The organism is Rhodophyticola sp., assembly GCF_965284195.1.
GTDB lineage: Bacteria > Pseudomonadota > Alphaproteobacteria > Rhodobacterales > Rhodobacteraceae > Rhodophyticola.
Map to the genome: position 1 here is coordinate 2,017,707 of NZ_CBDIRM010000001.1, position 226,484 is coordinate 2,244,190.

218 protein-coding genes, 4 tRNA genes, 1 other RNA gene and 3 pseudogenes (2 of these 226 cut by a window edge) are annotated in these 226,484 nt (G+C 65.0%); 88 read left to right on the forward strand and 138 right to left on the reverse strand.

All coding sequences use genetic code 11. The annotated features are described in order from the left end of the window. The 3 genes in view from ACQ651_RS10055 to ACQ651_RS10065 are tightly spaced (at most 37 nt apart) and all read right to left on the reverse strand, a layout consistent with a single transcriptional unit that may run on beyond the window. Positions 1–521, reverse strand: partial view of an AEC family transporter gene (locus ACQ651_RS10055; protein WP_227284809.1) — the 5' portion only. Its footprint begins 409 nt before the window's first position; 521 of the gene's 930 nt are visible here — the first part of the coding sequence; the start codon lies at positions 519–521; its stop codon lies off the left edge, out of view. Between the two features lies 1 nt (position 522). Continuing rightward, on the reverse strand, positions 523–1,434 hold the full coding sequence (locus ACQ651_RS10060) for a DMT family transporter (RefSeq protein ID WP_430449188.1): 912 nt from the start codon (positions 1,432–1,434) through the stop codon (positions 523–525). Between the two features lie 37 nt (positions 1,435–1,471). Next, the gene (locus ACQ651_RS10065) at positions 1,472–2,353 is read right to left on the reverse strand and encodes a fatty acid desaturase (RefSeq protein ID WP_430449189.1); all 882 of its coding nucleotides are present in this window, start codon (positions 2,351–2,353) and stop codon (positions 1,472–1,474) included. Between the two features lie 123 nt (positions 2,354–2,476). Here ACQ651_RS10065 and ACQ651_RS10070 point away from each other — a divergent pair, with 123 nt between their 5' ends. Beyond that, complete coding sequence (locus tag ACQ651_RS10070) at positions 2,477–3,343, forward strand: helix-turn-helix domain-containing protein (RefSeq protein ID WP_430449190.1); 867 nt, start codon at positions 2,477–2,479, stop codon at positions 3,341–3,343. On the opposite strand, the gene ACQ651_RS10075 is transcribed toward ACQ651_RS10070, so the two are convergent. Both ACQ651_RS10075 and ACQ651_RS10080 read right to left on the reverse strand, forming a co-directional pair. After that, positions 3,340–4,473, reverse strand: coding sequence for a thioesterase family protein (locus ACQ651_RS10075; protein WP_227284815.1), 1,134 nt, complete (start codon positions 4,471–4,473; stop codon positions 3,340–3,342). The two genes, ACQ651_RS10070 and ACQ651_RS10075, sit on opposite strands and share 4 nt — an antisense overlap. Positions 4,474–4,526: 53 nt before the next feature. Continuing rightward, positions 4,527–5,573: an aldo/keto reductase gene (locus tag ACQ651_RS10080; RefSeq protein WP_430449191.1), complete on the reverse strand. Its 1,047-nt coding sequence runs from the start codon at positions 5,571–5,573 to the stop codon at positions 4,527–4,529. 257 nt (positions 5,574–5,830) lie between these two features. Between ACQ651_RS10080 and ACQ651_RS10085 the strand changes: the two genes are divergently transcribed. The 3 genes from ACQ651_RS10085 to metG all read left to right on the forward strand — a co-directional run bounded on the left by ACQ651_RS10085 (position 5,831) and on the right by metG (position 9,472). Continuing rightward, positions 5,831–7,045: an MFS transporter gene (locus ACQ651_RS10085; protein WP_227284817.1), complete on the forward strand. Its 1,215-nt coding sequence runs from the start codon at positions 5,831–5,833 to the stop codon at positions 7,043–7,045. A 71-nt stretch (positions 7,046–7,116) separates the two neighbouring features. Then, positions 7,117–7,686, forward strand: coding sequence for a YceI family protein (locus tag ACQ651_RS10090; RefSeq protein WP_227284818.1), 570 nt, complete (start codon positions 7,117–7,119; stop codon positions 7,684–7,686). Between the two features lie 64 nt (positions 7,687–7,750). Further along, positions 7,751–9,472 carry a methionine--tRNA ligase gene (gene metG / locus ACQ651_RS10095; RefSeq protein WP_375551884.1) on the forward strand — a complete coding sequence of 574 codons (1,722 nt, stop codon included), beginning with the start codon at positions 7,751–7,753 and terminating at the stop codon, positions 9,470–9,472. Positions 9,473–9,635: 163 nt separating this feature from the next. Here metG and ACQ651_RS10100 read toward each other — a convergent pair whose 3' ends face one another. From ACQ651_RS10100 to coxB, 10 genes are all read right to left on the reverse strand, one after another. After that, entirely contained in the window at positions 9,636–11,036 is a 1,401-nt protein-coding gene (locus tag ACQ651_RS10100) for an FAD-binding oxidoreductase (protein ID WP_227284820.1), read from the reverse strand. Between the two features lie 64 nt (positions 11,037–11,100). Beyond that, entirely contained in the window at positions 11,101–11,685 is a 585-nt protein-coding gene (locus tag ACQ651_RS10105) for a GNAT family N-acetyltransferase (protein ID WP_375551883.1), read from the reverse strand. Then, positions 11,685–12,947, reverse strand: coding sequence for a M16 family metallopeptidase (locus ACQ651_RS10110; protein ID WP_227284822.1), 1,263 nt, complete (start codon positions 12,945–12,947; stop codon positions 11,685–11,687). Before ACQ651_RS10110 ends, ACQ651_RS10105 begins: the two co-directional genes overlap by 1 nt. After that, complete coding sequence (thrC, locus tag ACQ651_RS10115; RefSeq protein WP_430449192.1) at positions 12,944–14,332, reverse strand: threonine synthase; 1,389 nt, start codon at positions 14,330–14,332, stop codon at positions 12,944–12,946. The genes ACQ651_RS10110 and thrC overlap by 4 nt, the downstream gene beginning before the upstream one ends. A gap of 10 nt (positions 14,333–14,342) precedes the next feature. Next, positions 14,343–15,017: an SURF1 family protein gene (locus ACQ651_RS10120; protein WP_227285199.1), complete on the reverse strand. Its 675-nt coding sequence runs from the start codon at positions 15,015–15,017 to the stop codon at positions 14,343–14,345. 184 nt (positions 15,018–15,201) lie between these two features. Next, positions 15,202–16,008, reverse strand: a complete 807-nt coding sequence (locus tag ACQ651_RS10125) for a cytochrome c oxidase subunit 3 (protein ID WP_227284825.1) — start codon at positions 16,006–16,008, stop codon at positions 15,202–15,204. Positions 16,009–16,029: 21 nt separating this feature from the next. Then, complete coding sequence (locus tag ACQ651_RS10130) at positions 16,030–16,593, reverse strand: cytochrome c oxidase assembly protein (protein WP_227284826.1); 564 nt, start codon at positions 16,591–16,593, stop codon at positions 16,030–16,032. Further along, positions 16,590–16,784 (reverse strand): hypothetical protein, encoded by a 195-nt coding sequence (locus ACQ651_RS10135; protein WP_121896960.1) that lies wholly within the window; start codon positions 16,782–16,784, stop codon positions 16,590–16,592. Before ACQ651_RS10135 ends, ACQ651_RS10130 begins: the two co-directional genes overlap by 4 nt. A 1-nt stretch (position 16,785) precedes the next feature. Next, complete coding sequence (gene cyoE, locus ACQ651_RS10140) at positions 16,786–17,727, reverse strand: heme o synthase (protein WP_227284827.1); 942 nt, start codon at positions 17,725–17,727, stop codon at positions 16,786–16,788. Positions 17,728–17,733: 6 nt separating this feature from the next. Then, positions 17,734–18,615: a cytochrome c oxidase subunit II gene (gene coxB, locus ACQ651_RS10145; protein ID WP_430449193.1), complete on the reverse strand. Its 882-nt coding sequence runs from the start codon at positions 18,613–18,615 to the stop codon at positions 17,734–17,736. 159 nt (positions 18,616–18,774) lie between these two features. On the opposite strand from coxB, the gene tldD reads away from it, so the two are divergent. From tldD to dprA, 3 genes are all read left to right on the forward strand, one after another. Next, positions 18,775–20,199, forward strand: coding sequence for a metalloprotease TldD (tldD, locus tag ACQ651_RS10150; protein ID WP_430449194.1), 1,425 nt, complete (start codon positions 18,775–18,777; stop codon positions 20,197–20,199). Then, positions 20,196–20,684: a GNAT family N-acetyltransferase gene (locus ACQ651_RS10155; protein ID WP_227284831.1), complete on the forward strand. Its 489-nt coding sequence runs from the start codon at positions 20,196–20,198 to the stop codon at positions 20,682–20,684. The genes tldD and ACQ651_RS10155 overlap by 4 nt, the downstream gene beginning before the upstream one ends. 92 nt (positions 20,685–20,776) lie before the next feature. Next, positions 20,777–21,967 (forward strand): DNA-processing protein DprA, encoded by a 1,191-nt coding sequence (gene dprA / locus ACQ651_RS10160; protein WP_430449195.1) that lies wholly within the window; start codon positions 20,777–20,779, stop codon positions 21,965–21,967. Between the two features lie 3 nt (positions 21,968–21,970). Here dprA and ACQ651_RS10165 read toward each other — a convergent pair whose 3' ends face one another. Beyond that, positions 21,971–22,399, reverse strand: a complete 429-nt coding sequence (locus tag ACQ651_RS10165; protein WP_227284834.1) for a hypothetical protein — start codon at positions 22,397–22,399, stop codon at positions 21,971–21,973. Between the two features lie 125 nt (positions 22,400–22,524). Between ACQ651_RS10165 and topA the strand changes: the two genes are divergently transcribed. Next, positions 22,525–25,164 carry a type I DNA topoisomerase gene (topA, locus tag ACQ651_RS10170; RefSeq protein ID WP_430449196.1) on the forward strand — a complete coding sequence of 880 codons (2,640 nt, stop codon included), beginning with the start codon at positions 22,525–22,527 and terminating at the stop codon, positions 25,162–25,164. A gap of 155 nt (positions 25,165–25,319) precedes the next feature. Beyond that, positions 25,320–26,024, forward strand: a complete 705-nt coding sequence (locus ACQ651_RS10175; RefSeq protein WP_227284836.1) for an EI24 domain-containing protein — start codon at positions 25,320–25,322, stop codon at positions 26,022–26,024. Here the strand turns inward: ACQ651_RS10175 and ACQ651_RS10180 are convergent. Further along, positions 25,996–26,274 (reverse strand): DUF1467 family protein, encoded by a 279-nt coding sequence (locus ACQ651_RS10180; RefSeq protein WP_121896951.1) that lies wholly within the window; start codon positions 26,272–26,274, stop codon positions 25,996–25,998. The genes ACQ651_RS10175 and ACQ651_RS10180 overlap by 29 nt on opposite strands. Beyond that, entirely contained in the window at positions 26,274–26,678 is a 405-nt protein-coding gene (mce, locus tag ACQ651_RS10185) for a methylmalonyl-CoA epimerase (RefSeq protein ID WP_430449197.1), read from the reverse strand. Before mce ends, ACQ651_RS10180 begins: the two co-directional genes overlap by 1 nt. Before the next feature lie 152 nt (positions 26,679–26,830). Between mce and ACQ651_RS10190 the strand changes: the two genes are divergently transcribed. Continuing rightward, positions 26,831–27,535 carry a response regulator gene (locus ACQ651_RS10190; RefSeq protein WP_430449198.1) on the forward strand — a complete coding sequence of 235 codons (705 nt, stop codon included), beginning with the start codon at positions 26,831–26,833 and terminating at the stop codon, positions 27,533–27,535. On the opposite strand, the gene ACQ651_RS10195 is transcribed toward ACQ651_RS10190, so the two are convergent. Further along, positions 27,532–28,263: a GNAT family N-acetyltransferase gene (locus ACQ651_RS10195; RefSeq protein WP_430449199.1), complete on the reverse strand. Its 732-nt coding sequence runs from the start codon at positions 28,261–28,263 to the stop codon at positions 27,532–27,534. The genes ACQ651_RS10190 and ACQ651_RS10195 overlap by 4 nt on opposite strands. Positions 28,264–28,333: 70 nt before the next feature. After that, complete coding sequence (bhcR, locus tag ACQ651_RS10200) at positions 28,334–29,185, reverse strand: HTH-type transcriptional regulator BhcR (protein ID WP_430449200.1); 852 nt, start codon at positions 29,183–29,185, stop codon at positions 28,334–28,336. 214 nt (positions 29,186–29,399) lie between these two features. On the opposite strand from bhcR, the gene bhcA reads away from it, so the two are divergent. The 5 genes from bhcA (at position 29,400) to ACQ651_RS10225 (ending at position 34,379) form a co-directional block, all read left to right on the forward strand. Then, complete coding sequence (gene bhcA, locus ACQ651_RS10205; RefSeq protein WP_430449201.1) at positions 29,400–30,590, forward strand: L-aspartate--glyoxylate aminotransferase BhcA; 1,191 nt, start codon at positions 29,400–29,402, stop codon at positions 30,588–30,590. Positions 30,591–30,603: 13 nt separating this feature from the next. After that, on the forward strand, positions 30,604–31,575 hold the full coding sequence (gene bhcB, locus ACQ651_RS10210; protein ID WP_430449202.1) for a beta-hydroxyaspartate dehydratase BhcB: 972 nt from the start codon (positions 30,604–30,606) through the stop codon (positions 31,573–31,575). A gap of 13 nt (positions 31,576–31,588) precedes the next feature. Beyond that, positions 31,589–32,752: a 3-hydroxy-D-aspartate aldolase BhcC gene (gene bhcC, locus ACQ651_RS10215; protein ID WP_375551871.1), complete on the forward strand. Its 1,164-nt coding sequence runs from the start codon at positions 31,589–31,591 to the stop codon at positions 32,750–32,752. Positions 32,753–32,827: 75 nt separating this feature from the next. Then, entirely contained in the window at positions 32,828–33,823 is a 996-nt protein-coding gene (gene bhcD / locus ACQ651_RS10220; RefSeq protein WP_227284843.1) for an iminosuccinate reductase BhcD, read from the forward strand. A 79-nt stretch (positions 33,824–33,902) separates the two neighbouring features. Then, positions 33,903–34,379, forward strand: a complete 477-nt coding sequence (locus ACQ651_RS10225; RefSeq protein ID WP_227284844.1) for a hemerythrin domain-containing protein — start codon at positions 33,903–33,905, stop codon at positions 34,377–34,379. Between the two features lie 57 nt (positions 34,380–34,436). On the opposite strand, the gene aspS is transcribed toward ACQ651_RS10225, so the two are convergent. The 3 genes from aspS to ACQ651_RS10240 form a co-directional block, all read right to left on the reverse strand. Further along, entirely contained in the window at positions 34,437–36,215 is a 1,779-nt protein-coding gene (gene aspS / locus ACQ651_RS10230; protein WP_227284845.1) for an aspartate--tRNA ligase, read from the reverse strand. Between the two features lie 78 nt (positions 36,216–36,293). Next, a complete protein-coding gene (locus tag ACQ651_RS10235) occupies positions 36,294–37,088 on the reverse strand; it encodes an FG-GAP repeat domain-containing protein (protein WP_227284846.1) in 795 nt (264 codons plus the stop codon). Continuing rightward, on the reverse strand, positions 37,088–37,411 hold the full coding sequence (locus ACQ651_RS10240; protein WP_121896941.1) for a 2Fe-2S iron-sulfur cluster-binding protein: 324 nt from the start codon (positions 37,409–37,411) through the stop codon (positions 37,088–37,090). Before ACQ651_RS10240 ends, ACQ651_RS10235 begins: the two co-directional genes overlap by 1 nt. 188 nt (positions 37,412–37,599) lie before the next feature. Between ACQ651_RS10240 and ACQ651_RS10245 the strand changes: the two genes are divergently transcribed. Further along, positions 37,600–38,151, forward strand: a complete 552-nt coding sequence (locus ACQ651_RS10245; RefSeq protein WP_430449203.1) for a peptidoglycan-binding domain-containing protein — start codon at positions 37,600–37,602, stop codon at positions 38,149–38,151. Positions 38,152–38,154: 3 nt separating this feature from the next. On the opposite strand, the gene ACQ651_RS10250 is transcribed toward ACQ651_RS10245, so the two are convergent. Then, positions 38,155–39,009 (reverse strand): LysR family transcriptional regulator, encoded by an 855-nt coding sequence (locus tag ACQ651_RS10250; protein WP_430449204.1) that lies wholly within the window; start codon positions 39,007–39,009, stop codon positions 38,155–38,157. A 120-nt stretch (positions 39,010–39,129) separates the two neighbouring features. Between ACQ651_RS10250 and ACQ651_RS10255 the strand changes: the two genes are divergently transcribed. Then, positions 39,130–39,342: a DUF1127 domain-containing protein gene (locus ACQ651_RS10255; protein WP_227284849.1), complete on the forward strand. Its 213-nt coding sequence runs from the start codon at positions 39,130–39,132 to the stop codon at positions 39,340–39,342. A 135-nt stretch (positions 39,343–39,477) separates the two neighbouring features. Continuing rightward, positions 39,478–40,260: a Bax inhibitor-1/YccA family protein gene (locus ACQ651_RS10260; RefSeq protein WP_375551866.1), complete on the forward strand. Its 783-nt coding sequence runs from the start codon at positions 39,478–39,480 to the stop codon at positions 40,258–40,260. Positions 40,261–40,399: 139 nt separating this feature from the next. Here ACQ651_RS10260 and ACQ651_RS10265 read toward each other — a convergent pair whose 3' ends face one another. The 4 genes from ACQ651_RS10265 to ACQ651_RS10280 all read right to left on the reverse strand — a co-directional run bounded on the left by ACQ651_RS10265 (position 40,400) and on the right by ACQ651_RS10280 (position 43,408). Further along, positions 40,400–40,906: a GNAT family N-acetyltransferase gene (locus tag ACQ651_RS10265; protein ID WP_430449205.1), complete on the reverse strand. Its 507-nt coding sequence runs from the start codon at positions 40,904–40,906 to the stop codon at positions 40,400–40,402. An 81-nt stretch (positions 40,907–40,987) separates the two neighbouring features. Further along, positions 40,988–41,155: a 50S ribosomal protein L33 gene (gene rpmG / locus ACQ651_RS10270; protein WP_011454349.1), complete on the reverse strand. Its 168-nt coding sequence runs from the start codon at positions 41,153–41,155 to the stop codon at positions 40,988–40,990. A gap of 96 nt (positions 41,156–41,251) precedes the next feature. After that, on the reverse strand, positions 41,252–42,550 hold the full coding sequence (gene chrA, locus ACQ651_RS10275) for a chromate efflux transporter (RefSeq protein WP_430449206.1): 1,299 nt from the start codon (positions 42,548–42,550) through the stop codon (positions 41,252–41,254). Between the two features lie 165 nt (positions 42,551–42,715). Further along, positions 42,716–43,408, reverse strand: a complete 693-nt coding sequence (locus ACQ651_RS10280; protein WP_227285201.1) for a metal-dependent hydrolase — start codon at positions 43,406–43,408, stop codon at positions 42,716–42,718. 328 nt (positions 43,409–43,736) lie between these two features. On the opposite strand from ACQ651_RS10280, the gene ACQ651_RS10285 reads away from it, so the two are divergent. The 6 genes from ACQ651_RS10285 (at position 43,737) to rnpB (ending at position 48,020) form a co-directional block, all read left to right on the forward strand. Then, positions 43,737–44,399, forward strand: a complete 663-nt coding sequence (locus ACQ651_RS10285; protein WP_430449207.1) for a ceramidase domain-containing protein — start codon at positions 43,737–43,739, stop codon at positions 44,397–44,399. A gap of 31 nt (positions 44,400–44,430) precedes the next feature. After that, a complete protein-coding gene (gatC, locus tag ACQ651_RS10290; RefSeq protein ID WP_430449208.1) occupies positions 44,431–44,718 on the forward strand; it encodes an Asp-tRNA(Asn)/Glu-tRNA(Gln) amidotransferase subunit GatC in 288 nt (95 codons plus the stop codon). Continuing rightward, complete coding sequence (gene gatA / locus ACQ651_RS10295; RefSeq protein ID WP_430449209.1) at positions 44,718–46,202, forward strand: Asp-tRNA(Asn)/Glu-tRNA(Gln) amidotransferase subunit GatA; 1,485 nt, start codon at positions 44,718–44,720, stop codon at positions 46,200–46,202. Before gatC ends, gatA begins: the two co-directional genes overlap by 1 nt. A gap of 34 nt (positions 46,203–46,236) precedes the next feature. Continuing rightward, entirely contained in the window at positions 46,237–46,956 is a 720-nt protein-coding gene (locus tag ACQ651_RS10300; RefSeq protein ID WP_375551861.1) for a hypothetical protein, read from the forward strand. Then, a complete protein-coding gene (locus ACQ651_RS10305) occupies positions 46,953–47,627 on the forward strand; it encodes an N-acetylmuramoyl-L-alanine amidase (protein WP_227285202.1) in 675 nt (224 codons plus the stop codon). The genes ACQ651_RS10300 and ACQ651_RS10305 overlap by 4 nt, the downstream gene beginning before the upstream one ends. Before the next feature lie 12 nt (positions 47,628–47,639). Further along, positions 47,640–48,020, forward strand: an RNA gene (rnpB, locus tag ACQ651_RS10310) — RNase P RNA component class A. Positions 48,021–48,154: 134 nt separating this feature from the next. Here the strand turns inward: rnpB and ACQ651_RS10315 are convergent. After that, positions 48,155–48,616, reverse strand: coding sequence for a nucleoside deaminase (locus ACQ651_RS10315; RefSeq protein ID WP_430449210.1), 462 nt, complete (start codon positions 48,614–48,616; stop codon positions 48,155–48,157). A gap of 53 nt (positions 48,617–48,669) precedes the next feature. On the opposite strand from ACQ651_RS10315, the gene ACQ651_RS10320 reads away from it, so the two are divergent. Further along, on the forward strand, positions 48,670–49,524 hold the full coding sequence (locus ACQ651_RS10320; RefSeq protein ID WP_375551859.1) for a pseudouridine synthase: 855 nt from the start codon (positions 48,670–48,672) through the stop codon (positions 49,522–49,524). Here the strand turns inward: ACQ651_RS10320 and ACQ651_RS10325 are convergent. From ACQ651_RS10325 to ACQ651_RS10350, 6 genes are all read right to left on the reverse strand, one after another. Further along, positions 49,478–50,101 (reverse strand): inner membrane-spanning protein YciB, encoded by a 624-nt coding sequence (locus tag ACQ651_RS10325; protein WP_227284858.1) that lies wholly within the window; start codon positions 50,099–50,101, stop codon positions 49,478–49,480. The two genes, ACQ651_RS10320 and ACQ651_RS10325, sit on opposite strands and share 47 nt — an antisense overlap. Before the next feature lie 11 nt (positions 50,102–50,112). Further along, positions 50,113–51,030 carry an EamA family transporter gene (locus tag ACQ651_RS10330; protein WP_430449211.1) on the reverse strand — a complete coding sequence of 306 codons (918 nt, stop codon included), beginning with the start codon at positions 51,028–51,030 and terminating at the stop codon, positions 50,113–50,115. Positions 51,031–51,109: 79 nt separating this feature from the next. Further along, positions 51,110–51,454 (reverse strand): GNAT family N-acetyltransferase, encoded by a 345-nt coding sequence (locus ACQ651_RS10335; RefSeq protein WP_430449212.1) that lies wholly within the window; start codon positions 51,452–51,454, stop codon positions 51,110–51,112. 44 nt (positions 51,455–51,498) lie between these two features. Continuing rightward, positions 51,499–52,740 carry a signal recognition particle-docking protein FtsY gene (ftsY, locus tag ACQ651_RS10340; protein WP_430449213.1) on the reverse strand — a complete coding sequence of 414 codons (1,242 nt, stop codon included), beginning with the start codon at positions 52,738–52,740 and terminating at the stop codon, positions 51,499–51,501. A 107-nt stretch (positions 52,741–52,847) separates the two neighbouring features. Then, positions 52,848–53,477 (reverse strand): lysoplasmalogenase family protein, encoded by a 630-nt coding sequence (locus tag ACQ651_RS10345; protein WP_430449214.1) that lies wholly within the window; start codon positions 53,475–53,477, stop codon positions 52,848–52,850. A gap of 7 nt (positions 53,478–53,484) precedes the next feature. Beyond that, positions 53,485–55,182, reverse strand: a complete 1,698-nt coding sequence (locus tag ACQ651_RS10350; protein WP_430449215.1) for an NAD(P)H-dependent oxidoreductase subunit E — start codon at positions 55,180–55,182, stop codon at positions 53,485–53,487. Between the two features lie 146 nt (positions 55,183–55,328). Here ACQ651_RS10350 and ACQ651_RS10355 point away from each other — a divergent pair, with 146 nt between their 5' ends. Then, positions 55,329–56,510 carry an alkane 1-monooxygenase gene (locus ACQ651_RS10355; protein WP_430449216.1) on the forward strand — a complete coding sequence of 394 codons (1,182 nt, stop codon included), beginning with the start codon at positions 55,329–55,331 and terminating at the stop codon, positions 56,508–56,510. A gap of 205 nt (positions 56,511–56,715) precedes the next feature. Here the strand turns inward: ACQ651_RS10355 and ACQ651_RS10360 are convergent, their stop codons facing one another. The 7 genes from ACQ651_RS10360 to ACQ651_RS10390 all read right to left on the reverse strand — a co-directional run bounded on the left by ACQ651_RS10360 (position 56,716) and on the right by ACQ651_RS10390 (position 62,439). Beyond that, entirely contained in the window at positions 56,716–57,555 is an 840-nt protein-coding gene (locus ACQ651_RS10360; RefSeq protein ID WP_375551853.1) for an ATP-binding protein, read from the reverse strand. After that, positions 57,552–58,427 carry a twin-arginine translocase subunit TatC gene (gene tatC / locus ACQ651_RS10365; RefSeq protein WP_375551852.1) on the reverse strand — a complete coding sequence of 292 codons (876 nt, stop codon included), beginning with the start codon at positions 58,425–58,427 and terminating at the stop codon, positions 57,552–57,554. The genes ACQ651_RS10360 and tatC overlap by 4 nt, the downstream gene beginning before the upstream one ends. After that, positions 58,424–58,942, reverse strand: coding sequence for a Sec-independent protein translocase protein TatB (tatB, locus tag ACQ651_RS10370; RefSeq protein ID WP_227284866.1), 519 nt, complete (start codon positions 58,940–58,942; stop codon positions 58,424–58,426). The genes tatC and tatB overlap by 4 nt, the downstream gene beginning before the upstream one ends. Before the next feature lie 33 nt (positions 58,943–58,975). Then, positions 58,976–59,215 (reverse strand): twin-arginine translocase TatA/TatE family subunit, encoded by a 240-nt coding sequence (gene tatA, locus ACQ651_RS10375; RefSeq protein WP_227284867.1) that lies wholly within the window; start codon positions 59,213–59,215, stop codon positions 58,976–58,978. A gap of 162 nt (positions 59,216–59,377) precedes the next feature. After that, the gene (locus ACQ651_RS10380) at positions 59,378–60,466 is read right to left on the reverse strand and encodes an ABC transporter ATP-binding protein (RefSeq protein WP_375551850.1); all 1,089 of its coding nucleotides are present in this window, start codon (positions 60,464–60,466) and stop codon (positions 59,378–59,380) included. Between the two features lie 54 nt (positions 60,467–60,520). Further along, a complete protein-coding gene (locus ACQ651_RS10385) occupies positions 60,521–61,663 on the reverse strand; it encodes a hypothetical protein (RefSeq protein ID WP_430449217.1) in 1,143 nt (380 codons plus the stop codon). Continuing rightward, entirely contained in the window at positions 61,660–62,439 is a 780-nt protein-coding gene (locus ACQ651_RS10390) for an SDR family oxidoreductase (RefSeq protein ID WP_430449218.1), read from the reverse strand. Before ACQ651_RS10390 ends, ACQ651_RS10385 begins: the two co-directional genes overlap by 4 nt. 110 nt (positions 62,440–62,549) lie before the next feature. On the opposite strand from ACQ651_RS10390, the gene ACQ651_RS10395 reads away from it, so the two are divergent. Beyond that, a complete protein-coding gene (locus ACQ651_RS10395) occupies positions 62,550–63,554 on the forward strand; it encodes a Hint domain-containing protein (RefSeq protein WP_430449219.1) in 1,005 nt (334 codons plus the stop codon). A gap of 62 nt (positions 63,555–63,616) precedes the next feature. On the opposite strand, the gene ACQ651_RS10400 is transcribed toward ACQ651_RS10395, so the two are convergent. Then, on the reverse strand, positions 63,617–63,985 hold the full coding sequence (locus ACQ651_RS10400; protein WP_227284871.1) for a nuclear transport factor 2 family protein: 369 nt from the start codon (positions 63,983–63,985) through the stop codon (positions 63,617–63,619). 256 nt (positions 63,986–64,241) lie between these two features. Between ACQ651_RS10400 and ACQ651_RS10405 the strand changes: the two genes are divergently transcribed. The 4 genes from ACQ651_RS10405 (at position 64,242) to ACQ651_RS10420 (ending at position 68,843) form a co-directional block, all read left to right on the forward strand. After that, a complete protein-coding gene (locus ACQ651_RS10405) occupies positions 64,242–65,852 on the forward strand; it encodes a peptide chain release factor 3 (protein WP_430449220.1) in 1,611 nt (536 codons plus the stop codon). Further along, on the forward strand, positions 65,849–66,463 hold the full coding sequence (locus tag ACQ651_RS10410) for a hypothetical protein (protein WP_227284873.1): 615 nt from the start codon (positions 65,849–65,851) through the stop codon (positions 66,461–66,463). Before ACQ651_RS10405 ends, ACQ651_RS10410 begins: the two co-directional genes overlap by 4 nt. A 46-nt stretch (positions 66,464–66,509) precedes the next feature. Continuing rightward, the gene (locus ACQ651_RS10415) at positions 66,510–66,998 is read left to right on the forward strand and encodes a hypothetical protein (RefSeq protein ID WP_227284874.1); all 489 of its coding nucleotides are present in this window, start codon (positions 66,510–66,512) and stop codon (positions 66,996–66,998) included. Between the two features lie 156 nt (positions 66,999–67,154). After that, positions 67,155–68,843 carry a DEAD/DEAH box helicase gene (locus ACQ651_RS10420; RefSeq protein ID WP_430449221.1) on the forward strand — a complete coding sequence of 563 codons (1,689 nt, stop codon included), beginning with the start codon at positions 67,155–67,157 and terminating at the stop codon, positions 68,841–68,843. Between the two features lie 201 nt (positions 68,844–69,044). On the opposite strand, the gene ACQ651_RS10425 is transcribed toward ACQ651_RS10420, so the two are convergent. The 36 genes and pseudogenes from ACQ651_RS10425 to ACQ651_RS10600 all read right to left on the reverse strand — a co-directional run bounded on the left by ACQ651_RS10425 (position 69,045) and on the right by ACQ651_RS10600 (position 103,233). Continuing rightward, the gene (locus ACQ651_RS10425) at positions 69,045–70,721 is read right to left on the reverse strand and encodes a ribonuclease J (RefSeq protein WP_430449222.1); all 1,677 of its coding nucleotides are present in this window, start codon (positions 70,719–70,721) and stop codon (positions 69,045–69,047) included. Next, positions 70,718–71,497 (reverse strand): type III pantothenate kinase, encoded by a 780-nt coding sequence (locus ACQ651_RS10430; protein ID WP_430449223.1) that lies wholly within the window; start codon positions 71,495–71,497, stop codon positions 70,718–70,720. The genes ACQ651_RS10425 and ACQ651_RS10430 overlap by 4 nt, the downstream gene beginning before the upstream one ends. Positions 71,498–71,510: 13 nt before the next feature. Next, complete coding sequence (locus ACQ651_RS10435) at positions 71,511–72,260, reverse strand: biotin--[acetyl-CoA-carboxylase] ligase (protein WP_430449224.1); 750 nt, start codon at positions 72,258–72,260, stop codon at positions 71,511–71,513. Between the two features lies 1 nt (position 72,261). After that, positions 72,262–73,704: pseudogene (gene nuoN / locus ACQ651_RS10440) on the reverse strand (NADH-quinone oxidoreductase subunit NuoN). 9 nt (positions 73,705–73,713) lie between these two features. Then, entirely contained in the window at positions 73,714–75,261 is a 1,548-nt protein-coding gene (locus ACQ651_RS10445; RefSeq protein ID WP_430449225.1) for an NADH-quinone oxidoreductase subunit M, read from the reverse strand. Positions 75,262–75,270: 9 nt separating this feature from the next. Next, positions 75,271–77,427, reverse strand: a complete 2,157-nt coding sequence (nuoL, locus tag ACQ651_RS10450; RefSeq protein WP_430449226.1) for an NADH-quinone oxidoreductase subunit L — start codon at positions 77,425–77,427, stop codon at positions 75,271–75,273. Between the two features lie 4 nt (positions 77,428–77,431). After that, entirely contained in the window at positions 77,432–77,740 is a 309-nt protein-coding gene (nuoK, locus tag ACQ651_RS10455) for an NADH-quinone oxidoreductase subunit NuoK (RefSeq protein ID WP_121896906.1), read from the reverse strand. Positions 77,741–77,807: 67 nt separating this feature from the next. After that, positions 77,808–78,416 (reverse strand): NADH-quinone oxidoreductase subunit J, encoded by a 609-nt coding sequence (locus ACQ651_RS10460; protein WP_227285205.1) that lies wholly within the window; start codon positions 78,414–78,416, stop codon positions 77,808–77,810. Between the two features lie 13 nt (positions 78,417–78,429). Further along, on the reverse strand, positions 78,430–78,843 hold the full coding sequence (locus ACQ651_RS10465; protein WP_375551842.1) for a carboxymuconolactone decarboxylase family protein: 414 nt from the start codon (positions 78,841–78,843) through the stop codon (positions 78,430–78,432). Then, the gene (nuoI, locus tag ACQ651_RS10470) at positions 78,840–79,334 is read right to left on the reverse strand and encodes an NADH-quinone oxidoreductase subunit NuoI (protein ID WP_121896903.1); all 495 of its coding nucleotides are present in this window, start codon (positions 79,332–79,334) and stop codon (positions 78,840–78,842) included. The genes ACQ651_RS10465 and nuoI overlap by 4 nt, the downstream gene beginning before the upstream one ends. Positions 79,335–79,336: 2 nt before the next feature. Beyond that, on the reverse strand, positions 79,337–80,374 hold the full coding sequence (gene nuoH, locus ACQ651_RS10475) for an NADH-quinone oxidoreductase subunit NuoH (RefSeq protein ID WP_121896902.1): 1,038 nt from the start codon (positions 80,372–80,374) through the stop codon (positions 79,337–79,339). A gap of 6 nt (positions 80,375–80,380) precedes the next feature. Continuing rightward, positions 80,381–80,788 (reverse strand): hypothetical protein, encoded by a 408-nt coding sequence (locus ACQ651_RS10480; RefSeq protein ID WP_430449227.1) that lies wholly within the window; start codon positions 80,786–80,788, stop codon positions 80,381–80,383. Positions 80,789–80,796: 8 nt separating this feature from the next. Further along, positions 80,797–82,819: pseudogene (nuoG, locus tag ACQ651_RS10485) on the reverse strand (NADH-quinone oxidoreductase subunit NuoG). A gap of 65 nt (positions 82,820–82,884) precedes the next feature. After that, positions 82,885–83,316 (reverse strand): DUF5333 domain-containing protein, encoded by a 432-nt coding sequence (locus ACQ651_RS10490; RefSeq protein WP_227284885.1) that lies wholly within the window; start codon positions 83,314–83,316, stop codon positions 82,885–82,887. A gap of 107 nt (positions 83,317–83,423) precedes the next feature. Beyond that, entirely contained in the window at positions 83,424–83,798 is a 375-nt protein-coding gene (locus ACQ651_RS10495) for a hypothetical protein (protein WP_430449228.1), read from the reverse strand. Continuing rightward, positions 83,795–84,280, reverse strand: a complete 486-nt coding sequence (locus ACQ651_RS10500; RefSeq protein WP_375551838.1) for a DUF3291 domain-containing protein — start codon at positions 84,278–84,280, stop codon at positions 83,795–83,797. The genes ACQ651_RS10495 and ACQ651_RS10500 overlap by 4 nt, the downstream gene beginning before the upstream one ends. A 49-nt stretch (positions 84,281–84,329) precedes the next feature. Then, a complete protein-coding gene (locus ACQ651_RS10505; protein WP_227284888.1) occupies positions 84,330–85,046 on the reverse strand; it encodes a class I SAM-dependent methyltransferase in 717 nt (238 codons plus the stop codon). Between the two features lie 250 nt (positions 85,047–85,296). Further along, the gene (gene nuoF, locus ACQ651_RS10510) at positions 85,297–86,586 is read right to left on the reverse strand and encodes an NADH-quinone oxidoreductase subunit NuoF (RefSeq protein ID WP_227284889.1); all 1,290 of its coding nucleotides are present in this window, start codon (positions 86,584–86,586) and stop codon (positions 85,297–85,299) included. 32 nt (positions 86,587–86,618) lie between these two features. Further along, positions 86,619–86,840, reverse strand: a complete 222-nt coding sequence (locus ACQ651_RS10515; protein ID WP_121897255.1) for a DUF5337 domain-containing protein — start codon at positions 86,838–86,840, stop codon at positions 86,619–86,621. Between the two features lie 125 nt (positions 86,841–86,965). Next, complete coding sequence (locus ACQ651_RS10520; RefSeq protein ID WP_430449229.1) at positions 86,966–87,628, reverse strand: NADH:ubiquinone oxidoreductase; 663 nt, start codon at positions 87,626–87,628, stop codon at positions 86,966–86,968. A 73-nt stretch (positions 87,629–87,701) separates the two neighbouring features. After that, entirely contained in the window at positions 87,702–88,832 is a 1,131-nt protein-coding gene (locus tag ACQ651_RS10525) for an NADH-quinone oxidoreductase subunit E (RefSeq protein WP_227284891.1), read from the reverse strand. 96 nt (positions 88,833–88,928) lie between these two features. Continuing rightward, positions 88,929–90,155: an NADH-quinone oxidoreductase subunit D gene (locus ACQ651_RS10530; RefSeq protein WP_227285206.1), complete on the reverse strand. Its 1,227-nt coding sequence runs from the start codon at positions 90,153–90,155 to the stop codon at positions 88,929–88,931. After that, entirely contained in the window at positions 90,155–91,021 is an 867-nt protein-coding gene (locus ACQ651_RS10535) for a sulfotransferase family protein (RefSeq protein WP_430449230.1), read from the reverse strand. Before ACQ651_RS10535 ends, ACQ651_RS10530 begins: the two co-directional genes overlap by 1 nt. Before the next feature lie 3 nt (positions 91,022–91,024). Further along, positions 91,025–91,639 (reverse strand): NADH-quinone oxidoreductase subunit C, encoded by a 615-nt coding sequence (locus ACQ651_RS10540; RefSeq protein ID WP_430449231.1) that lies wholly within the window; start codon positions 91,637–91,639, stop codon positions 91,025–91,027. A 25-nt stretch (positions 91,640–91,664) separates the two neighbouring features. After that, a complete protein-coding gene (locus ACQ651_RS10545) occupies positions 91,665–92,189 on the reverse strand; it encodes a NuoB/complex I 20 kDa subunit family protein (RefSeq protein ID WP_199709277.1) in 525 nt (174 codons plus the stop codon). After that, positions 92,189–92,554 (reverse strand): NADH-quinone oxidoreductase subunit A, encoded by a 366-nt coding sequence (locus ACQ651_RS10550; protein ID WP_227284894.1) that lies wholly within the window; start codon positions 92,552–92,554, stop codon positions 92,189–92,191. Before ACQ651_RS10550 ends, ACQ651_RS10545 begins: the two co-directional genes overlap by 1 nt. 269 nt (positions 92,555–92,823) lie before the next feature. Continuing rightward, complete coding sequence (locus tag ACQ651_RS10555; protein ID WP_430449232.1) at positions 92,824–93,330, reverse strand: hypothetical protein; 507 nt, start codon at positions 93,328–93,330, stop codon at positions 92,824–92,826. Positions 93,331–93,425: 95 nt separating this feature from the next. Further along, positions 93,426–95,003 (reverse strand): AMP-binding protein, encoded by a 1,578-nt coding sequence (locus ACQ651_RS10560; RefSeq protein WP_375551831.1) that lies wholly within the window; start codon positions 95,001–95,003, stop codon positions 93,426–93,428. 79 nt (positions 95,004–95,082) lie between these two features. Further along, positions 95,083–96,060 (reverse strand): NADPH:quinone reductase, encoded by a 978-nt coding sequence (locus ACQ651_RS10565; protein WP_430449233.1) that lies wholly within the window; start codon positions 96,058–96,060, stop codon positions 95,083–95,085. Between the two features lie 102 nt (positions 96,061–96,162). Beyond that, entirely contained in the window at positions 96,163–96,945 is a 783-nt protein-coding gene (locus ACQ651_RS10570) for a crotonase/enoyl-CoA hydratase family protein (RefSeq protein WP_430449234.1), read from the reverse strand. Continuing rightward, on the reverse strand, positions 96,942–97,802 hold the full coding sequence (locus ACQ651_RS10575; RefSeq protein WP_430449235.1) for a hydroxymethylglutaryl-CoA lyase: 861 nt from the start codon (positions 97,800–97,802) through the stop codon (positions 96,942–96,944). The genes ACQ651_RS10570 and ACQ651_RS10575 overlap by 4 nt, the downstream gene beginning before the upstream one ends. 73 nt (positions 97,803–97,875) lie before the next feature. Further along, positions 97,876–98,550: a glutathione S-transferase family protein gene (locus tag ACQ651_RS10580; protein ID WP_227284900.1), complete on the reverse strand. Its 675-nt coding sequence runs from the start codon at positions 98,548–98,550 to the stop codon at positions 97,876–97,878. Then, positions 98,547–99,206 (reverse strand): glutathione S-transferase family protein, encoded by a 660-nt coding sequence (locus ACQ651_RS10585; RefSeq protein WP_430449236.1) that lies wholly within the window; start codon positions 99,204–99,206, stop codon positions 98,547–98,549. The genes ACQ651_RS10580 and ACQ651_RS10585 overlap by 4 nt, the downstream gene beginning before the upstream one ends. Further along, positions 99,203–101,149 carry a biotin carboxylase N-terminal domain-containing protein gene (locus ACQ651_RS10590; protein ID WP_430449237.1) on the reverse strand — a complete coding sequence of 649 codons (1,947 nt, stop codon included), beginning with the start codon at positions 101,147–101,149 and terminating at the stop codon, positions 99,203–99,205. The genes ACQ651_RS10585 and ACQ651_RS10590 overlap by 4 nt, the downstream gene beginning before the upstream one ends. Then, positions 101,142–101,564, reverse strand: a complete 423-nt coding sequence (locus ACQ651_RS10595) for an ASCH domain-containing protein (RefSeq protein WP_430449238.1) — start codon at positions 101,562–101,564, stop codon at positions 101,142–101,144. Before ACQ651_RS10595 ends, ACQ651_RS10590 begins: the two co-directional genes overlap by 8 nt. 64 nt (positions 101,565–101,628) lie before the next feature. After that, complete coding sequence (locus ACQ651_RS10600) at positions 101,629–103,233, reverse strand: carboxyl transferase domain-containing protein (protein WP_430449239.1); 1,605 nt, start codon at positions 103,231–103,233, stop codon at positions 101,629–101,631. A 161-nt stretch (positions 103,234–103,394) separates the two neighbouring features. On the opposite strand from ACQ651_RS10600, the gene ACQ651_RS10605 reads away from it, so the two are divergent. Continuing rightward, the gene (locus tag ACQ651_RS10605; protein ID WP_227284905.1) at positions 103,395–104,009 is read left to right on the forward strand and encodes an OmpW/AlkL family protein; all 615 of its coding nucleotides are present in this window, start codon (positions 103,395–103,397) and stop codon (positions 104,007–104,009) included. A 110-nt stretch (positions 104,010–104,119) separates the two neighbouring features. Here ACQ651_RS10605 and ACQ651_RS10610 read toward each other — a convergent pair whose 3' ends face one another. From ACQ651_RS10610 to ACQ651_RS10635, 6 genes are all read right to left on the reverse strand, one after another. Next, positions 104,120–104,839 (reverse strand): flavodoxin family protein, encoded by a 720-nt coding sequence (locus ACQ651_RS10610; RefSeq protein WP_286193309.1) that lies wholly within the window; start codon positions 104,837–104,839, stop codon positions 104,120–104,122. Continuing rightward, complete coding sequence (locus ACQ651_RS10615; protein ID WP_430449240.1) at positions 104,836–105,132, reverse strand: hypothetical protein; 297 nt, start codon at positions 105,130–105,132, stop codon at positions 104,836–104,838. Before ACQ651_RS10615 ends, ACQ651_RS10610 begins: the two co-directional genes overlap by 4 nt. Positions 105,133–105,140: 8 nt before the next feature. Continuing rightward, positions 105,141–105,539, reverse strand: coding sequence for a DUF1622 domain-containing protein (locus tag ACQ651_RS10620; RefSeq protein WP_121896878.1), 399 nt, complete (start codon positions 105,537–105,539; stop codon positions 105,141–105,143). 5 nt (positions 105,540–105,544) lie between these two features. Further along, on the reverse strand, positions 105,545–106,708 hold the full coding sequence (locus tag ACQ651_RS10625) for an isovaleryl-CoA dehydrogenase (RefSeq protein WP_227284907.1): 1,164 nt from the start codon (positions 106,706–106,708) through the stop codon (positions 105,545–105,547). 104 nt (positions 106,709–106,812) lie between these two features. After that, positions 106,813–108,006 carry a DegT/DnrJ/EryC1/StrS family aminotransferase gene (locus ACQ651_RS10630; protein ID WP_430449241.1) on the reverse strand — a complete coding sequence of 398 codons (1,194 nt, stop codon included), beginning with the start codon at positions 108,004–108,006 and terminating at the stop codon, positions 106,813–106,815. A 145-nt stretch (positions 108,007–108,151) separates the two neighbouring features. Then, positions 108,152–108,817, reverse strand: coding sequence for an HAD-IA family hydrolase (locus tag ACQ651_RS10635; RefSeq protein WP_430449242.1), 666 nt, complete (start codon positions 108,815–108,817; stop codon positions 108,152–108,154). 139 nt (positions 108,818–108,956) lie between these two features. Here ACQ651_RS10635 and glmU point away from each other — a divergent pair, with 139 nt between their 5' ends. Further along, positions 108,957–110,303, forward strand: a complete 1,347-nt coding sequence (gene glmU, locus ACQ651_RS10640) for a bifunctional UDP-N-acetylglucosamine diphosphorylase/glucosamine-1-phosphate N-acetyltransferase GlmU (RefSeq protein WP_430449243.1) — start codon at positions 108,957–108,959, stop codon at positions 110,301–110,303. A gap of 5 nt (positions 110,304–110,308) precedes the next feature. After that, entirely contained in the window at positions 110,309–112,120 is a 1,812-nt protein-coding gene (gene glmS / locus ACQ651_RS10645; RefSeq protein WP_430449244.1) for a glutamine--fructose-6-phosphate transaminase (isomerizing), read from the forward strand. Positions 112,121–112,342: 222 nt separating this feature from the next. Here the strand turns inward: glmS and ACQ651_RS10650 are convergent, their stop codons facing one another. Then, positions 112,343–113,314: a threonine dehydratase gene (locus tag ACQ651_RS10650; RefSeq protein ID WP_227284912.1), complete on the reverse strand. Its 972-nt coding sequence runs from the start codon at positions 113,312–113,314 to the stop codon at positions 112,343–112,345. Between the two features lie 114 nt (positions 113,315–113,428). Here ACQ651_RS10650 and ACQ651_RS10655 point away from each other — a divergent pair, with 114 nt between their 5' ends. Then, a complete protein-coding gene (locus ACQ651_RS10655; RefSeq protein WP_227284913.1) occupies positions 113,429–114,667 on the forward strand; it encodes an aspartate kinase in 1,239 nt (412 codons plus the stop codon). A 37-nt stretch (positions 114,668–114,704) separates the two neighbouring features. Here the strand turns inward: ACQ651_RS10655 and ACQ651_RS10660 are convergent, their stop codons facing one another. Together ACQ651_RS10660 and ACQ651_RS10665 are read right to left on the reverse strand one after the other, a co-directional pair. Further along, positions 114,705–115,199, reverse strand: a complete 495-nt coding sequence (locus ACQ651_RS10660; protein WP_430449245.1) for a DUF1772 domain-containing protein — start codon at positions 115,197–115,199, stop codon at positions 114,705–114,707. A 26-nt stretch (positions 115,200–115,225) separates the two neighbouring features. After that, entirely contained in the window at positions 115,226–115,855 is a 630-nt protein-coding gene (locus tag ACQ651_RS10665; protein ID WP_430449246.1) for an NAD(P)-dependent oxidoreductase, read from the reverse strand. Between the two features lie 75 nt (positions 115,856–115,930). Between ACQ651_RS10665 and ACQ651_RS10670 the strand changes: the two genes are divergently transcribed. Continuing rightward, positions 115,931–116,527 (forward strand): TetR/AcrR family transcriptional regulator, encoded by a 597-nt coding sequence (locus ACQ651_RS10670; protein ID WP_430449247.1) that lies wholly within the window; start codon positions 115,931–115,933, stop codon positions 116,525–116,527. A 77-nt stretch (positions 116,528–116,604) separates the two neighbouring features. Further along, complete coding sequence (gene ptsP, locus ACQ651_RS10675) at positions 116,605–118,851, forward strand: phosphoenolpyruvate--protein phosphotransferase (RefSeq protein ID WP_430449248.1); 2,247 nt, start codon at positions 116,605–116,607, stop codon at positions 118,849–118,851. A gap of 670 nt (positions 118,852–119,521) precedes the next feature. On the opposite strand, the gene ACQ651_RS10680 is transcribed toward ptsP, so the two are convergent. Next, positions 119,522–120,004 (reverse strand): GNAT family N-acetyltransferase, encoded by a 483-nt coding sequence (locus ACQ651_RS10680; protein ID WP_227284917.1) that lies wholly within the window; start codon positions 120,002–120,004, stop codon positions 119,522–119,524. 80 nt (positions 120,005–120,084) lie between these two features. Between ACQ651_RS10680 and ACQ651_RS10685 the strand changes: the two genes are divergently transcribed. After that, positions 120,085–120,690, forward strand: a complete 606-nt coding sequence (locus ACQ651_RS10685) for a flavin reductase family protein (protein WP_227284918.1) — start codon at positions 120,085–120,087, stop codon at positions 120,688–120,690. On the opposite strand, the gene ACQ651_RS10690 is transcribed toward ACQ651_RS10685, so the two are convergent. Further along, a complete protein-coding gene (locus ACQ651_RS10690; RefSeq protein ID WP_227284919.1) occupies positions 120,671–121,165 on the reverse strand; it encodes a hypothetical protein in 495 nt (164 codons plus the stop codon). The two genes, ACQ651_RS10685 and ACQ651_RS10690, sit on opposite strands and share 20 nt — an antisense overlap. Before the next feature lie 146 nt (positions 121,166–121,311). Between ACQ651_RS10690 and ACQ651_RS10695 the strand changes: the two genes are divergently transcribed. The 5 genes from ACQ651_RS10695 (at position 121,312) to ACQ651_RS10715 (ending at position 125,645) form a co-directional block, all read left to right on the forward strand. Next, the gene (locus tag ACQ651_RS10695) at positions 121,312–122,418 is read left to right on the forward strand and encodes an endonuclease/exonuclease/phosphatase family protein (protein ID WP_227284920.1); all 1,107 of its coding nucleotides are present in this window, start codon (positions 121,312–121,314) and stop codon (positions 122,416–122,418) included. A 237-nt stretch (positions 122,419–122,655) separates the two neighbouring features. Continuing rightward, entirely contained in the window at positions 122,656–123,528 is an 873-nt protein-coding gene (locus tag ACQ651_RS10700) for an S-methyl-5'-thioadenosine phosphorylase (RefSeq protein WP_430449249.1), read from the forward strand. 101 nt (positions 123,529–123,629) lie between these two features. Further along, complete coding sequence (locus ACQ651_RS10705) at positions 123,630–124,271, forward strand: LysE family translocator (RefSeq protein ID WP_430449250.1); 642 nt, start codon at positions 123,630–123,632, stop codon at positions 124,269–124,271. Positions 124,272–124,308: 37 nt separating this feature from the next. Next, entirely contained in the window at positions 124,309–125,019 is a 711-nt protein-coding gene (locus ACQ651_RS10710) for a DUF2927 domain-containing protein (protein WP_375551807.1), read from the forward strand. A gap of 86 nt (positions 125,020–125,105) precedes the next feature. After that, positions 125,106–125,645: an adenine phosphoribosyltransferase gene (locus ACQ651_RS10715; protein ID WP_121896860.1), complete on the forward strand. Its 540-nt coding sequence runs from the start codon at positions 125,106–125,108 to the stop codon at positions 125,643–125,645. 68 nt (positions 125,646–125,713) lie between these two features. Here the strand turns inward: ACQ651_RS10715 and ACQ651_RS10720 are convergent, their stop codons facing one another. Beyond that, positions 125,714–126,499: a hypothetical protein gene (locus ACQ651_RS10720; RefSeq protein ID WP_430449251.1), complete on the reverse strand. Its 786-nt coding sequence runs from the start codon at positions 126,497–126,499 to the stop codon at positions 125,714–125,716. Positions 126,500–126,795: 296 nt separating this feature from the next. Here ACQ651_RS10720 and ACQ651_RS10725 point away from each other — a divergent pair. Then, positions 126,796–126,880: transfer RNA gene (locus ACQ651_RS10725), tRNA-Leu, on the forward strand. 169 nt (positions 126,881–127,049) lie between these two features. On the opposite strand, the gene ACQ651_RS10730 is transcribed toward ACQ651_RS10725, so the two are convergent. Then, on the reverse strand, positions 127,050–129,494 hold the full coding sequence (locus ACQ651_RS10730; RefSeq protein WP_430449252.1) for a YbcC family protein: 2,445 nt from the start codon (positions 129,492–129,494) through the stop codon (positions 127,050–127,052). A 19-nt stretch (positions 129,495–129,513) separates the two neighbouring features. Beyond that, a complete protein-coding gene (locus ACQ651_RS10735; RefSeq protein WP_430449253.1) occupies positions 129,514–131,058 on the reverse strand; it encodes an NADH-quinone oxidoreductase subunit L in 1,545 nt (514 codons plus the stop codon). 108 nt (positions 131,059–131,166) lie between these two features. On the opposite strand from ACQ651_RS10735, the gene ACQ651_RS10740 reads away from it, so the two are divergent. Continuing rightward, the gene (locus tag ACQ651_RS10740; RefSeq protein WP_430449254.1) at positions 131,167–132,048 is read left to right on the forward strand and encodes a LysR family transcriptional regulator; all 882 of its coding nucleotides are present in this window, start codon (positions 131,167–131,169) and stop codon (positions 132,046–132,048) included. A 49-nt stretch (positions 132,049–132,097) separates the two neighbouring features. Here ACQ651_RS10740 and ACQ651_RS10745 read toward each other — a convergent pair whose 3' ends face one another. Continuing rightward, positions 132,098–132,409, reverse strand: coding sequence for a DUF6280 family protein (locus ACQ651_RS10745; protein ID WP_121899636.1), 312 nt, complete (start codon positions 132,407–132,409; stop codon positions 132,098–132,100). Between the two features lie 224 nt (positions 132,410–132,633). Here ACQ651_RS10745 and efp point away from each other — a divergent pair, with 224 nt between their 5' ends. Further along, positions 132,634–133,197, forward strand: a complete 564-nt coding sequence (gene efp / locus ACQ651_RS10750) for an elongation factor P (protein WP_121899637.1) — start codon at positions 132,634–132,636, stop codon at positions 133,195–133,197. A 128-nt stretch (positions 133,198–133,325) separates the two neighbouring features. Here the strand turns inward: efp and ACQ651_RS10755 are convergent, their stop codons facing one another. The 4 genes from ACQ651_RS10755 to ACQ651_RS10770 form a co-directional block, all read right to left on the reverse strand. Beyond that, positions 133,326–134,180 (reverse strand): rhomboid family intramembrane serine protease, encoded by an 855-nt coding sequence (locus ACQ651_RS10755; protein ID WP_227284928.1) that lies wholly within the window; start codon positions 134,178–134,180, stop codon positions 133,326–133,328. A gap of 69 nt (positions 134,181–134,249) precedes the next feature. Further along, positions 134,250–135,476: a hypothetical protein gene (locus ACQ651_RS10760; protein ID WP_430449255.1), complete on the reverse strand. Its 1,227-nt coding sequence runs from the start codon at positions 135,474–135,476 to the stop codon at positions 134,250–134,252. A gap of 136 nt (positions 135,477–135,612) precedes the next feature. Next, a complete protein-coding gene (locus tag ACQ651_RS10765; protein WP_430449256.1) occupies positions 135,613–136,986 on the reverse strand; it encodes a TolC family outer membrane protein in 1,374 nt (457 codons plus the stop codon). A 45-nt stretch (positions 136,987–137,031) separates the two neighbouring features. After that, positions 137,032–137,685 (reverse strand): protein-L-isoaspartate O-methyltransferase family protein, encoded by a 654-nt coding sequence (locus ACQ651_RS10770; RefSeq protein WP_227284931.1) that lies wholly within the window; start codon positions 137,683–137,685, stop codon positions 137,032–137,034. Positions 137,686–137,844: 159 nt separating this feature from the next. Between ACQ651_RS10770 and ACQ651_RS10775 the strand changes: the two genes are divergently transcribed. Both ACQ651_RS10775 and ACQ651_RS10780 read left to right on the forward strand, forming a co-directional pair. Beyond that, positions 137,845–137,918: transfer RNA gene (locus ACQ651_RS10775), tRNA-Cys, on the forward strand. A 292-nt stretch (positions 137,919–138,210) separates the two neighbouring features. Beyond that, positions 138,211–139,578, forward strand: coding sequence for a site-specific integrase (locus tag ACQ651_RS10780; RefSeq protein ID WP_430449257.1), 1,368 nt, complete (start codon positions 138,211–138,213; stop codon positions 139,576–139,578). On the opposite strand, the gene ACQ651_RS10785 is transcribed toward ACQ651_RS10780, so the two are convergent. Beyond that, complete coding sequence (locus ACQ651_RS10785) at positions 139,575–140,309, reverse strand: hypothetical protein (protein WP_430449258.1); 735 nt, start codon at positions 140,307–140,309, stop codon at positions 139,575–139,577. The two genes, ACQ651_RS10780 and ACQ651_RS10785, sit on opposite strands and share 4 nt — an antisense overlap. 137 nt (positions 140,310–140,446) lie before the next feature. Between ACQ651_RS10785 and ACQ651_RS10790 the strand changes: the two genes are divergently transcribed. Beyond that, complete coding sequence (locus tag ACQ651_RS10790; RefSeq protein WP_430449259.1) at positions 140,447–140,689, forward strand: helix-turn-helix domain-containing protein; 243 nt, start codon at positions 140,447–140,449, stop codon at positions 140,687–140,689. A 139-nt stretch (positions 140,690–140,828) separates the two neighbouring features. On the opposite strand, the gene ACQ651_RS10795 is transcribed toward ACQ651_RS10790, so the two are convergent. Beyond that, positions 140,829–142,229 (reverse strand): hypothetical protein, encoded by a 1,401-nt coding sequence (locus ACQ651_RS10795; RefSeq protein WP_430449260.1) that lies wholly within the window; start codon positions 142,227–142,229, stop codon positions 140,829–140,831. A gap of 103 nt (positions 142,230–142,332) precedes the next feature. On the opposite strand from ACQ651_RS10795, the gene ACQ651_RS10800 reads away from it, so the two are divergent. Next, a complete protein-coding gene (locus ACQ651_RS10800; RefSeq protein ID WP_430449261.1) occupies positions 142,333–144,150 on the forward strand; it encodes a site-specific DNA-methyltransferase in 1,818 nt (605 codons plus the stop codon). Beyond that, positions 144,147–146,675, forward strand: coding sequence for a DEAD/DEAH box helicase (locus ACQ651_RS10805; RefSeq protein WP_430449262.1), 2,529 nt, complete (start codon positions 144,147–144,149; stop codon positions 146,673–146,675). Before ACQ651_RS10800 ends, ACQ651_RS10805 begins: the two co-directional genes overlap by 4 nt. A gap of 425 nt (positions 146,676–147,100) precedes the next feature. On the opposite strand, the gene ACQ651_RS10810 is transcribed toward ACQ651_RS10805, so the two are convergent. Then, positions 147,101–148,141, reverse strand: coding sequence for a tyrosine-type recombinase/integrase (locus tag ACQ651_RS10810; protein WP_430449263.1), 1,041 nt, complete (start codon positions 148,139–148,141; stop codon positions 147,101–147,103). Positions 148,142–148,377: 236 nt separating this feature from the next. On the opposite strand from ACQ651_RS10810, the gene ACQ651_RS10815 reads away from it, so the two are divergent. Genes ACQ651_RS10815 through ACQ651_RS10825 form a run of 3 tightly spaced genes read left to right on the forward strand, consistent with a single transcriptional unit; the run spans position 148,378 to position 149,678 of the window. Then, positions 148,378–148,626 carry a helix-turn-helix domain-containing protein gene (locus ACQ651_RS10815; protein ID WP_430449264.1) on the forward strand — a complete coding sequence of 83 codons (249 nt, stop codon included), beginning with the start codon at positions 148,378–148,380 and terminating at the stop codon, positions 148,624–148,626. Positions 148,627–148,665: 39 nt separating this feature from the next. After that, positions 148,666–149,238 (forward strand): hypothetical protein, encoded by a 573-nt coding sequence (locus ACQ651_RS10820; RefSeq protein WP_430449265.1) that lies wholly within the window; start codon positions 148,666–148,668, stop codon positions 149,236–149,238. After that, entirely contained in the window at positions 149,235–149,678 is a 444-nt protein-coding gene (locus ACQ651_RS10825) for a hypothetical protein (protein ID WP_430449266.1), read from the forward strand. The genes ACQ651_RS10820 and ACQ651_RS10825 overlap by 4 nt, the downstream gene beginning before the upstream one ends. Before the next feature lie 95 nt (positions 149,679–149,773). Here the strand turns inward: ACQ651_RS10825 and ACQ651_RS10830 are convergent, their stop codons facing one another. Then, positions 149,774–150,112 (reverse strand): hypothetical protein, encoded by a 339-nt coding sequence (locus tag ACQ651_RS10830; protein WP_430449267.1) that lies wholly within the window; start codon positions 150,110–150,112, stop codon positions 149,774–149,776. A 101-nt stretch (positions 150,113–150,213) separates the two neighbouring features. Here ACQ651_RS10830 and ACQ651_RS10835 point away from each other — a divergent pair. The 6 genes and pseudogenes from ACQ651_RS10835 to ACQ651_RS10860 all read left to right on the forward strand — a co-directional run bounded on the left by ACQ651_RS10835 (position 150,214) and on the right by ACQ651_RS10860 (position 155,654). Then, positions 150,214–151,347 (forward strand): annotated as a pseudogene (locus ACQ651_RS10835) (IS3 family transposase). 525 nt (positions 151,348–151,872) lie between these two features. Then, the gene (locus tag ACQ651_RS10840) at positions 151,873–152,520 is read left to right on the forward strand and encodes a hypothetical protein (protein WP_430449268.1); all 648 of its coding nucleotides are present in this window, start codon (positions 151,873–151,875) and stop codon (positions 152,518–152,520) included. A gap of 596 nt (positions 152,521–153,116) precedes the next feature. Then, positions 153,117–153,278 carry a hypothetical protein gene (locus ACQ651_RS10845; protein WP_430449269.1) on the forward strand — a complete coding sequence of 54 codons (162 nt, stop codon included), beginning with the start codon at positions 153,117–153,119 and terminating at the stop codon, positions 153,276–153,278. After that, a complete protein-coding gene (locus ACQ651_RS10850) occupies positions 153,278–153,991 on the forward strand; it encodes a hypothetical protein (protein WP_430449270.1) in 714 nt (237 codons plus the stop codon). The genes ACQ651_RS10845 and ACQ651_RS10850 overlap by 1 nt, the downstream gene beginning before the upstream one ends. Before the next feature lie 74 nt (positions 153,992–154,065). Continuing rightward, a complete protein-coding gene (locus ACQ651_RS10855) occupies positions 154,066–154,434 on the forward strand; it encodes a hypothetical protein (RefSeq protein WP_430449271.1) in 369 nt (122 codons plus the stop codon). 48 nt (positions 154,435–154,482) lie between these two features. Beyond that, a protein-coding gene (locus ACQ651_RS10860; RefSeq protein WP_430448561.1) for an IS3 family transposase occupies positions 154,483–155,654 on the forward strand; the annotation gives its coding sequence in 2 pieces (ribosomal slippage) (positions 154,483–154,735 and positions 154,735–155,654; 1,173 coding nt in all). Between the two features lie 157 nt (positions 155,655–155,811). Here ACQ651_RS10860 and ACQ651_RS10865 read toward each other — a convergent pair. From ACQ651_RS10865 to ACQ651_RS10895, 7 genes are all read right to left on the reverse strand, one after another. Continuing rightward, positions 155,812–156,441, reverse strand: a complete 630-nt coding sequence (locus tag ACQ651_RS10865) for an NYN domain-containing protein (protein ID WP_430449272.1) — start codon at positions 156,439–156,441, stop codon at positions 155,812–155,814. 272 nt (positions 156,442–156,713) lie between these two features. After that, positions 156,714–156,788: transfer RNA gene (locus ACQ651_RS10870), tRNA-Glu, on the reverse strand. A 75-nt stretch (positions 156,789–156,863) separates the two neighbouring features. Next, positions 156,864–158,609, reverse strand: a complete 1,746-nt coding sequence (gene recJ / locus ACQ651_RS10875; RefSeq protein ID WP_430449273.1) for a single-stranded-DNA-specific exonuclease RecJ — start codon at positions 158,607–158,609, stop codon at positions 156,864–156,866. Beyond that, complete coding sequence (locus ACQ651_RS10880; protein WP_430449274.1) at positions 158,606–159,169, reverse strand: cysteine hydrolase family protein; 564 nt, start codon at positions 159,167–159,169, stop codon at positions 158,606–158,608. The genes recJ and ACQ651_RS10880 overlap by 4 nt, the downstream gene beginning before the upstream one ends. Next, positions 159,166–160,128 (reverse strand): class II fructose-bisphosphatase, encoded by a 963-nt coding sequence (gene glpX / locus ACQ651_RS10885; RefSeq protein ID WP_227284952.1) that lies wholly within the window; start codon positions 160,126–160,128, stop codon positions 159,166–159,168. The genes ACQ651_RS10880 and glpX overlap by 4 nt, the downstream gene beginning before the upstream one ends. 89 nt (positions 160,129–160,217) lie before the next feature. Further along, entirely contained in the window at positions 160,218–161,504 is a 1,287-nt protein-coding gene (locus tag ACQ651_RS10890; protein ID WP_227284953.1) for a homoserine dehydrogenase, read from the reverse strand. Between the two features lie 79 nt (positions 161,505–161,583). After that, positions 161,584–161,832, reverse strand: coding sequence for a hypothetical protein (locus tag ACQ651_RS10895; protein WP_430449275.1), 249 nt, complete (start codon positions 161,830–161,832; stop codon positions 161,584–161,586). Between the two features lie 78 nt (positions 161,833–161,910). Here ACQ651_RS10895 and ACQ651_RS10900 point away from each other — a divergent pair, with 78 nt between their 5' ends. After that, positions 161,911–162,495, forward strand: coding sequence for a TetR/AcrR family transcriptional regulator (locus ACQ651_RS10900; RefSeq protein WP_375551791.1), 585 nt, complete (start codon positions 161,911–161,913; stop codon positions 162,493–162,495). Between the two features lie 224 nt (positions 162,496–162,719). Then, complete coding sequence (locus tag ACQ651_RS10905) at positions 162,720–165,317, forward strand: cation-translocating P-type ATPase (RefSeq protein WP_430449276.1); 2,598 nt, start codon at positions 162,720–162,722, stop codon at positions 165,315–165,317. Here ACQ651_RS10905 and ACQ651_RS10910 read toward each other — a convergent pair whose 3' ends face one another. Genes ACQ651_RS10910 through ACQ651_RS10925 form a run of 4 tightly spaced genes read right to left on the reverse strand, consistent with a single transcriptional unit; the run spans position 165,318 to position 170,295 of the window. Then, on the reverse strand, positions 165,318–166,586 hold the full coding sequence (locus ACQ651_RS10910) for an ABC transporter permease (protein WP_430449277.1): 1,269 nt from the start codon (positions 166,584–166,586) through the stop codon (positions 165,318–165,320). Beyond that, positions 166,583–167,725 (reverse strand): ABC transporter permease, encoded by a 1,143-nt coding sequence (locus ACQ651_RS10915; protein WP_375551788.1) that lies wholly within the window; start codon positions 167,723–167,725, stop codon positions 166,583–166,585. Before ACQ651_RS10915 ends, ACQ651_RS10910 begins: the two co-directional genes overlap by 4 nt. Beyond that, entirely contained in the window at positions 167,722–169,233 is a 1,512-nt protein-coding gene (locus ACQ651_RS10920; RefSeq protein WP_430449278.1) for an ABC transporter ATP-binding protein, read from the reverse strand. The genes ACQ651_RS10915 and ACQ651_RS10920 overlap by 4 nt, the downstream gene beginning before the upstream one ends. Before the next feature lie 39 nt (positions 169,234–169,272). Continuing rightward, complete coding sequence (locus ACQ651_RS10925) at positions 169,273–170,295, reverse strand: BMP family lipoprotein (protein WP_430449279.1); 1,023 nt, start codon at positions 170,293–170,295, stop codon at positions 169,273–169,275. Between the two features lie 595 nt (positions 170,296–170,890). Between ACQ651_RS10925 and ACQ651_RS10930 the strand changes: the two genes are divergently transcribed. Beyond that, positions 170,891–171,619: a Crp/Fnr family transcriptional regulator gene (locus ACQ651_RS10930; protein WP_227284961.1), complete on the forward strand. Its 729-nt coding sequence runs from the start codon at positions 170,891–170,893 to the stop codon at positions 171,617–171,619. On the opposite strand, the gene ACQ651_RS10935 is transcribed toward ACQ651_RS10930, so the two are convergent. Together ACQ651_RS10935 and ACQ651_RS10940 are read right to left on the reverse strand one after the other, a co-directional pair. Continuing rightward, positions 171,616–172,032 (reverse strand): CBS domain-containing protein, encoded by a 417-nt coding sequence (locus ACQ651_RS10935; RefSeq protein ID WP_227284962.1) that lies wholly within the window; start codon positions 172,030–172,032, stop codon positions 171,616–171,618. The genes ACQ651_RS10930 and ACQ651_RS10935 overlap by 4 nt on opposite strands. Before the next feature lie 69 nt (positions 172,033–172,101). Continuing rightward, positions 172,102–172,641 carry an Hsp20/alpha crystallin family protein gene (locus ACQ651_RS10940; protein ID WP_375551783.1) on the reverse strand — a complete coding sequence of 180 codons (540 nt, stop codon included), beginning with the start codon at positions 172,639–172,641 and terminating at the stop codon, positions 172,102–172,104. A gap of 342 nt (positions 172,642–172,983) precedes the next feature. Between ACQ651_RS10940 and ACQ651_RS10945 the strand changes: the two genes are divergently transcribed. The 3 genes from ACQ651_RS10945 to ACQ651_RS10955 are packed head-to-tail and all read left to right on the forward strand — an operon-like array spanning position 172,984 to position 175,721. Then, complete coding sequence (locus tag ACQ651_RS10945; protein WP_375551782.1) at positions 172,984–173,841, forward strand: heme/hemin ABC transporter substrate-binding protein; 858 nt, start codon at positions 172,984–172,986, stop codon at positions 173,839–173,841. A gap of 6 nt (positions 173,842–173,847) precedes the next feature. Next, complete coding sequence (locus ACQ651_RS10950; RefSeq protein WP_430449280.1) at positions 173,848–174,927, forward strand: FecCD family ABC transporter permease; 1,080 nt, start codon at positions 173,848–173,850, stop codon at positions 174,925–174,927. Between the two features lie 5 nt (positions 174,928–174,932). Continuing rightward, the gene (locus ACQ651_RS10955) at positions 174,933–175,721 is read left to right on the forward strand and encodes a heme ABC transporter ATP-binding protein (protein WP_227284966.1); all 789 of its coding nucleotides are present in this window, start codon (positions 174,933–174,935) and stop codon (positions 175,719–175,721) included. Positions 175,722–175,762: 41 nt separating this feature from the next. On the opposite strand, the gene ACQ651_RS10960 is transcribed toward ACQ651_RS10955, so the two are convergent. The 10 genes from ACQ651_RS10960 to ACQ651_RS11005 all read right to left on the reverse strand — a co-directional run bounded on the left by ACQ651_RS10960 (position 175,763) and on the right by ACQ651_RS11005 (position 186,906). Then, positions 175,763–176,215 carry an SRPBCC family protein gene (locus ACQ651_RS10960; protein WP_430449281.1) on the reverse strand — a complete coding sequence of 151 codons (453 nt, stop codon included), beginning with the start codon at positions 176,213–176,215 and terminating at the stop codon, positions 175,763–175,765. Between the two features lie 116 nt (positions 176,216–176,331). Beyond that, a complete protein-coding gene (locus ACQ651_RS10965; RefSeq protein ID WP_430449282.1) occupies positions 176,332–177,165 on the reverse strand; it encodes an XdhC family protein in 834 nt (277 codons plus the stop codon). Continuing rightward, positions 177,162–178,349: a vWA domain-containing protein gene (locus ACQ651_RS10970; protein ID WP_430449283.1), complete on the reverse strand. Its 1,188-nt coding sequence runs from the start codon at positions 178,347–178,349 to the stop codon at positions 177,162–177,164. Before ACQ651_RS10970 ends, ACQ651_RS10965 begins: the two co-directional genes overlap by 4 nt. A 9-nt stretch (positions 178,350–178,358) precedes the next feature. Then, the gene (locus tag ACQ651_RS10975; protein WP_227284970.1) at positions 178,359–179,237 is read right to left on the reverse strand and encodes an AAA family ATPase; all 879 of its coding nucleotides are present in this window, start codon (positions 179,235–179,237) and stop codon (positions 178,359–178,361) included. Between the two features lie 45 nt (positions 179,238–179,282). Continuing rightward, positions 179,283–181,703, reverse strand: a complete 2,421-nt coding sequence (locus tag ACQ651_RS10980) for an aerobic carbon-monoxide dehydrogenase large subunit (protein ID WP_430449284.1) — start codon at positions 181,701–181,703, stop codon at positions 179,283–179,285. Beyond that, positions 181,700–182,191 (reverse strand): (2Fe-2S)-binding protein, encoded by a 492-nt coding sequence (locus ACQ651_RS10985; RefSeq protein ID WP_375551774.1) that lies wholly within the window; start codon positions 182,189–182,191, stop codon positions 181,700–181,702. Before ACQ651_RS10985 ends, ACQ651_RS10980 begins: the two co-directional genes overlap by 4 nt. Positions 182,192–182,203: 12 nt before the next feature. Next, entirely contained in the window at positions 182,204–183,058 is an 855-nt protein-coding gene (locus ACQ651_RS10990) for an FAD binding domain-containing protein (protein ID WP_227284973.1), read from the reverse strand. Positions 183,059–183,225: 167 nt separating this feature from the next. Continuing rightward, a complete protein-coding gene (locus ACQ651_RS10995; protein WP_430449285.1) occupies positions 183,226–184,377 on the reverse strand; it encodes an MHYT domain-containing protein in 1,152 nt (383 codons plus the stop codon). 296 nt (positions 184,378–184,673) lie between these two features. Further along, positions 184,674–186,263, reverse strand: coding sequence for an ABC transporter substrate-binding protein (locus ACQ651_RS11000; RefSeq protein ID WP_430449286.1), 1,590 nt, complete (start codon positions 186,261–186,263; stop codon positions 184,674–184,676). Between the two features lie 25 nt (positions 186,264–186,288). Continuing rightward, a complete protein-coding gene (locus ACQ651_RS11005) occupies positions 186,289–186,906 on the reverse strand; it encodes a helix-turn-helix domain-containing protein (protein WP_227284976.1) in 618 nt (205 codons plus the stop codon). 124 nt (positions 186,907–187,030) lie between these two features. Between ACQ651_RS11005 and ACQ651_RS11010 the strand changes: the two genes are divergently transcribed. From ACQ651_RS11010 to ACQ651_RS11050, 9 genes are all read left to right on the forward strand, one after another. Next, a complete protein-coding gene (locus tag ACQ651_RS11010) occupies positions 187,031–188,074 on the forward strand; it encodes an ABC transporter permease (protein ID WP_430449287.1) in 1,044 nt (347 codons plus the stop codon). Continuing rightward, entirely contained in the window at positions 188,074–188,976 is a 903-nt protein-coding gene (nikC, locus tag ACQ651_RS11015; RefSeq protein ID WP_227284978.1) for a nickel transporter permease, read from the forward strand. Before ACQ651_RS11010 ends, nikC begins: the two co-directional genes overlap by 1 nt. Continuing rightward, positions 188,973–189,800: an ABC transporter ATP-binding protein gene (locus tag ACQ651_RS11020; protein ID WP_227284979.1), complete on the forward strand. Its 828-nt coding sequence runs from the start codon at positions 188,973–188,975 to the stop codon at positions 189,798–189,800. Before nikC ends, ACQ651_RS11020 begins: the two co-directional genes overlap by 4 nt. Next, the gene (locus ACQ651_RS11025; protein ID WP_430449288.1) at positions 189,797–190,531 is read left to right on the forward strand and encodes an ABC transporter ATP-binding protein; all 735 of its coding nucleotides are present in this window, start codon (positions 189,797–189,799) and stop codon (positions 190,529–190,531) included. Before ACQ651_RS11020 ends, ACQ651_RS11025 begins: the two co-directional genes overlap by 4 nt. Positions 190,532–190,553: 22 nt before the next feature. Beyond that, positions 190,554–191,075, forward strand: a complete 522-nt coding sequence (locus tag ACQ651_RS11030; RefSeq protein WP_430449289.1) for a GAF domain-containing protein — start codon at positions 190,554–190,556, stop codon at positions 191,073–191,075. A 127-nt stretch (positions 191,076–191,202) separates the two neighbouring features. Continuing rightward, entirely contained in the window at positions 191,203–191,667 is a 465-nt protein-coding gene (locus ACQ651_RS11035; RefSeq protein ID WP_227284982.1) for a hypothetical protein, read from the forward strand. Further along, on the forward strand, positions 191,664–192,242 hold the full coding sequence (locus tag ACQ651_RS11040; RefSeq protein WP_430449290.1) for a hypothetical protein: 579 nt from the start codon (positions 191,664–191,666) through the stop codon (positions 192,240–192,242). Before ACQ651_RS11035 ends, ACQ651_RS11040 begins: the two co-directional genes overlap by 4 nt. Beyond that, positions 192,239–192,802 carry an SCO family protein gene (locus tag ACQ651_RS11045; RefSeq protein WP_430449291.1) on the forward strand — a complete coding sequence of 188 codons (564 nt, stop codon included), beginning with the start codon at positions 192,239–192,241 and terminating at the stop codon, positions 192,800–192,802. Before ACQ651_RS11040 ends, ACQ651_RS11045 begins: the two co-directional genes overlap by 4 nt. Continuing rightward, the gene (locus tag ACQ651_RS11050; protein ID WP_227284985.1) at positions 192,783–193,280 is read left to right on the forward strand and encodes a rhodanese-like domain-containing protein; all 498 of its coding nucleotides are present in this window, start codon (positions 192,783–192,785) and stop codon (positions 193,278–193,280) included. Before ACQ651_RS11045 ends, ACQ651_RS11050 begins: the two co-directional genes overlap by 20 nt. 18 nt (positions 193,281–193,298) lie before the next feature. On the opposite strand, the gene mdoH is transcribed toward ACQ651_RS11050, so the two are convergent. The 7 genes from mdoH to ACQ651_RS11085 all read right to left on the reverse strand — a co-directional run bounded on the left by mdoH (position 193,299) and on the right by ACQ651_RS11085 (position 202,771). Continuing rightward, the gene (gene mdoH / locus ACQ651_RS11055; RefSeq protein WP_430449292.1) at positions 193,299–195,194 is read right to left on the reverse strand and encodes a glucans biosynthesis glucosyltransferase MdoH; all 1,896 of its coding nucleotides are present in this window, start codon (positions 195,192–195,194) and stop codon (positions 193,299–193,301) included. Beyond that, positions 195,191–196,705, reverse strand: a complete 1,515-nt coding sequence (locus ACQ651_RS11060) for a glucan biosynthesis protein (RefSeq protein ID WP_430449293.1) — start codon at positions 196,703–196,705, stop codon at positions 195,191–195,193. The genes mdoH and ACQ651_RS11060 overlap by 4 nt, the downstream gene beginning before the upstream one ends. Next, positions 196,702–197,937 carry an OpgC family protein gene (locus ACQ651_RS11065; protein WP_430450322.1) on the reverse strand — a complete coding sequence of 412 codons (1,236 nt, stop codon included), beginning with the start codon at positions 197,935–197,937 and terminating at the stop codon, positions 196,702–196,704. Before ACQ651_RS11065 ends, ACQ651_RS11060 begins: the two co-directional genes overlap by 4 nt. A 27-nt stretch (positions 197,938–197,964) precedes the next feature. After that, complete coding sequence (locus tag ACQ651_RS11070; protein ID WP_430449294.1) at positions 197,965–199,338, reverse strand: tetratricopeptide repeat protein; 1,374 nt, start codon at positions 199,336–199,338, stop codon at positions 197,965–197,967. Positions 199,339–199,485: 147 nt separating this feature from the next. Next, on the reverse strand, positions 199,486–200,667 hold the full coding sequence (locus ACQ651_RS11075; RefSeq protein ID WP_430449295.1) for a CaiB/BaiF CoA transferase family protein: 1,182 nt from the start codon (positions 200,665–200,667) through the stop codon (positions 199,486–199,488). 1 nt (position 200,668) lies between these two features. After that, a complete protein-coding gene (locus ACQ651_RS11080) occupies positions 200,669–202,288 on the reverse strand; it encodes a thiamine pyrophosphate-binding protein (RefSeq protein ID WP_430449296.1) in 1,620 nt (539 codons plus the stop codon). 15 nt (positions 202,289–202,303) lie between these two features. After that, on the reverse strand, positions 202,304–202,771 hold the full coding sequence (locus ACQ651_RS11085) for a DUF302 domain-containing protein (protein ID WP_227284992.1): 468 nt from the start codon (positions 202,769–202,771) through the stop codon (positions 202,304–202,306). Positions 202,772–202,948: 177 nt separating this feature from the next. Between ACQ651_RS11085 and ACQ651_RS11090 the strand changes: the two genes are divergently transcribed. After that, complete coding sequence (locus tag ACQ651_RS11090; protein ID WP_430449297.1) at positions 202,949–203,980, forward strand: SIS domain-containing protein; 1,032 nt, start codon at positions 202,949–202,951, stop codon at positions 203,978–203,980. Positions 203,981–204,070: 90 nt separating this feature from the next. On the opposite strand, the gene ACQ651_RS11095 is transcribed toward ACQ651_RS11090, so the two are convergent. Further along, a complete protein-coding gene (locus ACQ651_RS11095; protein WP_227284994.1) occupies positions 204,071–204,580 on the reverse strand; it encodes a phage tail protein in 510 nt (169 codons plus the stop codon). Between the two features lie 258 nt (positions 204,581–204,838). Here ACQ651_RS11095 and ACQ651_RS11100 point away from each other — a divergent pair, with 258 nt between their 5' ends. The 6 genes from ACQ651_RS11100 (at position 204,839) to ACQ651_RS11125 (ending at position 217,924) form a co-directional block, all read left to right on the forward strand. After that, the gene (locus tag ACQ651_RS11100) at positions 204,839–207,961 is read left to right on the forward strand and encodes a PKD domain-containing protein (protein WP_430449298.1); all 3,123 of its coding nucleotides are present in this window, start codon (positions 204,839–204,841) and stop codon (positions 207,959–207,961) included. 333 nt (positions 207,962–208,294) lie between these two features. Next, a complete protein-coding gene (locus tag ACQ651_RS11105) occupies positions 208,295–209,740 on the forward strand; it encodes a hypothetical protein (RefSeq protein ID WP_227284996.1) in 1,446 nt (481 codons plus the stop codon). A gap of 90 nt (positions 209,741–209,830) precedes the next feature. Next, a complete protein-coding gene (locus ACQ651_RS11110) occupies positions 209,831–211,231 on the forward strand; it encodes a hypothetical protein (protein WP_430449299.1) in 1,401 nt (466 codons plus the stop codon). 50 nt (positions 211,232–211,281) lie between these two features. Continuing rightward, on the forward strand, positions 211,282–214,233 hold the full coding sequence (locus ACQ651_RS11115) for an acetoacetate decarboxylase family protein (protein WP_430449300.1): 2,952 nt from the start codon (positions 211,282–211,284) through the stop codon (positions 214,231–214,233). 29 nt (positions 214,234–214,262) lie between these two features. Further along, positions 214,263–217,250, forward strand: a complete 2,988-nt coding sequence (locus ACQ651_RS11120; protein WP_430449301.1) for an ATP-binding protein — start codon at positions 214,263–214,265, stop codon at positions 217,248–217,250. Further along, a complete protein-coding gene (locus ACQ651_RS11125) occupies positions 217,247–217,924 on the forward strand; it encodes a Crp/Fnr family transcriptional regulator (RefSeq protein WP_430449302.1) in 678 nt (225 codons plus the stop codon). The genes ACQ651_RS11120 and ACQ651_RS11125 overlap by 4 nt, the downstream gene beginning before the upstream one ends. Before the next feature lie 16 nt (positions 217,925–217,940). Here the strand turns inward: ACQ651_RS11125 and ACQ651_RS11130 are convergent, their stop codons facing one another. The 4 genes from ACQ651_RS11130 to ACQ651_RS11145 form a co-directional block, all read right to left on the reverse strand. Further along, a complete protein-coding gene (locus tag ACQ651_RS11130) occupies positions 217,941–219,185 on the reverse strand; it encodes a lytic murein transglycosylase (RefSeq protein WP_430450323.1) in 1,245 nt (414 codons plus the stop codon). 190 nt (positions 219,186–219,375) lie between these two features. Continuing rightward, entirely contained in the window at positions 219,376–220,089 is a 714-nt protein-coding gene (locus tag ACQ651_RS11135; RefSeq protein ID WP_430449303.1) for a GGDEF domain-containing protein, read from the reverse strand. Positions 220,090–220,365: 276 nt separating this feature from the next. Further along, positions 220,366–220,452: transfer RNA gene (locus ACQ651_RS11140), tRNA-Leu, on the reverse strand. Positions 220,453–220,525: 73 nt separating this feature from the next. Next, a complete protein-coding gene (locus ACQ651_RS11145) occupies positions 220,526–221,023 on the reverse strand; it encodes a DUF2306 domain-containing protein (RefSeq protein ID WP_430449304.1) in 498 nt (165 codons plus the stop codon). A 102-nt stretch (positions 221,024–221,125) separates the two neighbouring features. Here ACQ651_RS11145 and ACQ651_RS11150 point away from each other — a divergent pair, with 102 nt between their 5' ends. The 6 genes from ACQ651_RS11150 (at position 221,126) to ACQ651_RS11175 (ending at position 226,039) form a co-directional block, all read left to right on the forward strand. Further along, on the forward strand, positions 221,126–221,896 hold the full coding sequence (locus ACQ651_RS11150; RefSeq protein WP_227285003.1) for a LytTR family DNA-binding domain-containing protein: 771 nt from the start codon (positions 221,126–221,128) through the stop codon (positions 221,894–221,896). A 5-nt stretch (positions 221,897–221,901) separates the two neighbouring features. After that, on the forward strand, positions 221,902–222,561 hold the full coding sequence (lipB, locus tag ACQ651_RS11155; RefSeq protein ID WP_227285004.1) for a lipoyl(octanoyl) transferase LipB: 660 nt from the start codon (positions 221,902–221,904) through the stop codon (positions 222,559–222,561). A 227-nt stretch (positions 222,562–222,788) separates the two neighbouring features. After that, the gene (locus tag ACQ651_RS11160; RefSeq protein WP_227285005.1) at positions 222,789–222,998 is read left to right on the forward strand and encodes a hypothetical protein; all 210 of its coding nucleotides are present in this window, start codon (positions 222,789–222,791) and stop codon (positions 222,996–222,998) included. A 123-nt stretch (positions 222,999–223,121) separates the two neighbouring features. Next, positions 223,122–223,682, forward strand: coding sequence for an exopolysaccharide biosynthesis protein (locus ACQ651_RS11165; RefSeq protein WP_227285006.1), 561 nt, complete (start codon positions 223,122–223,124; stop codon positions 223,680–223,682). A 157-nt stretch (positions 223,683–223,839) separates the two neighbouring features. Continuing rightward, positions 223,840–225,504, forward strand: a complete 1,665-nt coding sequence (gene ctaD, locus ACQ651_RS11170; protein WP_227285007.1) for a cytochrome c oxidase subunit I — start codon at positions 223,840–223,842, stop codon at positions 225,502–225,504. Positions 225,505–225,508: 4 nt separating this feature from the next. Continuing rightward, positions 225,509–226,039, forward strand: a complete 531-nt coding sequence (locus tag ACQ651_RS11175; RefSeq protein ID WP_227285008.1) for a DUF2244 domain-containing protein — start codon at positions 225,509–225,511, stop codon at positions 226,037–226,039. 424 nt (positions 226,040–226,463) lie between these two features. Here ACQ651_RS11175 and ACQ651_RS11180 read toward each other — a convergent pair whose 3' ends face one another. Continuing rightward, positions 226,464–226,484: the end of a GatB/YqeY domain-containing protein gene (locus tag ACQ651_RS11180; protein ID WP_227285009.1), read on the reverse strand. It continues 438 nt past the right edge of the window; 21 of the gene's 459 nt are visible here — the last part of the coding sequence; its start codon lies beyond the right edge, outside the window; its stop codon occupies positions 226,464–226,466.

A 226,484-nucleotide genomic window follows, 5' to 3' on the forward strand; every position in this document is an offset into this window, starting at 1 on the left:
GCGGCCAGGATCGCAAGGATCAGCGGATTGGTTGCGAGCTGCCGGACCGCCGCCCGCGCCACGCCTCCGCCGGGCGGCCGCAACATCACCGCAAACAGGCTGATCGCGATCAGGTTCACGCCGGGGACCAGCACAGCCGCCCCCAGCACCGCCAATTGCAGTCCCGGCGCGCCGTAAAGCGCCTCTGCCACGGCGAGGGCCACGAAGGTGTTGAACCGGCAGGCCCCCTGCATCACCGATGTCCCGACCGCGCCGCCGCGGGCCAGCACCACCGCACCGATCAGGCCGATGACCACGCCGGCAAGGAAGCCCGCATAGAGCACGATGGCGAAACGGCCCAGCCCCGCCTCGCCCAGATCCGCAGTGGAGATACGGACGAAAAACAGGGCCGGCATCAGCACGAAATAGACCAGGCGATCGTTCAGATCCCAGAACTCATCGGATGGAATGCCACCCCGGCGGAGCGCGTAACCGGTGAGGATCAAAAGGAAAATCGGCGCGATGGAAAGGGCGATCATCATCTCAGAGACTGCCCAGGAAGATCAGCCCGATCGAGGCCACGATCAACGCGATCCCCCAGATTTCCTTGGGCGACGACCGTTCTTTCAACCAGAATACGGAAAACAGAAAGGTGAAGACCAGCTCGATCTGGCCCAGGGCCTTCACATAGGCCGCGGTTTGCAGGGTGAAGGCGGTGAACCAGCCCAGCGAGCCCAGCATGGAGGTGAGCCCGACCAGACCGGACACCCGCCAGCTTGCCAGCACCTTTGCGATTTGCCCCCGTTCCCGCCAGGCGAGCCAGAGGCCAAGGGTCACGGTCTGCACCGCAGTTGCGGCCGCCAGCGTGAACGCCGCCCGCAGAAATACATCCCCCTCGGGCAGGGACAGGGATGCGCCGCGATACCCCACCGCCGAAATTCCGAACAAGAGGCCCGAGGCCAGCCCGTAGCCCGACGCCACGTTGAAGAGCCGCGCCCGCCACGGCAGCGCGATCTCTCCCTTCGGCGGATCAGACAGTAGCAGGACACCGATGAAACCGACCCCGATCGCCGCCACGACCGGGGGCGACACCGCCTCCCTCAGAATGACGAGGCCCAGGAGCGCGGTCAGGATCACCTCGGTCTTTTTCAGCGTGATGCCGACGGCGAAGTTCCGATGCGCGAACAGCGCCACGACACACATCGTGGCCAGCATCTGCGCCATCGCGCCCGACACGACGAAAAGCCAGAACCGGGCGGCCGGCCCCGGCAGGTCCTGCCCCGACACGGACGCATAGACCGCCACGAGGCCCGCCACCAGCGGAGCGGAATACAAGAACCGTGCCCAGGTCGCGCCGCCCGTCGACAGGGTCGTGACCTTCAGGTGCCGTTGCAGCAGAAACCGCAGGTTCTGCATGAAAGCGGCGAAGATGGTGACGGGGATCCACACGGGCATGGGCGCAGTCTTCGCGCCTATCGCCCGGGTCTACAAGTCAGTTTCGCGGCCAGAGTGGATGCGGCACCGGGTCCTTGGCGCGGAACAGGTGGCGCCGGAAAATCTGGCCGTAGGACCGGTAGAGATACCCGTCATTGCGTTGCAGATACGTGTCCTTGTCGGCGAAATACGTCTCCGGAAGCCGATACCACGGCAGGCGCGGGTGCATGTGATGCACCACGTGGAAGTTGTTGTTGAGAAACAGGAAGGCCAGCACGCCCCGATCCTCGATGATCACGGTGCGCCCGCTGGCCCGGTCATGGGCGCGGTGTTCCAGAAAAGTGCGGATCTTCAGGGTGGCAAGCCCGATATAGCAGGCCAGAAGATACGCCCAGAGCGGCAGGGGCGACACCCAGACCAGCGCCAGAACCGGCAGGATCGTCAGCGCATGCAGCCCCCATGCCCGCAGCACGGTACGGTCGCCCCGCCGGATCTGCCGCCAGTCACCGGCCATGAAGGCGACCTGCGAGACAACGGGCCCCAGAAGCAGCCGCCCGATCAGCGTGTTGTTGGCAGACAGGATCGCGCGCACCGGGCCGGACAGCCGGTCCCAGACGGCGGGGTCCAGATAGTTGGTTTCCGGGTCGTCATAAGGATCGGTCAGATTGCTGTCCAGGTGATGCTCCAGATGCATGTCCCTAAACCGGATGAAGGGAATGCACAGGTTGAGCGACGTGAAAACCGCCGCCTCGCTCAGCCCGCGGTGGGCGAACGGATGGCCATGGGTCACTTCATGCTGAAGCGAGGATTGCAGCGCGATGGTGAAAGCGGCGGCCAGAACGGCCAGCGGCAGCCAGATCGTCGGCAGCCAGAACACCGCCCCAAGCCAGCCCAGATAGCAAAGCACGATCAGCAAAACGGTCGGCCATTCGACGCGCATTCAGTCTCCGATGTCATAAGTACGGCATCCCCAGCCGCATGAGATGTGCCTAACAGGCCTTGCGTTTTACCGACAGTCCGGGTTTTCTCAGCAGAAATCCAACAAAGGTGATAATATCAAACAATGATGGATGTATCCGACAAACGCCAACGCGCCTCCCTGTTCCGGGAGCGCCTTGCCGCGGCTCTGACGGCGTCCGGTCTGTCGCGCGCCGCGCTGTCGCGGGCAACCTCGGTCGACCGCTCCACCATCACGCAGCATCTGATGGCCGAGGATGCGCGGATGCCCGGCGGCCATCTGGTTGCCTCCGCGGCCCAGGCGCTTGGCGTGTCGGCGGACTGGCTTCTCGGCCTCACCGACCGGCCGGAACTCGCAGGCGACATCCTGGCCACCAGCATGTCGCTGACCGAAACCAACCGCTCCAGCGCCATCGACGACCAGATCTTCGCGTGGCACGAAGAGGCGGCGGGCTACAAAATCCGCCATGTCCCCGCAACCTTGCCGGACATGCTCAAGACCCATGGTCTCATGCGGTGGGAGTATACGCCGACCATGAACCGCCGTCCGGATCAGGCCATCGGCGCGGCCGAGGCGCGGCTGGACTGGATGCGCGGCAGCCAGAGCGATTACGAGATCGCACTTCCGATCCACGAGCTGGAATGCTTCGCCCTGGGTCAGGGCTATTACACCGGCCTCAGCGCCCAGTTGCGGCGGCAACAGATCGACTGGCTGATCGAGGTCTACGATCAGGTCTACCCACGCCTGCGCCTGTTCATCTTCGATGCCCATCGGGTGTTTTCCGCCCCCGTCACGGTCTTCGGGCCGAAGATGGCGGTGATCTACATGGGCCGCCATTACGTGGCCTTCCGCGACCGCGACCGGGTCCGTGGCGTGACCGAACATTTCGACTGGCTGATCCGTGAAAGCTTGGCCTCGGCCCGGCAGATCCCGAAAATCCTGATGGCGCTGCGGCACCGGGTGGAGGACTAGCGCGGGTCCCCCACCGCGCGGCCCATGCCCTCGGGCGCGGGCAGGCCGGCATGGGCCTGCGTCGCGCGTGCCAGAACGGCCCCCACATCCGCGCGCGGCGCGGCCGGGCGCCGGGTGGCAAGATCCACATGGAGCAGCATCTGTTCCCCCGTCGCGACCAGCGCGCCGCGGCTCCGCATCTCGTGCCAGACATGCAGGCGCTTGCCACCGCCGTCGATGACCCGGGTGGTCACCACGATCCGGGTGCCGATATCGACCTCGCCCAGATGGCGGATATGGGTCTCCACCGTGAAAACGCTGTGGCCCTGAGCCACGCAGTCCGCATCCATCCCGGCCCAGAGCAGCAGACGGTCGGTCGCGTGGGAAAAGGCCGTCAGGTAATGCGCCTCGTTCATGTGGCCGTTGTAATCCACCCAATCGGGCGGCACCTGCCGGTCCAGTGTCACGGGCGGCTGGCCCAGATCCGGCATGCTCGGGGCAAGGGCGCTTTCATGATCCGCAAGGGCCGCGCCCAAACCCGGGTCGTTGCGGGATTTCAACGCGCGCAGAACCGCCACCACCGTGCCCGGATCGCCATCGGGCAGAACCTCGGCCAGTCCATCCGCATCCAGAACCATCCCGATCCCGGCCAGCACGGCCTTGGCCTTGGCCAGCAGATCCGGGGCCACGACCGCCCCGCCCTCGACCCTGACCTGCGGGAACAGCCAGACCGGCGCCCGCCCGGAAACGGCGACGATCTGCGCCGGGCGCGGCGCGCAGCCCTGCAAATCCTCCACGCTCAGCGTCTCCGAAGTTCCGGCGATGACCACGTCGGGGCCGACGCCGGCCTGCACGGCCTGATACATCTTGCGTTTCAGCGAGACCCGGTCGGGCAGCCCGTCCTGCACCCAGTCGACCCCGCTGACCGCTTCGGCCAGACTGTCGTGATAGCTCACCTCTTCCACGGGCGGCAGCGCCACGTCGTAAAGCGCGGGCAGGCTCCCGGCGGCGGCGGACAGCGCATCGGCCATGCGCGCCGCGGCACCCGGTTCAGGGTCGAAAACGCGCACCTGCCATCCCATCAATGCAAACCGCGCCGCCCAGGCACAGCCGCTCGTCCCGGCGCCCAAAAGCGCCATTCGGCCTGTCATGCTTCCCCCCGTTCGCGTGACCTGCGGGCACAGTAACCCGCCCGGGGCGGGGCTCAATAGGGCATGGGAATCGCGCGGTGGGTGGTGTTGATTTCGGCCAACACTTCTTCGGAGAGTGTCACGTCCAGCCCGTTCAGAATATGCCGCAACTGATCGCTGTTCGTGGCGCCGAAAATCGACGAGACGGGAAACGGCCGGGACACGGTGAAGGCCAGCGCCATATGGATCGGGTCGAGCCCGTGGCGCGCCGCGATGTCCTGATAGGCGGCCACCGCCTCAAACGCGCGGTCGGTCTTCCGCCCGCCCAGATTTTCCACCAGCGACATGCGTGAGCCATCGGGCACCGCGCCATGCTGATACTTTCCGGTCAGAAGCCCCGCGCCAAGCGGCGAAAACGCCAGCAGGGTCACATTCTCGTTCACCGCCAGTTCCGCCAGGTCGGAGTCGTACTGTCGGCACAGCAGCGAATACTCGTTCTGGATCGACGCGATACGGGGCAGCCCCCGCTCCTCGCTCAGCCGCAGCCATTGGGCCGTGCCCCATGCGCTGTCATTGGACAGCGCCAGATGGCACAGCTTGCCGGCGGCCACCAGCCCGTCCGCGGCCTCCAGAATGTCGGCCATATGGGCCAGCGTTGCGGCCTTGTCCTGCCCTGACGGGTCATAGTCCCAGATCTGGCGGAAATGATAGCTGCCACGATTGGGCCAATGCATCTGATAAAGGTCGATCCGGTCGGTTTTCAGCCGTTTCAGCGAGGCTTCGAACGCCTCAAGAAACGTCTCGCCGGTAATGTCCTGCCCCATGCGCACGAAGCTGTCGTTGCGCCCGCTGATCTTGGTGGCGATCACCAGATCGGCGCGGCGGTGCGGGTGGGCGGCAAGCCAGTTGCCCAGTATCTCCTCCGTCCGGCCGACCGTCTCGGCGCGGGCCGGGTTCACCGGATACATCTCGGCGGTGTCGACGATGTTGATCCCGGCCTCCAGCGCCATGTCCATCTGCCGGTGGGCATCCTGTTCCGGGGTCTGGTTTCCCCATGTCATCGTGCCAAGGCAGTAATCGGTGATCCGGGTCTCGCTTTGGCCCAGGGCAATATGTTTCATCTTCCAGAAATCCTTTCGGCAATCCGGTGACAGAGGTAACCGGCCCGGCGCCGAGGGCAAGGCGAAACCCGGGTACCCGGCCCCGTGGGCTCGGGCAACAGGTTACGAAAAAACGGAAACCCGCGGTTTTTCGCAACCCATCCAGATCCGTCGGGTGACCGACCGAGAGGCCAATTGCGACATCGCAAAAGACGCAAACCCGCCAGATCGCCCCGGACCCCCGTGTGACGGTGCCCCAAAACCAAACCTCCGGTCTCATGCGCCTGATCCTGTCGTTCACCGCCCTCTTCCTTTCGGTCATCCTTCTGCAACTCAGCTCGGGCGGGGTCGGCCCGCTGGATGTGCTCTCGGGCAGTGCGCTCGGCTTCAGCAACGGACAGATCGGGCTTCTGGGGTCCGCCCATTTTCTCGGATTCTTCATCGGCTGCTGGTGGGCGCCGCGCCTGATGGGTTCGGTCGGGCATTCGCGGGCCTTCGCGGCCTTCACCGCGACCGGCGCCATCGGGCTGCTGGCGCATATGCTGGTGATCGACCCCTATGCCTGGGCGCTGATGCGGGTCGCCTCGGGGCTGTGCATCGCGGGCTGCTACACGGTGATCGAAGCATGGCTGCAATCCAAGGTGACCAATGACACGAGGGGCCGGGCCATGGGGGTCTACCGGATGGTGGATACTGGCGGCTCGCTCGTGGCCCAGCTTCTGATCGGCGTGCTCGCACCGGCCTCCTATGTCTCCTACAACATTCTGGCGATCCTGTGTTGTGCCGCGCTTCTGCCGCTGACCCTGACCACCATGTCGCAACCGAAAACGCCCGAGGCGCCCCGGCTGCGCCCGGGTCTGGCCTGGCGGCTCTCGCCCCTCGCTGTCGCGGGCGTGCTTGTCGCCGGTCTCAGCGGCGCCGGGTTTCGCATGATCGGCCCGCTATACGGGCAGGAGGTCGGCCTTGCCGCCAGCCAGATCGGCTATTTTCTGGCCGCGTTCGTTCTGGGCGGCGCACTGATGCAACTGCCCGCAGGCTGGCTGGCCGATCGCTATGACCGCCGGTGGGTGCTGATCTGGTTTTCCGCCGCGGCAATCCTCGCCAGCGGCATCACCGTGGCGCTCGCCGGTCAGGGCACGGTCGCGATATTTGCGGGCGCGCTTCTGTTTGGCGGGCTGACCTTTCCGATCTACTCGATCTCGGCGGCCCATGCCCATGACTGGGCCGACGATACGCAGAGGGTGGAATTGTCGGCCGCGCTCATGTTCTTCTATGCCACGGGCGCCATCGTGGCGCCGCTTGCCAGTTCGGCCCTGATCACCGTGTTCGGACCCTCGGCGCTCTTCACCTTCATCGCGGCGGGCCATGTGGTGCTGGTTGTCTTCGGGCTGATCCGCATGCGCCGGCGCACGGGCGCGGAAACCCGAAAACCCTATGTCTGGATTCCGCGCACCTCCTTTCAGGTGGGCCGCCTGTTCCGGCGCCCTCGCTAAGGCGTGACGCGACAGGGCCGCGATCGGTGCTATACTGCGGCGTCCACCACCCGGGGCGGAGCGACGGACCCATGACCTCCCTGATCGCGGCAATTGCCCTTGTTCTTCTGCCGCTGGCCGCGCTGGCCGATCCGGTCCGGTACCTGCTGGAGCCCGACCGCTCCACCGTGGGCTTCACCTACAGCTTCGGCGACGGCTCGGACGATGGCACGATGCCCGTACTGGGCGCCGATCTGCTGGTCGATCTGGACACACCCTCCCGGTCGCAGGTTGACGTGACCGTGAATGTGCGCGGCGCGCGCACCGGTTTCTTTCTCGCGACCGAGGCGCTGCGAAGCGCGCAGGTGCTGGACGCGGCCACCTATCCCACGATCCGGTTCCGCTCCACCCGCGTCACCGCCGAAGGGACCGGTGCGCGGATCGACGGGGAGTTCACCATCCGCGGCGTCACCCGGCCCGCCACGCTGACGGCGCAATTCTATCGCCAGCAGGGAACCGTGCCCGGAGATCGCGACAGGCTGTCGATCTATCTGACAGGTTCGGTCAGCCGCTCCGCATTCGGGGCATCGGGCTTTGCCGCAGAGGTGGGCGATCGGGTCGATCTGCGCATCCTGGCCCGCATTCGCCGCGAGGGCACCTAGCGCCGCTGGTCCTTGGCCCGACCTTGGGTTAAATGGGCTGCAAACGGCGGACAAGGTACACGGAATGACGCGCACGCTCATCACTTCGGCGATCCCCTACATCAACGGGATCAAACATCTGGGCAACCTGATCGGGAGCCAATTGCCCGCCGATCTCTACGCCCGCTACCTGCGCGCGCGTGGCCAGGAGGTCCTGTTTCTCTGCGCCACGGATGAACATGGCACGCCGGCCGAACTGGCGGCGGCCAAGGCAGGCAAACCGGTGGCGGAATACTGCGCCGAGATGTGGGAGGTGCAGGCCCGGATCGCCGAGGGCTTCCGGCTCAGCTTCGATCATTTCGGCCGCTCCTCCAGCCCGCAGAACCACGCCCTGACGCAGCATTTCGCCGGGCGTCTGGCCGATGCCGGGCTGATCGAGGAGGTGACGGAGAAGCAGGTTTACTCCAACGCCGACAGCCGGTTCCTGCCCGATCGCTATATCGAGGGCACCTGCCCCAATTGCGGGTATGACAAGGCGCGCGGCGACCAGTGCGAAAACTGCACCAAGCAGCTCGATCCGACCGACCTGATCGAGCCGCGCTCGGCCGTCTCGGGCTCCACCGATCTCGAAATCCGGGAGACCAAGCATCTCTATCTGCGCCAGTCCGCCCTGCGCGGGCAGTTGAGCGACTGGATCGACAGCAAGACCGACTGGCCGATCCTGACCACGTCCATTGCCAGGAAATGGCTGAATGACGGCGACGGGTTGCAGGATCGGGGCATCACCCGCGATCTCGACTGGGGCATTCCGGTCAAACGCGGCGATCAGGACTGGCCCGGCATGGAGGGCAAGGTCTTCTACGTCTGGTTCGATGCGCCGATCGAATACATCGCCTGTGCGGCCGAATGGGTCGAAGCGGGCACGGGCCCCGGTTCTGAAAAAGGCTGGGAACGCTGGTGGCGCACCGACAGGGGCGCCGAGGATGTGCGCTATGTCCAGTTCATGGGCAAGGACAACGTGCCCTTTCACACGCTGAGCTTTCCGGCGACGATCATCGGCTCGGGCGAGCCGTGGAAGCTGGTCGATTACATCAAGTCGTTCAACTATCTGAACTACGATGGCGGGCAGTTCAGCACCTCCCAGGGGCGCGGCGTGTTCATGGATCAGGCGCTAGAGATCCTGCCGCCGGATTACTGGCGCTGGTGGCTGCTCAGCCATGCGCCGGAAACCTCGGACAGCGAGTTCACATGGGAAGCCTTCCAGCAGGACGTGAACAAGGATCTGGCCGATGTGCTTGGCAATTTCGTCAGCCGGATCACCAAGTTCTGCCGCTCCAAATTCGGGGAAACCGTGCCCGAGGGCGGCGCCTATGGCCCGCAGGAAGAGGCGCTGATCGCCGAATTGCAGACCCGGCTGACCGCCTATCAGGCCCATATGGATGCCATCGAGATCCGCAAGGCAGCCGCGGAGCTGAGGGCGATCTGGGTGCTTGGAAACGAATACCTGCAATCGGCCGCCCCCTGGACCGCGTTCAAGGACGACCCCGACCGCGCCGCCGCGATCACCCGGCTGGCGCTGAACCTGATCCCGGTCTACGCAACCCTGTCGGCCCCGTTCATCCCCGATGCTGCGGCCACGATGCTTGAGGCCATGAACGCCGCGCCGGTCTGGCCCGAGGATATGGCAGATGCGTTGGCCACGCTGCCCGCAGGGCATGGTTTCACCGTGCCCGATGTGCTGTTCAGCAAGATCACCGACGAGGCGCGCGAGGACTGGCAAACCCGCTTCGCAGGCGTGCGTGTCTGACCCGACCGGAGCCCGGAGCGGCTGACGACCGGACGGCGCGCCGGCCCGTCGCGCGCGCCGTCAGGTTCCTCACGCGGGAAGAGCGCATGCCAAGCCTCGCCTGCTTCCCAGGTCGTGGGAGCGGGCGGACTTCCGGATCTCGGCTGTCGGATTGCGAGGCACTCTATGGCGCGCGCAGGACGGCCCCGGGGTTCATGATGCCCGCGGGGTCCAGCGCGGATTTGATCGCGCGCATCGCCGCCAGCTTCGCAGGGTCGCCATAGCGTTCCAGATCGTCGACTTTCAGCCTGCCGATCCCGTGTTCCGCCGAAACCGACCCCCCCATTTCATGAACAAGGTCATGGACGCAGGCCTTGATCGGGCCGCGCGCCTCCTCGTGATCCGCCCGGCTTTCGCCCGGCTGCGGAAAGACGTTGTAATGCAGGTTGCCATCGCCCAGATGGCCGAAACAGTTGATCCGGTAATCGCCGATTTTCGCCAGCCGCCCCGGGGCCTCTGCGATGAAGGCCGGGATGGCGGCGACGGGAACGGAAATGTCATGGCTGGAGATCGACCCGATCCGCCGGTTCGCCTCGGGGATGCTCTCGCGCAAGTTCCAGAATGCCTGCCGCTGGCCTTCGGAGCGCGCGATCACACCGTCGCTGACAAGCCCCGCCTCATGGGCCTCGGCAAAAACCGCCTCCAGCAGTTCCGAGGGGTCCTGCCCCTGCGCCAGCCCCAGATCAATGAGGCACATCCAGTCGGGCCGTCCCGCGAAAGGCTGTTTCAGGTCCGGCCCGACCTCGTCGAGAAAGGTGAGCCCCATCCCGCCGATCAGCTCGAAGGCCGACAAGCCGCCGCCCGCGCGCGCCTGCACACGGCGCAAAAGCGCCAGCGCCGCATCCGGGTCCGGCACCACCATCAGCGCCGCGCCGGTGGCGGCCGGCTCCGGGAAAAGCCGCAGGGTGGCCGCCGTGATCACGCCAAGCGTTCCTTCCGCCCCGATCAGCAGATGCCGCAGATCGTAACCGGTGTTGTTCTTGCGCAGCGATGACAGCCCATGCATCACCGTGCCGTCAGGGAACACGGCCTCCAGCCCCAGACACAGATCCCGGGCATTGCCGTAGCGGATCACGTTGACCCCGCCCGCATTGGTGGAAAGCAGGCCGCCGATCCGCGCCGAGCCCTGCGAGGCGAGGGTCAGCGGAAAGATCAATCCCTCCCCCGCGGCAGCGCTGTGGATATCGGCCAGAATCGCCCCGGCCTCGACGGTCATGGTCGCGCCCACCGGGTCCAGCTTGCGGATCTGGCGCATACGTTCCAGCGACAGGACCACCGGTCTCGTCCCCTCCCCCGCGATCTGCCCGCCGACCAGCCCGGTGCCACCGCCGTAGGGCACGACCGGCGTGGCGGTCTGCGCGCAGGCTTTGACGATCATTGCCACCTCCTCGGTGGAGGCCGGCGCCAGAACCGCCACGGCCTGACCTGCGTACCGTCCGCGCGGCTCCTCCAGATAGCGTGGCTCGGGCGGGCGGAAGCTTGCCGCCGGCAGGGATTGGCGCAGAATGGTTTCGATCTCGGTCATCAGCCACTCCTCATCGGCAAGGCGCATCGGCGGGAACCGCCGCATGAACCCTCAAGGGACGGCGCTAGCCGACGTCGGTGCGCCCGCGCCGGTCACTGCGCAGATTGGCGTAAAGCACGTGGTTCCGCCAGCGCCCGTTGATCTGCAGATAGCTTTGCGCCACGCCCTCGTATTTGAAGCCGGAGCGTTCGAGCACCCCGCGGGAGGCCACATTCTCGGGCAGGCAGGCGGCCTCCACCCGGCTCAGATCCAGCGAGCGAAAGGCGTGATGAACAACCGCAAGGATCGCTTCGCGCATATAGCCCTGCCGGGCATGGGCCTGCCCGATCCAGTAGCCGAGCGTGCCCGCCTGCGCCGGCCCACGGCGGATATTGTCCAGCGTGATCGCGCCCACCAGCACATCGTCGGATCTGCGGATCATGAAAAGCGGCATGGCCGAGCCCTGCCCCATCGCCCGCTGCGCCCAGTAGACGCGGTTGGTGAAACTCTTGCGCGTCAGGTGATCTCCGGCCCAGGACGGCTCCCAAGGTTGCAGGAACTGCGCCGAGCCTTTCCTGAGCGATGTCCAGGAGCGGAAATCGGAATGCTGCGGCAACCGCAGCGTCATCCGCTCCGTCTCGATCTTCGGTCTGCGTCTACGGGCGAGCATCAGGCGGCCAGACGCTCCGTCAATCTGATGAGATCGGGGGCTTTCGCCACGGGGCCGTAAAGCGCCATCGCGGCCCGTTCGGCGCCGGCAAGCCCGGCTCCGAAGTTGCGCAGACCGGACAGATCGACCGCATCGATCCGGGCGATGGTTTCCTCCAGCGGCGGCACCCGGTCCCAGATCGCCACCAGCCGTGCCAGCCGCTCGGCCCGGGCAGAGGGGCTTTCCAGCCCCATCAGCATACCGGCCTTCATCTGGGCGCGGGCCCGATCCAGCTCCGCCTGGCTCATGTCGCTGGCGGCGCGCTTGATCTCGTCCATGGTCAGCCGGGCAAGCTCGGGCAGGTCATCCGCGCCGGTGCCGGCATAGATCGTCATCATGCCGGTGTCGTCATAGCTGCCGACTTGCGCGTAGATGGTGTAGCAAAGCCCGCGCTTCTCGCGAATTTCCTGAAACAGGCGCGACGACATGCCCCCGCCCAGAGCGGTCGCATAGATCTGCGCGGTATAGATATCGTCGGAGCGATATCCCGGCGCCTCCAGCGCAAGGGTGAAATGCGCCTGTTCCAGCGGCTTTATCTCCCGGCGTTCGCCACCTGCGAACTGGCCCGGTTCGGGACGGGATTGCCCGCAGGGCGGCAGATGGCCGAAGGCCGCCTCCGCCAGGCGCAGGATCTCGTCGTGATCCACCGCACCCGCCGCCGACAGGATCAACTGCCCCGGTCCGTAATGCTCGGCCACGAACCCGGTCAGATCCGTATGGCCGAAACCGCGCACCCGTTCGGCGGGGCCGAGAATGGTGCGCCCAAGGGCCTGTGCCGGATAGGCGACCTCCTGCAACCAGTCGAAGATGATGTCGTCGGGCGTATCGGCGGCCTGGCCGATCTCCTGCAGGATCACGCTGCGCTCCACCTCGATCTCGCGCGGGTCGAAAGCCGGATTGAGCACGATATCGGCGATCAGGTCGAGCGCCAGCGGTACGTCATCCTTCAGCACCCGCGCATAATAGGCGGTCACCTCGCGGGAGGTGTAGGCGTTGATATAGCCGCCGACATCCTCGATCTCTTCGGCGATCTGCTGCGCGTTGCGCCGTGCGGTGCCCTTGAAGGCCATGTGTTCCAGAAAATGGGCGATGCCGTTCTGCTCCACCCGCTCGTGCCGCCCGCCGACATTGACCCAGAGGCCAAGCGCGGCCGATTGCAGGCCCGGCATGTGTTCGGTCACGATACGCAGACCGTTGGGCAGGGTGTGCAGCGCCACGCTCATGCCATGACCTCACCGCGGATCAGCGCCTGAAGATCCGCAAGGTCGTTGTCCACCCGCGTCATCCGCTCGGGCCGCTCGAACAGATCGGCCATGCGCGCCGGCAGCGGCGGGCGGATCCCGCAGGCCGCCTCCACCGCATCGGGGAACTTGGCGGGATGGGCCGTGGCGAGGGTGATCATCGGGGTCGCGCCCAGATGGTCCTGCGCGACCTTCACGCCAATCGCGGAATGCGGGCAAAGCATTTCGCCCATATCCCGCTTCGCCTCTGCGATCATGGCGGAGGTTTCGTCCTCCGACACCCGGCCCGAGGCGAAAAGATCGCGCAACCGGCCAAGCGCGCCCTGCGAGATGTGGAACCCCCCACCGGATTTCAGTTCATCCATCAGCTGCGCCACCGCATTGCCATCCCGATCATAGGCATCGAACAGCGCCCGTTCGAAATTGGAACTCACCTGAATGTCCATCGACGGGCTGATGGACGGTGTCACGCCCTGCGTCACGTAATCGCCGGAGGACAGGGCCCGGTGCAGGATATCGTTCTGATTGGTCGCCACCACCAGCTTTTCAATCGTCAGCCCCATGCGCCGGGCGATATGGCCTGCAAAGATATCGCCGAAATTCCCCGTGGGAACGGTGAAGCTCACCTTGCGGTGCGGCGCGCCCAGAGACACCGCCGCGGTGAAGTAATAGACCACCTGCGCCAGCACCCGTGCCCAGTTGATCGAGTTCACACCGGCCAGCTTCACCCCGTCCCGGAAGTCGAAATCGTTGAACATGTCCTTCAGGCGGGCCTGACAATCGTCGAAATCGCCCGCAAGGGCGAGCGCGTGAACATTGGCCTCGGCCACCGTGGTCATCTGGCGGCGCTGCACGTCGGAAACACGGCCATGGGGGTAGAGGATGAAGACCTCCACCGCGTCGAGCCCGCGAAACGCCTCCATCGCGGCCGATCCGGTATCGCCCGAGGTCGCGCCCACGATCGTCACCCGGTCGCCGCGGCGGCTGAGCGCGGTCTGGAACAGCTGCCCGATCAGCTGCATCGCGAAATCCTTGAAGGCCAGCGTCGGCCCGTGGAACAGCTCCAGAAGGAAATGGTTCGGCTGCATCTGCACCAGCGGGGCGCGGGCGGCATGGCCGAACCCGGCATAGGCCCGCGCGATGCAATCGGTGATCTCGGCATCGGTGAAACTGTCGCCCATGAAGGGGCGCATCACCCGATAGGCGACATCTTCGTAGCTGAGCCCGGCCAGCGCCGCGATATCCGCCGTCGCCATCACCGGCACCTCGGCGGGCACGTAAAGACCGCCGTCGCGCGCCAGCCCGGTCAGCATCGCCTCTTCGAATGTCAGCGCCGGGGCCTCGCCCCTCGTCGAGATATACTGCATGTGTCCGCCTTCAGATCGTCCGCTGCCTGATACGCCACAGAAGATAGAGTGTCATCCCCATCCAGATCAGCGCCAGCGAAAACCAGGTGATCGCATAGCTGAGGTGATCGTTGGGAATGCCGCTTGTGTCCACCGGCAGGGGCGTCAGGGCGCCTTCGTCTTCCGACATCTCGCGCGCAACCAGCAGGATCGGCTCGGTCCCGAAGGCGCGGGCAAGGGCGGGCACGTCGCGGGCGAACCAGATATTGGCCTCCGTGTCGGGTGCGGGCGTGGCGCCGGTCACCTCATCGGGCCAATGCAGGTTTCCGGTCACCCTGACCGCGCCGGCGGGCGCTGCCGGCACCGCATCCGCGACGCGGACGAACCCGCGGTCCAGAAGCAGCCTGCGCCCCTCCGTCTCGAACGGGGAAATCACCCGATATCCCGCCCCGATCCGCCGCTGGCTGACCAGAACCCGGATGAAGTCCTCGCCGACCTCTCCCGTGGCTTCGACCGGCAGGTAGCGGTCCGCGACCGGATCGGGCACGCCCGGCACGGCCACGGGCGGCGCGGCGATCCGGGTTTCGATATCGGCCAGCACACCCTCTTTCCAGGCGAGCCGCTGCATCTGCCAGACGCCAAGCGACACCAGAATGGCCACGCCGCAGATCCCGAAGACCAGGGGCCAGATCATCCGTGTCAACAGCGTCCCTCCAATTGGAAAGGCCCACCCCGATCGGCAGGCCCCGTGCCAGGTATCAAGATCGGTCCGGCCTGCCCGCCCGGTTCCGGCACGAACGGTTCGGGGGCCGATATGGCGCCCCCGGGCAGCAGAGCAGTGAGGCCGGCGCGATCCCGCAAGCGGGACCGCAAGAGGCCGCTGCGACGGGTCAGCCGATACCCCAGATGTAGACCGCCGCAAACAGGAACAGCCAGACCACATCGACGAAGTGCCAGTACCATGCCGCCGCTTCGAACCCGACATGCTTTTCGGCGGTGAAATGCCCGGCCCGCACGCGCAGATAGCACACGAAGAGGAAGATCGTGCCGATGATCACATGCACGCCATGGAACCCGGTGGCCATGAAGAAGGTGGAGAAGAACTTGTCCCCGCCGAAGCTCCAGTCCTGATGGTCCAGCAGGTACCAGTATTCATAGGCCTGCAGGCCGGTGAACACGATCCCCAGAACCACCCCGATGATCAGGCCCAGTTCCACGTCCTTGCGGCTTTCGTTATGCACCAGCGCATGGTGCGCCCAGGTGACCGCGCAGCCCGACAGCAAAAGGACGAGCGTGTTGATCAGCGGCAGGTGAAAGGCATCGACCTGATAGAACTCCGGCGGCACATAGGTGGAGGCCTCGTAGGTATTCATCGGGTAGATCGCGTGTTTGAAAAACGCCCAGAACCAGGCAACGAAGAACATCACCTCGGACATCACGAACATGATGAACCCGTATTTCAGGCCAAGCCGCACCACCGGCGTGTGATCGCCCGCATTGCTTTCGGCCACCACATCCGACCACCAGCCGAACATGACATAAAGAACCGCCACGAAGCCGATCAGGAACAGCCACGGCCCCGACCCGTGCATCCAGAGCACCGCCCCGGTCAACATCGCAAAGCCCGCGATCGCGCCCAGGAAGGGGTAAATCGACGGTGGCAGAATGTGGTAGTCGTGGTTTTTCACATGGGCCATGATGTCGGTCCTTCGTCTGGCTTAGTCTGTGGAGCCGCCAAGTGCGGCGTAATCTTCTGGAATGTCGGTCACGTGGAACGTGTAGGACAGCGTGATCGCGGGCGTGCCGTTGGCCTCGGGGTCGTCCACAAGCGCCGGGTCCACGTAGAACGTGACCGGCATTTCGACGCGCTGGCCGGGTTCCAGAACCTGCTGCTGAAAGCAGAAGCACTCGATCTTAGAGAAATAGAGCCCCGCATCGAAGGGCGCCACGTTGTAGCTGGCGGTCCCGGCAATCGGCTGGTCGGTCGGGTTATAGGCCTCGTAGAAGGCCAGACCGGTCTCGCCGATGCGCAGTTCCATCGAGGTCTGCATCGGTCGGAACTCCCAGGGCATGTCGCGGGCAAGGCTTGCGTCGAACCTGACCAGGATCGTCCGGTCGAGGATGACATCGCTTTCGGTCTCGGACACGTTGGTGGTTCCGCCATAGCCCGTGACCCGGCAGAACCAGTCGTAAAGCGGCACCGCCGCCCAGGCCAGCGAGCCCATGATCAGAACGACGCCCACGCATTGCGCCACGGTTTTCTGGTTACGATCAAGCGTCATTGGTCAGTCTCCACAGGAGGGGTGATCGACACGCGCGGCTGGTGGTCAAACGCCTCCATCTGCGAGCCCTGACGGATCTTCGCGATGGTCAGTCCGAAAACAATGGCGCAGAATCCGACAAGGCAGAGTGCCACGCCCAGATTGCGGCCAAAGCGGCGTTTGTGAAGTTCGTGGGTTTCGGTGATCGGCATCCTACCAACCTCCAAGGCCATAGGGGCGCAGCGCCGCCTCGGCCAGAAGCGCACCGAAATGCAGGAACAGATAGTAGAGAGAGAAGCGGAAGACCTTCTTCTCGGTCGCGTAGGCATCGGCCTCGGCCACCGTCTCGTCGCGCCGCCAGATATCCCACGCCCCTTTGAGGAAGATCGCGTTCAGAGCGACCGCGACGGCCAGATAGAGAGGCCCCCCGATGGAAGTGAAGGCCGCGCCGATGGCCACCGGAACCAGCAGGATCGTGTAGATCAGGATCTGACGTCGGGTTTCCTCGCGGCCGTGGGTCACGGTCAGCATCGGCACCTTCGCCTTGTGGTAGTCCGACTTCATGAACAGCGCCAGCGCCCAGAAATGCGGCGGCGTCCACATGAAGATCAGCCCGAACATCAGCGCGCTTTCCAGCGATACGCCGCCCGTGGCCACGGCCCAGCCGATCATCGGAGGGAAGGCACCCGCCGCGCCGCCGATCACGATGTTCTGGGGGGTCATGCGCTTCAGCCAGATCGTGTAGATCACGGCATAGAAGAAGATGGTGAAGGCCAGAAGCCCGGCGGCAAACCAGTTCGTCGCCAGCCCCAGCATGGCCACCGACATCGCGGAAAGCGCGATCCCGAGGCCAAGCGCCTCTCCGGGAGCGACCTTTCCGGACGGAACCGGCCGCCGGGCGGTGCGCTTCATCACCCCGTCGATATCGGCATCGTACCACATGTTCAGCGCACCCGAGGCCCCCGCCCCGATGGCGATGAACAGGATCGCGGTGAAGCCGATCATCGGGGGAACCGCGACCGGCGCCACCAGCAACCCCACCAGAGCGGTGAAGACCACCAGCGACATCACCCGTGGCTTCAGCAGCGCGACATAATCGCCGAACTGCGCCTCCCCCGGGCCGCTGGTCGTGCTATTTGCGGTGGCGTCGCTCATCAACCGTTACTCGACCGCGGCCAGTTCAAGATAGCGCGGAGCCCGTGTCCCGGTGGAGGCGAACTCCTGCGCCTCGCCCGCAAGCCAGGCCTCGTATTCCTCGGGCGTGACGGCAAAGACCGTGATCGGCATATAGGCGTGGTTGACACCGCAGAGTTCCGAACATTGGCCGAAATAGATGCCTTCCATGCCGGGATCGACTGCGAACCACAGCTCGGCCAGACGGCCGGGCACGCCATCCTGCTTCACGCCGAAGGCCGGCATCGCCCAGGAATGGATCACATCGGCCGCGGTCACCTGGATCACCACGTTCTGGCCGGTCGGCACCACAACGGCGGTGTTGGTGGCCAGCAGATATTCCTGCTGGCTGTAGCCGTATTCCTCAAGCTCGTCCCGCTCCAGCATGAAGCTTTCAAAGGCCAGCCCCTCTTCGGGATATTCATATCCCCAGTACCACTGGTAACCGGTTGCCTTGATCAGGACATCGGCTTCGGGGATCGTCTGCTGCTTGAACAGGACCGGCAGCGAAAAGCCCCCGATCACGAACAGGATGATCAGCGGCACCACCGTCCAGGTGATCTCGATCTTGGTGTTGTGGGTGAAGGTCGCCGGCGTCGGGTTGGCGCGCGCGTTGTGGCGCAGCACGACCCAGGCCAGCAGCCCGACAACGAACAGAACGATCGCCGTGATGATCACCAGCAGGAATGTATCCAGCGCCTGCAGGTCGCGCGCCAGATTGGTCGCGGGCGGCTGAAAGTTCACCCCGCCCGGCACCGGGGCCCCGCGGATCTCAAGCCCCTCGCCCACGCTTTGCGCATTGACGGCGCCGGCCAGAAGCATTGCGCCAAATCCGGCCCCGAGGCCGCTCATCTTCATACGAAGTGACATACCGATTGTCCTGTTCTTCGAAGGCCGGCCGGATCTTCGCCAGACCACCCTCCGTTGCGTTCCAAGCTGGATGAACCATATAGACGTTCAGGATACAAGAGAGTGGTCAAAATTGTCTCACTTTGACGATCTTCCGGCTGCCACCCGACAGGAGCTTCCATGACCCAGACCACACCATTCCGCCCGTTTGACACCCTGATCGACGAGGCCGCCGCCCTGCGCGTGCTGCGCGCAGCCACAGACGGCGCCGATGACGGGGAGCTTTTCCTCGAACGCCGGCGCTCGGAAATGCTGGTCTTCGATGACGGACGGGTGAAAACCGCCAGCTACGACGCGTCCGAAGGCTTTGGCCTGCGCGCCGTGAAAGGCGAAGTCGCGGGCTATGCCCATTCCACCGAGATTTCCGAATCCGCGCTGCTGCGCGCGTCGGAAACCGCGCGGCTGGCGGTGGGCGATGGTGGCGGCACGCTGGCCGACGGGCCGCAGGGCACAAACAGCAAGCTCTACACCGACGATGACCCGATGAGCGGCGCCGAGTTTTCGGTAAAACTCGACACATTGAAGGAAATCGACGCCTTCGCCCGCGCGCTCGACCCCCGGGTGGTGCAGGTGTCCGCGTCGATGGGCGCAAGCCTGCAGGAGGTGGAGATCCTGCGGCCCGAAGGCACCCGCGTGGCCGATATCCGCCCCATGGTGCGCCTGAATGTCAGCGTGATCGTCGAGGAAAACGGGCGTCGCGAATCCGGCTCCGCCGGGGGTGGCGGGCGCGTCGGACTGACCGGCCTTCTGGAACGGGCGAGCTGGGAGGCGACGGCGCGGGAAGCGCTGAGGATCGCGGTTGTCAACCTGTCGGCGGTGCCCGCCCCCGCGGGCGTGATGGATGTGGCCCTTGGCCCAGGCTGGCCCGGCATTCTGCTGCACGAGGCCGTGGGTCACGGGCTGGAGGGCGATTTCAACCGCAAGAAGACATCCGCCTTTGCCGGGCTGATGGGCCGACAGGTGGCCGCGCGCGGCGTAACCGTTCTGGACGATGGCACCATTCCAGACCGGCGCGGCAGCCTGACCGTCGATGACGAGGGAACGCCCTCGGGCAAGAATGTCCTGATCGAGGACGGTATTCTGGTGGGCTTCATGCAGGACCGCCAGAATGCACGCCTGATGGGCGTCGCACCGACCGGAAACGGCCGCCGGGAAAGCTATGCCCATATCCCGATGCCGCGGATGACCAACACCTACATGCTTGGCGGGCAGGCCGACCCCGGCGATATCGTTGCCGATGTGAAGGACGGGATCTATGCGGTGGGCTTCGGCGGTGGCCAGGTCGATATCACCAACGGGAAGTTCGTGTTCAGCTGTACCGAGGCCTACCGCGTCGAGGGCGGCAGGATCGGCGCGCCGGTCAAGGGCGCAACGCTGATCGGCGACGGAGCGACCGCGCTGACGCAGATCCGCGCCATTGGCAACGATATGGCGCTGGATCCTGGCATGGGCAATTGCGGCAAGAACGGCCAGTGGGTGCCGGTCGGCGTGGGGCAGCCCACGTTGCTGATCGGCGGGCTGACCGTGGGTGGTTCGGCGGCTTGACCGCAAGACCGGCGATCCGCAAGGCCCGCCCCGAAGACCTGGCCCCGCTTGCGCGGCTTTGGCACGATGCCTGGCATGAGGCGCATGGGCATCTCGTCCCGCCGGAGCTGGTCGATCTGCGCACGCTCGACGACTTTCGCGCCCGGCTGCCCGCGCTGCAGCCGATGATCCGCACCGCCGGACCTGTCGGTGCGCCGCTTGGGTTCTGCGCGACCCGCGCGGATGAGATGTATCAGCTGTTTCTGGCGCCCGACGCGCGCGGCACCGGGCTTGCCGCGCTGCTGCTGAGCGATGCCGAGGCGCGGATCGCAGCCAACGGCGCATCCGTCGCGTGGCTTGACATCGCTATCGGCAATGACCGGGCGGAGCGGTTCTATATCCGCCAAGGATGGGCGATCGCGCGCACCGAAACGGTGCAGCTTGATACCGCCACGGGCACCTTCCCGCTGCATGCAAAGGTTCTGACAAAGCGCGTGACGGCCTGATCTGCCCCGCCTTGGGCAGACGCGGCGGATCAACGGGTACCCGGGGCTCCGCGTAACGCTCGGTTAACCATTTGGCCGCTAGCGTGGCGGCGATGCATGTTGAGCTTGATCCGGGCTTTGCCGAGCCGCCTCTGGGCTTCGCGCCCGCGCCCAGCCGGGATGGCCCCGACCGGCTGGCGCGACTGCAACTCTTCCGCTCCCGCCGGGTCGGGCCGGTGACGTTCCAGCGGCTTCTGTCCGAACATGGCAGCGCGCAGGCGGCGCTTGAGGCCCTGCCGGAGGTCGCCCGCGCCGCGGGTGTCGAACGCTACGCGATCTGCCCCGAAGGCGTGGCACTTGCCGAGATGAAGGCCGCCAGGCGGGCGGGTGCCGCGATGCTGTGCCTTGGCGACGCATCCTACCCGCCGCTTCTGGCCCGCACGCCGGATGCGCCACCGGTTCTCTGGGCGATGGGCGATCTTGGCCTTCTGCACCGGCCCGCCATCGCGCTGGTGGGCACCCGGAATGCCTCTTCGCTTGGCGCGCGGATGGCCACACGTCTCGCCGCCGATCTGGGGGCTGCGGGCTATGTTGTGGTCTCGGGCCTCGCGCGCGGCATCGACACGCTGGCCCACCTGGCGGCGCTGAAAACTGGAACCGTCGGGGTTCACGCAGGCGGGCTAGACGTGATCTACCCGGCGGAAAACAGCAACCTTGCCAGCGACATGGCCAAATGCGGGCTGCGCCTGTCGGAACAGCCTTTCGGGCTTGATCCGCAGGCCCGGCATTTCCCCCGCCGGAACCGCATCGTCTCGGGGCTGGCCCGCGCCGTGGTCGTGGTGGAGGCCGCCGCGCGATCCGGGTCGCTCATCACCGCGCGTATCGCCCTCGATCAGGGGCGGGAGGTGCTGGCAGTCCCCGGGCACCCGATGGACACCCGCGCATCGGGCTGCAACATGCTGATCCGCGATGGGGCGACGCTGGTGCGCAATGCGCAGGACGTGCTGGAACAGATCGGCATGCCGAACGCCCCAGACGCGCGGCCCGATCCGCCGCCTGAGCCGCCGCATCTTTCGCCGCAGCAGGCGCGCGAGCCCGCCGAAGCGGCCGCGCGGGCGCCTGTTTCAAGTGACAGTCTCAGCAAACGCATCCTGACCCGGCTTGGCCCCTCCCCCACGGCGGAGGATCAGTTGATCCGCGATCTGGGCCTGCCCGCACCGGAGATCGCCCGTGCGCTGGCACAGATGGAGCTGGCCGGCAGCATCGAGCGCCGGCCGGGCGGGCTTCTGACGCGCTGCGTCTAGCGATCAGCAGCCCCATTCCCGCATGAAGGCGCCGTAATTGGCGCAATCATAGGCCAGGAACCATGTATCGGTGGTGCCGATTTCGTAGGTGACCACCTCCCAGCCCTCCGATGTCTTCCGGAAAAACGCCTCGACCCGAGGTCCGTCGATCCCCTCGGGCGAAACGCCGTCACGCTGCACCATCGGCGTCGTCGCGATATCGATCTGGCCGCCGCCGGGCCGTTGCGCCACCACCCGGCCGAAGGCGCGATCGTCCTCCCAGAGCAGTTGATCGACCATGAACTCCACCGGGGCGCCCAGATCGTTTTCCACCAATGGCCGAAGCGTGTTCAGCAACTCGCGCCGCTCGGGCACACCGGGCACCGGCTCCACCGGCGAGGCCAGCGCCGGCCAGGCCAGACAGGCCGCCATCAGGATCGCAACATATCGCATCTCAATACCCCCCACTTCAAAATCACCTTCGCCAGAGTGCCGCAGCGAAACGCGCATTGACAACCCCCGGCAAGGCCCCACATGTTCCGCCGCCACACCACTTCCCTGTTCAAAGGTGATCCCTGATGCCTGTTGTCGTTGTCGAATCCCCCGCTAAGGCCAAGACAATCAACAAGTATTTGGGAGACGACTATACGGTTCTCGCATCCTACGGCCATGTCCGCGACCTGCCGCCCAAGGATGGATCGGTGGACACGGACGCGGGATTCGAGATGTTGTGGGAGGTGGGCAGCGACAGCAAGAAGCATGTCAAAGCCATCGCCGACGCGCTGAAAGAGGACAACGCCCTGATCCTCGCCACCGACCCCGACCGCGAAGGGGAAGCAATCAGCTGGCATCTCGAAGAGGCGCTGCGGAAGCGCAAGGCGATCAAGAAGGACACACCGGTCAGCCGGGTTGTCTTCAATGCCATCACCAAGGCCGCGGTGACCGACGCGATGAAGAACCCGCGGCAGGTGGATATGGAGCTGGTGGAGGCCTATCTGGCCCGCCGCGCGCTGGATTATCTGGTGGGGTTCAACCTTTCGCCGGTGCTCTGGCGCAAACTGCCGGGGGCGAAATCGGCAGGGCGCGTGCAATCGGTCTGTCTGCGCCTGATCGTCGAGCGCGAGATGGAGATCGAGGCGTTCAAGCACCGCGAATACTGGTCGGTGCGCGCCGTGCTCGATACGCCGCGCGGCCAGAGTTTCGAGGCGCGTCTGACCGTGCTTGGCGGCAAGAAGCTCGACAAGTACGATCTGGACAACGCCGCCGCCGCGTCGATGGCGGTCAAGGCGGTCTCGTCCCGCGCGCTGAAGGTGCAGTCGGTCGAGGCGAAACCGGCCAACCGCAACCCCGCCGCCCCGTTCATGACCTCGACCCTGCAACAGGAGGCCAGCCGCAAGTTCGGCATGGGCGCCCGCCAGACGATGAGCGCCGCGCAGCGGCTCTATGAGGCCGGCCATATCACCTATATGCGAACCGACGGGATCGACATGGCCCCCGAAGCGGTCGCCGCCGCGCGGGATGCGATCAAGGATCGCTATGGTGCCGATTACGTTCCGAAATCCGCCCGCGTCTACAAGAACAAGGCCAAGAACGCACAGGAAGCCCATGAGTGTATCCGCCCCACGGATATGGCCAAGGCCCCCGACGATATCCGCCTGTCCGAAGACGACCAGAAAAAGCTGTACGACCTAATCTGGAAGCGCACGATCGCCAGCCAGATGGAGGGCGCGCGGCTGGAACGCACCACGGTGGATGTGGCCAGCGCCGACGGGGAGGTCGTGTTGCGCGCCACGGGCCAGGTGGTGTTGTTCGACGGATTCCTGAAGGTCTACGAAGAAGGCCGCGACGATGTGGAGGCCGATGACGACAAGCGCCTGCCGCAGATTTCCGAAGGCGATGACGTGACCCCTAGGGCCGCCGCCCTTGAGGCCGATTTCGCCAAGGCCGCCGGCGACGCCGATGCGGTGATCCAGGACGAGACCGCCAGCGATTTGCGCCGGAACGGCGGCGGCGTTCTCAGCGCCGACGGCGCGGTTCTGGGCCAGCAGCATTTCACCCAGCCCCCGCCGCGCTATACCGAGGCGACACTGGTCAAACGGATGGAGGAACTGGGGATCGGGCGCCCCTCCACCTATGCCTCGATCGTCACGACCATTCAGGATCGCGGCTATGTGGTGAAGGACAAGAACCGGCTGATCCCCGAAGACAAGGGGCGGCTGGTCACGGCGTTCCTGAGCAACTATTTCCGCCGCTACGTGGGCTATGACTTCACCGCCGATCTGGAAAACCAGCTTGACGAGGTCAGCGCCGGCGAACGGAACTACAAGGACGTGCTGGAGCGGTTCTGGCGCGATTTCAAGGCTGCAATCGACGAGACCGCCGAGCTTCGGATCACCGATGTGCTGGAAAAGATCAATGAGGTGCTGGAGCCGCATCTGTTCCCGGCGAAGGAAGACGGCTCGGACCCGAGGCTATGCCCCAATTGCGGGGAGGGGCGGCTCAGCATGCGCACGGCGCGTTCCGGCGGGGCCTTCATTGGCTGCTCCAACTACCCCGAATGCCGCTACACCCGCGCCTTCGCCCCGCCCGGAGACGGCGATGAGAACCAAACCGAGGAGCGGATGCTGGGCGTGGACCCCGACACCTCCCTGCCGGTGCATCTGAAAACCGGCCGCTTTGGCCCCTACGTGCAGTTGGGCGAGGTGACGGAGGAGGAAAAGAAACCGAAACGCGCCTCGCTTCCCAAGGGCTGGGACGCCATGGAGATGAATATCGACAAGGCGCTGATGCTGCTGAACCTGCCGCGCGAGGTGGGCAAGCACCCAGAGGACGGAGAGCCGGTGGAGGCCGGTATCGGTCGCTACGGGCCATTCGTGAAACACGGCCGGATCTACGCCAACCTGCCCGATGTGGAGGAAGTCTGGACCGTCGGGATGAACCGTGCGGTGGAACTGATTGCCGCAAAGGCCGCAAAGCGCGGCGGGCGCGGGGCGGCGGTGCCGCCGTTGCATGAACTGGGCGAGCATCCCGAACACGGCGGTCCGGTCAACGTGATGGAAGGCCGTTACGGCCCGTATGTGAAGTGGGACAAGGTGAATGCCACGATCCCGAAGGGGACCGATCCCGCCGATGTCACCATGGAGATGGCGGTGAAACTGATCGCCGAGCGTCAGGCCAAGGGCGGCAAGAAGCGGACAACGCGCAAGAAGGCAAGCTGAGCCCGCGCCCGGAACGAGAATAGGGCCGGCCGTACGGGCGACGCCGCCGCGACAAGGGCTTGCGCAGGGAATGACGCTGGCGGGGCTTGATCTCGCCCGCCGCACACCCGATGTTAAGACATGTAACATTCCGGATGCAGGGCCGAGGGGCGAAAATGATCCTTTCCGATTTCATCAAGGCCGTGGGCCAGTTATCCGACCGCCGGTTCCTGGGCGTTCTGGGTCTTGGCATTGGCCTCACCGTCGCCCTTCTTGTCGCCTTCTACGCGGCCTTCGTCATTCTGATCGGCTGGCTCCTGCCCGACAGCTTTTCGCTGCCCGTGATCGGGGAGATCACCTGGATAGACAACGCCCTGACCATCGCGGGCATCCCGCTGATGCTGCTTTTGTCGATTTTCCTGATGGTGCCCGTGGCCTCAGCCTTCACCGGCATCTTCCTCGACCGGATCGCCGACGCGGTCGAGGCGCAGCACTACCCGTATCTGCCGCCCGCCCGCCATATCGGCTTTGTCGAAGGTCTTGGCGACGGTCTGAAATTTCTGGGCGTCATCGTCGGCGTCAACCTCGTGGCGCTGATCGCCTATATCGCGATGCCGCCGCTGGCGCCCTTCCTTTTCTGGATCGTCAATGGCGTGCTTCTGGGCCGGGAATATGCGCAGATGGTGGCGCTCCGCCGCCGGGACGCGGGCGGGGCCGCTCAGTTCCGCAACACCCACAAGGCCACGATCTTCGCCGCCGGGGTGCTGATGGCCGTGCCGCTGACAATCCCGGTGGTGAACCTGCTGGTGCCCGTTCTGGGTGCGGCCACCTTCACCCATCTCTATCACCGGCTCAACGCTCACCCATCCCGAACCGGGTGAACAGGTCGATATCGTCGATCGTGATGAGGCCGCCAAGGATGATCCACGCGAAGATGGCCCAGATCACCGCCGCCACGCCGGAGGTTATCAGAAACCGCCGTTTCAGCTGCGGCCGGTGGGGCGCCGAGGCATGGGTGCCGCGCGCGATTTCCCCCGCCTCCCCCTGCGATGTCATCCGGATCGGCAGGATCACGAACAGCGTCATGAACCAGATGATCGCGTAAAGCACCAGACCGCTGACAACATTCATCAGACCTGCTCCAGTTCTACCAGCGTACCGGTGAAATCCTTGGGATGCAGGAACAGGACCGGCTTTCCATGCGCCCCGATCCTGGGCTCGCCCGTGCCCAGAACGCGGGCGCCCGTCGCCTGCAACCGGTCCCGCGCCGACAGGATGTCCTCCACCTCGTAGCAGATATGGTGGATCCCGCCGGCGGGGTTCTTTTCAAGGAAACCGGCAATCGGGCTGTTCTCGCCAAGCGGATACAGCAGCTCGATCTTGGTGTTCGGAAGCTCGATGAACACAACCGTCACGCCGTGATCCGGCTCGTCCTGCGGCGCGCCGACTTTGGCGCCCAGCGTGTCGCGATACTGGGCCGATGCGGCCTCCAGATCGGGCACGGCAATGGCGACATGGTTCAAACGGCCGATCATCGAAGCTCTCCTGCGCAGGACTGACTTGGGAGTGATATGGCGCGCGACGGTGGAAATGCCAAGCGTCCTGTCGCCGCGGCACCGTTTACAGCTTGTCAACCTTACAGGGCTCTAATCGTCCAGGGAATCAGCCGTAATGGGGGCATGACGAAATGGACGACTTTGTTGCAGATCTCGACTTTCGACCGAAACCGACGGCGGCGCGTCCCTTGCTGGGGCTGACCGTTCTGGTGGTAGAGGACAGCCGCTTCGCATCCGAAGCGCTGAGGCTGCTGTGCCTGCGCTCGGGCGCCCGCATCCGGCGCGCCGATTGCCTGACCTCCGCCCGGCGACATCTGGCCGTCTACCGCCCGTCCGTCGCCATCATCGATCTCGGCCTGCCGGACGGGTCCGGGCTTGACCTGATTGCCGAAATCCATGCCGGTCAGCCGCGGGTGCCCGTGATCCTCGGGACGTCCGGCGCCGATCCGGATGCGTCCGAAACCGCCGTGATGGCGGCCGGAGCAAATGGCTTCCTGCCCAAGCCGATGGAAACGCTGGCCTTTTTCCAGGCCGCGATCCTGCGCCATCTGCCGGAAGACCTGCAACCCAAGGGCCCGCGGCCCACGTCGGATGATCGGGTGGAGCCCGATACGCTCGCCTTTCGGGAGGATCTGACCCATGCGATGAAGCTGCTCGAACTGGACAGCCCGCCCATGGCGTATCTGAAGCCCTTTCTGCTTGGCGTCGCCCGCACGGCCCATGATGCCGGGCTGGAGGATATCATCGCGCGCGCCAGCGGCCCTCTGGCGCATTGCGATCGCGTCAGTCTTCGGGCGCTTCTGTCAGACCGGATCCGGCATGTCGCGGCGGTCTAGCCGCCCGACGGGCCCGGAAGCGCGGGATCCGAACTGACACGCACCAGCCGGGTCAGATCGCCCAGGCGTTCCTTCTGCCGCCCCTCGGCGTCGAAATTCTCGGGGGAAAGCCAGGCCCGGAACGCCTCCTTCAGGGCGGGCCATTCCGCGTCGATACAGGCAAACCAGGCCGTATCCCGGTTGCGCCCCTTGACCACGGCGGCCTGCCGAAAGACGCCCTCATAGGAAAAGCCCAAGCGCTCCGCCGCCCGGCGCGAGCCCAGATTGCGGGCATTGCATTTCCATTCGTAGCGCCGATATCCCGCCTCGAACGCCCATTCCATCATCAGGTACATGGCATCGGTCGCGGCGCGCGTGCGCTGCATTGCGGGGGCGAAATTGATATGGCCAACCTCGATCGTGCCCATCTCGGGTGTGATTCGAAGGTAACTGGCCACACCGCTCCACTGGCCGGTCTCCAGATTCTGGATTGCATAGAAGAGCGGGTCCGGACCGGCCTCCACCTCCCGCACCCAACGATGATAGGCCGCCGCGGAGGAAAACGGGCCGTAGGGCAGGAAATCCCAGATCGCATCGCTGGCCGAATTGGCCCGATGCAGATCGGCCGCGTGATCATCGGCGCTGAGCCGGACCAGCCGCGCATAGCGCCCGGCCAACGGCTCTCCGCCCGGCGCGGGCGGCGGTCGGAATCCCGGAACCGGCTCTCCGGCCCTGTCGTGATCTGCCATGAGCCCTCCCCCAATCGCGGCAACGGCGCCGGTTTCGACAAAAGGCGAAATTCATCGCACTGGCAAGCCTTTAGCCGACCGGGTCACCGCCTGCCTGTGCCAAGGCCGGCAGGCGCCCTCCGATCCCTTCGGTGATTTCGCGGGCCGCTTCGGCCACGCGGGCGCCGAAGGCCGTAACCCGGCGGTCGGCAAATCGCGTGCTGGGCCCCGAAATCGACACGCCCGCGACAATCTCCCCCCGCGCGTCATAGATGGCCGCACCGATGCAGGACATGCCGCGATGCCGCTCCTCCTGATCGAAAGACCAGCCGCGCGCGCGCGTCTCGTCCAGATCGGCGCGCAACTGCGCCTCCGTCGTCAGGGTCTGGTCGGTGAACTCCCGCAACTCGCCCCGGGACAGAAGCCGCGACAGATGCGCCTCCGGCATGCTGGCCAGAATCGCCTTGCCGGTGCCCGAGGCATGCATGGGCGTGCGCGTGCCCGCCGCAAAAAAGGCCCGGATCGGGTTCTGGGTTTCGATCTGGCCGATGAAGACCACTTCGGCGCCGTCGGGCACCGCAAGATTCGCGGTCTCGCCCGTGGCCTGCATCAGCGACCGCATCGCGGGGCGGGCCACATCCATCAGCGTCGTCCGGTTCAGATAGGCCGATCCGGTGCGATAGGCCTCCACCCCCACGGCCCAGGTCTGGCTGGCCTCGTCCAGTTCGGCATACCCGTTCTGCTGCAAGGTGGCGAGAATCCGGTGCGTCGTCGCGGTGGGAATGTTCAGACTGTCGGACAGGTCGGTCAGCGAGGCGTGATCCTGCCGCGCCAGCGCGCTCAGCACCGCCAGGGCACGGTCAAGCGCCTGTATGGTGCTTCCACCGCCTTCGGTGAAGGGCGATTTCGGCCGCCCGCGGGGTTTTCGCTGTATCTCCGCCATGACCAAATCTCCGCTTGCTGAGAATCTAACCACAGACCTATCATTCTGAAAAATATTTTCAATGAAATACTGAACGGCAGTTATGGAAAACACTTTCTTGCTTATATACAGAGGTATAGACTCATATTTCTAGAAATGAAAAACTCTTTCGAAAAAATTGCAACTGGTCGTCAGGCTGCTATAACAGCTTCAGCATCACGGAGGAGATCGTGCCATGTCCGACCAGAACCCTTTGTTCATCCCCGGCCCAACCAACATGCCGGATCGGCTGCGCCATGCGATGCAGCTGCAGACCCGCGACCATCGCGCACCGGATTTCGTGGACACGCTCCTGCCCGTGCTCGACGGCTGCAAGGAGATCTTCGGCACCGAAACCGGCCATGTCATCACCTTCCCCGCCTCCGGTACGGGCGGATGGGAAGCGGCGATCACCAATACGCTGAGCCCGGGCGACACGGTTCTGGTCGCGCGCTACGGCATGTTCAGTCACCGCTGGATCGACATGTGCCAGCGCCACGGGCTGGATGTTCGCATCATCGAATGCGACTGGGGTGCCGGCGCACCGGCCGACAGGTTCGAAGAGGCTCTGACGGCCGACAGCGTCCACGCGATCAAGGCGGTGCTTGTCACCCATAACGAGACGGCGACCGGCGTGAAATCCGACATCGGGGCGGTCCGCAGGGCGATGGATGCCGCCGATCACCCGGCCCTGCTGCTGGTGGATTGCGTCAGTTCGCTGGCCTCCATGCCGTTCGAAATGGATGCCTGGGGCGTGGATATCGCCGTCTCCGGCAGCCAGAAGGGCTTCATGCTGGCCACCGGCATGGCCATTCTGGCCGCAAGCCCCAAGGCTCTGGCGGCGATGGACGCTGCCGCCCTGCCCCGCACATTCTTCGATTTCCGCGACATGATGCAGTCGAACGCGACCGGCGGCTTCCCCTACACGCCGCCGCTGCAACTGATCTATGGCATGCGCGAAAGCCTGAAAATGCTCGCCGAAGAAGGTCTGGAGAACGTCTATGCCCGCCATCATCGCCTTGCCGAAGGTGTCCGCCGGGCAGTCCGCGGATGGGGCCTGCAGCTTGTGGCGCAATCGCCCGAGCTTTACTCCGACACGGTCAGCGCCATTTACGTGCCCAAGGGATTCAACAGCAACGCGCTGACCGATCACGCCTTCAAGGCCTATGGCGTCAGCTTCGGCGTCGGTCTGGGAGAGATGAACGGCAAGGCCTTCCGGATCGGGCATCTGGGCTCGCTGACCGATGTCATGGTGCTGTCCGGGCTGGCCACGATCGAGATGGCGATGGCCGATCTGAACTACCCCATCGAGTTGGGCGACGGCGTCTCCGCCGCCCAGGAGTATTTCCGCACATCGCGGGCCGCCACGCTGAAATCGGCCGCGTAAGAGGGAGGAGAGAATGAAAGACATGACAGAACGACCCTTGCCCACATTCGACGATGTGTTGCGGGCGCATGAGCGGATTGCGCCCCATATCCATCGCACGCCGGTCCTGACATCGAGCTATTTCAACGAGTTGACGGGCGCCGAGCTGTTCTTCAAATGCGAGAACTTCCAGAAGGCGGGCGCGTTCAAGGTGCGCGGCGCGTCGAACGCGGTCTTCGGGCTCTCCGAGGAGATGGCGGCAAAAGGTGTCGCGACGCATTCGTCCGGCAACCACGCGCTGTCGCTCAGCTACGCCGCGGGCCGGCGCGGCATTCCGTGCCATGTGGTCATGCCCCGCACTGCGCCCGAGGCGAAGAAGGCGGCGGTGCGCGGGTATGGCGGGATCATCACCGAATGCGAGCCGTCGACCAGCAGCCGCGAAGAGGTTTTCGCGAAGGTCCATGAAGAGACCGGCGCCGATTTCGTACATCCGTATAACGACCCGCGCGTGATCGCGGGCCAGGGAACATGCTCGCGCGAACTGGTGGAGCAGGTTTCGGATCTGGACGCGGTGATCGCCCCGATCGGCGGGGGCGGGATGATCTCGGGCTGCTGCCTGACCCTTTCGACCATCGCGCCGGACATGGAGATTTACGCCGCCGAACCGGAGCAGGCCGACGATGCCTATCGCAGCTTCAAGGCCGGTCACATCATCGCCGATGACGCGCCGGTGACCATCGCCGACGGGCTGAAGGTGCCGCTGAAGGAAAACACGTGGCATTTCGTGTCGAACCACGTGACCGACATCCTGACGGCCTCCGAGCAGGAGATCATCGACGCGATGAAGCTCACATGGCAGCGGATGAAGATCGTGATGGAGCCAAGCTGCGCCGTGCCGCTGGCCACGATCCTGAAGAACCCCGATGTGTTCCGGGGCAAGCGGGTCGGTGTGGTGATAACCGGCGGCAATGTGGATATGGACAAGCTGCCCTGGATGGCAGCGTAAGGAGGATAACCCCATGAATGCGAACGTGAAAATCGAAGACCTTGAAGTCGGCTACGACATCCCCGCCGCCATCGGCATGGACGAGGCGGATATCCAGACGCCGGCGCTGGTGCTGGATCTGGACGCGCTGGAACGCAACATCAAGAAGATGGGCGATTACGCCAAGGCCCACGGAATGCGCCACCGGGTGCATGGCAAGATGCACAAATCCGTCGATGTGGCGCAGTTGCAGGTCGATCTGGGCGGTGCCTGCGGCGTTTGCTGCCAGAAGGTGAGCGAGGCGGAGGTCTTCGCCCGCGGCGGCATCAAGGATGTGCTGGTCTCCAACCAGGTGCGCGACCCGGCCAAGATCGACCGTCTGGCCCGCCTGCCCAAGCTTGGCGCGCGGACGATCTGCTGTGTCGACGATCTTGCCAATGTGGCGGATCTCTCCGCGGCGGCCGTCCGGCACGGCACCGAGATCGAATGCCTGGTGGAAATCGACTGCGGCGCTGGCCGCTGCGGGGTCACCACGACCCCCGAGGTGGTCGAGATCGCCAAGGCCATCGACGCGGCCGACGGGCTGAGATTCGCCGGGATCCAGGCCTATCAGGGCGCGATGCAGCATATGGACAGCTATGATGACCGGAAGGCCAAGATCGACATCGCCGTGGCGCAGGTGAAGGACGCGGTAGACACGCTGAAGGCCGATGGCATCGCCTGCGATATCGTTGGCGGCGGCGGCACCGGATCCTATTATTTCGAAAGTAATTCAGGTGTTTACAATGAATTGCAGTGTGGCAGCTATGCGTTCATGGATGCCGATTACGGGCGTATTCTCGACGAGAACGGGCAGCGGATCGATCAGGGCGAATGGGAAAACGCGCTCTTTATCCTGACCTCGGTGATGAGCCACGCCAAGGCGGACAAGGCAATCGTGGATGCCGGTCTGAAGGCGCAATCCGTCGACAGCGGCCTGCCGGTGATCTTCGGGCGCACGGACGTGGAATACGTCAAATGCTCCGATGAGCATGGCGTGGTTGCCGACCCGAACGGCGTCCTGAAGGTCAATGACAAGCTGAAGCTCGTCCCCGGCCATTGCGACCCGACCTGCAATGTCCATGACTGGTATGTGGGCGTGCGCAACGGCAAGGTCGAAACGCTCTGGCCGGTATCGGCGCGCGGCAAGGCCTACTGACCTGCCCGATATGCGTGTTTTTGGAAAGCTTCGGGCGGGGGCGTGTGCGCCCCTGCCCGCCATGGAGGAATTGCGATGAATGCGATGGGTGATGTGACGGACGGCTTGGTGATCGTCTCCGAAGAGGTGTGCCAGCAGGTGGTGGGCCGTGGCGACGCCTTCACGGCGGTGGAGCAGGTGTTTGCCGCCATGGCGCGGGGGGATGCCTACAACTTCCCGGTGATCCGGGAGGCGATCGGCCATGCGGATGCGCTTTACGGCTTCAAATCCGGGTTCGACCGGGCCGGGCTGGCGCTCGGCCTGAAATCCGGCGGCTATTGGCCCGGCAATGCGGACAAGGGGCTGACCAACCACCAGTCCACCGTGTTCCTGTTCGATCCGGACACCGGCAAGCTGAAGGCGCTGGTGGGCGGCAATTATCTGACAGCGGTGCGCACCGCCGCGGCATCCTCGGTCTCCATCGCGCATCTGGCGCGCAAGGACGCCAGGGTGCTGGGCATGGTCGGGGCGGGCCACCAATCCTCCTTCCAGTTGCGGGCCGCCGCCGAGCAGCGCGCCTTCGAAAAGGTCGTGGCCTGGAACCCGCATCCCGAAATGCTGCCGAAACTGGGCGAGGTCGCCGCCGAGCTCGGGCTGGACTTCGAGGCGGTCGACCGCGACCGGTTGGGCGCCGAGGCCGATGTGATCATCACCATCACATCCGCGTTCGAACCGCTGCTGATGGCGGCACAGATCAAGCCGGGCACGCATATCGCCTGCATGGGCACGGACACCGTCGGCAAGCAGGAAGTGGACCCCGCAATCCTGGCCGCGGCCACCGTTTTCACCGACGAGATCGCGCAATCGATCAGCCTTGGCGAGGCGCAGCATGCGGTGAAATCCGGTCAGATCAGCGAAAGCGACATCACGCCCATCGGGGATGTCATCAACGGCGCCCATCCCGGGCGCTCCGACGCAGACGAGATCACGCTGTTCGATGGCACGGGCGTGGGCCTGCAGGATCTTGCCGTCGCTTCGGTCGCCGCCGATCTGGCCAGTAAAAGCGGGGCGGCGACGCGCGTGGCCCTTTAGACAGGGCGCCATCGGGGAACCCGCGCGGGCAAAACCGCGTTGGCCTTGCGACAGATGTCCAAGGCAAAGGAGTTCCCCGATGGCGTCCATCTATGAAGAGATCAAGAAAGATCACGATACCCACCGCGCCCTGATGGAGCGTATCGGCGAAACCACCGGCGACAGCGAGGAACGGCGCGCCGCGTGGACCCGGTTCTATTACGAGATCAAATCCCATTCCGCGGCCGAGGAAGAGACATTCTATTCCAAGCTGATCAGCAAGACCTGGGGTCAGGATGCGGCGCGCCATTCGGTGCATGAGCATGCCCAGATGGACGACCTGCTGGACGAGCTGAACGAGATGGACATGTCTTCGGGCGGCTGGCTCACCAAGTTCAAGACCCTCCGCGATGAATACGAACATCACATGGAAGAGGAAGAAAACGAAGTCTTCACCCGGGCCAAGAAGGTCATCGGCGCGGAGCAGGACGAGGAATTCGGCGAGCGTTTCCGCAAACGCAAGATCGAGGAGCGCGGGCTTGTCGAGGAGAAGCAGAAGGACAAGCTGGAGGATTGAGGCCCGACCGCCGCGAACGAGATGATCAGGCTGCCCCGGACCGGGGGCAGCCTTTTGTCAATCCTGCGGCAGAACCCGAAGGCCCAGTTCCATCAACTGGTCGCTTGTGGGGTCCGACGGGGCATTCATCATCAGGTCTTCGGCGCGCTGGTTCATCGGGAACAGGATCACCTCCCGGATGTTGGCCGTATCCGCCAGAAGCATCACGATCCGGTCGATCCCCGCCGCACAACCGCCATGGGGCGGCGCGCCGTATTGGAAGGCATTGACCATCCCGCCGAAGCGCTTGCGCACCTCCTCCTCGCCATATCCGGCAAGGGCGAATGCCTTGAACATGATCTCGGGAATATGGTTCCGGATCGCGCCCGAAACCAGCTCGTACCCGTTGCAGGCCAGATCGTACTGATACCCCAGCACCTCCAGCGGGTCGCCGTCGAGCGCCGCCATCCCGCCCTGCGGCATCGAGAACGGGTTGTGGGAGAAGTCGACCCGCCCGGTCTCCTCATCCGCCTCGTAAAGCGGGAAATCCACGATCCACGCGAAGGCGAAGCGGTTTTCCTCGGTGAGACCAAGCTCCGAGCCGATGACCACGCGGGCCCGGCCCGCCACGGCCTCGAACTGCGCGGGCCGCCCGGCGAGGAAGAAAGCCGCATCGCCGACGCCAAGACCAAGTTGCTGGCGGATCGCCTCGGTCCGCTCGGGGCCGATGTTCTTGGCAAGGGGGCCCGCGGCCTCCATGTCACCCTGATCCGCTTCACGCCAGAAGATGTATCCCATCCCCGGCAGGCCCTGTTCCTGTGCGAACTTGTTCATCCGGTCGCAGAACTTGCGGCTGCCGCCGCCGGGCGCGGGAATGGCGCGCACCTCGGTGCCCTCCTGCTCCAGCAGCTTGGCAAAAATCGCGAACCCCGAGCCACGGAAATGCTCGGAGACCACCTGCATCCTGATCGGATTGCGCAGGTCCGGCTTGTCGGTGCCGTACCAGAGCGCCGCATCCTTGTAGGAGATCTGCGGCCAGTCCTGATCGACCTTGGCGCCGTTTCCGAACTCCTCGAACACGCCCTTGATGACGGGTTGGATCGTGTCGAACACGTCTTGCTGCTCGACGAAGCTCATCTCCATGTCGAGCTGGTAGAAATCCGTGGGCGAGCGGTCGGCGCGCGGGTCTTCGTCACGGAAGCAGGGCGCGATCTGGAAATACTTGTCGAAACCGGACACCATGAGCAGCTGCTTGAACTGCTGCGGGGCCTGGGGCAGCGCGTAGAACTTGCCCGGATGCAGCCGCGAGGGCACCAGAAAGTCGCGCGCCCCTTCCGGCGAGGAGGCGGTGATGATCGGTGTCTGGAACTCGCGAAAGCCGATATCCCACATCCGCCGCCGCATGGAGGCCACCACGTCGGAGCGCAGCTTCATGTTCTCCTGCATGACCTCGCGCCGCAGGTCCAGATACCGGTAGCGAAGCCGCGTTTCCTCGGGATATTCCTGATCCCCGAAAACCATCAGCGGCAACTCCGCCGCTGCACCCAGAACCTCCATATCGCGCACGAAGACCTCGATTTCGCCGGTCGGGATCTTGGTGTTCACCAGATCGGCGTCGCGGGCCTTCACCTCTCCGTCGATCCGGATGCACCATTCCGAGCGCACGGCCTCCATCTGCGTGAAGACCGGGCTGTCGGGATCGCACAGAACCTGCGTCATGCCGTAGTGATCGCGCAGGTCGATGAACAGGATGCCCCCGTGGTCGCGCACCCGGTGCACCCACCCGGCCAGACGCACGGTCTGCCCTACATGGGAACTGTTCAGGTCGGCGCAGGTATGGCTGCGATAGGCGTGCATCTGGGGCGTCCTCGGATCGGAAAAGCGGTTCGCGCCGATACACCTTGGCAGACAGGCGAAGTCAACCCCGGGCGGCGGTCAGCGCCGGCAGGACAGGACATTCGCCATCGCCTGCGGGGTGAAATCGGCCACGGCCCGGGCGCTCAGGCTGCCGTCGCGCGCCAGCGTCGTCAGCACCACGCGACGCCAGTCCGCATCCGCGGTCACGATCTGGGGGCCCGCGCCGCAGTCGCGAATGCCGCCGGAGATGAAATCCTCGCCGATCCGGTGGTTGGTGAGGCCCGAGGCCGCCGCCACCTCGCGCAGCGTTCCCGCGTCGTAGCGCCAGATCCGCAGGGTTTTCGCCAGATGCGGGCGGTCGATATAGGCGATTTCCATCGCGCCGTCCCCGTCCAGATCCGCCACCCCGACCGGGGCCAGCCAGCGCCGGGTCTGCCCGATATAGGGTGTCGCGGCGATCAGGCGCAGGGTCTCGCCATCGCCCGCATCGCCATAAATCGCCAGTTGCGCCCCGCGATCCACATGGGTGCGCACCACGATCACCTCCGGCGCGCCGTCCCCGTCCAGATCGTGCAGACGCGGCGCCAGATCCTCGAAGACGTGATCGGCATCCAGCCGGGCGATCAGCACACCGCAGCCATGCGCCGATGTGGGGGAGGAGACCATAAGCCGGGTCGCCTCGATCCCGTCGCCCAGCACCGCATGGGCGTAGCGGGTGGTGGCCCCGTCGAACCAGGCGCGGGAAAAGCCCGGGCCGTCATGGGTGACGACGCTTTCGGGCATGTCCGTGACGGTGTGGGGCGCAACCGTGCAGGCCGCCGCGGCGCCGCCCGACAGGCAGAGCCACAGGGCCAGGCCCGCGCCCCGCAGCATCAGATCTGCTTTTCGGGCATCTGCACGACCAGACCGTCCAGCGCATCGGTCACCTTCAACTGGCAGGTCAGGCGGGAGCGTTCGGGGTTCGGCTCATAGGCGAATTCGAGCATATCCTCTTCCATCGGGTCGATCTCGGGCAGTTTCGAGACCCAGTCGGGATGCACATAGACATGGCAGGTGGAACACGCGCAGGCGCCGCCGCAATCGGCCTCGATGCCGGGGATGTTGTTGTCGCGCGCGCCTTCCATCACGGTCAGCCCGTCGGCCACATCCACCACATGTTCGGTGCCGTTATGTTCGATATAGGTGATCTTCGCCATGTCTCGCCTTTGCGGTTGAAGCCGGTTCGCGCCTTAAGTAGCGGGACGTGCGCGCCCTTTCCAGCCCCCAATCGACCTGCGGCATTCCGGCCCCACAGATCCGCGCCCTGCGCCGTACCGCTTTCGCAGGCGGGCGAAATCCTGTAATCTGCCGCGAAACCGGATCAACCGGGCAGGAAAATCGCGCAGTGTATCTTCGTATTCTCTTTCCGGGCCTGCTGGCGCTTTCCGCCTGCGGCCCCGTGGCCACACCCGATATCAGCGGGCTGATCGCGCCCAACACGGTCGAGGTCAGCCGCGGCATGGGCCCTCCGGGCGCCGATCCGAACGCCTGCTACGGTCGCGAAACGACGCCCGCGGTAATCGAAACCGTCACCGACCAGATCATGCTGCAACCGCCCCAGATCGGCAGCGCCGGCGAGGTGCGGGAACCCGCCATTTTCATCACCGAAACCCGCCAGCAGATTATCCGCGAACGTCGTGAGCTGTGGTTCGAAACCCCGTGTCAGGCGGAAATCGGCGATCCGGAATTCATCTCGACCCTGCAACGCGCGCTGGCCGCCCGCGATCTTTATCGCGGGCCGGCAAACGGTATCATGGATGCCCGCACCCGCCGTGCCATCCGTGCCTTTCAGGCGCCGCAGGGGCTGGACAGCCCGATCCTGTCTCTGGCGGCCGCCCGGCAACTGGGTCTCGCGGTATGGGATCCGGCCGCCGCCGCGGGCGGCGAGGCCGGGTAGCGTTCAGGCGGACTGAAAGGCCTGACGGACCAGATCGGTCAGCGCATGGGTCGGCTCATCGCCGGCCAGATCGGCGCGGTACATGTTGATCTTGACCATCGGGAGATCGGGCAGCACCCCGTTATGGGCGACCCGCTCCACATACGGCGGCTCCGTCCCTTCGATGCAGGCATGCACCGCCAGATCGGCACTGATCGAGGCTTCGACGGTCCGGGTGCTTTCGCTTTCGACGGCCATTTCCCAACTGATCCCGGCCGCATCCAGCGCCCCCTGCACCGATTTGCGGAAGATGCAGTTATGCTCGAAGGCCAGCCGCAGCGGGCGTTGCTTCCACACCTGCCCATCCTCGGCGCCCACCCAGATCAGCGACCGCTCGCGCAGGGTCTCCGCGCCCGGATCGGCACTGTTCTCGGTCGTGAGGATCACGTCGACCTCCCCCCGGCTGAACATCTCCTTCAGCCGCGACGTGTAGGAGGACAGCAGTTGCACCTTCATCCGCGGATAGGCGGCGTTGAACCGGTGCAGCACCTGCGGGATCGCCGGATAAACGATGTCATGCGGCACGCCAAGGGTCAGTTCGCCCTCGTATTCATTGGCGGTCAGACGGCCCAACACCTCGTCATTCAGCTCCAGCATGCGGCGGGCATAGCCCAGCATCTGTTCCCCCGCACCGGTCAGCGACAAGCGCCGCGCCGTGCGGTCCAGAAGCGAGACGCCGATCGATTCCTCCAACCGCTTAAGCTGCATCGAAACGGCCGATTGCGTCAGGTTCAGGAACCCGCTCGCCTTGGTCACGCCACCGGCATCGGCAACGGTCACAAAGGAGCGCAGCGCGGTCATGTCCAGATTTCTCGCCATATCAATCTCCGTGATGAAGAACTTCAGAAACATTCGTTTTTAAAATGGACCATTCCGCTCCATATATCAAGCATCGCAATATGACGCCGCCATTAGATCACGAAAACGAAAGGACTCGCCATGGCCCATACCGTTGCACATCACCACGTTGCCACCCCCCGCCGGACGGGCCTGTTTCGCCTTGTCTCCAAGGCCTTTTCCGTCTGGCGCGAACGCCGCGCCCTGACCGCTCTGGACGCGCATGCGCGCAAGGATCTGGGGTTGAGCGAGCAGGACATCAGCATCGAGGCCGCCCGCCCGATCTGGGATGTCCCGCAAACATGGCGCCTCTGATAGGTAAAAACTATTGGATTACTGTCGCCTCGCGGCCGGCAATCGCTTGAAAAGCTGCCCGTTCTCGCCATATTCAAAGGCAAGGACGGGCGTTTTGCGTTAAGATGTCCTCTTCAACGTATCTTGGAGGTATAAATGGCAGAATTTGACACGATCCGGACTCAGGGCGCAGCCATTGGCCGAGCCGAGATCGATCAGGGCCTCCGCGCCCACATGAACAAAGTCTACGGCACCATGTCCCTGGGCATGCTGATCACCGCGGCCGCGGCGTGGGCCATTTCGGTTCTGGCCGTCACCAGCGACCCGACCGGCGCCACCGTGGCGCTACGGGAAGGTCAGTACCTGACCGGCCTGGGCGAGGTGCTTTACACCACGCCGCTGCGGTGGGTGGTGATGTTCGCGCCGCTGGCCTTCATCCTCTTCGGATGGGGCACCCTGATGCGCCGTGGGTCCGCCGCTGCCGTCAGCCTCGGCTTCTTCGTCTTCGCCGCCGTCATGGGCGTGTCGATGTCCTCGATCTTCCTGGTCTTCACCAGCTACTCGATCGTGCAGACGTTCCTCGTGACCGCCATCGCCTTCGCCGGTCTGAGCCTTTACGGCTACACCACGAAGCGCGACCTCAGCGGGATGGGCACCTTCCTGATGATGGGCGTGATCGGCCTGATCGTGGCGATGGTCATCAACATCTTCCTGCAGTCGCCTGCAATGATGTTCGCGATCTCGGCGATCGGTATCCTGGTCTTCGCGGGGCTGACCGCCTTCTACACCCAGGCGATCAAGTCGGAATATGTGGCCCATGCGGCCCATGGCGATCAGGAATGGCTGGAAAAGGCGGCGATCGACGGCGCGCTTGGCCTCTACATCGCCTTCCTGAACATGTTCCAGTTCCTGCTGATGTTCATGGGACAACAGGAATAGCGCCGACGCCAGGCAGAGTTTCGGAACGGGCCGGTCCATGTGACCGGCCCTTCCTTTTTCGCGCATATGGCGGGCGCCCTGCGTCATCCGGGCAAGGCCCCGGGCCCGCATCCCCGGTACAGACCGCGCCGACGGCCTGTCAGAGAGTTCGCGTCATCTGCACCGCCGGAAAGGTGATGCCCGGGCGCAAGGCAATCTCGATCTCCCCCTGCACCTCGAACCCCATGGCGGCATAGAACGGCACGGCGGTCCGTGTGCTCTGGCAACTCAGCCGTCTGATGCCCGCGGCCCGTGCCCGGCCAAACGCATGGCTCAGGATCGCCCTTGCCAACCCGCGGCGCGTGGCACGCGGGTGGGTGACCACATGCCGGACATGCCCCAGGTCGCGCGGGCCGACGCCCCCTTGCGGCCCGGTATGGGTCCAGCCGCCTGCGGCCAGCGCACGGCCATAGCTGTCCTCGGCCACGTAGAACGTACCGGATCGCAACAGCCCGGGGTTCGCCCGGGAGATCAGGGGCAAGGCCGTGACCAGCACCGAAGGCGGGTAATCCGCTTTCAAGAGAACCGGATAGCTGGCCGCCAGCAGCGCATCGACCCCGGCCATGTCGGCCCCGGTCGTCGGGCGCAGGATGATCTGATCCGTCATGGTGCAACGTCCTTCTCAGGCAACAAAAAAAGGCCGCGTAGCTGATGCTGCGCGGCCCCGGTCAGTCGAATGGCGGAAAGCTTATTTGATCTTGCCTTCCTTGTATTCCACATGCTTGCGCGCAACGGGGTCGTACTTCCGTACGACCATCTTTTCGGTCATCGTGCGGGCGTTTTTCTTGGTCACATAGAAGTGGCCGGTGCCTGCGCTGGAATTCAGGCGGATCTTGATGGTGGTGGGCTTCGCCATGTCACAGGCTCCTTGAACGGTCGGGCCGGGGCGCGGGGCCTCGGTGAATCTCTAAGCTGAGCGGGCTTTTTATCCGTGGTGGCTCCCGTGTCAACCTCAAAACCCCGATGTCAGCAGATGGAGCGCAAGACCCGGGAGCAGCATCAGGAAAATCACCTTCAGCAGATCGAGCTTCAGCCACAAAAGCAGCACCGCCGCAAGCCCGGCAAGGCCAAGCGCCGATGCCGATACGCTGCCCGGGTCCGGCATCCAGATCTGAAGCGGGCCCAGGCTCTCGCGGGTCACCTCGGCGAAAAACACATTCAGCGCGAACCAGATCGACAGGTTCAGGATCACCCCCACGACGGCGGCGGTGATCGCGTTCAGTGCACCCGTCAGCCGCGGCTGATGGCTGATCCATTCGATGTAGGGAGCGCCTGCGAAGATCCACAGGAAACAGGGCGCAAACGTCATCCAGAGCGTCACGGCGGCCGCCGCGATGCCGTAACCGGTGCCCCCCGCCTGCGCGCCTGCCAGAAACCCCACGAACTCGGTGACCAGAATCAGGGGGCCGGGCGTCGTTTCGGCAAGACCCAGCGCATCCATCATCTGCCCCGTCGTCAGCCAGCCGAAATCGCCCACCACCTCCTGCACCATATAGGCCAGCACCGCATAGGCGCCGCCGAAGGTGACCACCGCCAGCTTGGAGAAGAAGAGACCCAGCTGCGTCAGGACGCTGTCGGGGGCGGCCAGCCACAGCGCCGCCAGCGGGGCCAGCCAGATCACCAGCCAGATGGCGACCGTCCGGACGGTCCGGCCCGTCTTCACCGGCGGCGGCGGGGCCGTTTGCGGCGCGTCGCCCGCCATGAAAACCGTCCCGATCAGGGCCGCGGCCAGAATGATGAACGGAAACGGGATCTGCAGGAAGAAGATCCCGACGAAGGCCGAGGCGGCGAGCCCATAGGCCAACCCCGAGGTCAACGCCTTCCGGCTGACCTTCAGCAGCGCCTGGATCACGATGATGATCACCGTCGCCTTGATGCCCAGAAACATCGCCTCGACCAGCGGCACCTGGCCGAAGGCCGCGTAGAGCATCGCCAGCACAAGGATCACGGCGGCGCCGGGCAGCACGAACAAAAGCCCCGCGATCAGCCCGCCGGGGACACCGGCAATCCGCCAGCCCGCATAGGTGGCGAGCTGCATCGCTTCGGGGCCGGGCAGCAGCATGCAGAAACTGAGCGCGTTCAGGAATTGCCGCTCGCTGAGCCAGGGGCGATCCTCGACCAGTTCCTTGTGCATCAGCGCGATCTGCGCCGCCGGGCCGCCGAAGGACAGAAGACCGATCCGGCCGAAGATCCGGGTCAGATCGGGCAGGTCGGGGCGGTTCCGGTCCATGGTCTCGTCGGCAAGGCTCATGCCGGATATCCTTCCGCTTCGGCCCGCCCCGCCGCGCAGGACGGAAGGAACGCAGACCCGATTGGGGGAGCTATGCCCGAGCCCCATGACCGTGGCGTGACAAACCCCGGAGCGGCGGCGCGCCGGAGCCGGGCCGCCGCCCTGCCCCACCCTGAAGCCCGGGGGCTAGAGCGCAATCGTCTCCATCACGTCCGGGTCGAGAACGCGCACGCCCGGCAGCGCGGATTTCAGCTCGCCGGCATCCTGCGCCAGCATCGGGAATGTCTTGTAATGATAGGGAATAACCGTCTTGAAGCTGAACAGTCGGGAGGCCGCATAGGCCGCACGCTTCATATCCATCGTGAAATGGCCGCCGGCGCAGAGAATGCCGATCTCCGGCGTATGCAGATCCTGCAAGACCGTCATATCCGCCATCACATCGGTATCGCCCGAGACATAGACCGTGCGCCCCTCGCCTGCGATCATGTAGCCCGCCTCGCCACCGGCATAGACCGGCCCCGCCTCCCCGCCCATGGAGGAGGAATGGGCCGCGTTGACCATGGTGACGGCCACCTCGCCGATCTGAACGGTGCCGCCCTTGTTGAAGCCCACCGTCTCGATCCCCTCGGCCTCGCCCCACCACGCCATCAGGTCATAGATGCCATAGACAGGAACATTCAGCTCCCGGGCAAGGGCGGGCACGCCGCCGGTATGGTCGAAATGCCCATGGGTGATCAGAATGGCGGTCACGCCCGCATTCGCCTCGTCCCGCCGATCCGCGGGAAACAGCGGGTTACCGTCCTCCCACGGGTCGATCAGCAGAACCTGATCGGCAATCTCAAGGCGGACTGCCGAATGCCCAAGCCATGTGTATTTCATCTCGCGCTCCCTCTGCCGGTCCGGCGCAGGATAGCGCCCGGACCCGGGCTTGCCAATCGGCCTCCGGGGACGCAGCCGGCGCCGCAGGCTTCCGACGCTCAGCGCCGCAAGGCCTCCGTCGGGCGGCGCCACGATCAGCGGCAGACGCGCGAATGGCAGCGGGATATGCCGCGGGATCCGCATCACCAGCACCGACATGCGAAGCGCCCAGACAAAGGGGGCAAAAGCGAGGACGGATGAAAGATCGGCGGGCGTTTGCAACATGGGCCATCTCCGAGTTGCGCGGCCGGGGGAAATCCGCCATCCAAGCCAAAAGCGAGGCAAGTCCATGGAACTGACGGCCCAGATCGACGCCTATTGCGAACGGCTCAGCCCGGATTTCTGGGCCGAGCCGGTCAATGCGCTGACCAATCTGGCCTTCATGCTGGCGGCCGTTGTCATGGCCGCGCGCCTCTGGGGCCACGGCCTGCCGGTCGCTCTGGCGCTGACCGGTATCCTCTTTGCCATCGGGCTTGGCTCGTTCCTGTTTCACGCCTATGCCACGGGCTGGTCGGCGATGGCCGATGTGGTGCCGATTGCCGGGTTCATCCTGCTCTATCTCTTCGCCCTCAACCGGCATGTCTGGCGCTGGCCGCTCTGGCTCGCGCTTCTCGGCACGCTCGCGTTTCTGCCCTATGCCGCGCTGACCACGCCGGTTTTCTCGGCTCTGCCCTTCTTCGACATCTCCGCCGCCTACTGGACCGTGCCGCTGGCGCTTGTGATCTATGCCGGGCTCCTGCGCCGCCGGGCGGGGGCCCTTGCCCGCGGCATGGTGATCGGGGCGGGGCTTCTGGCGCTGTCGCTGACCGCGCGCAGCCTCGACATGCCGCTCTGCGCGGCCCTGCCCCTGGGTACGCATTTCCTGTGGCATATCCTCAACGCGATCATGTTGGGCTGGATGATCGAGATTTACCGCCGCCACATGCTTGCGGCGCGCGCGGGCCGGGGCTAAACCCGCTGCGACTGAAAGGTATGGAGCACTCATGTCCATCGACAAAGACACCGCCGCCAAAGTTGCGAAACTGGCGCGCATCAAGGTTGAAGACAGCGAGCTGGACGCCCTGGCAGGGGAGTTCAACGCGATCCTCGGCTTCATCGAGCAACTGAACGAGCTGGATGTCGACGATGTGGAGCCGATGACGAGCGTCACGCCCATGCGGCTGAAGCGGCGCGACGACGTGGTGACCGATGGCAACCAGCAGGACAAGGTGCTGGCCAATGCGCCCGATGCCCGTGAAGGATTCTTTGCCGTGCCGAAGGTGGTGGAGTGATGTCCGATCTGACCCGACTGACCGTCGCCGAAGCGCGCGATGCCCTGCGCAAGGGTGAAACCACCAGCGTCGAACTGACCGAGGCCTGCCTTGCCACGATCGAGGCCGCCGGGGGGCTGGGGGCCGTTGTCCACAAGACGCCCGAGATCGCACTGGACAGAGCCCGCGCCGCCGATACCCGACTGGCCGCGGGAGAGGCGCCCTCGATGTGCGGCATCCCCGTGGGCATCAAGGATCTGTTCTGCACCGAAGGCGTCGCCAGCCAGGCGGGCTCGAAAATCCTCGAAGGGTTCCTGCCACCTTACGAATCCACCGTTTCGGGCCAGTTGAAAGACGCAGGCGCGGTGATGCTGGGCAAGCTGAACATGGATGAGTTCGCCATGGGAAGCAGCAACGAAACCTCGGTCTATGGCAATGCGGTCAACCCGTGGCGCGCGGGCAATTCCGAGGCGGCGCTGACGCCCGGGGGCTCCTCTGGCGGATCCGCCGCCGCCGTTGCCGCCGATCTTTGCCTTGCGGCCACCGGCACCGATACGGGCGGCTCGATCCGCCAGCCTGCCGCGCTGACCGGGATCGTCGGGCTGAAACCGACCTATGGGCGGTGTTCCCGGTGGGGCATCATCGCCTTCGCCTCCTCGCTCGATCAGGCGGGCCCGATGACCAAGACCGTGCGCGACGCGGCGATCATGGGGGCCGCGATGATGGGTCATGACCCGAAGGATTCCACCTCCGCCGATCTGCCGGTGCCCGATTTCGAGGCGATGCTGACAGGCGACATCAGGGGCAAGGTCATCGGTATTCCCAAGGAATACCGCATGGACGGGATGCCGCAGGAGATCGAAACGCTCTGGTCCGAAGGGGCCGAGATGCTGAAGGATGCCGGCGCCGAGCTGCGCGACATCTCGCTGCCGCATACCAGATACGCGCTACCTGCCTATTACGTGATCGCCCCGGCCGAGGCCTCGTCGAACCTCGCGCGGTACGATGGGGTGCGGTATGGTTACCGGGCCCCGTTGTCCCAGGGGGACGGCGTGACGGAGATGTACGAGAAGACCCGTGCGGAGGGGTTCGGCCCGGAGGTGAGGCGCCGGGTAATGGTCGGCACCTATGTGCTGTCGGCGGGGTTTTACGATGCCTATTACAACCGCGCCCGCAAGGTCCGCGCCTTGATCAAGCGCGATTTCGAGCAGGTGTTCGACGCCGGGATCGACGCGATCCTGACGCCCGCCACCCCATCGGCGGCCTTCGAGCTGGGCAGGGAGATTTCGGACCCGGTGGAGATGTATCTCAACGACGTCTTCACCGTGACTGTGAACCTTGCCGGATTGCCCGGCATCGCGGTGCCGACCGGGCTGGACCGTCAGGGTCTGCCGCTTGGGCTGCAACTGATCGGGCGGCCCTGGGAAGAGGGCGATCTGCTCAACACCGCCTATGCTCTGGAACAGGCGGCGGGTTTTGTGGCGAAACCGCCGAAATGGTGGTAAACACCCCTTTCAAGAGCAAAAACGAGGTTGAGCAATGGGTAAACTGAACCTGGCCATGGCTTGCCTGCTGGTCGTAGCCGCCTGTACCAGCACCCCGCCGAATGACGTGTCTTCGGGTGTCGGATTTGGCGATTACGACCGCTACGCCGCCGAACGCGCCACACGTCAGGCCCAGTTGCAGGGGCGCGCACCGCAAACCGTGCTTCCGCCGATCGTGACCTCCACCACGACCCCCACCGCGGCGGCGTCCACCGACAGCGTGACCGCACGCGCCGCCGCCGCAATCGCCGAAGCCGAGGGCACGGCCCCGACCGCCTCCGCGAGCGCCGCCGCGCGGGTCGACACGAACAACCCGACCATCTCCGACGAGCAGGATTTTCAGGCCGTCAGCGCCCGCGAGAGCATCGAAAGCGATGCCGAACGCCGCGCACGGATGCAGGAGCAACTGGTGATCGTCCAGCCCACCGCCGTGCCCGAACGGCCGGGCACGACCGGCCCGAATGTCATCGAATACGCGCTCGCCACATCCCATCCGATCGGTGAACAGCGCTATTCCCGCTCGCCTTTCCGGCAAGGCCGGCACGAGGCCAACTGCCTTGCCTATCGCTCCGACGACCTTGCGCAGGAGGCGTTTTTGTCCATGGGCGGCCCGGAACGCGACCGGCAGGCGCTGGACCCCGACGGCGACGGTTACGCCTGCGGCTGGAACCCCGCCGTCTATCGCAACGCCGCCCGGGCCGCGCGCGGCAACTGATGCGCTCGCCCAATTTCGGGGAGCGCCGGGACGGGCTGGCCCCTGAGCTTGTGGTGCTCCATTACACCGCGATGCAAAGCTGCGAGGCGGCGCTGCGCGCGCTTTGCGACCCGGCGCGGGAGGTGTCGGCCCATTACCTGATCTCGGAAACCGGGGAGGTTCTGCATCTGGTGGACGAAGACAGGCGCGCCTGGCATGCGGGCGCGGGCGCCTGGGCCGGCGCGGGCGATGTCAATTCGCGCTCCATCGGGATCGAACTCGCCAATGACGGCGCCAGCCCGTTTCCGGCCCCGCAGATGGACGCGCTGGAAAGGCTGCTCCACGGTATCCTGTCCCGCCACAGCATCCCGCCCCACGGCGTCATCGCCCATTCCGACATGACGCCCGGCCGCAAGATCGACCCCGGGCCGCGGTTCGACTGGCGGCGGCTTGCGCTTGGCGGTCTGTCGGTCTGGCCCGGGCAAGCCGCGCGGCCCGCCCCCGATGCGGGCCGGTTTGCGGCGGATGCCGGACGGTTCGGCTATCCCGATTGCGCATCCGATCAGCTTCTGGGGGCCTTTCGCCTGCGCTTCCGCCCCTGGGCGCGGGGCCCGCTGGATGCCACCGATATGGGGCTGATGGCCGAGCTTGCGGCGCGTTACGGCGTTGACCGGAGCGCCGCAAGCGCCTAGATGAGCCTTCGCGCGGAGGGTCGGATGGCCGCGGGGCCCGAGGCTCCGAGGAAAGTCCGGACTCCCTGAAGCAACGGTGCCGGGTAACGCCCGGGCGGAGCAATCCGACGGAAAGCGCCACAGAAAACAAACCGCCGGTCGTTCGACCGGTAAGGGTGAAACGGTGGGGTAAGAGCCCACCGCGGGACGGGCAACCGGACCGGCACGGCAAGCCCCACCGGGAGCAATGCCAAATAGGGATCTCGCGGGGCGGATAACCCCAGGGCCGCTTCAGCCCGAGAGATCCGGGTTGGCAGCTAAAGCCAGCGGGCGACCGCTGGCATAGAGGAATGGTCATCCATGGGCGGGGCAACCCGCCCTGGACAAAATCCGGCTTACAGACCCTCCGCGCGGTCATCTCTCAAGACCCAACGTGCCGAGCGCACGTAGACCTGGCCGTGCCGCGCGATCTGCGGGCCTGGGCGCGCCCCCCCAGACGGTATCGCCCTCTCCGGCCCGTCACGGCAGGTTGCCGCGCCACAGGGCCGTCAGTCGGGAACCCCGCGCCGCGCCGCGAAAAAGGCACGCAACAACGCGGCGGAGGCGTCTTCGCCGATCCCGCCATAGACCTCCGGCGTCCAATGGGCCTGCGGATGGTCGAAAATGCGCGGGCCCTGCGCCACGCCGCCCGATTTCGGGTCCGCCGCGCCATAGTAGAGCCGGGAAACCCGCGCTGCGGCGATGGCGCCCGCACAGGCCGGGCAGGGTTCCAGCGTCACGTACAGATCGCAGCCTGACAGACGCTCCGACCCGATTGCCGCGCAGGCCGCCCGGATCGCCAGCATCTCCGCGTGTGCGGTGGGGTCGGAAAGCTCGCGCATCCGGTTTCCCGCCCGCGCCAGTATCTCCTCCCCCCGCACCACCACGGCGCCCACGGGCACCTCGCCGCGGTCGCCCGCGGCGCGCGCCTCTGCCAGTGCGTGATCCATGAATGTGCGAAACCCGGTCATGTCCAACGGTCTTGCCGCTTTCCAACCGGCTGTCAAACCGCTAACCCGGCCCCATGACCGAAGACACCCCCAAAGGCGACCGCATCGCCAAGGTTCTGGCCCGCGCCGGCGTCGCGTCGCGCCGGGAGGCCGAACGCATGATCGCCGCCGGCCGCGTCGCTGTGAACGGCGAGACCATTGCGAGCCCCGCGCTCAACGTCACCGCAAGCCACAGGATCACCGTCGATGGCCAGCCTGTCGCGGCGGCAGAGCGCCCGCGCCTGTGGCTCTATCACAAGCCTCTGGGGCTGGTGACGACCAATGCGGACGAAAAGGGGCGCAAAACCGTTTTCGACGCGCTCCCGCCCGAAATGCCCCGGGTGATGAGCGTCGGCCGGCTGGATATCAACTCCGAGGGCCTCTTGCTGCTGACCAATGACGGAGAGCTCAAACGCCGGCTCGAACTGCCCTCCACCGGCTGGCTACGCAAGTATCGCGTCCGGGTGAAGGGCGCGCCGAAAGAGGATGATCTCGCGCCGCTTCGCCGGGGCCTGAGCATCGGCGCGGAACGGTTTCAGCCGATGGAGATCACGCTTGACCGGCAGCAGGGCGCCAATGCCTGGCTGACCATCGGCATCCGTGAGGGCAAGAACCGCGAGATCCGCCGGGCCATGGGCGAAATCGGCCTGGAGGTGAACCGTCTGATCCGCGTCAGCTATGGCCCGTTCCGGCTGAACCAGATGAAGCCCGGCACGGTGGAGGAGATCAAGCCCCGGGTCCTGCGGGATCAGCTTGGGCTTGAAGCCGCGACCGAAGGCCATGCGGAGCCCAAACCGCGTCCCAAACGCCCGGGCCTGCGAAAGGCCCCGGCCAAGGGCAAGGCTAGCGCGCGTCCTTCTCGTCGGCCTCCTCCTCCTCGGAAAGGCTGAACCGTTCGATCAGCCTCGCCTGGGACATGAAGACCGCAAACAGAAAGATTGGCAGGCCGAAGGTCTCGAATGTGACCCAGAATTCGGTCGATTGCGTCCGCCAGACCAGTTCATTCGCCACCGCCATCAGCGCGAATGCCCCCGCCAGACGCCTGGTCAGGATCATCCAGCCCTCCTCCCGCATGGGCAACAGGTCACCCATCACGAACTGTAGCCAGGACTGGCCGCGCAACAGCCCGATCCCCAGCACGACGGCGAAAAAACCGTAGACCAGCGTGGTCTTCATCTTGAAGAACCGCTCATCGTTGAACCACACGGTCAGCGCTCCGAAGACCACCACAAGAACGGCCGTAAATACCTGAATACGGGATATTTTCCGCGTCAGAACCCAAAGCGCCGCGATCGAGGCCAGAAGCAGCGGCACAAAAGCGGCGGTGACGATGATGAACCCGTCATAGTCCCGCCCGGCCACGGTCAGCGTGGTGTCCTGAAACCGCATATAGGCGATGAAGAACAAAAGCGGCGGGCCCAGTTCCAGTGCCGATTTCAGCCAGGGTTTGATCGATCGTTCGGCCATGCAGTCGCTCCTTATCCACCCGCCTCAACTATCACCGCACCCGCCGCAATCAACCCCATGAGTGCGGCCCGGCGGGGGCCGACCCGCTCCCCCAGAAGCAGCCAGCCGATGAGGGCGGCGAAAACCGTGGAGGTTTCGCGCAACACCGCGGCCTCCCCCACCTGATCCAGCCGGGTGGCTAGCATGATCGATCCGAAACTGCCGAATGCCACCAGCCCGCCGATCACCCCGCGCAGGGCCAGCGGGCCGAAGGCCGGCGGGTCCGCCATGCGGGCATAGGCACGCCCCGCGATGAAGGGGTAAAGCATCCCGTCGATAAAGAAGAACCATGCAAGGAAGGTGAAGGGGTCGGCCGCTGCGCGGATGCCGTAGGCGTCATAGGTGGTGTAAAGCGCGACGAAAAGCCCGGTCAGCACCGCCAGCCAAAGCGCCGGGACCAGCCTGTCGCGGTCCACAGTGATCGTGCGCATGTTGTAGATGGCCAGGCCGTAGATGCCGGCCAACAGCACCGCGACGCCCAGCCATTGCACACCGCTGAACGTCTCCCCGAAGAGGAGCCACGCCCCGATCACCGTGAACAGCGGTCCGGTCCCGCGCATCACCGGATAGACGACCGTGTAGGCGCCCCGGCGATAGCTCGCGAGCGCCGCCCATTTGTAAAGCGCGTGGATCACGAAGACGCCCGCGAAGATCGGCCACATATGTGGTTCCGGCCATGGCACCACGAAAAGCGCGAAGGGCGCCGCCATGAGCCCGTAAGACGCATCGATCGCCCCGCGTGCCAGAAGCGGGTCGTGCCGCCCCTTTTGCAGCGCGCCAAATACCGCATGCAGCAGGGCCGCCAGAAGCGCCAGCCAAAGCGCCAGCCATTCGCCCGCTGCCGTGCCTTCGAGAGAGACGATCAACTCGCCCAAGGCGGCCCCTCGCATCTTCGTTTCCGGGATATCCCCGCGGGCGGCGCCGCGGCCTCATCCCCGGCACGCCCCGCGAAATGGTATCCGGCTCTCACTAAACGGACCGGGCCATGCCGAAGCGCTCGGCAAAACCGAATCTGCGGTAAAGATGTTCCGCCCCCGGATCGGCGATCAGGCTGATGTAGCAACCTTCGGGCAGGCTCGCCTCCGCCCAGGACATCAGCCCTTCCATCACCTCCCGGCCCAGACCCTGCCGTTGCCGCTCGGGGTGCACCGCGATATCGGTGATCTGCGCGAAACAGCCGCCATCGCCGGTCAGCCGCCCCATCGCAACCAGTTGTCCCGTCTCGTCGCGCAGCCAGATCGCATGCAGCGTATTGGTCAATGCGATAGTCGATGCCGCCTCGGAAAACGCGCCCAGACCGGTAATCTCGCGCAAGGTGCGGAACTCCGCCACGGTTGCCGGCCGATCCGACCGCGAAATCACCCGTCCGCCCCGGTCAGCGCGCGGGCGAACTCCTTCGGGTCGAACGGGGCCAGATCGTCGATCTGCTCGCCCACGCCGATGGCATGGATCGGCAGGCCGAACTTGTCGGCCAGCGCCACCAGCACACCGCCCTTGGCGGTGCCGTCCAGCTTGGTCATCACAAGGCCGGTCACATCGGCCATCTTCTGGAATGTCTCCACCTGAGACAGCGCGTTCTGCCCGGTGGTCGCATCCAGCACCAGCAGCGTGTTGTGGGGGGCGTCGGGGTCTTTCTTGCGGATCACGCGGACGATCTTGGCCAGTTCCTCCATCAGGTCGGCCCGGTTCTGCAACCGCCCGGCCGTGTCGATCATCAGCAGATCGGCGCCTTCGGCCTCCGCCTTCGTCATCGCGTCGAAGGCGAGCGCGGCGGGGTCCGATCCTTCGGGCGCGGTCAGAACCGGCACCCCCGCCCGCTCTCCCCAGACCTGCAATTGCTCCACCGCGGCGGCGCGGAACGTGTCGCCCGCGGCGATCACCACCTGCTTGCCCGCCGCCTTGAACTGGCTGGCGAGCTTGCCGATGGTTGTGGTCTTGCCGGAGCCGTTCACGCCCACGACCAGCACGACCTGCGGTTTTTTGGGATAAATCGGCAGGGGCCGGGCCACGGGTTCCATCACGCGGGCGATCTCGGCGGCCAGCAGGCCCTTGATCTCCTCCGCGCTCAGCATCTTGCCATAGCGCCCCTCAGCCATGTTGGCGGTGACCCGCAATGCCGTGTCCACGCCCATATCGGCGGAGATAAGCAGCTCCTCCAGCCGCTCCAGCATGTCATCATCCAGCGCCCGGCGCGGCACGGCGCTGCGCCCGATGATGCGGTCCAGAAGGCCGGGTTTGGCCACCGGTTCCGAAATCGGCTCCGCCGTCAGATCCACGCGCAGCGGCTCCACAGCCGGCTCTGGCTCTGGCTCTGGCTCTGGCTCTGGCTCTGGCTCTGGCTCTGGCTCTGGCTCTGGCTCTGGCTCTGGCTCTGGCTCTGGCTCTGGCTCTGGCTCTGGCTCTGGCTCTGGCTCTGGCTCTGGCTCTGGCTCTGGCTCTGAAATCGCGTCCATTGCCGGTTGCGGCAAGACCTCTTCGACCGGGTCCACCGGGTCCTCGGGCGCGTCCGCGGCCCCGTCTTCGATGATCGCATCCAACCCTTCATCGATCTTCGACGAGGACTTGAACATCCGATCCTTAAGCTTCTTGAAAAACGACATCGCGCCCTGCCCAATTCACCCGGTCTTCCTCACCTAATACGCAAGCCGGGCGCTGAAAAGCCCAACTCCCCGGTGCGTCATGTCTCGCGGGGCGCGGGCCGTTGCGCTCAGACCTGCAGAAACCCGGCGGTCAGGCATGCCACGGCGGGCCAGTAGGTGGCCCAGACCGCATAGGCGAGCCCGCGCTTCACGCGCGCCGGGACCCGGTCGAAAAGCGACAGCGCGATCAGCGCATCGGAAAGGATGAACAGCGCCGCGCCCACACTCCACCAGATCACGCCGGAGGCCAGCGCCATCCAGCCCATGCCCAGGAGAAGCGGCACGTAGAGACCCACGAAGCCGCGTGTCAGGGCGCCGCCCGAGCCCAGTGCAAGCGCCACGATCCCGCCCAGCGCCAGGAGGATCAGAAGCGGCCAGGGCCGCCCCGTATCCACGCCCAGCGCCACGGAGACGTCCACGCCGAACCCCGCCACGAACAGGATCTGGGCGAGACAGAACCAGAGCACGCCGATCCGGAAGGCCCGCTCCCCGGCCCGCGACAGGGCCAGATCGCCCATGGCCGCCGCGCAAAGGCCCGCAACCGCGACACCCGGCGCGCCACCCAGGACCGCCGCAAGCGCCAGGGCCAGCACGCTGCCGGTTTTCGCCGCGCTTCGCAGCCGGTCAGGCGAGGCCGCGGCCATCCACAGATAGATCAGCGACAGCGCCGCCCCGAACAGACCCGCCGCACCCGTCACGACCGCCTCAAACCTCGTCCGGGAAATGCTTCATGGTCAGGCGGATCGGGTTCGGCGCCGCCTGACCCAGCCCGCAGATGGAGGCATCGGCCATAGCCACGCAGAGCTCCTCCAGCAGCGGCCGGTCCCATTTGTCGGCCTGCATCAGCTTCACCGCCTTCTCGCACCCGACCCGGCAGGGTGTGCATTGCCCGCAGCTTTCCGCCTCGAAAAACCGCAGCATGTTGAGCGCCGCCGCCTTCGCGCTGTCCTGATCGCTCAACACCACGACGGCGGCCGAACCGATGAACGAGCCCAGAGGCTGCAACGTGTCGAAATCCAGCGGTACATCGTCGATGGAGGCCGGCAACAGCCCCGACGACGGCCCGCCGGGCTGATAGGCCTTGAACACATGCCCCTCGGCCATGCCGCCCGCGACCTCGATGATGTCCCGGATGGTCGATCCGGCGGGCAGCAGATACACGCCCGGCATCGCGACCCGGCCGGAAACCGAATAGCTTCTGAGACCCGTCCGGCCATTCTTCTCGACCGCGTTCAGCACCGCAGGCCCCTCCCGGCAGACCCGCGCGACCCAGTGCAGAGTTTCGACATTGTGGACCAGTGTCGGGCGCCCGAAGACGCCCACCTGCGCCACGAAGGGCGGACGATGCCTTGGCAGGCCGCGCTTGCCCTCGATCGATTCGATCATCGCGCTTTCCTCGCCGCAGATATACGCACCCGCGCCGCGCCGCAGATCTATGAACCCCTTATCCACAAGAGCCGCGTCTTCCAGTGCCTTGATTTCACGCCGCAATATCTCAAGCACCGCCGGATATTCATCCCGCATGTAGATAAAGCAGGTCTCCGCCTCCACCGCCCAGGCGGCGATCAGCATACCTTCCAGAAAGAGATGAGGAACCCGCTCCAGATAGTAGCGGTCCTTGAAGGTTCCGGGCTCCCCCTCGTCTCCGTTCACGGCCAGATAGCGCGGCCCGTCATTGGCGCGCACAAATCCCCATTTCCGGCCCGAGGGGAAGCCCGCACCGCCCAGACCGCGCAGCCCGGACGCCAGCAGATCCTCCTGCACGGCTTCCCAGTCCCCGCTTTCGCGCAGGCGTTTCAGCACCTCGTAGCCGCCCGCGGCGACATACCCGTCAAGGCGCTCGTAATCGGGCAGATGGGCATGGGTGTCGCCCGCCGCGATCGCCGCCGCAACCTTGGCCGGATCGGCGTGGTCGATGTGATTATGGCCCAGCTCAAGCACCGGCGCCGTGTCGCAGCGCCCCATGCAGGGCGCGGTGACGACGCGGACCTGCGAGGCGTCCAGCCCGCGGTCCAGCGCCGCCTTCAGCGCATGCGCGCCCGCCAATTCGCAACTGAGCGAGTCGCAGACCCGGATCGTCAAGGCGGGCGGCGGGGTCTCCTCTTCCTTCACCAGATCGAAATGGGCGTAGAAACTGGCCACCTCCCAGATCTCCGCCATCGGCAATCGCATCTCTTCGGCAAGCGCCCTCAGATGCCGCGCGGACAGATGCCCGTATGCGTCCTGGATCAGATGCAGATGCTCGATCAGCAGATCGCGCCGCCGGGGCCGGTCGCCCAGCAAGGCGCGCACCTCCGCCAGCGCAGCATCCTCGTACTGGCGGCCCTTGGGCGTTTTCCGGCCCTTGCCGCCGCCCGATTTCCAGACCCCCTTGCCGGGGGTTTTCTTCTCATCCAGCGCCATGTGCCGGCCCTTCCGCGTTTGCCTGCCTCCGTTCTAACCGGCCTGACTTGCCAAAGCCCACCAAAACCGACATCGTTTTGCCCCAAAACGCAGGCATGCTACCTCCGCCATAGGGAATCGCCCTGCGCCAAGCCCAAGGAACGCCCATGCCTGTGATCGCCCGCTACGCCGTGGCCACGCTGACCCCGCTCCTGCTTCTGATCCTCGGCAGCTTTTTCGCCGCGCCCTTCGGGCTGGCCGCACTTGTCTGGCTGACGCTGCTGGCGGCCTTTCTGGACCAGGTGCTCGCCCCGCCACCCTATGACCCCGACGGTCACGAACCGTGGTCCGACCGGCTGTCGGCGGTTCTGGCCATCGGGCATCTGGCGCTGATCCCGCTGGTTCTGACCGCGCTGGCCGGATCGACGCTGGATTTCGGCCAGAAATGCGCGCTTCTTCTCGCCACGGCCTCGTTTTTCGGTCAGGTCAGCCACCCCAATGCGCATGAGCTGATCCATCGGCGCAAGCGCTGGCTCGCCAGTCTCGGGGCGCTGGTCTACACGACCGTGCTGTTCGGGCACCACGTCTCCGCCCATCGGCTGGTGCATCATCGCTATGTGGGCACCGATCAGGATCCCAACACACCGCTGCCCGGCGAAGGGTTCTGGGAATATGCGCCCCGCGCCTGGACCGGCAGTTTCGAAGCCGGGGTCGCGCAGGAGATCGACCGCCTCGACCGCAAGGGCAAACCCGCCCGGTCGGTCCGCAACCCCTATTACCTCTGGGTCGGCGGCGGCATCGTCATGCTGTTTCTGGCCATTGATCTCGCCGGCATCCTGGGTTTTCTGGCCTTCCTTGCGCTGGCCGTCCTCACGCATCTGCAAATTCTGCTCAGCGATTACATCCAGCATTACGGGCTGCAACGGCTGGAGCTTCCGGGCGGCCGTATCGAACCGGTCGCCGCCCATCACAGCTGGAACGCGCCCAAGGGGTTCTCCAGCTACCTGATGATGAACGCGCCCAGCCATTCAGAACATCACATGCATCCCGACCGGCATTACGACCAGCTCGACACGACGGCCCGCGTGCCCACCCTGCCCTATTCCGTCCCGATCATGGCCGCGCTCGCCACCATCCCGCCGGTCTGGCACCGGGTGATGGACCGACGCGCAATGAAGGTGATGGAACAGGCCGAAAAGCGCCTGCGGGAGACCCCTGCCCCGATCCGGCCCCGCCACCCCGATGTGCCGCCGCACAAGGCGCAGACGGCACCGCCCCGTGACCCGGTCACCGATGAGGATGAGGTTGACGCCCTGATCGCCCGCGTGACCGCGCAGCCAGGCGAATAGCGCCCCCGCATTGCCGGGCCGCCATGGAAACGGGATGGCCCCGCGGCGCAGTGCTGCGCCTGCCCAAGGGCGACAGACAAGCGGCTGCGAAACACTCGCGCAGCCGGTACGGGGAAGCTCGGGCGCGCATCTGCCCGCATCCGAACACCCGGCCGCTGCTTTGCGCCGCTGGTATTCCGGGCTTCGGCCCGCAGCGCCCGGCAGATCAGAGCTTCACACCCCGTCGCCCGGCCAGATCGGTGAAATACTGCCAGGCCACACGGCCCGAACGTGCGCCGCGCGTGGCCTGCCACTCGATCGCTTCGGCGGTCAGCGTCTCCTCGTCGATCTCCACCCCATGGGCCTCGCAATAGCCGCGGATCATCGCCAGATACTCGTCCTGACTGCACGGATGGAACCCCAGCCAGAGCCCGAACCGGTCGGAGAGAGAGACCTTCTCCTCCACCGCCTCGGACGGGTTGATCGCGCTGGAACGCTCGTTTTCGATCATGTCGCGGGGCATCAGATGCCGGCGGTTCGACGTCGCATAGAAAATCACGTTCTCGGGCCGGCCCTCCACGCCGCCATCCAGCACCGCCTTCAGCGATTTGTAATGGGTGTCGTCATGGGAAAAGGACAGATCGTCGCAAAACAGCAGAACCCGCACCGGGGCCGCGCGCAGCAAGGCCAGCAACCGCCCGATGGAGGGCAGATCCTCGCGCTGCACCTCGACCAGCTTCACGGCGGGACCCTGCGACAGCACCTCCGCATGCACCGCCTTGACGAGCGATGACTTCCCCATGCCGCGCGCACCCCAGAGCAACGCGTTGTTCGCGGGCAGCCCGCGGGCAAACTGCACCGTGTTTTCCAGAAGCGTATCCCGCGCCCGGTCGATCCCAAGCAGCAGCGGCAGGTCGATCCGGTTGACGCGCGCCACCGGCTCCAGACGGTCCGGCACCGTGTGCCAGACAAATGCCTCCGCCGCGTCCCAGTCCGGGGCAAGGGCGGGCACGGGGCTCAGCCGCTCCAGCGCCTCGGCAATCCGCGTCAGAACCGTTTCAGTCATACCTTGAGGTCTTCTTCATCCTCGTCATCCAGCAACCCCTCGGCCCGCAGCCGCGCATCGCGCCGCTTCTCGACCAGGCGCACAAGCTGGATGGAGATTTCATAAAGGCCATAGACCACGACAAACAGGATCAGCTGCGTGATCACATCGGGCGGGGTGACAAGGGCCGCCAGTGTCAGAATGGCGACCACGGCCCATTTGCGCATGTTGCCCAGCCCCTCGGCACTGACCAGCCCGGCCTTGCCCATCAGCGTCAGCAGCACGGGCAACTGGAAACAGAGGCCGAAGGCAAAGATGAACTTCAGCGCCAGATCGGTGGATTCCCGGATCGAGCCGAGGAAAACCGTGCGCAGCTCGGTCGTATCGTCCGACAGCGCCGGCACCTCGGACCCGGTGATATAGGCGGTCAGCAGCGGGATCGCGTCGGCAAAACCGATGAAGAAATTCATCGCCAGCGGCGTCACCACGAAATGCGCGAAGGATGCCCCCAGCAGGAACAGGAGGGGCGAGGCAATCAGGAACGGCAGAAAGGCATTCTGCTCCGAGCGGTAGAGACCCGGCGCCACGAAACGCCATAACTGATGGCCGATGATCGGAAAGGCCAGCGCGAACCCCCCGATGACCGAGATCCGCACCAACACGAAAAACTGTTCCTGCGGCGCGGTGAAAATCAGTTCCGGGCTTTGACCGCGCGCGATCAGAACGTCGATCAGGGGCTGCTGGATCAGGTTCAGAAGCGGTTGCGCCACCGTGAAACAGGCCACCATCGCCACCACGAAGGCCAGCACGGACCGGATGAGCCGGGTGCGCAACTCCGCCAGATGTTCGATCAGAGGGGCGGCACTGTCGTCGATTTTGTCGTCGTCGTTCATGCGGTGCCGGTTCCGGTCCGCGGTTCCGCCGGTTCGATCTGCGTCTCTTCGGATGGGGCAGCTCCGGCGTCAGGATCGGCCGCGGCTGCCGGGGGCGTCTCGCCGGGCGCGACGGCCGCAAGCTTGGCATTGCGGATCTCGTCCTCGCGGGCGCGGCGGACCGCATCGGCCTTCTCCCGCGCGGCCTTGGCCTCGGCGGCGCGTTTCTCGGCCATCGCGCGGGTCTCGCTGCCTTCTTCGAATTTCGTCGGGTCGATATCCTCGAACGCCTTGTTGACCGCATCCAGCCCCATCTTCTTGGGGTTGCTCATCGCGCGCAGATCCTTGCTCAGATCCTTCATGCCGGTCTCGCCCGCGGCATCATCCATCGCCCGGCTGAAATCCTTGGCCATGCCGCGAATGCGCCCGGTGATCTGGCCGAAGGTGCGGAACATCTTGGGCAGGTCCTTGGGACCGACGACGATCAACGCCACGATCCCGATCACCAACAACTCCATCATGCCTATATCTGGCATATCCCTGCCTTATGGTTCAGGCGACACGCCCGATCAGGCGTTGTCGCGCTCCCGCTCGGGCGTCACGTCGCGCGCGGCGGTGCCGGCGGTGCCGCTGTCCTCGGCGGTCTGCGTGTTCTCGATCTCCTCGGTGGAGTCCTTCACGCCGCGCTTGAACGCGGTAATGCCTTTGCCGACCTCACCCATCAGATTGGCGATCTTGCCGCGCCCGAACAGCACGAGCACCACAACGGCGATCAAAAGCAGACCGGCAGGTCCGATATTGTTGAGCATGGTTATCTCCCTTGGCGTCTGGCGGGCTGTATCTGCCCGCGCCGCGCAATCACATCCATGATCCATAGGTAAGTCATCTGGGGCGGGATCAAAGCCCCAATGGCTGCGTCAGGCCCGGTTTTGGGCCGAATCGCCCGCCGGAGCAAGGAGAAAGGCGGGTGTTCACCCCCGATGGGGGAACACGAAACACCTGTCCCGCCGTACGGTCAGCCAAAGCGGCGTCCCCGGTTTCGGCAGGAAGACCGCCGGCACGGTGGCCCGCAAAACTTCCTGATTGAAGTCCATCCGGAACTCCACAAGGCTTTCATGCCCCATGAACCGCGCCCGTTCCACGACCCCGCGCGCCGGCACGCCATCCACCGCTGTCGGGTTCGGGCCGCGCCCGCCCCGGTCAAAATCGATCTTCACGTGCTGCGGGCGAAAAATGATCTCCACATCCGACCCGTCGGGATACCCGGGGGCTAGAAACTGACCGAAGGCGGTATCGGTCAGCGCCCCCTCGACCCGCCCGCGGATCACGTTCACATCGCTGAAAAACGCGGCCGCCGCCTGATCGCAGGGCGCGTTGTAGATGTTGTAGGGCGCGCCCTGCTGCACGATCTGGCCGTCCCGCATGAGCGCAATCTGGTCGGCCATGCGCATCGCCTCCTCGGGCTCATGGGTGACCAGCAGCACGGCGGTGCCTTCTTCCTTCAGCAATTGCAGCGTTTCGTCGCGGATCCCGTCGCGCAGCCGGTTGTCCAGCCCCGAAAAGGGCTCGTCCATCAGCATCACCTTGGGGCGCGGGGCAAGCGCCCGGGCCAGCGCCACCCGCTGCTGCTCCCCGCCCGACAGCATATGCGGCGATTTCTGCCCGTAACCGGCCAGATCGACCCGCTCCAGCAACTCCGTGACGCGGGCGGATTTCTCGGCCTTCGGGCCGGTCAGACCAAAGCTCACATTCTGCGCCACGCTCAGATGCGGGAACAGTGCAAAATCCTGAAACATCAGGCCGATGCCCCGGGCTTCGGGTGGCCGGTGATCCCTGTCATCGGACATCACCTGCCCGTCGACGAGGATACGGCCGGCATTCTGGCGCTCCACCCCCGCGATCACCCGCAAGGTGGTGGACTTGCCGCAACCCGAGGGCCCGAGCAGGCACATGATCTCCCCCGGCGCGACCTGCAAGGAGACATCGCGCACGACCACGCGACCGTCGAAATCGCAGGAGACATGGTCAACCTGAAGGCGGGGAGTTTGAGGCACGGTCACGAAAACCCGATCAATTCCATCGGGTTTCGCAGGTAACAGGGGCCATCTGATGTTTCAAGTCCGCCCACGCCCGCTTTCTGTCAGCGAAAAAGCGACCTCTCCCAAAATCTTCCCGTTGACCTGCGCCGAAATCCGGTACGGCCCGGGATGGAGGGTGAATGTGGTCGCATTTTCCCGGAAGACATGGGTCTTGGCCACGCGAAGCGGCTGCTCCGGCGTCACCTCCGCCTGTTTCAGCTTGAAGACCTTGCATGTCTCCGCCCTGTCGGGTTTGTGAAACCAAAGCAGGTAATCCACCAGAACCGGCGTCCGTTCAGGCGCGGAAAGGACAATTTCCACCGTCGCGCGCCCGCCGATCGCCACCGGATCGGGCGTGACCGTTATCGCCTCCAGTCTCACCGGCGCGTCGGCATCGTAGCCCAGATGCGCCATCGCGCCCGGATGGCCAGCCTTGATCAGGGTGCGCAAGGCGTGGCGGGTCATCCAGGCCAATTCCGCGTCCTGTTGCCGGCCGGCCTCCCGCCAGGCGGTCAGCATGGCGAGCACCCGCTCCGGATCCAGCTTGCTGATGTCGTTGAGATGGTTCGCGACCGACCGCGTCACATACCGTGTCGGGTCCGCATGCAGCGCATCGAGGAACCGCAGCGGCACCATCGGGTCAAGCGTGATCGATTTCGCCCAGGGCAGCCTTGGGCGGGTCCCTTCGCTCACCAACCGGCGGACGTGGTAGTTGGAACTGGTGCACCACCGCTCCAGACGGCGCAGCGTTTCCTCGGGCCAGCGGTTCAGAAACGGCCGGATATAGAGCTCCATCGAAAACCGTTTCGTGGCCGCCTCCAGAAGGTCCAGCGCCCGCTCCGGATGGTGTTCCATCCCGTGCCGGACGGCCAGAATTCCGGGAACCGAATGAATGAACCGGCCGAAATCGTCATCGGTTCTGGCCGGGTCCAGTTCGGGCGGCATTGCGGCCTCCAGCGCATCGGCCATGGCGGGGAAATCGGGCGGTAGCCGCGTCTCGATGCAATCCGCGATCCAGTCGAGCCGCTCCAGCAGCTCGCGCCCTTCAAGACCGGGTAGCACCTCGGCCAGAAATCCCTCGGCATCGAAATCCTGCAATCCGGCGGCGTATTCCGCCGCCAGATCGCCCAGCGACTCCGCGTTGAACAGATGATCCTTTAGGGAAAACCGCTCGCTCATAGGGTTGCGTTCGTGGCGCCGCCATCCATCAGGATGTTCTGGCCTACGATGAATCCGGCTTGTTGCGAACACAGGTAGGCGCACATCTGGCCGAACTCCTCCGCCGTTCCGTAGCGGCGCGCGGGGATGGTGGCCGCGCGCCGCGCGCGGGCCTCTTCGATGCTGATCCCCTCGGCCTTGGCCACCCCGCCATCCAGCGCATCGGCCCGGTCCGTGGCATGGATGCCGGGCAGGAGATTGTTGATCACGACGCCCTGGGGCGCGACCTGCCGCGCCGTGCCCGCCACATAGCCGGTCAACCCGGTGCGCGCCGCGTTCGACAGGCCAAGCTGCGGGATCGGCGCCTTGACCGATTGCGAGGTGATGTTGACCACCCGGCCCCAGCCCCGGTCGATCATGCCCGGTATCAACGCGGTCATCAAGGCAATCGGGGTCAGCATGTTGGCGTCCAGCGCGGCAATGAAATCGTCCCGCCCCCACTCATGCCACATGCCCGGCGGAGGGCCGCCCGCATTGGTGACGAGGATATCGGTTTCACCCGCCATTTCAATCAGTTCGGCGCGCCCGCCTTCACTGGTGACGTCGGCCGCCACGGTCGTGACGGTCACCCCATAGGCGGACCGGATCGCCTCCGCCGCGGCCTCCAGCGCCTCGGCGCCGCGCGCGTTCATCACCAGATCGCATCCTGCCGCCGCCAAGGCCTCGGCACAGCCCCGACCCAGCCCCTTGGACGAGGCGCAGACCAGCGCCCGTTTTCCCGAAATTCCCAGATCCATCGCACCCTCCTCTGGCTTCCCCTCCGATCTAGCAGCCGGTGGCCGGCATCGCCAGTCTCGCTTGACCGGCTTCGCGCCGCGACTTACCCATGAACGTCCAAGGAGAGACCATGACACGGCGCACCGCTCAATTCACCTTTTCCACCTATCCCGCCGACGCCCTGACCGTGTCCACCGGGGCCAATGAGGGCGATCCGATCGGGTTGATGAAAGATGTCGTTCCGGGGGATTACTACCGCTTGTCGCGTCGGGCGAACATGGCCAGCCTCGCAATCTGCGATGGCCCCAAGGGGCAGGAGGTGGCCGACGCTTCGCAGCTTGGGCGTCCCGGTGACGGGGTTACGCTGGATCTGTGTCACACGCTGATGGCGCCCGACGGCAAGATGGTGGAGCTTCTGCTGCTGACGATCTGGTCGGATGCGAAAACCTCCCGGCATGTGCTGCCGCTCACCACCCTGCAGATCGCGACGGATTACGAGCTTGTGGCCTCCGAAGTCGAAAGCGCCCCGCGCCGGTTTGCCGATATCGCCAGCGTCAGTTTCCTTGCCGGCACCCATCTGACCATGGCCAACGGCGCGCAAAAACCGGTCGAGACGCTGGTTGTCGGTGATCGGGTGCTGACCCGCGACAACGGCCCGCAGGAGATTCGCTGGATCGGCCAGCAGACCATGCGCACGACCGGGGCGCTGGCCCCCATCCGCATCACCGAAGGCACGCTGAACACCGCCCGCGACCTGCGCCTGTCGCCGCATCACCGGCTGTTCATCTGGCAACGCACCGACGAGGTCGGGACCGGCCGGGCCGAAGTGATGGTCAAGGCGGGCTATCTTGTCGACGGCGCAACCGTCGTGCAGGAGGAAGGTGGCCATGAAGACACCTATCACATCCTCTTTGACGGCCACGAGATCATCTATGCCGAAGGGATCGCGGTCGAAAGCCTGCTGGTCACCAGTCAGACCCGCGCCGCCCTGCCCGACGATCTGGATATCGCGCCATCGGACGCGGACCGGCTGAACGCCTCCGAAATCGAGCTGTCGAAAACCGTTCTGGACAAGCAGGGCGACGTGATCGACCGGCTGACCCGCGCCAGCAAGGGCGTTTTCAAGGACGATTGAACCACTGGCCGCCCCGTCTGCCTGCCCGTTGCGGGACAGATGCAAGCGGGGCGAGGGTCGCGTCAGGCTGTTCCGAAAAACTCCTCGCGCACGATCTTGCCATCCGCGACGTGATAGATCGCCATTTCCTTCATCTGCGTCCGCTCGCCGCTTTCCTTGTGGGTCGCGTCGATCTCGAAAATCACGCCGAAGCGGTCGTCGCCATGCAGAAACGGCCCCTGCACGTCGCCGCCATGCACCTCGAAATTCCCGTTCCACCAGGCATGTTTGCCGCGAATGCCCTCAAGGCCCCTGGTCTCCCGCCCCATGCCGGAGACATCCGCGGCCTCGACGGACACCGCATCGGGCGCATAGAGCTTGTCCAGATTTTCGTCTTCGCGCTGTGTGCGGCACCCATCGACCAGCGCAGTCGCGATCTCTTCCAATGTCATCACGACCCTCCCTTTTGTTCACTTAGTGTTCCCATCTTACGCGAGTCGCCCCCGCGGGTCATCACATTTGGGCAGGCGAAACCGGCGGCGCGCAGATCGCCCGCCGACGCGAAAGCCAGACCCGGGCTGCGGACCCCGGATCATGTCGGGTTCGACCCTTCGGCATTCCGGGGTCCTGCAGGGGCCGGACCGTCATCCCACGGGGCGCCGCCGGCGTCGATTGCCAATGCCCCCGCCCCCGCCTATACCGGCGCCCATGTTGGACAATCGCCCCCCCTTGCCCCCTGAAATCGCCCGCCGCCGGACCTTTGCGATCATCTCGCACCCGGATGCGGGCAAGACCACGCTGACGGAGAAATTCCTGCTTTATGGCGGGGCGATCCAGATGGCCGGGCAGGTGCGCGCCAAGGGCGAGGCGCGGCGCACACGCTCCGATTTCATGCAGATGGAAAAGGATCGGGGGATTTCCGTCTCCGCCTCGGCCATGTCCTTCGATTATCAACGGCCCGAGGTCAATTACCGCTTCAACCTGGTCGACACACCCGGGCACAGCGATTTCTCGGAGGATACCTATCGCACGCTGACCGCCGTGGATGCCGCCATCATGGTCATCGACGGCGCGAAGGGCGTGGAAAGCCAGACCCAGAAGCTGTTCGAGGTCTGCCGCTTGCGCGACCTACCGATCCTGACCTTCTGCAACAAGATGGACCGCGAAAGCCGCGACACCTTCGATATCATCGACGAGATTCAGGAAAACCTCGCCATCGACGTGACACCGGCAAGCTGGCCCATCGGCTCCGGGCGCGATTTCCTGGGCTGTTACGACCTGATCCACGACCGGCTGGACCTGATGGACCGGGCGGACCGCAACGTGGTCGCCGAAAGCATCCGCATCGAAGGGCTCGACGACCCGAAACTTGCCGAACATGTGCCCGCGGACCTGCTGGAAAAGCTCCGCGAGGAGGTGGAGATGGCGCGCGAGTTGCTGCCGCCGTTGGACCGCAAGGCGTTTCTCGACGGGACGCTGACCCCGATCTGGTTCGGCTCCGCGATCAACTCCTTCGGTGTGAAGGAACTGATGGACGGCATCGCCGAATACGGGCCCGAGCCGCAGGTGCAGAATGCCGAACCCCGCGAAGTCGCGCCGGAGGAACGGAAAGTTTCGGGCTTCGTCTTCAAGGTGCAGGCCAATATGGACCCCAAGCACCGCGACCGGGTGGCCTTCGTGCGCATGGTTTCGGGCCATTTCGAACGCGGCATGAAGCTGACCCATGTGCGGTCGAAGAAACCCATGGCGATCAGCAACCCGGTCATGTTTCTCGCCAGTGACCGCGAACTGGCCGAAGAGGCCTGGGCCGGCGACATCATCGGCATTCCGAACCATGGCCAGCTTCGCATCGGCGACGCCCTGACCGAGGGCGAAAGCTTGCGTTTCACCGGCATCCCCAGTTTCGCGCCGGAGCTTCTGCAGACCTGCCGCGCGGGCGACCCGATGAAGGCAAAGCATCTCGACAAGGCGTTGATGCAATTCGCCGAGGAAGGGGCCGCCAAGGTCTTCAAACCCAGCTTCGGCTCCGGCTTCATCGTCGGCGTGGTCGGCGCGCTGCAATTCGAGGTGCTGGCCAGCCGGATCGAGCTGGAGTACGGCCTGCCGGTGCGGTTCGAGCCGTCGCAATTCACCTCCGCCAGATGGGTGCACGGCCCCAGAGACAAGGTCGACGCCTTCGCCAACGCCAACAAACAGCATATCGCCACCGACAATGACGGCGATCCGGTCTATCTGACACGTCTGCAATGGGACATCGACCGGGTGGAGCGGGATTATCCCGACATCCGGCTTTCGGCGACCAAGGAACTGATGGTGTGACCCTTCAAAACCGGGTTCTGCCCACGGGCGAGATCGTCGCGGACCCGGCGCGGGGGCTTTTCACCGGCAATCGCGGGATCATCCATCGGCCCGATGGCACGCTCGGCACCGCGCGCTGGTCCCACAAGCACTGGCTGGTCTGCACGCTCACCCATCCGAGGGGCATCTATCACGGCCCCATGCCCGATCGCGGCTGGTCGGCCCTGTTCTTTCTGGATGAGGCCGTGGCGCTTACGGCGGGGCACCGGCCCTGCCATTACTGCCGGCGGGAGGCCTATCTGCGCTGGACCGCCGCCTGGCAACGGGCGACCGGCGCGCCGCCGGAGCGGATGGCGATGGATGGGGCGCTGCACAAGGCCCGGGTGACGCGCAACCGCGCACAGATCCGCCACGAGGCCGAGAGCGCCGATCTGCCGGATTTCGCCTTCATCCTGTGGAAGGATCGCGCCCATCTGGTGCGGGGGGACCATATGCATCCCTACGATCCGAAGGGTTACGGCCACCCGGTCCCCCGCCCCGGCGGGCCCGTCACCGTGCTTACGCCGGCGCCCACGCGCGCCGTGCTTGCCGCCGGTTACATGCCCGTGCTGCATCCCTCGCTCACCGCCTAGTCACAGCTTAACGGTGGATTAACCGAAATCCGGGCAAGCTGCGGGCATGTTCCATCGGCTTTCCGTCCTCGCGCTGGTCTTCATGCTGGCCGCCTGTGCCGCCGGCGGGCGGGGCGGCGATCTGATCAGCCGTGATCAGGGCCTCTTCGGCGTCTATTCCCGCCAGATGCTGCTCAGCGACGATGTCCATCACGTGCTCATGGGCCATGTGATCGTGGCGACCCGGGGCGACGAGACGATCCGCGCGCTGATCATTCACCAGCGCCGGGACGGTGTGCACAGGCTGCGCTACAGCAGCGCCTGGCGTGGCGGGACCGAGCTGCCCTATCGCAGCCTTGCGCGCCGCGTCGGCGGATGCACCCATGGGCATTGCCGTGATTTCGCGGTCGGGATGATCGCGTTGAGCCCCGAGATGATCCGTGCCGGCGCCCGGAGCGGATTGCGCGCCCGGCTGTTCGGCCCGTCCGGCGCTATCGCCATTCACGCCCCTCCCGCGCTCTTTTCAGAAGCGCTTGCCCGTGCGGCGGAAATGTAACGCTCCCCCTTGTGTGCAGCGCAGCATTTGACCTTATGCGCTGACTGGACTATTTCCCAAGGGCCGTTGCGATGGGCGCAAGGGCCGCGACGCGGAGCGCGCCGGATATGCGCTCCTTTTCTTCTCACCGGCCCCTGCCGGTAACATTGGACGCATATGACAAAATTTTCCGAACTCAGCCTTAACCCCAAGGTTTTGAAAGCCGTGGAAGAGGCGGGCTATGAAACCCCGACCCCGATACAGGAAGGGGCCATTCCCCCGGCTCTCGAAGGCCGCGATGTGCTGGGCATCGCCCAGACGGGCACCGGCAAGACCGCCAGCTTCACGCTGCCGATGATCACCATGCTGGCGCGCGGGCGTGCGCGGGCGCGGATGCCGCGAAGCCTGGTGCTTTGCCCGACGCGCGAGCTTGCCGCCCAGGTGGCCGAGAACTTCGACACCTACGCCAAGCACGTGAAGCTGACCAAGGCGCTGCTGATCGGCGGCGTGTCCTTCAAGGAGCAGGATCAGCTGATCGACCGCGGCGTCGACGTGCTGATCGCCACACCGGGCCGTCTGCTCGATCATTTCGAACGCGGCAAGTTGCTTCTGACCGGTGTGCAGATCATGGTGGTGGACGAAGCCGACCGGATGCTCGACATGGGATTCATCCCCGATATCGAACGCATCTTCGGCCTTGTTCCCTTCACCCGCCAGACGCTGTTCTTTTCCGCCACCATGGCGCCCGAGATCGAGCGGATCACCAATACGTTCCTGTCCAACCCGGCCAAGATCGAGGTCGCCCGCCAGTCGAGCGCCTCGGAGACGATCGAACAGGTGATGGTCAGCTTCCGGCCCACCCGCCGCGATGTGGCCGCCAAGCAGAAACGCGACATGCTGCGCGCAATCATCGAAGGCGAAGGGGAGGCCTGCACAAACGCGATCATCTTCTGCAACCGCAAGGTCGATGTGGATATCGTTGCGAAATCCCTCAAGAAACACGGCCTGAACGCGGAGCCGATCCATGGCGATCTGGACCAGTCGCACCGCACCCGCACGCTGGACGGGTTTCGCGACGGCTCGATCAGGTTTCTGGTGGCCTCCGACGTGGCCGCGCGCGGGCTCGATATCCCGAATGTGAGCCATGTGCTGAATTACGACGTCCCCTCCCATGCGGAGGATTACGTGCACCGGATCGGCCGCACGGGCCGCGCCGGGCGCAAGGGCAAGACGATCATGATCCACGTGCCGTCGGATGACAAATATCTGGGCGCGATCGAGTCCCTGATCGGCAATTCGATCCCCCGTGTCGATCCTCCGATCCAGATCGGGGACGCGCAGGCCGCGACCGACACGGCCGAGGCAGAGGCCGACACGAGGCCCGAGCGCAAACCGCGCCGCAGCCGGGCCCGCCGCGACGATCGCAAGGAGCCCCAGGCACCCCAGAACGCCGCCGCCGAGCCCGTGGCCGAGGAGGCGACTGCCGCCGCCGAGACGCCGGCTCCCGCCGCCCGCAGCCGGGATCGGGCCGATGACCGCGGCGAGCGTGGTGATCACGGCAACCGGAGCCGCGGCGGGCGTGACCGGGGCGGCGATCGCGGTGGCAACCGGGTGGTCGGCATGGGCGAGCACATGCCCGACTTCATTTCGCTCAGCTTCGACGAGCGCCGGGGCGGTCCGGCCAGACCGGACCCGGACCTTGATGACGCGCAGGCCGATGAGGACACCGCCCACGAGGCGGAGGGCGCGAATGCACCCTCGGCCGAGGAAACGCCCAAGCCGAAGCCCAAGCGTCGCCGGGCAAAGAAGGTGAAGGATGAGGACAAGACCCCATCCTCGGACCCCGGCAACGAAGACGCGGCCTGAGAGACGCGGGCGCCTGAGGCCGTTCGGACCGGAAGGCAGCGAGAGGTCAACGGGGTTGCAGCCCCGCCTCACGGCATGCCGGTCACGGGCGCGCGGGCATCGGGGGCGTGTTTCTGGATGAAAACAACCCGCCCCTTGCAGCACAAGGAACGGGTCTGATTGGTCAAGGTGCCGGGACGCGGCGTCGCCCCTGAGCCCTCGCTATCCCGCCATCAGGCGGGAGACCAGAACGCTGACTTCAGGTTTCTTGCCGATCTCGCTGACGCAAACCTGCCGGGCCACACGCTTTATCGCTTCTTCCAGCTTATCGTCGTCGCCGACGGTCCGGTCATCCAGACGCGGCAGCAACTCGGCCAGTTCATCCTCGATCATCTCGGCCAGATCGGCCCCGTTCCCGACAATCTCGGGCAGCCCGCGCAGCTGGACCCAGCTGTCTTCCAGAACCTGGTCATCCTCGTCCACGACCAGCGCCACGATGACCAGACCGTTGAGCGCGAGTTTCATCCGGTCGCGGATCACGCCATCGAACGCCCCCACAAGGGCCGTGCCGTCAAGATAGGTCTTGGCGATCTCGATCCGCTCCACCACGCCCGGCTGGTTACCCGAAAGCTCCACCATCGCGCCGTTCGGGGCGACGATCCCGTTCAGCCCCTTTTCCAGCGCCACGCGGGCATGTTCACGCAGATGGCGGAACTCGCCATGGTTGGGCAGCAGGATCTGCGGGCGGACCAGATCGTGCATCGCTTCGAGATCGGGGCGGTTCGCATGGCCCGAAACGTGATAGAACCCGGAGTTCTCATCCACAACCTGCACGCCTTTTTCGGCAAGCGCATTCTGGATGAACCCCACCGAGACCTCGTTGCCCGGAATGGTCTTGGAGGAAAACAGGAACATGTCCCCTTCCGCGAGTTCGTGGCCCAGATACTTGCCTCGCGACAGCGCCGCCGAAGCCGCGCGGCGTTCGCCCTGGCTTCCGGTGACGATCAGCATCAGGTTCTCGCGGGGAATGTCGGTGGCCTCTTCGGGGCTGACGGTGGCGGGGAAATCGGTCAGCACGCCGGTTTCGACCCCGGCGGTCACCATGCGTTTCATCGCGCGGCCCATCAGGCAGATGGAACGCCCGTTGGCCCGGCCCGCCTCGGCCAGCGTTTTCAGCCGGGCGATGTTCGAGGCGAAGGTCGTGGCCACGACCATCCCCTTGGCACCCGCAATCAGGTCGCCGATCGGTTCGGGCAACTGGCTTTCGCTGCGCCCCGGATGGCGGCTGAAGACATTGGTGCTGTCACAGATCAGGGCGCGGACGCCATCGCGCCCGACCTCGCGCCACAGATCCTCGTCAAACGGCTCGCCGACCACCGGGTGATGATCGATCTTGAAATCGCCCGAATGAACCACCCGGCCTTCGGGCGTGTCGATCACCAGAGCGGAGGCTTCGGGGATCGAATGGGAAATCGGGGCAAACTGCACACGGAAGGCCCCCGCCTCGACCATTTCGGGGTACGCGCCCACCACCTGCACCTGATCGGGGTCCTGCCCCGCATCCTCCATCTTGCGCCGCGCGTGATAGGCGGTGAAGACGCGGGCATAGACCGGCGCGCGCAATTGCGACCACAGATGGCCCAGAGCGCCCACATGATCCTCATGCGCATGGGTGATGAAAATCGCGTCGAGCCGGTCGGCGCGGGCCGCCAGCCATGAGACATCCGGCAGGATCAGATCGACCCCGGGCTGCCCGTCCATATCCGGGAAGCTGACGCCGATGTCGACCAGGATGAAGCGCTCTTTCCCCTCCGGCCCATAGCCGTAGAGATAGCAGTTCATCCCGATCTCCCCCGCGCCGCCCAGGGGGAGGTAGATCAGCCTTGCGCGATCACTCATATGCTGCCGTTTTCCTTGTTGTGAGAATAGATGACCGTGAGGCCATGCATCGTCAGATCATCTTCGATCAGGTCAAATAACACATCCCCGGTGGAGAACAACGGGGCAAGCCCGCCAGTGCCGACAATCCGCATCGGCCGGTCATATTCGCCCCTGATCCGGTCGGTGATGCCCGCCACAAGGCCCACATAGCCCCAGAAGACACCCGATTGCATGCAAGCCACCGTGTTGGTGCCGATAACGGCCTGCGGCTTGGTCACATCCACATGCGGCAGGGCCGCCGCGGCATGATGCAGCGCCTCAAGGCTGAGATTGACGCCCGGCGCGATCACACCGCCCACATAGGCGCCGTCGCCGGCAACCACATCGAAGGTCGTGGCGGTCCCGAAATCGACCACGATCAGGTCGCCGCCGTGGCGATCATATGCGCCGGCGGTATTGACCAGCCGGTCAGGTCCGACCTGCGTCCCTTCATCGACACGCGGGTTCACCGGCAGCAGGCATTCCGGCTTGCCCACGACCAACGGACGGCAATTGAAGTAGCGATCGCAGAGGACGCGCAGGTTGAACACCACCCGGGGCACCGTGGAGGAGATGATGCAATCGGTGATCGCCACCTCCAGCTTGCGGTTCTCCATCAGCGTGGAAAACCACACGAAATACTGGTCCGCCGTGCGTTGATGCTCGGTCGAGGTGCGAAACGTGGCCAGAAACCTCTCCCCGTCCCAGACGGAGAAAACCGTGTTCGTGTTGCCGCAGTCGATGCACAGGAGCATTGGGGGCCCTCCGTCAGAAATAGATTTCGGCGGCCGGGATCACCCGGCGGCCTCTGGACGTTTCCAGAACGATGCTCCCGGCCTCGTCCACCGTCTCGAAAACACCGGTCGTCTGCTCCCGCGCGGTTCGGGCGGTAATCGTATCGCCCAGCCGCGCCGCATGAGACAGCCATTCGGTGCGGATCGGCGCGAAGCCGTAGGTGACGAACTGCCGCTCGATCCGGTCGAAGGCGGCGGCCAGCGGGCCCAGAAACGCCTCGGGCGTGATCCGCAGGCCGGTCTCGTCCCGCAGGCTGACGGGCGGCAGAGCGCCGGGCTCCACCATGCTGCGGTCCGGTGCTGCGGCCAGATTGACGCCGATCCCGATCACCAGATGGGAGACGCCTTGGGCCGAGCCCAGGCTTTCAAGCAGGATCCCGGCCACCTTGCCGCCGTTCAGCAACACGTCATTGGGCCATTTCAGGCGGATGGCGCCCGCCGGCACGCCGACGGCCAGAAATGCCTCGCGCAGCGCCAGGGAGGCCACGAAGGACCGCAAGGCGGCCTGCGCCGGGCCGCCTCCGGGCCGCATCACGAGCGATGCCGCGAAACTTCCCTCGGGCATCGCCCAGTGGCGGCCGCGGCGTCCTCTGGCGGCGGTCTGGTTCAGCGCCAGTATCCATTCCGGCCCCGCCAGATCCGGCGCGATGCGGGTGGCCTCGGCCATGGTACTGTCTGTCTCGGGCAGAACCCGGCGGCCCACACCTTCAGGCCAGCACGCCATGCTAGCGGACAAGCGTCGCCGCGGCGGCTTCGGCCAGGCCATCCACGCCGAACAGGTTGAAGACGCCCAGAACCATGATCGCGGCGCAGGCCACCAGCCCGACCCAGGGCACCAGCCCCATTCTGCCGTCAAGGCCGTCTTCCTCGGCCCCGAAATACATCAGATAGACGATGCGCAGATAGTAGAACGCCCCGATGACCGACGCGATAACACCGGCCACCGCCAGCCAGATCAGCCCGGCATCGACCGCGGCCATGAGCACGGCGAACTTGCCGAAGAACCCGACCATCGGCGGCACACCTGCCAGGCTGAACATCAGGACCAGTACCGCAAGCGCCTTGAGCGGCTCCTTGGAGGAGAAGTTGCTGAGCGCGGTGATTTCCGTCACGTGGCGCCCGTCCTTTTCCATCGACATGATGAACGCGAAAGTGCCGATATTCATCGTCACGTAGATCGCCATATAGATCAGCATGGCGGTCACGCCCTGCTCGGTTCCGGCAGACAGGCCCATCAGCGCAAAGCCCATATGCGAGATCGAGGAATAGGCCATCAGGCGCTTGATATCCGTCTGCCCGATCGCGGCGATCGCCCCCAGAAACATCGAAAAGACCGCGAGAAACGCCACGATCTGCTGCCAGTCGCCCACCGCACCGCCGAAGGCGTCATGCACGACCCGGGCGAACAGCGCCATCGCCGCAACCTTGGGTGCGGTGGCGAAGAAGGCCGTCACCGGCGTGGGGGAGCCCTCATAGACATCCGGCGTCCACATATGGAACGGCGCGGCGGAGACCTTGAAGGCCAGCCCCGCGATCAGGAACACCAGCCCCAGAAGCAGACCGAGTCGACAATTCTCCGTTCACCGCCGTGTCGATGATGCCCGAGAAAAGCGGTGGTGGCCGGAATAGCCGTAGACCAGCGAGGCGCCGTAGAGCAGCAGGCCAGAGGAGAGCGCGCCGAGGATGAAGTACTTCAACCCCGCCTCGGTGGAGCGCACGCTGTCGCGCCGCAGGGAGGCGATCACGTAAAGCGACAGGGATTGCAGCTCCAGCCCCATGTAGAGCGCCATCAGGTCGCCTGCGGACACCATTATCATCATGCCGATCGTCGCCAGCGTGATCAGCATCGGGTATTCGAACCGCAACAGGTCCGATTTTTCCATGTAATCATGGCTGATCACAAGAATCGCCGCGGCGGCGAGCAGGATCGTGATCTTGGCAAAACGCGCGAAACCGTCATCGACGAACATGCCGCCGAAGGCGATGCGGGTGCCGCCGCCGGTCACCCCGATATAGAAGGCCATCACCACGAACAGGACGGCGGTGACATAGGTCAGTGTGGAGGCCAGCCCGTCCTTGGACGTATAGACCGCCGCAAGCAATCCGATCATCGCATAGATGGCGAGAACGATCTCGGGGGTCAGAATGGAAAGATCGGTGGCGATCATTGCATCACCTCAATGGCTGGCGACTTGCGTATCCGGCACATGCTGTGCCAGCGCAACGTCGTAATTGGTCAACAGCGCCTCGACCGAGGGGCCGATGATGTCGGTCACCAGACTGGGGTAGACGCCCAGAAGCAGGGTCATGACGATCAGCGGCGCAAAGATCATGCGCTCGCGGCGCGTCATGTCGGTGATGGATTTCAGGCTTTCCTTGATCAGGTCGCCGAAGACAACCCGGCGATACAGCCAAAGCGCGTAGCCCGCGCTCAGGATCACGCCGGTCGCCGCCAGCACGCCGATCCAGGTATTGACCTGGAAGACGCCCACCAGCGTCAGGAATTCACCCACGAAACCCGAGGTTCCGGGCAGGCCCACATTCGCCATGGTGAACAGCATGAACACCAGCGCATAGGCCGGCATGCGTGTGACCAGCCCGCCATAGGCTTCGATGTCGCGCGTGTGCATCCGGTCGTAGATCACCCCGACGCAGAGAAAGAGCGCGCCCGAGATGAAGCCGTGGCTGATCATCTGGAAAATCGCCCCGTCCACGCCCTGCTGATTGGCGGCGAATATGCCCATGGTGACGAAGCCCATATGCGCCACGGAGGAATAGGCGATCAGCTTCTTCATGTCGTCCTGCACCATCGCCACCAGCGAGGTGTAGATGATCGCGATCACCGACAGCCACATGACCAGCGGCGCCATGATGTCCGAGGCGACCGGAAACATCGGCAGGCTGAACCGCAGGAAGCCGTAGCCGCCCATTTTCAACAGGATCGCGGCCAGCACGACCGAGCCTGCGGTGGGTGCCTGCACATGGGCATCCGGCAGCCAGGTGTGGACCGGCCACATCGGCATCTTGACGGCGAAGCTGGCGAAGAAGGCAAGCCACAGAAGCATCTGCATGCCGCCTGCGATCTGCCAGCCAAGCAGGCTGATCGGACCCGCATCGAACTGATGCTGCAACAGGCTGGGAATGTCGGTCGTGCCCGCGTCGATATACATCGCGACCATGGCCACCAGCATCAGGACCGAGCCGAGGAAGGTATAGAGAAAGAACTTGAAGCTGGCATAGATCCGGTTCGCCCCGCCCCAGATGCCGATGATCAGGAACATCGGGATCAGGCCCGCCTCGAAGAACAGGTAGAACAGCACCAGATCCAGCGCGACGAAGACCCCGATCATCAGGGTTTCGAGGATCAGGAGCGCGATCATGTAATCCTTGACCCGGTGGGTCACATCCCAGCACGCCGCGATCACCAGCGGCATCAGGAAGGTGGTCAGCATCACGAACAGCACGCTGATGCCGTCGACACCCAGCTTGTAGGTCAGGCCCAGAAGCCATTCACGCTCCACGACCAGCTGGAAACCCGTCTGGTCGGGATCGAACTCGAACAGAATGGCCAGCGATATGATGAAGGTCGCGGTGGTCGCCGCAAGCGCCAGCCATTTGGCGTTCTGCTGCGCCATGGCGTCGTCGCCGCGCAGGAACAGCGCCATGATCAGCGCGGCGGCCATCGGCAGGAAAGTGACGATCGACAGGAGGGAATTGAAATCCATGGTTGTCTCTTAGCCCCCGATCGACAGAGTTGCCCAGGTGATCAGAAGGACGATCCCCAGCACCATCGCGAAGGCATAGTGGAAGATGTAGCCCGACTGCGCCCGGCCCGCGAGCCGGGTGAAGAAGGGGATGATGCCCATGGCCAGCCCGTTGATCCCGCCATCGATGACCTTGCCATCGCCGCCTTTCCACAGGAGCCGGCCCAGAGCGATGGCCGGCCGCACGAAGATCGCGTCATAGATCTCGTCGAAATACCACTTGTTCAGCAGGAACCGGTAGAGGATCGGATTGGTCTCGGCCCAGACCTTCGGCAGGCGCGGAGAGACGAGATAGAAGAGGATCGCCATCGCCAGCCCCAGAAGCATCGCGATGAAGGGGGAGAACTTGACCCAGGTCGGCACTTCATGGGCTTCGTTCAGCACGTCATTGCCCGGCGCCGCATGGATCGCGCCTTCGCCGGGCGCGCCGATCAGGACATAGTGGTGCTCCGCCTCTTCGGCATAGGCCGCCTCGCCCCCGTGATCCTCGCCCTCCGCGGCAGGTGCGGCCGCGTCCGCTCCATGGCTGTCCTCTGTGGCGTGTTCGCCTTCCGCCGCATGGGCCCCGGCCTCGGCATATTCGACGCCGAAGAACTCCCCGACCTCATCGGTATGGCCGAAGAAGCTGTTGTACCAGATGAAGCCCGAGAAGATCGCCCCGAGGGCCAGCACGCCAAGCGGGGCCAGCATCGTCCACGGGCTTTCATGGGCATGGTCATGGGTATGCTTGTCGCCCCGCGGCTCCCCGAAGAAGGTCAGGAACATCAGCCGCCAGGAATAGAAGCTGGTGAAGGCCGCCGCGATCACTAGAAGCCAGAACGCGTATTGGCCAAGATCGCCGCCGAAGGCGAAGGCGCTTTCGACCACCGCATCCTTGGAGAAGAAACCGGCGAACCCGATATAGGTGAGCGGAATGCCGACCCCGGTGATCGCCAGCGTCCCGATCATCATCGCCCAGAACGTGTACGGGATCTTTTTGCGCAGGCCCCCGTAATTCCGCATGTCCTGCTCGTGATGCATCGCGTGGATGACGGAGCCTGCGCCCAAGAAGAGCATCGCCTTGAAGAACGCGTGCGTGAACAGGTGGAACATCGCCACCGAATAGACGCCCACACCGGCGGCCACGAACATGTAGCCCAGCTGCGAGCAGGTCGAATAGGCGATCACACGTTTGATGTCGTTCTGAACAAGGCCCACGGTCGCGGCGAAAAACGCGGTCGCGGCCCCGACGATGATGATGAAATTCGTGGCAAACGGGGCATATTCCATGATCGGCGACATGCGGCAGACAAGGAACACGCCTGCGGTCACCATGGTGGCCGCGTGGATCAGCGCCGAAACCGGCGTCGGGCCCTCCATCGCGTCGGGCAGCCAGGTGTGCAGGAAAAGCTGCGCCGATTTCCCCATCGCCCCGATGAACAGCAGCATGGCGATCGTGTTGGCCGCGTTGACCTCGTAGCCGAGGAAGCTGAAGGTCATCTCGGCCAGTTCCGGCCCCATGGCCAGGATCACGTCGAAATTGATGCTGTCGGTCATCCAGAACAGCGCGAAGATCCCCAGAAGGAAACCGAAATCCCCCACACGGTTGACGATGAACGCCTTCATCGCCGCCGCCCCGGCGGAGGGTTTGCGGTAATAGAACCCGATCAACAGGTAGGAGGCGACGCCCACGCCCTCCCAGCCGAAGAAAAGCTGCAACAGGTTGTCGGCGGTCACCAGCACCAGCATCGTGAAGGTGAAAAACGAAAGATAGGCGAAGAACCGGGGGCGATAGCTCTCCCCCTCCTTGAAATTCTCGTCATGGGCCATGTAGCCGAAGCTGTAGAGATGGACGAGCGCCGAGACCGTGGTGATCACGATCAGCATGATCGCGGTCAGCCGGTCGATGCGGATACCCCATGATGTGTCGAGCGAGCCCGAGGCGATCCAGGTGAAAAGCGGCTCGGAATAATAGCCATTTTCATGCGCGCCTGGGTCGAAGGTCAGGAAGATGGTCCAACTCAACAGCATCGAGAGGAACAGAAACCCCGTCGCCGCGACGCAGGCCGCCTGTTCCCCGATCAACCGCCAGGAGAACCCGCAGATCAGCGCACCCACCAGCGGGGCGAAAAGGAGGATCGTTTCCATCGCCCTAGCCCTTCATCACATTGACATCTTCCACTGCGATCGTGCCGCGGTTGCGGAAGAAACAGACCAGAATGGCCAGGCCGATGGCCGCCTCGGCGGCGGCAACGGTCAGCACGAAGAGCGTGAAGACTTGCCCGGTCAGATCGCCCAGGAAGAACGAGAAGGCAACAAGGTTGATATTAACGGCCAACAGCATCAGCTCGATCGACATCAGAATGATGATCACGTTCTTCCGGTTCAGGAAAATCCCGAAAATTCCGATGACGAACAGCGCCGCCGCTACTGTCAGGTAATGTTCCAGTCCAATCGTCATGTCGTCCCTCCGGGGGCACGCCCCGTGTCTCGTTCAAATCGTCGCGCGTTCGCGACGGGGCGGCGTCTTACAACCCCTGCCCCGGTTTCACATCCTTCAGTTCCATCGCCTTGGCCGGGTCGCGCATCATCTGGGCGATCACATCCTGGCGCTTGATGTCCTGACGGTGGCGCAGCGTCAGAAGGATCGCGCCGATCATCGCCACCAGCAGGATCAGACCGGACAGCTGGAACAAGAGGAAATACTGGTCATAGAGCAGCAGGCCGAGCGCCTGGGTGTTGTGCACCTCGTCCAGCGGCGGTGTCGGGCTGGCAAGCCGCGCCTCGACCCCGGCGGAGAACTCCCAGGTGCCGAAGGCCAGAACCAGCTGCATCATCAGGACCACGCCGATCAGACCGGCCAACGGCACGTATTTCGCCATCTCGGCCTTCAGCTCGGCGAAATCGACATCCAGCATCATCACCACGAACAGGAACAGCACCGCAACCGCGCCCACATAAACGATGACCAGCAGGAACGCGACGAACTCCGCCCCAAGCAGCACGAAGAACCCCGCCGCCTGAATGAAACACAGGATCAGCCACAGGACCGAATGGACCGGATTGCGGGCGACGACGACGAACAGCGCGGCCGTCACCAGAATGATCGCGAAGGTGTAGAAGGTGAAATCGGCAATATGCATTCCGCGGCTACTCCTCAGCCTCGTCGATGACGGCCTTGGCCAGTTCCATCGCCTTGTTCATGGCCGGCACACCAGCAAAGACCGCGGCCTGGCCGATCGTCTCGGCGATCTCCTGCTTGGTGGCCCCCGCCTCCACCGCGTGGCGCACGGTCAGGCGGATCTGCGGCTCGGCCACCGCGCCCTGAATGGTGAGGCCCTGAAGCGTCAGCAGAAGCCGGGTTTTCGCGTCCAGGCCGTCAGGGTTGAACTGCTTTCCCCAGAACGCCTCCAGCACTTCCGACGGGATCGTCGGCCATATCTTGTCAAACCCCTGCGCCGTGAAATTGGCCATCGCCGGATTCACGGTCTTGACCCATTCCTGGGCCATTTGCTGGGTCTGGGCGAACATCGCCTCGAACGGGTTCTGGGGGGTGTCACTCATCGGTAGGGCGCGTCCATTTCAAGGTTACGGGCGATCTCCGCCTCCCAGCGCTCGCCGTTTTCCAGAAGCTTGGCCTTGTCGTAGAACAGCTCTTCGCGGGTTTCGGTGGCGAATTCGAAATTCGGCCCCTCGACGATTGCATCCACCGGGCAGGCCTCCTGGCAGAAGCCGCAATAGATGCATTTCGTCATGTCGATATCGTAGCGCGTGGTCCGGCGGGAGCCGTCTTCGCGCGGCTCCGCGTCGATGGTGATGGCCTGCGCGGGGCAGATTGCCTCGCACAGCTTGCACGCGATGCATCGCTCCTCGCCGTTGGGATAGCGCCGCAGCGCATGTTCACCGCGAAAACGGGGGCTTAGCGGGCCCTTTTCATGGGGATAGTTCACCGTGGACTTGGGGGCGAAGAAATACTTCATCCCCAGTTTGAAACCCTGGAAGAAATCGGCCAGCAGGAAGTACTTGGCCGCACGGGTATAGTCGATCTGTGTCATCGTCAGCCTCCAATCGCCCAACGGGCATAGGCGCCGCCAAAGAGTTCGAATTTCGCCAGGAAAGACACGATTACAACCCAGGCGAGCGACATCGGCAGGAAGACCTTCCAGCCAAGCCGCATCAGTTGGTCATAGCGATAACGCGGGGTGATCGCCTTCACCATCGCGAACAGGAAGAAGAAGAAGCTCATCTTCAGGATCATCCAGAACGCCCCGTCCGGCAGCCCCGGGATCGGCGACAGCCAGCCGCCGAAGAACAGCAGCGAAATCAGCGCGCACATCAGGAAGATGGCGATGTACTCGCCGGCCATGAACAACAGGAACGGCGTCGAGGAATACTCCACCTGATAGCCCGCCACCAGTTCCGATTCCGCCTCCGGCAGATCGAAGGGCGGGCGGTTCGTTTCAGCCAGCGTGCTGATGAAGAACAGGAACACCATCGGCAGATGCGGCAGCCAGTACCAGTTGAACAGGCCCAGATCGCCATCCTGCGCGCGGACGATATCGCCGAAATTCATGCTGCCGGTGGTGATGATCACACCGATGATGATCAGCCCGATCGACACCTCGTAGGAGATCATCTGCGCCGCCGAGCGCAGACTGCCGAGGAACGGGTATTTCGAGTTGCTGGCCCAGCCCCCCATGATCACGCCGTAAACCTCCAGCGAGGAAATCGCGAAGACATAGAGAATGGCGATGTTCAGATCCGCCAGAACCCATGTGTCGTTGAACGGAATGACGGCCCAGGCCACCATCGCCAGAACGAAACTGGTCAAGGGCGCCAGCATGAAGACCGGCTTGTCCGCGCCGGCGGGAACCACGACTTCCTTGACCACGTATTTCAGCGCATCTGCCACGGTTTGCAGCAGGCCAAAGGCGCCCACCACGTTGGGGCCGCGGCGCATCTGGACCGCGGCCCAGATCTTGCGGTCGCCATAGACCAGAAACAGAAGCGAGATCATCACGAAACCGATGACCAGCAGGCTTTGCGCCGCCATGATCAGCGCGATGCCGGGAGTGGTTGAAAAGAAGCCGTCCATTCGTCCTCACACGGTCGGTATACCTTGCTCGGCGCAGGCCGCAGCCACCACTTCGGCGTCTAACGTCTGCAACCCTCGCGGGAGCGCCGGTGAGATGGTGTAAACCGCATCTCCGCGCCAAACGCCACCCTCTTCCTGCACATTAGTGCGGACATGTCGCGCAAAACCATAACCGCGGATCAGCGCATATTGCGACGCGGCGCATTTGGCATAATCCTCTACATCCGCGCGGGTGGCCAGTCCCGTCATCTGCACCCGGAAATTGACCAGATCATCGTCCAGAAGCCGGGTTTCCACACCATCGTAGAACGCAGCCCGGTTCGGGCTGTCCACCGGCGGCCCGCCCGCGCAGGCCGCAAGGGCCGAAAGGCAGACGACGCCCGCGATCAAAGGCATACGGCCCGGAACGCGCATGTCGCGCCTTACTCCGCCGCGATGGGGGTGGCGCGGCGGGCCTTCGCATTGGCGCTCAGCTCCGCCATGAGCAGGCTGGCCCGCGTGATCGGGTTGGTCAGGTAATGATCGGCGATCGCGTTGCGGAAATCGCCATCGTCCGGCTTCGCGGCATCCAGCGGCTGCCAGTCGTTTTCCGGCACCTCGTCGATGGTTGCAAGCTGCGGCGCCTCGGCGACCATCGCCTGACGCAGCGCCGCAAGGCTGTCATAGGGCAGGGTCGCGCCAATCTCCGCCGACAGTGCGCGCAGGATGGCCCAGTTCTCCTTGGCCTCGCCGGGCGCGAACCCGGCGCGCAGCGCCAGTTGCGGGCGGCCCTCGGTGTTCACGAACAGCCCCTGCTCCTCGGTATAGGCCGCGGCGGGCAGGATCACGTCGGCGCGGTGCGCGCCCCGGTCCCCATGGCTGCCCTGATAGATGACGAACGGCCCCTCGGGCAGTCTCGATCTCGTCGGCCCCCAGATTATAGACCACATCGGCCCCTTCGAGGGCGGCATCGATTCCTCCCTCGGTCACGGCGCCTGCATCCATCGCGCCCACGCGGGATGCGGCCGTGTGCAGGATCAGAAGCTTCGATTGCGCCGCTTCGGCAAGCCGCATCGCCGTGGCCAGAACCGCCGCGCCATCGGAACGCCGCAGCGCGCCCTGCCCCACGATCACCACGCCCGGGACGCCATGCTTGTCGGAATGATCCATCGCCGCCAGTTTCGCCAGCGCCGCACCACCGGGGCCCAGATGGGTCACGTCGTAGGTCAGATCGACCGCTTCACCGATCAGGCCGACCTGCGCGCCGCGCAGCCAGGCCTTGCGGATCCGCGCGTTCAGAACCGGCGCCTCGGCCCGGGGGTTCGTCCCGATCAGCAAAATCGATTTCGCGTCGTCGATATACTCGATGGATGCCGTCCCCACATAGGCGGAGCGGTTGCCGGCGGGCAGTTTCGCGCCATCGGTGCGACATTCGACCGATCCGCCCTGCCCCTCGACCAGCTGTTTCAGTGCATAGGCCGCCTCGGTCGGGGCCAGATCGCCGACCAGACCGGCCAGCTTGGTCGCGCCCGTGATCGCCGCCGCCGTCTTTGCAAGCGCCTCGCCCCAGGATGCCGGGCGCAATTTGCCGTTTTCGCGGATATAGGGCTTGTCGAGCCGCTGGCGGCGCAGCCCGTCCCAGACGTAGCGCGACTTGTCGCACAGCCATTCCTCGTTCACGCCGTCATGGTTGCGCGGCAGGATCCGCATGACCTCCCGGCCCTTGGTATCCACGCGGATATTGCTGCCAAGCGCATCCATCACGTCGATGGATTCGGTCTTGGTCAGCTCCCACGGCCGGGCGGTGAAGGCATAAGGCTTGGATGTCAGCGCACCGACCGGGCAGAGATCGACGATATTGCCCTGCATCTCGCTGTCGAGCGTCGCGCCGAGATAGCTGGTGATCTCGCTGTCTTCGCCGCGGCCGGTCTGGCCCAGTTCGGGAATGCCCGCCACTTCGGTGATGAACCGCACGCAGCGCGTGCAGGAAATGCAGCGCGTCATGTGGGTGCCCACCAGCGGCCCCAGATCCATGTTGTCCACGGCCCGCTTCGGCTCCCGGTAGCGGGAAAAATCCACACCATAGGCCATGGCCTGATCCTGCAGGTCGCACTCGCCGCCCTGATCGCAGATCGGGCAATCCAGCGGATGGTTGATCAGCAGGAACTCCATCACCCCTTCGCGGGCCTTCTTGACCATGGGGGAGTTCGTCTTGATGACCGGCGGCTGCCCCTCGGGTCCGGGGCGCAGATCCTTCACCTGCATGGCACATGAGGCGGCGGGTTTCGGCGGCCCGCCCACGACCTCCACCAGACACATCCGGCAATTGCCGGCAATCGACAGGCGTTCGTGATAGCAAAACCGTGGGATCTCGATATCGGCCTGCTCACAGGCCTGGATCAGCGTCATCGCCGGATCCACATCGATTTCCTTGCCGTCAATGACGATCGTGCGCAGGTCGCTCATATATGCGGTCCTTCACTGGCCGAAGGCGGGTCTGATCCGCCCCGGCGGTGTCCGTTTGACCGCTTCTACCCCTCTCTGAGCAATCTGCCAATTGTAGAACCGGCGGAAATTTCGTCGCGCCCCACCTGACAGATGGTCTCGGGCACGGCCTCCGACGCGCCGCGTTGTTCAAGCCAGCGCCGGGCCAGGGCCCGCACCCGCTCCTTTTCGGCGTCATCATCAATATAGGCTGCAATCTCGCTACGGGAATAGCCAAGCGAGATGGCGCGGTTGAACAGCGGGATCGCCGCCAGCCGTGCAGGCCCCCGGCGCCGCTCGATATCGGCGCAATTGTCCTCGATCATCCGCCCGATGGCGGCCACCAGCACGCCGTTGGCGATCTCGGGGTCGTCGCGCAGCGCCTGCCAGCGATCCGCCTGCGCCATCGCCACCGTCGTCAGCACGCCGAAGCCCGCCACCAGTATGCAGCCCGCCAGCACCTTCGCATAATGTCTCATGTCTTTTTCCTGTTCAGACTCGATCCGCCTCGGGGTCGGATCTGGACCGATCGGGCTCTGATATTCAATAACAGCCCGTCTGCATGGGTGGTTTCCCGCCGGAACAGCTAGCCTGCGGGGCCCTCGGAACAGGGGGCCGCGCTCCAGGTCGAACTTCCATCCGGGCGTCCGCGATAGGAAAAATCGGCAATCGGCACCACCTGACCCCGCTGGCCGCAATAGATCGTCAGCGCCTCAAGCGCCGCCTCGCGCGCGGCAAGCGGCAGCCCGCTGCCATCGAGGCGGGTCACCACCAGCGCGCCGAACTCCGGAAAGGGCTGGATCGCGCCGCCCGCCGGTGCATCCGGCACCGGCTGATAGCGCGTCATTTCCGGATCCGGGCGAACCAGCAGCGCCCCGGCCGATGTCTCGACCGCGACACCTGTGTCGGCCGCGCAGGCGGACAAGGCGAGCAGCGCCGCCAACAGCGCCCGCTTTTTCATTCCGCAGCCGCCGGGCTGCAGGCATGGCGCTTCCACAGCTCCGCCTCCTCCAGCCATGCCCAGTCAAAGGCATGGCTGCCGGCCCCATGGCTGCGCAGATGTTCCAGCCGCGCCAGCGCCTCCGACAATGCGGGGCGATGGCCGATGGGCACCCACCACATCACGAAATGCATCTCCCCCAGAACCTCAAACCACTCCTGCCGGCGTTCGTAGAACCGCCGGTGCACGGTGTTCCAGACGAAATGCTCCAGATCCGCGATGCTTTCCCAGACCGTGAGATTGGCCACGAATTGCGGGTCGTCGCCGATGGAGTTCTCGGTGTTGCCGGTGCCGGGCTCGCCCGAGCCTTCCATCATCCAGACAAACCCGGGGGAGCGTTTGCCGATCCCGTTGACCTTGTCGAGGGCCGCCATGAACTCCGCCACGCGCGGGTCATCCGTAGGCGCGACGAGGCGGCCGACGTTGAGTTGGGCCAGGTGCATCGCAGTCTCCTTCCGGTCGGCGCGAGGGTGCCTCGCGCGGGTACGTCAATCAAGCGGTGCCGATCTTGGAGTGGACGGGCGGCGCGTCCAAGCCGCGGTCGAGCACGACGAAGCTGTCGTGGATGTGGATGCCACCGACCGGGGCGCCGATGTCAACGGTCTGCGCTTCGTGGTCGTGATACCAGCGGTGCATCCGGTCGATCATGGACCGCACGGTGTTGAAGAAGTTCGCCCGGTTGCCGAAGCCGCCGCCGTAGCGCCGCCAGTAGGCGGTGTGCAGATCCTCGATGGCATATACGCCGTCCGGCGCGAGGCTCGGGAAGAGCGTCCGCAGCGACGTCTCGATATGCTCCATGCGGTGGCTGCCGTCGTCGAGGACAAGGTCGAGGCCGCCCATCTCGTCCACCACCCGCGCCAGGAAGGCCGGATCGTCCTGGCTGCCGATGCGCACCCGGGCGGCGTGGCCGTCGTACTGCGCGCAGGCGGGGTCGATGTCGATGCCGGTGATTTGCGCGTCGGGCCCGAAATAGTCGCGCCACATCTCCAGGCTGCCGCCCTTGGAGACGCCGATTTCGAGAAACCGCACCGCCGTGCCGCGGAACCGCGCGAAATAGCGGTCGTAGAGCGGAAGGTAGTGGTGCCACTTGTTGACGACCGTGCCGTCGTGCGCGGCGTAGATGTCCAGAAGCGGGCCGTCGTACCCGATGCGGTCGCGGATGTCGGCGCGGATGTCCTCTCCGGCGAATCGGTATTTCCGGATATTCATCTGCTGCCTGCCCGCCCTGCCGTCATCCCGTTCTCCGCTCTCTCGAATCCGTTCGCCGCGCAGTCTGCCCGCCGCCCGGCCGGGCCTCAACCTTCTGACGGCGCGGGCGGCAGGCGACCGCGTGGAGGATGCCGCGGAAGACTTCGCTTCGCAGGGCGGTCCGGCAACGCCGCCGGCATCCTTCGGGACCCACGCCTTCGGGTGACGCGCTACCCGGGCAGGTCCTGTCCCCAAGGGGTCTCTCCGGACCCTACTCCGCCGCGATCGCGCCGCCGCGCTTGTGTCTGATCCGGTCCTCGATCTCGTCCCGGAAATGGCGGATCAGACCTTGGATCGGCCAGGCCGCCGCGTCGCCAAGCGCGCAGATCGTATGGCCCTCGACCTGCTTGGTGACGTCAAGCAGCATGTCGATCTCCTCGACCTCCGCCTCGCCCTTCACCAGCCGGTCCATCACCCGCATCATCCAGCCCGTGCCTTCGCGGCAGGGCGTGCACTGGCCGCAGCTTTCGTGCTTGTAGAATTTCGACAGCCGCCAGATCGCCTTGATGATGTCGGTGGAGTTGTCCATCACGATCACCGCGGCGGTGCCAAGGCCCGAGCGCTGTTCGCGCAGCCAGTCGAAATCCATGATCGCGTCCTTGCGCATCACCTCGCCGGGCAGGCACGGCACGGACGAGCCGCCGGGGATCACCGCCTTGAGATTGTCCCATCCGCCGCGGATGCCGCCGCAATGGCGGTCGATCAGCTCGTCGAACGGGATCGACATCTCTTCCTCGACGACGCAGGGGTTGTTCACATGGCCCGAGATGGCGAAAAGCTTGGTGCCCGCGTTGTTCGGTCGTCCGAAGCCCGCGAACCAATCCGCACCGCGGCGCAGGATCGTCGGCACCACGGCGATGGATTCCACATTGTTCACCGTGGTCGGGCAGCCGTAAAGCCCGGCACCGGCCGGAAATGGCGGCTTCATCCGCGGCATGCCCTTCTTGCCCTCAAGGCTTTCCAGAAGCGCGGTTTCCTCGCCGCAGATATAGGCCCCTGCCCCATGGGCGAGATAGAGGTCGAAATCCCAGCCCGACCCGGCGGCGTTCTTGCCGAGCAGGCCGTTGTCGTAGCACTCGTCGATCGCGGCCTGCAGCGCCTCGCGCTCGCGGATGTATTCACCGCGGATATAGATATAGCTGACATGCGCATTCATCGCGAAAGACGCGATCAGGCAGCCCTCGATCAGGGTGTGGGGGTCATTGCGCATGATTTCCCGGTCCTTGCAGGTCCCGGGCTCGGATTCGTCCGCATTCACAACCAGATAGGACGGACGCCCGTCGCTTTCCTTGGGCATGAAGGACCATTTCAGGCCGGTGGGAAAGCCCGCCCCGCCCCGGCCGCGCAGACCGGAGGCTTTCATGGTCTCGACAATGCTGTCCCGGCCCCGCTGCACAAGCTTGTCGGTGCCGTCCCAATGGCCGCGCGCCTTGGCCCCCGCAAGGGTCCGGTCATGCATCCCGTAGAGATTGGTGAAAATCCGGTCTTTGTCCTGCAACATGTCTCAACCCTTACCGTTCAGCGGCACGAAGCCTAGCCGCGCCGCGATTTCCACACCTGATACGTCACAAAAAGCGCCCAGACCAGTGCCGCGATTGCCGCAAGGTCGAACAGAAACACATAGCGCACCGGCAAACCCAGCTGGCCGCCCAGAAACTGAGCGCCCATCCAGAGAACCATGGTTGCGGCCATGACGATCGCCGCCAGCCTGATCTGGCCGACGCGCTGCCGCTCCTTGTCGCGTTGATCCGTCATCCTGCCCGCCAGAAGCCCGGGTGCCATCCGCACCACGGGTAAAGATAGGGTATCGCGCCGGGGGCGCAATGAGACGCGCGCGCCGGAGCCTCATGAGAGCACGCCGAAGGCGCCGCTCTCACCGCTCAGTAGACATCCCCGCCATCAACCCTTCGGGAAAAATCCGTGTCCCCGCCGGCGGCCAGCAGCCTGGCCTGATCCACCCAGTTGTCGCGGCTGACCCGGCCCTTGAAGCCCTGCAGATTCTCGTCGACCCAGGCGATCTCATGGGCGCTCCAGCCCGCGATCTGGTCGAAATGGTAGTATCCCATGGAATGCAGAAGCCGCTCAAGCTTCGGGCCGACCCCCTTTATCCTCTTCAGGTCGTCGGCCCCGCCCTCGCGCGGGGCATCCAGTCCGGCGGGGCGTGTGCCTTCGCCTGCCGAAACGGGCGCGGGGGCCACCGGATCGGCAACAGGCGCGGCCGGGGCCGGTTCCGCCGCAGGCGCAGGCGCGGGTGCGGGTGCGGGCGCCTGAGGGGCCGCCGCGGGTGTCTCGGGCCGTGCCGGGGCCGCAGGCTGCGCCGTGGATCCGGCGGTTCCGACGCGCACCGGCCCCGAGGATTTGCCACACAGGAACACCGCGAAAAACGTGCCTAGAACGCCGGCCAGAACCACCGCCGCGAACAGCGCCTGCCCTCCCGTCCAGTTGCCAAGGATAATCAACATCGCAGCACCGAGCGCCCCGATTGCACCACCGATCACATAGCTGAAGACCATGCAGGTCAAACTACCGCTCTCAGAGTTCATCCCATCACTCCCCATTCCGTCCGATCGTCCGTGAATTGATCACAGTCTTATCGCAGGAGTTTTGAAATGTCTTCTATCCAGATGCAAGCTTGCGGGCCTGTGTGACCCAGTCGTCGCGCTCGATCCGGCCCTTGAAGGTCAGCCGCGCGTCGACCCAGGCGATCTCCGCCGGGGTCCATGCGGCGATCTGGTCGAAATGCCAGAACCCCAGTTCGTTGAGCAGCGTCTCCAGCTTCGGGCCGACGCCGGTGATCTTCTTGAGATCGTCGGCCCCGCCCTCCCGGGGGGCGCTCAGCGTCTCCGGCGCGCGCTCCTCCACGTCTCCGGCGGCGTCGCCTGCGGCGGACCGGGTCACCGCAGGGTCGGTCTTGGCGCTCGGCTTCGCCTTGGTCTTCGCCGGAGCTTCCTGCTTGGTGGTGCCGGTTTCATCCGCCGGGCGGCCCTTGGACCGGTTGGCGGGCCGGGCCGGCGCCGGGGCCTCCAGCACTTCGCCGGACTGGCGGCCCCAATTGGCCACCAGCGGCACCTCGGTCCCGTCGATGCGCTTGATCGTGTCGCCGATATCGGTGGCCAGCCGGGCCGAGACGTTCAGGCTGTCGCGCCCCGCCTGATACTCCATCAGCGAGGTCAGGCCGGAGGCGGGTTCCGACGCGTAGCGCCCGTTCTGCGGGCCCGGCGTGGGCACCTTGCCCGCGGCCATCTCGTCGATGATCTCGCCCAGTCGCGCGGCGGTCAGATCCTCGTAGTAATCCTTGCCGATCTGCGCCATCGGCGCATTGGCGCAGGACCCGAGGCATTCCACCTCTTCCCAGGAAAACTTGCCATCGGCAGAGAGTTGATGGGCACGCTTGGCGATCTTTTCCTGGCAAACGCCGATCAGGTCTTCCGCGCCGCAGATCATGCAGGATGTGGTGCCGCAAACCTGGATATGCGCGACCGAGCCCACGGGCTGCAACTGGAACATGAAATAGAAGGTCGCAACCTCCAGCCCCCGGATATGCGCCAGCCCCAGCATATCGCAGACATGTTCGATGGCGGGACGGGTCAGCCAGCCCTCCTGCTCCTGCGCGCGCCACAGAAGCGGGATGATCGCGCTGGCCTGCCGCCCCTCGGGATACTTGGTGATCTGCGCCTCCGCCCAGGCCAGATTGGCGGGCGTGAAGGCGAAACTGTCGGGCTGGTCGGGGTGAAGGCGGCGTAGCATGTCAGGCCTGATCCTTATGCGTCTGGCCGAAGGGCGCGTGGCACGGGCGGGAACCTCCGGCGGGGATATTTTTGAAGCAGAGAAGCATGGAGCCGACTATCGGTCCACCTCGCCGAACACGATATCGAGCGAGCCCAGAATGGCCGAGACATCGGCCAGCTGATGCCCCTTGCAGAGGTAATCCATCGCCTGAAGATGCGGGTAGCCCGGCGCGCGCAGTTTGGCGCGGTAGGGCTTGTTGGTGCCGTCCGCCACCAGATAGACGCCGAATTCGCCCTTCGGCGCCTCCACCGCGGCATAGATCTCGCCCTCGGGCACGTGGAAGCCCTCGGTATAAAGCTTGAAGTGATGGATCAGCGCTTCCATCGAGGTTTTCATGTCGGCGCGGGTGGGCGGGGTCAACTTGCCCCGCGCCATGATCTCTCCGGGCTCGTTGCGCAGCTTCTCGCAGGCCTGATGGATGATCTTGATCGATTCCCGCATCTCCGCCATCCGGCACAGGTAGCGGTCATAACAATCGCCGTTCTTGCCGACGGGGATCTTGAACTCGAACTCGTCATAGCACTCATAGGGCTGCGCGCGGCGCAGATCCCAGGCCAGGCCCGAGCCGCGGACCATCACGCCGGAAAACGCCCAGTTCTGGATATCCTCTTCGGTCACGACGCCGATATCGGCGTTGCGCTGCTTGAAAATCCGGTTCTCCGTCAGCAGCCCGTCGATATCGTCGAGCACCTTGGGGAACGCATGCGCCCATGTGTCGATATCCTCCACCAGTTCAGGAGGCAGATCCTGATGTACGCCACCGGGCCGGAAATAGGCCGCGTGAAGCCGCGCGCCACTGGCCCGCTCGTAGAAGATCATCAGCTTTTCGCGTTCTTCGAAACCCCAGAGCGGCGGGGTCAGCGCGCCCACATCGAGCGCCTGGGTCGTCACGTTCAGCAGGTGGTTCAGGATACGGCCGATCTCGCAGTAAAGCACACGGATCAACTGCGCCCGGCGCGGCACCTCGGTCTTTGTCAGCCGCTCGATCGCCAGGCACCAGGCATGTTCCTGGTTCATCGTGCCGACATAATCCAGCCGGTCGAAATAGGGCAGGTTCTGCAGATAGGTCCGGCTTTCCATCAGCTTTTCGGTGCCCCGGTGGAGCAGCCCGATATGCGGATCGCAGCGCTCGCAGATTTCGCCATCCAGTTCCAGCACCAGACGCAGCACACCATGGGCCGCCGGGTGCTGCGGGCCGAAATTGATGTTGAAGTTGCGGATCTGCTGTTCGCCGGTCAGCGCGTCTTCATAGCCGCGCCCCGTCTCATTGCCGCCGTCCATCATGCCAGCGCCTCCATATGTTCGGTCCATCGCCGGGGCAAAGACCCGCAGCGCGCCGCCACGGCGGCATATTGAGGGGCCAGCCACGCCAATGCGCGGCGTCTCTGCCCTTCGGTCATCTTCAGATCGGTGCCCGGAAGCACCCGAACCCCGGTTTGCGCGGGCCGGGGCGCGATGCCCAGAAACCCGCAGAGCGCCGCAATCGTCTCGCGGTCGAACAGGGTCTCGTAGAAGCCCAGAAACAGGTTCGCTGGGTTCAGCGCCCGCGCGGTCCGCTGCAATGTCGTGGCATAGTCGCTGCGGAGCGCCGCCGCCTCGTCGCGCCCGTCCAGAACCTGATCCAGCCGCTCGCCCGCATTCGCGGCGAAATCGCCGGCGTCCCGCGCCGCGACCATCCGCACATTGGACCAAAGCCGGTCCAGCGGGTCGCGCATCAGGAACACGAACCGCGCCACCGGGCCCAGACGCTCCATCCGGCGCAGGCTGTCTTCGCCAAGCGTTCCATAGGCCGGCGTGATGTCGCCGGTGAGCTTCGCCGCCCCGGTGCCGCGCAGGAAATCCACATAGGCCGTGTCCCGCCCGCGGGTTTTCAGAACGTCGATCCAGGCGTCATAGCCGCGGATCTCCCGTTTCAGCCTCCGGTCCTGACCTGCGTCGCCGGTCGGCAGGCGATCCGCGCGGCGCGCGCGCTCCCGCTCCATCCGGGTGACCTGCCGCGCCCATTTCCCGGTCTCGCACGTGTCGAACCAGTGCAGTTCCTTCACCGTCGGCATCGCCACATCCGGGTGCTGCGCCAGATAGCGGTAAAGCCAGGTCGTGCCCGCCTTCGCCGCGCCCAGCCCGAACATGATCGCCGTTTCCGCCACGGATCAGCCTTTCGCCTCTTCGGATTTCTCGTCCCCGGGCAGGATGTATTCCGCACCCTCCCACGGGCTCATGAAATCGAACTGCCGGTATTCCTGCACCAGATTGACCGGCTCGTAGACCACACGCTTGAGTTTCTCGTCATAGCGCACTTCGGTATAGCCGGTGGTCGGGAAATCCTTGCGCAGCGGATGGCCGCGAAAGCCGTAATCGGTGAGGATCCGGCGCAGATCGGGATGGCCGGAAAACAGGATGCCGAACATGTCGAACACTTCGCGCTCATACCAGTTCGCCGACGGGTGCACCGATGTGATCGACGGCACGATCTGGTCGGCGCGGACATGGGCGCGGATGCGGATGCGGTGGTTCTGGTACATCGACAGGAAATGCCACACCAGATCGAAGCGCTTGTCCCGGGTCGGGTAATCCACCGCCGTGATGTCGACCAGCGTCGAGAACCCGCAACTCCGGTCGTTTTTCAGAAATTCGACGAAGCTTTCGACCTCGGTCGCGGTAACCTCAACCGTCAGTTCGCCAAAATCGATATCGGTGCCGATGACCGCGTCGGCCTGTTTCTCGGCGATATGATCGGCCAGTTCGCGCAGGGCGTCGTCGCTCATGCTGTTCTCTCTCTTCGCGGGCGGCTTAGCGCGTGATGGTGCCGGTGCGGCGGATTTTCCGCTGCAACTGCAAGATGCCATAGAGCAGCGCTTCGGCTGTCGGCGGGCAGCCGGGCACGTAGATATCCACCGGCACGATCCGGTCGCAGCCGCGCACCACGGAATAGCTGTAGTGATAATAGCCGCCGCCATTGGCGCAGGAGCCCATGGAGATCACGTAGCGCGGCTCGGGCATCTGGTCGTAGACCTTGCGCAGCGCGGGCGCCATCTTGTTGGTCAGCGTGCCCGCCACAATCATCACGTCGGACTGGCGCGGAGAGGCGCGCGGCGCGATGCCGAAGCGTTCGGCATCATAGCGCGGCATCGAGGTATGCATCATCTCCACCGCGCAGCAGGCGAGCCCGAAGGTCATCCAGTGCAGGCTGCCGGTGCGCGCCCAGTTGATGATGTCCTCGGTGGAGGTCAGCAAAAACCCCTTGTCCTGCAACTCGCGGTTCAGGTCCTGGGTGGCGACCTCGCGGTCGGCGCCCGCGGTGTTCGCGCCGGTCATCACTCCCATTCCAACGCTCCCTTTTTCCACTCATAGGCAAAGCCGATGGTCAATACGGCGAGGAACACCATCATTGACCAGAAGCCGACCATCGAAATCTCGGAAAACGCCACTGCCCACGGAAACAGGAACGCGACTTCCAGATCGAAAATGATGAACAGGATCGCCACAAGGTAGAACCGCACGTCGAACTTCATCCGCGCATCGTCGAACGCGTTGAACCCGCATTCATAGGCGCTGACCTTTTCGGGGTCCGGGTTACGCACGGCCAGCACCACGGCGGCAAGGATAAGGACAATCCCCAAGCCAATGGCCAGAGCCATGAAAATCAGGATCGGGGCGTAGTCTCTGAGCAGGTCTTCCACCTGAGGTCTCCTTGGCGGTTCCGCATGCCTAAGGACCGTCGGTCCGGTCTGCGACACCTCTATCTGCGGGCGCGGGGCCGGTCAACCGGAGGACGTGCGGCAAAGGCGCGTCCTTGCGTCAGCAGCGCGGCCCCCTCCACCCCATATGATAGGCCCGATCCCGGCCCCTGCAAGGCCGGCCGGCTGCGCGCGGCAACCGACCAAGCCGGCGCCTCCGGCATCGCGGGAAAGGCCGGAACGCGAAATCGCGCAGCTCGCGACCGGGCAAGTCACCGTTCCCTCCGACCGTTCGCAAGACCTCTGGCCTTATCAAACAGCATCAAGGCGACGATCAATATCCAGATAAGCCCATAGAGCAGAACTAGGGCGAGATAGAAACCCGGGCCGCCGGTGGGCTCCGGCACCATCAGAATCGTGATCACGCAAATGAGAATGACGACCGGGGTGAAGATCACGCAGCTTGCGTCGAACGTGTCGCTCAGGATGTAGCGGGACAATCGCTGAAAGCCCGGACGCCAGGGCTGTCTCAGACCGGAGGCATATCTCCTCAGATCGGCGATCGTGCTTTCCCAATCCCAGAGCGCGAATATCAATGAGATGATGGCCAGCCTGATCAGCAGGTGAACATAGGCGAATTGCCCGTCCTTGGGCGTATCAAGGCCCACAAGCATCATCACGCTGTTGATGACGGTCACGATGGCGAATGCCGTGCAGATCTCTCCCAGGACACCCTGATCGTTGAAAATCCAGCGATATATCTGCTTCAGTTTCTGCATGGACCGTCACCCTCAACCGGGTTCGAAACCAGATGCGCCCGATCCACGGGCCCGACACGCAACCCTTCTGCCCTCGGGGGCTACCCGGGGGCGGCTCAAGGGCGTTCGGCGCCCTCCGCGCGCAACTCGTCCCGCAAGAACCGCCGCAGGATCTTCCCCGAGGCGGATTTCGGCACGCTGTCCACGAAGCGGACCTCTGCGGGCTGCTTGTAATGGGCCAGACAGCCTTCCAGATGCGCCATCACCGCCGCTCCGTCCAGCTCCGCGTCCGGCGCGGCGACCACGAAGGCAACCGGCAGCTCTCCGGCTTCATCATCGGGTTTGCCCACCACGGCGGCGTCGATGATCTTCTCATGGGCGATCAATGCGGCCTCCACCTCGGCCGGGGCCACCGCGAATCCCTTGTATTTGATCAATTCCTTCAGCCGGTCGCGAATGAACATGTACCCATCCCCGTCGATCACCGCCAGATCGCCGGTTTTCAGCCAGCCATCGTTGGTCAGGGTCGCCGCGGTCGCCTCGGCGTTGTTCAGATAGCCCATCATCACCTGCGGCCCCCGCACCCACAGCTCCCCTTCCTCATCCGGGCCCAGATCGCGGCCCGTTTCCGGCTCCACGATGCGGCATTCGGTGTTGGGCACCGCCTGGCCGGAGGAGCCGTGCCGGGGCTTGCCGCGATAGGTGGAGTGGCTCACCGGGCTCATCTCGGTCATGCCGTAGCCCTGGATCGATTCCGCGCCCAACCGCTCGCCCACGGCGATCTCCACCTCGGCGCTCAGCGGAGCGGCGCCGGAAAAGATGAACCGGACCGAGGACATGTCGTATTGCGCAACCAGCGGGTGCTTGGCCAGCGCCAGCGCCACCGGCGGCACGATGTAAAGCCGGCTTACCCCATGGGTCTGGATCAGGTGCAGGAACTGTTCGAGATCAAATCTCGGCATCGTCACCAGCCGCCCCTCCTGCCCCAGGACGAGGTTCATCAGAACGGTCATGCCGTAGATATGGAAGAACGGCAGAAAGGCGATAACCGTTTCGCCGCGCTCGATGCCCGTGGGTACGGCCAGCTGGTTCACATTGGTCACGATGTTGCGATGGCTCAGCATCACGCCCTTGGGCCGTCCGGTGGTGCCGCTTGAATAGGGCAGGACCACTGCGAAGCGATCCAGATCCACGGGCGCCTGCGCCGCCTGGGGCGGGCCCATCAGATCGTCAAGCGAAAGCGCGCCCTCCGCGCCGCCGCCGATCACCACCAGATCGGTAACGGGCGTGCCCTTCATGCCCGCCCGGGCCAGATCGGCCAGCGCCGGAATGGTCACAAGCATCACCGCGCCGGCATCGCGCAACTGGTGCTGGATCTCGGGGGCGGTATAGGTGGGGTTCAGCGTGGTGATCGTGCCGCCCGCAAAGGCCACGCCGTGAAACACCACCGCATATTCCGGGCAGTTCGGCGCGAGGATCGCAATCGTCCGGCCCGGCGCAAAGCCGCGCTCCACAAGCCCGCCGGCAAGGGCCCTGATCCGATCCACCAGCGCCGCCGAGGTCAATGCCCGCCCGGTCGGACCGTCGATGATCGCCACGTCGTCGGGGCGGCCCTCCAGCCCCTGAAACAAGCGCTCGGTGATCGACATGTCACTCAGCGCTACCTCCGGATAGAGGCTCGGAAAAACGGTCATTGGATCCTCCCTGTCCGGCCCTCTTTGGCGGGGCCGATCGGGCAAGGCTAGCACAGGCGCGCGAAAACGGAAGCCGCGATCAGGTCCCGATCACGACGATGCCCAGCTTCTCGCCCGCCTCGACCATCCGGTGCGCCGCCGCACATTCGGCCAGCGACCCGGCAGGCACGACCGCATGGCTCAGCACACCGGCCTCCAGCCACGCGGCCAGCTGCGCCTCCCCCCGTCGATGCTCCGCAAGCGCCATCTGGTAGCAGATCAGCATGTGCAGCCGCACGTTCTTGAACATGAACGGGTAGAACTCCAGCCGCGGCACCATCTCGCTGGCCGAGGCATAGGCGGCAATCACACCGCCGGGCTTGACCAGCGCCAGCGCCGTCGCCTGATTGGCGGCGAAATCCACCTCCACCACCCGGTCCACGCCCGCGCCATCGGTCAGATCCATCACCGCGCCGGCCACATCCGTGTCGCGATAGTTGATCCAGGTCTCCGCCGTCGAATGCGCGCCTTTCTCTTCCGAAGAGACCGTGGTGATCACCCGCGCACCGGCCAGCGCGGCCATCTGGCAGGCGTAGCGTCCCACGCTGCCCGCGCCGCCGGTCACCAGAACCGTCTGCCCGGCCACCGGCCCGTCGCCCAGCACGGCCATCCACGCGGTCATCGCGGGGATGCCGAAACACGCGCCCTCGGCCAGCGAGGTCCCGTCGGGCAGATGCACCGCCTGTTCGCCCGGCAGCGCGACATATTCCGCCGCCGTGCCGAAAGCGCGCTGCCAGCCGGCATTCCAGACCCAGACGCGCTCCCCCACCCGGGCGGCGTCCACGCCATCGCCCACCGCCTCGATCACACCGGCGCCATCGGAATGCGGCACGATCCTCGGAAAGGCCATCGTCGCGCCGGGCCGTGCGCCCGCGCGCAGCTTCACATCCGACGGATTGACGCCCGAGGCGCCGAGACGGACCAGAACCTCGCCCGCGCCCGGGTCGGGATCGGGCAATGTGCCGACCTGTAGCACATCGTCCGCCGCGCCGAACGTTTCATACCAGACTGCCCGCATACTATCGCCTTTCCTGTCTCCGACACGCGGGCGACCCGCGCTGTCGTCACTATCCGGACAGGGCCGCCGGACGGGTCCGCCCGCCCCCACCGGCGCCTATGCCTACTCCACCCAGCCGGGCTTCCGCTTCTCGAAAAAGGCGCCGATCCCTTCGGCGCTTTCCGCACTTTCCCACCGCGCCACAAGCGCGTCCACCGTCATCGCAACCGCCGCCTCGCTCACGCTCGGGGCCAGACGCGCCACCAGCGCCTTGCCTTCGGCCACCGCGCCGGGGGCCGCGGACAGATAGGGCAGAACTTCCCGCTCCACCGCCGCGTCAAGCTCCGCCTCGGGCACGGCGCGGGCCAGAAGGTCCAGCTCCACCGCGTCCTGCGCCCCGAAGATACGGCCCGAGAAAAACACCCGCCGCGCCTTGGCGGCCCCGATCCGCGCCACCACATAGGGCCCGATGGTCGCGGGGATCAGACCAAGCCGCACCTCGGTCAGCCCGAATTTGGCGGTCTCCACGCCCACCGCCACATCGCAGACCGACATCATTCCGACACCGCCGCCGAAGGCCTGGCCCTGCACCCGCCCGATCAGCGGTTTCGCCATCCGGTCCAGCGCGCCCAGCATATCGGCAAGCTTGCGCGCCTCGCGGCCCCGCGTGGCGCCGTCCGCGTCCATCTGCGCCTTCATCCAGCCCAGATCGCCCCCGGCGCAGAAACTGGCGCCCGCCCCGGTCAGAACCACCACCCGCACCGCCGGGTCGCGCCCCAGCCGGCCCGCGGCCTCGGTCAGTTCGGCGATCATCCGCGCGTCCAGCGCGTTGTGCTTCTCGGGGCGGTTCAGGGTGATCGTCGCGACCCCGCGCGCATCCACAGCAACCTCGATCGTTTCCATCACGCGACCTCCCGGCGCATCGCCCGCGCCATCCCGGCCGCCTGCGCCAGCACCTCGGCGTCCAGCCCGGTCTCATAGCCCAGATCGGCCAGATGGCGCGCCACCGCTTCGGTCGCCACATTTCCCGCCGCACCCGGCGCATAGGGGCAGCCGCCCAGCCCCCCCACCGCCGCATCGAAGACCCGCAGGCCAAGGCTCAGGGAGGCGTCGATATTGTCCAGCGCGCGCCCGCGCGTGTCATGGTAATGCCCTGCCAGACGGCCCGCGGGCACCACGTTACGCACCGCCAGAAGCATCCGCGCGATGCTGTCGGGCGTTCCGTGGCCAAGTGTGTCCCCGAGAGAGATCTCGTAACAGCCCATGGCGAATAGCCGGTCGGCCACGCGGGCCACCTGCCCCGGATCGACCGGCCCGTCATAGGGGCAGTCCGTCACGCAGCTTACATAACCCCTGACCGGCAGATCGATATGCCGCGCGGCCTCCAACACGGGCCGGAACCGCTCAAGGCTTTCGTCGATGGTGGCGTTGATATTGGCCTTGGAAAACCCCTCGGAGGCGGATCCGAAAATCGCGATCTCATCGGCGCCCGCCGCCAGCGCCGCCTCGTAGCCGCGCATGTTCGGGGTCAGCGCCGCGTAGCGGATCCCGTCGGCCCGCGCGATGCCCGCCAGAACCTCGGCGCTGTCGGCCATCTGCGGCACCCATTTGGGCGATACGAAGCTTGCCACCTCGATCCGCCGGAACCCGGCCTCGCTCAGCCGGTCGACCAGTGCGATCTTGTCGGCCACCGGGATCTCGCCCGCCTCGTTCTGCAAACCGTCCCGCGGCCCGACCTCGAAGATCTCGACATATTCGCTCACACCCCGCCCTCCTTCTCATGGTTCCCGATATCGTCGCGTCCGGGGCGTATCTCCGCCACCCGCGCGTCACCTGTCAGTTTGCCTTCCCGGCCGCGTCCTCCCCGCTCCAGGCCTCGTAATAGTCGCGCGTGTAAAGCCCGCGCCCCGCAGGCAGGGACGCCTTGAACCCGGGCCTCGCCGTAATCCGGTCATACCACGCCGCCGCCGCCGCGAAAGGCTCCAGCCGTGCAAAGTGGCGCGCCATGTAAACCGCCTGCCCCACGCTGATATCGGCCGCCGAAAATCCACCATCCAGCAGATAGGCGCGGCCCGCCAGACGCTCCTCGATGGCCTGATAGCATTTCTCGATCCGCCTGGCCTCGATCTTCATCACGACGGGGGAGCGCATGTGATCCTCGTAAAGCGCCTCATGCTGTTGCGTCAGCGCCGCCACGTGCTGGCTGATCGTCTCGGAAAAATGCACCCAGATCAGCCAGTCGGCCCGCTCCGCATGGCCGGGCGCGCGGCCCATCCCCGCCTCGGGAAACCGCTCGCACAGAATTTCCGTGATCGCCCCGGTTTCCCACAGCCTGACCCCGTCAAGCTCCAGCGCGGGCACACGCCCCGCGGGGTTGAGCGCCAGAAACTCCGCGCTGCGCAAGGTCTTGTCGAAGGGCCATTCCACCACCTCGAACGCCACGCCCAGCTCATGCAGCAGCCAAAGCGTCCGCATCGACCGGCTTTGCGGCACATGATGAAGCCGGATCATCGCCCACCCTCCAGCACCGCGACAAATCCGGGCCGGGTCTCGGCGAAGGCCGCGCGCGCGGATATCCCGGCGAACCAGCGGTTCAGCGCGGGCCGCGCCTCCAGCATCGCCCGGCCCTCGGGCACCAGCGCAAAGTAATCGATCATCGGCGCCAGCAGGCAATCGGCGCGGCTCACATCGCGCCCGGTCAGAACCAGCCCGGCGGCGGCGATCCCTTCCAGCGCGTCCAGCACCTGACCCGAAGCCGCAAGCCCCTGACGCAACACCGCCGCCTCGGCCGCAAGACCCATATGCGCCCGGTAGACCCCATGCGAAAACACCTGCCGGACCAGCGGCTGATAGAGGTAACTGTCGGTGATCCCCATCACCTGGCGCACCCGGGCCCGCGCCCTGGCATCCTCCGGAAAAAGCTGCGGCGCGTCGAACGCATCGTCGAGATAGCCCAGGATCGCCTGTGTCTCGTAAAGATCGAAGGCCTCGTGACGCAGCACCGGCACCCGGCCAAAGGGATGATCCCCCGCCAGCCTGGCCTGCCCGTCTTCGGTGAACGGGTTCACCTCGTCATACGCGTAGGCCAGCGCCTTTTCGGACAGGGCAAGGCGTACCGCGCGGGTATAGACGCTGTCCTGAAACCCGATCAGCGTCAGCCCCGTCACGCGGCCTCCTCCGCTTCTTCCAGCACGATCAGCGCGGCACCGGCTTCCACCTGCGCGCCCGCCTTCACCATGACTTCGGCCACGACCCCGTCCCGCCCGGCGCTCAGGGTGTGTTCCATCTTCATCGCTTCCAGCACCGCCAGCCTGTCGCCTTTCGCGACCGCCTGCCCAACGGCCACGAACACCGTTTTCACCAGCCCCGGCATCGGCGCCTCGATCCGGCCCGCCGCCGCGCCGCCTTCGGCCACCACATCCAGCGGATCGACCGGTTCGAACCCGTAGGCGTTGCCCCAGAAAACGGACACGCCCGCATCGTGGCGGACAACCTGCGCCGGCACCACGGCGCCGTCGATCCGCCAGCCGTCGCCGTCGCGCTCCAGTTCATGCTCCGCCTCGCCGCGGACCCGGAAACGGCCGGGCGCCAGCGTCTCCACCACCAGATCGAGGCTCTCGCCGCGATACTCCAGCCGCACCGCCTGTTCCAGCGGCGTCCAAAGCGCAAATCCCGCCAGCGGATCGGTCGTGTCATGCAACCCCAGCGCGCCAAGCGCGGCCAGCGACCGGGACCGGGTGCAGGCCACCGGCTCGGCGGCCAGCGTCTCCAGATCGCGCCCGATCAAGCCGGTATCCACATCGCCCGCGCCAAACCCCGGATGCCGCGCCAGCTTGCGCAGAAACGCCAGATTGGTGACCGAGCCGGCCACCTGCGTCCCGGCCAGCGCCTGTTCCAGCCGGGCCAGCGCAACCGCGCGGGTGGGCCCGTGCACGATCAGTTTGGCGATCATCGGGTCGTACCACGGGCTGATCGTGTCGCCCGGCCTGACGCCGGTATCGGCCCGCGCAGTCGCCGGAAACACCAGATGCGCCAGCGTCCCGGTGGCGGGGAGGAAGCCTTTCGGCACATCCTCGGCATAAAGCCGCGCCTCGAACGCATGGCCGTCGATCGCCAGATCCTGCTGCGCCATCGGCAGGCCCTCGCCCGCCGCCACACGAAGCTGCCATTCCACCAGATCGACGCCGGTAATCGCCTCGGTCACCGGGTGCTCCACCTGCAGGCGCGTGTTCATCTCCATGAACCAGAACCGGTCGGGTCTCAGCCCGTCGGACCCGTCGACGATGAACTCCACCGTGCCCGCGCCCGCATAGCCAATCGCCTCGGCGGCGCGCACTGCGGCCATGCCCATCTCGTTGCGCATCTCCTCGGTCATGCCGGGGGCGGGCGCTTCCTCGATCACCTTCTGATGGCGCCGTTGCAGCGAGCAATCCCGTTCGAACAGGTGCACCGCACGGGCCCCGTCGCCAAAGACCTGAACCTCGATATGGCGCGGTTTCTCCACGAATTTCTCGATCAGGACCGCATCATTTCCAAAGGCCGTGGCCGCCTCTCCCTTGGCGCTTTCCAGCGCCTCCATGAAGCCCGACGGCGCATCGACCTTGCGCATTCCCTTGCCGCCGCCGCCGGCCACCGCCTTGATCAGCACCGGATACCCGATCGCGTCCGCCGCACCGGACAGATGCTCCGGGTCCTGGTTTTCGCCGTGATATCCCGGCACCACGGGCACCCCCGCCTCGGACATCAGCGCCTTGGCCGCATCCTTCAGCCCCATCGCCCGGATCGCATCCGCCGATGGCCCGATGAACACCAAGCCCGCCGCCTCGACCGCCTCCACGAAATCGGGGTTTTCGGACAGGAAGCCATATCCCGGATGGATCGCCTGCGCGCCCGTGGCCCTTGCCGCCTCGATGATGGCCTCACCCCGCAGGTAGCTGTCCTTGGGCGCGGGCCCGCCGATATGCACCGCCTCGTCCGCCATTGCCACATGGCGCGCGCGCGCATCCGCGTCCGAATACACCGCCACCGTGCGCACGCCCATCGCGCGGGCCGTGTCGATCACCCGGCAGGCGATCTCGCCCCGGTTCGCGATCAAAATCTTGCTAAACATCTCCGCCCCCAAAATCCTCGATCATCCGAAACCGCTCGCAGATCAGCGGCATCTCCGGATACCAGCCGCCATTGCGTTCGAAATACCTGCGGTGCTCGCGGCGCCAGCATTCAAGGCTGTCGGTCTCACCTTCGGCCAGGGCGAACTCCGCCTCCACGTCGCAAAACCGCCGCTCCGTCACCGCGACCGTCTCGATCACCAGCGCGGGCGTTCCGTCCCAGTTCAGCGCGATATCCCGCCGGCCCGCGACCGGCATCGCCTCGCCGCCGGGGCCGAAATCGCGTGCCGGCCCGCAGGTCGCGGTTTTGCGGCCCGACCGGACCAGCGCCAGAAGATCCGCGCACATCTCCGGGCCGTCACCGAAGGTGAAGCTTTCCGCCCCCGGATACAGCGCCTTCGCCTCGTCCAGTGTCATGTCGCGCCTCCTTCGTCCCGGCCCGCATGCGCGAGAGTTCCGCAAGACACCCGCCTCGCCCCCGTCACATCCGGAAGACGCCGAACCGCGTCTCCTCTATCGGGGCATTCAACGCCGCCGAGAGGCTCAGGAACAGCACCTCGCGGCTTTTGCGCGGGTCGATCACGCCGTCATCCCACAGCCGGGCCGATGCATAAAGCGGGTGGGACTGGCGCTCGAACATGTCGACGGTCGGCTGCTTGAACGCCGCCTCCGCCTCGGCGGACCATGTCTCGCCCGCCCGCTCCATCGCCTCGCGTTTCACAGTGGCCAGAACGCCCGCCGCCTGCGCGCCGCCCATCACCGAGATGCGACTGTTCGGCCATGACCACATGAAGCGCGGCTGGTAGGCGCGGCCTGCCATCCCGTAATTCCCGGCCCCGAAGGAGCCGCCCACCACCATGGTGATTTTCGGCACCGACGTGGTGGCCACCGCGGTCACCATCTTCGCGCCGTGCCGCGCGATGCCCTCGTTCTCGTATTTCCGGCCGACCATGAACCCGGTGATGTTCTGCAGGAACACCAGAGGGATGGACCGCTGCGAGCACAGCTCCACGAAATGCGCCGCCTTCTGCGCCGCTTCGGAAAACAGCACGCCGTTATTGGCCACGATCCCCACCGGACAGCCCATCAGATGGGCAAAACCGCAGACCAGCGTCTCGCCGAAGCGCGGCTTGAACTCGTCGAACCGGGAGCCGTCCACCACGCGCGCGATCACTTCGCGGATATCATAGGGCGTGGTCAGCGCGGCGGGCACGACCGAGAGCAGTTCCTCGGGGTCATAGGCCGGGTCCTCGGGGGTTTGCCACTGCACCGTCGCCGGTCTGGCGCGGTTCAGCGAACCCACCGCGCGCCGGGCCAGCGCCAGCGCGTGGGTGTCGTCCTCGGCCAGATAATCGGCGACGCCGGAAAGCCGCGTGTGCACATCGCCGCCGCCCAGATCTTCCGCGGTCACGATTTCACCGGTCGCCGCCTTCACCAGCGGCGGCCCGGCCAGAAAGATCGTGCCCTGCTCCTTCACGATGATCGTGACATCGGACATGGCCGGCACATAGGCGCCCCCCGCCGTGCAGGAGCCCATCACCACCGCGATCTGGGGGATGCCCCTGGCGCTCATCCTTGCCTGATTGTAGAAGATCCGCCCGAAATGGTCGCGATCGGGGAACACCTCGTCCTGATTGGGCAGGTTCGCGCCGCCGCTGTCGACCAGATAGATGCAGGGCAGATGGCATTCCTCCGCGATCTCCTGCGCGCGCAGATGCTTCTTCACGGTGATCGGATAATAGGTTCCGCCCTTCACCGTCGCATCGTTGCAGACGACCATCACCTCCTGGCCGTGGACCCGCCCGACACCGGCAATCGCGCCACCGCAGGGGGCGGCGCCGTCATACATTCCGTGCCCTGCGGTCGCGCCCACCTCAAGAAACGGCGATCCCGGGTCGAGCAGGTTCGCCACCCGCTCCCGCGGCAGCATCTTGCCGCGCGACACATGTCGCTCCCGCGCCCGCGCGCCGCCACCAAGTGAGGCCAGTTCCGCCGCCTCGCGCACCTGCGTCAGGGCTTCCAGATGCGCGGCCCGGTTGGCCTTGGCCTCATCCGAGCCCACCATCAGGGTTGTCGATAGTCTCATTCTTGTCTGCCTCTTGGACTGGAACGGGATGTGTTAGCGATACCACTTTCAGGCACAACCATTTTGTCGCAGCGCAACCGTCGCATCGCTTGACCCAGATCAATGTTGCTGCGGTGCGGCAGGCGCAAGACCGACGAGCGCGCAACCTGAAAGGCATAAAAATGAGAACCTCGATTTCGTCCCTCGCCATGATTGCTCTGCTTGCCTCGGCAGGCGCCGCGACCGCGCAGCAGGCGGGTGACTGGACCCTTGGCTTCGGCATCGGATCGGTCAATCCCCAATCCAGCACCGGCGTCCTTGCCGGCGAAGCCTCGACTATCGACAATGATATTCGCCCGACCATCACGGTGGAGTATTTCATACGCGACAATCTCGGCATCGAGCTTCTGGCGGCCACGCCATTCGAGCACACGATTTCTCTTGCCGGGCTGGGGGATGTCGGCACGGCCACACACCTGCCCCCCACCGTCTCGCTGAACTATCACTTCGCCAATGACAGCGCGATCACACCCTTTGTCGGTGCTGGTGTGAACTATACCGCGTTTTTGGATGTCGATGCGATGGGCGCACTCGCCGGTCAAGTGCTGGATATCGACAACAGTTTCGGGCTCGCCCTTCAAGCCGGTATCGACTACGCGGTTTCCGACCGCTCCGCGATCCGCTTCAATGTCCGTTGGATGGATATCGACGCCGACGTCCATCTGGACGGCGCCTATATCGGCACTGCCGAGATCGATCCGATGGTCTATGGCATCTCCTACGTGCTGCGCTTCTGAGCGCAACACGCAGCCTGCCTGCGCAGCAGCGCGGGCAGGCAGGATACTCTGGCCACGCCGACCTATGCGCTGAGCGCCAGCGATCTGCCGATAGGTAGGCCCGGTATCCGTCACGCCCGATACTCCGGGTTTTCATAGTCGAACCGGCATCCCGCCTTCCACGCGCGGCGGTCGTTGCCCTCGTTCGGCAGGCCGCCCGCCTCCTTCAGCAGCCTGGCCAGATGCATCAGGTTCCAGGTCATGATCGTCGTGTTGCGCTTGGTGAACTCATTGTCGAACCCCACCTGTCCGCCCGCCCCGTCATCGTCGCCGTAGGACGCGCCCGGCCCGGCCTCGCCGATCCAGCCGCAATCGGCCTGCGGCGGGATCGTCACGCCCAGATGGCTCAGCGCATAACCGATCGTCATCGCGGCATGTTTGATCCCGTCCTCGTTGCCGGTGATCACGCAGCCGCCCACCTTGCCGTAATAGACGCTCTGCCCCTTGTCGTTCAGCATCCCCGACATGCCGTAAAGCCGCTCGAGCAGGATCCTGCACAAGCTGCTTTCCTCGCCCAGCCAGAGCGGCGTGCCGATGACCAGAATATCGGCCGCCTGCACCTTCTCCCAGATCGCGGGCCAACCATCGGTGTCATAGCCGTGTTCGGTCATGTCCGGGTAGACACCGGGCTTCACATCCGAGGTCGCGATATGCACATGTTCCACCGTCACACCCTGCTTTTCCATGATCGCGGCAGAGGCGTTCATCAGAAGCTGCGTGTGGCTCTCATCGGGCTTCAGTTTCAGGGATGTGTTGAAAAACAAGGCCTTCAGGCCATCGAAATCGCTCATGTCCGCAGCTCCTCCGCCAGAAGATCCGGCCCGATATCCACCGTCGCACCATAGGTGTCTACGGCGCGCGCCCAGGGCGCATCCCGGTCATTCTCGCAGATCACCACCATCCGCACACCCTCCAGCGCCGAGGGCCGCGCGAAGCAGTCGGTCGGCGCCCCGCCGGTCTCGGCCACATATTGCGCGGCGACACCGGCGATGATCTCGGTCTCGTCGGGCGGGATGGCGCGCTGGCCCCAGACCAGACCCAGAAGACAGGCGCAGGCCAGAAGCGCGGCGAGGCTGATCTTCATGCCCGGGCTCATCGTTCGGGATCCCGGCGGATGCCTTCGATCTCGCGATCCAGAAAGAAGCTGATGGCGGACCTGATCAGCACCAGAAGCCCGAGAAAGACCAGATCGCCCAAGGCAAAGCTCAGCGCGGTGTGGATGATATCGGCCACGATGAACAGTTCCAGCCCAGCAAGGATGTAGCGGCCAAGCTCGACCCGCTCCTCGTTGAGGATCCGCGCGCGGTCGGTCTTGGCGATCTTGGCCTCGCCGATGACGAAGCCGTAGAGAAACCGTGCCGCCCCGATCAACATCACCGCGATCGCCAGGATGCTGATCAGCGCCGCGATCCATTCCAGCACCATGGCCACGCCCGCCAGGTCGCCGTGAAGGACTCCTTCGGTCACGCTGAGATCGGCCAGGTCTTCCATCCCGTTCAGGCCATTGCCGCCATCATCTCGCGGCCCACCAGCATCCGGCGGATCTCGCTTGTGCCCGCGCCGATCTCCATCAGCTTGGCATCGCGGAAGATCCGGCTGACGGCGCTGTCATTCATGAAGCCCGCGCCGCCCATCGCCTGCACCGCCTGATGGGCCACGACCATCGCCTCTTCGGACGCATAGAGCACGCAGGCCGCCGCATCCTGCCGCGTCACCTCACCCCGGTCGCAGGCCTTGGCGACCTCGTAGACATAGGCGCGCGCGGAGTTCATCTTGGTGTACATATCGGCGATCTTGCCCTGCATCAGCTGGAAATTCCCGATGCTCTGGCCGAACTGCTTGCGCTCCGCCATATAGGGCATGATCTCGTCCAGACAGGCCGCCATGATCCCGGTGCCGATACCGCTCAGCACCACGCGCTCGTAATCGAGCCCCGACATCAGAACGCGCACGCCCTTGCCTTCCTCGCCCAGCACGTTGTCGAACGGCACTTCCACATCCTCGAAGACCAACTCCGCCGTGTTCGAGCCGCGCATGCCAAGCTTGTCGAAATGCGGCGAGGTGCTGAACCCCGTCATATCTTTTTCTATAAGAAAGGCGGTGATGCCCTTGCTACCCGCCTCCGGGTCGGTCTTGGCATAGACCACGAGCGTATCCGCGTCGGGTCCGTTGGTGATCCAGTACTTCGTGCCGTTCAGGATGTAGCGGTCGTTCCGCTTCTCGGCGCGCAGCTTCATGCCCACCACGTCCGATCCGGCCCCTGCCTCCGACATCGCCAGAGCGCCCACATGCTGGCCGCTGACCAGACCGGGCAGATACTTCGCCTTCTGCGCGGGCGTGCCGTTCAGATTGATCTGGTTCACGCAAAGGTTCGAATGCGCCCCGTAGGACAGCGATACCGAGGCCGAAGCGCGCGCAATCTCCTCCACCGCGATCACATGGGCGAGATAGCCCATGCCCGCGCCGCCGAACTCCTCTTCCACCGTGATGCCGAGCAGGCCCAGCTCCCCCATCTCCTGCCAGAGATCCGCCGGAAATTCGTTCGAGGCGTCGATATCGGCCGCAATCGGCCTGATCCGTTCCTGGGCCCAGCGATGCACCATATCGCGCAACGCATTCACATCCTCGCCCAGATCGAATGTCATTGAAGCCATGAACATGGGCCGTCCCTCCGCCTAATTGAACGCTTGTTCAGTTATTAGCGCAGCAAACCTCGCGAGTCAAAACGTATCGCCGCTCCCGCGCGGCCCGCAGATCACGCAGATCACGCCGCCGCGCGGACCTCGTCGCGGATGATCGACGCGATCAGGCTGCAATCCTCTTGCGAAAAGGTCAGCGGCAGACGCATGTCCATCAGCCCGGCCAGAACCGCATCGGTTCGCGGCAGGCGCTGCGCCGGGGCATAGCGCCAGCTGTCGTAGCGCGAGGTGAAGGCCACGGGCTCGGCCGCGCCGAACCATTTCAGCTCCACGCCGCGCGCAAGGCATCCCGCAAGAACCTGCCCGATCGTTTCGGGCGTCGCGCCGGGCAGAAGGAACTGGATCGACGAGCCCACGAACCGTTCACGCGGATCGCGCTCGATGACCCGCAGGCCGGGCGTGTTGCGCAGCCCCTCCTCCACCGTCTGGTAAAGCGCGTTCCACCGCGCCACCTGCGCCGGCAGATCGGCCAGTTGCGGCCGCAGGATCGCGGCGCGCAGATTATCCATCCGGCCCGAGATATTGGGGGTGACATATTTCACCCGTTCGAAAACCTCCGCCGGGGGCGCGGCGCGATGGCGGCCATAGAGCATGTAGCTGCCGGATTGCATGATCGCGCGCGCCATCAGCTCCGCATCGTCGGACACCAGCAGCCCGCCCTCGCCGGAATTGATGTGCTTGTAGGTCTGCGCCGAGTAGCAGCCGAACACGCCGTGACGCCCCGATGGCACGCCATCCCATTCCGCGCCCATGGTGTGGGCGCAATCCTCCACCACCGCGATGTCTGCGCGGTCGCAGATCTCCATCAGCGCACCCATGTCGCAGATATGCCCGCGCATATGGGACAAAAGCAGCACCCGCGCGCCGGAACTGGCGGCCTTTTCCGCCAGATCGGGCAGGTCGATGGTGAGGCTTTCGGTGGTCTCCACGAAAACCGGCACCGCGCCGAGGCTGGCAATCGCGCCGGGAACGGGGGCCAGAGTGAACCCGTTCGACAGGACCTTGTCCCCCGGGCCCACGCCAAGCGTGCGCAACGCGCAGCCCATGGCATACCCGCCCGAGGCGACGGCCAAAGCGTATCTGGCTCCGGTGAAGGCCGCGAACTCCTCCTCCAGAAGCGCGGTTTCCCCCGCTTCTTCGGGCTTCAGGTTGTAGCGATGCAGACGCCCGTGGCGCAGCACCTTCAGCGCGGCCTCGATGCCCGCCTCGGGGATTGGCTCCTGTTGCGTGAAACTGCCGGTGAAGATGAGCTTGTCCATACCCGGCAGGTTTAGGCGACAGCGCGTCGGCGTCAATCCCAAGCAGCGCGCCCGAGAGGCCTGCGCGAGGCCTTTGATCGGGGTAAGTTCGGGCGCCGGGAGCATCTCCCGGCCCTGTCGGGCAAGGCGTGTGCCCGCCGCGCGGTCAGGCGATCAGGCGGCTTACGATGCGGTCCAGATCGTCGTAGCGCTCCAACAACGCCTCGGGCGCAAGCGCGTTGACGCCGCGGCCATCGGGGCCGAACGTCACCAGAACGCAGGGCACCCCCGCGGCGCGGGCGGTTTTCCGGTCGGTCTCGGTATCGCCGATCAGAAGCGACCGGGCCGGGTCGCCCCCGGCACGCTCCACCGCCAGCAGATAGGGCGCGGGATCGGGCTTGCGCACCGGCAGCGTGTCGGCGCCCACCAGCGAGGCGAAACTGTCACGGACCCCCAGCCGGGTCATCAGCGTTTCGGCAAGCCCCTGGGGTTTGTTGGTGCAGATCCCTACCGCCACGCCGTCGCGGCGCAGCCGGTCGACCGCCGCCATCGCGCCGGGGTAGAGCGTGGTGTGGGTGTCGATGGCGGCGCCATAGGCCCGCAACAGGACCGGGTAGCCTTCGTCCACATCGGCGGCGGGACCGGTGATGCCCAGCCGCTCGAAGCCCAGCTTCAGCATCGCCCGCCCGCCGCGAAACGCGGTGGCGTCATCCTGCCCCGGCACCAGTTGCGGCGGGTGACCCAAAGCCTTCAGCGCGGCGTTCGCGGCCGCGATCAGATCGCCGGACGTATCCGCCAGCGTCCCGTCCAGATCGAAGATCACACAGCGCATCGTGGTCCCCCGTCTTTCGGCAGGTTTCCGCCTGCGCCTGAAATGAACCGTAGGCCGAATTGACCCACGCCGTCCTTGCGCGACGGGGTGGCATGGATAATACCGGGGTCACAAGACCAAAAACAAATCGGACAGGCCCATGCCCACAGCCCTTGTAATCCTTGCTGCCGGTCAAGGCACGCGGATGAACTCCGAAATGCCCAAGGTGCTGCACCGGATCGCGGGCGCGCCGCTGATCGCCCATGCGATGCGCGCGGGCGCCGCCGTGGCCCCCGAGCGGGTCGTGGTCGTGACGGGCCATGGCGCCGAGCAGGTGGAGGCGGCGGTGGCCGCGTTCGATGCATCGGCCATCTGCGTCCGCCAGACAGAGCAGCTGGGCACCGGCCACGCGGTTCTGCAGGCCGCCCCGGCGCTGGACGGGTTCGCCGGCGACGTGATCGTGCTCTACGGCGACACGCCCTTCATCCGGCCCGAAACGCTTGGCGCGATGCTGGCCGCGCGGCGGAGCCACGACATCGTGGTTCTGGGCTTCGAGGCCGCCGAGCCCGGTGGCTACGGCCGCCTGCTGATGGAGGATGACCGGCTGGTCCGGATCGTCGAGGCCAAGGATGCCACGCCCGAGCAGCTGGCCATTTCCTTCTGCAATTCCGGGCTGCTGGCCGCCGATGCCGCAACGCTCACCGGCCTTCTGAAGAAGGTCGAAAACGACAATGCGGCAGGCGAATACTATCTGACCGACATCCCCGCGCTGGCCGCGGCGGCGGGGCTCTCCGCCACCGCGATCCGCGCGGCGGAACGCGAAACACTGGGCATCGACACGCGCGCCGCGCTGGCCCGGGCGGAGGCGCTGTTTCAGGCCGCCAGACGCGCCGAGATGCTGGAGGCCGGCGTGGCGCTCACCGCTCCAGAAACCGTGTTTTTCGCCTATGACACCGAGATCGGGCGCGATGCGGAGGTGGAGCCCAACGTGGTCTTCGGCCCCGGCGTCACCGTCGAATCCGGCGCGCGGATCCGCGCCTTTTCCCATCTGGAGGGCGCCCATGTGGGCGCCGGGGCCACCGTCGGGCCCTATGCGCGCCTGCGCCCCGGGGCGGAGCTTGGCAACGGCGCGCGGGTCGGCAATTTCGTCGAGGTGAAGGAAGCCCGGATCGGCGAGGGCGCCAAGGTCAATCATCTCAGCTATATCGGCGATGCCACGCTTGGCGAGGGCAGCAATATCGGCGCGGGCAGCATCACCTGCAACTATGACGGGGTCATGAAGCACGAGACGCAGATCGGCGCGCGCGCCTTCATCGGGTCGAACACGATGCTGGTCGCCCCGGTCAGCGTCGGCGAGGAGGCGATGACAGCCTCGGGCTCGGTGATTACCGAAGATGTGCCGGCGGGCGCGCTTGCGCTTGCGCGCGGCACGCAGGTCAACAAGCCGGGACTGGCCACCAAGCTGATGGCCCGGCTCCGCGCCATCAAAGCCGGAAAAAAGGGGTAGCAACCATGTGCGGCATTGTCGGTGTGCTTGGCGATCACGAGGTTGCGCCCATTCTGGTCGAGGCCCTGAAACGGCTGGAGTATCGCGGGTATGACAGCGCCGGCATCGCCACGGTGCAGGACGGCGCGCTGGACCGGCGGCGCGCCGTGGGCAAGCTGGTCAACCTCTCCGATCTTCTGGTTCACGAGCCCCTGCCCGGCAAATCCGGGATCGGACACACAAGATGGGCGACCCATGGCGGCCCCAGTGTCGCCAATGCCCATCCCCATCGCACGGGCCGGGTTGCGGTGGTCCATAACGGCATCATCGAAAACTTCCGCGACCTGCGCGACCGGCTCAAGGGCGCGGCCTTCGAGAGCGAGACGGACACCGAAACCGTCGCCCATCTCTGCGAGAGCTTTCTGGACGAGGGCATGACCCCCCGGATGGCCGCGGCGGAAACGCTCAAGCATCTGGAGGGGGCCTTTGCGCTGGCCTTCCTGTTCGAGGGCGAGGAGGATCTGATCGTCGCGGCGCGCAAGGGCTCTCCGCTGGCCATCGGCTATGGCGATGGCGAGATGTTCGTGGGCTCCGACGCCATCGCGCTGTCGCCGATGACCAACCGGATCACCTATCTGGAGGAAGGGGATTACGCCTTCGTCACCCGCGCAGGGGCCGAGATCTTCGATGCCGAAGGCCGCCGCGCGAACCGGGATCTGCGCGAGATCTCCTCCAAATCCGCCCAGATCGACAAGGGCGGACACCGCCATTTCATGGCCAAGGAGATTTTCGAACAGCCCACCGTTCTGGCCGACTGCCTGACCCATTACGCCCCCGGCGACGCCGTGACCATCCCCGAGGGCAGCGTCGATTTCTCCCGGACCGATCGGCTGATCCTGGTTGCCTGCGGCACCGCCCATTACGCCTGTCTGGTGGCGAAATACTGGTTCGAGCAACTGGCCGGCCTGCCCTGCGATGTCGATATCGCATCGGAATTCCGCTACCGCGAACCGCCCGTCTCGGAGCGGGCGGCCGCTCTGTTCGTCAGCCAGTCGGGCGAAACCGCCGACACGCTGGCCGCCCTGCGCTATGCGACGGGCAAGGCCGCGCATATCCTGTCGGTCGTGAATGTGGCCGAAAGCTCCATCGCGCGCGAAAGCGATCTGGCCCTGCCGATCCTGGCCGGCGTCGAGGTCGGGGTCGCCTCGACCAAGGCGTTTCTCTGCCAGTTGGGCGTGCTGGCCAACCTGGCCATTCTCGCGGCACGCCAGAAAGGCCGGATCGACGCCCGGCGCGAGGCGGAGCTGCTGCACACCCTGCGCAGCCTGCCGGCGCTGATCAATCAGTCGCTGGCGCTGGAAGACGAGATCAGGCGCGGCACCCGGGCCCTTGCGCGCGCGCAGACGATCCTTTTTCTCGGGCGCGGCCCGATGTTTCCCATGGCCCTTGAAGGTGCGCTGAAACTCAAGGAAATCAGTTACATACATGCCGAAGGCTATGCCTCCGGAGAGCTGAAACACGGGCCCATCGCGCTGGTGGACAAGACCGTGCCCGTAGTCGTGCTCGCCCCCCGCGACGCGCTGTTCGACAAGACCGTCTCCAACATGCAGGAGGTCATGGCGCGCGAGGGGCGCGTCTGGCTGGTGACCGACAAACCGGGCGCGGCGGCAGCCTCGGACGGGGTCTGGAAGACCCTGACCATGCCGCAGGTGGATCCGATCTTCGCGCCGCTGCTCTATGCCGTCCCGGCGCAGCTCATCGCCTATCACACCGCACTTCACAAAGGCACGGATGTGGATCAGCCGCGCAATCTGGCGAAATCCGTGACGGTGGAATGACGCCCGAGAAAGGGATCTCCGCGCGCGGTCAGGGGGGCCGGCTGAAACTGGTCGCGCAGACGGAGCCCGCGCGCCTGTTGCCGGGGCCGGCGCTACAGGATTCAATGCCTCCGGCGGCGGTATTTCCGACCAGAAGAAGGACCGGAGAGCTCAGTTGATCGCGTGGTTCATCGCCCCGGGAAATGGCCGCGGGAAGCAAGGATGCCTTTTCAGCGGATCCTGTCAGACCTGCGGCACGCCGCCGCCCAGCACGGTCAGGAACCATTCCGTATCGATGTTCCCGCCGCACAGGATCACCGCCACCTTCCTGCCGTTCATCCGCTCCTTCTCCTGCATCAGACCGGCCAGCGGGGCCGCGCCCGCGCCTTCCGCAAGGTTGTGAATGTCGCGGTAATAGATGCGGATCGCCTCCGCCACTTCGGCATCGCTGACCGAGATGATGCGCGCGGCCCCTTCGGAATAGATCTCGAACGCCTCTTTCACCGGCACACGCACCGCCATGCCGTCGGCGAATGTGGCGGCGCCCCCGGTCTCGATCAGGCGACCGGCCTCCACCGATTGCTTCACGCAATCGGCCCGGTCGGACACGACCCCCACGATCTCCGTTTTCAGGCCGAGGGCATTTCGGGCCAGAATGTTCCCGCAGATGCCCGAGCCGCAGCCGACCGGCACATAGATCGTATCCAGATCCGGCACCGCGCTCAGCAATTCATAGGCGTAGGTGGCCACGCCGCGCACGATTTCGGGGTGGAACGGCGGCACGATGACCAGACCTTCGGCATCGGCCACGCGAAACGCCTCCTCCCGGGCGGTGTCGAAATCGGCACCGAATTCGATCACCTCGGCGCCGAAGGCCCGCATGGCGGCGTTTTTCTCCACCGAATTGCCGTGGGGCACATAGACCTTGGCGGTCAGCCCTGCCGCCACCGCCTGCCGCGCCTGCCCCTGCCCGTGATTGCCCCGCGTGGCGGTGCAGATCCCGCGCGCATCCGGATGGGCGCGCCGCACCCAGTCGATGAAGGTGATCGCGCCGCGCGCCTTGAACGAACCCGTGGGCGTGTGGTTCTCATGCTTCACCCAGACCTCAGCGCCCGTCCGCGCGGCCAGTTGCGGCCAGGCATATTGCGCGGTGGGCCGCATCTGGGTGTAGACCAGATCGGCCGCCGCGTTCAGGTCGTCCACCGTCAGTTTCATCGTATCGCCTCCGCTGCTTCCGGCGGAGCCTAGCGACACATCCGCCCCTTGTCAGCCTGCCACGCCGCCCGTATGACCCGCCCGGAACCTTGGAAGGGACGGGGCGCAGGACACATGCCCATACTGGTGATGAAATTCGGCGGCACATCGGTCGCCACGCTGGACCGGATCCGCCGCGCCGCCAAGCGCGTGGGCCGCGAGGTGGCCAATGGCTATGACGTGATCGTCATCGTCAGCGCGATGTCGGGCGAGACCAACAAGCTGGTGGGCTATGTCGAGGAGACCTCGCCGCTTTTCGACGCGCGCGAATACGATGCCGTGGTGTCCTCGGGCGAGAATGTCACCGCCGGGCTGATGGCGCTCACGCTGCAGGAAATGGATGTCCCGGCGCGAAGCTGGCAGGGCTGGCAGGTGCCGCTGAAAACCACCTCCGCCCATGCCTCCGCCCGGATCGAGGAGATCCAGACCGGCAACATCACGGCCAAGTTCGCCGAAGGCATGAAGGTGGCCGTCGTCGCGGGCTTTCAGGGGATCAGCCACGAGGGCCGGATCACCACGCTCGGGCGCGGCGGGTCCGACACCACGGCCGTCGCCTTCGCCGCCGCCTTCGGGGCGGAACGCTGCGACATCTACACCGATGTGGACGGGGTCTATACCACCGATCCGCGGATCACGTCCAAGGCGCGCAAGCTGGACCGGATCGCGTTCGAGGAGATGCTGGAGCTTGCCTCGCTTGGCGCGAAGGTTCTGCAAACCCGCTCGGTCGAGCTGGCGATGCGCTACAATGTGCGCCTGCGGGTGCTGTCGAGCTTCGAGGATAATGACGAAAACGCGGGCACGCTGGTGTGTTCGGAGGAGGATATCGTGGAGAGCAATGTTGTCGCCGGCGTCGCCTATTCCCGGGACGAGGCAAAGATGACGCTGGTTTCGGTCGCCGACCGGCCCGGCATCGCCGCGGCCATTTTCGGGCCGCTGGCCGAGGCAGGCGTGAACGTGGACATGATCGTGCAGAACATCGCCGAAGAGGGCCGCACCGACATGACCTTTTCCTGCCCCACCGATCAGGTGAAACGGGCCGAAAAGGCGATGACCGACGCGCAGGAGCGCGGCGAGATCAATTTCCACGATCTGGTCGCCGACACCGATGTCTGCAAGGTCTCGATCGTGGGCATCGGCATGCGGAGCCATGCGGGCGTGGCTGCGAAAATGTTCTCCACGCTGCGTGACGAGGGGATCAACATCAAGGTGATCACCACGTCGGAAATCAAGGTCAGCGTGTTGGTGGACCGGAAATACATGGAACTGGCGGTCCAGTCGCTGCACGACGCGTTCGGGCTCGAACGCGCCGCCTGATGCCCCACGGCGGCGACGCCGGGCGGCGGCGCGCCGCTCAGCCGCCTTGCAGAAGAAGCGCCGCCACCAGATATCCCAGCGATGCGCCGAAAGCCGCCAGCGCGCGGATGTGGTTCCACCGGGTCCAGCGGCTGGCATAGGCCGGCCAATAGGCCCGCGCCTCCGATCCGCCCAGCGCCATCGCGTCGAGCCTGCGGTTCATCGGCACGTTGCCCAGCGCGGTCACGCCGAAACCGCCCAGCAGGTACAGACCCGCCGCCCCGATCAGCCACGCGGCCACCGCGCCGCCCTGCATCGTCACGCCATAGACCAGGATCAGCGCCGAAACCGGCACCAGCCCCAGAAGCAGCGTCAGGAAGACCGTGCGATAGACCTCGCGGTTGATATGCTGCATTGCCCGCGCACCCGCCGCGGGCTCCGCCGCCACGAGGGAACGGATCACGAAATCCGAAAAACTCAGGAAGACGCCCGCCACCAGACCGCTTGCCAGCGAGGCCGCGGCAAGCCCCCAGATAATCCATGTCTCGAACATCGTCTGTCTCCTTCCCTTCACAGGCTCTAGTTCGAAATCGCCACCGCCTCGTGCAGATACCGCCGGTCACCCAGTTGGCGGGCGAGAAAGCCCGCGACATCGGCGCGCGCGATCTTCAGGCGCAGCCCCCGCTCCTGCGGCGAAAACCCTTCCTTGTAGAGGCCCGTTCCGGGCCCGTCGCTAAAGGCGCCGGGGCGCACGATGGTCCAGTCCAGCCCGCTGGCCCGGACCAGGGTTTCCTGCAATTCATGGTCCAGAAAGACCGGCCGCAGAAGCAGGCCGAACATGATCCGCTTCCAGAAGAAATTCAGGTTGCTCCAGCTTTCATGGGCGCCCAGCGTCGACTGGCAGATCAGCCGGCGCACACCATGGCTCTGCATCGCCCGGATCACGTTCAGCGTTCCCTGCGAGCGGATCACGGATTTGCGCGAACTGCCCGCGCCCAGCGTGACGACAACCGCGTCATGGCCTTTCACCGCATCCAGAACCGCCTGCTCCTCCAGCGCATCGCCCGCCGCAAGCGTCAGGTTCGGATCGTCGAGCGCAAGGGTCTGCGGATGCCGGGCAAAGGCCGTCACCCGGTGCCCGGCTGCCAGAATTTGCTCCACCGCGAGCCGCCCGATGCGTCCCGTGGCGCCGATTACAATCACATTCATGTCTTATTCTCCTGGATCAATTCACTTGACATCATGTCAAGTTGACACCGTGTCAATAATCGGTGACTTTACATCATGTCAAGCAAAAACGAAGACACCCGAACCCGCATCTTGAAGGCCGCTCTGGCGCTGCTGGAATCCGGCACTGCCGTGCGGATGTCCGATATCGCCAAGGCCGCCGGGATCAGCCGTCAGGCGCTCTATCTGCATTTTCCCAATCGCGCCGATCTGCTGATCGCGGCGACCCGCTATCTCGATGAGATCAGCGACACCGATGCCAAGCTTGCCGCCAGCCGGAGCGCGCGGCGCGGCACCGAACGGCTGGACGCCTATATCGAGGCCTGGGGCAACCACATCCCCGAGGTTTACGGCGTGGCCCGGGCGCTTCTGGCGATGCGCGACAGCGACGCGGAGGCCGCGACCGCATGGACGAACCGGATGGCCGCGATGCGCGAAGGCTGCGAGGCCGCGGTGAGGATGCTGGCGCGCGACGGCGATCTGAACCCGCGCTATGGCGAGGATCAGGCCACGGATCTGCTCTGGACCCTGCTTTCCGTGCGCGGCTGGGAACTTCTGCGCCTTGAGTGCGGCTGGTCGCAGGAGGCCTATGTGGCCGAGATGAAGGCGGTGGCGCGGGCGGCCCTGCTCCCGCCGCACGGCGGGGGGCATTAACCCCTCCGCCGTTGCGCCCAGCCCCCGCGGCGCGCTATGCCTGAGAGACAGAACCCGAGGGGACGCGCGGCCAACCCATGCCAGAACAGACCGAAAGCGAAAGCCGCAAGCTGCTCAGACGCTTGCAGGCCACTCTGGCCGAGGCCGGCGAGGGGCAGGAACGGCTTGACCGGATCACCCATCTGATCGCGGATTCGATGGGAACCGAGGTGTGTTCGATCTATCTGCTGCGCGATCCGGGCACGCTGGAGCTTTGTGCGACCGAAGGGCTGGCCCCGGAATCCGTCCACGTCACGCGGATGCGGATGGGCGAGGGTCTGGTGGGCCGCGTCGCCGCCCGGGCCCGCCCGATCAACACCGCCAACGCCCCTGCCGAACCCGGTTTCCGCTACATGCCCGAAACCGGGGAGGAACGGTTTTCCAGCTTCCTCGGCGTGCCGATCCAGCGTCTGGGGGAGCGTCTGGGCGTGCTGGTGGTGCAGTCGAAGGACGCGCGCGAGTTCTCGGGCGATGAGATCTACGCGCTGGAAGTCGTGGCCATGGTGATCGCCGAAATGACCGAACTGGGCGCGTTTCTGGGCGAAGGCGCGGCCCTGTCGCCCCGCCACCAGCAGCAGGTCATGATCCGTGGCGGCAGCGCGCAGGAAGGTGTGGCCGAAGGCGTGGTCTATCTGCATGAACCCCGCGTCGTGGTCACGAACCCCATCGCCGAGGACCCCCATGCCGAAAGCATCCGGCTGCGCGAGGCGGTGGACCAGTTGCGCGTTTCCGTCGACGAGATGCTGAGCCATGCGCCCAAGGGCGACGGCGAGCAGGCGCAGGTTCTGGAGGCCTACCGGATGTTCGCCAATTCGCGCGGCTGGATGCGCCGGATGGAAGAGGACATCGCCCGCGGCCTGAGCGCCGAGGCGGCGGTGGAAAAAGAGCAATCCACCGCCCGGGCCCGGATGGAAACCGTGCCCGATGCCTATCTGCGCGAAAGATTGCAGGATCTCGACGATCTGTCGAACCGGCTGCTGCGGCTGCTGACGGGTCAGGGCGCGGGGGCGACCGGGGCGCAGATGCCCGACCGCCCGGTGCTGGTCGCGCGCAATATCGGGCCCGGCGACCTGCTGGATTACGGCCGTTCGCTCAAGGCCGTCGTGCTGGAGGAAGGCTCGGTTGGCAGCCATGCGGCGATCGTCGCCCGCGCACTTGCGATCCCGCTGGTCGTGAACGCGAAGCGGATCACCACGGAGGCGCTGAACGGCGACCCGATCCTCGTGGACGGCGATCAGGGCATCGTTCATCTGCGCCCCGAAGAGGCCGTGGCCACCGCCTTCCGCGACAAGATCGCGATGATGGCCGCCGCGCAGGAGCGCTATGCCTCGATCCGCGATAAGCCGGCTGAAACCAAATGCGGCACGGTGATCAGCCTGCAGATGAACGCGGGCCTGATGGCCGATCTGCCCTCGCTGGTCTCGTCCGGGGCGGAGGGTGTGGGGCTGTTCCGGACCGAGTTGCAGTTTCTGACCCGCAACAAGGTGCCCCGCCGGGGCGAACTGGCGCAGCTCTATGCCAAGGTCATGGACAGCGCCGGGGGCAAGCGGGTCATTTTCCGCACGCTCGACATCGGGTCCGACAAGGTCCTGCCCTACATGAAGCCGCAGGACGAGCCGAACCCCGCCCTCGGCTGGCGCGCGATCCGCGTGGGTCTGGACAAGCCCGGCGTGATGCGGATGCAGTTGCAGGCGCTGATCCGCGCGGCAAACGGGCGCCCGCTATCCGTGATGTTCCCGTTTATCGCGCAATTCGAAGAGTTCACCCAGGCCCGCGACCACCTGCTGCGGGAGATCGACCGGGAGGCGGCATTGGGCCATGTGCTCCCCGCGGAGGTGGAAATCGGCGCGATGCTGGAAACGCCGAGCCTTGCCTTCGCGCCCAGGCATTTCTTCGAGCTGGCCGATTTCATCTCCATCGGCGGCAATGACCTGAAACAGTTCTTCTTCGCCGCCGACCGGGAGAACGAGCGGGTGCGCAGGCGCTATGACACGCTGAATGTGTCGTTCCTGACCTTTCTGGAACAGATCGTGCATCGCTGCGACGATACGGATACCCCGCTCAGTTTCTGCGGCGAGGATGCGGGCCGGCCGATCGAGGCGTTGTGTTTCGGGGCGATGGGGCTGCGGACCCTGTCCATGCGCCCGGCCTCCATCGGGCCGGTCAAGAGCCTGCTGAGACGGGTCGATCTGCGGGAGTTGCGAAGCGTCATCAACGAGGCGCGCACCACCGGGGCGCAATCGGTGCGACCTGCGGTGATGGACTGGTTCCGGCAACAGGGCTGAGCCCACGAGGGGAGGCCGACGCGCGGCTACACGCGCGCGGACCCTGCGGGATCGGGATATCTCGGGGCGGGAAACCCGGCGGGCAATTGCGCCGGGGGATGGTCCGGAAGGAAACGCGACCGGTCCGCATGGCGCGCCGGTCGTCTCGTCAGCCGGAAAGGCGGCGCCGCCGGAAAGGGCGGAGCGGTTTGCGGTCCCGGGTATCATGCCGGGGCCTGGTGCATGCGGTTCAGGCTGCCATCCCTTGGCCCTTTCAGGGCTGTCTTCGGAAAGGCGGTTCAAACCGTCCCTGGATTGCAAGGGTGCCAAGCTTGCGTCTGGTATACCGGGATCCGGAAATAGCAGAAACCGGTTAAGGGAAGGTTAGCCGCGCGCGAAATCCGGTGCCGCGAAATGCGGCCGTCGAGACGGACCTGCCGGAACACCGTTCGGCGGGCAGCGCCGCGAGTTGCGGCTACCCGCGCGAGCCTTTGGATTTGCGGCCCGTCTTGCGGGGCAAAAGGAAGGCGCTGGCAATCACCAGCGAGGCGTTGAGAGGAAGGCTTTTCATGGTCATGTGCTGTCAATCTCCGCATGTTTGAGGAGGTAGGCAATCGCGCGGCAGAGGCCCGCGCAGAGACGCCAGCCCCTCCGGTGCGCCGAGCATAGCGCGGGACATCCTTCGCTTCGGTTAATGCGCCCAGGGGCTCACGGCGCCCGTGACCCCGGCCCAGTCGCCCAGCCCCAGCACCCGGTCGGGATTGGTGGGCGGCGGCATCTCGACCCCGCAGAGCCGCGTGAAGCCGAACCGGGTGTAATAGGGCGCATCCCCGATCAGCATCACCCGCGGCCAGCCCGCCGCGCGGGCACGCGTCAAGCCATCTTGCATCAACTCCGCGCCCAGCCCTTCCCCCTGGCGGGTGGGATGCACGGCAATGGGGCCCAGAAGCAGCGCTTCGGCCCCGCGCGGGCCCACGTGAACCGGCCAGAACCGCACCGCACCGGCCAGAATGCCATCGGCGTCGCGGGCGACGCGGCAGAGATCGCGCACGGGCGGAATGCCCTCGCGCAGGCGATAGCTGGACAAGGCCTCGCGCCCGGGCGCAAAGCACAGATCGTAAAGCGCCTCCACCTCCCATCGGTCGGCGGGGTCTTCGCGGGTCAGGTAAAACATCGGCCTTGCCGCTCAATTGCCTCTGGTCCCGGCCCTAGCACGAGGTTAGGTCTTTGCCAAATTAGAGAGGCTTATCATCCATGTTCTACAGACCGGAAGACGGCCACGGCCTGCCCCATAACCCGTTCAACGCCGTCGTGTCCCCCAGGCCCATCGGTTGGATTTCGACCCGTGCCGCGGACGGGTCGGAAAATCTGGCCCCCTATTCCTTTTTCAACGCGGTCGCCTATGTGCCGCCGCAGGTCATGTTCGCGTCGACCGGGACGAAACCGGATCGGGGCGACACGAAGGACAGCGTTTCGAACATCCGCGACACCGGCGTCTTTTGCGTGAACATCGTGGAGTATGCCGCGAAGGAGGCGATGAACCAGTCGTCGGGGCCGTGGGCCCGGGATACGGATGAATTCGCACTGGCCGGGGTGGAGCGGGTGGATTGCGACACCATCGACTGTTCCCGCGTGGCCGGCGCGCCCGCCAATCTGGAATGCCAGCTGACCCAGATCGTGCGTTTGCCGGGGGAGGCGAATTTCGTGATTTTCGGGGAGGTGACGGGCGTGCATCTGCGCGATGATTGCGTGGTCGACGGGCGCTTCGATGTAACCCGGTTCCAGCCCCTCGCGCGGCTTGGTTACATGGATTACACCCGCGTGACGGAGCTGTTTTCGCTCAAGCGGCCCGAAGGCTAGCCGGCGCGCTCTGCACCAGGCGCACGGCCTCGACAAACTCCGCGAATTTCCGGGCGCGCGGTTCGTCCGGCTTGCCGGTCAGGGTCAGAAGCGGCGTGTCGAAGCCGGGCCGCGCGGCGGCCACCTCTTTGCGCAACGTATCAAGCAGGCCGTGGCCGCCACGGGTCACCGCGACACCGGCCACCGGCGGCAGATGCCTGTGCGCCTGTATGAAACGCCGCATCGGCGTGGCCAGATGTGTCACCCAGACCGGCGCCACGATCACCAGCCAGTTTGCGGGACCGATCGGCGGGGCGACGTCGATTTCGGGCAAGCGGCTGTAATAGCTGTCATATCCGGCGCGCAGATAGCCGAACGGACCGCCGTAGCGGGGGCATGCGATCTCGGATATCCCGCCATCCAGCGCCTTGGCCAGATCTTCGGCCAGCGCGCGGCTGCGCCCGGTTCGGGAATAGGAAACGATACGGGTGGTCATCTGCCCGAAGACCTCTGATTTTTTGTTAACTATTGCATAGGGTAAGTAAGTGCTTCGGGCCGGATGTCAATTCCGCGCCGGGCTGTAACGCGCGTGACACACGGGAGTGTGATAAACTGCCTTTATCGTCGTGAAAGGAGTTTCCCTTGCCCCGCACCAATCGCCGCGATCTGAGCTTTGCCACTTTCAACCTGCTGAACCTGTCCCTGCCCGGCCAGATGACCTATGGCAGCAAGCCCGCGCTTGCCGATGACGCCGACGGGCGGGAGGCCTATGCCCGCAAGATCCGCTGGACCGCACAGGCCCTGCAATTGCTGGATGCGGAGGTGATCGGCTTTCAGGAAGTCTGGTCCGCCGCCGCGCTGATCGAGGCGTTCGAGGCGGCGGGCCTGCGCGATCAGTATGACATCATCGCCCGCGACGCGCCGGGCAAGGGCCGTCCACAGGTGGCGCTGGCCGTGCGGCGGGGCGAGGACGGGAAAAGCCAGCTGATCGCGGGCAGCGCCGAATGGGTCGCGGCCTTCCCCGAGACCTTCCGGCTTGACGGGTTGCGCGAGGTCTGGGGCAGCGAGGAAGAGATCACCGTCACCATCTCGGAGTTTTCGCGCCCGGTGCTGCGCGCGCAGATCCAGCCTACGGGCACCCGCCCCAAACCGCCGCCGGTGCAGCTTTTCGTGGCGCATCTGAAATCGAAAGGGCCCGCGCGCCTGTCCTTCCGCGATGCGCCGCCGGTGCTGGACCTGCACGGGTCGGTGGTGAAAAGCGCGGTGGCCCATATCCGCCGCGTGATGGAGGCCGCCGCCCTGCGGCTGATGCTCGATGCCGAGATCAAGGGCGAGGCGTTGAGCCCCGTCGTGGTGCTGGGCGATCTGAATGACGACAGCCTGTCGGTCACCACCGAGATGATCTCGGGCCAGCCCGGTTACCGGCTGGAGGAGAAATCAACTGCCGGATCCCGCTCCGATGCGGGGCTTTATGCCGTGGAGCGATTGCAGCAGTACCGGTCGCTCCGCCATGTCTATTACACCCATATCTTCCGCAACAAGATGGAAAGCCTCGACCATATCATGGTGTCCGAGGAGTTCTACGACCATGCCCGCAAGCGGCAATGGAGCTTTCGCGAGGCGGAGGTGATCAACGATCACCTGAACCGCGAAAGCAAGGCGGAACTGGCGGAAATCGGGGCCAGCGATCACGGGCTGGTGCGCGCCTATTTCGACTGGAACCCGATGCCCGAGATGAAGGAAAGCTGACCGCGGCGTGGCCTGCACTCCGCGGGCCGGGCCCGATGCCGCGGAACCGGCCTTTCGGGCACGCCCAACTTCTCCGCGCTGCGCGCCGAAGCGCCCAAGTTCTGATCAGGACATGCGTCATTTTTCCGCCCGGCGCGCGTGAATACGGGCCACCGGGCCGCGCCGCGCCTGCGGCCGGTTGCCCGCCCCTTGCCGCGCGGATAGCCTGTTGCGGCTGGCTTGCAGAAGGGGATGGGCATGGACACGGTGATCGGGGTCATTGGCGGCTCGGGCGTCTACGAGATCGACGGGCTGGAGGGCGCGGACTGGACGCGGATCGACAGCGCCTTCGGCACACCGTCGGACGCGATGCTTATCGGCCGTCTGGCGGGGGTGAAGATGGTGTTCCTGCCGCGCCACGGGCGGGGCCATGTGCACAGCCCCTCCTCCGTTCCCTATCGGGCGAATATCGACGCGATGAAACGGGCGGGCGTGACGGATGTGATCTCGGTGTCCGCCTGCGGCTCCTTCCGAGAGGACATGGCGCCGGGCGATTTCGTCATCGTCGATCAGTTCATCGACCGGACATTCGCGCGCGAGAAAAGCTTTTTCGGGCCCGGTCTGGTGGCCCATGTCAGCGTGGCCCACCCCACCTGTCCCCGGCTTGGCGCGCCCTGTGCCAGCGCGGCGCGGGATGCGGGGGTCACCGTTCATGACGGCGGCACCTATCTGGCGATGGAGGGGCCGCAGTTCTCCTCGCTGGCGGAATCGCGGCTCTACCGCGATGTCTGGGGCTGCGACGTGATCGGCATGACCAACATGCCCGAGGCCAAACTGGCCCGCGAGGCGGAGCTTTGTTATGCCTCCGTCGCAATGATCACCGATTACGACAGCTGGCACCCCGATCACGGCGCGGTGGATATCAGCGAGATCATCGCCACGCTGACCGGCAATGCCAGCAAGGCGCGGGCGCTGGTTGCCGGGTTGCCGGGCCTGCTTGGCGCCCGGCGCGCGCCCTGCCCCCATGGCTGCGACCGGGCGCTGGAACATGCGATCCTGACCGCGCCCGAAGCGCGCGATCCGGCCATGCTCGCCAAGCTCGATGCCGTGGCGGGGCGGGTTCTGGGGTAGGATCATGCGGAACGATCTTGCGGGCCCGGGCCCGGTCGGCTCTTCTGACCGCGCCACAGGGCCCGCACCGATACGCGCCGGGCATCGAAAGGAGACGGGTGATGAGTTTCGAGATCTGGCTGGCCTTCGTCGCGGCCTCCACCGCGCTCCTGCTGATCCCGGGGCCGACCGTGCTTCTGGTGCTGTCCTACGCGCTCAGCCAGGGCCGCCGCGTCGCGGTCTCCACCGCGGCGGGGGTGGCCGTTGGCGATCTCGTGGCGATGACCGCGTCGCTGGCCGGGCTGGGTGCCCTGGTTCTGACCTCGGCCACTCTCTTCACCGTGCTGAAATGGGTCGGCGCGGTCTATCTGATCTGGCTGGGGGTCCGGCTGATCCGCACGGCGGGACGGGGTGGCCCGGGCGGCCTTGGCGACCTGCCGGCGACGGCGGAGATCACCGCGGGAAAGACCTTTTCCCATGCGGCCGCCGTCACCGCGCTCAACCCCAAATCCATCGCCTTTTTCATCGCCTTCGTTCCGCAATTCGTCGATCCGGAGCGCCCGCTGATCCCGCAATTCGCCATTCTGATCGGCAGCTTCGTGGGTCTGGCGACGCTCAATGCGCTGGCCTATGCGCTGCTGGCAGACCAGTTGCGCGCCCGTCTGAGGCGGCCCGGCGTCATCGCTTGGCTGACCCGGGCGGGGGGCGCCATGCTGATCGGGATGGGCGTGCTGACCGCCACGCTGCGCCGCGCGCAGGGCTGACAAGGCGCGCCCGGGCTGCAACACTTGCCCCGGACCGGTGGCCGGACCGCTTGAAACGCCCGCCTCCCTCGCCCATCACAAACGCATGCTGACCCGCCGCACCTTTCTTGCCGCCCTCTTGCCCGTGCCCGCCGCCGCACAGGAATTCGTCGCCGTATCCGAGATCATCAGCGACGATGATTTCTATCGTCTCGTCTCCTGCGGGGCGGCCCCGGATGCGGAGTGCACCAAGCCGCAGATCCGCTGGCCTCGCGACCGCCAGTTGCGCCTGCGCGTCGGGATCGCGGGGGTCGGCATGAGTTTCCCCGATTACAAGCTCGATCTGGTCGATGCCGCGCTGGATGCCGCGATCGACGAGGTCAACGCCTCCGGCGCGCGGCTGTTTCTGGAACGCGCCTATGAGGGCGCTTTCGACATTCCGGTCTACCTGCTGGACACCTCCCAGGGCGGCCAGATCAGCGGCACCGGCAACAGCGAACTGGATGGCGCCACGATCTCCATCGGGCGCGTCGCGCTGCGGTCCCGCGGGCCCGATATCACCGCCGCGGCCATCGCCATCAGCCGCGACATCCGCCGCCGCGAGGTCGCCAGCGTGATTCTGGAAGAACTGGTACAGGCCCTTGGCCTGCATACCGATATCGCCTCTCCCGTCTATCGCCGCTCGATCTTCTCGGAAGAGAGCAATTCCGTCACCCGTCTGAGCGGTCAGGATGCCGAGGCGCTGCGCCGCCACTACCCCCGGTTCTGACAGCGCGGCAATAAGGGCTGTTCGACAGGTGCGAACCCGCTACACTCCTCCGGGTGGCCACCGGCAAAACAGGATCCGCTGAACCGATGCTTGATCACAAACAGGTGCAGGATTACATCCGCACGATCCCGAATTTCCCCCATGACGGCATCATGTTCCGCGATGTCACGACGCTGTTTCAGGACCCGCGCGGGTTTCGTCTGGCCGTCGATCAGCTGCTTGCGCCCTTCGTCGGCCAACGCATCGACAAGGTGGCCGGGCTGGAGGCGCGGGGCTTCATTCTGGGCGGCGCGGTGGCCCATCAGTTGTCCAAGGGTTTCGTGCCGATCCGCAAGGCGGGCAAGCTTCCGGCCAGGACCATCGCGCAGGATTACGAGCTGGAATATGGCCGCGCCACGGTGGAAATCCATGACGACGCGTTCAGCCCCGGCGAGACGGTCCTGCTGGTCGATGACCTGCTGGCCACCGGCGGCACCGCCGAGGCCGGGATCAAGCTGATCGAACGTCTGGGGGCCGAGGTCATGGGTACGGCATTCGTCGTGGACCTGCCCGATCTGGGCGGGCGTGCGCGCCTGGAGGCGATGGGAATGTCGGTCCATGCGCTGTGCAGTTACGAGGGCGACTAGCGCGACGGCCCGCGCCCCCTGGATGCAATCCCGGACCGACTGGCTGTATGGCACCGGCGCCTGAGGTGTCAGATGTCGCCCGGACCGGACCGCCGCTGGATCGCAGACCAGATCTGCATTTCCGACAGCCCGTCCGACGGGATCACCGCCCCGTCCAGAACCACCGAGAAAAGCGCGACCGGGCTGACCGAGCGGGTGCGGGCCGCATGGGCGGTTTCCAACCGGTCGTGACGCGCGGCCAAGCCGGCCTTGCGCGCCCGGTCCAGAAGGCTCTGCGCGCGGGCCTCAAGCTGCACCGACAGCCCGGTGCTCTGGATGACCAGCCCCGGCCCGAGACAGGCCGCCCGCCGGGTCCAGTCCTGCGGCAGGCGGGGCAGCGACATCGGGCCGTGCAGGATCTTGCCCATGAGCCGCGTGTTGCCGTCGGTCCGGTCCAGGCAATGATATCCCCGCCCGGTCACGAATTCCGGCGGGATCAGGCCAAGCGCCGGGCCGCTCTGGGCCAGAACCGCCGCAAACCCGTAGAAACGCGCCCAATCCTCCACCGCCGCCCAAAGCCGGCGCACGGTGGCCGGACCCATGGATTGCGGGCCCGCGCGAAGATCGTGGACCACCACCGCGTCGCCGGCCCCGTCGATCGGGGTCCAGGCCGAGCGGCCCGGCGTGAACGCGATGAACCCCTGATCGGGCGCACGCAGCATGCGAAGCTGCAAGCCTTCCTGAAACCGCGCCAGAAGCCAGTCGCGGCACATCACCGGGCCGCTCAGCGCCAGGGCGCGGTCGATATTCTCAAATCTGGACCGCTCCAGTATGGGCGGCGTCACGGTCAGCAGTTCTGGGCGGTGTCGGGCCATCGGGGTCTCCGGCAAATGCCGCGTTTCCGGCGCAAGTATCCGAAGATCATCTCCGCCCCGCTTTGATCTGTCGCAAATCGGCGGAAAACTGCGACGTCAGGCTTAACGTTGGATTAACGGATCTGCGGCACAGTCATTGACGGGCGCCTTCTCCCAGGGGGGCCCGGTCTGTTTGCTTGCAAAACAATGCTGCGCCCTGCCATCCCCGGCAGGGCGCAGATGCGTTCGGCCGACAGCACGGGGGCCGCACGCCCCCCCTCGACGCCGCAGGGCGGGCCTTGTATGCCTGCACCCGTGGCCGCTTGCTGGAACTGGTAGACAGACCGGACTTAAAATCCGAGGCTTTCGGGCGTGTGGGTTCGAGTCCCACAGCGGCCACCAAACCGTCTTTTCACCGCGCCCGGGCAGCGGGATAACCGCAAGGGATCCTTCACCGAAAATCCGGCAGGCGCGCGGGCACGCGCCGACCTGCATCGCCCACGAAAAAGGGCATGGCGATCCCGCCATGCCCCGTTTTCCTGTCAACCTCGGGCGCGCGCGCCCTGCCCTGTCAGGCCGCGGCGCTCGGGGTCTGCACCGCGCCGCCTGCGACCGGCTCCCAGTTCAGGTCGCCCACATAGCGCTCGGCCACCTTGCCATCGGCGTCCATCTGGAAGAGATGCACCCAGCCATTGTCCAGCAGGTCGCGCAGCCCGTCATGCCTGGCGATGATCGCGTTCATCGCCTCCACCGGAGCCTCGACCACGGCGGACAGGCGCAGCGGTTCGTGGATCAGACGCTCCCCGTCATGGACCGACTGGAACGGCAGCCCCGGGCGCAGATCGCCACCCGTGCCTTCCAGCACGCCGACCAGGCCGGAGACGTTGTGAAGCACCTTGTTGCCCGCGCCGAACACCCGGTTGTCCATGGAGGAGCCGTAATATTGCAGGTTGATCCAGCTGGCCACGACCAGGGGCGCGGTCAGGATCAGCTCCAGCACACCATAGCCGTTTTCGGCATCCGCCTGCCAGTCGTAGGAATGCAGGAAGGACCGGCCTTCCAGATCGGTGCCGCGGGTCCGGTGACGGGGCGCCGCGATGAAGGCCGCACAGCCCGCGAGCGCCCATTCCGGCCGCACCTGCGACCAGTCCTGCGCCCGTGCCGCGATTGCGGCATCCAGCGACAGCCCGGCATCCAGCGACAGCAGGTTGGACCTTTCGGCGCGGGCCAGCGCCCCCGCATCTCTCAGCGCCTTTTGCAGCGACAGGAGATCCTCGCCATGGGTCGGAACGAGGGCGGCGGTGTCGAACAGCGCGACCTCGTCGGTGGTGGTGTCGTGCAGCGCGGCGACGAAGACCGTGTCTTCGGGCATGTCGATACCGTGCTCCGGCAGTTCGGCGCGCACCTGCGGATCGTTCAGCAGCCGCGCCACCAGACGGGCGTTGGCCTCTCCGGTATGGCCGCCGCAGGCCCCGCAATCGAGACCCGCCGCATGCGGGTTGTTCAGCGACTGCCCGCCATGGCCGGCCAGCATCACGATCCGGGCGAAGGGCCCCTTGGCCATGGACATCGCGCCAAGGATCGTGGCCGCCGTCGCGGCCCGATCGGCAGGCGGGATGGCGTCGAGCGCGGGCGCAAGCGTTGCAGCCTCGGCCGCGGTCAGGCCCGCATGCCCCTGCCCCAGCGCCGTTGTGGTGCGCAGCGATTGGGCCAGCAGCTTCGGCGCATAGGTCAGGCCAAGCGTCTCCACATAGCCGAAGCTGGCAACTGCGGCCTGCTTGAACCGGGTCCAGACCGATTTGGCAGCGATCCGGCCCTGGCGGGTTGTCGCCAGGTCCGCATTCGCCTCGTCCGCCGCTTCGCCTGCCGGGCTCAGCAAGACCGGGCAGCGGGCGGTCGCCTCGGCCGCGCCAAGGGGGCGGTAGGACAGCGCCGCGCCGAAAAATCCGGCAAATCCGATGGTCTCGACCCCGGGCATGGTGGTTTCAAGGGCCCGGCGGAACACCTCGGAGCGGACATCGATGCAGAACGCGGCCTGAACGGCGGGCCGGTCCTCCGCAGGCGCGGGCGCGCCCTGACCCAGCTCCACGAAGACGCGCCGCTGCCAGCCCTGTTCATAGGCGATCTGAAGCGCCAGCGCGACACGGTCGCCCGCCCCGGCCTTCGGGGCATCGACATAGGCGGCCTTCGCCGCTTCCCAGGTTCCGCGGCTTGCCTTGGGCAGCAGCAGAACCTCCCAGACCAGCCGGACGGCCAGCAGATCGCGCAGGCTGGTCTCCGTGCCGCCCGCCAGTTCGGCCTGCCAGAGCCTGTAGCGCGCATGCCCGGCCCAGCCGGAGATGGTGTAGAGCAGCCGGGTAAAGTAGTCGGCCAGCGCTTCATGGGACAGACCCAGCTCATGGGTGGCCCAGACAAGTGCGTCATCAGCGGTTGCCGGCAGATTGGCGATTGTGGCGCGCGCATCGGAGATGCCCATGATCTCGGCGCTCGGGTCAAGGGCCGCCTCGGCTTTCCACGCCCCCCAGAGACCGCCCTCATAGGTCGGTTTCCACGCGGCCTGCCCGCCATCGAAATAGGCGGCCGCGAACCCCGCGATCTGTTGGGTGACAAGCGCGGGCCAGTCCTGCCCCGTCTGCGCCGCCGCCAGATCGGCCATCGTCTGCCAGATCTCCGGCGCGCCCGGCTCGGGTTGCTCGGCCAGCGTGGCCAGTTCCCGGCCATCCCGCGCCACGTCGGGCATCTGGGTCACGGCGTGGTCCAGATCCTCGGGCGCGATCCGGCCGGTGGCGATCGCCTCGGCATACTGGGCCCGTGGCAGGGCCATCTTCCCGCCCGACACCTTGGCGACATAGGCCATCGCGTCGTCGATGCCGCGATCGGCGAGGCCGAGGAACGGGTTGACCGCGACGAAGCTGCTGAGCGGCCAGATCGGCGCCAGACGACGGCCCGCCATGTCGGCGGCCCCTGCAATCGCGTCGGAGGTGAGGTCTGCGGTGATGGGGGTGATCAGGGTCATGTCTTCGGTCTCCAACGGCTCAGGCTTTCAGGTTCGGCGCGAGCGCCCGGTTGAGATAGGTGGTGGCATAGAAGCCGTTGCGCAGATGAACGGCGAGGCTGTGCCAGCGCCCTTCTGCCAGCGCGCCGGGGGCGCGGATCTGCACCCAGGCCGTCACCGCGAAGATGGCCAGCATCAGCACCATGATCAGCGCGGTTCCGAACCCGACGGCGCCCGTTTCGGGGACCACGCTGGCCACCAGCATTTCGGTTCCCAGTTGCAGGGCGAAGTAGATCGCCGAGAGGCTGAGCGCGGCGAGGGCCGCCCGTGCCACCAGCGGCCCGCGCGCCTGCTGCCCCAGCGACAGGGCCAGAAGATGCGCCAGCCCCAGAACCAGGATCGCGCCAAGCACGACAAGGGCGGGTTTGGTCTCCAAGGTCACGCCGAAGAGCCAGCCCATGCCGATGACCGCAACCGCCGACACGCCGATCGCCAGCCCCATATCTGAGGCCTTGGGCAGCGCCAGCCGATGGCCGAGCTTGGCGCGGGCCTGATCGACGACCGAGCCGGAGCCGAGGAAGGCATGCGCCTTGTAGAGGGAATGGGCAACGATATGCAGAAGTGCGGCGGAGAACGCCCCCAGACCGCATTGCAGCAGCATGAACCCCATTTGCGCCACCGTCGACCAGGCGAGGCTGACCTTGATCGAGGTCTGCGCCAGCATCACCAGCGAGGCAAGCGCGGCGGTCACCCCGCCGACAATGGCAAGCAGATGCATGGCGGGCACGGCGGCCAGGAATAGATCGGCAAAGCGGATCACGAGAAAGCCGCCCGCATTGATCACGCCCGCATGCAGCAGCGCGGAAACCGGCGTCGGCGCATCCATCACCTCGGTCAGCCAGCCATGGGTGGGGAATTGTGCGGATTTCAGAAGCGCGGTGACGGCGAGGAAAACCGCGGCCCATGTGGCCCCCGCCGGGATCTCCCCGGCCTGTATCTCGCCGGCGATGACGGCGATTTCTCCGGTGCCGAAGCCGTTGAACAGGATGATGCCCGCCGCGATCAGGAAGACATCCCCGACCCGGGCGAAAAGGAATTTCTTGGTGGCCGCAAGCCGCGCGATGGGCCGGTCGCCATAGAACATCAGCAAGCGGTGGAGCGACAGGCTGGTCAGCATCCAGGCCAGTATCAACTGGACGATATTGCCGGACAGAACCAGCAGCGTCACCGCGCCAAGGGTCAGCGACAGCCCGCCCATGAACTGGCCCTGCCGCGCGTCGCCGTCCATGTAGTTGCGCGAGTAGCGCAGAACGACCCAGCCGATGAAGCTGACCAGCAGCACCATGACCGCCGACAGCGCATCCAGCCGCAGTTGCAGACCCAGCCCGTTCGCGCCGATCAGCGCGCTGGTCATCGGGCCGTTGAGCATGACCGCCACCGCAACGCATCCGGCAGTGACCAGGGCGATGAGGCTGGCGATATTGGTGACCGCGATGGCCCGCGCGGGACGCATGCCCGGACCGGTCAGCGCCATGAGCGCGGCGGCGATTAAGGCCAGAGGGGCGAGATAGGCAAGGGCAGTCATCGGCACGGATCCTTGAAATTGCAAGTGTCGGTTCCGGACGGTTTACCGATCCACAATGGCGATGAAAAATATATTGTTATTACGATAACGTTCTATATTTTAGAACTCATGGCAAAGCTCAACTATACCCATCTGCGCGCCTTCCACGCCGTGGCCCATGAAGGCAACCTGACCCGTGCCGCGGAAAGCCTCGGCGTGGCGCAATCCGCCGTCTCCACCCAGATCAAGACTCTGGAGGAGAGGCTGGGCCACGCGCTTTTCGAACGGCGCGGGCGGGCATTGCACCTGACGGAGGCGGGCCGGATCGCGCTGGATTACGCCGATACGGCCTTCGACGCGGGCACCGAGCTGGTGGAGACGCTGGCCGGCCGCGGCGCGGCGCGGCAGGTGCTGCGGGTGGGCGCGCTGGCCACGCTGTCGCGGAACTTCCAGTTGTCCTTCCTGCGGCCCCTGTTGGGGCAGCCGGATGTCTCGGTGGTTCTGCGCGCCGGGTCGCTTGGTGAGTTGCTGGCGGAGCTGGAGGCGCTTCGTCTGGATGTGGTGCTGTTGAACGAGGCGCCGCGCCATGACGCGGCGACCCCGTGGCGCAGCCACCGGATCGACGACCAGCCCGTGCGGCTGGTGGGCCACCCCCATCGCCTGCCGGCGGGGCGCCCGGTGGCCGATATCCTGCGCGACACGCCCCTTGTCCTGCCCTCCGAAGGCAGCACGCTTCGCAGTCAGTTCGACCGGATCTGCGACCGGATCGGCGTGACCCCGGTGATCGCCGCGGAGGCCGATGACATGGCGATGCTGCGCCTGCTGGTCCGCGAGGATGCGGGTCTGGCGCTCGTGCCGCCGATCGTGGTCCGGGACGAGCTGGAGGCGGGGCTTCTGGTGGAAGCGGAACAGCTGGAAGACCTGCATGAAGCCTTCTGGGCGATCACCCTGCCTCGGCAGTTTCCCAACCCGCTTCTGGCGCACGTCCTGCGGGACACCCCCCGAACGTGAAAAGCGCGCCCCCCAAGGACGCGCTTTTCAATACAATTGGCAGACCGGATCAGGCAGCTTCGGCCTGGTTCCGACGTTCGCTTTCCTCGCGGCTGAGCGCCACGGATGTCCGCACACCATTGCCGACAAAGGCCATCAGCCCGGACACGACCCGTTCGTTCGGGTCGATGCCCGCACAGGACAGAACCTCGCGCCCGTCGCGGGAGCGGGCCCAGCGGGCAATCTGTTCCGGGCCATTGCCATACTTCTTGTCGTCGGCGATTGCGTCATCCAACGCAGCCAGCACAACGGCGGCAAACAGTTTGCGCGACCGTTGACCCTGTTCGAAGTTGAAGGCGGTGCCATCAACGAAATCTCGCATTTCGTCGTCCTTTTTATTGCTCTTGCATTTTCGGCGTGACGTCTCTTATGCCCAGTTCTTGTGTGATTCTGTGATGCAATATTTGCATACGTGATATGCACCTGACGCATCACTCGGCGGAAAACTGCACTGAACTCGGTGTATTGCCACCCCCTAAGCCGCCAGATATAGGTCGCATCAACCAATTCGCAAGGTTCTGCCACGGTTTTGACAAGGTTCAGACGATGCCAAAGATAAACGGAAACGAGATTCGCCCCGGAAACGTGCTTGAACATAATGGCGGGCTGTGGGCCGCGGTGAAGGTCGATCACGTGAAGCCGGGCAAGGGCGGCGCCTTTGCCCAGGTGGAGATGAAGAACCTCCGCAACGGGTCAAAGCTGAACGAGCGGTTCCGCTCCGCCGACAAGGTCGAGCGGGTACGTCTGGAACAGAAGGACCAGCAGTTCCTCTATGAGTCCGACGGGATGCTTGTCTTCATGGATGCCGAGACCTACGAGCAGATCGAGCTGCCCGCGGATCTTCTGGGCGATCGCCGCCCGTTCCTTCAGGACGGAATGACCATCGTCGTGGAGTTCTACGAGGACGAGGCGCTGAACGCGACGGTGCCGCAGAAGGTCACCTGCAAGATCGTGGAGACCGAGCCGGTGGTCAAAGGCCAGACCGCGGCGAACAGCTTCAAGCCCGCGATTCTGGACAATGGCGTGAAAATCATGGTTCCGCCCTTCGTCGGGCAGGACGAGGATATCGTGGTGAACACCGAAACCATGGAGTACTCCGAACGCGCCTGACGCGGCGCGCGCGCGCCGAACGCTGCGCAGACCCGGATTGTCCTGTCGTCTGATAAGGCCGCGGCGTCCCCTCCCCCGGCCTCGCCTGAGCCCGCATGCGGCTGCCGGCAGGGGATCCCCCCGGAGCCCTAGTCGCGCCCGCCTGTCCATGGGGAGCCGCCGCGCCGCCGGGTGCCGGTACGGGGTATCCGGCTCAGATCGCCCAGGGCGCGGCCGTCGGCGCCCGGCGGCATGTTCTGGCGTTGGATACTTGGAATGCCGCTTGAGCGCGTGATGCGGTACGCCACGTCTTCATGGGGCGGTTTTCCATGGGTGATGGCCCAGTAATCCCGCCCGCCCCGGCGCAACCAGACCGGCAGGATGAACAGCACACCGGCCACGAACCCGCCTGCATGCGCCCAATAGGCCACGCCGCCATTCGCGGCATCGATCGACAGGCCGTTGAACAGTTGCAGGGCAAACCACAGCCCCAGCATGAGCCATGCGGGGATGGTGAATATCTTGAAGATGATCACGATGATCACCAGCACGTCGATCCGGGCGCGCGGGAACATCAACAGATATCCGCCCATCACGCCGGCGATGGCGCCGGATGCGCCGACCATCGGGATGGTGGAGACCGGATCGGCCAGCATCTGCCCGAGGGCCGCAGCCAGACCACAGGCGAGGTAGAATGTCAGAAAGCCGAAATGGCCAAGCAGATCCTCCAGATTATCTCCGAATATCCACAAAAAGAGCATATTGCCGATGAGATGCATCCAGCCGCCATGGAGAAACATGGAGGTGATCAGCGTATGGGCCTCCTGCCCGCGCGCGACCTCCGCCGGGACAAGCCCCCATTCGGCGTAAAACCCCATCAACTGGATCTCGCTGCCGCCGATGGCGGGGAAATAGCTCAGGAAGATCACGATATTCATCGCGATCAAGGCGTAGGTCACGACAGGGGTCCGGTCGGACGGGTTGTGATCGCGGATCGGAAACATGGGTCAAGACTGGCCCGTTGCCTGCTCAGGTCAAGCTGAAAGCACGTCTCGCGGCAATCTGGCCCCGGGTCACTCCAGCTCTTCCGCGGCAAGCGCCATGCGGATTTCCCGGCGGACCATCTTGCGCACGTTGCGCGTGATCCGCTGGCCTAGAACGCCCTGCAACTCCTCGCGCACGATCTCGCTGACGATCTCGCGCAGCACCTCTTCGTCGATGGTCATCTCGCGGTCATCGCCGGGAAAGGAGAAAAGGCCCGTCTCGTCGCCCAGATCCTCCACATCCTCCAGACCGTCATCGCCCTTGGGGCCGTCAAGCTCGGCATTCAGATTGACCACGCGGTCGCGGGCGGAGCTTCGGCTGAAGAATGGCGGTGCGACCTCGGCGGCGGGCTCGTCCCCCGGCAGATCCGCGGCGGCAGGGTCATCAACGGTGTCATCATCGGGCGGCCCGGCTGCTTCCGCGACCGCGTCACCGGCCTCCTCCGCCGACGCGCCGGCGGCGTGCCCGGCCAGATGGAGGCCCGCCATGGTCTCGGGAGGGGTCGCCTCTTCCGCGGGGGCGACCGCGTCATCGCCCTGCGGCGCCGCGTCGGCCTCAAGGGCGGTCCCGGTCAGGTCCGGTTCCGACCCGGCTTCCGGCATATCGGCATCATGCCCGCCCGTCTGTATCTCTGCGGTGGTCTCCTCGGGCGTTTCCGACGGCTCAGCGTCCTCCGCCGCAGGGCCGCCCTCGCGCGCCTGCCGCAAGGCGGCGACGTCCAGCGCCGCATCCGCACCGGCCGGATCCGGCCAGTCGGTATCGCCCTGATCGGGTTCGAACGGGGCCGGATCGTAGCCGGTTTCGGGCTCGTCCCCCTGATCGGCGGGCGCGGATTGCTCCGCCATGGCCGCACTCACGTCCGTCTCCCCCTCCGGTTCGGTCAGTTCCGCAACCGGCATCTCCGGCGCCCCGTCCGGGCCCTGAGGCCCGGCCGGGGCCAGACTGCCGGATATCTCCGCGGCGTCATCCCCATCATGGGCATCCGGGTCTTCGGTGCTGGCGGTGATCGGGCGCCACGGGTCATCGGGGTCGGAGACGCGCAAGGCCGGGGTCAGCACCAGCTTGCCATCGGGCGCGGCGTTCACCTCCGCCGTGTCCGCCTCCGCCCTGCCTGCCTCAGCCGTGGTGCCGGCTTCGGCATCCGCGCGGGATGGCGCCTCCACCCCGCCCGCGGGGTCGGGATGGTGTTCGGAAACCAGCCGTCGGATCGACGACAGAACATCTTCTATCGCCTCTGATTTCGCCGGATCAGACATGCGCCAAACTCCTCAACTCGCCTCGATTCCCCGCAAAAGCGGGTGTTGTTGTAGCCGCAAGGATACAAGGACTGACGATTTGGCACAATGGATAGCTAAATAGCCTTGCAACTTCTTGGGGTTGGCCCCGGCCCGGTCAGTCCCGGCCGATCCGTTCCAGTACCCCGTCGAGCCGCTCCCCCTGCACCGAAAAGGACCGGGTGGGGGCATTGCCCAAGGCATCGGAATAGGCCGTCGGGTCATATTGCGGCACATCGAGGTTCAGATGCTCCACCGTCAGCAGACCCACGCTCGCCAGCGCCGCGTAGGCACCTACATAGAGATCCGCCTGCGCCTCGATCCGGCTGATCCGCGCGTCGAGCAGATCCTGCTCCGCGTCCAGAACATCGAGCGTCGTGCGCGCCCCGAGGGAGGCCTCTTCCCGGACCCCTTCGAAGGCCAGTTGCGCCGCGCGGATCTGCTGATCGGAGGCCTGGATCTGCGCGTTCGCGATGCGGAGCTGGGCATAGGAATTGCCGACGGACTGGACGATCAGGCGGACCTGCTGGTGCAACTCCGCCTCGGTCGCGTTCAGGGTTGCGATGGCACTGCGCTCCAGCGAAAACAGCTGCCCGCCGCGATAGATCGGCTGCGTCAGCGTCAGGCTGAGCGTGTTGGTGACACCATTGGAGCGGTCGCCGAAGGCCTCCCCGGTTTCCGCCCTGAGCGAGACCGACGGGCCGTAATCCGTCCGCGCGGCGGCCAGCGACAACTCATCGGCGCGCACCTCGTGCTGAAGGCCGAGGATCAGGGGATGCTGCTGGCGCGCCAGGCGGTCGGCCTCGGCTTCCGTGTCCGGCAGATCGGGCAAGGCACCCGGCCCCATCAGACCGTCGGACGGGCGGCCCACGGCAAGGACGAACAGTTCCTGACTGATCTCAAGCTGGCCCCGCGCGGCGGCAAGATTGGATCTTGCGGCGGCAAGCTGGGCCTCGGCCTGGGCGACATCGGTGCGGGTATCCTCGCCGACCTCGAACCTGTCGCGCGCGGCGCGCAATTGCTGTGTCACCACGCGGACATTGCTTTCGCGGACCTGCACCACCTGAATGTCGCGCCACACATTCATATAGGCCGTGACCGCATCCAGCAGCACCTGCTGCTCCAGATTGATCAGACCCTGACGCGCGGACAGAACCGACTCCCGCGCCGCCTCGACCAGACGCTGGCGGCCGCCATTGTCATAGACCAGCAACTCGCCCACCAGCGTCAGGCTGTTGACCGTGGTATCGGTCACGGAATTCCACGTGCTGTTGGCGATGAAGTTCACGATCGGACGCAGGGCGGATATCTGCTGCGCCACGCCTTCATCCTGCAGCCGCGCCAGAAACCGGCTCTGCTCCAGCAGGTCCGAGTTCTCGTAGGCATCGCCGAGCGCGGCGCGCAGGGTGTCGGCCCTCGCCGCCCCGGTCATTCCGCCGACGGTCAGGGCAATCGCGAGGGCTGCGGCCAGGGTGCTGAAGGATCGCGTCATGTATCGTGCCTCATCGCAGGGTTTTCGGGGCGTGTGCGGGGCCGTTCAGAACTCGAAACTGTGAACCGCCTCGAACCCGGGCAGAACCGGCGCGGTGGCATTGAACGCCATGCGCCAGCTGATCCGGCCGCCGCGCTTCAGCCCGATGCGGCATTCGCCGAGTGCGCCATCCATGAAAATCGCCGCGATCCGGCCGCCGTCTTTCAACTGGTCGGCAATCGCCTCGGGCAGGCGTTCGATCGCGCCTTCGATGCAGATGACATCATAGGGCCCGTGTTTCGGGCTGCCCTCGCTGAGCGGCGCCTCGATCACTGCGGCATTGTCCACCCCCTGATCGCCGAGGATGGTTTCGGCCTCCGACGCCATCGCCACGTCTTCCTCGACGGCGACCACCGCCTCGGCCAACCGCGCCAGAAGGGCGGTGGAATAGCCCAGCCCCGGCCCCAGATCGAGCACAAGGTCCGCAGGCGTGACATCCAGCAAGTCCAGCAGCTTGGCCTGTACGCGCGGATCGAGCACGACACGCCCCGGAGCCAGATCGACATGGGCGCCCACATAGGCGAGATCGCGCTTGCCGTCGGGCATATAGACCTCGCGCGGGACGGAGAGCATCGCATCGATGATCGGGAATTTCGTCACATCGGAGGGGCGCACCTGCGTGTCGACCATGATGGTACGGCGGGACGTGTAGTCGATCATGAACTGAACCAATGAGTCTAGTTTCGATATCGTGGTGATGGCACATGCGCCCCGGCTTCGCAATAACTATGGCGGAACCCGCGACCATTGTCCGCCCCGGCGCGCCGCAAGGATGCCCTTGACGCGGGCCGCGGTCAAATCTAAGCAACGTGGGCTTCGGGCGAGTTGGCGGAGTGGTTACGCAGCGGATTGCAAATCCGTGTACACCGGTTCGATTCCGGTACTCGCCTCCATTTCATTCTAAATCATAGGGTTAGCGGCTGAACGGTCGAGTGTGACACAAAGTGGGACACACGCCCTATGATGCTGTCATCCTATCTAAGCCCCTCAAGACACGGGATTTACTACTTCCGCTGGCCTATCCCTCCGTCTCAAGAAGGAAAGCGGACCACGGTTCGCATATCTTTGCGCACCCGTTGCCCAGATCGTGCTGGCGATCTCGCCCGTCATCTTGCATCCTGCGGGCGAATACTGCGCGAGAACAATACATTGGCGGGACTGAGACAAAGCGAGATACGGGAGAAGGTGCAAACCTACTTCAAGGCGCAACTGGACCAGTACCTTGACTGGCTGGACCGGCGCGGCCTGTCGAAGAACGCCTTGGCCGATGCCCGCGAAGAAATGCTGGACCATGAAAGCTACATGGAGATTGACAGCGCCAGTGGACAATGGCTGCCGGTACAACGCTTCAAGAGCAAGATGGATGTATCAGACGCGGAATGGGATGCCAGCCTGCCCCGCATTGCGACCGAGTTGCGGAAGGGCCGCCGGGACATGCTCAGGCGCGTTCTGGAAGCCGCTGAGCGCCTTGAGCATTATTCCTATGAGGATGCCCCGGCCCTCGCTCCTGCCCCTCCTGCGCCCGTTCTGCCAGCGTCATCGCCCTTGGGCGCGGCGGTGGATGATTTCATCGCAGAGCATTCCCGCCAATGGCAGCCTAAAACAATCACACAGAACCGGGCTTACCTGAACATCCTCGTTGAATATTTCGGTCCTGACCGGTTGCTTGCCACGATCACCAAGCAGGATGCGAGCGAGGTCAAGAAGGTCTTGCAGGCGCTACCATCTAGCCGGAACACCAAGCCGAAGTTGAAGGCCATGCCACTAATGCAGGTCATCAATGAACCGGACCACAAGAAGATCGCGGCCAAGACGATCAACAGCCATATCCAGATGTTCAAGATGCTCTTCGACTGGGCAGAGCGGCACGGACATTCGCCGCACACGCTTTTTGAAGGCATGAAGGTACGGAAGGACAAAGCCAGCGAGAGCGAGCGCAAGCCTTTCACACCGGACCAAACGCGCCTGATCTACACTGAGTTGACGGAAAACCCGTCCGGGCTGGTACGCAAAGACAGCCACAAGTGGGGGATGCTCTTGGGCATGTTCACCGGCGCACGTCTAAACGAGATTTGCCAACTCGACATTGCCGATGTGCAGCAGGACGGCGACACATGGTTCCTGAATATCACTGATGAAGGCGACGACACCAAGAGCGTGAAGTCGAAGGCAGGCAGGCGCAATGTGCCGCTGCATTCCGAGTTGATCCGCCTTGGCTTTCTAGACTTCGTGGATAGCCGTCGAAACGGCAGACGCCTGTTCCCAGACTATAGCTACAGCGCCAATGGCGGCTATGGTCGAGCCTTGGGCCGCTGGTGCAATGAGAGTTTCCTACCCAAGCTGGGTATTAAGAAACCGGGTCTGGTGTTTCACAGCTTGCGACACACGGTTGTGACGCGACTTAGCCAAGCAGATGTTCCTGAGCCTGTCGTACAGTGCATTGTTGGCCACGCACGATCCGGGGTCACGCAAGAAGTTTACAATCGCGAAGGCTACACACTGGCTCAGTTGAAAGGGGCCATTGACCGCTTCGCCATCGGCCAAGCTAACTAGCCGGTCGGCTGGTCGGGGCCATCCTGCATGGCCCCTTCCATCGTGTAGGCAAAGCGGCCAGCTTCCGCGCGGATCGCTTCGAGTGTTTCAGAGGTCATCGCTTCTTCGGTGACTTCTGCAATCCAGTCCGGGTCAACTTCGTCCATGCGCTCAAGTGCGGTCAGTTGCGCAACGATGAATGCCGCGCCGTTAGTGTGCATATCCAGATCGGACAGTTTCAGACCGAATGCCTGCACCGTCCCATCGAATGCGCCTAGCGCAGCAGCGGCAATCTCTTTGTCCTCAAGGTCGCGCTTCATCGCTGTCAAATAGCCGACATGATGAATGCCCGCCGCAAGGCGCACGTCCTCCAAGGTATCGGACTGGGGCGCTAAAATCACTTTATTGGGTTCCGCTTCGGCAGGCTCACTAATCGGCGCGTCGTCTTCATGCCTGAGTGGCACAATGAAGTTTTCCGCCGCTTTCGGGTTCATTGCACCTGCGCAAAAGGCGCTTACCACGAAAGCCACGCCCAAAGGCATGACGAAAGCCAAAAGTAAGAAACCGGCAACAAGAAACAGCCACCAATACGCCCTGAAAAACCGCATGGTGCCGGTGGCCACCAAGAGTTGCATTTGCAGGTTCCACCAATAACGCCCGATCACACCAAGGCTGGAACTTGCAGCGGCAACGCCTTCGGTCGCAGCACCGTAGGCGATGTGGTGGTCAGGTGACTTGTCGTTAAGGCTCATGGTGCACTCCGACGATGTACTTGGCACGCTTTCATACCCAGCGCGGCATCCGGTTAGAGGGGCAGTGTGTATCTGATTTTTAGATACCTATTTTTAAGATATAGTCAACGAGCCCAGTGCAACAGCATGGGGCGTTCATGCCTAAAACTCTTGGAGATCATAGGCATGATGCTCTTGTTCGCTATCTCATCGAGAAGCGCGGCGAGGCAGGCTTGAAGCAGGTGGAACTTGCAGAGCGGATGAAGGTCTATCAGTCCTTCATCGCGCGGCTGGAAAGCGGGCAACGCCGGGTGGATGTGGTGGAACTGGTCAAGCTGGGCGAGGTTCTGGGCTTCGATCCGACAGAGATTGTGGGCAGGCTGGCGAAGATGAAAGGGTGAACCCACCCCGTGCCGCCATAATCGTTACCAGTAATGAGGGAGCGCCGGAGGCGGCGCGACCGGAAGGTATCACAAGCACTCTGACCATCACGTATTTTTCAATGGGTTAAACGACCTCCACACATATCGGGGGGAAGCCCTAGTGCGGCTCACGGGATGCCCAAAACGCCTGCAAGCGGCCTTCGTACCCCTCGGGTTCCAGCAGCCTTGCAATGTCCGGCTCGATGGGGTGTTCGCTTGGCTCGACATTCTCACCTTCGCCCATGTCGAACTCGGCTTTGTTTTCTACCCCGAACATGTCCTTGAAAACCGCTTTCATGGTGTCTTCCAGAACATCCCGCATGTCGTGGTGCATAATGAAGCTGTCATGCACCGGCAAGCAAGCATAGCCCATACTGGCAAATCGCAGCATCACCGCTTCGGCCAGATCACTGTCCATGCGTTGAAGCCGCAACCCGGCACCGGTCCCGAAATGGTCCGCGCATTCCGGGTAGCTATCGACAATGAAACGCTTGAAGTCATTCCAGCTTCGACCCGTCAGCGTTTCGTCATACTTCTTGATTTCATCTATGCCCTTAATGCTATCGGCATTCAGCAACGCATTGAATGTGGTCTTCACAAGTTTGCGCTCAGCGACGTTCCCCTCGTTCGTGACACACCTTGCATAAGGGTCAGCGGGAATGTCCCTGCCTGCCAGTGCGAACAGCATCGCGGCATGGATGCCCGAATAATCAACCTCGACCGTCTTCTTACCGTCGATCAAGATGTAACGTCGCAAATGGCTGGGAATGCTGACCCACCATGCACCGTAGAACCGCCCGCCTTGTTCCCACTCATCATTGTTGAAAACCCGGTAAACCGTGCGCGCGGCAAAGTCGAAGGACTGAGCGGCTTCATCGTCTCGTGTCCCGTCTATGCGTTTCAACTCTTGGGCCAGTTGTTCGTCCGTCAGTGCCACGTCTGCCCAATGGCTTTCCAGCATGTCGTTGATGATCCGCAGTCGATCCCGTGCCGCATTGGCGAAGGCGTCATCGCCATACTCGACAAGGCGCTTCTTGCTGTCTTTCAGGCGGATGCCTTCGGCGTTGGGATGCCGTCGCAGATCGACTACAGAGGCACCGGCCCGGTCAATCCCTGCCATTAAGGAAGGGGTCGCCATGTATCGGGCAACCCGGCTGTTCTTCTTCGCGGGATCATCCCAATGCGGCGTGCTCATCACGATCAACCCGGCGTCTTTCAATGCCTCCATCGCAGCGTTGAAGGTCCGGTAGGACAGGAAACTGGCCCCATATCGCGACTTGCTCGCGTTCGTGATCCTGTTCGATCCACCCGCAATGCCCACCTCAAGCGACGGGTCGCTTTCATATGCCCGGAACAGGTCCAGCACGATGGCCTTTATGGACGCTTCAAAACGCGGCTGCGCATCGGACTTGAGCGGCTTGGCCCGTGCGGCGGTCAGGTCCGCGCAGAGGGTGTCCAGAAACGCTTTCAGCGCCGGGGCGTCGGTGGTCCATTGCGGCTCAAACGGGCGCGAAGGCATGGGGCATATCTATCTGTTTTCCGTTGGGTATCACGAACACCGCGACTTCCGCTCACCAGTTTGAACCGCTAAGGTGACGGAAAACAAGGACAGACCCTCGGACATGGCCGGAAAATACGACGACCTCACCCACGCGCAACTTGTCGAACTGCTGGAAAAGCGCGACCGGACCAAGAAGCTGGGGCTGGTGTGGGAGCGGGACGAGATCGAGGCGGACGCGGCGGTAGATGCCAACTTCATCGCCTGCCGGATCGACGAAGCGCTGTCGGACAAGCCCGCACCGTGGGACAATCTGGTGATCGAGGGCGACAACTTTGACGCGCTGCGGTGGCTGCGCATGACCCATTCGGGCCGGGTGAAGTGCATCTACATCGACCCGCCCTACAACACCGGCAACAAGGATTGGGTCTATAACGACAGCTACATGGACAAGGAGGACCGGTTTCGCCAGTCCACATGGCTTGAGTTTCTCTATCGCCGCCTGACGCTGGCACGGGACTTGTTGGCCGAAGACGGGGTTCTGCTGGTGTCGATCAATGACGACCAGCGGGCGTTGCTGGAACTGATGATGGACGAGGCCCTACCGGGGATGCGGATTGGTACATTCGTGTGGCGCACAAGGCCCGGAGGCAACGATACGAAAGGAGCATTCCTTTCAGACAATCACGAACATGTAATGGTCTTTGCGAAGGCGGGTTTTCGCTTTAGCGGAACAGAGAAGTCGTTTGAACTCTACAGGCACTGGGATGAAAGGAAGCAGGACTGGTATCGCACTGGCGGAGACCTCACAAAAGCACACAACTCTATTGAGCGACCGAATACATACTACCCACTTTATGACCCGAATACTGATATTTGGTATCCGTGCAACCCAGACGCTGTTTGGAGGTACTCATCCAAGCACAAAGTCAAAGATGTGTCTCGCCTGCGCACGCGCCCAATGGAAGACTTTATTGCTGACGGATACGTTCATTTCCCAGTCGAACAAAAAGTCGCTGTTTGGCATACGAAAGAAGAACTGCTTACTGCCATAGAGACCGGCGAAGTGCCTTCTAGCGGAAGGGCACAAATGCTCAGGAGGGACACGCCAGACCTTGATTTTTGGATTGGGAAGAAAGTTGGCTTCGGCACTCCGTCATTGAAGCGATACAAGTCAGAACTCAAGAACCCGACACAGCCATTCTCAAGTTGGATAACACCGAACTTTGAAGCTGACAAAGAAACGATTGAAGATGAACAACAAGCTGTCGTCGGCACATACATGGTGGCTGCAAAAGAGATCAAGTCGGTCTTCGGCTCAAAAGCCTTCAACTACGCCAAGCCCGTCTCCCTGATCCGCGAACTCGTTCGCCAGTCCACCGGACCGGACGACATCGTGCTCGACTTCTTCGCAGGCTCCGCTACCGCCGCTCAAGCTGTCATGGAACTCAATGCCGAAGACGGTGGCAACCGCCGCTTCATCATGGTCTCGTCCACCGAAGCTACAGAAGACGACCCCGACAAGAACCTGTGCCGCGACGTGACGGCGGAACGTATCCGCCGCCTGAATGCCAGCGATGACGCCAAGTATGCCAACCTCGCCGCAGGCTTTGCCTATCTGCGCACCCATGAGATCGCCTTTGAAGACCTCGACTATGACCTTCAACCCGCCGATGCCTGGGCCGCGCTGGAAGCCATGCACGACCTGCCGCTGACCCTTTATGACGGCAGTGCGCCATGGAACCTGCACGAAGGCGAGACCACCGCGCTGGTGCTGGTGGACCGCTTCGACCCCGGCTTGCTGGAATGGCTCAAGGGGCGCGACCGGCAGAACCTGTTCGTCTATGCGTGGGCACCGGGCCAGATCGCCCAGCATCTCGACGGCACCCATGTGGACATTCGCCCCGTCCGCGACACGCTGGTGAAGCGGTTCCAGCAATGACCGAGCGCCTGTCCCTTGCCGCCTACCAGACCCGCGCGGTGGACGCGCTGTCGGGTGTGATCCGCAAGGTGGCCGAGTTGCACGACCGCGACCCGGCGCACCGGCAGGCCATCGCGCTGAAAAGCGGCGTGACGCTCCTGCAAAGCCCAACAGGGTCGGGCAAGACGCTGGTGTTAGGCCGAGTGCTGGAAGGGCTGCGCGGCGCGCTGAGCCGCCCCGTGGTGTGGCTCTGGTTCGCGCCCTATTCCGGGCTGGTGACGCAGACACGCGATGCTCTGGTGGCGCAATGCGGCGGTCTGCGCGTCCGCGACGTGGCAAAGGATCGGGAACCAAACGGCACCCGTGACGGCGATGTGTTCATCCAGACATGGGCGACGGTTGCCGCCAGCAACAAGGACGCCCGCAAGGTCCGTCGCACGTCCGAGGCCGCGTTGTCCTTCGATGACCTGATTGCGTCTTGGCGGGATGCTGGCTTTTTTGTCGGCGTTGTGATCGACGAGGCGCATTTGAACTTCGGGGCGTCCGCCAAGGTCGCGGCTGGCTTCTACCTCGACCATATCCAGCCCGATTTCACGATCCTTGCTACTGCCACGCCGAGCGACGAGAAGCTGGACGCCTTTGAACAGAAGGCCGGTATCGAGGTCGCCAGCCGCGTTGTCGTGCCCCGTTCCGAGGTTGTCGAAGCCGGATTGAACAAGGTGGGCCTCAAGCTGGGTGTGATCCGTTTCCGAGAAGGCGACCGCGACCTGATCGACCATGAACAGGCGACCTTGCAGGCCGGGTGGACGCAGCACTGCCGGGTGCGTGAGCGCCTCAAGGAACACGGGCTGGCGGTGTCGCCCTTGATGCTGGTGCAGGTTGAGGACCAAGCCAAGGGTGCGGAAGACCCGGTAAAGCGGGTGCGGGACAAGCTGGTGGAGATCGGCGTTGATGACGCTGCCATCGCCACGCACACGTCCGGTCAACCGGACCCGGATTTTCACTCGCTAGCCTATGACCCCGACACCCATGTGTTGATCTTCAAGGTAGCCGTGGCGACGGGCTTTGACGCGCCCCGTGCATGGACGCTGGTCTCCGTGCGCCCGAACCGGGGCCGCGACTTCGGTATGCAGATCGTGGGCCGCATCATGCGGGTGCATCCGTCCGTGCGCCCCATCCATGGGCAAGACGACCTGCTGGACAGTGGCTATGTTCTGCTGACAGACCCGGATATGCAGGCGGGCCTGCAAGCGGCGGTGGACGAGTTGAAAGCGGTGCGCGAAAGCATCGAACTGATAACCGACAATCTCGACGTTTACGAGTTTGGCAATGCCGAGAAGCAGGCCGTCGCTTCAGATGTTCCCAAGCCGCCCTTCACACCGAAGCCGCCCGAAAACGAGACAGAGCGGCAAGAGCGCCTGACGAACCTGATCGAACAAGGCGTGGTGCGGGCCGATGTGCAGAATATGCCCGACACGGAAAAGGACCGTGCTATTGTCACGGGCGAGACGTGGCAAAGTGTGAGCGACACGCCGCTCTTTGGCGATCTGCCGGAAAGCAAGAAGCCTGAGACCGACAAGGGGCCGAGCAAACCGAACTTCCGGCCCTATCCGCTGCGCAAGGACTTGGACTTGCCCAAGGCACTGGTCCGCGAACTGCCACCCGATCCGATGAAGCTGAACGATCTGGTGCACGACATAGCGCGCGAGTTTTGCCGCTCTGCCGATATGCCCGGCCTGCTGCAACGCAAACTGACAAAGGCGCATCTCGACTTGCGCGACTTGTTCGCTGCGGAGTTTCAGGAAACGGTGGACCTGCGTTTGCGGCTATCCAATGCGCGGGTGGCTGAAAAGGCGCAACTGGCCTTCAACTTCAATGACGCCATCGACCCGCGCCTATTGAAGCGCGCGCTGGTGGAGGAACTGCGCGGCATTGTGGACGACAAGGGTATCGAAGCCGAGGAACGTGACCTGCGCCGCGCTATTGATCTTGCCGGGATGATGGAACCCGAGAAGCTGAAAGAGGCCATCAAGACCGCACAGGCCCGCAACGTGCGAACTGACACCAGCGAACCCGTGCCAGAAAAATACTTCGGACCGGACGGGCTGAACGAAGCCGCGAAGTCCGCCTACGGCGTGTTCCCGCATCGTCTGAACAAGGAAGAACAGGACTTCGCGGCGTTTCTGGACGCAGACAGAACCGGGACAGTTAAGTGGTGGATGCGAAACCCAGAGAATGAAACGTGGGCTACGCGTTTAATATTGCCGTCAGGGCATCGGTTCTTCCCTGACTTCGTTGTGGGTGTCAGTGGGCGCACAACGCCCGACGCCATTGCACTTGTCGAGATCAAGGATGACGGCGAAACGGGGCGTCTACAGTCAGACCGGAACGTGGAGAAAATCCGCGTACAGCATCGCGAATATCGTAATGTTTTCTGGACCTACCGTTCTGACGGCACGTGGATACGCGCACGCTATGCAGAGGGGCTGCACAAGATCGTCCCTAACGACCGGTTTGACGTGAAGGAACTCGTCTACCTAGGATAACCTGCCGGTCGGAAAAACGTGACGATTTTTTGCGCGGCCCCATACATACATAGCCACGCGCCGACTTCCCCCATACCCCACCCGCGCGGGCAGGGATACGTCTTGCCTCGCAAGTCGGGCACACCATAGAACAGAAGATGCACCGAACGTCTGCATCGGCACCACCTATAGAGGGAAAGAACCGCCGAGACGTGCCCCCCCACCCCTCCTTTTAGGACGGATGGACAGCCAAGGCGGCAGTCGCCCTACCTATAGGAACATAGAAAGGCCACCTGAGACGACACCCGGCGGTTGACAGAAATACAACTCTGACAGCATAAGTGTGACACGAAGTGCGACACACAACTCAACCTCGCACTCGATTGTTCAAGCCTTCCAGTGGCTTAGAAAAATGGTAGCGGGTCCGGTACTCGCCTCCAATATTTTCAATGACTTATTGGTTTTGTGTCTAATGGGGTATCACCTCGGGTATCACTTTCTTGTTTCGTGCTCGTTTCGTTCAGAAGCTGCTCCCACAGCTTTCTCTTCTCTGCTGCCGTACCGGCGCGCATGATTTGTCGGACAAATCCCGCGTACTTGATGACCATTTTCTTGGTCTTGTGTCCGCTGTAGCTCATGATCTCGTCGTCATCGCAGCCTGCCCATGCCAACTCCATGACGCCGCGATAGCGCAAAGCATGCAGGTCGTGAGCCAACACTCCCAACCGCTTCCGCTCGTCCCGCATTATTCGGGCGATCTTGAAGTAGCTCATCGGTGACCCGTCTGCATTGGCTAGTATCGGACGGTCTGGTTTGGCCGTGTCGCCCAATGCCGCTTTCAGTTGTTCAAGCTCGAGTTTGAGATTTGGCGTGCAAGGCAGCAGAAGCGCGACACCGGTCTTGTTCTGAGTCAGCGTCAAGTTGGTTCCGTCATAGTGACGCCAAGTGAAGCCGTTCAAATCGCCGGGACGCTGAACACTTCCAACACCAAGCTCAAAGATGAGCCTAGGCAAGTCCTCGGCCTCTTCGCGCCAAGTATCCACAGCCGAGTCAGTCCAAGGAAGGTGCGGCTTTTTTCGATCTTCAGGCACCTTGAGCAGCTCGATATCCGCCGCGGGATTTTCCGATAGCCATCCCTTCCTGCGTGCCAACTTGGCAAGCAATGTGACCGCAACCGGGATGTAGTTCGCGAAACGGACACGATGCGAGTTCTTGTCCATGGCGTTGTAAACGTCGGCTGCCCTGAGCAGCTTGACGTCTCGACTACCGATTTTCTGATCGAGATAATCGAAGATTTTTTCTAAGTCTTGGCGGTAACGCGGTTTGTAACCTGCCCATTTATCAGTCGTTCGAAACTCTTTGATCAGGACAGACCAAGATCGCTTCGACAGATGGCGCTTGCCGCGGAGAATTTCCCAATACTCGTCGTCGAACTCCTGCGTGTTCTCATCCGCGTAAATCCGGTAGTATTGGCCACCTTTGCGCACGCAGAGTCATCTCGCGCCATTGCCGAGTCCGTTCAACACGATGGGTCCGCCGGTTCACATCGCGCTCGACGCGGTCAAAGATGTCAACGACATTGCCGCGGATAACTTGGTATCCGAACGGCATTTTGGGCTTGATCTTCGGGGAACCAGACACGGTTGCCTCCATAATATCCTATAATGGGATAATACCAGAACAGGATTACGCGGCAAGGGCTTAGCCCGAATGGAGATGCCGCATGACCAGAAGTCTGCGAACGCCGAGGCACCAGGCGTTGATGCAGGTGCTGGCAGAAACGAGAAAATTGAGAAATGTTACGCAACAGGAGCTTGCTGACCGTTTGGACCGGCCGCAGTCCTATGTGGCAAAGGTCGAAACAGGTGAACGAAGGCTTGACGTAGTCGAGTTTATGGAGTGGTCTCGATGCCTAGAATGCAGGGCGGCCAAGATCATAGAGCTTGTTGAACAAAGGCTGTCCAAAAAGTGAATTTGAGCGGGTACTCCTATTGGAAGGGCATTGTTTGCCATGCAACGCCAGCAGACGACAACGCAAACCACTACGACGGTCGTGCGGCAGGAAACTCAAAAAAAGAAACAAGAGCCGCAGTATACTTGGAGAATTGAAGACTTTTTTGCTGGGGTGTTGGCTCTTGCGGGCCTGCTTGTCGCTGTAGCAGTCATAGGATTCGCATTGTACTACCTCGGTGTCGCTGCTTCACATGCGGTGCGCTTCGTCTCAGGTGTATCGATAGAGGTATGGCGTGTTTTAGTAGTTGTCCTGAGTGTACTGGCTTCAACTGCAATGGTTTTCCGCGCGTTTACAGTCGAACCAGAGTTTATCGGATTTGGTGGCCCAAATGATCCAAATGAAGACATTCTTTCGAGATACTTAAAGACAATTCTAAAGTCTGTTGGAGTGTCCTTGGTGGTATTAATACCCATGCTACTTCTATCTTGGTGGATTTTTACTCACCTTCCTTTTACAGCGATTGCTTTAGGATTATTGGCTTTTGCAGCCCTTTTTGTAATGCTGATTGAAGTCTTTGCTGACATATCAGTGCTGCTTTCGGCAAGATCGAAGCTAGGGCCAAGATCATGAGCGAAGCGATCCTAATAATCGTCGTCGTCCTTCAATGCTACGTGATCTACCTTTTCCTAAGAATAATCGAAAATGTGGCGCGGTTTGTACTGCTCTTAGCTGCGACGACCCTTCTTGGCTATGCGTCGTTAGAATTTTTGCCTAGAACAACCTTCTATATAACTAATGCCGAGATTGACTGTGCATCCAATGCGATGAGCTTCACTGGGCACACAGATAGCAGTTCAAGCTGGCTTCCATTTGAGTTCTGTTTTGCCGGAGAGTTAACGGCCGTAGATGCCGCCGTTGGTTTCTACCTGCTTCTACTGGTGCTGATCGGAATCTGTTTATACTTCGTTCCCATCCTGGATGCGCTGAACGAAGAACGGAGAACTACAAGGGCGCTGCTTAAGCTGGAAATCCAAGATAGAATAGAAGCTAGATCAAGAACGAGCGCATGATCCGTCAGACCTGTGTATTCTCTGCGAGAACGATTTTCGGCAGAACGAATCCATTGGTAGTTATGAGCCGTGTTTCCCAGAGTGTCTGAAACTCGCTAGTTTGAATCGTGCATCCGATACATGCGTCCATTTAACGCCGCCAAATTAGACAAACCCGGCGCACGCCAAGCGACAAGCTCACGGCCGTCAGGAACCACAAACACCACGCGACCACGGTACTCTACAAGCTCCAGCCCAATCCGATCGCGCAATTCCACCAGTTCTTCCAGTGCAACACGGGCAGCATCGCGTTCATCAGCGATGTCGGAGAGTTCCGATCCAGCCTCGACAATCTGGCGTTCGATGTCGGCGCGGCGGCTATCCATCTCACTCCGCAGCGCGGCCAACTGGGCGTCGCCCTCTACCCGGGCCGCCTCGATCTGCTCTGCGTACATAATGCGCAGCGCCTCTGCTTCGGCGCGCGCAGCAGACTGAGCTGGTCCCGGAAAACTGGACAGTGAGCTAAGGTGTATCCCAACGACGAAGGGATATGACGATGGCGCGGAAGCGACGGAAGTTTACGGATCATTTCAAGGCCCAGGTGGCGCTGGAAGCGCTGCGTGGTGACAGGACGGTGCAGGAGATCGCGGGCGCGGCACGGGCTGCTGCCGACACAGGTGAGTGCCTGGAAGAAGCAGGCAATGGAGGGCCTGTCGGATGTGTTCGCCGGAAAGGCGGGTGGCGCGGTGGACCGAGAAGCGGAGCTGAAGGATCTGCACGCCAAGATCGGGAGGTTGGCGGTGGAGAACGATTTTTTAGCCAAAGGGCTCAAGACATGAGCCCCTGCCGTCGCAAGAATATCGTCCAGCCCGATCATCCGCAGCTCAGCCTGAGCGCGCAGTGCCGCATCCTGGGGATCAGCCGGTCGTCGCTGTATTATCGACCCGTGCCGGTTCGCGACGACACGCTGGCATTGATGAAGTCGATCGACCGGTTGTTCACGGCCTATCCGTTCTTCGGTAGCCGACAAATGGTTGCGATGCTTAAGCGTGACGGCCTGTCGGTCGGGCGGCACCGGATCCGGCGGCTGATGCGTCGAATGGGGTTGGAGGCGGTCTATCGCAGGCCAAAGACCAGCCAACCTCACCCGGCGCATCCGATCCATCCCTACCTGCTGCGGACCATGACCATCGACCGCCCGAACCAGGTCTGGTGTGCTGACATCACGTTCGTTCCAGTCAGCCGTGGCTACCTTTACGTTGTGGCGATCATGGATTGGGCGACGCGCAAGGTGCTGTCTTGGCGGCTTTCGAACACGATGCACGCGGACTTCTGCGTCGAGGCGCTGAACGAGGCGATCCGTCGCCATGGCCCGCCCGAGATCGTGAATACCGACCAAGGTAGCCAGTTCACCGGGTCAGCGTGGATCACGACTCTGACCGAGGCCGGGGTGCGGATCAGCATGGACGGCCGCGGCCGCTGCATGGACAACATCTTCATTGAACGGCTTTGGCGATCGATGAAATATGAAGCCGTCTACCTTCAGGATATCGCGGATGGCTTCGAGGCTGGGCGGGTCGTCGACAGTTGGATCGACTTCTACAACCGCCAGCGCCCGCACTCGGCACTTGGTCTGAGGACCCCCGATGAGGCATACTTAGTGAGGATCGAACTGACGAAAGCGGCCTGAGTACACAACCCGATATACCTTAGCAGGGCCGAGAAACTGTGCAGGATACTAGGACCAGCTCACGTTGCCGCACTTGAAAGAACCGTTCGTTCGTTCATTGACGCCGGTTGGTTTGCCGAAGTGGATCACGCAACAAAACAGACCTACGGAAAGAGCGGCAAAGCCTACGCCGTTAGCAATGCGCAGTATTTTCTTGACCGAGCCGATACCGAAGCAACCAAGCCAACCAATCGGCAATTCTTCACCGAATAACCGCCGCAATGGCCTGTGTTGTAGGTGTTGTAGGGATGCACAACACGTAAGCTACTGAAACTAAATGAATAGTTCGGGTTGTGTGTGTTGGCCTCAAAAAGCAGGAAAGATGACGGGAAAATGAGGGTAGAGGAGCAAGCACACAACACACACAACACACACAACAACATGAAATATACACTATAAAACAGACCCTTAACCGTTGTCAGACTAGCGACTACCAACCGCCAACCCAAGCAACAACGAAAAGCCGACGCAGAAAGGAACGAAGCAATGTCGTATGAATTGAGAAGCGTTCCGAATGAGTTTGTCGAATTCATCGGCGGGTTCGTGATCGAAACCGAAACAGCAGCGGGGCGAAAGCCACCTTTCATCACACAGGGTTCGCACATGGCGATGTATGTGCAGCTTGTGCGGGACATGTTCCACGCGTCGCATAACCGTAGATGGAACGAAGGCCATAAAGGTCTTGTGGAAGACGGTGCCCGGCGCATGGTCGATAACTTCGCCGAAGCCTTTACGCGTCAAGGCGGCGCATACATGGACAAGTATCTCAAGGATATGACCTTGCGCATGGTTTTCGGCTTGGTAGATCACACGCCGTTCCCGTTGCAGCGGATCGTAGAATATGAACTGTGGAAGCTGCGAAGCGACGCGTTCCTTGCCAGCTACTACCGCACAAGCTGGGACGACGACGGCTTTGCCGAAGAACACCCCATGACCACCTTCGCGCGGTATCTCGACTACCTAGACGATATAAAGGGGGTCGATACCGCCGAATACAAAGCAAGCCTTGAAAAGAAACGCTACGTCGTATCATGGCGTCGTGTCGGCTTGGGGTTCGTGCCGCAAGAGAAATGGCAACCACGGTTCCAATACCCGTCGGTCATGGCGAAGGCTCTAAGCGAACGGCAAGGCTAGTCGTAGGACGTGTGGGCAAGGCTTGGTAGCCGTGCGGGCTGCCATTCAACGCCGCAACCACATGTAACGAATCAGTATTTTCCTGACGTGTTTGCCCTGCCTAAGCCCCGCCTAATATCGGGCCGCAATATCGTCGCGTGACCGTTCGCGAAAACTATTTGTGTCTGCATTTGTCTGCTTTGATTTCCAAGCCTGAATTCGCTTGATCGGCCTGCAATTGCCCCGCTTATGCTTCGTAAGCCGCCCGTAATTGGTACCCTTTTCCAGCCCCGAGAAGACGAAATGCTTGCACCTGTTGACGATAGTTCGGACCCTACCACCCCCTCTGAAAAGCGAGTGCGCTGCCCCCTGCGGGATATTCACGAAGTGCGCGCCCAGATGGTCGCGGTTTACAGAGAAACACGGGGCGGAAAGCTTCCTATCGAAACGGCCAGCAAGCTTTGCTTTATCCTGACGCAGATTGCGAAAATCCTAGAAACTTCGGACCTGCAAGCCCGAATTGAAAAGTTAGAGGCAAAGCAATGAGGGGTCTAGCCGCACGCGTCGCCAAGCTGGAGAGCCGCAATCGCGCGCCCGTTCGGGTTCGCAGTTCCGTCGTGGAATATGACGCTGAAACCGGTGCAGTTATCGGCCCCATGCCGACCAAAGGCACCAAGGTAATGATGGTGCCGCATTTCACGGATTGGCCCGCCGCACTGTTGGCGCAGCAAGAAAAGCTGGTGGCCGACGCATTCAAATCAGAAGAAGGACCGGAATAATGAACGTCATGGGAAAAGCGACAATCGGAAGCAATCTTGGCAGCAACCTGTCGCTTGTCCGGGGCCGCGAAGAAACGATGCAAAAGCTTCGGCTTTCAACGTATCTTGGCCTAAAACTTGGGGTCAAATACCCGTCCATTCAAAAGGACGTGGAAGGCCAGATTGCCCGGATCAAGGAAATGACCGAAAAGGCGTCGCGCGTAGCCGGTGATAAGACCAAGAACCAATACCAGAAACACCTTTTCGCCCGCGACCTTGCCAACATCATTGGCGCAGATATTCGGCGCACCCAAGAGCATGTCGCCAAGATTGCCGACGAACTCACTGCCGAAGGTGGACAGATGGTCGAAAGCACCCTTGGGCCGAAGGACGAATACGGATACCTGTATTCGGAAGTGCGCCAATGGGTGCGCGACAACAAGGGCACGCCGGAAGGCTTGGCTCGGATCAACGAAGGCTATCGTGACAGCCTGCCGATTGCCGCAGCTATCTACCATAGCCCCGCACAGCTTTTGAACATGTCCAAGGACGTTCACACCATCATGGCCGGTAAGGCCGCTGAATTGTGGGCACCGAAGGGTTGGGAAATGCTGAATGAGGGCTTAAACGTCGGCAAGGCCGTCAAAGGCTACGACGCAGTTATCGGTGATATTTATTCGTCGTATTTCAACGAAGAAGTCGTTGCCGAAGCTGAAAATTCTGCGGTGTCGTAGTGACCGCCGCGACGGACATATCAAAGCTGGTCGCATGGATTACGGCCAGTAGCCCGGCGAAGCGGCCCGCGCCCATGCACGGCTACGTTCAGGTGCCGCCCTATGCGTGCCTCTGGCCGGTTGACCCCGCCGTTGCGGCCTACCCAGATTGGAGCGGGCTAGGGGAGCGCCAGTTGCCCTTGTCCGTGCCCACAGTGGCCCTAACCGCCCCGGTGATGGATCAGCGTCTAGGCTGGTCATGTGCGGCCCTGCCAGCCGTTTCCGAGCGCCTGCACCACATCCTGCACCATGTGCCGGAAAGCCGATGGGACGTGCCAGGCGTGCTTGCTGTGGGCATTGCCTCGCCCGCGACCACGATCAACGCAGCCCTTGCCGCCGAAGGCTTGTCCGTAGACCTGACCGAAACCGCCTTGATAGCGGTTCCGCTTGACGTGACCCCCTGATTTTCCTCCACGAGCGATTAGAGTCTGGCCTTGAAGGAAGGACAGACGATGAAGCGTGTGAGGTTTTCAGAAGAGCAGATTATTGGCGTGCTGAAGGAGGCGGAGGCGGGCGCGAAGACCGCTGATCTGGCCCGGCGGCATGGTGTGTCGGAAGCGACGATCTACAACTGGAAGGCCAAGTATGGTGGGCTGGAGGTATCCGAGGCCCGGCGCCTGCGAGAGCTCGAGAGCGAGAACGCCAGGCTCAAGCGGCTGCTGGCCGACACGATGCTGGACAACGTTGCGCTGAAGGATCTTCTTTCAAAAAAGTGGTGACGCCCGCCGCGAAGCGGGAAGCTGCCGCTCATCTCCAGGCGTGCCACGGGATGAGCGAGCGGCGGGCGTGCCGTGTCATCGATGCTGATCGCAAGAGCGTGCGCTATCGTTCCATCCGGGATGATGACGGTGCTCTGCGCGAGAAGCTGCGCGATCTGGCCAACCAGCGTCGCCGGTTCGGCTACCGTCGCCTGCATATCCTGCTGCGCCGGGAGGGCGTGATGATCAACCGGAAGAAGACCCAACGGCTCTATAAGGAGGAAGGGCTTGCAGTGAGGCGGCGACGCAGCCGCAAGCGTGCTGTGGGCATCAGAGCACCTGCTGCGGTGCTGGCTCTGCCCAACCAGCGCTGGAGCCTGGACTTCGTGCACGACCAGATCATGACGGGCCGCCGGTTCCGTGTGCTCAACGTGGTCGATGACGTGACGCGCGAGTGCCTGGCGGCTGTGCCGGACACCTCGATCTCCGGGCACCGTGTCGTGCGCGAGCTGACCCAGCTGATCGCCCAGCGCGGCAAGCCGGGCATGATCATTAGCGACAATGGCACCGAGCTCACCAGCAATGCCGTGCTCGCATGGTGCGGCGAGATCGGGGTGGAGTGGCATTACATCGCGCCGGGCAAGCCGATGCAGAACGGCTACGTCGAGAGCTTTAACGGCCGCATGCGCGACGAGCTGCTGAACGAGACCCTGTTCCTCAGCATGGCTCACGCACGGGTCGAGATCGCTGCTTGGGTCGAGGATTACAACCAAGAGAGGCCACACTCGTCCCTTGGCTACGCAACCCCGGCGGCGTTCGCCGCTGAACTGCATAAGCAATGGCCTGCTTCGCTACGCCCTACGGGCTCCGCTACGCAGCCCATTGCTTCAACCGCGCTGATGCGCAAAACAACCGCCCGGCTCTAATCCCAGCTGGGGGAAAGCTGGGGGTCACGTCACGCTCTATACAGTCACCGCGTCGGATCGCGCCCGCACCCTAGAAGTTTGCCGCAGCACCTACGCCGCTGTGGCCTGACCAACTCCGCAAGAGTGCCCAACTGCCGTCCCTTCGGGGGCGGCTTTTCTACTTCTTCGCTGGGCGATAATCGTGCGGGTCTAGGCAAGCATTGTAGAAGGTTTCGTCCATCTTGAACCATTGGGTTCGATCAATACCCCGACGGGACGTAGCGCCGCCACCAGCAGGAAACGCACAACATATTTCAATGGCGCGGTTTTGTTCCTTGGCAATCTCTCGTACTTCTTCGACGACTTCGCACAAGTCTTGATCTTGGCTGTAAATCACTGCGACGTCGTAGTTTCTGAGGCGTGCCAGCTTCACAACGTCCAGAGCCAATCGAACGTCTACGCCCTTTTCTTGCACCGAAGTTACCGTTTCAAAAGTTCCGTCGGGCAACTCAACGTGGTCGTCGTGGTATCGTAGCTTCCGCGTAGTGACATTCACACCAGCACGTTTGAGCGCCATAACGCGGTTGTTCCAGTAGCCGGTCCACATTTCACTGCGCGACATTTCCGGCACACCAGTATAGAAGCGCGTCAGGTTTGGCGTCCAACCGTGCGCCGCGCAAACCGCAGCGTGAAGCTTCTTAGGATCAAAGTTGGGATGTATGTGGCCGAACGCGTCTTTAGCGTGTCGATAGAGGTTTTGAGCGTCAAAGAAACCCATCGCGTATTTTGTGACAGGTTTGTCCGCCATGCAGTACCTCAGAAACGAAAACCCCGCCGGGGACCAGTTACGGCCAAGTCCGACGGGGGGCTAGTCGTCCCAAGTATATGCAATCGGATTAACAAAAGGTCAAGCGGTAGAGTATTGCGGGCGCACCGTACGTTACATTCGGATCACGTCTTCGTGAGCGCGATGCGCATCTGTCGGGGGCGTTTCCGGGTCTTCCCATTCCAAGGCAACGCTTAGGCAGAGAAATCAATGCTAAAAATTCTCAAGCAAAAACAGTATCTTGTGTGGACAAGTGGCAGCCCGTAGGGGAATCGAACCCCTCTTTCCAGGTTGAAAACCTGGCGTCCTAACCGATAGACGAACGGGCCGCGCTTGGCGTGGGCGGTTTCTAGGCAAAGCGGTCGGGGCGCGCAAGGGGATTCTTTGCCTTTCCGCAGGCTATTTCACGCCACCCAGGCCGCGTCCTCCAGACGCAGCTGCACCCTCTGGCGGCCTTGCCAGTGGTTGATCTCTACTCGGCCGGCCAGATGCACCTGCCGCCCGCCATGATTTTCAAGCTCGGGGCCCAGCCCGGACTGGGCCGCGTTGAAACAGATCGCCTCGACCGATACCGGGCCGCCATCGGTGAAGCCCAGCTTCAAATGGCCGTCGCCGACCGGTTTGGTGAAGGCCACGCGCATGGCCGGAAAGACAAATCGCGGCGCGGGCGCCCCGGCGCCGAAGGGCCCTGCGGCGTCCAGCTGCTCGATCAGGTCGGGCGTGGCGCCCGCGGGCATCAGCACGCCATCCAGCCGCAGATCGGCAGGGCCGCCCTCCCCCGCCCCCTGCTTGCCCAGAAGCTCCGCCAGCCGCGTCATGGCCGGCTCAAGGGCGTCGCGGGTCAGGCTGAGACCGGCCGCCATCCGGTGCCCGCCCCCCTTGAGCAGAAATCCTTCGGCCGCGAGCCGCTGGACCGAGGCCCCCAGATCGACGCCCGAGACCGACCGGCCCGAGCCCTTGCCCTCGTCACCGTCGAAACCGATCACCACGGCGGGCCGGTTCGTGGCCTCTTTCAGCCGGCTGGCGACGATGCCGACGACACCGGGATGCCATCCGTCCGCGGCGGCCCAGACAAGCGGGCCCTCCAGCCCCCTGGTCTCGGCCTGAGCGAGTGCCGCGTCGCGCACCCGCGCCTCGATCTCGCGCCGGTCGGTGTTCAGCTCGTCCAGCCGTCTGGCCAGCTCCGCGGCCTCGCCCGGATCGCGGGTGGCCAGAAGCCGGGCACCCAGATCCGCCTGCCCGATCCGGCCGCCCGCATTCACCCGCGGGCCGAAGACGAAGCCCAGATGGTAGGATGTGGGGCCGCGATCGAGCCGCGCCACATCGGCCAGCGCCACCAGCCCGGGCCGCGCACGCCGGGCCATGACGCTCAGCCCCTGCCGCACGAAGGCGCGGTTCACGCCGCTCAACTGCGCCACATCGGCCACGGTGGCCAGCGCCACAAGATCGAGCATCGCCATCAGGTCGGGGCCGGTAACGCCCGCCAGCCGCTGCCGGCGGTTCATCTCGACCAGCAGCAGAAAGACAACGCCCGCCGCGCAAAGATGCCCCAGATCGCCGGTTTCGTCCTGCCGGTTCGGGTTCACCACGGCCACGCAATCCGGCAGATCCGGGCCCGCCAGATGGTGATCCAGCACCACGACATCCGCGCCGCCCGCCGCCGCGATCGGCCCGTGGCTGAGTGTGCCGCAATCGACGCAGACGATCAGATCGTGAGTTTCCGCGAGCCCCGCCATCGCCGTATCATTGGGGCCATAGCCTTCGTCGATCCGGTCGGGGACATAAAGCGTCGCATCGTGGCCGCTTTGCCGGAGCCAGTCCAGAAGCAACGCCGCCGACGCGCCGCCATCGACATCGTAATCGGCGAAGATCGCGATCCGCTCGCGGGTTTTCAGGGCCGCCAGCAACCGGTCGGCGGCGGCACCCATATCGCGCAGGCCCATGGGGTCGGGCAGCAGGTCCCGCAGGGCGGGGGCCAGAAACCCCTCCACCGTCTCGGGCGTGACACCCCGGCGCGCCAGAACCAGCGCCACGGCGGGCGGCAGGCCGGCCTGCTGCTGAAGCGCGTCGGCCAGGCGCGCCGTCTCGGGCGGCGGCCCGACCCAGCGGCGTCCGGTCAGCGAGGTTTCGATCCCGAGAAAGGCGGTCATGGGCCTTGGGTTAGCACGGCATCCGTGGAAAGGGCAGTGGCGAACTCGCCATGCAGATGCGACAGGGCACCGGCATGAATCGCCTCGGCGTCCAGCGGGGCCAGCCCGACGGCCCAGTCGGTCCGCGCGTTGGCTGCGAAACTGGCGCAGGCGTCGTGGGCCAGCCGCACCCCGAAGCCCAGATTGGCCGCCATCCGCACGGTGGTCGAGACGCAATGCGGCGTGGTCAGGCCGCAGATCACCAGCCGGTCGATCCTGTGGCCCCGCAGATGCTCCTCCAGCCCGGTGCCGATGAAGGCGCTGTTGACGGATTTCTCGAAAACCGGTTCCCCGGTCCGGGGCGCCACCTCGGTCTTGATCTCGCTGCCGGGCCCGGGGCCAAGCGGGCTGCCGGGCTCCACGCTCACATGGCGGACATGGATAACGGGCGCCGCCGCCGCCCGCCACGCGGCGAGGAGACGCGCCGCGTTGCCTTCGGCCTCAGGGTTGTTCCGGGCACCCCAGACGGGGCTGTCGAAGCCCGCCTGAATGTCGATCAGGAGCAGCGCAGCGGCGCTCATTTCACCGGGTTGCGGTAGCTCATCCGCCGGACCGATCCGGTTTTCGAGCGCATCAGGATCGTCTCGGCGGTCAGATAGCCGACCTCGCGCCGGATCCCCGGCACGATGGAGCCGTCGGTGACGCCCGTGGCCGCGAAAATCACATCCTGCGTGACCATGTCGTCACGGGTATAGACCCGGTCGAGATTGGTGATCCCAGCCTTCTTCGCCCGCGCCTTTTCGTCGTCGTTGCGGAACAGGAGCTTGCCGTACATCTGCCCGCCCATGCATTTCAGCGCGGCTGCGGCCAGAACGCCCTCGGGCGCGCCGCCGGAGCCCATATACATGTCGATGCCGGTGGTGGCTTCCGCGCAATGCATGACACCGGCCACATCCCCATCGGTGATCAGGCGGATCGCGCAGCCGGTGCTGCGCAGCTCCTCGATCATCGTCTCGTGGCGCGGGCGTTCCAGAACGCAAACGGTGATGTTCTCGGTGGAACAGCCCTTGGCGGCGGCCAGCGCGCTCACCCGTTCGGCGGGCGACATGTCCATCGTCACCACGCCCTGCCGGTAGCCGGGGCCGATGGCGAGCTTGTCCATATAGACATCCGGCGCGTGCAGCATGGAGCCGCGCGGCCCCATCGCGATCACGGTCAGCGCGTTGGGCATATCCTTCGCGGTCAGCGTGGTGCCCTCAAGCGGGTCAAGGGCGATATCCACGGGCGGGCCTTCGCCATTGCCGACCTCTTCACCGATATACAGCATCGGCGCCTCGTCCCGCTCCCCCTCGCCGATGACCACGACGCCCTGAATATCCAGCTTGTTCAACTGCTCCCGCATGGCATTGACGGCGGCCTGATCGGCGGCCTTCTCGTCGCCATGGCCGATCAGCCGGGCCGAGGCCATCGCCGCGGCCTCCGACACGCGGGCGAGGCCCAGGGACAGCATGCGGTCGTTGAAATCTTTCGGGGTGTTCATGGAGTGGCCTTCCCGGGCAGCAGGACAAGAATGCATCGTTCGTATCCGTGCCCGGCTGAAGGGGCAAGGATGGGGGCGCTAACGGTGGCTCAGACGTCCTCGATCCGGAGCGCGACCGGTTCCCCCTCCACGACGCCGGTGGCGGGAAGTGCGGCAAGGGCCGCGTCCAGCGACGGGCGCGCGGTGACATGGGTCACGATCAGCACCGGCACGTCCTGATCGGGATGGTCGTACTGGCGCATCCGGTCGATGGAGATGCCATTGTCGCCCAGAACGGTCGCCACCTTGGCCAGCGCGCCGGGTTTGTCCTTCAGGGTCAGCCGCAGGTAATAGGGCGCAGGCGATGCCGCCGAGGCCGGCGGTGCGGCCTTCAGCTGGGCCGCGGGCCGGCCGAATGTGGGCAGGCGGATGCCCCGCGCGATGTCGCAGATATCGGACAGGACCGCGCTGGCGGTGGGGCCTTCGCCGGCGCCCGCGCCGCGCAGAACGATCTGGCCCACGCTGTCGCCCTCCAGCACGATCATGTTCGTGCCCCCCTCCAACTGGCCGAGCGGGGAGCTTGCGGGCACAAGGCAGGGTGTCATCCGCTGTTCCAGGCCGCGGCCGGTCATCTGGGCCACGCCCAGAAGCTTGATCTTGTAGCCCATGTCGCCCGCGCGCCGGATGTCCTGCAAGGTGATCGACTGGATGCCCTGCAACACCACCGCGTCGAAATCGACCCGGGTTCCGAAGGCGATCGCGGCCAGAAGCGCCAGCTTGTGGCCCGCATCGATACCGCCCACGTCAAGGTTCGGATCGGCCTCCAGATAGCCAAGCCGCCCGCATTCCTCGAACAGCGCGTTATAGCCCTGCCCCGTCGCGTCCATCTGGGTCAGGATGTAGTTGCAGGTGCCGTTCATGACCCCGGCGACACGAGTGATCTCGTTCCCGGCCAGCCCTTCGGTCAGGGCCTTGATCACCGGAATGCCCCCGGCTACCGCCGCCTCATAGCGCAGGGCGACATTCCGCGCCTCCGCCGCCATCGCAAGCTCCTGACCATGCAGCGCCAGAAGCGCCTTGTTGGCGGTGACCACATCCTTGCCCGCGGCAATCGCAGCCTCGGTCGCGGCCTTGGCCGGGCCGTCGCTGCCGCCCATAAGCTCCACGAACATGTCGATATCGTCCCGCACGGCCAGCGCCACCGGGTCGTCTTCCCAGGCGTATTTGGCGGTGTTCACGCCGCGATCCTTGTCGCGGGACCGGGCCGAGACGGCAGTGATCTCGATCCGCCTACCGGTGCGCGCGGTCAGCAGATCTGCCTGGCGCTGGATGATCTTCACCACCCCCACGCCCACGGTTCCAAGACCGGCGATGCCAAGGCGCAGCGTGTCAGTCATCGGAGGCTCCTTCAAGGGCGGGATCGGGCTGGCGCCCCTGTTAGCTTCTATCGCGAAGGCATGCAACGCGGCTGAGGTCTCAGGGCAGCTCCATCCGCCGCAAGGCATTGGCACGTCTACGCAAATCGGCGGCGCGGGCCTCTAGGCCCTGGCCCTCCGCCGCCGCGTCCCGCGGCAAAAGCGTATCTGTCCGGGCCAGAAGCGGGCCGAGCGGAACCAGATCGGGAGAGCCCGCATCGCGCGCGGCATCGCTCAGCGGCCTGTCAAGGTCCGGCAGCGGGTCGCCGCAGGCGGCGAGAAGCAGGGGCAGGGCAAGGATCCAGCGCATGACACAGGCCTAGCGCAGCCTTGGTTTCAGGTCCAGCGCGAGGGTTGAATTGAACATCTGTTCAGATACTGTGACGCCATGGCACGCAAACAGGGATCACACGCGGAGATCACGGGCCCGAAAGTGCGGCAGGCGGCCTTGCGGCTGTTCGCGCGGCACGGGTTCGCGGCGGTATCGATGCGCCAGATCGCGGCCGAGGTCGGCGTTCAGGCGGGCGCGCTTTATCTCTACACCCCTGACAAACAGACGCTTTTGTTCGATCTCATGCGCGACCATATGGAGGAGTTACTGTCCGACTGGCAGGTGCCCGAGGGCTGCGCAAGAGCGGCGCTGGAGGGCTTCACCCGGCATCATATCCGGTTTCATCTGGCCCGGCCCGAACTGGTCTTCATCGCCTATATGGAACTGCGCAATCTGGAGCCCCGGAATTTCGCGGTGATCGAGGGATTGCGAAAAGCCTATGAGGATCAGCTGGAAAGCATCCTGAAACGCGGTGTCTCCACGGGCCGGTTCGCGGTGCCCGACACCAAGCTCGCGACGCTGGCGATCATCGCGATGCTGACCGGCGTCACCACATGGTATCGCGAGGGCGGGCGGCTCGACCGCGACGCGGTGGAGGGCATCTATTGGGACATGGTGCGCAAGGCGGTCGCGGTCGAATAGGTTACGAAGTCTCCCCGGATTCCGGTTTTTCGTAACCTTTCGTCCGGTTCCGCCTCCGCGCGCACCCCGAAAGACCGGCATCCTGCGGGCGGTCTTCATCACCCGCCGCCGTTCACCGACGGCCTGCCTGCGCCCATCTTCGATCCGATTGATCTCGCGCAACTCGACGCCGGGCCGCGATTGCTAAACCCGCGGCCAACATCTTTGAGCCAACGGTGCCGCTCATGTCCGATCAAATCGCGTTGTCAAGAACGGGTCTGACGACCGAAGCGGTGGTTGAGGCCCGTCAGACGCATGGCTGGAACGAGCTTCCCAAGCCTCCGAAAACCTCTCCGGTCCTTGTGTTGCTGCGTCAGTTCACCGGATCGCTCGTTCTGATCCTGATTGCGGCGGCGGGGATCGCGCTGGCATTGGGCGAAACCGTGGATGCCATCGCGATCTGTCTTGTGGTGGTCCTGAACGGCATTTTGGGCTTCGTTCAGGAATGGCGCGCGGAAACGGCGCTGGAGGCCCTGCGCTCCATGCTGACGCCAAGCGCGCTCGTGCTGCGCGACGGCAGGGAAACCGTCATTCCGGCGCGCGAACTGGTGCCGGGCGATCTGGTGATCGTGGCATCCGGCGACACGGTGCCGGCCGATATCCGGCTGGTATCGGCCACCGAACTCAGGCTGGACGAAAGCGTTGTCACGGGCGAATCCGTGCCGGTGGAGAAAACCGCCGGCGACATGTCGGAGGGCGGCGCCCTGCTGATGGGAACCGGCGTGACCAGCGGGCGCGGCGAAGGGCTGGTCACCGCTATCGGCCGCGCGACGAAATTCGGCAACATCGCAGAACTGACCGGCCTGGTCGACCAGAAACGGACCCATCTGCAACTGCAACTGTCGCGTCTGGCCCGGCAGCTTGGCATCGCGGCGCTGGTCATCGCGGCGGCCATTGTGGGCCTTGGCACCGCGGTCGGGCGGCCCTTGTTCGAGATGTTCATGACCGGCCTGTCGCTGGCGGTGGCGATGGTGCCCGAGGGGCTGCCGGCCGTCGTCACGATCACGCTGGCGCTCGGCGCGTCGGCGATGGCGCGCAAGAAGGCCCTGGCACGCCGCTTGCAGGCGGTGGAAACCCTTGGCTCAGCCTCGGTCATATGCACCGACAAGACCGGAACGCTGACCGAAAACAAGATGACGGCGACGCGGATCTGGACCCTCGGCGCGGAATATGACGTGACCGGAACGGGCTACGACCCGGCGGGGCATATCGAACGGGCCGGCCGGAATGTCCGGGCGGCGGAGGACGTGACCCTGGCCGCATTGCTGGAAACGGCGCTGACCTGCACCCATGCGCGTCTGCGCCGGGAAGGCCGTGACTGGGTGATGATCGGCGCGCCGACCGAAGGGGCGCTGGTGACGCTGGCCTACAAGGGGTGGGCACCGCCCCCTGCCCCCGACGCCGTGATTGCCGAACGCCACTTTTCCAGCGAACGCAAGCGGATGAGCGTGGTGGCCCCTTCGGCCGATGGCCACCGGCTGCATATGAAGGGCGCGCCCGAAGCCGTGCTTGCGACCGCGTCGGAGATCCTCACGCCGGATGGGCCGGTCCCGCTGACCGACGGGTTGCGCGAGACCGTGCTGGAGGCCCACCGGAGCATGGCGGCGCAAGGTCTGCGGGTCATCGCGCTGGCCGCGCGGGCGGCGGGCGCCGATGATCTGGACGAGCGCGGGCTGACCTATCTTGGCCATGTCGGGCTGATCGATCCGCCCCGGCCCGAAGTGAAGCACGCCATTGCCGAGGCGAGGCGCGCGGGCATCCGCATCATCATGATCACCGGCGACAGCCCGGTCACGGCCGCCGCCATCGCCACAAGGCTCGGCCTTGGCAGCCCGCGATGCATTCTGGGCCCCGAAATCGACGGGATGCCGGATGACGGCCTGCGCGAGCTGCTGAGCGAGGATGTGCTTTTCGCGCGCACCCTGCCCGCCCACAAGATGCGCATCGTCGCGGCGCTTCAGGATCTGGGCCTGATCGTGGCGATGACCGGCGACGGGGTGAACGACGCCCCGGCCCTGAAACGGGCCGATATCGGCGTGGCCATGGGCATACGCGGCACCGATGCCTCCAAGGATGCGGCCGATCTGGTGCTTCTGGACGACAATTTCGCAACCATCGTGGGCGCGATCGCCGAGGGTCGGCGGCAGTTCGACAATGTACGCAAATTCGTGCGCTACCTTCTGTCGTCGAACGCGGGCGAGGTGATCGCCATCGCGGTCAATCTGGTGCTTGGCGGGCCGCTGATCTTTCTGGCGACGCAGATCCTGTGGATGAATCTGGTGACCGACGGGGTCACCGCGGTGGCTCTGGGCCTTGAGAAAGCCGAGAAAGAGCAGATGGCGCGCCCGCCCCGGCGCCGCGACGAACCGATCCTCGGGCGCAACGGGTTCCTCCTGATCCTTGCCTTCGGCACCTATACGGGTGCTGCCAGTCTCTGGATCTTCTACAGCCTGATACCGCTTGGCGTCGATCTGGCCCGCACGGCGGCCTTCACCGCCATGGTGGTGTTCGAAAAGATGAGCGTCTTCGCGTTCCGGTCGCTGACCCGGCCCTGTTCCCGGATCGGCTGGCTGAGCAATCCGTTCCTGCTGCTGGCGCTGGCGGCCACGCTGTCGCTGCAGCTTCTGGCCACCGAATGGGCGCCCTTGCAGACGCTGCTCCGCACGGTTTCGCTCGGGGCCGGGCAATGGGGTCTGATCGCGCTGCTGGCGATGCCGCTGATCGCCGTGCCCGAGGCGGTGAAATACGTCCGCTCCGCGCGTGTCCCCACCCAGGCCTCCTAGTCAGTCCTTTATGTAGGGTTTGCCGTCGGCCGCCGGCGCGCGGGCCCGCCCGATCAGCCCCGCGACCACGATGATCGTGGCGACATAGGGGGCCATGGCCAGAAACTCCGACGGGATCGGCGTTTGCAGCAGCGCGAGTTTCTGCTGAAGGGAATCGCTGAACCCGAAGACCAGCGCCGCCAGAAGCGCGCCGACCGGATGCCAGCGGCCGAAGATCATCGCCGCAAGGGCGATGAAGCCTCTGCCGCCGGTCATGTTCTCGTCGAACCGCCCGACCGAGCCGAGCGTGAACCACGCCCCGCCGAAGCCCGCGATCATCCCGCCGACGGTGACATGGACATAGCGCGTCCAATAGACGTCGATGCCAAGGGTGTCGGCCGCGCGGGGGTGTTCGCCCACAGCCCGGGCCCTGAGACCGCCGCGTGTGTGAAACAGGTAATAGGTGGAGACGACCACCATCACGAAGGCACCGTAGACAAAGATGTTCTGATGGAACAGCATCGGGCCGATCACCGGGATATCGCCCAGAACCGGCAGTTTCACCGCGCGGAAGACCGGCGCGTTGTTGAGATGGCGCATCTCGGCGAAGACCTGACTTGAGACATAGCTGGTCAGCCCAAGCACGAAGAGATTAATGACCACGCCCGCGATGATCTGGTCCATCCGGTAGGTCACCACCAGCGCGGCGAGGATGAAACCGAAGATCCCGCCGACGACCACGGCCGATAAAAGCCCGCCCCAGCCGCCGATGAGCGAGCCCATCAGCGCGCCGGTGAAGGCCCCGGCCAGCAGCATGCCTTCGATCGCGATATTGACCACCGCCACGCGCTCGCAGAACACCGCCGCAAGCGCGCCCAGCGCGATGGGCATCGCGCGCACGACGGTGGCCTGCAACATGCCGGTGAGCGAAAAGGCGTTGTCCGCCGTGGCCCAGAGCAGGAAGGCGATGACCGCCAGCGCCAGCCCCGCCCCCAGCGACAGGGTGCCCCAGCGCCCGCCGCCGCGCAGAAACAGCCGCGCCCCGAGAAAGGCGGTGAGCGCCGCAGCCACGTAGATCACCGGCAGGGCGGGCACGACCAGATCGCCGATCACCCAGACGTCGCGCGGGCGCGACAGCCGGAAGGTCGCGTCGCCGCTAGCATCGCCGAACACCAGCACGATGAAGGCGGCCAGCGCGACCAGCACGCCGCCGGTGATCTGCGCGCGCCGTTTTTCGGCCTTGTCGACCACCGGGGCGGCGGGGTCGGGCCTGTCGACTGCGAGGGTCATGATCTGCCATCTCCGCTGTCGGGACGCCGAAAGCCCCAGGGAAAGAGCGCCCGCACCAGAAGCGGCGCCGCGATGAAGACGATGATCAGCGCCTGAATGATCCCGATCAGGTCGATGCTGACGCCGGCATCCACCTGCATCTGCCGCCCGCCGGCCTCCAGCGCGCCGAAAAGCAGCCCGGCGAACAGCACGCCCACCGGATGGGATCTGCCCAGAAGCGCCACGGCGATGGCGTCGAAGCCGATCCCTGCGGAAAAGCCGGGGCTGGCGCGGCCAAGGACGCCGAGGACCTGATTGGCCCCCGCAAGGCCCGCCAGCATCCCCGCCGTCGCCATTGCCAGCACGATGATCAGCGACGCCCGCATCCCGGCATAGCGCGCCGCCTCGGGGCTGGCCCCGCTGGCGCGGAACTCGAACCCCAGCTTGGTGCGGAACAGCAGCCAATGGACGACGACAACCGCCAGAAGCGTCAGGAAAATCCCGGCATGCAGCCGTAGGTTCGGGTCAAGCCACTGCAACAGTGCGGGCAGTTCGGCATTGGGCGGCACCGATTGCGAGATCGGATCGGCCCGGCCCGGCCGCTGCACCCAGGGCAGGCGCAGCATGTAATCGACCAGCCGGTAGGATATCATGTTGAGCATGATCGTCGTGATCACCTCATGGGCGCCGGTCGCCGCGCGCAGCCAGCCCGCGATCGACGCATAGAAAGCCCCCGCCGCACCGCCCGAAATCACGCAGAGCGGCATCAGCACGGCAAAGGGCAGATGCGAAAAGCTGAAACCGCAGATCACCGCGGCCATGCCTCCCATGAGGATCTGCCCCTCGGCCCCGATATTGAAGAGCCCGGCGCGGAACCCGAGCGCAAGCCCGAGCCCGGCAAGGATCAGCGGCGCGGCCGCCGTCAACGTCTCCGAGATCGCGCCGAGCGAGCCCACGGAGCCCTGCAGAAGCGCCAGATAGGACCGTCCGATCGTCGCGGGCTCCACATTGGTCGCCAGCATCGTCAGCGCACCAAGGATCAGCGCGGCCACCACCGCGAAGAGCGGCACGACGACGAGGTTCTCGAAATCCACCCGCCCGGGGGCGGCGCGTTCAAGCAGCTTGCGGGTGGCCGTGTCCAGCGTGTCCTGCATGCTCATGCCGCCACCCCCGCCATCGACAGCCCGATCTCCGATTTCGCGGGCGGGGCCTGGCTGGCGTCGAACTCGGCCACGATGCGGCCCTTGAACATCACCAGAATCCGGTCTGCCAGCGCGAGGATCTCGTCCAGTTCCGAGGACATCAGCAACACGCCGTCCCCTTCCGCCCGTGCGGCCATCAGCCTTGCGTGAATGTATTCGATGGAGCCCACGTCCAGCCCGCGTGTCGGCTGCGCCGCGACCACGAATTTCGTGTCCCGCGCAAGCTCCCGGGCGACGATCAGCTTTTGCTGATTGCCCCCCGAAAGATGCCCGGCCTCGGCAAAGACCGACGGGGTGCGGATGTCGAAATCGAGGATCGCCCCCGCCGACCATTCCTGCACATTGGCCCACCGAACCTGCGGACCGCTGGAAAACCGGTCGTCGTAATAGCTGTCGAGCACCATGTTCTCGGCCACGGTGAAGCCCGGGATCAGCCCCACATGCTGCCGGTCTTCGGGGATATGCGCCATGCCCATGCGGTGACGGCTGCGCACGGAGGCGGAGGTGATATCCTTGCCCAGAAATCTGATCCGGCCCTTCGCCGGCCGGCTCAGCCCGGTGATCGCCTCGATCAGCGCCGACTGGCCGTTGCCCTGCACCCCCGCCAGTCCCACCACCTCGCCGCTGCGGACCGACAGGCTGACATTGTCCACCGCCCGCTCGCCATTGTCGCGCAGCACGGTGAGGCCGTCGACCTCCAGAAGCGCCTCGCCGGGGGCGAAGGGGGTTTTCTCCACATCGAAACTGACGGGACGGCCCACCATCATCTCGGCAAGCTGCGCCTTGGTCATCTGCCGCGGATCGCCTTCGCCGATGATGCGGCCGCCGCGCAGCACGCTGATCCGGTCGGAGATATCCAGGATCTCGTTCAGCTTGTGGGTGATGAAGACAATCGCCTTGCCGCTTTCGCGCAGCGAGGTGACGATCTCGAAGAAATCGCTCACCTCCTGCGGGGTCAGCACGGCGGTGGGTTCGTCCAGGATCAGGACATTGGCCGAACGGAACAGGACCTTGATGATCTCGACCCGTTGCTGAACGCCGACCGGCAGGCTCTCGACCAGCGCGTCGGGATCGGCGGTGAGCCCGTACTCCTCGCCGATCTCGCGCACCTTGCGCCGCGCGGTCTCAAGGTCGAGATGGTCGAAACGGCCCGTCGGCTCCACGCCCAGCACGACGTTTTCGGCCACGGTGAAAACCGGAACCAGCATGAAGTGCTGATGCACCATGCCGATCCCGGCGGCGATGGCATCGCCGGGCCCCGAGAAGGACACCGGCGCGCCGTCGATGAGGATTTCGCCCGCATCGGGCCGGTAAAGTCCGCAAAGCACGTTCATCAGCGTCGACTTGCCCGCGCCGTTCTCTCCCAGAAGGCCCAGAACCTCGCCGGGACGGATCGTCAGGTTCACATCCTCGTTCGCCACGACCGGGCCGAAGCGCTTGGTGATGCCACGCAGTTCCACCTCCATCGGCCCGTTCTCCTTTCGATCCGTCCGGAACCGCCGCTGTTACTCGCCGCCGACCGGAATGCTGCCGTCGGTGATGCCTGCACGGATCTGCGCCAGTTCGTCCTGCAACTCCTGCGGCACGGCACCCGCGAAATCATGGAACGGCGCCAGATCAACGCCGCCGTTTTCAAGGCTGCCGACGATCACGCCACCCTCGAACGCGCCGGCGATGGCGGTTTCGATCACCTCGAAAACTGTGCGGTCCATGCGTTTGACGATCGAGGTCAGATAGACATGTCCACGTTCGGGATCGGTCCGGTAGAGATCGGCATCCACGCCGATGATCATCATCTCCTCAGCGCCCAGTTCATTGGCCAGCGCCGCCGATCCCAGCCCCACGGGGCCGGCAACCGGCAACACGATATCGGCGCCTTCGTCATAGAGGTTCTGCGCGAAGGCGCGCCCGTCATCGAGGGAGTCGAAATTGTTGGTGAACAACCCTTCCCGCGTTTCGGGATCCCATCCGAGCACCGTGATGTCCGTGCCCTTCTGGGCATTGTAATAGGCCACCCCATGGGCGAACCCGTCCATGAAGATCGTGACCGGCGGGATGTTGATGCCGCCGAAGACGCCCAGAACCCCCGTCTCCGTCATGCCCGCGGCAAGATAGCCCGCCAGAAAGGCCGCCTCGTCGGTGGCATAGACCTGCGCCAGCACATTCGGCAGCGGCGGATCATAGGCGAAGTCGACAATCGAGAACATCTGGTCGGGGTTCGCCTCCGCCGCGGCCTGTGTGGCATCGCCCAGCAGGAAACCGATGGTGAAGATGACATCGCAATCGCCACCCAGAAGCGAGTTTAGATTGGCCTCGTAATCGGTCTCGGCCTGGGATTCGAGGAAGCGGGCGTCGATCCCGAGTTGATCCTGCGCGTCGAGAACACCCTGCCAAGCGGTCTGGTTGAAGCTGTTGTCGTCGATCCCGCCGACATCGGTCACCTGGCAGGCGGTGAACGCGTGGGCCGGGAGCGCAAGCCCCAATCCGACCGCGAGGGCAAGGGCTGCGCGCCTATAGTCCGATATCATGATATCTGTCCTTCTTCTGATCGCGGCCCAGGGGCCACCTTGAAATCCTTCCGGAGCGGCGCCCTGTCGGGGCCGGCCGCGTGATGCACGAAAGACCTGTTCGGAAAAGCGATGGATGCCGGTGGTGTCGGAACTTGCTGGATCCGATCGGAACAGACCCGGTTCACAGCCCCGTCTACCGACCCCGTTCGCCCCCCACCGGGGAGCCCGCGCGAGATCGCGGAAACGCAACGCAGTCCCTGCATGGCCCGCCACCCCCTTGCCTGGATCGGAGTATGCGCCGCTGCAGAATGGGATCATTAATCCAGGTTAATCCAGCCGCTGTGCCGGCCGGTCCACCCATCGGCGCGACGGGCGGGAGCAGCGCGGCCAGGCGGGGGAGCGGTTTTTTGCATATGAAATAGTTGTCGCAGTCGACAGAATCCCACAAGCGGGATAAGGTTGGAAAACGTGCACATGACTTGACATCGCCGCCCGACAAGACCGCGCCGCCGGAACATCGTTTTCCGACCGGCTATAGAAGCCATGAAGCTGTGGATTCGCGCGGGTTTCCGGTGGCTTGCATACGGGGACGCCGACAGCGGTGGGATCGACAATGTGGCAGGACCAGACAAGATGCGCCCAGGGCGGCATGACGGCGCTCTGCGCGGCCAGCGAACAGATCAGGACATTCGCGCGAACCGCGCAACAGATCCGCGCCGGAACCGTGATTCTTCAGGATGGTGACGAATTCGACAAGGTGATCCTTGTGGTCGACGGATGGTTGTCGAGTTCGAAATCCTTCGAAGACGGGGAGGCCCAGATCATCGATTTCATACTGCCCGGCGACATTCTTTACGCGACCAACGGCGACGGCACGACCGTGGGTCTGACGCTGGAGGCGATCACCGATGCCAGGGTCTCGATCGTGCCGGTCCGCACATGGCAGACGATGCTCAAGGCTTCGCCCGATCTGGCCCGCGCCGTTGGCCGGATCCGCGCCGCGGCCCAGGCCCGCACCTCGGAAAGGCTGCTGCGTCTGGGCAAGGGCAGCGCGCCGATGCGGATCGCCTTCGCCATTCTGGAGCTGTCGCTCCGGCTCAGATCGCTCGGGCATGACATGGAAGAGACCTTTCATCTGCCGCTGACCCAGAAAGCCATTGGCGATTATACCGGCCTTTCATCGGTTCATGTGTGCCGAACCATGCGTCGCCTCGTGCGGCACAACATCATCGAAACGAGCGACCATATCGACATCCGCATCCTGGACCTTGCGGCCTTGTCCGAGATCGCCGGGATCGATGTGGAGCGGCTTGAACAGGAGATCACCCCGACTGCCGCCTAGCGGTCTTCGACGATCTCGCCCAGCGCCTCGCCCGCGAGACGCTCGGACACGTGTTCGGCGATGTCGCCCAGCGACACCATGCCCACCAGACGATCGCGCCCGTCGAGAACCGGCAAGCGCCGCACCTGATGATCGCCCATCAGGGCGGCCAGCGTTTCCACCGAATGATCCGCGCGGCACCAGAATGCACCCGGCGTCATGATGTCCTGCGCCGTTTTCGTGCTGGCGAAGCCCGACCCGGAAATCACCCGCACCACCAGATCGCGGTCGGTGACGATGCCCGCCAGACGGCCATCCTGCACAACCGGAAGCGCGCCGATGCCATGATCGTCCATCCGGGCGGCGATCCGGGAGACCGGACAATCCACCGATATGGTGATCAGGGGCGCCGTCATGATATCGAGAACCTTCATGCGACGCCTCCGATCAGAGATGGGGGCGGGTCTGTGCGCCCCGCACCCCGGCACGCGGATCGGCGCGGGTCAGGCTGCGCCCTTGACCGCAATTTTCCTGCCCGTCTGTTGCGCTTCCGGCTTCTTCGGCAGATGAACCGTCAGCACGCCGTTCTTGAAATGCGCCTTGATGCCGTCATGGTCGACGCCTTCGGGAAGCTGCACGGTGCGCGTGAACGCGCCGAAGCGCCGTTCGTTGACGTAATAGTCGCCATCTTCGTCACCCTCTTCGACCTCTTCGGTCTTCTCGCCACGCAGCGTCAGGCTGTGGTCGGTGACCCGCAGATCGATATCCTCCTCGGCCATGCCGGGCAGTTCCGCGACTAGCTTGATCTCCGTTCCCTTGTCGATGATATCGAGCGTCGGGCGCACGGAGGCCAGACCGCGAAACGGAATGTCCAACCCCCGCCGCTGCCAGCCGGCCCCGAACAGCGACCCGCTCTGAAGGCCTTCAAGCAGGTCTTCGAGCTCGTCGCGGACATTCCAGACCGGGCGGCGCCGGCGTTTCGCGGGCGCGGCTTGCCCGGCATCCGGGGCCTCGGGCGCCGTGGTTTCAGATTTCTCAGCCATCTTGTGTCCTCCGTCATCTGAACTGCGATCTGTTCGATATGCGAGCGTCTCACCGCTGGCCGCGCCCCGCATTAACCGACGATAATCCGCGTGGCGCATGGTAGCGGACGCACGGCCGAAACCGCCCGGAGACACCCCTTTTTTCGCGCTTGCGAAAAGGCCCGCTTGTTCCTCTCGCCATAGGTGAGTAAAAGACTCAGAGAAAGGGGCGACAATGCTCCCGCGCTAGCCAAACCACATCCGATGTGGCGCCAGTTTCTCCCGGACTTCTGCAAAAAAGGTGGTGTTTTGGCACAGCATGGAATGGTCGGGCCACAGTGGCCCGGAATCGCCCGGGTTCCGATGGCTCCGGGTCTGAAGGCAACCCTGCTTGCGGTGGCGATGACCGTGGCCTGGCCTTGCGCGCAGGCCAAGGCCGAGGAGGTCGAGCGGGTTCTGTCGCTTGGCGGCGCCGTCACGGAGATCATCTACGCGCTTGGCGAGGGGGACCGGGTCGTGGCGCGCGACACGACGTCGACCTTCCCCGCCGAAGCCCGGCAACTGCCCGACGTGGGCTATGTCCGGTCGCTGTCGCCCGAAGGCGTTCTGTCGGTCGCGCCCGATCTGATCGTCGCCACCGACGGCAGCGGCCCGGCGGAAGCGATCGAAGTTTTGCAGGCCGCGGAAATTCCCTTCGTTACCGTGCCCGAGGGCTACGATGCCGCCGCGATCCGGCTCAAGATCGAGACGATTGCCGAGGCGCTGGGCGTGCCCGAGCAGGGCGCGACGCTGGCCGACCGGGTGGAGGCGGACCTGACCGACGCAATCGAGGCCGCCCGCATGGATACCCCGCCGCGCGTGCTCTTCATCCTGTCGTTGCAGGGGGGCAGGATCATGGCCGCCGGGGCCGGCACAGGGGCGCAGGGGATCATCGAACTGGCCGGCGGCGTGAATGCGATGCAGGGGTTCGACGGCTATCGGCAGGTGAGCGAGGAAGCCGTGCTTCTGGCGGCACCCGATGTGATCCTGATGATGGACGGCGCCGGCGACCATGCCGCCGACAGGCGCGATGTGCTGGACCACCCGGCCCTTGGCCAGACGCCGGCGGCACGCACGGATGCCATCGTGCGGCAGCCCGGGCTGCTTCTTCTGGGCTTCGGCCCGCGCACGCCGGAGGCGGTTCGCGCGCTCAGCGGCGCGTTTCAGGCCGCGCGCGGCTAGCCGCCCATGGTCTTCGTTCCCGCCCGATCGAGCAGCCCGCCCCGGCAGGTCGGCGACCGGCAACGGCAGGCAGGGCGCATGCTGGCCGGCCTGACGGTCCTGCTGCTTGTGATCTCGGCGATCAGCCTGACGGTGGGCGCCTCGGGCGCAAATCTCTGGACGGCGCTGGTGCAGATCCTGCGCGGCGAACAGATCGCATTGCAGGAAAGCGTCATCCTGTTCGATATCCGCCTGCCCCGGCTTGTCATGGGGATCCTGGTGGGGGCGGCGCTGGCGGTGTCGGGCGCGGTCATGCAGGGACTTTTCCGCAATCCGCTGGCCGATCCCGGGCTGGTCGGGGTGAGCGCTGGCGCCGGGCTGGGCGCGATCTCGGCGATTGTGCTGGGCGGGCTTATGCCGCTGGCGATGCGCGAGGGCCTTGGCTACTACACCGTGCCGGTGGCGGCCTTTCTGGGCGGATGGTTCACGACGATCCTGCTCTATCGGCTGTCGACGAGCCGGGGGCGGACCTCCGTGGCGGTGATGCTTCTCGGCGGGATCGCCCTTGCCGCGCTGACCGGCGCGCTGTCCGGCATCCTGATCTACATGGCCGACGATGCGCAGCTCAGGGATCTGACCTTCTGGGGGCTTGGCTCGCTTGCGGGCGCCACGTGGGAAAAGGTACTCGTGGCCGGACCGCTGATCGTGCTGGCGCTGGCGGCCACGCCGTTTCTGGCCCGTGCGCTGAACGGTCTGGCACTTGGGGAAGCGGCGGCGGCGCATCTGGGTATTCCCGTTCAGCGCATGAAGAACATCGCCATTCTGACGGTCGCGGCCGCGGTCGGCGCGGCGGTGGCCGTCTCGGGCGGGATCGGCTTCATCGGCATCGTGGTGCCGCATCTGCTGCGCCTGATGATCGGACCGGATCACCGGTATCTGCTGCCAAATGCGGCCCTGCTTGGCGCCAGCCTGCTGATCCTTGCGGACATGATATCGCGCAGCATCATCGCACCCGCCGAACTGCCCATCGGGATCGTCACGGCCACCCTTGGCGGACCGTTCTTCCTTTGGATCCTGCTGCGCAATCGCAGCCTTCTGGATCTCTGAGCCAGATGCTGACCGCCACCGATATCTGCGTCAGCCTGTCCGGCACGCCGGTTCTGAACGGGCTCGACTTCCGGGCGGAGCCGGGGCAGATCACCGCGATCGTCGGCCCGAACGGGTCGGGCAAGACCACGCTGTTGCGCGCGATGACTCAGGAATTGCCGTATGAGGGCGAAGTCCGGCTTGGCGGGGACGATATCGCGCATATCCCGGGCTGGGATCTGGCCGCGCGCCGGGCGGTCCTGCCGCAGGCCAGCCGCATCGCCTTTCCGTTCACGGTGCTCGAAATCGTACGTTTCGGCATGATGGCCTGCGCCGATCCGCCCCCGCCCACCCGCGCCTCGGAAGCGTTGGAGCGGGTCGGCCTTGCCGGGTTCGAAGGGCGGTTTTATCAGGAGCTGTCCGGCGGCGAGCAGCAGCGCGTGCAACTGGCCCGTGTGCTGACGCAGGTGTGGGATCCGGTGGGGCCGGAAGGCCCGCGCTGGCTGTTTCTGGACGAGCCGGTCTCCAGCCTCGATATCGGTCACCAGTTGGAGGTGATGGGCCTGATGGCGGATTACGCCGCCGCCGGCGGCGGTGTGGTGGCGGTGATGCACGATCTGAACCTGACCGCGATGTTCGCAGGCTCCGTCGCGATGCTCGTGCAGGGCCGGCTGGAGGCGCAGGGGCCCGCCCGGCACGTGCTGACCGACAGGATCCTGTCGGCGGCCTACGGCTGCCGGGTGCAGGTCGGGGTGGCACCGGACGGCGACATCCCCTTCGTTCTGCCGCAAGCGGCCTCCGCCCCCGGCGGCTGATCTCCGGGACCGAGCGCCGGGCCGGGATCAGACCCGTGTTTTCAGGCCGCTTCGTTGGCGCCCACCCGGTCGGCCAAGTTCTTGAAGAATTTCGCCGCGAGCTTTTTCGCCGTCCCATGTATCAGGCGACTGCCAAGCTGGGCCAGTTTGCCGCCGATATCCGCATGGGCGTCGTAGCGCAAAAGCGTGCCTTCGGGATGTTCGGCCAAGTCCACCTGCGCGCCGCCCCTGGCAAACCCCGCGGCACCGCCATTGCCCTCCCCGGTCAGCGAAAACCGTTCGGGCGGGTTGTCGGGGCTGAGCGTGACGGTGCCGTTGAACCGGGCCTTCACCGGGCCGACCTTCAGCACCACCTTGGCCTCAAGCTCGGTGTCGGAATGCTTGATCAGTTCCTCGCATCCCGGAATGCAGTCTTTCAGGATCTCCGCATCGTTCAGCGCGGCATAGACCACCGCTTGCGGGGCATTGATAACGATCTCGTCTTTCAGGTCCATTTCAGGTCTCTTTCGTCTGGCAACAGGGAAGCTGGATCAGGGCCGGGCGGTCGCAAGCCACCGGCGGCGTCATCGGGGGAGGCCCGGCCATCGCCGGGGCCCTTGTGGCGGGCACGCTACACATCGCCGCCCTTCCGCACGGCGCGGCTGCGACGCAGCGACGTGATCTGCGCCAGCACGGACAGCGCGATCTCCTCGGGCGTGATGGCGTTGATATCAAGACCCGCCGGCGCATGAACACGGGCCAGATGCGGCACAAGACGTGCGTCTTCGGCCTGCAACTTCTCCACAAGGGAGGCGAATTTCCGGCGGCTCCCGACAAAGCTGACATAGGCGGCATCGCCCGTCACGGCGGCCCGCAGGGCGGCCAGATCGCCCTGCCCCTGCGTGGCGACCACGACGAAACCATCGGCGGCGACCTCGAAATCCGGGGTCACATGCCGGGCAAGGCCCGGGTCGATCTCCGCGCCATCGGCCCCGCAAAGCGTGACCTTGAAATCGAGCCGCCCGCCCAGATCGGCCAGCGCCATCGCCACCAGCCCGGTGCCGAAGATCACCAGATCGGGCAGCGGCAGGACCGGCTCCACGAACACATCCATCGTGCCCTTCGAGGGGCAACCGTTCCGGGCGAACCGCACCCCGTCGCGCATGTCCCCCGCGGTCAGCCCCTCGGTCTCCAGCAACTCCTGCGGGCGGAGCGAAATGAGCTGCGGCGCGCCGGTCTCTATCGCCTCGCGCGCGGCCTTGCCCACCGCGCCGCGCGCGCAGCCGCCCCCGACCCAGCCCATCAGGATCGTGCCCTGCCGGTCCAGCAGGGCCTTGCCCCCCGGCTTGGCCGAGGTCGCATCGACCGTGCGCACGACCGTGGCCATCGCGAAGGGCACGCCCGCGGCCTTCAGCGCCTGCATCTTGGCCTCAAGCCGAGCATATTCCGTGGCCGACAAGGTCATAGCCGGGCCAATCGCTGTTCCAGCGCCGCCAGATCGGCAAGGGTCGTGGCGGCGGCGAAATCGTCCAGATAGAGCAGAGCCGCCGCCATCCCGCGGGCGACGGGCGCATAGTCCTTCCAGCCCTTCAGCGGGTTCAGCCAGATGATCCGGCACCCGCGCCGTTTCAGCCGGGCCAATGCGGCCTCCATCACCTCGGGCGCATCGCTGTCGTAACCATCCGACAGGATCAGAACGACGCTCCGGCCATCGACGAACTTGCGCGCATATCCTCTGGCGAATTGCTCAAGCGTCGCGCCAATTCTGGAGCCGCCGCCAAAGCCATCTGCCAGAAGCGTGATCCGGTTCAGCGCGCGCAGCGGGTCATCGTCCCGCAACGCCTCGGTGATCCGGACCAGCCGGGTGTGAAACAGATAGGCGTCGCTGGCGCCATCGGCGCGCATGAGGCCAGCCAGAAAGGCCAGAAAGGGCCGCGCGTAATTCATCATCGAGCCGGAGACATCGCAAAGCGCCACGATCTTCAGGGGCCGGTCGGGCCGGGTCCGTCTGGCAAGGCGAAGCGGCTCGCCACCGCTGGACAGGCTGTGGCGGATCGTGCGGCGCAGGTCGATGGCGCGCCCGGCGCGCGCGGCTCTCCGCCGGCGCGACCGGCGATCCCTGAGCGCGCGCCCCAGCCGGATGGCCACCTGCTCGGCGGCGCGGATATCGTCGCTCGACACCATCTCGCGCAGGTCTTTCTTCATCAGGTTCCGCATGCCGGACGCGATCAACCGGCCGGTCCCCTCGGCATGGGTTTCGCCATCCTCCGCGCCGTCTTCGGGCGCATGGATGCGGCCCGCGCCATCGGTCCCGCGCGTGTCGTCGGTGCGGGTCGTCCTTGTATTCTGGGGGGTCTCCGCATGGGCGGACGGGATGATCTTGTGGCGCACGCGCCCCTCGGCCATCCAGTACGCATCGAACAGCAGATCGAACTCGGCCGCGGTTTCCGCCGATCCGGCGCAGACAGCTTTCAGGGCCAGCCGGGCATCCATCGGCCGGGTCGGATTGACGAAGGTCAGGGCGTGCAGGGCGGTATCGGTTTCGGCCACGCCCAGATGAAAGCCGTGGTCGCGCAGATGCGCCATGAAGCCCGAGACCCGGGCGGCGGGGCCCGGATCGGCGGCGGTGAAGCGGGTGATCCTACTCATCGGTCGCGCTCATGCGGCTTTCCCCGCGATCCGCGCGGCCACCTCGATCGGGATCGCGGCGCGGTCGGCCTGGGTCTTCAGAAGCGTCACAAGTGCTGCCTGCAACGCCGCCGGATCGTCGCTCAGATCCTTGATGCCCAACCCGCCCAGGGCGGCAGCGAAATCCAGCATTTCGGCGACGCCGGGCACCTTCTCCAACTCCTCCTCGCGCAGCTTCTGCACGAAGCCGATGATCTGCGCGCCCAGTTGCGCCTCGATGCCCGGGCAGCGGCTGGCGAGGATCGCCAGTTCCGTCTGCCGGTCGGGATAATCCACGTGGCAATAGATGCAGCGCCGGCGCAGCGCGTCGGACAGATCGCGGGTGCCATTGGCGGTCAACACGACCATCGGGCGCGAGGTGGCGACGATGGTGCCAAGCTCGGGGATGGTGATCTGGAAATCGGAGAGGACCTCCAGCAGATAGGCCTCGAATTCCTCGTCGGCCCGATCGATCTCGTCGATCAGCAGAACCGGGGGCGTTGCCTGCCGGATCGCCTTCAGAAGCGGCCGCTCCAGCAGATACTCCTCAGAGAAGATCCGCGCCTCGACCACGGCCCCCGTCTCCCCCGCCTCGGAGGCGGCACGGATCGACAGAAGCTGGCGTTGATAGTTCCACTCGTAGATGGCCTGGCTTGCATCCAGCCCCTCGTAGCATTGCAGGCGGATCAGCTCCGCCCCCCGGACGCTGGCCAGGGCGCGGGAAATCTCGGTCTTGCCGACGCCCGCGGCCCCCTCCAGCAGCAGGGGGCGCCCCAGAGAGGTGGCGATATGCAGCGCCATGGCCAGATCGTCCGAAGCGACATAGCCGGTGCGCGCAAGATCCGCTTGAAGATCGGTCCAGGCTGTCATCGGGTCTGTGCGGGGCGCGCTGTGATCCGGCGCCCCGCCCTTTCATCATGTATCATGCAGGCCGAGACCATTGGCCGTTTTCCAGATCCGCCAATGATCGTGCGGCATGTTCGTGTGGCGCAGGCCAAACGGGCGGAACGCATCCTGCACCGCGTTGGAGAAACACGGCACGCCGCCCACATGGGGGCTTTCGCCCACACCCTTGGCCCCGATCGGGTGATGCGGGCTGGGCGTGACCGTGTGATCGGTCTCGTAATTCGGCACTTCCCAGGCGGTGGGCAGGAAGAAATCCATCAGCGTCCCGGTCTTGACATTGCCCATGTCGTCATAGGCGATCTCCTGCCCCATCGCGACGGCCAGCGCTTCGGTCAGGCCGCCATGGATCTGGCCTTCGATGACCATCGGGTTGATCCGGGTGCCGCAATCGTCCAGCGCGTAGAAACGCCGGATATCGGTCACGCCGGTGTCCACGTCGATATCCATGACGCAGACATAGGCCCCGAACGGGTAGGTCATGTTGGGCGGGTCGTAATAGCTGACCGCTTCCAGCCCCGGCTCCACCCCCGGTATCGCCTGATTATAGGCGGCATAGGCGATCTCGCTCATGGTCTTGAACCGTTCCGGCGCGCCCTTGACCACGAAACGGTCGACGTCGAATTCGACGTCGTCGTCATGGACCTCCAGCAGATAGGCCGCAATCATCTGGGCCTTGGCGCGGATCTTGCGACCGGCCATGGCCGTCGCCGCACCGGCGACGGGCGTGGAGCGGGACCCGTAGGTGCCAAGCCCGTAGGGCGCGGTATCGGTGTCCCCCTCCTCGATCGTGATGCTGTCGGCGGGGATGCCGATTTCGGAGGCGAGGATCTGCGCGAAAGTGGTCGCATGCCCCTGCCCCTGGGAAATCGTGCCAAGCCGCGCAATCGCGCTGCCGGTGGGGTGGATGCGGATCTCGCAACTGTCGAACATGCCCATGCCAAGGATGTCGCAGTTCTTGACCGGGCCCGCACCGACGATCTCGGTGAAGAACGACAGACCGATGCCCATGAGCGTGCGCGTCTCGCCGCGTCTGAACGCCTCGACCCGGTCCGCCTGTTCCTTGCGCAGACCGTCATAATCGACGGCCGCCAACGCCTTGTCCCATGCGGTGTGATAATCCCCGCTGTCATATTCCCAGCCAAGCGCGGACTGATAGGGGAACTGCTCCTTCCGGATGAAGTTGATCCGGCGCAGTTCGGCGGCATCCATGTTCAGCTCGATCGCCAGAACCTCGATCATCCGCTCGATGAAATAGACCGCCTCGGTCACGCGGAACGAACAGCGGTAGGACACGCCGCCCGGCGCCTTGTTGGTATAGACGCCATCCACGCCCAGATAGGCGATGGGAATGTCATAGGAGCCGGTGCAGATATTCATGAACCCGGCCGGGAATTTGGTGGGGTCCGCGCAGGCATCGAACGCACCGTGATCCGCCGTCACATGGCAATGCAGCCCGGTGATCTTGCCATCCCTGGTAGCGCTGATCCGGCCCTTCATCCAGTAATCCCGCGCGAAGGCGGTGGTCATCAGGTTCTCCATCCGGTCTTCGACCCATTTCACCGGCACGCCGGTCACGATGGAGGCCACGATGGAGCAGACATAGCCGGGATAGACACCGACCTTGTTGCCGAAACCGCCCCCGATATCGGGCGAGACGACGCGGATGTTGTGCTCCTCGATCCCCGACAGGAGCGAGGCGACGGTGCGCACCACATGGGGGGCCTGAAAGGTCCCGTAAAGCGTCAGCTTGCCGTTCACCTTGTCCATGCTCGCCAGACACCCGCAGGGCTCCAGCGGACAGGGGTGGGTGCGGTGATAATACATCGTTTCCTCGGCCACCACATAGGCATCGCCGATCACGGCATTCGTGCCGGCTTCGTCGCCCACTTCCCATGTGAAGATGTGATTGTGATGCTTGCGGGGGCCATGCGCGCCCTCGGTCTGGCCATCGAGATCCTCGCGCAGCACCACATCGGATTTCAGCGCCTCGAACGGGTCCACGAGAACGGGCAGTTCCTCATACTCGACCTCGACCAGTTCGACCGCGTCGGCGGCGATGTAGCGGTCGCGCGCCACGACAAAGGCGACCTCCTGGCCCTGGAACAGAACCTTGCCATCGGCAAGTACCATCTGCTTGTCGCCCGCCAACGTCGGCATCCAATGCAGCGACAGGGGCTCCAGATCCTTGGCTGTCAGCACGGCAACCACGCCATCCAGCGCCATGGCGGCATCGGTATTGATCGATTTCACGCGCGCATGGGCATAAGGCGAGCGCACGAAATCCCCGTGCAGCATGCCCGGCAGGCTGATATCGTCGATGTAATTGCCCTTGCCTTGGGTAAATCTCGCATCCTCGACCCGCTTGCGCGAGCAGCCCAGACCCTTGAGATTGGCGACGCGTTCATCGCGATCCGGTGTCAAATCGTTCATTGTGCCGCCTCCGATGCGCTGTTGATTTCCGCCGCGGCCGCCAGAATGGATTTCACGATGTTCTGATAGCCGGTGCAGCGGCAGATATTGCCCGCCATGCCGAACCGCACCTCTTCCTCGGTCGGGTTCGGGTTCTCCTGCAACAGACGGTGCGCCCGGGTGATCATGCCCGGCGTGCAATAGCCGCATTGCAGCCCGTGATGTTCCTTGAAGCTTTCCTGCAGGACATGCAGCCCGTCAGGCGAGCCCAGACCCTCGATCGTCGTGATTTCGGCGCCCTGTGCCTGCACCGCGAACATGGTGCAGGATTTGACCGACTTGCCGTTGATTTCCACGGTGCAGGCCCCGCAATGGGATGTCTCACAGCCGACATGCGGCCCGGTCAGGCGCAGCTGTTCGCGCAGCACATAGATCAGCAATTCGCGCGGTTCGACCATAACCTCCCGGGTTTCGCCGTTGACCGTCATTTCCACGATTTGTTTTGTCATCTTCGGTTTCTCCTACGCCCTGGACCAGGCGCGCTGGATGGCGCGGGAAATGATGATCCCGGCCACGTGCATCTTGAATTCGACGGGCCCGCGATTGTCTTCGGTCGGGTCGATATCCTCCAACGCGGCGGCAACGGCGGCCTTCACCGCGGCATCATCGCACGCGCTGCCTGCAAGGGCCGCGGCTGCCGCTTCGGAGAAGACGGGTATGTCGCTGAGATTGGTCATCGCCACCGACGCCGACGCCACCTTGTCGCCTTCCCGCTCGATCAGCGCGGCACAGGCAGCGGTCGCATAATCGCCGATCTTGCGTTTCTGCTTTTCATAGGCGTAGCCGCCCCTGGGCGCCGCAAAGCTGATATGCGTCAGGATCTCCTCGTCATCCCGGTCGGTCATATAGGCGGCCTCGTAGAAGCTGCGCGCCGCGACCGTGCGCGTGCCGTCGGCCCCTTCCAGGGTGAACCGCGCGTCCAGACATTGCATCAGGCCCGGCATGTCATTGCCCGGATCGCCATTGGCCACATTGCCGCCGATGGTGCCCATGTAGCGCACCTGCGGATCGGCGATCTGCAAGGCGGCCTCGCGAATGATCGGGGCGGCGGCATGCAGCGCGTCGCTGGCGATCAGCTCATGCTGGGTGGTCATCGCGCCGATGGTGATCTGATCGCCGGCGATCTCGATCCCTTTCAGCGCCGCCACATCCTGCAGGTCGATCAGATGCGGCACGTCGGCCATGCGCAGCTTCATCATCGGGATCAGGCTGTGCCCCCCGGCCAGAACGCGGGCGTCATCGCCATGCTCGGCCAGCACCGCCAGAGCGCCCGCGACATCCGTCGGTCGATGATATTCAAATGATGGTGGTATCACGTGCGGTCCTCCCAAAACGCCGGTATCCGGATGCATACAACGGGGAGAGGCCGAACTGCTCTAGCGTCCGGGCCTGAAATGCATGGGTCTGCGCACGAAATGCGAATATGGCGCACGAAACGCGCAAGGCCGGTGTTGAACCCCTGCCCGCGACGGGAACGGGCCTATCAGACGCCCAGCTTCTCCCGAACCGACTTCAGATAGGACCGGCTGACCGGCGCCTTGTCCAGCGGCAACCCCTCATCGAAGTAACACACGCCATTGTCCTTCTTCCGCTCGAACCCGGTCACGAAGCGCGAATTGATCAGATAGCTGCGATGACATCTGAGGAAATGCGGGTCGGCGACGCGCTCCTCCACCTGGGAAATCGACCACGGGCAGAACAGCCGCCCGGCCCGATGATAGAGAAAGGTGTAATGCCCCTCGGCCCGGACTGCGGCCACCTCCTCCTCGGGAACGAAATAGATCCGCCCTTCTTTCTCATAGGGGATCCGGCCCGCGGCCAGAGCCTGCGTCTCCGGCTCCCGCTCCGGCTCCGGCTCCGCTTCGGGCGGGGTGGCGGGTGGTGCAGGTGCCACGTCCGGCAGCGGGGCGGCGGGCGCCGCCCCCCTGAACGGCAGGCCGAAGGTCACCCCCATCAGCAGGAACGCCCCCGCAATCGCGAAGGCGGAGAGCGTGACACCGAAGGCCAGCACCTCGTTGCTGAGCCGCAGGCTGGACGCCTCCGCCCCATCCACATGCGTGAAATGCGTGCCCGCCATGGCAATGAAATGAACCGCGAAGACGCTGAGCCCGAACCCGATGGTTCCATAGACGATGTTGCGCGCCTCCCGCTTGCCGTAGCAGACCCAGAAGGACGCGATGCCGAGCACCAGAGACGAGGCAAGCGCGACGCCGACGCCCGTTTGCGAATAGACCGGCTGAACGATCCGGATACCCGACATGCCGATGTAATGCATGGCCGGGATGCCGATGCCGACACAGGCCCCCGCCAACGTGATCCGCCCCGGGGTGCGCGGGCCGAAATGCACGAACAGAAGCGCGATACCGGTCAAGAGGATCGCCACCAGCGCCGACACCATCGTCGTCAGCGCGTCGTAGTAGAACTGTACGGGCAGTTGCATACCCAGCATGGCGACGAAATGCATCGACCAGATGCCGCCGCCGAGCGCCACCGCCGACATGCTGACCACCAGCTTGCGGCGCGCGACCTCCATGCCCGACGCGCCCCGGGTCAGGGACAGCCCCGTGAACCCCGACATCAGCGCGATGGCAAGCGATGCGGCAACCAGATAGGGATTATGACCATGTTCCAGCATTGGAGACTTCGTGTCCTGCCCTTGGCCGGTAGTGTTAGCGCGCCGACAGGGCCACCGCAACGCGCGTGCACGTCAAGAAGCGGCAGCGGATGGATGTTGCGGGAACGACGTGTGTGTCGGGATGCCGGCCCATGCACGGTGCGGCACGGGGCCGGGCGGAACCAGGGGCCTGCGCCGATCCCAGCGGCGTGCCCGGCCCGCGGGCAGACGCCTGAAGCGAGGCCGGAGCCATCCGTTCCGGACGGCCCGCAAAGATACGGCCGCCGCCCCCGAGAGGCCGGCGACCGGTTTCCAGATCAGCTTTTCTCGACAAGCCGGTAGAAGACAAAATCGGAGGTCGCGCCGTTGACGTAACCGCTGACAGCGTCGTCCATCGCCACCTGATAGGACGCCTGGAACATGATCACGATGGGGGAGCCTTCCTGCACCCGGCGCTGAAGCTCCAGATACATCTCTTCCCGTGCGGCAGGGTCCGGTTCGGTCAGCGCCGCGGTCGTCATCTCGTTCATCTCGCTGGGAACGGCCCAGGAATTCCGCCAGGTGGTGGTGGCGGCATAGGCATCCTGGCTGTTGTCCGAGTTGTAGGCGAACGCCTTGGCGTTCGAATGCGGATCCATGAAGTCGGGACCCCAGTAAAGCAGCATCGCCTCGTGGCTGCGTTCGCGATACCGGGTGATCACCTGGCTACCGGTGCCGGGCAGGATCTCGAAGTTGATCCCCGCTTCGGCAAAACTCGCCTGGATCGATTGCGCCATGTCGGTAAACGGCGCGGCGTTGATCACATCGAGCGACACGGTGATCGGCAGCTCCACCCCGGCATCCGCCAGGATCTGCGCCGCCCGCTCCGGGTCGTAGCTGTAGGGCGTATCGGTCAGCGCGCCGGGAAAGCCTTCGGGCCAGAACGCCTGATGCACTTCCATCTGCCCGGCGATGATCGAGTTGGTCATGCCCTCATAATCCACAAGGTACCGCGCGGCCTCCCAGACGGCGGGCGGGGTCAGGCTTTCAACCGCCTGATTGAAGGACAGGAAATGGACGGCGGCCTGCGGGAAGGTTTCCACGCGGAGCCCCTCCCCTTCCAGCGAGGCGACCTGATCGGGTGTCAGGTTGCGCGCGATATCCACGTCACCGGATTCCAGCAAAAGCTGCTGCGTGGCGCTTTCGGCCACATGGCGGATGATCACGCCCTCGATCGCGGGCGCGCCGTTGAAATAGGCCGGGTTGGCCTCCATCCGGATCAGCTCCGCCGGGCGGAACGCCGTCAGCGTGAAGGGCCCGGTGCCTGCGGTATTGGCGTTGAGCCACGCATTGCCCATGTCGCCATCGACCTCGTTTGCCATCACCGTCAGCTCGTCGACGATGGAGGCCGGGCGCGATGCCAGCACGTTCATCACGAAGGCCGGGCTGAAATCGCCGTCATAGCGCACGGTGACGGTATTGCCGTCGGCCGTGACCATCTCGCCCACGTTTTCAGGCGTCCAGCCAAGCTGCGTCAGGATGAATGCGGGCGTCAGGTTCAACTGAACGACGCGCGCGAAGGAAAACGCCACATCGTCGGCGCGCACCGGGTTGCCGGAATGGAACGTCACCCCGTCACGCATGGTGAAGGTGATGGTCTTGGCCTCCGCGTCGATTGCCCAATCGGTGGCAAGGCCCGGGGCCAGAACGGTGGTATCCTCCGCATCGTACTGCACCAGACGGTCATAGGTGTTGGTGACCAGTTCACCGGAAGTGAACTCATAGGCCTGAGCCGGGTCGATGGCGACGATATCGTCGATGTTCTGCGCCACGACCAGCAATTCGGCCGGCGTGTCCGCCTGCGCGGCAGGCACGGCAAGCGGCAGCGCCAGAACCGCCGCCAGAAGCGCGGGTTTCAGTAGTTTCATTGGGGTCAACCTCCGTTGTTTGTCTCTAGCCATTGATATTGGCCGGCGTCATTTCAGGTAGTTTCACGGCACCTTTGCGTTGCAGGACCGACAAAGTGCCGGTCCACAGAAGGCGGGTGGTGCGATCGGTTTCGTTCGACCAGGAATGGGGCGTCGCGCCGCTGTAATGCAGGCTGTCGCCCTGCTGAAGAATGAAGGTCTGCCCGCCGAGCGTCTGGGTGATCTCCCCCTCCAGCAGGAAAACGATCTCCTCCCCCTCGTGGCTGACGGTTTCGGAGGCATAGCCCGGCGGCACGTGCAGAAGGTAGCAGGACAGCTCCGCGCCCGGGAACTCCGTGCCGAGCGACTCGTAGAGGATCGAGGAGCCATCGATCGAGAATTGCGGCCGCGCACCCGAGCGGGACAGGCTGTCGGCGGGCTTCGGCGTCGCGATGAAGTATTCCAGCCCCACGTGCAGACCCTGCGCGATCTGTGCCAGCGTCCCGAGCGATGGCGTGGCCTGCCCCCGCTCCACCTGGCTCAGATACCCCACGGACAGGCCCGCATCGTCGCAGAGCGCCTGCAATGTCAGATCCAGCTGCTTGCGCCGCTTGCGGATCAGGGCGCCCAGATTGGGGTCGTTCTTCGGCTTCGGCCGCGACATGGCCACCCCCCTTCCCGATCATAATTTTTTTGATCTAAGCAAAACTATTTGCCAAAACCAAGCGGAATGTGGCACCTGCGATGAAACAGCGGGTCGGAGCCCGTCATGCGAAGGGCCGTGCAGGATGATTGTCGAGCGTCAGGGACAGATCGCATTCGCAGGCCCGGTGGCCGCGATCCTGCGGTTCGTGTTCGTGGTCGCGCTGACCTTTCTGGGCCTTCTGGCACTCACCTTCTTCATCGGGCGCGTCGTGCCGATCGACCCGGTGCTGGCCATTGTCGGCGACCGCGCGACGGCCGAGCAGTACGAGGCCGCGCGCGTGGCCATGGGGCTCGACCGGCCCTTGATCGTGCAGTTCGGCAGCTACGTGCTCGATGTGCTGCGGTTCGATCTGGGCATGTCGGTGTCGACAAACCGGCCCGTCGCCGAGGATCTGGCCCGGGTCTTCCCGGCCACGCTCGAAATGGCCACCATCGGAATTTTCATCGGTATCGGTCTGGGCGTGCCGGCCGGCGTTCTGGCCGCCGCCCATCAGGGCCGCTGGACCGATCAGGTGATCCGTGTCTTCGCGCTTCTGGGCTATTCGGTGCCCGCGTTCTGGCTGGGCCTGGTCGGGCTGGCGGTGTTTTATGCGGGCCTTGGCTGGGTCTCGGGCCCGGGGCGGGTCGATATCTTCTATGACGGCATCACACCCACGGTCACCGGTCTTCTGACGGTCGACAGCCTGCTGGACGGCGACTGGGACGTGTTCCGCAGTGCGGTGTCGCATATCATCCTGCCGGCCACGATCCTCGGCGTCTTCTCGCTTGCCTATATCGCGCGGATGACGCGCTCCTTCATGCTGGATCAGCTCAGCCAGGAATACATCACCACCGCGCGGGTCAAGGGCGTGCCCGAATGGCGGGTGATCTGGGTCCATGCCTTCGGCGCGATCCGGGTGCCGCTGATCACGGTCATCGGCCTGTCCTATGCGGGGCTGCTGGAAGGCTCGGTGATGATCGAGACGGTGTTTTCCTGGCCCGGCATCGGCAATTACCTGACCACGGCGCTGTTCAACGCCGACATGAACGCGGTTCTGGGGGCAACGCTGGTCATCGGGGCGGTCTTCATCGTCATCAACAAGGTGTCGGACGTGCTCTACCGCGTGCTCGACCCGAGGAGCCGGTGATGACCGTGCAAGCCTGGCTTCTGGATGACAGCCCGAAATCGCGGGGGCAGGCCGCCGCGGGCCGGGCCTATCGCGTGACGCTGGATCTGCTGCGCAATCCGCTGGCGGTGGTGGGCGCGCTGATCATCATCGGCCTGATCCTGACGGCGATCTTCGCCCCCTGGATCGCACCCGAAAGCCCCGTGGGGCAGGATCTGTCGAACCGGCTTCTGCCGCCCTCGGCGGAGCACTGGATGGGCACGGACGAGCTTGGCCGGGATATCTTTTCCCGCGTGGTCTATGGCGCGCGGATCACCCTGCTGATCGTCGGTCTGGTGGCAGTGATCTCGGCGCCTCTGGGTCTTCTGATCGGGGCCGTCTCGGGCTATTTCGGCGGCTGGACGGACCGGGTGCTGATGGGGATCACGGATGTGTTCCTGTCGATGCCCAAGCTGATCCTGGCGCTGGCCTTTGCCGCCGCACTCGGCCCGGGGATCGAGAACGCGATCATTGCGATCGCGATCACCACCTGGCCCGCCTATGCCCGCATCGCACGCGCCGAAACGCTGACCATTCGCAACTCCGAATTCGTTGCCGCCACCCGGCTTCTGGGCGCCTCGCACAGCCGTCTGATCGCGCGGCACATCCTGCCGCTTTGCACCTCCTCGATGATCATCCGGGTCACGCTCGACATGGCGGGCATCATCCTGACCGCCGCCGGGCTGGGCTTTCTCGGGCTGGGCGCGCAGCCGCCGCTGCCGGAATGGGGCGCAATGATCTCCCGCGGGCGCAGCTTCATCCTCGATCAATGGTGGGTCGCGACCATGCCGGGCTTTGCGATCATCATCGTCTCGCTCGGCTTCTGCTTTCTGGGCGACGGACTGCGCGACGTGCTGGACCCGAAATCGGAGGGGAAATCATGACCCTTCTGTCGGTCGAAAACCTCGTCGTCAGCTTCCCCACCTCGCGGGGCCGTGTGAATGTGGTCGATGGCCTGTCCTTCGAGCTTGGGCGGGAACGGCTTGGGATCGTGGGCGAAAGCGGGTCAGGCAAGTCGATGACCGGGCGGGCGATCCTGCGCCTGATCCGCCCGCCCGGGCGCGTGGAGGGGCGGCTGAGCTTCGAGGGGCAGGATCTGACCAGCCTTGGTGAACGGGACATGCGGGCGCTGCGCGGGGCGCGGATCTCCATGATCATGCAGGATCCGCGCTATTCGCTGAACCCGGTGATGACCGTCGGCACCCAGATCGAAGAGGCGCTGCGGGTCCATGAACGCCTGCCGCGCCGCGACATGCGCGCGCGGGTCCGCGATATGCTGGAGGCCGTGCGCATCGACGATCCGGACCGGGTGGCGCGGCTTTACCCCCATGAGGTGTCCGGCGGGATGGGCCAGCGGGTGATGATCGCGATGATGCTGATCCCGCGCCCGAGCCTTCTGATCGCCGACGAGCCGACCAGCGCGCTGGATGTCAGCGTGCAGGGCGATGTGCTGCGCCTGATCGACGATCTGGTGCGCGATCACGGCATGGGCCTGATCCTGATCAGCCATGATCTGCCGCTGGTGGCGCGGTATTGCGACCGGATACTGGTGATGAATGCCGGCCGCATGGTGGAAACCTGCGATGCCGGCGACCTGCATGCCGCGAGCCACCCCTATACCAAGGGGCTTCTGGCCGCGGTCCCGCGGATGCATGAAACCCGCGATGAACTGCCGGTGATGGATCGCAGCGCATGGGCAGGCACATGACCGCGATTTCACTCAGCCATGTCGATATCGCCTATGACGGGCAGCGCGTCGTCCACGATGTCAGCTTCGAGGTCGCGGCAGGCGAAAGCTTTGCACTGGTCGGCGAAAGCGGATCGGGCAAATCGACGGTGCTGAAGGCGATTGCTGGGCTCGCGCCCGAATGGACCGGCCGGATCGAGGTGCTGGGCCAGCCCGGCAGCCACCGGCCCGACCGGACGCTGGCGCGGCACTGCCAGATGGTGTTTCAGGACCCTTACGGCTCGCTCCATCCGCGCAAGACGGTGGACGCGGTGCTGTCGGAACCTCTGACGATCCACCGGATCGGCGGACAGGACGCCAGGGTCGAACAGGCGCTGGCCGATGTCGGGCTCGACCGGCGGTTCCGGTTTCGCTACCCGCACCAGCTTTCGGGCGGGCAGCGCCAGCGGGTCGCGATTGCGCGCGCGCTGATGCTGGAGCCGCAGGTGATGCTGCTGGACGAACCCACCAGCGCGCTGGATGTCAGCGTGCAGGCCGAGATCTTGAATCTCCTCAAACGGTTGCGCAGGGAGCGCGGTCTGACCTATCTGATGGTCACCCATAATCTGCCGGTGGTCAGTTTCCTCTGCGAACGGATGGCGGTGATGAACAAGGGCCGGATCGTGGAAATCGCGCCCGCCACGGCCCTGCACGACGGGGCGTTCCGCGACCCCTATACACAGAAACTCTATGCCGCCAGCGGCGGCGCCTGAGCAGGCAAAGGACCAGACAAGCATGCCATTCGACCCCGGTTCAGATCGCGCCGCCGAGCGCATTTTCCTTGCCGATCTGGCCACGGCCAGAAATGCGCCGGCCGTGTTCGCGGCGCTGCATGCCTTTAGCAACGCGATACTGCCCGTGCGCCTGTGGACAGTGATGACCGTAGATGAAAGCGCAGGGCTGGCGCGGCGCGCTTACACGAACATGCCCGGTGCCTATCCGGTCTCCGGCACCAAGCCGATTGTCCGAAATGAGTGGTTCGATATCGTTCAGGGCCGGCATGAATGCTTCGTTGCCAACACCCTCAGCGATATCGCCAGGGTTTTCCCCGATCATGAGTTGATCGGCTCCCTCGGATGCGCATCTGTCCTCAATCTGCCGGTCGTGGCGGGCGGGGAGATCCTGGCGACCGTCAACCTGCTGGATGGGGAGGGGTTTTTCACCCCCGACCGGGTGACGCGCCTCGCCGACGGGCTGGCCCTGCCCGCGCTGACGGCCATGCTTGCCGCGCGGCATCTCTCCTCCACCGTCCGATAGCGCCGGGAACGGCCCGGACGGGCGCCGGGCGCTGCATGCGGTGGGCATGATCACCGAATCGGGATTGGACAAATCCGGCCGAAGCGCACAGGCTTGACCCAGCGGCAGATACGGACTGGACGGCTTCATGCGACATAACCGAGTTTTCGCGGCGTTTCTTGCGCTGTCATCCCCCTTTCTCCTCGCGGCCCCCGCATTTGCCGAGGGCCAGCGCGTACAGTTGCGGGGCGAGATCATCGACACCTGGTGCTATTTTTCGGGCGTCATGGGCGGGCCCGAGGCGGTGGTGGGGTCTGCCCATCACACCTGCGCGCTCTGGTGTTCGGCGGGCGGCATTCCCGTGGGACTTCTGGCAGAGGACGGCACCGTCTACATGGTCCTACAGATCGAAGACAGCGACGAAAGCGCGGGCGGCGATACCCAGATGCGGCTTGCCAGCCATGTGGTCAGCGTCGACGGCATGCATTACGAGCGCGACGGGCTGAATTATCTGGTCGTCAGCGAGGTGGTGCAGGATGACGATATTCAGGTGCTCAGCCATGATGATTTCGGTGTCGTCCCGCCCTTCGCCGTGCCGGAGGATGCACCATGATCGCCCGTGCCCTGACGGCGGCCTTGGCGGCGCTGGTCCTGTCGGGCCCGACCGCGGCGCAGGACTTCTCGGAAAACTCCGAAGCGCGCAGCTGGAACCTTTTCGCCGAACAGCCCGCCCGCTTCGAGGCGACGGTTGTCGATATCCTGTGCGAGGTCACCGGCAATTGCGCCGGGAATTGCGGAGACGGTCGGCGACAACTGGGGCTTCTGCGCAGCGTGGACGGCGTTCTGGTCTACCCCAACAAGAACAGCCAGCCCGCCTTTACCGGCGCCACCGTCGAATTGCTGCCCTATTGCGGGGCGGAGGTGGAGGTGGACGGCCTGATGCTGGACGATGCCTATCTGGGCGCGGTGAACATCTACCTGCTGCAACGCATCCGCCGCCTTGGCGACGAGACATGGGTGAGCGCCAACCGCTGGACCGATGACTGGGCCGAGAACAACCCCGATGCGGCGGGCAGCGGGCCTTGGTTCCGGCGTGACCCGCGCGTGTTGCGCGAAATCGCCGAAGAGGGATACTTCGGTCTGGGGCTGGACCGCGATGCGGAGATCCGCGCCGAGCTGTTCCCGTGATCCGGCTGGTCGCCGCCTGTCTGGTCGGGCTTGTCGGGGCCGCGCAGGCCGAGGGCGACGCGCTGCCCTTCGCCCTTGGCGGGGATTTCAGCCTGACCGATCAATCCGGCATGGCCCGCACGCAGGCCGACCCGGAGGGGCTGCCGCAACTGTTGTTTTTCGGCTATGCGAATTGTCAGGAAATCTGTTCCGCCACGCTGCCGCTCATGGCGGATGTGGCCGATATTCTGGCCGGCGGGGATCTGGACCTGAGGCTGGTGATGATCACCGTCGACCCCGCGCGCGACACGGTGGCGGATATCGGGCCACCGCTGGCTCGCATCCACCCCGGTTTCATAGGCCTGACCGGCACCGAGGCCGAATTGCAGATCGCCTATGACGCCTTTGGCGTGGACCGCGAGGAGCTGTTCGTCGATCCCGAACATGGCCCCGTCTTTGCCCATGGCAGCATGCTCTACCTGCTGGACGGGGCCGGGGCGGTGCAGACCCTGCTGCCGCCGATCCTGCCCGCCGGGCAGATCGCCCGGATCGTTCAGGGCTATGTCGGCCCTGCGGGCTGAGCCGGTGGCGGGCCTGACAAGGCGCGGTCTGATCCTTGGCGGGGCGGCACTTGTCGCGGGCACGGGGCTTGCGTGGTCGCTCGGCGGACAGATGCTGCTCTACGACGCGCTCCGCCCTGAGATCTCGGGCGGAACCCTCAATGCGGCGGACGCCCACAGGCTGGTCGCCGCAGGCGCGCTCACGCTTGTCGACATCCGCCGCCCCGACGAATGGTCCGCGACCGGGTCGCCCGAAGGCGCGATCCGGCTGGATATGCGGCGCGCGGATTTCATCGAGGCGCTGGCGGGCCACGTGCGTGGCGCGCGGGACACCCCCATCGCGGTGATCTGCGCGCGCGGCGTCCGCTCCGCGCGGCTCTCCAACCGGCTGGCGGAGGCCGGATTCACCGGGATCATCGACATTCCCGAAGGCATGCTGGGCACCTCGGCCGGGCCGGGATGGCTGGCCCGCGGTCTTCCCGTGAACCGTGACGGCTAGGTCCCTGTCCGCGCCCGGCTATTCGGCCGCGATCCGGTCGGCGGGAGGGGCCTGCAAGGCCTCCGCGAACCGGCGGCGTTCCATCAGCGCGCGGCGGATGATCGGCGGGGCATTCAATGTCTCGGGCGTTCCCAGCTGACGGTGCGACCATCGGCGCGCGTCCAGATCCACCCCGCTGAGCGCCGAGAGCGGGATCGCGGCGGCAAGGCTGAGTGCGATCGGCGCGAGCCAGAACGTCACCAGACCCAGCGCCATACCCGCCATCAGCAGCAGGCCGATCAGCGTTTCGATGATGTGGAACTTGATCAGCACCCCTGCCCCGTATCGCACCCCCCTGCGCCGCTGCGGCCGCCATGCCGCCCGCCGCCCGAGCGCCGAACGCAGAACCGCCAGCGACTGGTGGATCATCAGGATCGGGGCATAGAGGATCGACAGGGAAATCTCCGCCAGAAGCGAGATCAGGAACTGCCGAAGCCCGCCCAGATCGCGCAGCCGCAGGCCAAGCCGCCGGATCGTACATGCCGCGACGAGTTTCGGCGCCAGCAGCATCCCGTACATGAAGATCAGGATCGCCAGATTGTTCGCCGTGGTGATCTCGGGCCATGTCACCTGAGGGTTCAGGCCGCTGAAATAGCGGATCACATTTGCCTCGTCGCCATTGCCGATCAGGGCCCAGACCACCAGAAGCGCGAACCATGCCGGCGACAGAAGATAGGCCATCGCTCCGCTGAACAGGTGAAAGCGGGACACCGGGTGCAGACCGCGCGTGGCCAGAAGGCCCAGATGCTGCAGATTGCCCTGACACCAGCGCCGGTCGCGCAGGATATAGTCGATCAGCGTCGGCGGCGCCTCCTCATAGCTGCCTTCGATCCGGGGCAGGAACCGCACCGCCCATCCGGCCCGGCGCAGCAGCCCCGCCTCGACGAAATCATGGCTGAGGATCATCTGCGTCCCACCCCGCGAAGAGCGCAGCCGGGGCAGCCCGGCACAGGCCGCGAAGGCCGCGCTGCGGATGATCGCGTTATGGCCCCAGTAATTGCCCTCCCGATCTGTCCAGCGGGCCAGACCTTCGGCCAGAGGGGTGCCATAGACGCGGTTGGAGAACTGCTGGATCCGGCCGAACACCGTGCGCGCGCCATAGAGCAGGGGGAAGGACTGGATCAACCCGGCCGAGGGGTCGCGCGCCAGCGCATCGGTCAGCGCGGCGATGGCCGGCGCACTCATCAGGCTGTCGGCATCCAGAACCAGCATCGCACTGTACGCCCCGCCCCATCCTTCGACCCAATCGGCCAGATTGCCGATCTTGCCATCGGTGTTGGAGATCCGCCGGCGGTAATGCAGCGTCGCGTTGGGCAGGCTGGCCCTCAGGGTGAAGAACGCCCGGATCTCCTGCGCGGCCACGGCTTCGTCGGTCGTGTCGGAGAGGATGAAAAGCGTGTAGCGGTGGCCGCCGGGGAGGCCCCCGAGCCCGGACAGCATGGCCGCGGCATTGCCGAACACATCGGCGGGCACCTCGTTGAAGATCGGCACCAGCAGGGCCACGTCCATCGGCGCGGCCATGGCCACGCTGTCCGCAGGCCGCGCGCGGGAGGGCAGCAGGATCACCGTCGCAATGCCCAGAACCGCCGTGCTGACCGACAGCGCGATCCAGAAGAACGTGAAGGCGACGATGGCGATCAGCGCGCCCTCGAAACCGCTCAGCCCATCCATCGCGAACCAGTCGGTGAAGGCCGCGACGAGCGCCACGGTGGTCGCGACCGCAGGCAGGAACGTCGCCAGTCGCCAGATCCACGCCCGCGACGGGCCCCAGCCCCCCGGCGCGTTTTCGTCGCGATAGGGCCGGTTCAGCCGCTGGATCGGCCGGCTGAGCGGGGCCGGCGGCGGCATCCAGTCATCGGGTCGCCGAACGGTCATGCGGTCCACCGGTAAAGCCAGACTTCGCTGACAAGCACCCCGTCGCGGCGCAGTTGCGCGCGCAGCTCGCTGGTCTCGGCCTCGGCCGGATCGAAGCTGAAGGCAAGCCGCAGACCGCCGGTGCCGGGATTGCGCTCCAGCACACCATCGGAAAGCGTCAGCGCACTGGCGCTGATGTGATGCGTGTAATCCGACGGATCGCCGCGCAAAAGCGGATGATCCTCGAAATCCACCGCAACCACCTTGCGGATCTGGTCGAACGCGCCGCCGATGCGGGTGTTGGTGACGGCAGCCACATCGGGCAGCGCCCCGGGCGTGTCGCCCCAACTCATGCGGTAGGCGAAATCATGGGCCGTGCCCGCCGGGATCACATCCCGCGGACGCCAGAAGGCAACGATATTGTCATAGATCTCCCGGTCGGCGGGGATCTCCACCAGTTGCACCGAGCCTGCGCCCCAATCCGCCGCAGGCGTGATCCAGAGCGAAGGGCGGTTTTCGTAGCGGGCTTCGAAATCGGCGAAATCCTCCACCTCGCGGGCCCGCTGCATCAGGCCGAACCCGCGCGGCCCATCGTCGACGAAATGGCTGATCTGAAGCGTCCGCGGATTGGCAAGCGGCCGCCACAACCGTTCCCCCGCCCCGTTCCAGATCAGGAGCCCGTCGCTGTCATGCACCGCCGGGCGGAAATCGTCGAACCGGATATGGTTGGTCTCGTCGAACAGGAACATCGAGGTGAGCGGCGCCAGCCCCACATGATCCAGATCGCGGCGCGGGAACACGGTCGCGCGCACCTCGACGGTGGTGGGGCGCCCGGCACGGATGGAAAAGCTGTAGGCCCCGGTGGTCGACGGCCCGTCGAGCAGGGCGTGGACCATATAGGTATCGCTGCCCGGCGCGGGCGCCTCGACCCAGAAGCGGGTGAAGTCGGGAAACTCCTCCCCTTCCGCATCTCCGGTGCCAAGGGCAAGCCCGCGCGCGGACAGGCCGTAGGTCTGGCCGTTGGCGATGGCGCGAAAATAGCTGGCCCCCTGAAAGACCATGAACTCCTCGAAGATCCCGGGCGTGTTCAACTCGGCCCGCAAGCGCAGGCCAGAATAGCCCATCGTCTCGTCAACAGGCAGATCGGGAAACTGGTCGGTGCGGTCGAACAGTCCGATATCGAAGCCAAGCGTCTGCGCGACACCGTCTTCGACCAGGTTGATCTCGACGGGCCGCGGAAAGTACAGCCCCGCGGCGAACAGATCCAGATGCAGCGGCCGGTCGGTCCCGGTCCAGATGCCGCGCTGGCTGTTGAACCAGATCATCCGATACTGGTCATAGCTGAGATCCCGCCATGGCGCGGACACCTCCAGCACGGGCCGGTAGGGCCGGGCCGCCAGCGCCTCGGCCTCCGCCCACAGCCAGTCGGGCGAAAACGGATGCTCGCCCGTGATCAGCTCAGCGCGCAGGGTCCGGGGCAACGAGGCCGCGGCGGCAAGGACGGACAGAAATGTGCGCCGGTGCAGGGTCATCTTGCGGGCACGCCTCGCCATGGCTGACGTTTGAACCAGCCGACACTGTAGGCCACGCAAACCAGCAGCGCCATGCCGATCAGATTGGCCAGGGTGACGGTTGCCACATCCCGGCCCAACTGGTCCAGCACGAAACCGGTGAACCGGGCCAGCACCATGGAAAACAGGAACACCGCCAGGGATTGCTGCCCCACCTTGGTGGTCAGCCGGATCACCGTGGCCCAGAGCCTCGCCAGCATCCCGGTTCCGGTCACGATGAGGTTGCGGCCGCCATCGCCCGCCACCGCATAGCCCAGATAGGCCAGCGCCAGAAACTGCACATAGCGCAGGATGCCGAAATCGGATTTGCTGAACCAGCCCCGGTTTTCCATCCGCCATTCGCGGGCCCAGTCGAACCCGAACTCCCGCACACCGATATTCGACAGCGGAACATTGGCCAGCACGATCAGAAGTGCCAGCCCCACCAGCACGCGGTTGAGCGGCGGCGCGGGGATCCAGCCGCGCATGAAGGCGAACCCGGTGAAGAAGACCAGTTGCCAGCCGAACGGGTTGAAGAACCAGCGCCGGTCGGACCATGACTCGGCAGGCAGCGACAGATGCAGATGGCCAAGCCCCAGCCAGTCCAGAAGCGCGCCCTGGGCGAAGAACCAGAGCGCAAGCGACACCCCGGCAAGCAGCCACAGGTTCACCCGCGACAGCGCCATCACGATCGGCAGCATGACCAGCACCACCATATACATCGGCAGAATGTCGAAATAGTTCGGCACATAGGTTAGCGTCAGAAGGCCCACCAGCTGCGGCCCCGGGTCGGAAAAGAACCGCCACAGATTCAGCGTGCCGATATAGACCGTGTCGGATACCGCCGCCAGATCGATGGCCGCCAGCATCGCAGCGATGATGACGAACATGCCGATATGGGCCCAATAGACCTGCCAGACCCGATACCCGACCCGGGCCGTGCCAAGCCGCCAGCCCGCGCGGTCGAACGCGCCGCCAAAGGCGATGGCCGACGCCATGCCGGAGCAGAAGACGAACATTTCGGTCGCGTCGGAAAACCCCCACCGCGCCGGGATCCATGAGGTGAAGAAATTGCCCGGCGTATGGGCAAAGAGGATGATGAACATCGCGATGCCACGGTAGAAATCCAGCCGCGGGTCGCGCACGCGCGCAACCGGCGCGGAAACCGGGCTGCTGGCCTTTGACGGCAGCTCTGCATCGAGGGTTGAAACCATGGTCACCGCGCTTGTTTTCCGACAGGTCTATTCAGCGGGAACACGCGCGCCGCCCCGCGCCGCGTCGCGCCCCTCTGCGATCAGGGTCTGCCTTGCCCGGGCATATCCGTCAACGCAGCCGCCACGATGCGCGATGCGGTCGGCCAGAATCCCCTCAGCCTCCTCCAGAAACCCGGCGCGGATGCCTGCATCGATGGTAAGGCGTTCGAACACATCCCGCTGCGCGTGACTGCCACCTGCCTGTTGCATGGATTTGCGCGCCCGCGCAAGCGCAAGGAAGGCCTGCGCATATTGGCCTTCGCCAAAGGCTTCGAGCCCCGCGGCGGCAGACAGGCCCGGATTGGCCATCGCCTTCTGGATGTCGGTCCGGGCGTTTTGCGCATCGCGGTGCAAACGCCCCATGAGATCACGGATCGCGGCATCACGGTGATCGCCGATCAGCGCCAGAAGGTAGTGCAGATCGGCAAAGATCAGGCAGCCGTCTTCCGTCCGGCTCGCGGAAATCTCCGCCAGTTCCTCCCAGCGATGGCCCACATCCACGCCCTCCAGCTCCAGACGGCTCAACAGCGAGGTCGCGTTCGAGATATCGCGGTAGTCATCGGTCTTCTCGCGGCGGATTTCGGTGTCGTAAAGCTCCAGCACTGTGCCGATCTGCCCCAGATCAAGATGCATCAGGGCCTTGTGCCACCACACGTGATAGCGGAAATTGTTGCAATGCGCCCAGGCGGCTTCGCGGCCCGCCAGCCAATCGATCCCGCCCTTGGCATCGGCGGTCATGTCGTGGACATGGGCCACCGCATGCAGGCCCCAGGCATCGTCCGGCGCAATCTGCAGGGCCGCCCGGCCCGCCGCCTGCGCGGCCGCGTAGTCGCCGGTTTCCTCAAGCGTGAAGGCATGGCAGCCCATCATGTAGCCGCGCGCCGGATGATCCTCGCCATAGGCCGGCATCGCGCCTTCCACAGCGCGGCGCATGCCCGCGCTGTCCCCCAGCACAAAGCGCAGGGCATGGTCGAGTTTCACCGCCAGCGCATCGCCGGGACAGGCGCGCAGAAGGGCCGCGAAAACCTCTGCCGCGCGGACGGGGTGGCCTTGCATCCAGAGGCTCAGCGCCTCCACATAGCGCCGCTCGCGCGGGGTGACGGTCTGCACGGTCAATGCGGCGCGGGCCTGCGTCAGCGCCGCGCTGGCAGGGGCGATCAGTTCGCGGCGGCCCAGAAGCAGATAGAACATCGCCTTGACCGCATGGCCAAGCACGAAGTCCGGCGCCGCGTTCAGCGTGTCGGCCAGATGGGTGGGCGTCGCCGCCCCGTGGGCCAGAAACGCCATCTGTGTCGCGTTCCAGCTGCTCAGCGCCGGGCCGGGGGCCAGCGTGACGGTCTGGCCGAAGATATCCTGGGTCATGCGCCGCCTTTTTCTTTGATATGCACGCGTATTCTGTATCGGGCTTAACAGGACGTGATCTACGGACACACGTCACAGTAAGGTGAATGACGGGAATGTGAGGGAAGCCCGCGCCGATCTGCCGGAAAGTTGAGCAGAACCCCGCTGTTAGGCCTTGGGCTTGACCCGCGACAGCACGGAATCGGTGTCCTGGCCGAAGCGCGGCGGCGCGCGGCGATAGCTGACCGGCGTGCGCGACAGATGCAGCGGATTGCCGATCAGTCGGACCTCGCCGCCCTCGACATCGTCGCGCGGCATCGTGATCGCCATCTCCCGGGCCGCCACCTGATCGGATGCGAACACCTGATCGAGTGTCTGCACCGGCCCCACCGGCACGCCCGCCTGTTCCAGCTCCGCCACGATCCGGGCGCTGCGGCGCGCGGCCAGCATCGGCGCGATGAGCGCAATCAGCGCCTCGCGATTTTCAAGCCGGGCGGGGTTTGTGGCGAAGCGCGGATCATCGGGCAGATCGCCGGCACCCAGAACCCCGCAGAAGCGGCGAAACTGGCCGTCATTGCCCACCGCGACGATCACATGCCCGTCAAGGGTGGCGAAGACCTGATAGGGCACGATGTTCGGATGCCCGTTGCCGCGCCGCTCGGGCAGCTGACCGGAGGTAAGATAATTGACGCCTTCGTTGATCAGCCACGCGATCTGCGTGTCCACCAGCGCTACGTCGATATGCTGCCCCTGTCCGGTGGCGTCGCGGTGGCGCAGGGCGGCCAGAATGCCCACGCAGGCATACATTCCGCACATCACATCGGCGATGCCCACGCCCACCTTCATCGGCTGGCCATCCGGATCGCCGGTCAGCGACATGATCCCGCCAAAGCCCTGCGCCATCAGGTCGTAGCCCGGTTTCGCGGCATTGGGCCCGGTCTGCCCAAAGCCCGAAATCGAGCAGTAGACCAGCCGGGGAAAGCGCGAAAGGAGCGTTTCGGCATCCAGCCCGTAGCGGTTCAGACCGCCGGGCTTGAAATTCTCGATCACCACATCGGCCTCGGCGGCCAGCGCCAGAGCCAGCGCCTGGCCTTCGGGTGTGGCGATATCGGCGGCCACGGACAGCTTGTTCCGGTTCGCGGCCATGAAATAGGCCGACAGATCCGACGGCGCACCACCGGCGCCGGGCGCGAAAGGCGGCCCCCAACTGCGGGTATCGTCGCCACCGGTGCCCGGATTCTCGATCTTGACGACCTCCGCCCCCAGATCGCCCAGCAACTGGGTGCAGGTCGGCCCGGCCAGTATCCGGCTGAGATCGAGAATTTTCAGACCGTCCAGAGCGCCCGGCATGCTAGATCCGCCCGTCATAGGCGTGCTGCGGAATGACCGCGGCGATGACGGTGAAGCGGTCGGCCTCCAGCGCCGCGGTCAGCGCCGCCTTCAGGTCCGCGCGCGTTTCAACCGTGACCCCGTGCCCACCAAAGGCCCGCCCGATGGCGGCGAAGTCGTGGCCCGCGAAATCCACACCCAGATTGGGCATCTGCCGCTGGCGTTGTTTCAACTCGATCAACGCCAGCGAGCGGTCGACGAAGACCACGAAAACCGGGGCCTGCCCCAGCTCCGCCGCGGTCGCCAGATCGCCGGCCACCATCAAAAGCCCGGCATCACCCGAAAAACTGACCACCGGGCGCTCGGGCGCGGCCAGTTTCGCGCCGATGGCCAGCGGCACGGCGCAGCCCATGGTGCAAAGCGCGGAGGATTGCAGCAACAGACGTGGGGCCGGGCAGCGCCACATCTGCGACAGCAGGATCCGATGCGCGCCGCTGTCCACGGTTGCGATCGTGTCGGCGGGCAGGACCTTGCGGCATTCGTCGATCACCGCCGCCGGGCCCCATGCGTCATCCGCCGGAAAGGCCTCGGCCAGTGCGGCACGGGCCGCCGCGATCTCGTCGCCCAGCCAGGTGACGCGCGGGGCCACGCCATCGGAAAGCGCGGCCAGCGTGGCACCGGTATCGGCCAGAAAGCTGAGGCTCGCCTGATGCATGTAGTGGTGGTTGGGCGCGGCATGGATGTCGATCACCCGCTTGGTCGCGGGGTTCCACGGGTGCTGCCATCCGGGCCGCATCTCGATCGGGTCATATCCGACAAGGAGTATCAGATCGGCCCGGTCGACCAGCGGTAGCAGATGCCGGTCGGCCAGCGGCGACAGACCGGCCGCGCCAAGGCTCAGCGCATGATCCTCGGGCAGGACGCCCTTGGCCTTATAGGTGGTGATGACCGGGACCGCGTGGCTTTCCGCGAAACCGCGAAGCGCATCCGCGCTGCCGTCGTAAAGCACGTCCAGCCCGGCCAGGATCAGCGGCCGTTCCGCCGCGCCCAGCCAGCGGCGCGCCGTCTCCAGATCGGGGCCTGCGGGCGCCACGGGGCTCGCGGCCTTGCGCCTGATCCCCCGGTCCCGCGCGGGCGCATCGGCCACCGAGATCGGCACATCGATATGCACCGGGCCCGCCCGCCCCTCGGCGGCGATGCCAAGCGCCTTGTCGGCCACCACATCCGCGGCCTGCGCCGTCAGCGTGAAGGTTGCCTTGGTGATCGGCTCGAACACCTTGCGATGGTCCAGAACCTGATGGGTGTAGGTCTCCGCCTCGTGGGCATCGACCGATCCGGTGATCACGATGAGCGGCACCCGGTCCTGATCGGCATTGGCCACCACATTGACCCCGTTCATCGCGCCGGGCCCGACGGTTGCCACAAGGATCGCAGGCGCGCCATCCACGTGGTGCACCCCTTCGGCCATGAACCCGGCGGCGTTTTCGTGTTTGGCCAGCGTGAAGCGGATGCCTGCACGGTCCAGCGCATCGATCACGGTCAGAACTTCGCCGCCCGGCATACCGAAGGCGTGACGGCACCCGGCCTCATACAGCCTTCGGGCCAGAACATCCGCCGCGCGGATCGAGTGAGTCTCTGTCATCATGCTCCGGAGGTATCAGCGTATGGCGGCGTTGGCGATGGCCTCGAATGCCGCGTCAAGCTCGGCCGCGGCGGCGGCCAGATCCGCGCCGCCCTCGTCGAGATAGGGCGCGAACACGAACCCCGGCGTCTTGTAGGACAGGGTCGCGGTCCCGTCCGCATCTTCGGTCAGATAGAACCGTATCGGGGCCTCGATCATGGCGGCGGTAGACAGGTTCAGGATACGGACAGCATAGATATTGTTGAAGACCCCGAGCACGCGGTTTTCCGGGATCTCGATGCCGCGCGCGCGGGCGGCGACGGTCGGGCCGGCCTGCGTGACGACCGCGAACCCCTGATCGGCGACGGCGGTGCGCAGATCCTCCAGCAACATGGCGAAAGGCTTGCCGGTTTCCATCACGACCCATCCCTCCCGCTCGGTTACCGACTGGGCGGCGGCGAGACCGGTGGAGAGGATCAACAGCAGAAGCGGCAGAATTCGCATGGCATATCCATGAGCTTGATCGGGCCACCATCCCAGATCGACCGGTCCGGATACAGTCACAATTTCGAGACGGCGAAACCCGCCGCTGGCATGCCCGGCTCCGGGGCGGCTGGCGAAGCCCGCGGCAACGCAGTAACGTCGCCGCACCGAGACCCGTCATGAAGGATGCCCGAGAGCATGAGCGATACGACAAGCCGGATGCGGCGCGAAATTCTGGAGATCCCCGAGGCCGTCGCCCGTTTACTGGATCGTGGCCAGCCCGAGATCGCCAAGGTCGCCGAGGCCCTGAAAACGCGCGACCCGCGTCTTGTGGTGACGGTGGCCCGCGGCTCCTCCGATCACGTCTGCACCTTCCTGAAGTATGCGGTGGAGCTGGAACTGGGCCTGCCCGTCGCCTCCATCGGGCCATCGGTGGCGTCTCTCTACGGGGCCGAGCTGCATCTGGACGGGGCGCTTTGCCTGTCGGTCTCGCAATCGGGCCAAAGCCCCGACATCGTGGCGCTGGCCAGATCGGCCACCAGCGGCGGGGCGCTTTCGGTCGCGGTCACCAACGATCCCGCCTCGCCACTGGCGGAGGCGTCGGATCATTGCATCGACATTCACGCCGGGCCGGAACGCAGCGTGGCCGCCACCAAGACCTTCGTGACCTCCGCCGTCGCCACGCTGATGCTGCTGGCCGAATGGAAAGGCGATGACGCCCTGCGCCGCGCATTGCTGGACCTGCCCCGGCATCTGGATGCCGCGGCCCGCAAGGACTGGTCCCCGCTCAAACAGGCCATCGGCGCGCAACGGTCCCTGTTCACGCTGGGGCGCGGGCCGTCCTGGGCGATTTCGAACGAAGCGGCGCTGAAATTCAAGGAAACCTGTCAGATCCACGCGGAAAGCTATTCCGCCGCCGAGGTGCTGCACGGCCCCGTCTCCATCGTCGAGGAGGGCTTTCCCGTGCTGTGTTTCACCGCCCGCGACGCCGCCGAGACACCGGTGGTGCAGGTCGCGGACGCACTGGCGGAAAAAGGGGCGCGGGTTTTCGTCACCTCCGACCGCGCGGCGCGTGCAACCGCGCTCCCCCATATCCGCACGGACCATCGGCTGACCGATCCGATCGCGCTGATCGTGTCGTTCTACGCCATGGTCGAGCAGATCGCCCTTGACCGCGGCATCGACCCGGACACCCCGCGCCATCTGCGCAAGGTGACCGAAACCGTGTGACATCGGAGGCGCGGGGCCGGCTTGCATATCGGCGACCGCCCCGCTCCTTGCCCCGTCGCCACCGGCTGATGCCTTTCCTTGCGCGCCCGATCAGTTGCGGGACGGAAAGATGCCCTGCAACGCGATGATATAGTTGATGCAGAGCGTCGGCTGCATGTTCTCGTGCGGCAGGCTGCCACCCGCGTTGGAAATCGAGGCCGGATTGAGCGCGACCACGGGCGTGGTGACCGCCGAATAGATCGACGCGCGCGCCAGCAGATCGCCGCTTGGGCGGTCATTGTCGGCCGGCGCGTTCACCACACCCATCTCGTGATTGTGAGAGGGCATCTGGCTCGTGTTCAGCGTGACCGTCTCCACCCCTACACGCTGGCCGATCTGGCGCGGCGACAGGCCCGGGCCGGTGCCGGCATGCATCGGTACCCGCCCCCGCAGATCGGGCAGGCCGAAACTGGTGCGCCCATCCCCGCCATAGGTCGTGCCAAGAATGCTGAACAGGGCGGAGTTGCTTGAAATCGCGAGCAATTGTCCATCGCAGAAAGCCCAGTTGCGCGGTGCGAAATTTCCGGCAAACAACATGATCTGCCCAATAAGCGGTTCCATTTTTGGTCTCCAAAGACTGTGAGTTTCGGGTCGCGTCAGCTCGGCGCGTCGTGAACCGCGCTGATCCGGCAACGGTTATTCACGCCACCCGGCGCTCTCTGTGTCCCAGCGCACAGAGCCGGAGAAATCCCCGCGTTAATCATTCCGGCAAAACGGCATCCTGCGGCGCATTCGGCGCGCCGCAGGATGCCCAATACGGGGAACACGCAGATGATCAGACCGGGTTCTATCCTGGCAGGCTTGGCCTTGGCCGTTGTCATGGGCCAGATACCGACACCCTCGGCCGCTCTTGGAACCGGAGCGGTCGACACAACGACCACCCTTGTCGGGCACAGCTGTTCCTTCACCGCCTTTCATGATTTGCCGACCGGAGAGTCGCAGGTGTCGTTCACCGTAACTGGCGTTGTGCAGAGCCAGTCTTCCGGCGGAAACTACTGGCTGGGCAGCGCGATCACGAGTTGGCCGGGAGGAGATATCCTTGCCAGTTCCGTCGAAACGCAATGCGGGATCAGCGGGATCACCAATTTCGTGTCCGATGGCGCCAATGGCACCTATGCCTCAGACGATTTCATGGGGGTCACCTTCCGCGGCGTCTCGGATGCGGACGGGCGGACATATGACTACGTGTTCGGGATATCGGGCGCAGCGACCACGGTGCTGGTCAATTCGCGGAGCGAGGTGGTGAATACGCCCCCCACAGCCGAGGCCGGGCCAGCCCAGACCGTCGGCTCCGGCGCGACCGTCAATCTGGACGGGTCGGGATCGGATGCCAATGACCCGGGCCAGACACTCAGCTATGCCTGGAGCCAGAATAGCGGCCCCGCCGTCACGCTTCAGAATGAGACCACGGCAACCCCAAGCTTCACCGCGCCCACACTGGTGGCAGGCGCGGCGGACGCGACCATCGTTCTGCAACTTGTGGTCAATGACGGGGTGGAGAATTCCGCGCCGGACACGGTGACGATCACGGTCACCGCGCCCCCCAACACTCCCCCCACCGCCAATGCCGGGACGCCGCAGACCGTGGCCTCGGCAGCATCGGTCAGCCTGGATGGCAGCGGCTCCAGCGCCAATGACACCGGTCAGGTGCTCAGCTATGTCTGGACCCAGATCGGCACCCCGGCCGTCACCCTTGTGGACGAGACGACCGCAACCCCCGATTTCACCGCCCCCACGCTGGTGCCGGGTACGCCCGACACCACGCTGACCTTCCGCCTTGTGGTCAATGACGGGGTGGAGGATTCGTCGCCCGCGACCGTGTCGGTAACGGTGACCGCGCCCGCGAACGTCTCCCCCACCGCGGATGCGGGACCGGATCAAACCGTCGCCTCGGGGGCCGCCGTCAGCCTGGACGGAACCGGATCGACCCCAAACAATGCCGGGCAGACGCTCAGCTATCTGTGGACACAGACCTCGGGGCCGGATGTCACGCTCGCCGACCCGGGCACCGCGACGCCCGATTTCACCGCACCCACATTGCTGCCGGGGGCCGCGAACGCGACATTGGTCTTCAGCCTCGTGGTCAATGACGGGATCGAGAACTCGACGGCGGACACCGTATCGGTCACCGTGACCGCGCCGGCGAATGTCGCGCCCACAGCGAATGCCGGGCCGGACCAGACGGTGACCGCCGGGGCTGCGGTGACGCTGGACGGCAGCGCCTCGGATGCCAACAACCCGAACCAGCCGCTGGTGTTTGCATGGACCCAGACCGGCGGCCCGAACGTGGTGTTGACAGGCGACACGACGGACAGCCCCACCTTTGCCGCGCCACCCCTTCTGCCCGGTGAAGCCGACATCGTCCTGACCTTCAGCCTCGTGGTCAATGACACGATCGTGGATTCAGCGCCCGACACCGTCGTGATCACGGTCACCGCGCCCGCGAATGTGACGCCCACCGCCGATGCCGGACCGGACCAGACCGTCGCATCGGGCGCCACCGTGGCGCTGGACGGCAGCGGGTCGGACCCGAACAACCCCGGCCAGACGCTGAGCTATGCCTGGAGCCAGGATAGCGGCCCCGCCGTCACGCTTCAGAATGACACAACCGCGACGCCCGGCTTCACCGCGCCCACCCTGGCCTTCAACGCGCCCGATGCGGTGCTGGTCTTCAGCCTCGTGGTCGATGACGGGATCGCGCCGTCACCGGCAGACACGGTGCAGATCACCGTGACCGCCCCGGTCGACGTGACGAGCCCGACCGCAACGATTTCCTCCGCGCCCGCGAATTACCTCCCGGCAACCCCTTTCACGATCACCGTCAGCTTCTCCGAGCCGGTCACGGGCTTTGTCGCGGGCGATATCTCGGTCACCAATGGCACGGCCACCGGGCTGACCGGGTCGGGCGCGTCCTATACCGCCGAAATCACGCCATCGGGCACCGCCGACCCGATCGGGATCTCGGTCGCGGCGGGGGTCGCCCAAGATGCGGCCGGCAATTTCAACACCGCCGCCACGCCGGTTTCGGTACTGCCCAACACCAGCGGCCTTGCCGAAGAGGCGATTGTCGAGGCGCTGACCGCGCGGGCGCGCGCCCTGATCGGCGCGCAGCCGGATCTGCGCGCGCTGTTCGGCGGCGGCGGTTTCTCGGGTGTGTCGGCGGATGTGACCCGCGGCATCGGCACCTTCCGCTTCGGCCTGAACGGCGACAGCCGGTTCTGGATGCTGGCGCAAGGCACATGGTCCACCAGCGGCACGACCGATCTGGATTACTTCAATCTCGCCTTCGGCAGCCATCTCTATCGCGGCGACAACCTGCTGATCGGGGCGATGCTGCAACTGGATCAGGCCGATGCCACGCTTGAGACCGGCACGTTCGAGGGCCGGGGCTGGCTTGCGGGGCCCTATCTGGTGGCCCGGCTGCCCGATCAGCCGCTGGTCTTCTCCGCCTCGGTCCTGCATGGGCGCTCCGACAACACGCTGACCCTGACCGGGCAAGCGCCGGATGACTTCTCCTCCACCCGGACGCTGGTGACCGCGGGGATCGAAGGGCAATTCGCCGTCGCAGACGGTCTGACGCTGATCCCATCGCTTGACCTCGCCCGCGTCATCGACCGGCAGGATGGATATGTGGACAGCCTCTCCAACCCGGTCTCGGCACAGACGATCCGCCTTACGGAGGCCAGTTTCGGGCTCGGCTTCGAAAGGCTCGTCCGGCTGCGCGACGGCACGCTTGTGCTGACCGGCGGACTGAACGGCATCTATTCCAGTCTCGATACGCCCACCGAGCAAAGCGACAGCTTTCGCGGACGCGTCGATCTGGGCGCAGAGATCACCCTTGGCGGTGGCACGACAGCGCGCTTCGGCGCCTACTACGACGGGATCGGCCTGAACGATTACGAGGCCTTCGGCGCAACGGCCGCGCTGGAGGTGAGGTTTTAAGTCTCTGTCAGGCCACCCGATTCTGGCACAATCGGGCATATCCCGCGCGGCGCGTTCGGCCGGCTCCTTTGTCCCTTGGGGTGGGCGCGCCGCACTTATCAATTTGAGATTAAATGCGGGGAAATCCCCCTCATTGTTTCCTGTTTTTCCGTCGTCCGTGTCCTGCCGCACATATCGACTCGGGGCCGGCCACCTAGAAAGGCCCTGCGATATCGGAACCCCGTCCAATATCGCCGCCTTCCCGGTTCACGGCCCATTTTTCGTGCATTGGCTCCGGGAAGGCGCATCCCCCCTGCCCTTTGGCAGCCCCAAGACCAACAGATGGAGAAGACGATGCCCGATACTGAACTCATGGCAAAACAAGGCTCGGCAAGTGAGCTGACCCCCGCCCAGCAGACATTCGTCGACGGGATCACCAGCAAGGTCGGCACCTTGCTCGACGGGCAGTTGCCCGGCACGTTCCAGATGGTCGCCTACCCGCCCGGCTTCCACCCCGCGGTGCAATTCGGCGCGTCGGCCTATTACAACTCAACCATGCTGGATGCATTCAACGGCACACTGGAGATTGGCACCAACGGGATGCTGACGCTGGGCAACCAGCAGTTCAGCACCCTTTATTACAACATCCTGACCAACGCGACGTATCAGTACTCCAGCGCCGACCAGAAGGTCGTCAACGATCCGAACATCGCCAACCAGCAGATCTCGGTCGTGAACACCGCAACCTCCAGCGGCTTCGTGGCGGCCTATGCGGTCACGCCGGTCAACTACCCCACGGTGATGGGTGCGGTTCTGAAGAATTTCAGCGCCGATGCCACCGATTGGTCGACGTCGAACATCTCGGCCGCGGCCTCGAAGCTGCCGAATGCGGGCTTCGCCTCCCTTGGTCAGGCCATCGCCAGCGCGGTGCAGCTCCTGTCGCCGCTCAACACCATCCTCGGCGCCCAGTCGGCGGCGAATGCCGAACTGGCCGCTGCGATGGCGAATACCCAGAAACCGACCGCCGCCAATGGCGGGCTGCCGATCAGCGCCACGGACTACTATGTCGGTTGGACGCCGATGCCGGCCAATGCCCAGATCCAGGGCGGGCTGCAAAGCGGCAGCAAGGTGTCGATCCAGGTGGAAGCGTCGAACTTCTCCTCCACCAGCGCGAGCCTGTCGATCAACGGCAAGACCGGGTTCTCGATTCCGATCCTCGATGTGATCGATATCGGGATCAGTGCCAGCAGCAGCTATGACTGGTCGAAAACCACCACCTCGTCGTCCTCGCTGGACATGACGATCGAGTATCCGGGCGTCACCATCGTGCAGATCGACCCACTGCCGCTCAGCGCGGATTACGCCAAGGGCTGGTACGACCAATCGCTCCTGCAAAGCATCATCGCGGGCTCCGGCAATGCGGATGTCTCGGGCTTCAAGATCGACCCCAGCAACCAGTATGCGGTCGACAAGATGTTCGGCAAGGGCAAGGCGTTCTCGCGGCTGAAAACGCTTGTGGTCAGCCAGGCGCCGACCATCACGATGGTGTTCTCCGCCGATCAGGCGAATTCGGTCACCTCCAGCTTCAAGGAAAACGCGTCGGTGGATGTGAAGCTGTTCGGGCTCTTCAGCGTCGGCTCGTTCGACGAGAGCTACAGTATCGACAAGGTCCACACCGACACCGCGTCGGGCACCGTGACCGTCACATTCGCGCCGCCGGAGATCAAGGGGACCGTGCCGCCGGAGCAGCAGGTCTGCACGGTTCTGGGCGGTGTCGCCGACTACCCGCCGCCCAGCTGAGCGTTAAACTCTTTCTCCCGGAGAAATGATAAAACTGTCCGGGGCAGCCAGTGCCGTTGCCCCGGACGACGGCATGAAGGATTCGGGGACATGGCGGAGACCACGAGCGAAAAGGCGGCCAAGGCCATCAGCCGCGAGATCAGGGCCTATCTTGGCGGCACGATCGAGCCCGGATTCGCCGTTATCCGCTATCCGCCCGGATTTCACTACAATGTCCAGTACGGCTCCGCCGAGATCTACTACAACCCCCACACGTTCCACCTGATCGACCGGCTCTGCGTGGCCCATGGCAACGGCACGGCCAGCCTGACCAGCGCCAGTTTCAGCGCCAAGTTCGCCTCCGTTCTGGGCGCGGTCGGGTATCACGTCTCGACCGCCGACGCGGCGGCCGCCGCCAAGGCGTCAAAAGCGTTTTCCAAGCAGGAAAAACAGGTGATCGGCGAATTTGAATCCGCCTTCGGCCGGATAACGCAGCGGATGATCAAGGCAAGCGGCGCCATCCCCGCGACCAAGGCGGGCTATATCGTCGCCTATGTGCAGAAGACCTACCCCGGTTCCCCGCCGCCGATCCCGTTCAACCTGGCGGCCTTCGGCGCCGCCTATACCCAGTGGCTGTCCATGGGCCAGCAACTGGAAAAGGTCGCGCGGCAACAGCAGGACGCCCTGCATCTGGTGGCCGCCGCCACGGAAAACAGCATTGGACCCTCGGCGCTGAACGGCGGGATGAAGACTGGCGCGGACGCGTGGTCGGTGGCCTATTCCGGCCTGCCCGACAACAACACCATCGTGGCCAGCCTGACCGATGCCAGCCGCACCCTGACGGTCACCTTCGAGTTGCAACGCGACGGTGCCGATACGGTCAGCCTCCGGCTCAACGATCAGGATCTGGGCTCGATCCCGCAGACCGATCTGCGCCTGACACTGGGCCATGACGGGGCCGCGAAGGGCACCACGGTCGACGATCTCTGGAGCGCCGCCCAGAAAATCGAGATGTCGATTGTCTATACCGGCATCACCGTGCTGCGTGCCGACCCGGTCGAGATCTCCGCCGATCTCAAGACCGGGTGGTACAGCCGCCAGATCCTGACCGACATCGTGAACAAGACCGGAAAGGATATAACCGGACTTCAGCTTGAGGGAACGCAGTTTTCCGTCGGCGAGCTGTTCGGCAAGGACAAGAGCTTCGCCCGCGTCCGCACCTTCGTGATCAGCCAGCCGCCGACGGTGACCATGCGGTTTCACGGAACGCACACGGGGGCCGCGAAACTGACGGCGGAAATCTCGGCCAATCAATCCGCCCAGCTCGATCTGGGCGAGATCGTCAGCTTCGGCGGCGAAACGACCGGGTTCAACGTTCTGGATGTGGAAGATACCGACGATGACGTGGTGAGCATCACACTTGGCCCCGCCTCGCCGATGGACTTCACCACCGTGCCCCCGATCGACCAGACCGCCCATGTCATCGGCGGTGTCGTCGTTTTCCCGCCCTGAGCGGACGGACCCGCAGGATTTTCACGAAAACCGTTTGACAAGGAGATATCATGCAAACCGAACCCCAGAAAATCGCGATCATCGGGGGCGGCGTCGGCGCCGTCACCGCCGCCTATGCGATCACCCAGCTGCCCGATTGGCAGAACCGGTACGAGATAACCTTCTACCAGCTTGGCTGGCGCCTCGGCGGCAAGGGCGCAAGCGGTCGGAACGCGGAGGAGTACCAGCGGATCGAGGAACATGGCCTTCATATCTGGGCCGGTTTCTACGAAAACGGCTTCCGGCTAATGCGCGATTGCTACGAGACCCTGAACAAGACCGGCCTGCGCAGCCCCGAGGCGCCGCTCGGCACGCTGGAAAAGGCCTTCAAGGGCCTCAACCATTTCCTGCTGGCCGATGAGGTGCCGCAGCCGGACGGCACCAAAGCGCTTCACCCGTGGCGGATCGACTTCTACCCCAACGAGGAAAAACCGGGTACCGGCGGCCTGCTGCCCACCCCGTTTTCCTACTTCAGGATGCTGCTGGAAGCGGTCGAAGGCTGGCTGGGGGGCCTGTTGGGAGATGCGCAAAGCGAGCTGCCGGACCGGTTTCAGGCCGAGTTCCGCCGCCGGGGCCTGTCGGTGACGGCCCGGTCGCCGGTCCATCATCTGCACGCCTATGCCCGGTCGCTTGACGAAAATGCCTTCGACCACACCACCGGGCAGTCGCTCCATCTGGCGGCGCTTGCCCGGCACGCGCAGGGCTGGCACCACGACATGCTGGCCGCCGAGGGGCAAAGCGACGAGGCGCGGCGGATGGGGTATCTGATCAGCCTGTCGCTCGCGTTTTTCCGCGGAACGATCGACAACGGTGTCTTCCGGGCCGGGTTCGATGCGATCGACGATTGGGAAATCAGCGCGTGGCTGCTGCATTACGGGGCCAGCCATGACGCGGTGTATTCCGCGGTGTTCCGCGGCTGCTACGATTATGTCTTCGGCTATCCGGGCGGGCTGACCGATGATCGCAGCGTCGGCGCGGGCACGGCCATTCGCGGGCTGCTCCGCCTTGCCTTCACATACAAGGGCTCGCTGTTCTTCAAGATGCAGGCGGGCATGGGCGACACCATTTTCGGGCCCTATTATCAGGTGCTGAAATCGCGCGGCGTTCGGTTCAGGTTCTTCAACGCCGCCACCAATCTGGCCCTGTCCGAAGACCGAAACAGCATCGCCGCCATCGACATGGTCGAGCAGGCGCAGGTGGTTTCGGGCACATACGATCCGCTGGTCGATGTCAGGGACCTGCCCTGCTGGCCGTCCGAGCCGCTTTGGGATCAGTTGAAGGATGGCGCCCGGCTGAAAGCCTCCGGTGTCGATTTCGAATGCGAAAAGGACGCACCCTCGGGCCGCGGCTACCGGCTGGAACGCGGGCGCGATTTCGATCTGGTGGTCATGGGCGCCTCGCTCGGGTCGTTGCACTATCTGACACAAGAGCTGGCGGCGGCCTCCACCCGGTGGAAGGGCATGCTGGACAATGTGCCGACGGTCGCCACCCATGCGGCGCAGTTCTGGTCGACCCGCACGCCCGAGGAGCTTGGCTGGAACGCGCTGGTGGCCAGGCACAATTCCGGCGATCAGCACGATCTGCAAACCGTCATCACCAGCTTTGTGGAGCCGCTGGATACATGGGCCGATATGTCCGACCTTCTGCCGCGGGAGGACTGGCCCGAAAACGGCCCGACCTCCATCGCCTATTTCTGCAGCCCGGCCCATGATGCGGGCGTCGATCCCGGGCCCTTTCCCGACCGGGTCAGGGCGTGGGCCGATGCGGATCTGACACGGATGTGGCCCAAGGCGCGAAAGGCCGGAAAGTTCGATGCTGCGATCCTGTTCGCAAGGGATGCCGACACGCCGAAGGCGAAGTTCGCGGGGCAGTATTTCCGCGAAAACTTCTATGGCTCCGAACGCTATGTGCTGTCGGTGCCCAATTCGGTCCAGTACCGTCTGCCGCCCGATGGCTCGGGGTTCGAGAACCTCTATCTCGCCGGCGACTGGACTCGCTGCGGCATCAATGCCGGCTGCGTGGAGGCCGCGACGATCTCGGGGCTGGTGGCCGCGCGCGGGCTGACCGGCGCCGAGATCGAGGTGGTGGGCGAAGGCGATCTTGCACCCGATGCCGGGCCGACGAATGCCACCAAACTGGCCAGCCCCTATGCACAGACCGCCCCCTGGCCGCTCACACCGATGTTCGGAACCGGCCAGATCGACGGATGGTTCAGCTTTCATGCGGTCGACGCCAAGGCGCTCCAGGCGGTCCTGCCCGAGGGCTTGACCCTTCATCCGCAGGCTCTCACGCCCGAGGGCACGCATCCGGTGGCAATCCTGGCCAACCAGCAAGTCGGGGTGCGTGCCTCAATCCTGCCCAGATTCCTTGGCTATACTGATTACTACGAGGCGATTATCGCCATCAATTACGTTCAGGTGGACGGGCACGAGGGCGTCTTCAGTTATCTGCCCAACCTCTATCTGACGAATAACTGGGCCCGGCTCGCCGGGGTCTGGTGGTATGGCTACAACAAGCGGATGGGCCAATTGAGCATGGGCAACAGCAGCTATTCGGTCGCCTCTCCCGACGGATCGCCGATCTGGTCAGGGCGCTACCAGCAGAAGGACTTCGCCCGCCCGCTCACGGCCTCGCCCGAGGTCGGCATGGTGCAATCCCTATCGGAACAGATCGTGGTGTCTGAAGGCAAGTTCAGCCGCTGGCAGTTCTCTTCCTTCGACTTCAACCTGACATCGGCCTATGTGGCCGGAGTGTCTGCGGAAATCACGGTGAGCGATGCACATCTGGCCGATATCCCGGCAGGCCGGATGACCGCGCGACCGCTGGCGATGGACAGGGGCCAAACCGATAGTTCGACTAAATTGCCGGGTGCTTTTCGGATCTGGACAAGCTGGACGTTGTCGAATCCATTGGACAGTGCTCGGATCGCCCGGCTAGAAGCTGGCAGGACCAGGTTGCCGTAAGGTAAAGGTTAACGGATCGGGGGAGGCATATGTCACTTGAAGTGGCCCGTCCCGAGGGCGAGCGCAAACAGGTCACGGCTGTTTTTTTCGATCTGGTCGGCTTCAGCGAAGTCGCCAGCACCGCGGATGCGGAAGACCTGCAGAACTGGCTTGAAGACTATTACCGGATGTCCCGCGGGATCGTCGAAGCCAATGGCGGCGAAGTGACCGAGTATCTGGGCGACGGGATCGTGGCCGTGTTCGGCCTTTCCCGAGCGGACGAACTGGCCGCCCTTCGCGCCGTGGATGCCGCCATGCGGGTTGTGGAGACAATTCGCGAGGCCGCAACCGGCGCCTTCGATCTGGCGCTGAGGGCGGGCGTGGCCACCGGCGAGGTTGCGGTGCGCGCCGGCGCCAAGCGCGAGGCATGGCCGCGGATCACCGGCATGGTGACGACCCTAGCCCAGCGGGTGCAGGAAAAGGCCGCTCCGAACACCGTCATGATTTCGGAAAGCACCAAGCGGCTGCTGCGCGGACGATTTGAACTCGTGTCCCGCCCGGACCAGACCCTCAAAGGCTTCGCCGAGCCGCAGACCCTGTATCGCCCCAGGGACACCCTCCGAAACGGCCCCGTTTCGCAATGCGAACTGGTGGGCCGCGACCGCGAGCGCGCGGTCCTGATGAACGCGGAAAAGCCGGTTCTGATCATCGGTCAGGCCGGGATCGGCAAAACCGCCCTGGTCGGGCATATGGCCGAACGCGCCCCCCCCGCCACCATCCTCCATGCAGAGGGCATCAATGGCGGCTCAAGCTATCATCCGTTCAAGGACTGGATATCCCGCCATCTGGGTGAACTGACCCCGGGCCTTGCGGATATCCGGCGCGGATTTGGCGAGCTTGCCGAACAGGATCATCTCGGACTTGCGCTGATCATGGGCCTGCCGGAAGGTCAGGTGCTGCTCGGCAAACTGTCGAGCCTTGCCCTCAAGGCACGGATCGAGGCGGCGTTGTGGCGTGCCATTCGCAGCACCCAGTCGGGCGGCCTGCTGGTGTTCGAGGATCTGCACTGGTTCGATATCGCGAGTTTCGGGGTGATCCAGCACATATTGCACAGCCCCCATCTGGCGCCGTCCGGGATGCAGATCATCCTGACCAGCCGCGAGGATCCGAAACTGGGCCAGCATCTGGCCGAGGGCGCCACCGAGATCCTGGCGCTTGATCCGCTGTCGGAGACCGACGCGCATCACATGCTGGCCGTGCTCAGCGGTGGGCAAATCGACGGCGCGGCCAAGGCGCGTCTGGTGGAGCGCGCAGGCGGCGTGCCGCTGTTCCTGGAACAGCTCTACAAACGCGCCGGGCCCGATTTCGGCACCAGCGAAACGGTCCCCGAAACCCTGATGGATCTGCTTGCCGCGCGGATCGACGATACCGGACCGGCCAAACCCGTGCTGCAACGGGCGTCGGCCATCGGGCGTAGCTTCGGCCTGGATATGCTCACCGCGCTGATGCCGGAGGGGGAGGATCCGTCGGCCGCGCTGGAACAGGGGGTCGCGGCCGGTGTGCTTGTGCGACGCTCGGAAGGTGAATTCGCCTTTGCCCATGCGCTTCTGGCGCAGGCGGCCTATCATTCCGTCCTGCGCAGCACCCGGCAGGCGCTGCATGCTCGGATCGTCGAGGTTCTGCAGGAGCGGTTTCCCGGCCGTCTTGCCCGCGACATCGCCGTTCTGGCCCGCCATCAGATGAAGGCGCGCCAGATCGGTGCCGCCATCCGGAGCTATCTTGAGGTCAGCAAGGCCGCTCTTCTGCAAGGCGCCTTCGCCGATGCCGAGGCCCATGCCCGCGCCGCCATCGCGCTGTGCGAGGAGGCCGAGGGCACGGCGGATGCCTCCGTCGATCTGGCGATCGCCTGCCAGACGACGCTTGGCTCTATCCTCATGCAGGTGCAGGGGTTCACCGCCGAACCAGTCCGGCAGGCCTTCGATGCTGTCCATGAACTGGCCCGGTCCAGCCCGTCCAACAGCACGGAAAGCGCGGCCGCGCTCTTCGGCAGCTTTTCCCATGCGATCACCGCCGGCGACAAGCGCAGGGCCGATGGTTTCTGCGACCTGCTTGGCGACCTTGCCGGCAGGCTGCCGATGGATCGCGACGGGATCGAGGTCGCGCTGGCCGCCCTTGCCACGCGCAACTGCGGCTGCTTCTACCAGGGCGATTTCCGGACCCAGTTCACCCAGATCGCCGAGATCCGCAAACTCTACCGGATCGAGGACCATGCCGCGATGATCACCCGCTACGGGATGGACATCTTCGCCGCGGCCCAGATGTTCGAAGCCCCGGCGCGCGCCTTCACCGGCGAGGTCGACAAGGTGCCCGATCTCGTGGCCGAGACCGATGCCCATCAGGCGGCACTGAACATTCCGGTGATGCTGCCCTATGCCAAGATCTGGGGCGCGGTGCCGCTGTTTTACGCCGGGCATCAGCGGGCAGCGCTGGACCGGCTGCGCGATGGCATGGCGTTGGCCGATGAACAGGGCGCGGTCTTCTGGCAGATCACCGGCCAGACCTGGAACTTCATCATGGATCCGGCGCAAAGCCTGACCAGGGCGGGGCTTGCGCGGTTCAGGGCCAATCTGGAGTTGCAGCGGGCGATCGGCGCCAATGTGGGAACACCCTATTTCGCGGCCTGCTACGCGGAACGCCTGGCCGAAGCGGACCGGCTGACCGAAGCCTATCAGGTCTCCTCCATCGCGGTGAAAGAGGCGCGCGAAAGCGGCCTGCATTGCTGGTATGCCGAGATCTTGCGGATTCACGCCCAGATCTGCCGCCGGGACAATCACCCCGGAGAGGCCGAAACGGCCCTGAAACTCGCGGTCGAAACCAGCAAGCGACAGGGCGCCACGCTCTGGACGCTGCGCGCGCTTCTCGATCTCGCCCATGTGAGCGACCCCAACGAGGTCGATCTGCCCGATATCCTGCGCGCCTTCCCGCCCGGCGCGCAGGTGCCGGAAATGCAGCGGGCCAGATTGCTGCTGGCCCCATGACCGGGCGCAGACTGCTGACATACGGCCTGCCGCTTCTTGCCGGCCTGAAGGATGATGATCTTGCTGGCATCCCTCTGAACTTCAAGGAAAAAAATCTCGACCCATGGGAGCTTCTGTTCAATCACGAGGACAGTTCGCGCGATGTCTATTTCCTGCTCTCCGGTGCGCTTCTTGCGGTCTACTGGACCAAGGAAGGGCGGGAGGTGATTTTCTCGCGCTTCGCCACGGGCTCCTATCTGGGGGAGCTTTCGGCCCTTGATGGCGGCCACCGGTCGCTCGCCGTCGTCGCGCGCAGCCCCGCCAAGGTCCTGATCCTGCCGCAGGCCGCGTTTCTGGACCTGTTCGACAAGGTTCCGGTTCTGCGGACCCGGATCGCGCGCGATCTGGTGGCGCGGATCCGGGCGCTGACCGCCCGCAATCTGGAACTCACCACCTTTTCCGTCGAGCAACGGGTCGCCTCCTTCCTGATCGGGCTGGCGATGGAACGGGGGCGGCTGGAAATCGGCGGTATTCTGGATGACGCGCCCACACATGCGGAGATTGCCGCCAGCATCGGCGCCAATCGCGAGATGGTCAGCCGGACGATGACGAAACTTGGCCGCCGCGGATTGCTGAAATCCTCCCGCCAGCGGATCGAGCTTCTGAACCCCGGCGCGTTGTCGGAAGTGGTGTAGGGCAGGCCCGACGGCGCTATCGCAGCCGCATCAGCAGCGCGCGCGACGGCTCCCCCGTGGCCGGCAGGCCGGCGCTTTGCTGATAGGCGCGGATCGCCGCCTCGCTGCGCGGCCCGATCACCCCATCGGCCCCGCCGGTGTCGAAGCCCAGCGCCATCAGGCGGCGTTGCAGGTCCTGGCGGTCGGCGATCGTCAATCCGAAACGGTCGGGCGGGAAAGACGCGCGCAGACCGGCCCCACCGGCCAGCCGGTCGGACAGATAGCCCACGCCCAGGGCATAATTCTGCGAATTGTTGTAGCGCAGGATCACGCTGAAATTGCGGAACACAATGAATGCGGGGCCGCCCGGCCCCGCCGGGATGAGGATCGACGCGGCGCCATGATCCGGCAGGCCGCCGCCAGCGGCATCGCGCACCCCGAGGGCCGACCATGCCGGCACGCCGCGCGCAGCCCCTCGCCCGGCCAGCCCGGTATCGAACCCGTCCGGCAGGCGCACCTCCAGCCCCCAGGGCCGCCCCCGCTGCCAGCCGGAGCCGGACAGGTAGGCCGCGGCGGAGGCCAACCCATCGGTCGGATCCTCGGCCCAGATATCGCGCCGCCCGTCGCCGCGGAAATCCACGGCATAGGCCTCGAACGTGGTGGGGATGAACTGGGTATGACCCATGGCGCCCGCCCAGCTTCCCGTCATCGCGCCGGGCGCGACATCGCCGTTTTGCAGGATGCGCAGCGCCGCGATCAGCTGGCTTTCGAAAAACGCGCCGCGCCGTCCGTCATAGGCCAGGGTCGAAACCGCGGAGATCACCGGAATGTCGCCCCGGCGCTGGCCATAATTGCTTTCCACCCCCCAGATCGCCGCCACCACATGGGCCGGCACGCCATACCGGCCCTCGATCTCGGCCAGAAGCGCCTGGCGCGCGCGCAGACGGGCGCGGCCTTCCGTGACCTTTTCGGGCGATGCCACGATGGCGAGGTAATCCTGCAGGCTCCGGGTGAACTCCGTCTGGTTGCGATCCCGCTCCACCACGCCGGGCAGAAAGCCCGCCCCGCGAAACGCCGCATCAAGGGTGGCCCGCGTGATCCCCCGCGCCTCCACCCGCGGGCGGAATGCGGCAACCCAGGCATCATAGGCCGCGTTGGGGGAGGGCCGCATCGCGCGATCGGCACCGGGCTCCCGCATCCCCGTCCGGCGAATATCGGGCAGACATGCCGAGAGAACCGCCGCCGCTCCGCCCAGAACCACCCCGCGCCGCGTCATGTGCATCATGTTTCACTCCGGTTGACAGATGAGCGGACTGTGGCCCGCGGCGCCGGGAGGGGCAAGGCGGCGCGGCTTGGTCAGACAGTGCGCCGGCGCGCCTTCGCCGATCGCCACCCGGGCCCTGCTTCGACCGGGTTCCCCCCCGGGGGCCGTTGCAGCCGGTACGCCATGGCACCGCATGACCGCCGCCGCCCTAGCGGCGGGGGCTTGCGCGCACAACCCGGTTCCGGCCGGCCGTTTTGGCCTCGTACAGCGCCTCGTCGGCGGCGTGCAGAACCTGATCCAACGGGCAGGTGCCGTCATAAAGCTGCACCCCGATCGACACCGTGCAGCTCAGATCCTGCCCCGACACGCGGATCGATTGGCTCTCGACGGCGGCGCGGATCGCTTCGGCGCGAAATTGTGCGTGTTCCATCTCCTCCCCCGGAAGATAGCCCACGAACTCTTCCCCTCCGAAACGGGCGAAAAACCCGTCGGGTTCGACGCCGCGTTGCAGAATGGCGGCGATCCGGTGGATAACGGCGTCGCCCACGCGATGCCCATAGGTGTCATTGATGGATTTGAAGCTGTCGATATCGGCGATCATGATCGCGCCCGTGGTTCCGGCGCCCAACACATCGAACCGGCGGAAAAAATGGCTTCTGTTCAGCAGATTGGTCATCTGGTCATGGGATACCAGATATTCAAGCCGCCGGTTCAGGCGATGGATGTTCAGCAGCATCCCGGCTGTCCACAGCGACGTGGGCAAGGCGACGCAGAGAGGCACCAGCAGCGCAGGAAGAAGCGCGCCCTCCCTCAAACCGAACGGCGCAGTCAGCCCCGTCAGGATCACCGACGCGCTGATCGAGATTGTCGAGACAATGGCCACGAAGACCCATTTCTCCGTCGTGTTCCTGACCTTCAGCATCATCCTCCCGCCGATCCGGAAAATCGGGACTGTCGCCGTAAATGGGCTCTCTTCGTTAAGAAACTGACTATGTCCAATGCTCCGTCCCAAAGATTTTTGCCGCCCCGGCGGGCTTGCCCACCGACATCCTCACCCCGCCGATCCCGAAGGCGCGTTGTCGTCACATCAAACTGGGGGACAGTGCAGGCGGGCAGGCCACGCGGCAAACCACCAAGGCGATCCGACGGCTTTTCGGCGCAAAAGGGCCCGGTAGAGGGCGCCTGCGCCGGAACCGATTGGTGCGCTCGGCGAGACTCGAACTCGCACGGGAGTTACCCCACAGCGACCTCAACGCTGCGCGTCTACCAATTCCGCCACGAGCGCACGTGATCTCCGGTAGGCCGCGGCTGAATACCCGAGGGATCAGGGGTTGTGAAGGGCAAAAAAGCGCAATCGATCATGTCGTCCCGCCGCGCCGCGTCCGGCCGATTATTGCAAGGGTGACAATCGTCAGAACCCCCAGCACCACGACAACGCCGCCCGCCTCCGGCGTTTCGGGAAAGACGACGCGGTTGATCCGGCGCCCGGGCAGCAATGTGAAGAGCCCGGCGATTCCCAGCGACTGCCAGTAAAGCCCCCGCATCGTCACGCGATGCGTCGCCACATCGCGCCGCCGCGCCGCCTCCACCCCGCGCCACAACGTATACAGCACCCAGAGCGAAAGCAGATGGATCGGCCCGAAGGGGCCCAGCATCGCCCAGAGGGCGCTTTCGATGAACAGTCCCGAGCCGGCGACAACCGCCATGGCCGAAACCCACAGATAACCGAGGATCCTGTGCACAAGATCGCGCCGACGGCGGTAAATCGCAAAGGGCCCCAGCGCGACGGCGGCAATGACGGCCAGCACATGGACCTGCACCTCGGTAGGGGCATTCAGGATCGGGTCGAGGGTCATCCGGGATCTCCCTGCTTGGCAAGCGGTTGGACGGGTGGCATGGTCATGCCCATCCGGCCCCGGCCCCGGCCACTCCGATTTCGCAAAACCCGTGAGAATTTCGTGACCCACCCCGCCCCGCATCCCGCGCTTCGTGAAATGCGGACCCATCTGAGCCACCCCGCGACGCTGGCCGCGCTTGCGGGCATCGCCGCGATCCTTGGGCTGGTCGGCCCGTTCGACACCGACGAGCTGCTGCGCCTCGGGCCGCGCACGGTCTACTGGCTGGTTCTTGTGGTGGCGACCTATTCGGTGGGCGTCCTGTCGGCCGCTTTGCTCTGGCCACGGCTGCGGCATCATCTGCCGCGCTGGCCGCTGCTGGGCGTGATCGGGTTCTTCACCGGGATCGGCGTGATGCTGGTGGTGCTGGCGGTGAATGCCGCGACCTTCGGACATGTGCCCGAAATGGGCGAGATGCCGGAATTTGCCGGCACCATCATCGCCATCGCCTTGATCGTCACGGTCGTGCTCGATCTTTTCGAGGGGCCGGGTGGGCGGCAGGAGGTCGCGCCTGCCCCTGCGCCGATCCTGGAGCGGCTGCCTCTCCACAAGCGCGGGCCGCTCGTCGCGCTCTCGGTGGAGGACCATTACGTGCGCATCCGCACCACCAAAGGGGAGGAAATGGTGCTGCTGCGACTCTCGGATGCGATCCGGGAGGTGGGCAAAACGCGCGGGCTTCGGGTGCATCGGTCGCATTGGATCGCGCTCGATCAGGTGCGGGCCGCCGCCCGCGAGGGGGACCGCGCCCGCTTGACGATGCGCCATGGCGATGACATTCCCGTCAGCCGGGCCAATCTGCCCGCGATCCGGGAGGCCGGGCTTCTGCCCAGATAGAACACATGGTCGAATGGCTGACATCCCAGGGGCTGGTGGCATATGACACGGCCCTGACCGAGATGGAGGCGCGCGTCACCGCCATCGCAGACGGGCGCGCAGGCGAAGCGATCTGGCTGCTGGAACATCCGCCGCTTTACACCGCGGGCACATCGGCCAAACCCGCCGACCTGCTGGCTCCCGACCGATTTCCCGTCCACGTGACCCGGCGGGGCGGGCAATACACCTATCACGGGCCGGGCCAGCGTGTGGCCTATGTCATGCTCGACCTCAACCGGCGCGGTCGCGACGTGCGGCAGTTCGTCTGCCGGATCGAGGATTGGGTGATCGCCACACTGGCCGAGTTCAACGTCACCGGTGCGCGCCGCCCCGGGCGGGTCGGCGTCTGGGTCGACCGGCCCGAGAAACCGGCGCTGCCAGATGGCACCCCTCGGGAGGACAAGATCGCCGCGGTCGGCCTGCGCATCCGCAAATGGGTGAGCTTTCACGGCCTGTCGATCAATGTGGAGCCGGATCTGAGCCATTTCGACGGGATCGTGCCCTGCGGCATCACCGGCCACGGGGTGACCAGCCTTGTGGATCTGGGTCTGCCAGTCACGATGGACGATGTGGATGTGGCCTTGAAACGGACCTTCGCCGCGGCCTTCCCCACCGGCGAAGCCTGACCGGGCGCTGGCCGGGCACCGCGCCCCCGTCCCCGGCCCCACGGGCCTGTTTCCGGGACGCGCGCCCCGCCAGGCGGCGCCCCAAGGCATATTTCCGCTGATCCCCGGCAGGCTGCCGCCTAGATCCGCCCCGGCGCGACGCGCACCTCCCGCCGATGCCCGGAAAACTGTAAGTAATTTGTTTATGAATTGGTCCTATTCTTTCGGGGTGGCGAAAGGAAAACGTAATGATGCGCGACACCAATATTCCTGCAAAAAGTCGGGATAGCCGGGTCGACCGGGATGACTGGGTCGAGGTTCGGCTTCTGGTGGCGGCCATGGCCGGGCTGAGCATCGTTCTGGGCGTCACCATCGCCGGGCTGGTGGAGGATATCAGGCCCGCGAATCTGACCGCCGGCGCGCTGCCGGCCGTTTATGAAAGCTGGTCCTACCGCTGACACGCCGATCCGGCATGGTCCCTGCCCCGGACTCGCGCTAGATTGCGGGTCGGTTTTCAAACTGGCCCGAGCATGCCTCCGTCCGACATCACAGATTCGCCTCTGCGACCGCCCCCGTCCAGCATGACGGAGATCGTCGATGACGTCCTGTCGCTTTGCGACACGGAGGAGGTCAGCGTCCGCGATATGCTCGCCGCCTTCGGCAATGCCGGATTTCTGCCGGCGCTGCTGATCCCGGCGGTGATTGTCGTCTCCCCGCTGTCCGGCATCCCGATTCTGCCAAGCATCTGCGGCATCATGATTTTTCTGGTCTCGATCCAGATGCTCGGACACCGCCGCCATCTCTGGCTGCCGGGCTGGCTCCTGCGCCGCAGCGTCGGCACCAAGGGGCTCAGATCCGCGATGGAGCACCTGCACCGGCCCGCGCGCTGGCTGGATCGCCACAGCGGCCGCCGGCTCGGCTTTCTGACAAGGCAGCCGATGCTGAGCCTGCTGCAACTGGCCTGCGCCCTTTGCGGGCTGGCCATGCCGTTTCTGGAGCTTGTGCCCTTCTCCTCGTCGCTGCTGGCCGCGGCGATCTGCCTGATGGGACTGGCGATGATCACGCGCGACGGGCTGTGGGCGCTGGTGGCGCTGCTTCCCGTCGCGGGCGCGGTTACGCTTCTGTTAACTATTTGGACCTAAACACCCTGTCGACATGCTGAGGCAATTTTTCCCACCCGCGGCCCCCCGTTTCCGCATTGCACGCCGCAGGATGCGGCACTAGAACAGCCAGAAGGAACGCATGGCAGGGCGGCCAGACCCCTTTGCCACGACGCACAAGCTGAACAGGGAGCGTGATATGGCTGACGCCGCCATTTCCGGACATGATCACGAGCGGCCGGGGTTTTTCACCCGGTGGTTCATGTCCACCAATCATAAGGACATCGGGGTTCTCTACCTCTTCACGGCGGGCTTCGTCGGGCTGATATCGGTTGCCTTCACCGTTTACATGCGGCTGGAGCTGATGGAGCCCGGTGTGCAGTACATGTGCACCGAAGGCGCACGGATTCTCAGCGCCGCGGCGGAGGGCGAATGCACCCCCGACGGGCATCTGTGGAACGTGCTGATCACCGGCCATGGCGTGCTGATGATGTTCTTCGTGGTCATTCCCGCGCTTTTCGGCGGTTTCGGCAACTATTTCATGCCGCTGATGATCGGCGCGCCCGACATGGCTTTCCCGCGCCTGAACAACCTCAGCTACTGGCTGTATGTGGCCGGCACCGCGCTCGCGTTCTGTGCCGTCTTCGTCGATGGTGGCGCGGGGCCGGGCTGGACCTTCTATCCACCGCTCAGCTGGCAGGATGCGCCCACGTCACGCGCGGTCGACTTCGCGATCTTCGCGATCCATGTCTCGGGCGCATCGTCCATTCTGGGCGCGATCAATTTCATCACCACTTTCCTAAACATGCGCGCGCCGGGCATGACGCTGCACAAGGTGCCGCTGTTCGCTTGGTCGATCTTCGTCACCGCCTGGCTGCTTCTGCTGTCGCTGCCGGTCCTGGCGGGCGCGATCACCATGCTCCTGACGGACCGGAACTTCGGCACCACCTTCTTCGATGTGGCCGGTGGCGGGGACCCTGTCCTGTTCCAGCATATCTTCTGGTTCTTCGGCCACCCCGAGGTCTATATCGTGGTCCTGCCGGCCTTCGGCGTGATCTCCCATGTGGTCGCGACCTTCTCCAAGAAGCCGATCTTCGGCTATCTTCCCATGGTCTATGCGCTGGTGGCGATCGGCGGTCTCGGCTTCGTCGTCTGGGCACACCACATGTACACGGTCGGGATGACACTGACCCAGCAGGCCTATTTCATGGTGGCCACGATGGTGATCGCGGTGCCCACGGGCATCAAGATCTTCTCCTGGATCGCCACGATGTGGCAGGGCTCGATCAGCTTCAAGACGCCCATGCTCTTCGCCATCGGCTTCATCTTCCTGTTCACCTTCGGCGGCGTGACCGGTATCGTTCTGTCGCAGGCGGGCGTCGACCGGGCCTATCACGACACCTACTACGTCGTGGCCCATTTCCACTATGTGATGAGCCTTGGCGCTGTGTTCGGCATTTTCGCGGCCATCTATTACTGGATCGGCAAGATGTCGGGTCGGCAATACCCCGAACTGATGGGCAAGATCCATTTCTGGATGTTCTTCATCGGCGCCAACCTGACCTTCTTCCCGCAGCACTTCCTGGGTCGTCAGGGCATGCCGCGCCGGTATATCGACTATCCGGATGCCTTCGCGCTCTGGAACTATGTCAGTTCGATCGGTGCGTTCATCTCGTTTGCCTCGTTCATCTTCTTCATCGGCATCGTGTTCTACACGCTCCGCGCCGGCAAGAAGGTGGAGGACAAGGCCTATTGGGGCGAACATGCGGACACGCTGGAATGGACCCTGCCCAACCCGCCGCCCGAACACACGTTCGAAGAACTGCCCACGCGCGAGATGTGGGACAAGCAACCGCATCACTGACGCGATGCCGGTTCTTATCGACACAGTCGACACAGGGGCCCCGGAGGATTTCGGGGCCCTTTCGCGTTCCGGCCACGGGGTGCCGCGCCTGCGTATCGTACTGACCCCCTACCGGTCGCTCACGCCCGACGGCTTCGTCTGGTTCATCGGCCTGACCGCCACGCTGATCTGCCTGCCGCTTCTGGCGGTCATCGGCACCTCGCTCTTCTGGGGCTTGCTGCCCTTCATCCTCGGGACAGTGGCCGCGATCTGGGCGGCGCTCAAGAGATCCTGGCGGGATCGCGCCCTGTATGAGGAACTGGTGCTGTGGGACGATCTGATCCGGCTGGAACGGGTCGAACCCCGCCGTCCGCCCCGCGACTGGGAGGCCAACCCCTACTGGGTCCGGGTGAACCTGCATGCGAAAGGCGGCCCGGTCCCGAATTACGTCACGCTCAGCGGCGGCAGTCGGGAGGTCGAGCTTGGCGCGTTCCTGACGCCCGGTGAACGGGTGGCGCTGAAAGCCAGGCTGGAGCGGGAGCTTCGCGCGTCATGAGCGCGATTTGGTGCCGAAATTCGCCGTCTCGACCGCGCGCCGGGTGAGAGCGTTTCAGTGTGACGTTCCGGGCTTCACCTGCCAGCAGGAACGCCCCGAAGACGGGTTTTCGCGACCTTGCCCCGGGCCGCGCAGAGTTCATGATCAAGCAAACCGCCACCGGGCGCGCCTATAGGGCCGCCTATCAGCCGACCGATCCGCTCCATGGCCGCGGCCAGAGCATCCAAACCAAGGCTCCCGCGGTGTAACCGCTGTCCGACCGATAGGCCCACGGTCACGCGCGCGCCTTCATCTCAGCCAAAATCCACTGGCAGAGGCACACAGAAGAAGAGGTCAGGCACCGGCGCTTCGTTAGTCGCCGGTCCCGATGGCTATCTGTCGCGGCTCTTCGAAAGCCTTCGGGCCTGGCCGATCGTGCCCGATGCTAGCCCAGCCGCGCCTTCAC

Coding starts and splice junctions, on each gene's coding strand:
- ACQ651_RS10060 (WP_430449188.1), bottom strand. CDS start 1,434: ATGCCCGTGTGGATCCCCGTCACCATCTTCGCCGCTTTCATGCAGAAC.
- ACQ651_RS10065 (WP_430449189.1), bottom strand. CDS start 2,353: ATGCGCGTCGAATGGCCGACCGTTTTGCTGATCGTGCTTTGCTATCTG.
- ACQ651_RS10070 (WP_430449190.1), top strand. CDS start 2,477: ATGATGGATGTATCCGACAAACGCCAACGCGCCTCCCTGTTCCGGGAG.
- ACQ651_RS10075 (WP_227284815.1), bottom strand. CDS start 4,473: ATGACAGGCCGAATGGCGCTTTTGGGCGCCGGGACGAGCGGCTGTGCC.
- ACQ651_RS10080 (WP_430449191.1), bottom strand. CDS start 5,573: ATGAAACATATTGCCCTGGGCCAAAGCGAGACCCGGATCACCGATTAC.
- ACQ651_RS10085 (WP_227284817.1), top strand. CDS start 5,831: ATGCGCCTGATCCTGTCGTTCACCGCCCTCTTCCTTTCGGTCATCCTT.
- ACQ651_RS10090 (WP_227284818.1), top strand. CDS start 7,117: ATGACCTCCCTGATCGCGGCAATTGCCCTTGTTCTTCTGCCGCTGGCC.
- metG (WP_375551884.1), top strand. CDS start 7,751: ATGACGCGCACGCTCATCACTTCGGCGATCCCCTACATCAACGGGATC.
- ACQ651_RS10100 (WP_227284820.1), bottom strand. CDS start 11,036: ATGACCGAGATCGAAACCATTCTGCGCCAATCCCTGCCGGCGGCAAGC.
- ACQ651_RS10105 (WP_375551883.1), bottom strand. CDS start 11,685: ATGCTCGCCCGTAGACGCAGACCGAAGATCGAGACGGAGCGGATGACG.
- ACQ651_RS10110 (WP_227284822.1), bottom strand. CDS start 12,947: ATGAGCGTGGCGCTGCACACCCTGCCCAACGGTCTGCGTATCGTGACC.
- thrC (WP_430449192.1), bottom strand. CDS start 14,332: ATGCAGTATATCTCGACGAGGGGCGAGGCCCCGGCGCTGACATTCGAA.
- ACQ651_RS10125 (WP_227284825.1), bottom strand. CDS start 16,008: ATGGCCCATGTGAAAAACCACGACTACCACATTCTGCCACCGTCGATT.
- ACQ651_RS10130 (WP_227284826.1), bottom strand. CDS start 16,593: ATGACGCTTGATCGTAACCAGAAAACCGTGGCGCAATGCGTGGGCGTC.
- ACQ651_RS10135 (WP_121896960.1), bottom strand. CDS start 16,784: ATGCCGATCACCGAAACCCACGAACTTCACAAACGCCGCTTTGGCCGC.
- cyoE (WP_227284827.1), bottom strand. CDS start 17,727: ATGAGCGACGCCACCGCAAATAGCACGACCAGCGGCCCGGGGGAGGCG.
- coxB (WP_430449193.1), bottom strand. CDS start 18,615: ATGTCACTTCGTATGAAGATGAGCGGCCTCGGGGCCGGATTTGGCGCA.
- tldD (WP_430449194.1), top strand. CDS start 18,775: ATGACCCAGACCACACCATTCCGCCCGTTTGACACCCTGATCGACGAG.
- dprA (WP_430449195.1), top strand. CDS start 20,777: ATGCATGTTGAGCTTGATCCGGGCTTTGCCGAGCCGCCTCTGGGCTTC.
- ACQ651_RS10165 (WP_227284834.1), bottom strand. CDS start 22,399: ATGCGATATGTTGCGATCCTGATGGCGGCCTGTCTGGCCTGGCCGGCG.
- topA (WP_430449196.1), top strand. CDS start 22,525: ATGCCTGTTGTCGTTGTCGAATCCCCCGCTAAGGCCAAGACAATCAAC.
- ACQ651_RS10175 (WP_227284836.1), top strand. CDS start 25,320: ATGATCCTTTCCGATTTCATCAAGGCCGTGGGCCAGTTATCCGACCGC.
- ACQ651_RS10180 (WP_121896951.1), bottom strand. CDS start 26,274: ATGAATGTTGTCAGCGGTCTGGTGCTTTACGCGATCATCTGGTTCATG.
- mce (WP_430449197.1), bottom strand. CDS start 26,678: ATGATCGGCCGTTTGAACCATGTCGCCATTGCCGTGCCCGATCTGGAG.
- ACQ651_RS10190 (WP_430449198.1), top strand. CDS start 26,831: ATGGACGACTTTGTTGCAGATCTCGACTTTCGACCGAAACCGACGGCG.
- ACQ651_RS10195 (WP_430449199.1), bottom strand. CDS start 28,263: ATGGCAGATCACGACAGGGCCGGAGAGCCGGTTCCGGGATTCCGACCG.
- bhcR (WP_430449200.1), bottom strand. CDS start 29,185: ATGGCGGAGATACAGCGAAAACCCCGCGGGCGGCCGAAATCGCCCTTC.
- bhcA (WP_430449201.1), top strand. CDS start 29,400: ATGTCCGACCAGAACCCTTTGTTCATCCCCGGCCCAACCAACATGCCG.
- bhcB (WP_430449202.1), top strand. CDS start 30,604: ATGAAAGACATGACAGAACGACCCTTGCCCACATTCGACGATGTGTTG.
- bhcC (WP_375551871.1), top strand. CDS start 31,589: ATGAATGCGAACGTGAAAATCGAAGACCTTGAAGTCGGCTACGACATC.
- bhcD (WP_227284843.1), top strand. CDS start 32,828: ATGAATGCGATGGGTGATGTGACGGACGGCTTGGTGATCGTCTCCGAA.
- ACQ651_RS10225 (WP_227284844.1), top strand. CDS start 33,903: ATGGCGTCCATCTATGAAGAGATCAAGAAAGATCACGATACCCACCGC.
- aspS (WP_227284845.1), bottom strand. CDS start 36,215: ATGCACGCCTATCGCAGCCATACCTGCGCCGACCTGAACAGTTCCCAT.
- ACQ651_RS10235 (WP_227284846.1), bottom strand. CDS start 37,088: ATGCTGCGGGGCGCGGGCCTGGCCCTGTGGCTCTGCCTGTCGGGCGGC.
- ACQ651_RS10240 (WP_121896941.1), bottom strand. CDS start 37,411: ATGGCGAAGATCACCTATATCGAACATAACGGCACCGAACATGTGGTG.
- ACQ651_RS10250 (WP_430449204.1), bottom strand. CDS start 39,009: ATGGCGAGAAATCTGGACATGACCGCGCTGCGCTCCTTTGTGACCGTT.
- ACQ651_RS10255 (WP_227284849.1), top strand. CDS start 39,130: ATGGCCCATACCGTTGCACATCACCACGTTGCCACCCCCCGCCGGACG.
- ACQ651_RS10260 (WP_375551866.1), top strand. CDS start 39,478: ATGGCAGAATTTGACACGATCCGGACTCAGGGCGCAGCCATTGGCCGA.
- ACQ651_RS10265 (WP_430449205.1), bottom strand. CDS start 40,906: ATGACGGATCAGATCATCCTGCGCCCGACGACCGGGGCCGACATGGCC.
- rpmG (WP_011454349.1), bottom strand. CDS start 41,155: ATGGCGAAGCCCACCACCATCAAGATCCGCCTGAATTCCAGCGCAGGC.
- chrA (WP_430449206.1), bottom strand. CDS start 42,550: ATGAGCCTTGCCGACGAGACCATGGACCGGAACCGCCCCGACCTGCCC.
- ACQ651_RS10280 (WP_227285201.1), bottom strand. CDS start 43,408: ATGAAATACACATGGCTTGGGCATTCGGCAGTCCGCCTTGAGATTGCC.
- ACQ651_RS10285 (WP_430449207.1), top strand. CDS start 43,737: ATGGAACTGACGGCCCAGATCGACGCCTATTGCGAACGGCTCAGCCCG.
- gatC (WP_430449208.1), top strand. CDS start 44,431: ATGTCCATCGACAAAGACACCGCCGCCAAAGTTGCGAAACTGGCGCGC.
- gatA (WP_430449209.1), top strand. CDS start 44,718: ATGTCCGATCTGACCCGACTGACCGTCGCCGAAGCGCGCGATGCCCTG.
- ACQ651_RS10300 (WP_375551861.1), top strand. CDS start 46,237: ATGGGTAAACTGAACCTGGCCATGGCTTGCCTGCTGGTCGTAGCCGCC.
- ACQ651_RS10315 (WP_430449210.1), bottom strand. CDS start 48,616: ATGACCGGGTTTCGCACATTCATGGATCACGCACTGGCAGAGGCGCGC.
- ACQ651_RS10320 (WP_375551859.1), top strand. CDS start 48,670: ATGACCGAAGACACCCCCAAAGGCGACCGCATCGCCAAGGTTCTGGCC.
- ACQ651_RS10325 (WP_227284858.1), bottom strand. CDS start 50,101: ATGGCCGAACGATCGATCAAACCCTGGCTGAAATCGGCACTGGAACTG.
- ACQ651_RS10330 (WP_430449211.1), bottom strand. CDS start 51,030: ATGCGAGGGGCCGCCTTGGGCGAGTTGATCGTCTCTCTCGAAGGCACG.
- ftsY (WP_430449213.1), bottom strand. CDS start 52,740: ATGTCGTTTTTCAAGAAGCTTAAGGATCGGATGTTCAAGTCCTCGTCG.
- ACQ651_RS10350 (WP_430449215.1), bottom strand. CDS start 55,182: ATGGCGCTGGATGAGAAGAAAACCCCCGGCAAGGGGGTCTGGAAATCG.
- ACQ651_RS10355 (WP_430449216.1), top strand. CDS start 55,329: ATGCCTGTGATCGCCCGCTACGCCGTGGCCACGCTGACCCCGCTCCTG.
- ACQ651_RS10360 (WP_375551853.1), bottom strand. CDS start 57,555: ATGACTGAAACGGTTCTGACGCGGATTGCCGAGGCGCTGGAGCGGCTG.
- tatC (WP_375551852.1), bottom strand. CDS start 58,427: ATGAACGACGACGACAAAATCGACGACAGTGCCGCCCCTCTGATCGAA.
- tatB (WP_227284866.1), bottom strand. CDS start 58,942: ATGCCAGATATAGGCATGATGGAGTTGTTGGTGATCGGGATCGTGGCG.
- tatA (WP_227284867.1), bottom strand. CDS start 59,215: ATGCTCAACAATATCGGACCTGCCGGTCTGCTTTTGATCGCCGTTGTG.
- ACQ651_RS10385 (WP_430449217.1), bottom strand. CDS start 61,663: ATGAGCGAGCGGTTTTCCCTAAAGGATCATCTGTTCAACGCGGAGTCG.
- ACQ651_RS10390 (WP_430449218.1), bottom strand. CDS start 62,439: ATGGATCTGGGAATTTCGGGAAAACGGGCGCTGGTCTGCGCCTCGTCC.
- ACQ651_RS10395 (WP_430449219.1), top strand. CDS start 62,550: ATGACACGGCGCACCGCTCAATTCACCTTTTCCACCTATCCCGCCGAC.
- ACQ651_RS10400 (WP_227284871.1), bottom strand. CDS start 63,985: ATGACATTGGAAGAGATCGCGACTGCGCTGGTCGATGGGTGCCGCACA.
- ACQ651_RS10405 (WP_430449220.1), top strand. CDS start 64,242: ATGTTGGACAATCGCCCCCCCTTGCCCCCTGAAATCGCCCGCCGCCGG.
- ACQ651_RS10415 (WP_227284874.1), top strand. CDS start 66,510: ATGTTCCATCGGCTTTCCGTCCTCGCGCTGGTCTTCATGCTGGCCGCC.
- ACQ651_RS10420 (WP_430449221.1), top strand. CDS start 67,155: ATGACAAAATTTTCCGAACTCAGCCTTAACCCCAAGGTTTTGAAAGCC.
- ACQ651_RS10425 (WP_430449222.1), bottom strand. CDS start 70,721: ATGAGTGATCGCGCAAGGCTGATCTACCTCCCCCTGGGCGGCGCGGGG.
- ACQ651_RS10430 (WP_430449223.1), bottom strand. CDS start 71,497: ATGCTCCTGTGCATCGACTGCGGCAACACGAACACGGTTTTCTCCGTC.
- ACQ651_RS10435 (WP_430449224.1), bottom strand. CDS start 72,260: ATGGCGTGCTGGCCTGAAGGTGTGGGCCGCCGGGTTCTGCCCGAGACA.
- ACQ651_RS10445 (WP_430449225.1), bottom strand. CDS start 75,261: ATGGATTTCAATTCCCTCCTGTCGATCGTCACTTTCCTGCCGATGGCC.
- nuoL (WP_430449226.1), bottom strand. CDS start 77,427: ATGGAAACGATCCTCCTTTTCGCCCCGCTGGTGGGTGCGCTGATCTGC.
- nuoK (WP_121896906.1), bottom strand. CDS start 77,740: ATGACGATTGGACTGGAACATTACCTGACAGTAGCGGCGGCGCTGTTC.
- ACQ651_RS10465 (WP_375551842.1), bottom strand. CDS start 78,843: ATGAGTGACACCCCCCAGAACCCGTTCGAGGCGATGTTCGCCCAGACC.
- nuoI (WP_121896903.1), bottom strand. CDS start 79,334: ATGACACAGATCGACTATACCCGTGCGGCCAAGTACTTCCTGCTGGCC.
- nuoH (WP_121896902.1), bottom strand. CDS start 80,374: ATGGACGGCTTCTTTTCAACCACTCCCGGCATCGCGCTGATCATGGCG.
- ACQ651_RS10480 (WP_430449227.1), bottom strand. CDS start 80,788: ATGCGCGTTCCGGGCCGTATGCCTTTGATCGCGGGCGTCGTCTGCCTT.
- ACQ651_RS10490 (WP_227284885.1), bottom strand. CDS start 83,316: ATGAGACATTATGCGAAGGTGCTGGCGGGCTGCATACTGGTGGCGGGC.
- ACQ651_RS10495 (WP_430449228.1), bottom strand. CDS start 83,798: ATGAAAAAGCGGGCGCTGTTGGCGGCGCTGCTCGCCTTGTCCGCCTGC.
- ACQ651_RS10500 (WP_375551838.1), bottom strand. CDS start 84,280: ATGCACCTGGCCCAACTCAACGTCGGCCGCCTCGTCGCGCCTACGGAT.
- ACQ651_RS10505 (WP_227284888.1), bottom strand. CDS start 85,046: ATGAATATCCGGAAATACCGATTCGCCGGAGAGGACATCCGCGCCGAC.
- nuoF (WP_227284889.1), bottom strand. CDS start 86,586: ATGTTGCAGGACAAAGACCGGATTTTCACCAATCTCTACGGGATGCAT.
- ACQ651_RS10515 (WP_121897255.1), bottom strand. CDS start 86,840: ATGACGGATCAACGCGACAAGGAGCGGCAGCGCGTCGGCCAGATCAGG.
- ACQ651_RS10520 (WP_430449229.1), bottom strand. CDS start 87,628: ATGAACTCTGAGAGCGGTAGTTTGACCTGCATGGTCTTCAGCTATGTG.
- ACQ651_RS10525 (WP_227284891.1), bottom strand. CDS start 88,832: ATGCTACGCCGCCTTCACCCCGACCAGCCCGACAGTTTCGCCTTCACG.
- ACQ651_RS10530 (WP_227285206.1), bottom strand. CDS start 90,155: ATGGACGGCGGCAATGAGACGGGGCGCGGCTATGAAGACGCGCTGACC.
- ACQ651_RS10540 (WP_430449231.1), bottom strand. CDS start 91,639: ATGAGCGACGACGCCCTGCGCGAACTGGCCGATCATATCGCCGAGAAA.
- ACQ651_RS10545 (WP_199709277.1), bottom strand. CDS start 92,189: ATGACCGGCGCGAACACCGCGGGCGCCGACCGCGAGGTCGCCACCCAG.
- ACQ651_RS10555 (WP_430449232.1), bottom strand. CDS start 93,330: ATGCAGAAACTGAAGCAGATATATCGCTGGATTTTCAACGATCAGGGT.
- ACQ651_RS10560 (WP_375551831.1), bottom strand. CDS start 95,003: ATGACCGTTTTTCCGAGCCTCTATCCGGAGGTAGCGCTGAGTGACATG.
- ACQ651_RS10565 (WP_430449233.1), bottom strand. CDS start 96,060: ATGCGGGCAGTCTGGTATGAAACGTTCGGCGCGGCGGACGATGTGCTA.
- ACQ651_RS10580 (WP_227284900.1), bottom strand. CDS start 98,550: ATGATCCGGCTTCATCATGTGCCGCAAAGCCGGTCGATGCGGACGCTT.
- ACQ651_RS10590 (WP_430449237.1), bottom strand. CDS start 101,149: ATGTTTAGCAAGATTTTGATCGCGAACCGGGGCGAGATCGCCTGCCGG.
- ACQ651_RS10595 (WP_430449238.1), bottom strand. CDS start 101,564: ATGACACTGGACGAGGCGAAGGCGCTGTATCCGGGGGCGGAAAGCTTC.
- ACQ651_RS10600 (WP_430449239.1), bottom strand. CDS start 103,233: ATGAGACTATCGACAACCCTGATGGTGGGCTCGGATGAGGCCAAGGCC.
- ACQ651_RS10605 (WP_227284905.1), top strand. CDS start 103,395: ATGAGAACCTCGATTTCGTCCCTCGCCATGATTGCTCTGCTTGCCTCG.
- ACQ651_RS10610 (WP_286193309.1), bottom strand. CDS start 104,839: ATGAGCGATTTCGATGGCCTGAAGGCCTTGTTTTTCAACACATCCCTG.
- ACQ651_RS10615 (WP_430449240.1), bottom strand. CDS start 105,132: ATGAAGATCAGCCTCGCCGCGCTTCTGGCCTGCGCCTGTCTTCTGGGT.
- ACQ651_RS10620 (WP_121896878.1), bottom strand. CDS start 105,539: ATGGAAGACCTGGCCGATCTCAGCGTGACCGAAGGAGTCCTTCACGGC.
- ACQ651_RS10625 (WP_227284907.1), bottom strand. CDS start 106,708: ATGTTCATGGCTTCAATGACATTCGATCTGGGCGAGGATGTGAATGCG.
- ACQ651_RS10630 (WP_430449241.1), bottom strand. CDS start 108,006: ATGGACAAGCTCATCTTCACCGGCAGTTTCACGCAACAGGAGCCAATC.
- ACQ651_RS10635 (WP_430449242.1), bottom strand. CDS start 108,817: ATGCGCTGTGTGATCTTCGATCTGGACGGGACGCTGGCGGATACGTCC.
- glmU (WP_430449243.1), top strand. CDS start 108,957: ATGCCCACAGCCCTTGTAATCCTTGCTGCCGGTCAAGGCACGCGGATG.
- glmS (WP_430449244.1), top strand. CDS start 110,309: ATGTGCGGCATTGTCGGTGTGCTTGGCGATCACGAGGTTGCGCCCATT.
- ACQ651_RS10650 (WP_227284912.1), bottom strand. CDS start 113,314: ATGAAACTGACGGTGGACGACCTGAACGCGGCGGCCGATCTGGTCTAC.
- ACQ651_RS10655 (WP_227284913.1), top strand. CDS start 113,429: ATGCCCATACTGGTGATGAAATTCGGCGGCACATCGGTCGCCACGCTG.
- ACQ651_RS10660 (WP_430449245.1), bottom strand. CDS start 115,199: ATGTTCGAGACATGGATTATCTGGGGGCTTGCCGCGGCCTCGCTGGCA.
- ACQ651_RS10665 (WP_430449246.1), bottom strand. CDS start 115,855: ATGAATGTGATTGTAATCGGCGCCACGGGACGCATCGGGCGGCTCGCG.
- ACQ651_RS10670 (WP_430449247.1), top strand. CDS start 115,931: ATGTCAAGCAAAAACGAAGACACCCGAACCCGCATCTTGAAGGCCGCT.
- ptsP (WP_430449248.1), top strand. CDS start 116,605: ATGCCAGAACAGACCGAAAGCGAAAGCCGCAAGCTGCTCAGACGCTTG.
- ACQ651_RS10680 (WP_227284917.1), bottom strand. CDS start 120,004: ATGTTTTACCTGACCCGCGAAGACCCCGCCGACCGATGGGAGGTGGAG.
- ACQ651_RS10685 (WP_227284918.1), top strand. CDS start 120,085: ATGTTCTACAGACCGGAAGACGGCCACGGCCTGCCCCATAACCCGTTC.
- ACQ651_RS10690 (WP_227284919.1), bottom strand. CDS start 121,165: ATGACCACCCGTATCGTTTCCTATTCCCGAACCGGGCGCAGCCGCGCG.
- ACQ651_RS10700 (WP_430449249.1), top strand. CDS start 122,656: ATGGACACGGTGATCGGGGTCATTGGCGGCTCGGGCGTCTACGAGATC.
- ACQ651_RS10705 (WP_430449250.1), top strand. CDS start 123,630: ATGAGTTTCGAGATCTGGCTGGCCTTCGTCGCGGCCTCCACCGCGCTC.
- ACQ651_RS10715 (WP_121896860.1), top strand. CDS start 125,106: ATGCTTGATCACAAACAGGTGCAGGATTACATCCGCACGATCCCGAAT.
- ACQ651_RS10720 (WP_430449251.1), bottom strand. CDS start 126,499: ATGGCCCGACACCGCCCAGAACTGCTGACCGTGACGCCGCCCATACTG.
- ACQ651_RS10730 (WP_430449252.1), bottom strand. CDS start 129,494: ATGACCCTGATCACCCCCATCACCGCAGACCTCACCTCCGACGCGATT.
- ACQ651_RS10735 (WP_430449253.1), bottom strand. CDS start 131,058: ATGACTGCCCTTGCCTATCTCGCCCCTCTGGCCTTAATCGCCGCCGCG.
- ACQ651_RS10740 (WP_430449254.1), top strand. CDS start 131,167: ATGGCAAAGCTCAACTATACCCATCTGCGCGCCTTCCACGCCGTGGCC.
- ACQ651_RS10745 (WP_121899636.1), bottom strand. CDS start 132,409: ATGCGAGATTTCGTTGATGGCACCGCCTTCAACTTCGAACAGGGTCAA.
- efp (WP_121899637.1), top strand. CDS start 132,634: ATGCCAAAGATAAACGGAAACGAGATTCGCCCCGGAAACGTGCTTGAA.
- ACQ651_RS10755 (WP_227284928.1), bottom strand. CDS start 134,180: ATGTTTCCGATCCGCGATCACAACCCGTCCGACCGGACCCCTGTCGTG.
- ACQ651_RS10760 (WP_430449255.1), bottom strand. CDS start 135,476: ATGTCTGATCCGGCGAAATCAGAGGCGATAGAAGATGTTCTGTCGTCG.
- ACQ651_RS10765 (WP_430449256.1), bottom strand. CDS start 136,986: ATGACGCGATCCTTCAGCACCCTGGCCGCAGCCCTCGCGATTGCCCTG.
- ACQ651_RS10770 (WP_227284931.1), bottom strand. CDS start 137,685: ATGATCGACTACACGTCCCGCCGTACCATCATGGTCGACACGCAGGTG.
- ACQ651_RS10785 (WP_430449258.1), bottom strand. CDS start 140,309: ATGAGCCTTAACGACAAGTCACCTGACCACCACATCGCCTACGGTGCT.
- ACQ651_RS10790 (WP_430449259.1), top strand. CDS start 140,447: ATGCCTAAAACTCTTGGAGATCATAGGCATGATGCTCTTGTTCGCTAT.
- ACQ651_RS10795 (WP_430449260.1), bottom strand. CDS start 142,229: ATGCCTTCGCGCCCGTTTGAGCCGCAATGGACCACCGACGCCCCGGCG.
- ACQ651_RS10800 (WP_430449261.1), top strand. CDS start 142,333: ATGGCCGGAAAATACGACGACCTCACCCACGCGCAACTTGTCGAACTG.
- ACQ651_RS10805 (WP_430449262.1), top strand. CDS start 144,147: ATGACCGAGCGCCTGTCCCTTGCCGCCTACCAGACCCGCGCGGTGGAC.
- ACQ651_RS10815 (WP_430449264.1), top strand. CDS start 148,378: ATGACCAGAAGTCTGCGAACGCCGAGGCACCAGGCGTTGATGCAGGTG.
- ACQ651_RS10820 (WP_430449265.1), top strand. CDS start 148,666: ATGCAACGCCAGCAGACGACAACGCAAACCACTACGACGGTCGTGCGG.
- ACQ651_RS10825 (WP_430449266.1), top strand. CDS start 149,235: ATGAGCGAAGCGATCCTAATAATCGTCGTCGTCCTTCAATGCTACGTG.
- ACQ651_RS10830 (WP_430449267.1), bottom strand. CDS start 150,112: ATGTACGCAGAGCAGATCGAGGCGGCCCGGGTAGAGGGCGACGCCCAG.
- ACQ651_RS10840 (WP_430449268.1), top strand. CDS start 151,873: ATGTCGTATGAATTGAGAAGCGTTCCGAATGAGTTTGTCGAATTCATC.
- ACQ651_RS10850 (WP_430449270.1), top strand. CDS start 153,278: ATGAACGTCATGGGAAAAGCGACAATCGGAAGCAATCTTGGCAGCAAC.
- ACQ651_RS10855 (WP_430449271.1), top strand. CDS start 154,066: ATGCACGGCTACGTTCAGGTGCCGCCCTATGCGTGCCTCTGGCCGGTT.
- ACQ651_RS10865 (WP_430449272.1), bottom strand. CDS start 156,441: ATGGCGGACAAACCTGTCACAAAATACGCGATGGGTTTCTTTGACGCT.
- recJ (WP_430449273.1), bottom strand. CDS start 158,609: ATGACCGCCTTTCTCGGGATCGAAACCTCGCTGACCGGACGCCGCTGG.
- ACQ651_RS10880 (WP_430449274.1), bottom strand. CDS start 159,169: ATGAGCGCCGCTGCGCTGCTCCTGATCGACATTCAGGCGGGCTTCGAC.
- glpX (WP_227284952.1), bottom strand. CDS start 160,128: ATGAACACCCCGAAAGATTTCAACGACCGCATGCTGTCCCTGGGCCTC.
- ACQ651_RS10890 (WP_227284953.1), bottom strand. CDS start 161,504: ATGACTGACACGCTGCGCCTTGGCATCGCCGGTCTTGGAACCGTGGGC.
- ACQ651_RS10895 (WP_430449275.1), bottom strand. CDS start 161,832: ATGCGCTGGATCCTTGCCCTGCCCCTGCTTCTCGCCGCCTGCGGCGAC.
- ACQ651_RS10900 (WP_375551791.1), top strand. CDS start 161,911: ATGGCACGCAAACAGGGATCACACGCGGAGATCACGGGCCCGAAAGTG.
- ACQ651_RS10905 (WP_430449276.1), top strand. CDS start 162,720: ATGTCCGATCAAATCGCGTTGTCAAGAACGGGTCTGACGACCGAAGCG.
- ACQ651_RS10910 (WP_430449277.1), bottom strand. CDS start 166,586: ATGACCCTCGCAGTCGACAGGCCCGACCCCGCCGCCCCGGTGGTCGAC.
- ACQ651_RS10915 (WP_375551788.1), bottom strand. CDS start 167,725: ATGAGCATGCAGGACACGCTGGACACGGCCACCCGCAAGCTGCTTGAA.
- ACQ651_RS10920 (WP_430449278.1), bottom strand. CDS start 169,233: ATGGAGGTGGAACTGCGTGGCATCACCAAGCGCTTCGGCCCGGTCGTG.
- ACQ651_RS10925 (WP_430449279.1), bottom strand. CDS start 170,295: ATGATATCGGACTATAGGCGCGCAGCCCTTGCCCTCGCGGTCGGATTG.
- ACQ651_RS10930 (WP_227284961.1), top strand. CDS start 170,891: ATGTGGCAGGACCAGACAAGATGCGCCCAGGGCGGCATGACGGCGCTC.
- ACQ651_RS10935 (WP_227284962.1), bottom strand. CDS start 172,032: ATGAAGGTTCTCGATATCATGACGGCGCCCCTGATCACCATATCGGTG.
- ACQ651_RS10940 (WP_375551783.1), bottom strand. CDS start 172,641: ATGGCTGAGAAATCTGAAACCACGGCGCCCGAGGCCCCGGATGCCGGG.
- ACQ651_RS10945 (WP_375551782.1), top strand. CDS start 172,984: ATGGCTCCGGGTCTGAAGGCAACCCTGCTTGCGGTGGCGATGACCGTG.
- ACQ651_RS10950 (WP_430449280.1), top strand. CDS start 173,848: ATGGTCTTCGTTCCCGCCCGATCGAGCAGCCCGCCCCGGCAGGTCGGC.
- ACQ651_RS10955 (WP_227284966.1), top strand. CDS start 174,933: ATGCTGACCGCCACCGATATCTGCGTCAGCCTGTCCGGCACGCCGGTT.
- ACQ651_RS10960 (WP_430449281.1), bottom strand. CDS start 176,215: ATGGACCTGAAAGACGAGATCGTTATCAATGCCCCGCAAGCGGTGGTC.
- ACQ651_RS10965 (WP_430449282.1), bottom strand. CDS start 177,165: ATGACCTTGTCGGCCACGGAATATGCTCGGCTTGAGGCCAAGATGCAG.
- ACQ651_RS10970 (WP_430449283.1), bottom strand. CDS start 178,349: ATGAGTAGGATCACCCGCTTCACCGCCGCCGATCCGGGCCCCGCCGCC.
- ACQ651_RS10975 (WP_227284970.1), bottom strand. CDS start 179,237: ATGACAGCCTGGACCGATCTTCAAGCGGATCTTGCGCGCACCGGCTAT.
- ACQ651_RS10980 (WP_430449284.1), bottom strand. CDS start 181,703: ATGAACGATTTGACACCGGATCGCGATGAACGCGTCGCCAATCTCAAG.
- ACQ651_RS10985 (WP_375551774.1), bottom strand. CDS start 182,191: ATGACAAAACAAATCGTGGAAATGACGGTCAACGGCGAAACCCGGGAG.
- ACQ651_RS10995 (WP_430449285.1), bottom strand. CDS start 184,377: ATGCTGGAACATGGTCATAATCCCTATCTGGTTGCCGCATCGCTTGCC.
- ACQ651_RS11000 (WP_430449286.1), bottom strand. CDS start 186,263: ATGAAACTACTGAAACCCGCGCTTCTGGCGGCGGTTCTGGCGCTGCCG.
- ACQ651_RS11005 (WP_227284976.1), bottom strand. CDS start 186,906: ATGTCGCGGCCGAAGCCGAAGAACGACCCCAATCTGGGCGCCCTGATC.
- ACQ651_RS11010 (WP_430449287.1), top strand. CDS start 187,031: ATGATTGTCGAGCGTCAGGGACAGATCGCATTCGCAGGCCCGGTGGCC.
- nikC (WP_227284978.1), top strand. CDS start 188,074: ATGACCGTGCAAGCCTGGCTTCTGGATGACAGCCCGAAATCGCGGGGG.
- ACQ651_RS11020 (WP_227284979.1), top strand. CDS start 188,973: ATGACCCTTCTGTCGGTCGAAAACCTCGTCGTCAGCTTCCCCACCTCG.
- ACQ651_RS11025 (WP_430449288.1), top strand. CDS start 189,797: ATGACCGCGATTTCACTCAGCCATGTCGATATCGCCTATGACGGGCAG.
- ACQ651_RS11030 (WP_430449289.1), top strand. CDS start 190,554: ATGCCATTCGACCCCGGTTCAGATCGCGCCGCCGAGCGCATTTTCCTT.
- ACQ651_RS11035 (WP_227284982.1), top strand. CDS start 191,203: ATGCGACATAACCGAGTTTTCGCGGCGTTTCTTGCGCTGTCATCCCCC.
- ACQ651_RS11040 (WP_430449290.1), top strand. CDS start 191,664: ATGATCGCCCGTGCCCTGACGGCGGCCTTGGCGGCGCTGGTCCTGTCG.
- ACQ651_RS11050 (WP_227284985.1), top strand. CDS start 192,783: ATGTCGGCCCTGCGGGCTGAGCCGGTGGCGGGCCTGACAAGGCGCGGT.
- mdoH (WP_430449292.1), bottom strand. CDS start 195,194: ATGACCGTTCGGCGACCCGATGACTGGATGCCGCCGCCGGCCCCGCTC.
- ACQ651_RS11060 (WP_430449293.1), bottom strand. CDS start 196,705: ATGACCCTGCACCGGCGCACATTTCTGTCCGTCCTTGCCGCCGCGGCC.
- ACQ651_RS11065 (WP_430450322.1), bottom strand. CDS start 197,937: ATGGTTTCAACCCTCGATGCAGAGCTGCCGTCAAAGGCCAGCAGCCCG.
- ACQ651_RS11070 (WP_430449294.1), bottom strand. CDS start 199,338: ATGACCCAGGATATCTTCGGCCAGACCGTCACGCTGGCCCCCGGCCCG.
- ACQ651_RS11075 (WP_430449295.1), bottom strand. CDS start 200,667: ATGCCGGGCGCTCTGGACGGTCTGAAAATTCTCGATCTCAGCCGGATA.
- ACQ651_RS11080 (WP_430449296.1), bottom strand. CDS start 202,288: ATGACAGAGACTCACTCGATCCGCGCGGCGGATGTTCTGGCCCGAAGG.
- ACQ651_RS11085 (WP_227284992.1), bottom strand. CDS start 202,771: ATGCGAATTCTGCCGCTTCTGCTGTTGATCCTCTCCACCGGTCTCGCC.
- ACQ651_RS11090 (WP_430449297.1), top strand. CDS start 202,949: ATGAGCGATACGACAAGCCGGATGCGGCGCGAAATTCTGGAGATCCCC.
- ACQ651_RS11095 (WP_227284994.1), bottom strand. CDS start 204,580: ATGGAACCGCTTATTGGGCAGATCATGTTGTTTGCCGGAAATTTCGCA.
- ACQ651_RS11100 (WP_430449298.1), top strand. CDS start 204,839: ATGGGCCAGATACCGACACCCTCGGCCGCTCTTGGAACCGGAGCGGTC.
- ACQ651_RS11105 (WP_227284996.1), top strand. CDS start 208,295: ATGCCCGATACTGAACTCATGGCAAAACAAGGCTCGGCAAGTGAGCTG.
- ACQ651_RS11110 (WP_430449299.1), top strand. CDS start 209,831: ATGGCGGAGACCACGAGCGAAAAGGCGGCCAAGGCCATCAGCCGCGAG.
- ACQ651_RS11115 (WP_430449300.1), top strand. CDS start 211,282: ATGCAAACCGAACCCCAGAAAATCGCGATCATCGGGGGCGGCGTCGGC.
- ACQ651_RS11120 (WP_430449301.1), top strand. CDS start 214,263: ATGTCACTTGAAGTGGCCCGTCCCGAGGGCGAGCGCAAACAGGTCACG.
- ACQ651_RS11125 (WP_430449302.1), top strand. CDS start 217,247: ATGACCGGGCGCAGACTGCTGACATACGGCCTGCCGCTTCTTGCCGGC.
- ACQ651_RS11130 (WP_430450323.1), bottom strand. CDS start 219,185: ATGCACATGACGCGGCGCGGGGTGGTTCTGGGCGGAGCGGCGGCGGTT.
- ACQ651_RS11135 (WP_430449303.1), bottom strand. CDS start 220,089: ATGCTGAAGGTCAGGAACACGACGGAGAAATGGGTCTTCGTGGCCATT.
- ACQ651_RS11145 (WP_430449304.1), bottom strand. CDS start 221,023: ATGACCCTCGACCCGATCCTGAATGCCCCTACCGAGGTGCAGGTCCAT.
- lipB (WP_227285004.1), top strand. CDS start 221,902: ATGGTCGAATGGCTGACATCCCAGGGGCTGGTGGCATATGACACGGCC.
- ACQ651_RS11160 (WP_227285005.1), top strand. CDS start 222,789: ATGATGCGCGACACCAATATTCCTGCAAAAAGTCGGGATAGCCGGGTC.
- ACQ651_RS11165 (WP_227285006.1), top strand. CDS start 223,122: ATGACGGAGATCGTCGATGACGTCCTGTCGCTTTGCGACACGGAGGAG.
- ctaD (WP_227285007.1), top strand. CDS start 223,840: ATGGCTGACGCCGCCATTTCCGGACATGATCACGAGCGGCCGGGGTTT.
- ACQ651_RS11175 (WP_227285008.1), top strand. CDS start 225,509: ATGCCGGTTCTTATCGACACAGTCGACACAGGGGCCCCGGAGGATTTC.